Genomic DNA, 197,912 nt, shown 5'->3' on the forward strand with positions numbered 1-197,912 from the left:
GTCAGAGCCCCAGATCGTCGAATTGGAGCCGCGCAGCAGCTCGATCTTGGCGAGGTTGCCCGCGGCAAGGTTGCCGAAATCGAACCCGCCGCCGGGCGCTGCCGGATCGGCAACCCTGACGCCATCGACCATCACCAGCAGTTGTTCCGGTGCTGCCCCACGCACACTGACGCCAGTGAAGCTGCCGGGAGCGCCGTTGCGGCTGAAGCTGACTCCGGGCGCACGCTCAAGAATGCGCGTGACGTCGTGGCCTTGCACGCTTTCGATCTCGTCGCGGCCGATGACGGTGACCGGTTGGCCCGTGTCTTCGATCTCGGTGCGCGTACCGGTTGCGGTGACCGTTATCTGCGTTTCGTCGGGCAAACGCAGGTCGGCGATGACGATCTTGACATCATCTTGCGCATAGGCGGGAATTGCCAGCGCCACGAAAGTCATACTGCATAGGTATTTACGCACAGAACCTCCCACACCTCACGAACCTGTCGCTCGTGGCGGGAAGGCCCTTGCGGAGCCGTCCTACGCTTGCTTCCGGTACACCCCGCCCGGCGCGGAACGACGTGTCACGATCAGGTCTCCTGGCTCGCCGGATCGTCGCTTGCCGCCCGCCTTCCCGCTTTCGCAGTGGCGCCTTGGACGGCTTGCTCCCCGGTCACAGTTGCGGGGGCAGCGCGGGCTTCGAACCCGCTTCCCTCGGGACGGTTTGACGCCGTCCCGGCCCGGTCTCCCGGGCGTTCCATGACACGGATGCGGGCGATAGGGCCAGCGCAGGCTCGGCGCAAGGCTAGCGGTTCTTAACACCCTGTTTTCCCCCGTCCCACCTCGGGACGACGCGCGCGCAGGTAATGCGCCATGCACAGCGCTCGCGTAGGCGCGCGGGACCGATGCCTGCTCCCGCTTCTTCCTGGCCTCCGCCCGAACTGATCGCCCGCCGCCGCGCCCGCGTCGAGCGCAGCCCGCTGGGCCGCTTGCGCACCTACCTGACGCACAGCAAGACCGGCATGCGGCTGCGCTACGCGGCAATCGCGGCGATCATCGCCTTCCCCGCCATGGCCGCGCCGGAGGCCTGGGGGCCCGACTTCGGCGATCCGGCCCCGGTCGAGACCGCGGCAATGCCGTTCGAAACCCCGGGCGAGAGCTTTCCAGGCTCGGCCTTCTACTACATGGACGACAGCGGTTATCGCCCGATGCCGGGCGAAAGCGACATCCATTCCGACGCCACCGCGATGATCGCTGCCGATGTTCCCGGCGACAGCGCAGGCCCGGCCGCCCGCTCCCTGCGCGCGATGGGCGGCGCCATCGACGAAGCTCGCGCGCTCAAGTGCCTGACGATGGCAATCTATTACGAGGCGGCGACCGAGCCCGATGCCGGGCAGCGCGCGGTGGCGCAGGTCGTGCTCAACCGCGTTGCACACCCGAGCTACCCCAACACGGTGTGCGGCGTGGTCTTCCAGGGGTCGGAGCGGCGTACCGGCTGCCAGTTCACCTTCACCTGCGACGGCGCCTTAAACCGCCAGCCGATGGCCGCGTTCTGGGATCGGGCAGGCAAAGTCGCGCGCCAGGCGCTGGCCGGCGCCGTCTACGCCCCCGTTGGTCTCGCGACCCACTACCACACCTTCGCCGTGCATCCCTACTGGGCCGACAGCCTGCAACGGGTGACGACGATCGGCGCTCACATCTTCTATCGCTGGCGGGGCGCCGCCGGGCAGTCGAATGCCTTCACCGTCGCCTATCGCGGCGGCGAACCGCTCGCCGCACCGCACCCACGCAGCTTCGATCCGATCCCGGCAGCCGAGACCGACCCGCTGGCCCTGGCGCGGACCTTCGAACAGACGCATCCGGCGTTGCAGCAGGGTGCAAGTTCGACCGCCCGCACCGCTTCGGTATCGGCACCCGACTACGCCGAGGCGGTCACGGCGCGGGGCGGCGATACTCTGTTCCGGGCCATCAACCTGCCACAGGGCGGCGGGCTTTCGCCCGAACTTGAACGCAGTGGACAATGGTTGCGCCAGCCCGGCACCTGATGCGAAGGCGGCGTGTAAGACGGTGGAAACCATTTCGCCACACGAACACTTAGCCGAGCGCAGCTAGGAAGGTCGTCCGATGCGCCTGACCGGCCGCATCACTGCTTGGACACAGACCGCATGAGCATCCGTTTTGCCGCCCCTCCGCAAGCCATGAGCGTCCGCCTGCGCGGCGCCCGGGCGCGTGCGGCAATCGCCCGGCCGGGCAACGACAACGGCATCGGCGAATCGACCGAAGCGATGTTGCGCGCCTCGCTGCGCCATTTCGCCGAGCACGGCCTTGCCGCCGCGGCCCATGCCCGGGCCAAGGCCGAAGCGGCGTGGTTCAACGGCGACAAGGAAGGCTATCGCTGGTGGCTCGGCATCTGCCGCACGCTCGACCGGCGCATGGCCCGCGAACTGGCGGCGCAAACCCGGGACGTAAGCTGAGCGGCACCGGTCGCCGCTTACGCAATGCCTAACCCGTAAATTAACCAATAAGTGACCTCTGGCCGCTACTCCGCATGCGAGCGAGGAGTAGTTTCGATTAAGCGCATCCTGGGCACCTTGACGCGAGGCATCGCCGGTGGCGAACGCGACCAGCTTGTACGCAACAAGCTGATCGGTTCGCTGTATGCCCAGCCGACCAGCCTCGCCATGGGTGCGCTCGGCGGTATCGCCGCCGCCGCAATCGCTGCCTACGAAACCAACAATTTCGCGATAGACGTGCTCGCGCTGGCGCTCGTCTCGCTCGCCGTCATCCGCGTGATCGCCTCGGCCTGGTTCGCTCACCACCTCGAAGATCACGAACAAAGCAGTGCGACCGCTGCCATCGTCTACGAAACCGGCGCGCTGAGCTACGCCTTCCTCGTCGGCATGATCGGTGCAGCGGTCCTGTGGTTCGACTTTTCCGCGCACTTGCAGACGCTGACGGTCAGCTACGCGCTGGTTTACGGGGTAGGCATCGCCGCGCGCAACGCAGGGCGCCCGGGAATGGCGATCGGCCAGCAACTGCTCACCGGCCTGCCGATCTTCATCGCCGCCCTCATGGTCGGTGACATTTCGATGTACGGCCTTGCCGGCATCATCGTGTTCCTGATTTTCGGCATGGGATCGGTGACGATGAACGTCTTCAAGGTCCTGCGCGAACAGATCCTCGCCGCTGCCGCCAGCGAGCGACTGGCCGACCAGATGCGCGTCCAGGCACGTACCGACGTTGTCACCGGCCTGCTCAACCGCGCCGGGCTCAACCACGAACTGGTCGAACTGCAGATGCAGCTTCCAGCGGACCAGAAGCTGGCGCTGTTCTGGCTCGATCTCGACCGGTTCAAGGAAATCAACGACACGCTCGGCCATGCGGTCGGCGACGGTGTCCTGGCCGAAGTCGCCCGCCGCATCATCGACACTGCGCCCGAAGGCGCGGTGATCGCGCGCTTTGGGGGAGACGAATTCATCGCTGCCTGCGCCGTATCAAACCGCAGAGATAGCGAACAGCTCGCCAGCGCGCTGATCGGCGACATCTCGCGCCCCTTCCGTATCGACGGCCACCGCGTCTCCAGTGGCGCCTCGATGGGCGTCGCGCTGCTGCCCGATGACGGGCCCGACATCGAGGCCATCATGCAGGGCGCCGATCTCGCGCTTTACCACGCCAAGGTCCACGGCCGGAACCAGTTGCAGTTCTTCGACCAGGCGATGACCCGCGATCTGGTTCGCAAGAAGGAAATCGAAAGCGAGCTGCGTGCAGCGATCCAGAAGGACGAGCTGTCGATCTTCTTTCAGCCGATCGTCGACCTCAAGACCGGCAGGATCCGCACGTTCGAAGCACTGGTGCGCTGGTTCCACCCGGAGAAGGGCGAACTGCGCCCCGACGAATTCATCCCGGTGGCGGAAGAGACCGGCGTCATCATCACGCTCGGCAACTGGATCACCGCGCAGGCTGCCAAAGCCGCGGCGCAGTGGCCCAAGGACTTGACTGTTGCCGTCAACCTCTCCCCATTGCAGATACGCGCGCCAGGGGCCGCGCTTGGCATCCTCAACGCCATCCGCGATGCCGGCCTCGAACCTTGGCGGCTCGAACTCGAAGTCACCGAAAGCTTGTTCATCGAGGATAGCGAAAACACTGAACGGTTCATGGAGGAGCTCTCCTCGCACGGCGTGCGCTTCGCACTAGATGATTTCGGAACCGGCTATTCCTCTCTCGGTTACATCAACCAGTTCCCGTTCAAGAAAATCAAGGTCGACCGCAGCTTCGTCTCCGGCCCGAACATCGGCCGCAAGAGCGATGCGATCATCCGCGCCGTGGCCGAAATGGGCTCGACGCTGGAGATGGACATCGTCGCCGAAGGCCTCGAGACAGTCGAGCAGGTCGAAGCGGTGCGCAAGGCCGGCTGCACGCTCGGCCAGGGCTACTACTTCAGCCGCGCCGTTCCCGACTTCCTCGCCGCCATGCTTATCTCGCAGGAGCGCGAGGACGGCGCCGTGACGCCGAACGGCAGCCGTCTCGCCGGCTGACCGGTGCCTACCCGCAAAATCTGTCGAATGGCCGGCCTCGATGCCGGAACCGAACGTGTGCCCGTTCGTCACCTTGTAGACACCGGGTTTGCACACTAATTGATATTGCGAACTGTTTGCAAAGATAATCGGGACATAGGGTAAATTGCCGGTTGTTTTGCCCCGGAACCACGCCTAGGGCGGGCCCCGGATTCGGGTGCGGCCCTACCACGCGGGATGCGGGGGCGCGCCAGGTACGAACACGAGCGCCCGCCCAGCGTGAAGGATCGAAGACCCCCATGGCCCGCAAGAAGATCGCCCTCGTCGGCTCCGGCATGATCGGTGGCACTCTCGCCCACCTCGCCGCCAAGAAGGAACTGGGCGACATCGTCCTGTTTGACATCATGGAAGGCATCCCGCAGGGCAAGGCGCTCGACCTCAGCCAGTGCGGCCCGATCGAGGGCTTCGATGCGAAGATCGCCGGCACCAACGACTATGCCGACATCGCGGGCGCGGACGTGGTCATCGTCACCGCCGGCGTGCCGCGCAAGCCGGGAATGAGCCGCGACGACCTGCTCGGCATCAACCTCTCGGTGATGAAGGCGGTCGGCGAAGGCATCAAGAACAACTGCCCCGACGCCTTCGTAATCTGCATCACCAACCCGCTCGACGCGATGGTCTGGGCGTTGCGCGAGTTCTCCGGCCTGCCGCACAACAAGGTGGTCGGCATGGCCGGCGTGCTCGACTCCGCGCGCTTCGCCACTTTCCTCGCCTGGGAATTCGGCGTTTCGGTCAAGGACGTGAACGCCTTCGTGCTCGGCGGCCACGGCGACACCATGGTCCCGGTCACCAGCTACACCACCATCAGCGGCATCCCGGTCAACGACCTCGCCAAGATAAAGGGCATCGCGCCCGAGCGTATCGACGAGATCGTCACGCGCACGCGCGGCGGCGGCGGCGAGATCGTGGGCCTGCTCAAGACCGGCTCCGCCTATTACGCCCCGGCCACCAGCGCGATCGCCATGGCCGAAGCCTACCTGGGCGACCAGAAGCGCATCCTCCCCTGCGCCGCCTATGTCGAAGGCAAGTACGGCCTCGACGGCCTCTATGTCGGCGTCCCGGCGGTGATCGGTGCCGGCGGCATCGAGGACATCGTCGAGATCGAACTGTCGGACGAAGAGGCGAGCAACCTCAAGGTCTCGACCGACGCGGTCGAGGAACTGCTGGTGGCCTGCAAGGGGCTCGATAGCAGCCTTGCATAAGGTCATTCTACTTTCCGGGCTTGCCGCAATGGCCGTTGGACTTCCTGCGGAAGCACAGGAACCTTCGGCCACGGTACAGACGATGAAGGGTGCCACCTCTTGCACGCTTTCGGCCCGCAAGGAAGGTGTCGATACCTCGCGCTTCGAAAAAGATTCAAGCTGGCAACGTGATCCGGACGGAAGCTATGCCGCAATCAACCTGCCTGTACGGGTAACATTCCCCGCCGACGCGGACGGTATTTCCCGAATCTGCGTAGTTGAGGCGACGCTTGCTTCACAAAAAGAGCAAAATGAAATGCGTACTGCGCTCGAGGTCTTGCTGAAACAAAAGCCGCTGGAACAGAAGGATAGCGTGATCTGGATGTTCGGTGGAGGAAAGAATGCCCGTGGCCTTCAATTCTTTCCTGACAACACGTCCAAGCAACCGCAAATCCGCTTCGTCGGCGCCGCATTCTAGGAGTTTTTGATGTCCATCCTCGTCGACAAGAGCACCAAGGTCATTACTCAGGGGATGACTGGTGACACCGGCACTTTCCACACCCAGCAGGCGCTCGACTACGGCACGCAGATGGTCGCCGGCGTTACCCCCGGCAAGGGCGGGCAGACGCACATCGGGCTGCCGGTGTTCGACACCGTCGCCGAGGCCAAGCACGCCACCGGGGCGACCGCCTCGGTCATCTACGTTCCCCCGCCCTTCGCCGCGGATTCGATCCTCGAGGCGATCGACGCCGAGGTCGAGCTGATCGTCGCCATTACAGAAGGCATTCCGGTGCTCGATATGGTGCGGGTGAAGCGCGCGCTTTCGGGCAGCAACTCGCGCCTGATCGGCCCCAACTGCCCGGGCGTGCTGACCCCGGGCGAATGCAAGATCGGCATCATGCCGGGCAGCATCTTCAAGAAGGGCTCGGTCGGTGTCGTCAGCCGTTCGGGCACGCTGACATACGAAGCTGTCCACCAGACCACCATGGTCGGCCTCGGCCAGACAACAGCGGTCGGCATCGGCGGCGACCCGGTCAACGGCACCAACTTCATCGACGTGCTCGAGCTGTTCCTTGCCGACGACGAAACCAAGTCGATCATCATGATCGGCGAGATCGGCGGCAGCGCCGAGGAAGAAGCCGCGCAGTACCTCGCCGACGAGGCAAAGAAGGGCCGCTCCAAGCCAACCGTCGGCTTCATCGCCGGACGCACCGCCCCTCCGGGCCGCCGCATGGGCCACGCCGGCGCCATCGTCTCGGGCGGCCAGGGCGGCGCAGACGACAAGATCGCCGCGATGGAAGCCGCCGGCATCCGCGTCTCGCCCTCGCCCAGCGAACTCGGCACCACTCTCGACGCGTTCCTCAAGGAACTCTCGTAACCTTCTTTCATTGCCTTCAAGGAACGCCCGATGGGTAACGAAGCGCAGAATTTCCTCCCCGAACTGGCCGGCCAGGACGGCCCGCAGCCCGGACCGAGCTGGCAGAACGCGCGCTGGCCGCTGACCGGCGAGGCCGGTGACTGGACCGACGCGCTCGATCCGACGACGCTCAAGGTCGCGGTCAAGGATGCCGCCGCGAAGGCCGGCAAGGCCATCGATGCAGGCGCGATCGAACAGGCAGCGGGGGATTCGATCCGCGCCATGCTGCTGATCCGCAGCTACCGCGTGCGCGGCCACCTTGCCGCCAACCTCGACCCGCTTGGCCTGTCGGAGCAAAAGCTGCCCGACGACCTCAAGCTCGACTGGCACGGCTTTACCGGTGCGGCGCTCGACCGCGAGGTCTACGTCGGCGGGACGCTCGGGCTCGAATGGGTCACCCCACGCCGTCTCGTCGAGATCCTGCGCGCCAACTACTGCGGCCACGTCGGCATGGAATACATGCACATCGCCGACGTCCAGGAACGCCGCTTCCTGCAGGAGCGGATCGAGGGCCCGGACAAGGTCATCACCTTCACGCCCGAAGGCAAGAAGGCGATCCTCTCTGCCGTGATCCGCGGCGAGGAATACGAGAAGTTCCTCGGCAAGAAGTACGTCGGCACCAAGCGCTTCGGCCTCGACGGCGGTGAATCGATGATCCCGGCGCTCGAAGCGGTGATCAAGTACGGCAGCCAGCTCGGCGTGCGCGAGATCGTTTACGGCATGGCTCACCGCGGCCGCCTCAACGTGCTCGCGAACGTGATGGCCAAGCCCTACAAGGTCATCTTCCACGAATTCTCCGGCGGCACCGCCAACCCCGAAGACGTCGGCGGATCGGGCGACGTGAAATACCACCTCGGCACCAGCACCGACCGCGAGTTCGACGGCATCAAGGTGCACATGAGCCTCGTGCCCAACCCCTCGCACCTCGAGGCGGTCGACCCGGTGGTGCTCGGCAAGGTTCGCGCTCAGCAGGCGATCCGCGAGGACCTCGCGGCGCACCAGGAAGTGCTGCCGGTGCTGATTCACGGCGACGCGGCCTTCGCCGGACAAGGCATCGTCTGGGAGTGCTTCGGCTTTTCCGGCGTGCGCGGGTACAACACCGGCGGTTGCCTGCACTTCGTCATCAACAACCAGATCGGCTTCACCACCAGCCCGCAGTTCGCGCGGTCGAGTCCCTACCCCTCGGACGTCGCCAAGGGCGTCCAGGCGCCGATCCTGCACGTCAACGGCGACGATCCCGAGGCGGTGACCTTCGCCTGCAAGCTGGCGATCGAGTACCGCCAGAAGTTCAAGCGCGACATCGTCATCGACATGTGGTGCTACCGCCGCTTCGGCCACAACGAGGGCGACGAGCCGAGCTTCACCCAGCCGCTGATGTACGCGAGCATCCGCAAGCACCCGCGCGTCTCGGACCTCTATTCCGAGCGGCTGAAGGAAGAAGGCGTCATCACCGAAGGCACCGCACCCGCGCTGCGCAAGGAATTCGACGACCTGCTGAGCGAGGAGTTCGAGGCCGGGCAGAACTACCTGCCCAACGAGGCCGACTGGTTCGGCGGGCGCTGGAGCGGTCTGCACAAGCCGGCCGACCCGGAAACGGCGCGGCGCAACGTCCACACCTCGATCTCGACCAAGCTGTTCGAGAGCCTCGGCCGCACGCTGACGACGATTCCCGACAGCCTGCACATCCACAAGACGCTGGCCCGCGTGATCGACGCCAAGCGCGAGATGTTCGCCAACGGCGAAGGCTTCGACTGGGCCACCGCCGAGGCGCTCGCCTACGGCAGTCTCGTCACCGAAGGTTTCGGCGTGCGCCTCTCGGGCCAGGATTCGGGCCGCGGCACGTTCAGCCAGCGCCACGCCATCTGGGTCGATCAGGAGGATGAGCACAAGTACATCCCGCTGACCACTCTGCCGCACGGCAAGTTCGAGGTCTACGACAGCCCGCTGTCCGAATACGGCGTGCTCGGCTTCGAATACGGTTTCGCCAGCGCCGACCCCAAGACGCTGGTGCTGTGGGAAGCGCAGTTCGGCGATTTCGCCAACGGTGCCCAGATCATCATCGACCAGTTCATTGCCGCGGGCGAAGCAAAGTGGCTGCGCGCCAACGGCCTCGTGCTGCTGCTGCCGCATGGTTACGAGGGCCAGGGTCCGGAGCACTCTTCCGCCCGGCTCGAGCGCTTCCTGCAACTCTGCGCCAACGACAACATCCAGGTCTGCAACATCACCAGCCCGGCGAACTACTTCCACGTGCTGCGCCGGCAGATGCTGCGGCCGTTCCGCAAGCCGCTGGTCATCATGACGCCGAAGAGCCTGCTGAGGCACCCGATGGCCAAGAGCAGCGCCTCCGAGTTCACGCAGGAAAGCCACTTCAAGCGCATCCTGTCGGACCGCAAGGAGATCCCCGACGACAAGGTCCGCCGGCTCGTCCTGTGTTCGGGCAAGGTCGCCTACGACCTGATGGAAAAGCGCGCAGCCGAAGAACTGGAAGACGTCTCGATCGTCCGCATCGAGCAGCTCTACCCGTTCCCGGGCGAGCCGCTGGCAGTGCGCCTCAAGCGGATGACCAACCTCGAAGACGTCGTCTGGTGCCAGGAAGAGCCGAAGAACAACGGCGCGTGGTTCTTCGTCGAAAGCCAGATCGAGCAGGCACTCACCGATGCCGGGCACGAAGGTATGCGCCCCAAGTATGCCGGGCGCGACGTTGCCGCCTCGCCGGCGACCGGTCTCGCCAAGCGTCACCTCGAACAGCAGGACGCGCTCGTCTCGCTCGCCCTCGGCATCGGCGACAAGGGCGAAGCCAAGCGCAAGCTCAGCACCAGTTCCAGCCGCAAGCCGGCGGGCAAGGGAAAGTAAGACATGGCCACTGAAATCAAGGTCCCCACGCTCGGTGAATCGGTTACCGAAGGCACGATCGCCGAATGGCTCAAGCAGCCCGGCGACGCCGTCGCCGCCGACGAGCCGATCGTCAGCCTCGAAACCGACAAGGTTGCGGTCGAGGTTCCCTCGCCCGTCGCCGGCGTGATCGGCGAGCTCAAGGCCAAGATCGGCGACACGGTCGAGGTCGGCGCGGTCATTGCCACTGTCGAGGAAGGCGCCACCGCCGCGGCCCCGGCCCCCGCTCCGGCCACGAGCCATGCCGACGACCCCGAGCAGGCCGCCGAGATCGATCGCGAGATCGAGGCGCTGCCCAAGGGTAACGAGCCCGAGGACCACACCGTCTCGATGTCGCCTGCGGTGCGCCGCGCGGTGCTCGAAGCAGGCGTCGACCCGACGCAGATCAAGGGCTCGGGCAAGGACGGCCGCTTGACGAAGGAAGACGTGCTCGCCGCGGCCGCCGCCAAGAAGGCCGCGCCGGCCCCGAGCACCTCCGCCCCGGCCCCTGCGCCCGCGCCTGCCCCCGCACCAGTGGCATCCGGCGGACGCCACGAGGAACGCGTGAAGATGACGCGCCTGCGCCAGACCATCGCCCGCCGCCTCAAGGGCGCGCAGGAAGAGGCGGCGCTGCTGACCACCTTCAACGATGTCGACATGACCGCGGTGATCGAGGCCCGCGAGGCCTACAAGGACCTGTTCGCCAAGAAGCACGGCATCAAGCTCGGCTTCATGAGCTTCTTCGCCAAGGCGAGCTGCCTGGCGCTGAAGGACATCCCCTCGGTCAACGCCTACATCGACGGCGACGAGATCGTCTATCACGACTACGTCGACATCTCGGTCGCGGTCAGCGCGCCGAACGGCCTCGTCGTGCCGGTGGTCCGCAATGCCGATGCGATGAGCTTCGCCGAAATCGAGCAGTCGATCGCCGACTACGGCCAGAAGGCCAAGGACGGCACACTCACCATGCAGGACATGCAGGGCGGAACCTTCACCATCTCCAACGGCGGCGTGTTCGGTTCGCTGATGTCGACCCCGATCATCAACCCGCCGCAGAGCGCGGTGCTCGGCCTCCACCGCATCGAAGACCGCCCGGTCGCCCGCAACGGCCAGGTCGTGATCCGCCCGATGATGTACATCGCGCTCAGCTACGACCACCGCATCATCGATGGCCGCGAAGCGGTGACCGCACTCAAGATCATCAAGGAGGCGATCGAGGATCCCATGCGGATGCTGATCGACCTGTAAGTTCCGTCACCCCAGCGAAAGCTGGGGTCGCGTGCCGCAAGGTACGACTCATGCTGAAGGAGATCCCAGCTTCCGCTGGGATGACGACTGTATGGCTGAATACGACTACGACGTCCTCGTCATCGGTGCCGGACCCGGCGGTTATGTCGCGGCGATCCGTGCGGCACAGCTCGGGCTGAAGACTGCCTGCGCCGAAGGGCGCGAGACGCTCGGCGGCACCTGCCTCAACGTCGGGTGCATTCCCTCGAAGGCGATGCTGCACGCATCGGAATACTTCGAGGCGGCAAAGGGCGGCGCGATGGCCAAGATGGGCATCGAGGTCACGCCCAAGCTCAATCTCGGCAAGATGCACGAACAGCGGATCGACGCAGTCGGCGGGCTGACCAAGGGCGTCGAATTCTTGTTCAAGAAGAACAAGGTCGACTGGAAGAAGGGTTACGCCAGCTTCGTCGACGCACACACGGTCAAGTTCGGCGAAGAAACGGTCACCGCCAAGGAAGTAGTCGTCGCCACCGGCTCCTCGGTGACTCCGCTCCCAGGCGTCGAGATCGACAACTCGAAATTTGTGGTCGTGGACTCCACCGGAGCGCTCGAACTGCCCAGCGTACCCAAGAAGATGGTCGTCATCGGCGGCGGCGTGATCGGGCTCGAGCTCGGCTCGGTCTGGCGTCGTCTCGGCGCCGAAGTCACCGTGGTCGAATTCCTCGACCAGATCCTGCCCGGCATGGACGGCGACGTCCGAAAGGAAGCCAACAAGATCTTCAAGAAGCAGGGCATCGAGTTCAAGCTCGGCACCAAGGTCACCGGCTGCACCGTCAAGGGCAAGAAGGCGACGCTGACGATGGAGCCCGCCGCCGGTGGCGCTAGCGAAACGCTCGAAGCCGACTGCGTGCTCGTCTCGATCGGCCGCAAGCCCAACACCGAAGGCCTGGGCCTTGAGAACATCGGCCTGGAGACCAACAATCGCGGCCAGATCGAAGTCGACCACGAATTCCGTACCTCGGTCGCCGGCGTACGCGCGATCGGTGACGTGATCCCCGGTCCGATGCTCGCTCACAAGGCCGAGGACGAAGGCATCGCGGTCGCCGAGTGGATCGCCGGACAGACCGGCATCGTCAATCACGACGTCATCCCCTCGGTCGTCTACACCTTGCCCGAGATCGCCGGCGTCGGCCTGACAGAAGAACACGCCAAGGAAGACGGCGAGATCAAGGTCGGCAAGTTCCCGATGATGGCCAACAGCCGCGCCAAGACCAACCACGAGCCCGACGGCTTCGTGAAGATCATCACCGATGCCGCGACCGACCGTGTGCTCGGCGTGTGGTGCATCGCCTCTGTAGCCGGGACGATGATTGCCGAGGCGGCCGTTGCGATGGAATTCGGCGCCACCAGCGAGGACATCGCCTACACCTGCCACGCCCACCCCACGCACTCCGAAGCGATCAAGGAAGCGGCGATGGCGGTGACCGGCAAGCCGATTCACGTCTGACGCGGGCCTGAGGGTGGTCACATTCCGCGACCGCCTGCCAGCCCTCGCCGCGCTGACCGTGCCGGTCCTCGCGGGAATGGCGTGGATGGCGGCCTTCGACGCGCCGGACAGATACGTTCTGCTCAACAGTGTGGCGCTGGCCGTCGCGGGTTCCTGGATGCTGTTCGGCCGCGCGCCGGAGAAGCCGTGGACACGGCGGGCACTGACCCTTGTGCTCATCGCCTGGCTCTTCGTGCCGCTTGCGACCGGCCCGCACGTCAACGGCATCGCACGGTGGGTTTCGCTCGGGCCGGTGACGCTTCACGCCGGAATGCTGGCGATCCCTCCCCTTGCCGTGCTGGCGGCGCGCGACCCGGACTATGCGCCGCCGATCCTGCTCGGGGCGCTGTTCGCTGCGCTGCTCCAGCCCGACGCCGCTACGGGCTTCGCCATCACCTTCGCCGCGGTCGGCCTGCACCACGTAACCAAGGACTGGAAAGTCGGCGCGGCAAGCGTGATCGGCTTCTTCGCTGCCATCTACATGGCGCTGCACGGCGAGTTGCCGCCGCAAGAGTTCGTCGAGCGTGTTCTGCAGGACGCCGCCGGAGAGAGGCTCGAATTGGCGATTGGCCTCGCTGCTGCATTGGCGATCGGCTATTGCCTCATCCTGTGGACCGCGCCGCTCGCCCGTCACGAACGGTTTGCCCTTGCCGGTTCGTTGTTCGGCTTCATCATCATGGCGATGATGTCACACTACCCCTTCCCGCTCATCGGCCACGGCGCCGCGCCGATCCTCGGATACGGCATCGCGCTCGGCCTCGTCAGGAAAGTTGCATAATGACCCTGCGACCATTCCACCTCGCGTTCCCGGTCCATGATCTTTCGGCAGCGCGGGCATTCTGGGGTGGCACCATGGGCTGCCCGGAGGGACGCTCGTCGGACGAATGGGTCGATTTCGACTTCTACGGACACCAGATCGTCGCCCACCTCGCCCCCGCGCGGCCCGCGCAAGCATCGAACCCGGTCGACGGGCACGACGTGCCGGTTCCCCACTTCGGCATCGTCCTGACACTGGAAGACTGGAAGGCGCTGGCCGAGCGGCTCAGCGCCGCCGGAACCAGGTTCGAGATCGAACCTTACATCCGCTTCGAGGGCGAGCCGGGCGAACAGGCGACGATGTTCTTCAAGGACCCGAGCGGCAACGCCATCGAGATGAAGGCCTTTGCCGACCTCGGCCAGCTCTTCGCCACCGATTGACCGCCGGGCAAAATGCGGTATTTGCGCCGCCCGTGAGCACGACCTGCATCCGCACTGCCGCATCCACCCGCCAACAAGCGGGCGATCGGGTGCGCGTGTGCCAGGTTCGCGGCTAGCCGCAGCTTTCGCCTCACATCCGCACCCGGCCCTCCCGGCCGGATGCATGACGGCCGGACTCCCCATTCCACAAGGATCCGTCCGATGACCACCGAAAACGAAATCGAACACATTGCCCGCAGGATGCTGGCACGCACCCTGCCCAAGCCGGAATGGACGCACCGCGCCCATTTCGCCGCAGCGCTGTGGCTACTGCGCTTTCCAGAACACTTGCCCGAAGATGGCATGCCCGCCGCCATCCGCGCCTACAACGAGGCCACCGGAGTGGCGAACACCCCAAGGAGCGGTTTTCATGCGACGATAACCGAAGCCTCGCTGCGCGGCGCGGCGGCCTGCCTGGCCGACTGGCCAGGCGCGCCGCTCGGCGAAGTGCTGGATGCCTTGCTGGCGTCGGAACTGGGAACCTCGCGCTGGCCGCTCACCTACTGGAGCGAAGGCCGGCTGATGAGCCCCGAAGCCCGGCGCCACTGGGTCGAGCCCGATATCCTGCCGCTGCCGTGGCCAGAACGAACGGCGGTACTGGCGGGCGCGGGCCGCGCAGGCTAGCAACCCGCCATGGCCAAACAACGCATGATGCTCCGCTTCGCTCGCTGGCACATCTGGCTCGGTTGGCTGGTCGGCGTACCGGTCCTGATGTGGACAGTTACCGGACTGGTCATGGTCACGCGACCGATCGACGAAGTGCGCGGCGATGCCCTGCGTGCCCCGCCGACGGCGTTGCAGACCGGAGCCTTCACCCTGCCCGACTTCGGCGAGCCGGTCAGCAAGGTGGAGCTCGTCCAACAGCTAAGCGGGCCGGTGTGGATCGTCACCACGAGCGACGGCGGGCACTTTCGCTACGATGCCGCCAGTGGAGTGGTGCTGCCGCCCGTCATCGAAAGCGAAGCCCGGAAAATCGCGAAGCAGGTCTATGCCGGCGACGCGGAACTGCAGACGGTGTCCTACATTCCATACGACGAGGTTCCGCTCGAAGTCAGGCAGCCGATCAACATCTGGCAACTCCACTATGCGGACGGGACCAACCTCTATCTCGAGGCGGCGACCGGGCAACTCCTCGCGGTTCGCACGGGATGGTGGCGCATCTACGATTTCATGTGGGGCCTTCACATCATGGACTTGCAAGGGCGCGAGAACGCGCACGGCACGGTCATCATCGTCTTCGCCACGCTGGCGATGCTGGGAGCGTTGCTCGGTTGCATCCTGATGTTTCGGCGGCGCAAGGCCCGGGTGAAGGCGTGACCCTACCCGTCCTCCCACCGCTACTCGACCTCACCGGAACCGCGGTCTTCGCGCTGACCGGCGCGCTGATCGCGGCGCGGCTGCGGCAAACTTTCGTGACAATGGCATTCTTCGCGCTCGTGACCGGCGTCGGCGGCGGCACGGTGCGCGACCTCCTTATCGGAGAGCCGGTGTTCTGGCTGCACGATCCATGGGTCGCGCCTGTAATCTTGGCGACCGCACTTGTTGCCTGGTTCACGCCGAGCACCTGGTGGGCGGGCAAGCTGCTGTTGTGGGGCGATGCAGCTGGGCTGGCCGTTTACTCGGTGCTCGGCACCGCCAAAGCGTTGGCTTTCGACGTGGCGCCGCTACCCGCCGCGATCGTCGGAGTGATATCGGGCTGCGTCGGCGGGATCATCCGTGATGTCCTAGCCGGGCAACCGTCGATCCTCATGCGGCCCGAGCTCTACGTCACCGCCGCAGCACTTGCGGCGACGCTTTGTATGGGCGGCACGCTGATGGGCCTGCCGCAGGGGCTGGTCTGGAGCCTGGCCGTACTGGCCGGATTCGTGCTGCGCGGCGCGGCAGTCCTCTGGAAGATCGAACTGCCCGCCTATTCGCGCGACGCCTGAAGCTGTTCAGCCGCCAGTATCGGTTTCGGCGCCGCTATCGTCGCCAGTCCACACCGGGCGGTCGTCCTCCTCGCCGGGAAGCGCGGTGCCGGGTGTGCCAGCGAATGCCGGGGCTGCATCCTGCGCCGTGCGGGCTTGCTGGTAGACGTCGTCGCTGTACTGGCGATCGGGACCGATGGCATCCGTGCCTTGCCAGCCGCCGATGTCGAGCTCGCGGAGGCGGCCCTCGTTGTCGATCCGGCAGGTGAAGTCCTGCCCGCCCGCGAGTTTTCCCGAAACCGTCCAGCCCTCTCCGTTGCGATTGGCACCGTCGACGGTATCGACACGGTCCGGCCCGCGCTCGACCTGGCCGACGCACATGTTCACCGCGCTGTCGAGACCGCGGCCGTCGCTGGCGTAGCTCGAACGATAGCCCTGGCGATCCTGCGGATAGGGCGGCGGCGGAGGAACACGCTCGGCGCGATCCTTCTTCGAAGCGGCTCCCGCAATCGCAGCGATTCCGCCAAGGATCAGCACCCCAGCGAGCACGTCACCGGCATCGACCCGGTCGCGGTGATGGTAACGGCGGCCCCAGTTGTTGGCCGAATCCTCGTGATAAATCTCGGGCCCGCCGACCGGTAATTCGAGTGCGGCGGCCGGCGTGGCAAGCAGCGAAACAACCGCGGCGCTTGCGGCGGCGGCATGGAAGCGACGGAACAAGGCCATGAGGGCATCCCTCCTCAGAAACCGTGCGGCGAGTCGCCGCTCAGCGTGGATGAACCGAACTATTCAATGCAGGCTTGCAACTGCCTGAACCGTTTTAAGTAATTGCGGCAAAGGCCCCGAACCGGGAATTTGCATTCCGTTGCCGGGGCCCCGCCCTGCATCTCCAGCCTCACAGGCCGCGGATGCCGTGATAGTCGAGGTCGACGACCCGGCCGTAGCGCACTTCGCAATTGAAGCTGCCGCTGTCGTAGCCGTTGTAGCGGCTGTTGTAGCCGCGATAATCGTTGCCCCAGCCACGGCGCCAATCGCCGTTTCGGGTATTGACCGCAATCCGGCCCCTGACCTTGTATCCATGGTTCTTGCGGTCGATGTCGCGGATGTCGGTCACCTTGGCGCGGCCGCCGTAGCTGTAGCGGTTTGCGTTGCGTTCCGCGGCGCGGACGCACTGTTCTACCGCTTGTCGTGAATTGCCGCCGCGGTGGTAGCCATAGCCGGCGCGGTAGCGCTCGTTGCCGCGATAGGGGTAGTCGTCACGGCGAAATTCGCGATCATTGCTCGTTGCAGAGGCCACTGCGGCTATACCGCCGATGATCAGCGCCCCGGCGATGATGTCACCGGCATCGATGCCGTCGTGATCGCGGTCGCGGGCCATGGCGGGAGAGGCCGAAGCCAGCGCCATCGCGCCGGCCGCGACGGTGCCGATCATGCCCCTGGCGAATGTTCCGGTGATGGTCTTCATGGTCTGCCCTTTCGCTATGCGGGAGCTTGACTGCTCCTCGATATGGGAAGGTCTAAGCCGTGTGCCGTGAGACGACGCTGAACTCGCTCGTTAGCTCTTGTTCAGCTTTATAGGGCTTTATATGAACGCATTAATGCGCCCCACACGAACGAAAAAGGGCCGCGAAACCAATCGGTTCGCGGCCCTCTTTGGTTCGATGCGAGGCCGATCAGGCTTCGTCGAATTCCATTTCGTTCACGACCGGGCCCGAATCCTGACCCTTGGCGTCCTCGTCGCGGTCGACGAGTTCGATCACCGCCATCGGGGCCGCGTCGGAGGCACGGATGCCGGCCTTGACGATGCGGGTGTAACCACCCTCGCGATCGGCGTAACGCTCGGCGAGGACGTCGAACAGCTTCTTTTCCTGCGCGTCGTCCATGATCCGGGCGTGCGCGAGGCGACGATTCGACAGGCCGCCGCGCTTGGCCAGCGTGACCAGCTTCTCGACGTAGGGGCGCAGTTCCTTCGCCTTGGGCGTGGTGGTCATGATCTGCTCGTGCTTGATCAGCGCGGCAGCCATGTTGCGCAGCAGGGCGGCGCGGTGGCCCGACTTGCGCTGCAGCTTGCGGCCGGAAATGCCGTGTTTCATCTCAGATACTCCGTTCGTAGGGGGCCCGTGTCAGGTAGCCCGATGCAGGCCGGAAGGAGGGGTCCGGCCCATGCCCCCGTGCGGCAAGTTAGCCCAGCAGTTCCTGCTCGAGCTTCTTGGCCATCTCTTCGATGTTCTCCGGCGGCCAGCCGGGGATGTCCATGCCGAGGCGCAAGCCCATCGAGCTCAGGACTTCCTTGATCTCGTTGAGCGACTTGCGGCCGAAGTTGGGCGTGCGGAGCATCTCGGCCTCGGTCTTCTGGACCAGGTCGCCGATGTAGATGATGTTGTCGTTCTTCAGGCAGTTGGCCGAACGCACCGACAGCTCCAGTTCGTCGACCTTCTTGAGGAGGTAACGGTTGAGCTGGTTGGCGTCGCTCTCTTCCGGCTGCGCCGCGACACCGATCATGGTGCCCTGCGGCTGCGGAATGCCGTCCTCGAAGTGGACGAACAGCGTCAGCTGGTCCTGGAGGATCCGCGCGGCGTAGGCCACGGCGTCTTCCGGGGTCACGGTGCCGTCGGTCTCGACCGTCAGGCTGAGCTTGTCGAAGTCGAGCTCCTGCCCGACGCGGGCGTTCTCGACCTTGTAGCTCACCTGGCGGACCGGCGAGTAGAGCGAGTCGATCGGGATCAGGCCGATCGGAGCGTCGACCGGACGGTTCGACACGGCCGGGACGTAGCCCTTGCCGCTGTCCGCGGTCAGTTCCATGTTGAGCGTCGCGCCTTCGTCCAGGTGGCAGATCACCAGGTCGGGGTTGAGCACTTCGATATCGCCGGTCACGGCAATGTCGCCGGCCTTCACTTCGGCCGGGCCTGTGGCGGAAAGCTGCAGGCGCTTGGGGCCTTCGCCTTCCATCTTGAGCGCGACCTGCTTCACGTTGAGCACGATGTCGGTCACGTCCTCACGCACGCCGGCGAGCGACGAGAATTCGTGCAGGACGTTCTCGATCTTGATCGAGGTGATGGCTGCGCCCTGCAGCGAGGACAGCAGTACGCGGCGCAGCGCGTTGCCGAGCGTCAGGCCGTAGCCACGCTCGAGCGGCTCGGCGACGAAGGTGGCCTTGCGCTTCTTGTCGCCGCCTTCCTTGACCTCGAGCTGGTTGGGTTTCTTGAGTTCCTGCCAGTTCTTCATGTTGACGGACATGGACTTCCCCTAAAGGTGTTTGTCTTGTGGCATCGACCGCGGAGCACTTGTGTGCCGCCGCCGATGCGAATTTCTGTGCGGCTTGCGCCGCGGCAGGTTCGAATCAGACGCGGCGGCGCTTGGACGGCCGGACGCCATTGTGCGGGATCGGCGTCACGTCACGGATCGACGTGATCGTAAAGCCGACGGCCTGGAGGGCGCGCAGTGCGCTCTCACGGCCCGAGCCCGGGCCCTTGATCTCGATTTCAAGGGTGCGGACGCCGTGTTCGGCGGCCTTCTTGCCGGCGTCGTCCGCGGCCACCTGGGCGGCATACGGGGTCGACTTGCGGCTGCCCTTGAATCCCATCATGCCCGCGCTGGACCAGCTGATCGCATTGCCCTGCGCATCGGTGATGGTGATCATGGTGTTATTGAAGCTGGCGTTCACGTGCGCGACGCCACTGGTGATGTTCTTGCGTTCCCGCCTGCGGAGGCGCTGAGGTTCACGAGCCATGGTTCGTATCCTGTCCTAATCTCTTCTCGAAGAAGCGCTGCCCGAGGCCGCGCTTACTTCTTCTTGCCGGCGATCGGCTTGGCCTTGCCCTTGCGGGTGCGCGCGTTGGTGTGCGTGCGCTGGCCACGGACCGGAAGGCCCTTGCGATGGCGCAGGCCGCGGTAGCAGGCGAGGTCCATCAGCCGCTTGATGTTCATCGCGGTGTCGCGACGGAGGTCGCCTTCCACGGTGTAATCGGCGTCGATCGTTTCACGGATTTGCAGCACTTCGGCGTCGGACAGGTCCTGCACGCGGCGGCTGTGATCGATGCCGAGCTTGTCGGCGATCTTCTTGGCCGTCGTCGGGCCGATTCCGTGGATATAGGTTAGCGCGACGATCACGCGCTTATTGGTGGGGATATTGACCCCGGCAATACGAGCCACTTACTTCTCCATGCTCCACAGGGGATGGCCAAATGGCGCCCCTATCTCATCGCGTTTGCTTCGAAACACCGGATTGCCTGGACGGCAAAAAGCCCGGATGGGGCGCGCACATGGCTGCCGCCTGCCGGACTGGTCCCGATTTCTCGAATGTGGGGCGCTTAGGGCGATTCGCAAGGCCCGTCAACAGCAGAAAGGGCGCAAAGCACTTTGCTTCGCCCCGGCGATGATCGCAGCCCCAGCGATCGCTTGCCAGTCTATAGCCTTAACCTTTGCATTGGTCAAAATCAGTCTCAGGGTTTGCCCGTAGCCAACCGATCAAATTGTTCCCCTATGACGCCTTCGACGACCGGCGCGAGACCTTCGAGGGGAATGTCGGAAACACCGCTCACCTTGTAGGTCCAGACCAATTTGGTGCCCTCGCCTGCCGCTTCGAGCGTCACCGTGAGAACACCCAGCAACGATTCCGACTGCAGCGGGCCGAGCGTCCCGGTCATGCGCAATCGCTGGCCGGGCGCGGCGTAGATGATCCGCATGTGCTCGACCGATCCGCCGTCTGGCAACGCTTCGCAAAAACATCCTCCCGCGCGCGGATCGAGCGAGAAGTTGGCCGCGTCGCCCGACCAACTGTGCTCGGCGCTCCACCAATCTGCGATGTGGATCAACTTACGCCAGGCCTCGGCAGGAGGCACGCCGAGAGTCTCGGTGCGGGTTACGGCAAATCCGTCGGGAGAGGTCCGCAGAACCTCGGCGGCAGCAGGTTGGCAGGTCAGCGCGAGCACCCCTCCAAGGGCGAAACTCGCGATCCGGATCATCCCCGGAGGACCTGTTCGATTTCGTCGGTCACCGCATCCATCTCGGCCATGCCGTCGACACGAGTGACGATGCCCCGCGCCTCGTAGATCGGAAGGATCGGCGCGGTCTTGCCGCGATATTCGGCCATTCGCGTACGCACGGTTTCCTCGTTGTCGTCGGGACGACGCTTGAATTCGGTGCTTCCGCATTTGTCGCAAACGCCCTCGACCTGCGGGAGCTTGTACTTGTCGTGATAACCCTCGCCGCACTTGGCGCAGGTGAAGCGACCGGTGATGCGTTCGACCAGCGCGTCCTCGTCGACATCGAGTTCGATAACGTGGTCAAGCTTGCGGCCGTGCTGGTCGAGGATTGTATCAAGCTGCTCGGCCTGAGCTGCTGTGCGCGGATAGCCGTCGAAAATCGCGCCGACGTGGTCGCCCATCGCGGTCAGTTCGGCATCGATCAATTTGCTGACGATCGCGTCGCTGACGAATTCGCCGCGTTCCATGATTGCCTTGGCTTCGAGGCCGACCGGCGTCTCTGCCTTGACCGCGGCGCGCAGCATGTCGCCGGTCGAGAGCTGGCGCATGCCGTGATGCTCGACCAGGCGCGCGGCCTGTGTGCCCTTGCCCGCACCGGGCGGTCCGAGGAGGATGATATTCAAACGCCTGCCCCCATTTGCGCTGCGCTTTAGCGCAGTCGGCCCTTGAGCTTTGCCTTCTTGATAAGGTCACCGTACTGGTGAGCCAACAGGTGCGACTGGATCTGGCTAATCGTGTCCACCGTAACGTTGACCACGATCAGCAGGCTCGTGCCGCCGAGGAACAGCTGGACGCCGGTTTCCTTGACCAGGAGTTCGGGCGTGACGCAGACCAGAGTCAGGTACAGCGCGCCGATCACCGTGATCCGGTCGAGCACGTAGTCGAGGTATTTCTCGGTGTTCTTGCCCGGACGGATGCCGGGAATGAAGCCGCCGTTCTTCTTCAGGTTCTCCGCCGTCTCCTCGGGGTTGAACACCACCGAAGTGTAGAAGAAGCAGAAGAAGATGATGCCCAGCGCATAGAGCGCCATGTACAACGGCTGGCCGCGTCCGAGGTACTGATTGAGTGTCTGCACGATATTGTAGAACATCGAATCTGTGTTCATCGAACTGCCGGCAAACTGGGTAATCGTCAGCGGCAGCACGAGCAGCGAGCTGGCGAAGATCGGCGGGATGACCCCCGCGGTGTTGAGTTTCAGCGGCAGGTGACTGCGATCGGCCTGCATCATGCCCTTGGCGCTGGCGCGCTTGGGATACTGGATCAGCAGGCGGCGCTGGGCGCGCTCGACGAAGCAGATGAAGATCACGAGCCCGACGATCACGGCGATGATCGCGACGATCGCGAACATGCTGACCGAGCCGGTGCGGCCGCCTTCGAACAGATTGGCGGCGAAGGTCGGGAACTGGGCGACGATGCCCGCCATGATGATCAGCGAAACACCGTTGCCGATGCCACGGCTGGTAATCTGCTCACCCAGCCAGAGCAGGAACATGGTCCCGCCAATTAGGTTGATGACGGCAGTAATCTTAAACAGCATGCCCGGGTTGATGACCGCCTGCAGACCGCTCGATGCGCCGTAGGCCTCGAGACCGGTAGCAAGGAACCAGCCCTGGACCGCGCACAGCAGCACCGCGCCGTAACGGGTGTACTGGTTGAGCTTCTTCCGCCCCGCCTCGCCTTCCTTCTTCAGCGCCATCAGCGAAGGATGGAGCGCGGCGGCGAGCTGCACGACGATGGAACTGGTGATATAGGGCATCACGCCGAGAGCGATCAGGCTCATGCGTTCCAGCGAACCGCCCGAGAACGTGTTGAACAGGTCGAGGATGCCGCCGCGGGTCTGGTCGTATAGGGTTTCCAGCACCAGCGGGTTGACGCCCGGAAGCGGCACGAAGCTGAGGAAGCGGAATACGACGAGCGCACCGACGGTAAACCAGATGCGCTGCTTGAGCTCGGTCGCCTTGCCGAAGTTGGCGAGGCTGAGATTGCTGGCGAGATTGTCGGCGCGTGATGCCATCGTCTTGCAAATGCCTTAACTGAAGGCGCCGGATCTGCCCCGGCGAGGACCCTGTGAACGGCCCATATAGGATGCGGGCGGGATCATGTAACCCCGCCCGCTCCGATAGTACCGATTACTTCTTGGCTGCCTTGTTGGCTTCGCGGCGAGCGGTCTTCTTTTCGTGCTCGCTTACCTTCGGGGCAGCGACCTCGACGGTGCCACCGGCCTTCTCGACCGCAGCGATCGCGCCCTTGCTGGCGCCGTCGACCTTGAAGGTCACCTTGGTGGTCAGCTCACCCTTGCCGAGGAGACGGACGCCGTCCTTGCCGCCACGCGCCAGGCCGGCGGCCTTGAGCGCTTCGTGGTCGATCGGCTTCTTGGCGTCGAGCTTCTTGGCGTCGATGAACTTCTGGACCATGCCGATGTTCACCTCGGCAAAGTCCTTCCCGAACGGGTTGTTGAAGCCACGCTTCGGCAGGCGCATGTGGAGCGGCATTTGGCCGCCCTCGAAGCCCTTGATGGCCACGCCCGAACGGCTCTTCTGGCCCTTCTGGCCGCGGCCGCCGGTCTTGCCCTTGCCCGAGCCGATACCACGGCCGACACGCATGCGCCCCTTGCGGGCGCCTTCGTTGTCACGGAGATCGTTAAGTTTCATAGTGTGCACTCGCTTTCGCTTTTGTCGCGCTGATAGGGTGTGCCCGGCACACAGGCCGGGCACTGGATGATCAGTCGACCACCTGGACGAGATGCGGGACCTTGGCGATCGCGCCGCGCACCTCTGGGGTGTCCTGGCGTTCGACGACCTTGTGCATCTTGTTCAGCCCCAGACCGATGAGGATCTGGCGCTGGTGCTCCGGGCGGCGGATCGGCGAACCGATCTGCTTGATCTTGATGGTCTTCTTGTCGGCCATCGTCATTACTCCGCGATAGCGGCGGCGTCGGCTTCAGCCTCGGCCTCCGAAGCGCCACCACGGCCAAGCAGGTCGACGACCTTCTTGCCGCGACGCTGCGCGACCGACTTCGGCGAAGTCTGGTCCTGCAGCGCCTCGAAGGTGGCGCGGATCATGTTGTAGGGGTTCGAGGTGCCGATCGACTTGGTGACCACGTCGTGGACGCCAAGGCTTTCGAACACAGCGCGCATCGGGCCGCCGGCGATGATGCCGGTACCCGCCGGAGCCGTACGAACGTTGACCTTGCCGGCACCGAAACGGCCCTTGCCGTCGTGATGCAGCGTGCGGCCTTCCTTGAGTGGCACGCGGATCATCTTCTTCTTGGCCGAAGCGGTCGCCTTGTTGATGGCTTCCGGCACTTCGCGAGCCTTGCCGTGGCCGAAGCCGACGCGGCCCTTGCCGTCACCGACCACGACCAGCGCAGCAAAGCCGAAGCGCTTGCCGCCCTTCACGGTCTTCGAGACGCGGTTGATGTGGACCAGCTTCTCGATCAGCTCTTCGCCGCTGTCTTCGTCACCGCGGTTGCGACGATCTTCGCGCCCACGGCCACGGCCGCCGCGCTCTCCGCGCTCGCCTCGATCGTTGCGACCACCACGGCCACCACGGCCGCCACGGCCTTCGCGCTGCGGGGCCCCGTCGGCAGCCGGAGCTTCCTCGGTCGCTACTTCAGCAGCCGGAGCCTCTTCGGCAGCGGCTTCCACAGCCGGAGCTGCTTCCACCACGGCCTCTTCGACCTTGGCTTCGGTCTCTTCGGTTGTTTTCTTGTCAGCCATCGTCAGAACTCCAGCCCGCCTTCGCGGGCGGCATCGGCCAGCGCCTTGACGCGGCCATGGAACAGGTAGCCGCCGCGATCGAACACGACGGTGGTGACGCCGGCCTTTTTGGCCGCCGCGGCGATGTCCTTGCCCACCTGGCTGGCAGCACCGATGTTGGCGCCCGAAACCTTGCCGCCCAGCGTGCTCGCTGCGGCGACGGTCCGGCCGTCCTTGTCGTCGATGATCTGCGCGTAGATGTGCTTGCCGGTGCGGTGCACCGACAGGCGCGGCTTACCGCCAGCGCGGCTCTTGAGCGCGGTCCGCACTCGGCGGCGGCGGCGTTCGAAAAGGGAAAGCTTGGCCATCTTACTTCTTCTTCCCTTCCTTGCGGAAGATGTACTCGCCACGGTACTTGATGCCCTTGCCCTTGTAGGGCTCCGGCTTGCGCCAGCGGCGAATTTCGGCGGCGAACTGGCCGACCGCCTGCTTGTCGATACCGCTGATCTCGACCGTGGTCTGGTCGGGGGTCTTGACTTCGAGGCCTTCGGGCACGTCGAGGTTGACGTCGTGGCTGTAGCCGAGCTGCAGCTTCAGGGTCTTGCCCTGGGCCTGCGCACGGTAGCCGACGCCGGTGATCTCGAGAACTTTGGTGAAGCCCGCGGTCACACCCTCAACCAGGTTCGACACCAGCGTGCGCTGCATGCCCCAGTGGTTGCGCGCGGCGCGCGTGTCGTTGGCCGGCTTGACCGAGATCTCGCCTTCCTCGACCTTGTAGTCAATCAGGTCCGACAGGCCGAGAGTGAGGGTGCCCTTGGGTCCCTTCACCGACAGCGTGTCGCCCTCGATATTGGCGGTGACGCCACTCGGGATCGTCACCGGCTTCTTGCCGATGCGGCTCATCAGAACACCTCCGCCAGCACTTCGCCGCCGACGTTCTGGGTGCGCGCTTCGTTGTCCGAAAGCACGCCCTTCGGCGTCGAGACGATGGTGATGCCGAGACCGTTGCGGACATTCGGCAGTTCCTTGGAACCCGAATATACGCGGCGGCCAGGCTTGGAGATACGGGCCACGTGCTTGATCGCGGGCTCGCCTTCGAAATACTTCAGTTCGATCCGCAGCGCCTTGTGCTTGCCGGTCGAGTCCTCGGAATAGCCACGGATGTAGCCTTCGCGCTGGAGCACTTCCAAAACGTTCGCGCGCAGCTTGGACGCCGGCGAAAGGACGGAGTCCTTCTTCGCCTGCTGGCCGTTGCGGATGCGGGTGAGCATGTCACCCAAGGGATCGGTCATAGCCATCTTGTGATCCTCACCAGCTCGACTTGGTCACGCCCGGGATCAGGCCCTTGTTGGCCTTGTCGCGGAGCTCGATCCGGCACAGGCCGAACTTGCGGTAGTAGCCGCGCGGGCGGCCGGTGGTGGTGCAGCGGTTGCGAATGCGCGTCGGGTTACCGTTGCGCGGCAGCTCCGCCATCTTGAGGCGCGCCATCAAACGCTCGGTCTCGTCGACCGACTTGTCGTCCGCGATAGCCTTCAGCTTCGCGTACTTGGCCGCATACTTCTTGACGAGCTTCTTGCGCCGCTCGTTCTTGTTGATGGAACTCAGTTTCGCCATGGACTTAAGCTCTCCTGAAGCGGCTTACGCCGCCTCCTTCTCTTCGGCCTGCTCGGCCGGGAACGGGAAACCGAAAAGACGCAGCAGTTCACGCGCCTCTTCGTCGGTCTTGGCAGTGGTCGTGACGATCACATCCATGCCGCGGACCTTTTCGATACGGTCGTAGCTGATCTCGGGGAACACGATCTGTTCCTTGAGACCCATCGCATAGTTGCCGCGGCCGTCGAACGACCGCGGGTTAAGACCGCGGAAGTCGCGGATGCGAGGCATCGCGATGGTGACGAGGCGGTCGAGGAACTCGTACATGCGCTCGCGACGCAAGGTCACCTTGCAGCCGATCGGCATGCCTTCACGCAGCTTGAACTGCGCGATCGACTTCTTCGCCTTGGTGATGACCGGCTTCTGACCGGCAATCAGTTCCATTTCCTCGGCAGCGGTCTGGACCTTCTTCTTATCCTGGCTCGCCTCACCCACGCCCATGTTGAGCGTGATCTTCTCGAGCCGGGGCACTTCGAGGCGATTGGTGTAACCGAACTTCTCGGTCATCGCCTTGACGATGCGGTCCTCGTACTGCTGCTTGAGGCGCGGGGTGTACTTATCAGCCATCGATGGTCTCCCCGGACTTCACGGCAACGCGCACCTTCTTGCCGTCCTTCTCTTCGAAGCGGACGCGGGTAGGCTTGCCGTCCTTCGGGTCGGCAACGGCGACCTTGCTGATCGCCATGGGAGCGGGCGAACGGTCGATGCCGCCCTGCGGATTGGTCTGCGTCGGCTTGCGGTGGCGCGCCGCGACGTTGATCCCGTCGACAACGACCTTGCCTTCCTTGGGCATGACCTTGGTGACAGTGCCGGTGCGGCCCTTGTCCTTGCCGGACAGGACGACGACGGAGTCACCCTTCTTGATCTTCGCGGCGGCCATCACAGCACCTCCGGAGCGAGCGAGATGATCTTCATGAAGCCCTTGGAGCGCAGTTCGCGCACCACCGGGCCGAAGATACGGGTGCCGATCGGCTCCTCGCTCTTGTTCACGAGAACCGCGGCGTTGCTGTCGAAGCGGATAACGCTGCCGTCGGGGCGGCGCACGTCCTTCTTCGTGCGAACGATGACCGCGCGGTGCACGTCACCCTTCTTCACGCGGGCACGCGGCTGCGCCTCCTTGACGGAGACGACGATCACGTCGCCGACGCTCGCGGTCCGGCGCTTCGAGCCACCCAGCACCTTGATGCACTGGACGCGCTTCGCGCCGCTGTTGTCCGCGACGTCGAGATTGGATTGCATCTGGATCATCGATCCGGTTCCTTCTCACTGGCTTGCCGGAACAAGTCCGGCAGTCCCTAACGTCAAATCAGTTGCTTGCCGCCTCGACATCGAGATCGGCTTCGACTGCCTGCACACCGCCGGCCTGGACCCGGTCGAGGACCGCCCAGGTCTTGGTCTTCGAAATCGGGCGGGTCTCTTCGATCCGCACGATGTCGCCGGGGTGGTACTCGTTGGCCTCGTCGTGGGCGTGGTACTTCTTCGAGCGGCGGATGATCTTCCCGTACAGCGGGTGCTTCACCTTGCGCTCGACAAGCACGGTCACGGTCTTGTCGGTCTTGTCGGAAACGACGGTCCCGATCAGGATACGCTTGGGCATCGTCTGGTTCCTTACTTCGCCGCCACGCGGGCGCGTTCGCCCTGCAGCGTCTGGATGCGGGCGATCTCGCGGCGCACTTCACGGATGCGCGCGGGACCCTTGCCCTCAAGCTGGTTGGTCGCGGCCTGGAAGCGCAGGTTGAACTGCTCCTTCTTCAGCTCGACCAGTTGCTGGCTGAGCTGGTCATCGCTCTTGGCGCGCATGTCTTCGGTCTTGGTGGCCATCATTCGCCTCCCAGGTGCGAGGTGTCACCCAGGCGGGCAACGACCTTGGTCTTGATCGGCAGCTTCATCGCCGCGCGGCTGAAAGCCTCCGCGGCGAGCGGGCCGGGAACGCCGTCGAGTTCGAACAGGATGCGGCCCGGCTTAACGCGAGCAGCCCAGTATTCGATCGCGCCCTTGCCCTTGCCCTGGCGGACTTCGGCCGGCTTCTTCGACACTGGCACGTCGGGGAACACGCGGATCCACAAGCGTCCCTGACGCTTGATGTGGCGCGTGATCGCACGGCGCGCGGCCTCGATCTGGCGCGCGGTGATCCGCTCGGGCTCCATCGCCTTCAGCCCGTAGGAGCCGAAATTGAGCGCGGTGCCGCCCTTGGCGTTGCCGTGAATCCGGCCCTTGAACGCCTTGCGGAACTTGGTTTTCTTCGGTTGCAGCATTGTCTCTACTCAATCCAGCAATCAGCGGGCCGGGCGGACGCCGGAGGTCTGAGCCTCCATCATCAGCCGGTCCTGAGCGGTCGGGTCGTGGCCGAGGATCTCGCCCTTGAAGACCCAAACCTTGATACCGATGATGCCGTAGGCGGTGAGCGCCTCGGCTTCGGCGTAATCGACGTTGGCGCGCAGTGTGTGGAGCGGCACGCGGCCTTCGCGGTACTGCTCGACGCGGGCGATTTCGGCGCCGCCGAGACGACCGCCGCACATCACCTTGATGCCTTCGGCACCGAGACGCATGGCCGACTGCATCGCGCGCTTCATCGCACGACGGAAGGCAACACGGCGAACCAGCTGGTCGGCGATGCCCTGAGCGATCAGCTTGGCATCGATTTCCGGCTTGCGGATCTCGACGATGTTCAGCTTCACTTCGCTTTCGGTCATCTTCGACAGCTTGAGCCGCAGCTTCTCGATGTCGGCGCCCTTCTTGCCGATGATGACACCCGGACGGGCGGCATAGATCGACACTCGGCACAGCTTGGCCGGACGCTCGATGACAACCTTCGAGATCGCCGCCTGCGGCAGGCTCTCGAGGATGTACTTGCGGATCTCGATGTCTTCCTTGAGCAGCTGCGCATAATCGCGGCCCTCGGAGTACCAGCGGCTGTCCCAGGTACGGTTGATCTGCAGGCGCAGGCCGATCGGATTGGATTTATGACCCATGATCAGGCCTCCTCTTGCTCGCGGACGACGATCCGCAGCCGGCTGAACGGCTTCAGGATACGGGTGGACTTGCCACGACCGCGCGTCGCGAAGCGCTTCATGGTTATCGACTTGCCGACCGAAGCTTCCGCCACGACCAGAGCGTCGACATCCAGGTTGTGGTTGTTCTCGGCATTGGCGATCGCCGAAGCGAGCACCTTGCGAGCGTCAACCGCCATCGCCTTCTTCGAGAAGGCGAGGATGTTCATGGCCTCTTCGGCCTTCTTGCCGCGGATCAGGCCGGCAACGAGGTTCAGCTTCTGCGCGGAACCACGGATCGTGGTACCGACAGCCAGCGCCTCGTTGTCGCCGACGCGACGGGGGGCTTTCTGCTTGCTCATCAGCGCTTACCCTTCTTGTCGGCGGCGTGACCCGGGAAATTGCGCGTGGGCGCGAACTCGCCGAGCTTGTGGCCGACCATATCCTCGTTGACGGACACGGGAATGAACTTCTGGCCGTTGTAGACGCTGAACGTCAGGCCGACGAAATCCGGCAGGATCGTCGAACGGCGCGACCAGGTCTTGATCGGCGCGCGGCCGCCAGCTTCCTGGGCGGTCTGCGCCTTCTTCAGCAGGTGAAGGTCGACGAAAGGACCTTTCCAGACGGAACGAGCCATGTCCGATTACCTCTTCTTCTTCGCGTGACGCGAACGGATGATCATCTTGTCCGTCTGCTTGTTGTGACGGGTCCTGGCGCCCTTGGTCGGCTTGCCCCACGGGGTAACCGGATGACGGCCACCCGAGGTGCGGCCTTCACCACCGCCGTGCGGGTGGTCGACCGGGTTCTTGGCCACGCCGCGGGTCAGCGGACGGCGGCCCATCCAGCGCTTGCGGCCGGCCTTGCCCAGGTTCTGGTTCTGGTTGTCGGGGTTCGACACCGCACCGACCGTGCCCATGCAGTCCGAACGCAGGTAACGCTGCTCGCCCGAGTTGAGGCGGACGATGACGAGACCACGGTCGCGACCGACCAGCTGCACGTAGGTGCCCGCCGAACGGGCGATCTGGCCGCCCTTGCCCGGCTTCATCTCCACGTTGTGGCAGATGGTGCCGACCGGCATCTGGCCGAGAAGCATGGCGTTGCCCGGCTTCACGTCGACGCGCTCGCCGGCGATGACCTTGTCACCGACTGCGATGCGCTGCGGCGCGAGGATATAGGCCAACTCACCGTCGTCGTACTTGACGAGCGCGATGAACGCCGTGCGGTTCGGGTCGTATTCGAGCCGCTCGATGGTGCCTTCTACGTCCCACTTGCGGCGCTTGAAGTCCACATAGCGGTACTTCTGCTTGTGACCGCCCGCGATACCGCGGCTGGTGACGTGGCCCTTGTTGTTGCGGCCACCGGTCTTGCGCTTGCCTTCCGTGAGCGACTTGACCGGGCTGCCCTTGTAGAGGCCCGACTTGTCGACAAGGATGAGGCCGCGGCGCGCCGGGCTCGTCGGATTATAGTGCTTGAGTGCCATTGTTCCTGCCCTCAGATCCCGCTGGTGACGTCGATCGAGTCACCGTCTTTCAGGGTGACGACCGCCTTCTTGACGTCGGTGCGCTTGTAGGGACGGCCCTTCCAGCGCTTGCTCTTGCCCTTAGTCACGAGCGTGTTCACGCCGGTCACGGTCACGTCGAACAGGGCCTCGACCGCAGACTTGATCTGCGGCTTGGTGGCGTCGTTCGCGACCTTGAACACCACCGCGTTATGCTCGGAAGCCATGGTCGACTTCTCGGTGATGTGCGGAGCGAGGATCACGTCGTAGTGACGGGCGTCGATTTCCTGCTTCTTAGCCATTGAAACGCGCCTCCAGCTTTTCGACCGCGGCCTTGGAGAGGACCAACGTGTCATGCTTCAGGATGTCGTAAACGTTGGCGCCGGCGGCCGGCAGGACGTTTACGCCCGGCAGGTTGCCCGCAGCCTTCTTGAAGCTGTCGGTCACCGCTTCGCCGTCGATCACCAGAACCTTGCCGTTCCAGCCGTTCTTGCCGAAGGTTTCGGCCAGGGCCTTGGTCTTGGCGTCTTTCAACTCGAGGCTGTCGACGATCACGAGACCGTCCTTGGCCTTAGCCGAGAGCGCCATCTTCAGGCCGAGGGCACGGACCTTCTTGTTGAGCGACTGCTCGAACTCGCGCTTGCGCGCACCGTGGGCCTTACCACCGCCGATGAACACGGGAGCACTGCGGTCGCCATGACGAGCGGTACCACCACCCTTCTGGCGACCCCACTTCTTGCCCGTGCGGGCCACGTCCGAACGCTCACGCGTCGGGCGGGCGGTTCCGCGGCGGTTCTCGAGCTGCCAGGTGACGACGCGGTGCAGGATGTCGGCACGCGGCTCGACACCGAACACGGCGTCGTTGAGCTCGACGTCACCGGCGGCCTTGCCGTCGATTTTCTGGACCTTCACCTTCACGGCTCAGCCCTCCTTGTTTTCGTCGGCTGCGGGCGCATTGCCCTCAGCTTCGTTGGTTTCGCCAACCGCGGGAGTGGTCTCGTCACCGGCGCCGGCCTGCTGCTCTTCGAGAAGCTGGACCTGCATTTCGGGGGAGACCTCCGGGTGAACTTCGTGCTCGGCGGCGTGCTCCACCATGCCGGCCGGAGCTTCCTCGTGCTCGGGGAGATGCTCACCCTTGGCCGAGAGGATCGCACCGGGGAACGGCGCGCCTTCGGGAATCGGCAACTTCACAGCGTCGCGAACCAGCAGCCACGAGTTCTTCGTGCCGGGCACCGAGCCCTTGACGAAGATCAGGCCGCGGTCGGCGTCGGTGCGCACGACTTCGAGATTCTGCTGGGTGCGCTGACGGTCGCCCATGTGGCCGGCCATCTTCTTGTTCTTGAAGACCTTGCCCGGATCCTGGCGGTTACCGGTCGAACCGTGCGAACGGTGACTGACCGAAACACCGTGGGTGGCGCGAAGGCCCCCGAAGCCCCAACGCTTCATGGCGCCGGCGAAGCCCTTGCCCTGCGTGTGACCGGTGATGTCGACCTTCTGGCCGGCGATGAAATGCTCGGCCGAAATGGTCGCGCCGACGGGAAGGAGACCTTCCTCGTCATCGACGCGGAATTCGGCGACCTTCATCTTCAGCGGAACTTCGGCCTTGGCGAAGTGCTCACGCTGCGGCTTGTTGACGTTCTTCTGCTTGGCCTCGCCCGAACCGACCTGAAGCGCGACGTAACCATCACGCTCGGCGGTGCGATGCGACACGACCTGGCAATTTTCCAGCGCCAGGACGGTGACGGGCACGTGGCGGCCGTCCTCCTGGAACAGGCGGGTCATCCCGACTTTTTTCGCGATCACGCCAGTGCGCATGATCCAATCTCCTTACAGAGGCCTGTCGGGACCATCCCGAGAGGCTTGCCAGCCCGATTGTCATGCGTCGCCCCGTCCGGGCTGAAAATTGCTCACCCTTGCGGGAGAGCGAGACGGGGGACGCTTACCCGGCAAATGCCGGAGGTATCCCTAAGTCCGCGAGCCTTGCGGCCCGCATCGAAATCAAGCCAGCTTGATCTCGACGTTCACGCCGGCGGCCAGGTCGAGCTTCATCAGCGCGTCCACGGTCTGGGCGTTGGGCTGCACGATGTCGAGCAGCCGCTTGTAGGTGCGCACCTCGAACTGCTCGCGCGACTTCTTGTCGATGTGCGGGCCGCGGTTCACGGTGAACTTCTCGATGCGCGTCGGGAGAGGAATGGGACCCCGGATCAGCGCGCCCGTGCGACGGGCGGTATCGGCGATCTCACCAGTGGCCTGGTCGAGAACGCGATGGTCAAACGCCTTAAGGCGAATGCGAATATTCTGGGCTTCCATGTCCTGTACCGATGCGAAAGAGCCAAGCGAGCCGTTTCCGGTCCGCAAAAAAGAAAGGCCCGCCCCGCTTTGGTCCGGAGTTCCGGAACGGGCGGCCTTCCCTGAATTCTTTTCGACAGAGACGAATCTCCGTCTGTGGGCGGGCCTATACGTATGTGCCGGCGACCTGACAACCCCGAAAAACGGCAAATTCCAGCTGAACCTGACGACTTTCGGCGGAGCGTTCCACCGGCGGCGCGAGCCGCAAAGGAAAGGGCCCGACTCTCCGTAGAGAGCCGAGCCCCAATCCTGTAGCCGAAGCTTACTTCGTGATGCTCGAGACGACGCCCGAACCCACGGTGCGGCCGCCTTCACGGATCGCGAAGCGCAGGCCTTCGTCCATCGCGATCGGCGCGATGAGCTTGACCGAGATCGTAACGTTGTCGCCCGGCATGACCATCTCGACACCCTCGGGGAGGATGACTTCGCCGGTCACGTCGGTGGTGCGGAAGTAGAACTGCGGGCGGTAGTTGGCGAAGAACGGCGTGTGACGGCCACCTTCGTCCTTCGACAGCACGTAGACTTCAGCGCTGAATTCGGTGTGCGGGGTGACCGAGCCGGGCTTGGCCAGAACCTGGCCACGCTCGACATCGTCACGGCCCGTGCCACGAAGCAGCGCACCGATGTTGTCGCCGGCTTCGCCGCTGTCGAGCAGCTTGCGGAACATTTCGACGCCGGTGACCGTGGTCTTCTGCGTGTCGCGGATGCCGACGATTTCGACTTCGTCGCCAACCAGAACCTTGCCGGTCTCGACACGGCCGGTGACGACGGTGCCGCGGCCCGAGATCGAGAACACGTCTTCGATCGGCATCAGGAACGGCTTGTCGACGGGACGGTCGGGCTGCGGGATGTATTCGTCGACGGCTTCGATCAGGGCAACGATCGAATCCTTGCCGATGGCATCGTCACGGCCCTCGAGGGCGGCCAGGGCCGAACCCTTGACGATCGGAATGTTGTCGCCGTCGAAGTCGTACGAGCTGAGCAGCTCGCGAACTTCCAGCTCGACGAGCTCGAGGATTTCCTCGTCGTCGACCTGGTCGACCTTGTTCATGTACACGACCAGCGCCGGAACACCGACCTGACGGGCGAGCAGGATGTGCTCGCGGGTCTGCGGCATCGGGCCGTCGGCAGCGTTCACGACCAGGATCGCGCCGTCCATCTGGGCGGCACCGGTGATCATGTTCTTCACGTAGTCGGCGTGACCCGGGCAGTCGACGTGCGCGTAGTGACGGGCAGCCGATTCATACTCGACGTGTGCGGTCGAGATGGTGATGCCGCGCTCGCGCTCTTCCGGAGCCTTGTCGATGTTCGCGAAATCGACCGCGGCGCCGCCGTTCAGTTCCGCCATCACCTTGGTGATCGCGGCGGTCAGCGTGGTCTTGCCATGGTCGACGTGACCGATGGTGCCGATGTTGCAGTGCGGCTTGTTCCGCTCGAATTTTGCCTTAGCCATTTTGCTTATAACCTCTGTCTGTCGAATTGAATTTCATCAGGCCGGAAACGGCACCCGGTGAATCAGGCGCCGCCCCTAGACGCTTGCCAATCCTTAGGCAAGCTTCTCCTTGACCTCTTGCGCCACGTTCGCCGGAACCTCGTCGTAGTGGCTGAACTGCATCGTGTACTGAGCGCGGCCCTGGGTAAACGAGCGCAGTTCGTTGACGTAACCGAACATGTTGGCCAGCGGCACGAAAGCCTCGACCACCTGTGCGTTGCCGCGACTGTCGGTGCCCTGGATCTGGCCACGGCGGGAGTTCAGGTCGCCGATCACGTCGCCCATGAAGTCTTCCGGCGTCACCACCTCGACCTTCATGATCGGTTCGAGGAGCTTGATGCCCGCCTTCTCGGCCACTTCGCGCATTGCACCGCGGCCGGCAATCTCGAACGCGATCGCCGAGGAGTCGACGTCGTGGTAGGCGCCGTCGTACAGCTCGATGGTGAAGTCGATGATCGGAAAGCCGACCAGGTAACCGCTCTCGGCCTGCTCGCGCATGCCCTTCTCGATCGCCGGGATGAACTCGCGCGGGATGTTGCCGCCCTTGATCGCATCCTCGAAGATGATGCCCTGGCCGCGTTCACCGGGGGTGACCTTGACCTTGACGCGGCCGAACTGGCCCGAGCCGCCCGACTGCTTCTTGTGGGTGTAGTCCACGTCCACCGGCTTCGCGAGCGATTCACGGTAAGCCACCTGCGGCGCGCCGACGTTGGCTTCGACCTTGAATTCGCGCTTCATGCGATCGACCAGGATGTCGAGGTGGAGCTCGCCCATGCCCTTGATGATCGTCTGGCCCGATTCATGGTCGGTCGAGACGCGGAACGAGGGATCTTCGGCCGCGAGGCGGCTGAGGGCGATGCCCATCTTCTCCTGGTCGGCCTTGGTCTTGGGTTCGACCGACAGCTCGATGACCGGATCGGGGAACTCCATCCGCTCGAGGATGATCGGCGCGTTCTTGGCGCAGAGCGTGTCCCCGGTGGTGGTTTCCTTAAGGCCGGCCAGCGCGACGATGTCGCCGGCGAAGGCTTCATCGATGTCCTCACGGCTGTTGGCGTGCATCAGCAGCATGCGGCCGACCTTCTCGTCGCGGTCCTTGACCGAGTTGAGGTAGGAGCCCTTCGAAAGCTTGCCCGAGTAGATGCGGGTGAAGGTCAGCGAGCCGACGAACGGGTCGTTCATGATCTTGAACGCCAGCGCGGCGAACGGCGCATCGTCGCTCGACGGACGGCTGTCCTCGATGTCGGTGTCCGGCTTCACGCCCTTGATCGCCGGCACGTCGAGCGGGCTCGGCATGTAGTCGACCACGGCGTCGAGCAGCGGCTGGACGCCCTTGTTCTTGAACGCCGAGCCGCAGGTGATCGGAACGAAAGCCTGCGCCAGCGTGCCCTTGCGGATGAGGCGCTTGAGCGTCGCGGCGTCCGGAATCTCACCTTCCAGGTAAGCTTCCATGACGTCGTCGTCCTGCTCGACTACCGTCTCGATCATCTTCTCGCGGTACTCGGCGGCCTTGTCGGCCATGTCCGCGGGGATATCGACATAGTCGAACTTCGCGCCGAGGCTCTCGTCCTGCCAGACGATGCCGCGGTTGTTGACGAGGTCGATCACGCCCTTGAGGTCGCTCTCCGCGCCGATCGGCAGGTAGAGGACCAGCGGCAGCGCGCCGAGGCGGTCGATGATCGACTGGACGCAGTAGTAGAAGTCGGCGCCGGTGCGGTCGAGCTTGTTGATGAAGCACATCCGGGGAACGCGGTACTTGTCGGCCTGCCGCCAGACGGTCTCGGACTGCGGTTCCACGCCGGCGACGCCGTCGAACACGGCGACGGCACCGTCGAGCACGCGCAGCGAGCGTTCGACTTCAATGGTGAAGTCGACGTGCCCGGGGGTGTCGATGATGTTGATGCGGTGCTTCGGGCCCTGGCCGTCCTCGGCCTGCCAGAAAGTGGTCGTCGCGGCCGACGTGATGGTGATGCCGCGCTCCTGCTCCTGCTCCATCCAGTCCATGGTCGCGGCGCCGTCGTGGACTTCGCCGATCTTGTAGGACTTGCCGGTGTAGTAGAGGATGCGCTCGGTCGTCGTGGTCTTGCCGGCGTCGATGTGCGCCATGATGCCGATATTGCGATAGCGCTCCAGCGGATACTCGCGGGCCATGGAAAATTCCTCGGTTCGTATTGGGGGCCCCTGCGAAGGGTCGCGCCCCATATAGTTAATAATGTGACCGGTTGAAGACCGGATCCTTCGACAGGCTCAGGATGAGCGGGTGAAGGAGCCGGCCTGCAATCCGCCCGCCGTTACCAGCGGTAGTGGCTGAACGCGCGGTTGGCGTCGGCCATGCGGTGGGTATCTTCCCGCTTCTTGACCGCGTTGCCGCGATTGTTGGCCGCATCCATCAGCTCGCCCGAAAGGCGCGCCGACATGGTGGTCTCCGGACGGCCGCGCGCGGCCGAGATGAGCCAGCGGATGGCCAGCGCCTGGGCACGCTCGGGGCGAACCTCGACCGGCACCTGGTAGGTGGCGCCGCCGACACGGCGCGAACGCACTTCGACCTGCGGCTTGATGTTGTTCAGCGCGTCATGGAACAGCGCGATGGGGTCGGCCTTGGCCTTCGCCTCGACGGTTTCGAGCGCGCCGTACACGATCTTCTCGGCGGCGGACTTCTTCCCGTCATACATCAGGTTGTTCATGAACTTCGACAGCACCTGATCCCCGAACTTGGGATCGGGCAGGATTTCCCGCTTCTCGGGACGACGACGACGTGACATTTCTATGTCTCCAAAAATCTCTGACCAGTCACCCCGGACTTGTTCCGGGGCGGTGCTTCACTTCAGGCGGCACGCGCGGGAGAAGGAAGCACTGGCCCGGACCATCCCGGATTAATTCCGGGACCGGGCTGACAAGTGGGAAAACCTTACTTCGGACGCTTGGCGCCGTACTTCGAGCGGCTCTGGCGGCGGTCCTTGACACCCTGGGTGTCGAGCACGCCGCGCAGCACGTGGTAACGCACACCGGGAAGGTCGCGCACACGGCCGCCACGGATCAGGACCACGGAGTGCTCCTGCAGGTTGTGGCCCTCGCCGGGGATGTAGGAAATGACCTCGCGCCCGTTGGTTAGGCGAACCTTGGCCACCTTGCGCAGCGCCGAGTTCGGCTTCTTCGGGGTCGTGGTATAGACACGGGTGCACACGCCGCGCTTCTGCGGGTTCTGCTCCATCGCAGGGACCTTGGACTTGGCCTTCTGCGGTTCGCGGCCCTTGCGGACCAGCTGGTTGATCGTCGGCATTAAGACTTTCTCTCTTCACCGTTTGGTGGCGCCACAAACGCGAAGGTGAAGAGAAAGAGGATCGCACTGCCCCGTTAACCCGGTTCACTTCCGGGTCACCCCGGATTTATTCCGGGGCAAGGCTGACAAGAGAGCCGCGAAAGGCGACCATCTTGCTTCTTGCGAGCCTGAAACACTCCACCCGAACACGAACGCCGGGTTACTTTGACGGCTGCCCCAAGCTCCCGAAAGGCCCCCTTTCGGGAGCGCAGCCCCTGCGAAGGCAGGGGCCGGTGGCCTTTCAGAAGAGCCAATAGAAAAGAGCCTCGGCACACGCAGAGTTTCCTCTGGCACCAGGCCCCCGGGACATAGCCGGCAATGTTCAGCTCTATCTGCCCGAGCGGGGTCAGACCCCGGTTCGGATGGGCGCGCCTTTAGTGGGAGTTGTGGTGCGGGTCAAGGGAGACGGCATATCAGCTATGCGCCCTAATTTCGGTAATTAGGGTCGTTTTTTTGAATACCTGATAGCGGACCGTCTGCTTTTCTTGGCTAAGAAGCTCAGCCAATGGCAACTATCGGAAAGAAAGCAGACATCGGCGAACTTGGGCCGCTAGATGGACATCATCAATTGTCATGGATTTCCGCAGGCTTCTAGCAAAGCTAGGCACAATGCACCAACGAACTCATGCCGGACGCGTGTTAGTTGCCATCGGGAGCCAGGTAGATTCGCGCGCACCATGTTTCGTAGCAAATGGTGCTCACGCCCTCGTCCTGGCCGTTCGCCGTGTCAATCGCGGCGGTAGCAACGGATTGGAGGGCAATGAGATCCGGACGAATTCCGACACTTCCGAGCATATTTCTCACGGTCGACTGAACCAATTGTCGACTGAGCGAATCCCGGTGGCGGTCAACGACGATCACCACTTCGGGAACCTGATTGCCGTTCAAGCCGGGTGTTGACGAAAGGGAAGTGGTAAATCCGTCCGCCGCCATCGCGGAAGTCGATATAGATGCCAAAAGGGCAACCAGGCCATGCCACCGCTTCACCGAAAGTCTCCTCATATTTTCATGTTTGGATCGGTTCAGCCAAGAATTGCGGCTGAACCGATGCCATTCGTCAAAATTTGAACGCCAGTTTTGCACTGAACTTCTGCAGACGATCCTGACCACCTTTCTCAAGGTCGTAGTTCACGCGCGCCTCGAGCTCTTCGGACAGGTCGAGGATCATGCCTAGACCGTAGGTCGGCAACGAATCCTCACGATGCGATGTGACTTTGGTGAAGAAACTGCTGTCGTAGCCCTCGGCCATGCCGGCCCGCATGTGCAGGTCGCCGATGCGGAAGCGGTAGCCGAGTTCGGCATAGGTGCGCACGCTGATCTTGCCGAGGCTGAAATGCTTGCCGATTTGCGCCGCAGGACGGAAGTCGAAGACTGTATTGGTGGTCGGCGCGACCGTCAGGTTCATGCTACCCGCGCCATCTTCGGTATACCCGTAATTGTGCAGCACCGACATATCCGCATCGATCAGGGTCGTGACGTCGATAAAGCCGAGGTCAAAGAGGTGCCCACCGCGCAGGCGGGTAGTGAAGGTCAGCGCCTCGTGCTCGGAGTTGGCCGTCAGTGTCTCGCCGCCGAGTTCCACCGGGAGTGTGACGCTGCGCGTGCCATCGGCCCAGCTGTACGACCCCAAGACGGAGAGCGATGCGAAGTTGCTGTCGGTGTTGTACTTCAAGATGGCGCCGAGGCCGACACGCGATCCTTCGCTCAGCGCGGTGGCGCTGGTGAAGCGCGTGTCTTCGAAAACGCCGCTCACGCCGAGGTGGACGCGATCGTTGATGGTGAACTGGCGCCCGAGCGCCAGACCGCTGGCGTGGTCCTTTTGCGCCCCATCGAGATGCTCATTGTCGCGCCAGATATACTTGGCCCAATAGCACTCGCCCTGAACGATCGGATTGACGGAGGCCATGCGCGTATCGCCGCAGCTCTGCAGGTCGTTCAATGCCGCCTGGATTGCAGTGGCGTCCGACTGGGCGGTGCCGTAGTGGAGCGACGGCTCGATGATCGTCAGTTCATCCTGCAGGCGCTGGAGATCAGTCTCGTTGGCGCCCATCAGGAGATATTTGACGAGATTGTCGTCTGACGTGACCGTCGTGTCGCCTGTCGCATAGGCATCGACTTGCGCGTTGGCGAGCGTGGCCATCTGCGCGAAATTGCCCGTCAGCCCGGCCCGCGTGAAGTCGATGTCGATGCTGTCGAGCGTGACCGACGACCAATAGGGATTAAAGCCGAGGCTCACATTGAATGTCGTTGCCAGCGTCTGGGTGACGAGACCGTAGACCGAACTCGCATCGCCGCTTGAAAGCCCGCCATCGGTGAAGATGAGCGTGCTGGGCTCGAAATCGCCGGTCGGGAGCGACGTGAGTTTGAGGATGATCCCGCCGTCCGGGCCGCCCGCCTGGAACGAGCGAACGTTGATGTAATCGCTCGTGCCCCCGTCGCCTGAAATGTTGAGAATGTGGGCTGCGGCCGAGGTGCCGAACTGGTAATCGAAGGCCCCGTCGATAGTGCCGTTGATCGTGCCGTGTGCCATCAGAGTCGATGCGCCCGATGACTGTTCGAGATCCAAGCCCGTGATCTTGCCGTTGACGTCGCCAAGGACGAACGTCCCGCTGGTGGTCTCCGTGGAAAGAGCCAAGCCATCGTCGCCAGCAGTGATCGTCCCGTCCACGCTGTAGACGGAGACGGTCCCACCATAATCGCTGAGGGTGAGCGAGCCATTGAGCGTCCCATCCAGCAGAACCGAAATGGATGCCGCTGACGCGCTGATATCACCATCGATAGTACCGTCGAGGTTCATCGCGATGATGTCGCCCGCGTTCACGTCGATCGCGGTCCCACCGTAGGCAATGATCGACCCTGTGATATCGAGAATCACATTGCCATTGTCCGCGACGTAGATTCCGCCAGCGCTGTTGGCGGCAGCCGTGATCGTGCCGGGCGATTCCAGAAGGATATGGGTCGTGTAGACGCTGACCGACACGGTGCCGCAGCAGAAGCTGTTGTTCGAGTAGATGCCCCAGGCATCATCGCCCGACACCGAGATGCTCCCCGCAATATCGATGGTCTGCGCGCGGTCGTATCCGTAACCCGTATAGTCCCCGGCGAGGGCCTTGTTGTTTTCATAAGCCGCCCCATTGGCAGAGGCGGTTTGCATCATGATGCCATGGGCGCTTGCGCCCGTCGTTGTGACAGACGAACCGGACCGCATGGTCAGGTTGTTGACGGCCTTGTTGTCGGTCGTCTCCAATGCGGCGCTGCCATAAAGCTGCGCGCCGTCGGGAGTGATGATCACATAGGCGTTGCTGAGGCTTTGCCCAAGAATGCCGATGGCGTTGCCCCCCGTAGTCGACACTTTACCCTGCAGGTCGACCAGCACGCCGCCATTGGCCGCCGTCGCACTGAGCATGCCGAAATCATCCGAGGTGATATTGGGGGCGCTATCGGCGATGATTGTTGCCCCCGCGGAATCGATCGACTGGGCGAGGATTCCGATGGCGCCTTCACCCGACGTTGTAACGTCTATGTTGCCATTGCCGCCGATGTCGCTGACGATCACGCGGCCACTGGCACCCGAGCCAGTGGTCGATTTCCCGAGATTGAGATTGAGTGGCGTGTCGAGAGTGTTCGACACTTGGAACAGGCCACCGCCGCCGCCGATCGATTGGGCGACGATGCCGATCCCCACCACACCTGAGGTGTTGACCTTGACGCCACATGTGTCGGTAGAGGGGTCTCCGGCCGCGCCGCAGCCGATGATCACATCGCCGCCGCCGCCGTCACCGCCAGCGACATCTACGTTAAGGTCGGTGGCGATCGCTTTGGCTGCATCGTCCACCCAGTTGTTCCATCCACCAGCGCTGGCAACGCCGGCATTGCCGCCGCCGCCGCCGATCGACTGGGCGACAATGCCCGCTGAGCCGACTCCGGTTGTTTGCGCGAGGGCGTTCCTGATGGTGACCGTGCCGCCATCATTGCCGCTGCCGCCGCTGCCCCCGATCTTGACCTGGACCGTGCCGCTGCCGTCGGCCGCGCCGCCGCTGCCGCCGCCGCCGCCGATCGTCTGGGCGAGAATGCCGTATGCATTGGTGCCGGACGTAAGGGCTGTCACGTCTCGTACAAGGATGTCGCCACCGACATTGCCGGTGCCGCCTACACCGCCGACCCCGATGGTCAGGTTGAGACCGGTCAGTACCGATGCGGTATATTTCGCGGAATCGGTCGCGCCGCCAGCGCCGCCACCGCCACCGATTGACTGAGCATGGATGCCGTAGCTATGCTCACCACTAGTCTGGACGGTTGTATTGCCAACGTCGGCTTCGTTCTTGATGGTGACGTCGCCCCCGGTCGCACCCGCCCCGCCATGGCCACCGACACTCACGGAAATGCCGACGGTCGACAGGCCCGCAAAGCCGTTGGCAATCGCGCTTCCGCCGTTGCCGCCGCCGCCGCCGATCGACTGGGCGTGGAGCCCCGTGGCGTGATAACCTGAGGTCGTGATGGTGCCGCCGTCGAGCAGGGCATAGACATCACCGCCTACGCCGCCGCCGCCGCCCGATCCGCCGACGTTGACGGTCAGATCGAGGTTTGTGTTGCCGTCGAACGTCTCGCCGAAATAGGAAGACGCGAGGTTGGCGACCCGGTTGCCGAGTCCCCCGAGCGACTTGGGCACCGACGTCGTGAGCGAAAAGCTGTGGACGTTTCCGCCATTGCCGCCGCCGCCGCCGATCGATTGGAGCAGGGCACCGGTTGAAAGCGACCCTTCGGTAGTGAACGATCCACCAAGTTTGAGCGTCACGTCGCCGCCATCGGCGCCAGCACCGCCGGCGCCGCCGACATTCACGTTGGCGTTGACCGCCTTGCCTTCGGTGCCGTCGATGTCGCTGTCGACCGAGGCGGCGATGTCAACCGCGAAGACGTGGCCACCATTGCCGCCGCCTCCGCCAATCGATTGGGCGACCGCGCCCATCGACATAACGCCGTAGGTGGTGATTGTGCCATCGACGGTCTGCGTGATTGTGCCGCCCGCGCCGCCGTTACCGGCGCCGCCGCCAAGATTAACGCCAATGTTCGCCGCCATGCCGTCGCCGGCCTGGATGCCTGCGGCGTAGGTCTGGACCGAACCGCCGCTTCCGCCGCCGCCGCCGGTCGACTGGGCGAGCATCCCCGTCGCCATGTCGCCATAGGTTTCGACGATCCCCGAGGCCTGCAGGATCGACGTCACGTCTCCGGCCTGGCCGCCGATTCCGCCGCCACCCCCCATCGACACGCCGAGGTTGATGCTGGTGTCACCGACCATGTTTGATGAATCGAACGTTTGGCCACCATTGCCGCCGCCGCCGGCGATTGACTGGGCGATTATCCCGCTCGAGAACATGCCGGCGGTGGTGATATCGCCCGACACGGTGGTCCAGACATTGCCGCCTGCTCCGCCGCCGCCGCCCGAACCGGCGAGGTTGATCGATAGGGTTCCTCCCATCGGCGCAACCGCGACATCGACAGCGAACGTATGGCCGCCATTGCCGCCCCCGCCACCAATCGACTGAGCGAGGATGCCCGAGGCAAAGCGACCGAATGTGGCAATCGAGCCGTCCGACTGTACGTCGACCTCTCCTCCATGACCGCCATCTCCACCGCTGCCGCCGAGCGCGACGTTGACTGACAGGCTGGCTTCGTCGCTCGCCGAAGCGGCGACCGTAAAGGCGGTGTGCGCGTTGCCGCCGCCTCCGCCGATCGACTGCGCCAGAAGGCCCGTCGCGAAGTCGCCGAGCAACTTGGAGCCCGAAGACAGGTCGAGACTGTCGTTGTCACCAGAGCCGGTGACGATGCTGCCAGCCGCGTAGTTGGTCACCGAGACGATGTTGCCATCCCCGCCATGGCCGCCACTGCCGCCCATCGCGAAGGAGAAGGCGAAGTTGCTTCCGACAGACACGGCATAAGCCGACCCGCCATCGCCGCCACCGCCGCCGATCGACTTGGCGCTGATGCCCATGCCACCGACACCCGATGTGTTGATCGATCCACTGTTGAAAGCCTCGACTACGCCGGCATCGCCTCCATAACCGCCCGAACCGCCAATCGCGACGTCGAAGAATGCGCCGACGGAGTAGGCACTGCCCCCGTCACCGCCGCCGCCGCCGAGGGAAAGCGCATCGATGCCCTTGGCGTTGTAGCCCGTGGTCAGGATTGTCCCGGAGTTCGATGCGCTAACGAAGCCGCCAAGGCCGCCCGGGCCGCCATCCCCGCCCATCGCAAAGAACAGTCCGTTAGTTGTCCCGCCATAGCCGCCTTGGCCGCCAACACTATGCATCGCGATGCCGTGGCTCTTGACTCCAGAGGTAATGACCGAACCCGAGTTGACGCCGATTGCGTCCGAGCCCGAGTTGCCGCCCGTGCCACCGTCGCCGCCCTTGCCCGAGAACCAGCCGCCTGATCCCCCATAACCTGCCGTGCCACCTTGGGTAAGGCCGAACATGCCAGCTGCCTGGTCGTTGATCGTAGAGACCGATCCGTCATTGATTACATAGACGTCGCCACCATTCCCACCATTCCCGCCATCGGCACCACTACCGAATGTGTCGGCATCGCCGCCGTGACCGCCATTGCCCCCTTGGCTAAGGGCAAACAGGCCCGTGCCCCAGGCAGGGACATCACCGTTCGCGAGATTCTCGACGATGACGGTTCCACCATCCCCGCCACGACCGCCCGTTCCGGGCGTTGCCGGCGCAACCGCGGACGTACCACTCCCGCCAGAACCACCGTAGGACGCGGCCGAGAGCGAAGCCGAAGCCGGCAGGGTGCTGCAATTCAACAGAGTGAGCGATGGTGCGCTCGGCGCATCATGGCCATTCCCGCCGTCCCAGCTGCCGCCTTCCCCGTTGCTGCCTGTGACGGACGGCGTCAGTTCTGTCGTGGCTTGCACTATCTGCGAGCCGCTGCTCGGATAGGTTGTAAGCGCGGTACAATCCTGCGCTTTTGCCGGGGATGAGAACAGTACAGTCCCAAGTGAAGTCGAAACGAGGAGAGCTGCAAGTGGCCGAGTGAACGATGCTCGGTTACTGCGCATTGATGCGCCATGGGACATAATCAACGAGACGTATTCCTGTTCAAAATCTATGGCTTCGACGATCGTCGTGCCTTGCTCGTCAATCTGTGAAAGGAATTTGAAAATTTTGAATTAACTTTGAGGTATAAACGCGCTTCTGAAAGGGTTTGCGAACCGTCAAATCCGCCGAACGTTTTCCCGGACAACAATCATTTTGCCAGAATCGAGTGTTCCGGTCCCATGAAGCCGCACTTCGTGAAAATGCTCGTCGACCTCTTCGAGAATGCGTGCCTTGTAGTCCCACTAATCCCGCTTGAAATTCGTCTTTTCGGCTATGGGCGAAGCGATAGCGAGTTGAATCTCCACCGCACATTCTAATGTCGGTTAAGCCCACATGTCGCTCAAAAGCTGACAGTCTGGAAACGGCCCAATTCCAGACGAAAATCACTTTCCTACCGGCCCCATCCCATGCCACCCCTAGGCATGTCAGCCGAATCCAACAGCCCCGAACCGCCCGTCCCCACTGGGGATGACTCTTTCGATGTGTCCGCCGAGGACCGTCTCCCTTCGTCGCCCGACTCGGCTGTACGCGATCCACCTCCCGCTTCGCAGCCGCCGTCTTGCCTGCGGCGGCGGCCCCGCCAGGGCACCAGCTACATGGCCTTTCGCCACGAACCGCTCGAGCCGGGCGATCCCTTGCTCGGGTTCCGGCCCGTCGTGAAAGTCGCCCCGTGAAGCGCTCCAAAGTCGGACCAGCCAACGCGCCTTGCCTACGGCCCTTACCTAGCTACACCCGCAAGAAGAGGGTGCATGTCCGGTGTCTTGCGGGGAAGCCCGCGACCATATTCATTGAAGAGCAATTCCAGTGAACACACGCATTACCATGGCAATGGCGCTGACGGTCGCGGTCGTACCGCTGGCCCAGGCGCAGGCGCAGGAAGCGCCGCAGATCTATGCCGGATCGAACGGCGAGATCGAGGCGACCTACAGCAACAACTGCGTCGTCTACTACGATGCCAACGGCAATCGGCGCGAATCCAATCCGAACTGCTCACGCAACCAGGTCTCGAGAGCGGATACCGGGGTGGCGGCATACCGCCGCGAGCAGGGGCTGGAAGGCTATGCCGGCAGCGAAGCGCCTCCGGGCGGGTTCGGCAATCCGGGCCAGCACTATGGTCCGCCAGAAGTGGTGATGGACGGTCACGGTCGCGGCCATGTCCTCGTCGGCCCGAGCTGCATCGTCTATTATGGCCGCGACGGCGATCGCAGCGATACGAACCAGCAATGCAGCAGGGGTGAGAGAAACCAGGCGGACGGTGCGATGGCTTCGTTCCGCAGGGAACAGGGACTGAGCGAACAGAAGACGTCCGGCTATGCCTACGGCCTGCCTGTCTTCCGCCTGCGCAACGGGAACTACCAGGTGACGACCGGCACCGGCTGCACCGTCTATTTCCGCTCCAACGGGACCCTGCTCACCTGGCTGCCGAAATGCGAGGCGATCGACCGGTCCCGGGCAACCGCCGCCGTGGTCATCTTCCGCCGCGAGAACCCCTGATCGACGCTTCCGGGGCGGGTACGAAAAACACTTTCCTACAAGCACTTGTTCATGCCACCCCTAGGCATGCCAGCCGAATCCAACATTGCTTGTTTGCGCCCTCAGGCGCCGGGCGCCGGGCGTCCGCCCGGCTTGGGTTGTCTCTGCGAGACTGCTTCGCAACCCGGCCTAGCCGGCCGACGGCCGGGCAGTTGTCCTTTGGGCGTCTACGCCTTCGGCTTCGACTCCGGCCTTTGGCTGCCGCGTCCAAGTTTCGCGTTCGAATAGCGGAGGTTGCGCATGACCGATCAATCGAATTCACCCAAACCGCCCGTCCCCCTCCGTAAGACCCCGCGCCAGGGCACCAGCTACATGGCCTTTCGCCACGAGCCGCTCGAGCCGGGGGATCCCTTGCTCGGGTTCCGACCCGTCGCGCACGTCGCGCCGCGGCGCAACTCGATCACGTCGGCGCGGCAGCGGGCGTTTATCGCGGCGCTGGCCGAGGGCGGGATCGTCAAGGATGCGGCTCGTTCCATCGGGGCCAGTCTCGAGGCGCTCTACAAGCTGCGCAACAAGCCCGGGGCCGAGGAATTCCGCGCCGCGTGGGACATGGCGATCGACCGGGGGATCGCGCGGCTGGAGGACAGCGCCCTCGCCCGCGCGATCGAGGGGGAGATGCGCTGGGTCGTCTCGGGCGGCAATATCCTCGGGCGCGAGAGGCGCTTCAACGACAACCTTGTGATGTTCTTCCTCAAGAACCGCCGCGGCGAGCGGTACGCCCCCGACTGGCGCAACGTGCGCCCCGGGCACCCGCTGTACGAGGCGATCAAGGCCGAGGTGCTGGCGGAGATGGAGGGGGAGAAGGGGAAAGAGTAAGGTTGGTGGCTCCGGGTGTCTTTTTGTTTCATGCCCGCGCGGAGGCGCGAGCATGAAACAAGCTCTCCTCCTTCAACTCTTCACCACCGCCAGCGCCCGCTTGAACCTCGCCTCCCCGCGCAGCGCATCGAGCAGCGGGTCCGTCCGCGCCAGCAGCAACCCCGGGTCCCTTGCCGCGGCCGCTCGTTCCAGCCGTGCCAGCGCGTCGCGCAGCCTGCCCCACTGCGCCAGGACCTGCGCCTGCTGGTAGAGGCTGTTGTCGCCGTATTCGTCCTCGACCTGCTTGAGGCTGGCCGCGGCGGCCGCGGTGTTGCCGAGCCGGGCCTGGGCGATGGCCTTGCCGGTGAGGGCGAAGATCGGGACCGATTCCGCCTCGAACGCGGCGAGGGCCTCGCGGTATTGCTGCTGCAAGTAGTGGGCGCTGCCGATGGCGAAGTTGGCGCTGGCGAGGTCGGGGTTGAGGGCCAGCGCGCGGCGCATGCGCTCGATCGTGGCGGGGTAGTCGCGCAGCGCGAAGGCGACGTTGCCGGCGCTGCGGAAGGCGCGGCCGTTGAGCGGGTCGAGCTCGAGCACGCTCTCGATCATCCCGACCGCGGAGGCGGCGCGGTCGTCGTAGGCGAGGAAGGTGGCGACCGCGCGCAGGGTGTCGGCGTCGCCCGGGGCGAGGTCCTGCGCGCGCTGGTAGGGCTCGCGGGCGGCGGCCGGGTTCAGCTCGCCGTTGTTGAGCGCGAAGCCGAGCGCGAGGTGGCCCTGTGCGAGGTCGGGGGCGAGTTCGATGGCCTTCCTCGCGGCGGCGATGGAATCGGCGAACAGGCGGCGGACCGCGTTCTGCTCGCTGGTGGCGTTGGCCACCGCCGCCAGCATCGTCGCGCGCCAGGCGTGGGCGGCGGCGTAGCGCGGGTCGGCGGCGATGGCGGCGTCGAACTGGGCCAGAGCGGCGCGGTCGCCCTCCTCGCCGTTCGACAGGTCGTAGAACGCCTTGCCGCGCAGGTAGGCGTCGTAGGCGGCGACGATGTCGGTGCCGCCCACTTCCTGCTGCTGCTCGACGCTGCGCTTCGCCTCGTCCTTGCCGGCGACCTCGGCGGCGAGCGCAAGGCCGACCGCCTCGGCGATGTCGCGCTGGACCTCGAACACGTCCTGCATGTCGCGGTCGAAGCTGTCGGCCCAGCGGACCAGCGAGTCCTTCACCCGCACCAGCTCGGCGGCGACGCGGACCGTCTCCTCCTGCCGCTGGACGCTGCCGCGCAGGACGTTGGCGACGCCCAGCTTGCGCGCCGCGGCGATGACGTCCCCGCCCTCCCCGGCGATTACCTCCGAGGATGTCGGCGCGGCGACGCGCAGCAGCGGGTTGCGGGCGAGGACGATGCGCAGTTCGTTCGACAGCCCGTCGGAGAAGAACCGCTCCTCGGTCCGGCCGGAGAGGTTCTGGAACGGGAACACCGCGATCGAGTTCGAGCCGAGGCCTCCGCCGAACACCCCGGCGCGCCACAGGCCCCACCCGGCCAGCGCCGCCGTTCCTAGCCCCGCCGCCGCGATCGCCTCGCGCCGGTGCAGGCGTATCCGCCCGAGCATCGAGCGGCGCGGCACCAGACGGTCGTCGCGCTCGATCCCGCACTGGGCGAGCACCGCACGCACGATCCGCTCTGCATCCTCGCCCTCCTTCGCACCGTGCCAGGCGCTGATGTCGATGGTCTGGAACTGGCGGAAGCCGAGCGGCGGCAGCGTCGCGTCGAGGCCGAGCGGGACGAGGCAGTTGCGGTCGCGCCCCGCCTGCGCCTCGTCGCGCACCCAGAAGGAATCGACCGAGACCTTCGACCACAGCACGACCACGCAATCGGCCTCGTCGAGCGCCCGCTGGGTTTCGGGCAAGTAATTGACCCCGCCTTCGATCAGGCTGTCCCACCAGACGCTGACGCCGGCGCTTTCCAGTAACGTGACGACGCGGCGAGCGGCAGCGCTATCCTCGCGCGCATAGCTCAGGAACACGGTCCTGTCGGTCGCCTCCGTCTCGCCAATTTGCTGCGCGTCGTTCGCCATTGCCGTCATGCCCCATGTCGACCCCGGCAGGAGCGGGTATGCCCCGAATCCGCATGACGGGCCAGTTTGCGTTGCTCCGGCCGGGCCGTTTCAGGTCGCTGTGCGGCGCATGCTATCCGTCCAGCCGCCCGGGCTTCGGAACGCCGGGTCCGATGGGGTTCGAGAAGATCACGTCGTCGCCGCCCTGGACGACAGGTGGCTCCGCGACAGGATCAACGCGGTTGAGGTCGGTGACAATCCGCCACGTCCCGCCACGGCGTTCCCACACCGTGACGTTTTGCAGGGTGTCGGTGTGAGGCTTGCCGTCGAAGGTGTAGGTCCACTTGGCGGTGAATTGCGTGACCGCAAAATCGGCCCCTCCGGCGATGCGATACTTCTTGCTGCCGGGCACGAGTTCGACGTTGTATGCACTGTCATCTAAGCCGGCCTTGAACGCTTCAGCGATGGCTGCCTGCCCGACCAGGGCGGGTTCGCTAGGCACGAGCAACACTGCATCATCGGCATAGACCGCCGCCGCTGAGGCTGCATTTTTCGTGCCGATGGCATCGATCTGGGCCTGTTCGACGGCCTGGATTTCTCGCTTTACCGAGGCGATGTCGGAGTCCGTACTCTCGGCGACGGCCTTGGTGTCCGAGGTCCCGCGATCGCAGGCGGCAAGCAAGACCAACGGTGCAGCAACAAGTATGAGATATTTGCGCATGGTACCTGCCTCCCCAAAAAGGATCGCATTCCACGGCGGAAAAGAAGCATATTTCGAGCAATAAGTGAAGTAATTGCGCCGCGCGGCCAAATAAACTGAATTTCGGCGGACCGCAGGACGCCGCCGAGAAGCACCCAACAAATCATTTGAGACAAAGTCAAATTGGCCGTAGGCTTCCCGTCAAACAGAACCCTGGAGAGGAGCCTTTCCCATGCGCACGATGCGCCTTGTCACCACCGCCGTTTCGGCACTGGCCGTCGCCGTCACGATTTCTCTGGCCGCGCCCGCCGCAGCGCAGAACGTGCCTGCCGACCTCTCCACGCTGCCGCCGCCGGACACCAGCTACACTCCGCCGAAGACCGCGTGGGGCGACTACGACTTCAGCCACACCTACCAGATCGAATACATCAACAACGCGCGCATCCTGTTGCAGCGACCGGAAAGCTTCGGCAATCGCTTCTTCCTGACGCCCGAGGAGTTCGCCAAGCGCCTCGCCGCAGCCGAACGCTCGGACGCCAGCTATTCCGCCGCCAGCGACCGCGGCATCGGCACTTCGGGCACCGAGGGGCTGGCCGACTGGATCAAGTCGAGCACCTTCGCGCACCGCACCTCGATGCTGGTAGATCCGGTGGACGGGCAGCTCCCGCCGATGACGCCGTGGGCCAAGGACATGATGGAGAAGGGCCGCTCGAGCTGGGTGCCGGTGCAGGACTTCGACTGGGTTTCGGACTTCGACAGCTGGGACCGTTGCGTCTCGCGCGGCTTTCCGGCGAGCATGTTCCCGTTCCGCTACAACAACGGCATTCGCGTGTTCCAGAGCCCGGGCTACGTCACCATCGTTCTCGAGATGCTCGGCACCCGGGTGATCCCGCTCTACAAGGACAAGGCGACCGCCGAGGCCGCCGGCTGGCCCGGCAACGTCGAGAGCTGGATGGGTGACAGCCGCGCCTGGTGGGAAGGCAAGGTGATGGTCATCGAAACGACCAACATCAAGTCGGGCGACAGCGTCGCGGGCGACGGCTATTCGCGCGCCGCCTCGCCGCTCAACGTCGCCACCCAGGCCACGCTGCCGTTCAACACTACCCCGATGACCAAGCAGGCGAGGACGATCGAGCGCCTGTCGATGCCCAACGACCATGCGATCGACTATACGCTGACCTATACCGACCCGGCGGTGTTCACCGCGCCGTGGACCGCGCGTATCGAATGGGTGCGCGACGACAAGTACGAGTTCTTCGAATACGCCTGTCACGAGGGCAACCAACAGATCAAGGACTACATCAGCGCCAGCCGCGCGCACCGCAAGGCGGTGATCGAAGGGACGCAGGAGGCCGTCACGCTCGAAAATGATCCGAGCGCCCGCTTCGCCACCATTTTCGATCGCGACCCGGCGGCGACCTATCCGAATGCGCCCGGCGGTTTCGGCGGACCGCCGCCGCCCCCGCCGCCGCCGAAGGACGACAACAAGGGCGGTTGAGCCTGCTTCCCTAACTGGTGGGCGAACTCCATTCGTCCACCAGTAGCCCCCAGATAAAGCTATCGCGGCGACCGATGTGCGTTGTCCACTGCTCGCGCAGCCGGCCCTCGAGCTTGAAGCCAAGCTTTTCGAGCAGGCGGTTGCTGCCCGCGTTGTCAGGGTCGGTGTCGGCGTAGATGCGGCGCTTGCCATCGACTGCGAACAAGTGGGCGATGACCGCGGCGAGCGCCTCGCTGGCGACGCCCTGCCGCATTCGCTCCTTCGCGATTACGTATCCCAATTCGCAGATCCCGTCCCCGCGGTCGGCCACAGTGACGCGCCCAATCGCCGGCCCGCCGGACTTGTCGACCACCGCCCAGGTTCGAGCATCCCAGCCCGGGCTGTTCTCGGTCAGGTAGCTGGCCAGATCGTCGAGGTCGGTGAACGGAGCACGGCTCCACCAGCGCATCGACTCCTCGTCGGCGAAAGTCGGGTAGAGCGCCGCCGCATCCGCGCGCACCAGTTCGCGCAGGATGAAACGCGTGGTTTCGAGGGTCGGGGTGGATTCGGTTGTCATATCAAGGGGTGCCGCTAGGCTCTGCAGCATGAGATTGGCAAGCCCGGCCGCGCTACTTGCATCTTGCCTCACCTTCCCACTCGCGGCGTGCGGGGACATGATGCCGTGGCACGGTTATCACGCTGCATCCCATGGTATGGAGCCGACCTTACCCATGGGCACTCGCTTCGGGTCCTGGAGTGTCCGGCCCAGCGAACTTGCTCGTGGCGACATCGTCATCGTCAAGACCGCGAACGGGGACTACGTCAGCCGCATTGCCGCCCTTCCGGGCGATCGCATTGCCATGGTGAAAAGCGTCGTCGTCCTGAACGGCAAGCCGATGCACCAGCAGCGCAAGGGATCGTGGCGCTACAAGGACGAGGGCGATGAAGTAACCGGCAGTGTCCTTCTCGAACGCTTCCCCGGTGAAAAATCGCCGCATCGCATCCTCGACAGTGCCGACAGCATGCAGGACCAACTGGCCGAAACCGTGTTGCCCAGGAACCGCTACTTCCTGCTCAGCGATAACCGAGATCACGCCGCAGACAGCCGGTACCCTCCAGATATGTTTGGGATCGGGATGGTCGATGGTGGGAGCATCACCCACCGGATCGACCTGGACTGAACGAACTGCGGATTGCCCCGGGCGAAACTCGACTGTCTCCCGGCACACGATTGCGGTATCGTCCCTCACGAACCGCACCGCCGGAAAAGGGTCCGCCATGCCGTTCTATACACGCCTGAAGTCCGCCCAAGCCGATCCGGTAGCGGAGGCCGTCCGCAAGCGAACCATCGCCGGTATCGAGCGGCTGCGCACCGCGCTCGCCGCGCACTTCCCGGCCGGGTCGGACCGCATGACGACGATCCGTATCGGCACCTGGAACGTTCGCGAATTCGGCACCAGCAAGTCTGGTGGACGCGGGTTCGAGCCGCTTTACTACATCGCCGAAATCCTCTCGAAGTTCGACCTCGTGGCGATGCAGGAAGTGCGCGAGAACCTGCGCCAGTTCCTCGACTTGCTCGACATCCTCGGACCCGACTGGGACTATATCGCCACCGACGTGGTCGATGACGGCGCGGGCAACGGGGAGCGGATGGTCTTCCTCTACAACCGCGGCCGCGTGCAGTTTCGCCACATCGCCGGCGAGCTGACCCTGCCCGACGGCAAGAAGGTCCTCGCCAGCTTCGGCGAACGGCTGCTGCTACAGAACGGGATCGAGCTCGAACTTCCGGACGGCGAAGACCTTTCGGGCGACCACAAGGCAAATTCGGAAAGCAGAAGTAACGGCAAGGCCGCGCTGACCTACGATCTCGAGCTGCCGCTTCCCGCCGGGACCATGCTGCGCGTGCCAGACGGCAGCTCGCTGGCGATCACCAAGAACTCGCTGGTGACCCGCGTTTCGGGCAGGCGCGGCTGGGTCCATGTCGACGTGCCGCAAGGCACGGTCGCGGGTAAGGACTATCGCCTGCGCTTCCCCGGCGAGGCGATCGACGACAGCTTCAAGCAGTTTGCCCGCACGCCGTTCATCGTCAGCTTCCAGGCAGGCTGGATGAAGATCGACCTCGCCACGGTGCACATCTACTTCGGCGACAACGACGAACCGCGCCTGCTCGAACAGCGCAGGCGGGAAATCGAGCGCCTGACCGAACTGCTCGGCGACCGGGCGAGGAAGGAGATGGAAAAGAACCCCGCCAACCCCGTGCTCACCGCGCTCCTAGGCGACTTCAACATCCTGTCGAAGGAACACGAAACCATGCAGGCGCTTGAAGCAAACGGCTTCGAGGTGCCGGAGCAGATCCGCACGATCCCCGGCTCCAACGTGGAAAAGGACAAGGCCTACGACCAGATCGCCTTCTGGGAGCCGGAACGCGATCGCGGTTACGTGAAGGTCGACATCCGCGGGGCCGACGTGTTCGATTACTTCAAGTACGTTTACCGGCTGGAAGATCGCGAGGTTTACCTGCCCGGTGAGAGCGAAGGCGCCTACCGCCTCTGGCGAACCTACAAGATGAGCGACCACCTGCCGATGTGGATCGAATTGCGCAGCGACTTCTCCGACGACTACATCGCCGCCTGCGATGCCGCGGAACCCTGAGCCGGGTCTCAGCCCTCGCCGCTGAGGTAGGCGACCAGCGCCTTGACCTTCTTCTGCCGCCATTGCGGGCGCGGGGCGACGAGCCAGTAGGCGCGGCGGCCCTCCTCGGGGCCTTCGAGGACCTCGAGCTGGCCGTGGCCGATCGCCTCGTCGCACAGCAGCAGCGGCAGCATAGTGCGGCCGAGCCCGGCGATGGCGCTGGCCAGCGCCTGTCCGGCGTCGCCGGCCTGGATTTCCGCCTCGCGGCCTTCGGGAAGCGGTGCGCCGGGCCAGTGGATCCAGCGGTCGGGCGCGCCCTTGGCGGCGACAATAACCCGCTGCGCCGGGGCCAGCGGAACCCCTTCGAGTTCGCCCGGCCCGTCGACCAGACGCACGGCGAGGTCGAGGTTGGCCTCGGTGAAATCGACCTGCTCGCCGCCGACGATCTGCCAGCGCACTTCGGGATTTTCCGCCTGGAAGCCCGCGAGACGCTGGGCGAGCCACTGTGCGTAGAATTCGCGCGGCGCGGCGATGGTGTAGTAGCTGCTCGACTGTCCGGCCTGCATGGCCTGGACCGATTCCTCGAACTTGATGAACCCTTCGCGCAGCGCGTCGAGCCCAGCCTCGCCTTCTTCCGTCAGTTCGAGGCCCTTCGAGGTGCGGCGGAACAGCACCACGCCGAGCACGTCCTCCAGCGCCCTGATCTGCTGCCCTACCGCCGCCGGCGTCACCGCCAGTTCGTCCGCCGCGCGCGTGAACGACAGGTGCCGCGCCGCGGCATCGTAGACGCGCAAGGCGTTCAAGGGCAGGTGCGTGCGCTTCATGGTCGGGGCGCTTTATTGCTGTCGCGTACGACCGGCAAGGGCGCTCAACATGTTAGGTCGAGTCTGGTGCGACTGGTCAGCCCGCCTCGGCGGGTGCGGCGAGCGGGAAGAAGGGGATGCGCGCCTCGAACGTGCCGCCTTCGCTGCTTCCGAAGGTATAGAACCCTTCCATCGAGCCGTGCGGCGTCGCCAGCGGGCAGCCCGAGACATAGTCGTAGGTCTGGCCCGGTGCGAGCACCGGGGACTCGCCGACCACGCCCTCGCCATCGACGATATTGATCATCCCGCGCCCGTCAGTGATCCGCCAGTGACGAGTGAGCAGCCGGATGGTGTCCTCGCGGTGGTTCTCGATACGGATGTGGTAGACCCAGAACCACTTGCCCGCCTCGACCCGCGACTGCTCAGGCATATACGTTACTGCGACGCGGACGGTGACCCCGTCGGTCATGGCTGCGTGTTGGAAGAGGCTGCCTAGCGCATCAAGCATCACGACCTGCAGCGTAGCGGGTTTGGCCTGCGCGTAAAGGGCCGGATTGGCAATCCAGCGCACGATTGCCCGGATTCTTCCGCTGCCGTTGCCCCTAAGCCGCAAAGCGGCCCGTGGCAGCGAGAACCGAGTCATCGGCGACAAGCATCCACTGCAAGCCTTCGGGCGGGTAGCTCAATTCGACTTCGGCGCCGAACGTATGCCGCGGGACGTCGCGGATCAGTGTGGTTCCGAAACCGCTTCCGGTCGGCTCCGAAGCCGCTGGACCGCCGCTCTCGCGCCACCACAGACGGAAGCCCTTGCCGTCTTCGCCGTCGTCCCAGCCGATATCAACCTTGCCGCCGTCGACCGAGAGCGAGCCGTACTTGAGCGAGTTGGTCGCAAGTTCGTGCATAGCCATTCCGATGACTTCGGCGGCGCGGGGGGTGAGCGAACGATCCGGTCCGCTGATGTCGAGATCGCCTAGCGTGTCCTTCAGGAAGGCGAGCTGCAGCTTGACCAGTTCATCGATCGGCACCTCGCGCCATTGCCGCCGCACGAGGATATCCTGGTTAACCGCGAGGCTGCGGACCCGGTCCTCGAAGCGCGAGATGAAACCCTCCGCATTCGGGTCGCTGCGCCGGGCGAGCGCCTGGATCGTCGACAGCATGTTCTTCGAACGGTGATTGAGTTCGAGCAGCAGCAGGCGAATCTGCTCTGCCTGTTCGCGCTGTTCGGTGATGTCGGTGTTGGTGCCGAACCAAAATTCAATTTCGCCCGCCTCGTTGCGGATCGGGTGCGCACGGGTAAGGAACCAGCGATAGGTGCCGTCCTTGCCGAGCAGCGGAAAAGTCTGCTCCCAATCGCTTCCTTCGGCCAGAGTCACCTGCCAGAGATCGACGATGCGCTGCATGTGATCGGGATGATGGACCTTGGTCCAGCCCCAGCCGTCCATCTCTTCCAGGGTGGTGCCGGTGTAATCGTACCAGCGCTGGTTGTACCAGAAGATGTGCCCGTCAGGCCGGGCAATCCAGGCGCACTGGTTCATGTTTTCCGCCAGCAGGCGGAAGCGTTCCTCGCTCTCGCGCAGTCGGGCCTGGTTGCGCAAGTAGGGGCCGGCGTCGCGTGCGATCTTGCTCGCCCCGACGACCTCGCCCGCGGCATTGCGAACCGGCGAGACAGTCACGGAAACGTCGAGAAGCGTCCCGTCCTTGTGCAGCCGCTTTGTCATGAACTGACCGATGCGTTCGCCGGCGCGGATGCGCGAAAGAATCCGGTCCTCTTCGTCCTGTCGGTCTTCCGGCAGCAGGCGGCGGATCGAGTTGCCAACCATCTCCGCCGCGCTCCAGCCGAACAGCCGCTCGGCCGCCGGATTCCAGGCGATGACGATTCCGTCGGTATCCTTCGCCACGATGGCGTCGTCGGAAGAGTCGACGAGAGCCTCGTAGAAATCACGAACTTCGAGCATCTGGTGGTTTGTCCAACATGCCCCGGATGCGACCCGGGGTTCTCAGAGCAAGATTGTTACAACATTGGCTATCGCATGGCGAATCAATACTCGCCGACAGACAATTGAAAAAAATCAGCCGCTTATCGCGAGTTTGTTGGATAATTTTCCGCGCCGGAAGGCAGCCCGAGAGGCGTTTTCGCGCCTCTACACCCCTGCGCGGTCAAAGGCCTGGGCGAGGTCCTCGATCAGGTCGAGCGGGTCTTCGAGCCCAATGTTGATGCGCAGCATGCCTTCCCCGATACCCGCTTCGGCCCGGCCTTCGGGGCCCATGTTGTGATGGGTGGTCGTCGCCGGGTGGCAGATCAGCGACTTCGAATCGCCGATGTTGTTGGAGATGTCGATCAGGTCGCAGGCGTTGCACACCGCCATTGCCGGCCCGCGTCCGCCAGGCACGAAGAAGCTGAAGATCGGTCCCGCCGCATTCATCTGCCGGTGCGCGAGGTTGTGCTGCGGGTGGCTCGGCAGCCAGGGATGGAGCACGCGGAGGCCGCGGTCTTCGACGAAGCGGGCGACGGCAAGCGCGCTCTCGCTCTGGTGCCGGGCGCGCAAATCGAGCGTTTCCAGCCCCTTCATGATGACCCAGGCGTTGAACGGGGCGCAGATCGGCCCGGTGTTGCGCTGGAACGGGCTGAGCTTTTCCTCGATCCACTGCTGGCTGGCGCAGACCGCTCCGGCCATGACCCGGCCCTGCCCGTCCATCAGCTTGGTCGCCGAATAGGCGACGACGTCGGCGCCGAAATCGAGCGGGCGCTGGAGGACAGGCGTGGCGAAGGCGTTGTCGACGATCGAGGTGATGCCTTTCGACCGGGCGAGGCCGCAGACGAATTCGAGGTCGACCAGGTCCATCGTCGGATTGGCCGGGGTCTCGAAGAAGAACGCCTTGGTGTTCGGCTGGATCGCCGCTTCCCACGCCGCGTTGTCGGTCCCGTCGATAGCGGTGTGAGTGATGCCGAAGCGTTCGAGCACGTTGTTTAGGATCCAGCGGCACGATCCGAACGCCGCCCGGCCCGCGACTACGTGGTCGCCCGCCGAAAGCATGCACAGCAGCGAACTGGTCATCGCCGCCATGCCGCTGGCTTGAACGAGGCACGCCTCGGCCCCTTCCATTGCCGCAATGCGTTCCTGCAGCATCTCGACCGTCGGATTCTTGAAGCGCGAGTACTGCATGCCCGACTGCTCGCCGGCGAAGCGCGCGGCGACGGTCTCGGCATCGTCGTATGTGTAACCCGAGGTGAGGAACAGCGCCTCGCTCGTCTCCCCCTGCTCGGAGCGCCAGGTGCCCGCGCGCACCGCCTGCGTGGCGGGGCGCCATTTCGAGGTGATCGAGCGGTCGGTTCCAGTAGTCTTCTTCATCGCGGGCGCAGGTCTAGGGTGCACATTGGATACGGGCAAGCGCGCGCTTGATGTGAATCTTTGCCCGCCCTAAGCCGGAGCTAATGAGCGAGGCCCCCGAGCACCCACGCGATCCGTTGGGCTGGCATGTGCTGGTCGCCATCGCCTTCCTCGCCTTGTGCTGCATGCGGCTGACGATTCCGTCCCAGCCGTTCTTCGACGAGGTGCATTACCTGCCCGCGGCGCGCGACTGGCTCGCGCTCAATCAACCGGGCAATATCGAGCATCCGCCGCTCGGCAAGGAACTGATGGCATTGGGTATCAGGCTGTTCGGCGACAATCCGCTGGGCTGGCGGATCATGTCGATGCTTTTCGGCACGCTCGGACTGTTCGCCTCGATGCGCGCGCTGTGGTTCGCCTCGCTCTCGCGCTTCGCCTCGACCGCCTGCGGCTGGCTGGTGGCGACCGGGTTCCTGCTGTTCGTCCAGAGCCGCATTGCCATGCTCGACGTGTTCATGGTCAGCCTCGTGCTGGTCGCGCTCTGGGCACTGGCCGGGGCGGTGCGCGAGAACGAGACCGGCCGCAAGCGCCTCGCCATCGCCGGGGCATGCCTCGGGTTTGCAATGGCGGCGAAATGGAATGCCATTCCGATTGCCGTGCTGCCGGGCCTGGCCTTCGTCCTGGTCCGCGCCCACGCCGCCGGGTGGAGGGTGGTGACGACGCACCGCGGTGCCCCGGTTGCAGGCATCTCGACTCTGGAGGCGTTCCTGTGGCTCGGCGCGGTGCCGCTGCTCGCCTATGCCGCGTGCTACCTGCCGGGAGTGTGGTTCGCCGCGCATGGTTACGCGCTCGATCCTCTCGCGCCGGAGGGGATCGTCGCGCTGCACCGGCACATGCTCGAACTGCAGACGCAGCAATTGCCGCCGCACACCTACCAGTCGCGCTGGATCCAGTGGATCTTCGACTGGCGGCCGATCTGGTATCTCTACGAGAACGCCGACGGCGCGCAGCGCGGAGTGCTGATGATCGGAAACCCGCTTACCATGCTGCTCGGCCTCCCGGCGATCCTCTGGGCCGGGTGGCAGGGCCTGCTGCGCGGACGGCGCGATACGCTGGCGGTATTCGTGCTTTACGCAGCGGCGCTGGGCATGTGGGTCTTCGCCGACAAGCCGGTGCAATTCTACTACCACTACCTGTTGCCCGCCACCTTCCTGCTCGCCGCGCTCGCCCTTGCGCTCGATGAGTTCTGGAAGCGCGGCAACCGCTGGCTGCCGTTGGCGGTGCTGGTCCTGAGTGGGCTGCTCTTCGCCTATTACTTCCCGATCCTAACCGCCGACGCCCTGCCGGGCGAGATGAGTTTCCTCGACTACGCCTGGCTCAACAGCTGGCGGTAGGGCCGGCGCCAGGTCAGGCGATCATGCGGGTGTCGCCGCGCGGACCGGCAAAATACCAGACCGCCGCACCGATCACCGGGAAAATCAGTACGCCGAGCGCCCAAAGCACCTTGCCCCCAACCGAGGCGTTGCTGCCGATGACGTTGATGATCGCCCAGATGTCGATGACGAGGACGATGATGCCGATAATGGTACCCATGTCTTGCTCCTGTATCCGTGTTGCGCGCAGTGGCGCGTTTCCGGGAGCAAGAACGGGCCCGCCGGCGGTCCGGTTCCACGGATCGCCGGCGTGGGCCAGGGCAGCGGGCGCTATTTCAGGCACAACTTCTCCGCGAAGTAGGTGTACATCTGCGCGTACATCACCGCCGACTGGCGCACGTCCGCGCCCGAGCCGTGCCCGCCTTCGGTGTTCTCGTAGAACAGGAAAGGCAGTCCGTATTCCTCCATCCGCGCGGCGAACTTGCGGGCGTGCTGGGGGCCGGTGCGGTCGTCGCGCGTCGTCGTGAAGATCCACGGCTCGGGGTATTTCCCGTTCGGATCGAGGTTCTGGTAGGGCGAGGTCTTCTCCCAGAAGGCGCGAACTTCGGGGTCGGTATCGGCGTTGCCGTATTCGCCCTGCCAGCTCGCCCCGCGGGCGATCTTGCTGATGCGTATCATGTCGAGCAGCGGGACCTGGATGCCGATGGCGCTGTAGAGTTCAGGATGTTGGACCATGGTGACGCCCGCCAGCAGTCCGCCGTTCGAGCCGCCGTACATGCCGAGGTACGCAGGCGAGGATAGCCCGCGCGCGATCACGTCCTTTGCCACGGCGGTGAAGTCGTCGTAGATTATCTGCCGCTTCGTGCCGAGCCCGGCCTCGTGCCACGCCGGCCCGAATTCGCCGCCGCCGCGGATGTTCGCGAGGACATAAGCACCGCCGCGTTCAAGCCACAGCTTGCCGACGGTACCCGAATAAAACGGCGTCTCCGAAGAAGAGAACCCTCCATAGGCGTAGATCACCGTCGGGGTCGTCCCGTCCATCGGCGCGTCCTTGGCGCGGATCACGAAATAGGGGATCTTGGTTCCGTCGCTCGATGCCGCCTCGTGCTGCTCGACCGTGTAGCCGGGCGCGGAGAACTGGGTCTTCAGCGTCTTCAGCGTTTCCGGCGCGGCATTGCTCGCCGCGTCGGCGAGATAGAGCGAATCCGGCGTCAGGAAGCTTTCTGCACCGATCAACACCCTGTTGCTGTCATCGTCCGCCGCGCTGATGCCGAGCGCCATGTTATCGGGCAACGGCAGGCGATGAGCCGCCCAGGCTCCACCCGGCAGCGGCTCGTAGGAGGTGATCCGGCCGCTGACGTTGTCGAGCGTGGCCAGCAGCAGTCGGTCCTTCGTCGTCGCAATGCTCTGGATTGCTTCGCGCGGACCGGGTGCCCAGATCAGGGTCGGTGCAAGGTTGGCCGGATCGGCAAGCATTGCAGCGCGGTCGAGTGCGACGACCGAACCGGCCTTGTAGGTCGTGCCTCCCACCGACCAGTCCTCGTCGAGCCCGACGATTACGCGACCCGAGACCATGCCGTTGACCGAAGACTTCTGCGGGATCGCCAACTGCTTCGGCTCTCCGTCCACGATGACGTAGGTGTTCGAATGGAAAATATCGGTGGCCTGGACGAGCATCTCGACCTGGTTTCCGTCACCGTCTCGCACGACACCCGAGAAGGTACCGACATCGTCCTTGCCGCCGCGGAAAATTTCGACAGCGTTTGCCAGCGGCTGGCCGCGCGTGACGCGCTTGACGATGTAGGGATAGCCCGAACCGGTCAGGTCCTTGCCCGTCCAGTTGGTCGCCACAAGAAGGTGGTTCTCGTCGACCCAGTCATAGGCCTGCTGGCTCATCGGAATGAAGAATCCGCCTTCGACGAAGGACTTGGTGGCAAGGTCGAACTCGCGCACCTCGGTCGCATCGGCCCCGCCGTCGGACAGCGCGACGAGGCACAGCCGTTCCTCGGGCCGCAGGCAGGAAACGCCCTTGTATACCCAGCTCTTGCCCTCGGCCTTGCCCAGAGCATCGATGTCGAGGATCGTTTCCCATTGCGGTGCGGCGGTGCGATAGCTGTCGAGCGTGGTGCGCCGCCAGATGCCGCGCAGGTGCTCGCCGTCCTGCCAGAAGTTGTAGAGCTTGTCCTTGCGGAAGCTTACGCTCGGGATGCGATCGGGCGAGGAGAGGATCGCGTAGGCCTCGTCGTAAAGCGTCTTGTACAGCGGATCGGCCTCGAACCGTTTGGTCGTCACCGCATTGTGCGCCTCGACCCAGGCCATCGCTTCGGGCGAAGCAGGCGCTTCGAGCCAGATGTAGGGGTCCTCGTTCGTGTCCTGCGCCATCACGGGTGTGGACATCGCAGCCAGTAAGGGCAGCGACAAACGGAAAATGCGCATCGGGGAAACTTTCGAAAGCGGTTGTTATCGCTTTCTAACAAGCACCCCCGATTTGGCAAACCGGGCTACTTGAAGCGGCCCCAGACGAAGCGGCTCGACAGCGCGTAGTTCCACACCGAGGCGATGATCACACCGATCAGCGCGGCGGCATACCAGTGGAATTGTATGGCCTCGAGCACCGAGGACACGCCGACGTTGGCCAGCGCCCCAACCGAGCAGGCGAGGCAGAACTTGATCCAGCCGAAGAACATGCCCTCCGCCCCGGCTAGCTTCTGGTCCCGGTAAGTGAGCAGGTTGTTGAGCCAGAAGTTGAAGGTCATCGCCACGACGGTCGCGATTGCCACGGCCCAGGTAAAGCTCAGGTCGAGCAGGCGGAAGAACAGTCCGACCACCGCCATGTGCACGAGCACGCCGAGCCCGCCAACGGTGCCGAATAGGGCGAAGCGCGTCGGGATCACGCGACCCAGCCAGCGGTCGTAGAGACCGGCGATGAAATCGAGCACGACGCCGTGGTCGAGTTTGGATTCGCCGGCGGCGCGTTGGGCGAACTTCAATGGGAATTCCTTTACGCGAAGCTTGGGTTCGGCGGTTGCGAGGATGTCGAGCATGATCTTGAAGCCGATGCCGGAAAGGCGGTCAGCCTGTGAGCGAAGCTGTTCGGCGCGCAGCAGGAAGAACCCGCTCATCGCGTCGCTGAGCTCGGTCCCGGTGAGCTTGCGCGCAAGCGAATTGGCAAACTGCGAGCCCTTTTCGCGTCCCTTGCTTGAAAGACCTTCGGCGCTCCCCCCCTCGGCGAAGCGGCTGGCGTAGGCGAGATCGTATTCGCCCGACTTCACCACCGCGAGCATGTCGAGCAGCAGCGCCGGATCGTGCTGGTGGTCGGCATCCATCACCGCGACATAGGGCGCGGCGGTGGCGCACATGCCCTCGATCGCCGCGCTGGCGAGGCCGCGGCGGCCGATGCGCTGGATTACGCGGATGCGCGGATCGGTCTGACCGATGCGGCGCGCCTCTTCGGCGGTGCCGTCCTTCGAATTGTCGTCGACGAAAACGGCTTCCCAGCCGCTCGGTCCGAGCGCCTGTTCGAGTCGCATAACCATCGGCGCGATATTGGCTTTTTCGTTAAGTGTGGGCAGCACGATCGCGAGTTCGAGCGGCTTTGCGGCAGCTTCGGCGGCGTGTGCGATTGCGGCGTGATTCATGTCCATCGGCTCGGCGGATATATGGTAAATATCAATAAAACGTTTGCGGGGTGGCTAGGCCGCGTGGGCAAATACTGTAGGATGCGGGCACGCGCCAGATCCGGGGGGAGTTTTCGGCGATGGCCACAGCACTTTCCAAAGACAGCTTGCTTCCGGTCGACGCCGCGGCGAGTGGCACACCAGACCAGCCGGAAGGGCGGATCTCGACGCTCGACTTCGTTCGCGGTGTCGCGATCCTCGGCATCCTTGCGACCAATATCCTCAACTACGGCCAGCTACCCGGCACGCACCGCTGGCTCAGACTGATCGGCGAGCCCTCGCTGGCCGACAAGCTGCTGTGGGTACTCAACTACCTGTTCATCGATGGCAAGCTGCGCGGGCTGTTTGCAATCCTGTTCGGAGCGGGCCTGGTTCTGTTCATGGATCGGGCGAAGAAGAAGGACGTCCATCCGTACTGGCTACAGTTCCGCCGCCTGTTCTGGCTCGCGCTGTTCGGGCTGTTCCATTTCTACGTGCTGTTCGCTGGCGACATCCTGTTCCACTACGCGGCGCTTGGGGTGGTGGCGATGTTGCTCGTTCGCCTTCCGGTCAAGCCGCTGCTGATCGCCGGGTTGCTGCTCTACTGTTCGGACGCGGTGTTCAGCTCCATCGATCTCGGCGGTTGGGCGCTGCACGAGCGCGAAGTGCTTGCCGCGCCCGCGACCGACCCGGGGCGGGTTGCATATTTCGAAGACCAGCAGAACTTCATCGCCGAAACCCGCGAGGAGGGAGAAGTGCTCGCAACCGGCAGCCTGCCGGAGATTGTCCGCTGGCGGCTCGGCAACCTGACCTGGGAGCCGTTCCTCGAATTGCCCTTCATGGTGCTGGATTCATTCGCCTGCATGCTGATCGGGGCGGCGCTGTTCCGCATGGGATTCTTCTCGGGGGGCTGGAACCGCCGCAAGCTGATCCGTTGGGGAACACTTGGTATCGTCGTATCGGTGCTGCTGTCGCTGCCGCTGATCGTGCTCGTCTGGCAAGCCGACTTTCCGCGCGCGCTCAACATGTTCGTGTTTTACGGTCCGGTCCACGTCACCCGCCTGCCGATGATCTTCGGATTCGCTGCCGTCCTGGTGGCAATGACGCCGAAATGGGCGCCTACCGCGCTCGGGCAACGGCTCTCGGCGGCGGGGCGGATGGCGTTCACCAACTACGTCGGCGCCTCGGCGGTGATGGCGCTCATCTTCCAGGGCTGGGGCCTTGCGCTGTACGGCCAGTTCATGCGCCCCGGCCTCGAGCTGTTCGTGTTGCTGGGCTGGGCGCTGATGCTGGTTTGCTCGCCCTGGTGGCTCGCCCGCTTCCGCTTCGGTCCGCTCGAATGGATCTGGCGCTGCCTGACTTACTGGCGGCTGTTCCCGATCAGGAAGGCCGCAGCCGCTTAAAGACGGGCCAGAACTTCATCGCCGATTTCGACCGTCCCTGCGCCGCCGCCAAGGTCGGCGCCCTTCACGCCGTCGGCCAGTGCCTGCGCCACTGCCGTCTCAATCCGAGTTGCATCGGCCTCGCGGCCGAACGAATGGCGCAGCATCATTGCTGCGGAGAGGATCATGGCCATCGGGTTGGCCTTGCCGGTCCCGGCAATGTCGGGCGCGCTGCCGTGGATCGGTTCGTAGAGGCCCTTCGTGCCAAACTCAGTCTGGGATTCGCCTAGCGACGCGCTGGCCAGCAGGCCGATCGACCCGACGCACATGCTGGCCTGGTCGGAGAGGATATCGCCGAACAGGTTGCCCGTCACGACGGTGTCGAACTGGCCCGGGTTGCGGACAAGCTGCATCGCCGCGTTATCGACGTACATGTGAGTCAGCTCGACGTCGGGATATTCGGCCGAGACCTCGATAACCACGTCGCGCCAAAGCTGGCTGGTTTCGAGCACGTTGGCCTTGTCGACGCTGCACAGGCGGCCCTTCCGCCCCTGTGCGGCACGGAAGCCGACATGGGCGATGCGCCGCACCTCGTCCTCTGCATAGGACATGAAATCGAAGCCTTGCCGCCGCCCATCGTCGAGCGTGCGGATCGCCTTTTCGCCGAAATAGACGTCGCCGTTCAGTTCACGGACGATCAGAAGGTCAATTTCGCGGGCGATCTCGGGGCGCAAGCCCGACAGGTCCTCGAGCCCGGGAAACATCGTCGCAGGCCTCAGATTGGCGAACAGGCCGAGCGCGGTGCGCAGGCCAAGGATCGCCTGCTCGGGCCGCAAGTGGCGTTCGAGGCCGTCGCACGCGGGATCGCCGACCGCGCCGAACAGCACCGCATCAGCGGCCCTGGCCATCTCGAGCGTTTCGGGCGGCAGCGGCTGGCCGTGACGGCGATAGCCGATTCCGCCGACGTCGCCTTCCCACAGGATCACGCCGGGCAGGTCGAGCGCGGCAAGGACCTTCCTAGCCTCGGCCATTATTTCCGGGCCGATTCCATCTCCGGGGAGTACCGCGATCTTCATGCCATTCGTCCGAGCAGTTCCAGTAGCCGAGTGCGCGCGGCCATAACGTCTCCCCGCCGGTCGGCAAGCAGGTACTGGTCGATCGGGTCCCCCAGCTTGCCCAGCACATCGAGGATTTCGGGCAGCTCGCCCTCGGGGATGCGAGCGCCACCGCCATAGCCCAGCTCGCGCAGCAGCAAGATTTCATAGCCCGCCAGCGCCCGCGCCCAGCCGCGCGCCGACGGCGCATGGCAGATCGCGTCGAGAAGCCCGCCCAGCGCTTCCCACAGCGAGGGATAGGGATGCCGCTCGGGGAGCGCGGTGGCGGTTAGCGCGCAGGCCCAGCCGATCGCCGCGGCAGGCAGCGGCTCGCTCAGCCACGGCCCACGACTCTCGATCAGCTCCAGCTTGGCGAACGGCAACTGGCTGTCCGAGCGCGAACGAAGTTCCGCCGCGACGGTGTTGCCGGGAATGATCACCGGCCGCAGCTGGCGCCCGCGCCCGCCGGCGATATAGCCCGCGACGACTCCCGCCTGCTCGGTCAGCAGCCTCGCGACGACCGCAGTCTCGCCGTGCTGGCGGGCGGCAAGGAGGATGGCGGGTGCTCGCAGGTGCATGGTTTCGCTGTGGCGAAGCCCGGCGCTGCGTTCAATTCGCCGTTGTTATTTGGAGAGCTTGGCTTCCAGCGCCGCCACGCGCTCAGCGAGCGCTTCAGCCTGTTCGCGCGCCTTCGACGCCATGTCCTTGACCGCGTCGAATTCCTCGCGGCTGACGAAATCGAGGCCGCCGAGGGCTTCCTTCATCCGCTCACGCGCGCCCTCGCGGGCTTCACGGGTCATGCCGGCAAAGGTTCCGGCGGCGGCGTTGGCCATCTTCACGAAGTCGGCCACAAGGGGGTTTTCGCTTTGCATGGCAGCTATGTGGACCCGCGTTTCCTAGAATTCAATCCGCTGCACCGAGCCGCTGACCTCGGCGCCGTCGGCCTGCGGGTTGAGTTGCAGGAATTGCCAGTTGAGCAGAGTCGCGAACAGGATCCACGCGAGGTACGGCAGCAACAGCACTCCGGCGAGGCGGCGTACGCGCCAGAACAGCAACACGGTAATCACGACCAGCACATCCAGCGCCGCGATCACGGCAAGCGCCCCAGTGATCTGGTGCATGGCGAAGAACACCGGCGACCACGCCAGGTTGACGAGGAACTGCACGACAAACACCGCAATTGCCCACGCGCGGACGCGCGCGCCCCACGCTGCGCAAACAAGCGCCAGCGCCAGCCCCATCATCACGTAAAGCACCGTCCAGACCACGCCGAACAGGGCAGGCGGCGGAAAAGTCGGCGGTTTGGCCAGCGCTTCGAACCACGGGGATTGGGCGGTGCTTCCGGCCATCTGGCCCGAAAGGAACCCGAACAGCACGATGACCGGCACGATAAACAGGGACCAGCGAACGAAGCTGGCGCGCAACTGGGCAGGCGAAGCGAGGCGGTTCATTCGGACTCCCTTGATTCGGCGGCGGGATATTGGCGGCGCACTTCACCGGGCGCAACGCCGGGGCGTTAAACCGTCCCCCGACGGGCGGCGATCAGGAACTCCACGTTGCCCTCCGGACCGGTGATCGGGCTCTCGACAATTCCGTCGACGGCCCATCCCGAGCCTTCGAGCCATTCGCGCACTTCATCGCAAACGCGAGAGTGCAAGGCCGGGTCCCGCACTACCCCGCCCTTGCCCACCTCTTCGCGCCCGACTTCGAACTGCGGCTTGATCAGCGCCACTAAGCGGCAATCCGGCGCGGCCAGTTCGAGCGGGCGTTCGAGAACCTTGGCGAGCGAGATGAACGAGGCGTCGCAAACCACCCAGTTGCACGGCCGGTCGATCTGTTCGGCGGTGAGGATGCGCGCACTGGTCTGTTCGAGCACGGTGACGCGCGGGTCCTGCCGCAACTTCCAGGCAAGCTGGTTGGTGCCGGAATCGACCGCGAAGACATGTTCGGCCCCGCCTTGCAGCAGGACATCGGTAAAACCGCCGGTCGAACTGCCGATGTCCATCGCCACCGCACCTGCGGGACCGAGCCCGAAATGCTCGATCGCATGGGCAAGCTTGATGCCGCCGCGGCTGACCCAGGGGTGGTCGCGGCCCTTTACAATTATTTCCGCTTCTTCGGATACTTGCTGGCCCGACTTATCGACCTTTCGAGTACCTTCGAAGACCAGCCCCGCCATGATCAGCGCCTGCGCCCGGGCGCGGCTCTCCGCCAGCCCGCGGGACACAAGCAGCTGGTCGATGCGTTGTTTCGCCATATGCATGCGCTTAGTCGTTTCCGTCCTCTTGAGCCAATCCCGCGCATCGGCCACAGCAGCGAAATGACCGCGCTGCGCTTGCTGATCGCCTTGCCCATCGTCGCCCTCGCCGCCTGCGTGCCCTCTGCACCCGCGCCGACCCCGGCGCCGACTCCGGCCCCCGCGCCACCGCCTACCCAGGCACCGGAGGAGGTCGTCGCTCCAACGCCGAGCAACTGGATGGACGCCCCGCAAACCGCCGGCGACTGGAGCTACGTCGCCTACGCGTCGGGCAGTTCGGCCAGCTTCGGAGTGTCGGCGGACCAGCCGCGCTTCGCGATCGCCTGCGTAAAGGCGTCGCGCACCATCGCATTGATGCGCTTCGGCCGCGCCGCCGCTCCGGTACCGATGACCATCCGCACCGAATTCTCGAGCCGCACCTTCACCGCCGAACCGAAGGATGACGGCCAGCCAACGATCCGCACCGAACTCCCGGCGCGCGACTCGTTCCTCGATGCGATCGCCTTTTCGAAAGGACGCTTTTCAGTCGAGATGTACGGACTCGATACGCTTTACCTGCCTTCCTGGCCGGAAATCAGCCGAGTCCTGGACGACTGCAGGTAAGAAAAAGGCCCACCCCAAGGGGCAGGCCGGAAGCGCAGGATTCTGACAGTGAAAAACTGAAATGCAAGACTTGTGTTAGCGTTCAACAAGACTCAAATTACACCCAAGGCCGGCGGTACACGCAGGTCTTGGCCACCGGTGAAACGGTGACCTGGCTTTAAAGCGCGAAAGGAGGTGATCCGATGTCTCATGGTTCAGCAGGGAGGTCGGAAACGACCCGCGCGGAGCACTATCGGTAACCTCTGAAAACCGCCGATAGAGGCTTCGTGAGCGGTTTAATCGACCGCTGACCATGCGAAGGCCGGTTCCACCGACAGGCGGAGCCGGCCTTCTCATTTTTTGCGGTTCTGCTCCGCCGCCCTTCAATTCGGGCACACTTCAGGCTAGTGCGGCGGCGAAAGGTTGCAACGCTTACCATTTATTTCATTTTTCTTGCTCATAATGAAATTATCGGTCAATCGTAGCACTGCCACATTAGGAAAGTTCCCATGCACGCCACCGCCGGTCAGTCGCTCGACTTTGCCCGCATCCCTCACCCGTCGCCGGTCCCCGCGGCCGAGCGCAACACATTGATCGCCGCTCCCGGCTTCGGCACGGTGTTCACCGATCACATGGTGATGATCGAGTACGACGCGGATCGCGGCTGGCATTCGGCGACTCTCGGCCCTCGGGGACCTCTCAGCCTCGATCCGGCTTGCGCGGTGCTGCACTACGCGCAGGAAATCTTCGAGGGCATGAAGGCCTACAAGCTGGCCGACGGCACGATGGCGCTGTTCCGGCCCGAGCAGAACGCGCGGCGCTTCAACGACTCGGCCGACCGGCTCGCCATGCCGAACTTACCCGAGAAAGTCTTCGTCGAGGCGGTTCGCCGGCTGGTGCTGGCCGACAAGGACTGGTTCCCCATGGTCGAGGGAGGCTCAATCTACCTGCGTCCCTTCATGTTCGCGTCCGAGGCCTTTCTCGGCGTGCGTCCGGCGAAGCAGTACAAGTTCCTCGTCATCGCCAGCCCCTCGGGCAACTACTTCAAGTCGGGCGCCCCTGCGGTCTCGATCTGGGTCTCTGAGAACTACACCCGCGCCGCGCCGGGCGGCACCGGGGCGGCCAAGTGCGGCGGCAACTACGCCGCCAGCCTCGTCCCGCACGCCAATGCCGTCGCCAGGGGCTTCGACCAGGTCTGCTTCCTCGACGCCGCCGAGCACAAGTGGATCGAGGAACTGGGCGGGATGAACCTGTTCTTCGCCTTCGAGGACGGGACCCTGCTGACGCCCCAGCTGACCGGCACGATTTTGCCCGGCATCACCCGCGATTCGATCATCAAGCTCGCCCGCGAAGAAGGGCTGACGGTGAAGGAAGGCCGCTACAGCTTCGACCAGTGGCGCGCCGATGCGGAGAGCGGGCACCTGCTCGAAACCTTTGCCTGCGGCACCGCAGCGGTCGTCACCCCGGTCGGCAGGGTGGCCGGCGCAGCCGGCGAATTCACCATCGGCGGCGGCGGTCCCGGGCAGCTGACCGAGCGGATTCGCGAGAAGCTCGTCGGCATCCAGCGCGGGACGATCAAGGACCGGCACGGCTGGGTCCACAGGATCGACTGACGGGGGCTACTCCCCGGCGGCGGGGCGCAGGAAGAACACTTCCGGAATGACGTTGTCGTCGATGCGGTAGAACCGCAGGCGATGCTCGCCGCGCGACAGGCGGCCGAGCGGGCGCGACAGTTCGACCGTGTTGTCGCTCACCGCATCGTACCAGGCCTGTTTGGCAGGCGCGTCGGCAGCGCCTCCGGTCGGTTCGAGTACGATGGCGAGCGTTTCGACCGGCCCGTCGTCGAGCTGGATCGCGAAGCGCGGCCCGCCAGTGCCGATGGTATCGAGCGTTGGCACGAGCTGGACGTCGAGATCGTATTCGCCCGTCTCGGTCAGCCGGAAGGGGTATTCGAGGAACACGCCGTCGCTCACGGTGGTCGGCGCCTGCCCCTGCGGCAACGCCAGCGGCGCCGCGCCCCATTGGCCGAGTTGGGGAACAGCCGTCCATTCGAATCGGCCCGCGCCCGCGGCGGTTTCGAACGCGGCTGCTGGAATGGCGAGGACTTCCTTTGCCTCTACCTCCTGTTCGGCAGGCGGGCCGGTGACGGCCCCGACCCCACGCACGAGCGGCGGCATCACGTCCTCCGGCGGGTCGTTCCAGCTCGAATAGCCGATGTGGGTCTGGTTCATCATCCCGGCCCACTTGCCGCCGGCCATCTCGTCGTATTGACGGGTCAGGACCTTGTCGCGGGCGAAGGCGCGCTCTGCCTCGGCGGCATTGGCCTCGGCGCGCGCCGGGTCGCGGCCCGCGTAGAATGCGTTCCACGCCGCCGCTGCGTACATCCGGTAGAGGTTGGCGAGCGACAGGACGCGGTATTCGACGAGCTGGTAATAGGCATCGCGCTGGTCGGGCCGCAGCCCTGCCCCGGCACGCGCCACGCGCCCCACGAGATCGTCCCACCGCGCGGCGAGCATGCGGTATTCGTCTGGCGCGAAGCTTTTCGCGTCGAGAAGTTCCGGTTTTCGCTTCGAAGCAAGCGTTCCGTAATCGGCCAGCACTGCGCCAATCGCCTCGCCGTTCGCCGCGCCGAACTGTTTGGCGGCCCACTCGACCGGATTGGTGGCGATCGCCTCTGGCGTCATGGCCTGCGGGTCCCACGCCATGTGGAGGAAGAAATCGAGCGGGTACTCCATCGGTTTGATGTCGCCGACGTTGACCACCCACATTGCGCGAGCTCCGCGTTGCCAGGCGAGGTCCATCTGCTGCCAGACCTTGGCTACCTGGTTGGTATCGGTCCACTTGTAGCTGCGCGGCGCGCCGACGTAGTCGAAGTGGTAATAGATCCCGTATCCGCCCGAACGCGGCGGCGCGGCGGGATCGGGCAGGCGGCGAATTTGGCCCCAGTTGTCATCGGAGAACAGCAGCGTCACGTCGTCGGGGACGCGCATGCCCTGATCGTAATAGTCCTGCACTTCCTTGTAGAGCGCCCAGACCTGCGGCGTCTCGCTCGCCGGCTTGCCGGTGGTCGCAGCGATGATCTCGCGCTGGTCGGTGACGATCCGCTCGAGCAGGGGAATCGCGGTTTCCTCGCTCATCGCCTCGTCGCCGTCACCGCGCATGCCGACCGTGACCACCGCGTCGCCACCGCTGGCGGCGAAGCGCTCCATCCCCTCGCGCCAGAACCTGCGCAGCACCGCGCCGTTGGTCTCGTAGTTCCAGTCGCCCGAGGCCCGGCCCGACTCCTTGGCATGACTCCATTCGGCCTGCGCGCGCGTCAGCGGTTCGTGGTGCGAAGTGCCGAGCACCACGCCCATCTCGGCCGCCAGAGCGAGGCTCTTCGGATCGTCCTCGGCGAGCGACTTGTCCCACATCGCCGGCCACAGGTAGTTGCCCTTGAGGCGGAAGAGCAGCTCATAGACGTGGGCGTATGCTGCTGAATTGACGCCGCCGAACTTCGCCCGCGCCCAGCCGCCGAAGGCCGGATCCTCGTCGTTGATGAAGAAGCCGCGGTAGCGCACAGCCGGAGCATCGGTCCTCGATCCGGCGGTTAGGTAAAGCATGTCGCGACGTTCGACGGGAACGTCTGCCCACCAATACCACGGCGATACGCCGATCCGTTCCGACAGGTCGTAGAGCCCGTAGACCGCGCCCCGCTTGTCGCTCCCGGCGATGACGAGCGCGCGTTCGACGCCGGGCAAGGGGTTGTCGACCACGAACTGGCCGAAGGCCTCCCACTTGCCGGTCACCTGAGACAGATCGATCCGCCCTTCGGCGGCGAGCCGGTCGACCAACCCGCCATTGCCCGCGACACCGACGATGACCGCGCCGGTTGCGGCGGCAGGAGCCGCTTGCAGGACGTCCGCCGCATTACCCCCGACCCGCCCAAGGTCCGCCGCAAAACCTTCCGCCGCGTGGCGCACCGCCGGACCGGCCGCCGAATCCACGACCACCGGCAGGGCGCGCCCGCCCGCAATCAGACCGAGAGAACCCTCGCCTGCGGTCTCGCAAACGGCGACCGCTCCCTCGCAGGCCAAAACGGCGCGCGGGAAGAACAACAGCAAGGCCGCAACGAGCGGCAGTAAGAGCGAGCGAAGCGTGCGACCGGGCATGGCGGCGGAGCTAACACGCTCCGCACGCCCCGTCACGCGTGCCACAGAGGTCACACGTCGGGGGGATTCGGCGTAACACGATCAAGGACAGGCACCGTTGGGGCCACATGCGCGACTGGCCCTCTTGCATTGGCGCGCCGGCTCCGCCTAAGCGGATTGTCTCGTAGCACCGCAAAGGTGCCGGTCGCAATGTCACTTCAAAAGGGTCAAAATGCCGCTTCGTAAATCTCTCGCGCTTGCGTGCGCGATGCCGCTTGTTTTGCTTTCCGCCCCCCTCCATGCCGAAGACGATAGCGCGGTCGCCGCCGTCATCGACGAAGGCCTCAACCGCAACGAGGCGCTACTACGCGCGCAGGACCTGATGGACCGCATCGGGCCGCGGCTGACCAACTCGCCGGGTATGCGCAAGGCCGAGGAATGGGCGGTCAAGGAAATGGCCGAGATCGGCCTTTCGAACATCCACAAGGAAGGCTTCGAGTTTGGCCGCGGCTGGGAACAGGTCCGCTCTGACGTCTGGATGCTCTCCCCGCGCCCGATCGAACTGACCGCGATTCCGCTGGCCTGGACCCCCGGCACCGATGGCCGGATCGAAGGCGAAGTCGTCGTCGCGCCGATGAGCAAGAAGGAACACTTCGAAGCCTATCGCGGCAAGCTGGCCGGCAAGATCGTCCTCGTCAGCAAGCCAGGCACCGGCGACGAACCGTCAACTGCACCTTTCAACCGGCTGGAAACGTCCGACATCGCCAAGAGAGACACCATGGCGCTGCCGACATACGATCCGCACGCCATCGCCGAGCGCGAGGCCAAGGGAACGCTGGTGCGCGGCGACTTCACGCTGGCGCTCGACGAATTCCTCCGCAGCGAGGGGGCTATCGCCTGGGCCAAGATCTCCTACCGCGACGGCAAGCTCCTGCACGGCAGTAACTATACCTACCTCTCCGGACGCACACCGCAGTTGCCGGCATTCGAAATCGCCGCGGAAGACTACCGCCGCCTCGCCCGACTGAGCCGGGTCGGCCCGGCACCGCGCGTCTCGCTCGACAGCGAAGTGCGCTTCACCGATGACGATACCAAGGGATACAACATCATCGGCGAAATCCCGGGCAGCGATCCCAAGGCCGGTTACATCATGGTCGGCGGTCACTTCGACAGCTGGGCCGCGGGTGACGGAGCGGTCGACAACGGCGCCTCGACCGTTGCGATTCTCGAAGCGGCGCGCATCCTCAAGGCGACTGGCGCAAAACCGAAGCGCACCATTCGCTTCGTTCTGTGGTCAGGCGAGGAACAAGGCCTGCTCGGTTCATTCGCCTATATCCGCCAGCACATCGCCAGCCGTGCCGGTGAAGAGAATGCGATCCCGGGTGCAGAACCTTCGTTCTGGGCGGATTCATGGCCGATTACCCCGAAGCCGGGTTACAGCGAACTCAAGGCCTACTTCAACATGGACAACGGCGTGGGCAAGATCCGCGGCATCCACGCCGAGGGCAACGTTGCCGCCGAATCGCTGCTCGGCAAGTGGCTCAAGCCGTTCGCCAGCCTCGGGGCGGAAAAGGTCGTTTCCGGCAGTACCAGCGGGACCGACCACGTGTTCTTCCAGCGTCTCGGCCTGCCGGCGTTCCAGTTCATCCAGGACCCGCTCGATTACAGCGCGCGCCTGCACCACACCAACATCGACACTTTCGACCACATCCCCGCAGACGACCTGCGCCAGACGTCGACCGTGATAGCCGGTATCCTGTTGCAAGCGGCCAACGACAGCGCGACCCTGCCGCGCGAACCGCTGCCGAAGAAGCCGGTCGAGACCAAGCCGTTCGAATGGAAGTATCCGGACGAAGACTAAACTGCATTGGTCGGGCGGCGTGGAGACAGCGCCGCCCGATCAGGCTATTGCCCCTGACAGAGAGAATTCACCTACAGGGGAAATCATGAAAACCAGATCTGCCGCCCTGTTCGGCGCCGCCGCCCTTGCACTCGCCATTCCCGCCGTCGCGCAGGCGCAGGAATCTTCCACTGCACCGGCTAGCCAGGATTGGATCGCGAAGAGCAACGAATACACCCAGCAACTGATGCTGGCCGAAGCCCAGTTCGCACCGGAGAATGCCTCGTCCAACGGACTCGAGCAGTTCGACGGCAAGGCCATCGACCTCGGGCCAGACCTGTCACAACGGTACATCGCGATGGAGCAGGCGCAGCGCGCCCGTTTCGCTGCCGCGCTGGCGAGCGAAAGCGATCCGCTGGTCAAGCAGGACCTGCAGATCCTGATCGATTCGATCGACCAGTCGGTCGAGGGCACCCAGCTCACCGACCGGCTTCAACTCACCTGGATCGACGTTCCGCAGTTCATTTTCGGCTCGATGAATTCGGCGCTCGATGCGCAGATCGGTGCCAAGCGGCAGGCCAAGGCCCTCGAACTGCTGCAGCGATACGCCGGACTCTACCCCGGCTCTACGCCGCTGACCGAACTGGCCAAGGCCCGCTGGGCCGAGAGCCTCGGCGACGGCAAGGTCGGCCCTTACAAGGGCCGCGTCGAAGATACGCTGGGCAAGACCGAGACTTACATCGCCGGCATCCATGCGCTGTTCGCCAAGGCCAACATCAAAGGCTCGGACAAGGCGCTCGCTACGCTCGACAGGCAATTGCGCGAATACGCCGAGTGGGAAAAGGCCAACGTCTTGCCGAAGGCCCGCGACGATTTCCGCCTGCCGCCCGAGCTCTATGCCTTCCGTCTGAAGCAGTTCGGCATCGACATTCCGCCCGAAGAGCTGATCGAACGGGCGCGGCGCGGGTTCTACGATACGCGTACCCAGATGATGGCGCTGGCCCCGCAGGTCGCCGCCAAGTTCGGGTTCGAGAAGACCGACTATCCTTCGGTCATCGCCGCACTCAAGAAGGACGTCATCCCGAATGACGAGATGGAAACCTTCTACGCCGGTGTGCTTGGGCAAATCGACAAGATGATCACCGATGAGAAGATCATCGACGTCCCCGATTTCCCGGTCCTGATGCGGCTCGGCACCCCGGCGGAGAACGCCTCGCAGCCCGCGCCGCACATGCAGCCGCCGCGCTTGATCGGCAACACCGGCGAACGCGGCCAGTTCGTGCTCGGCACCGGCGATCCCTCGGCCGGACCCGACGCCGCCTACGACGACTTCAATTTCAAGGCAGCCTCGTGGACACTGAGCGCGCACGAAGCTCGGCCGGGACATGAATTGCAGTTCGCCCAGATGGTCCTGCGCGGAGTCAGCCAGGCGCGCGCACTCTACGCATTCAACAGCGTCAACGCCGAAGGCTGGGGCCTCTACGCCGAAGCCGAGTTCATGCCCTACGAGCCGATTGAGGGGCAGCTCATCGCGCTGCAGTTCCTGTTGCTGCGCGAGAGCCGGGCGATCCTCGACCCTATGCTCAATCTCGGCATGATCACGCCCGCCGAAGCGACCAAATGGCTGCGCGAAGAAGTCGGCCTGTCGGTCGCCATGACCAAGCAGGAAGTCGACCGCTACACCTTCCGCGGCCAGGGCCAGGCGGGAAGCTACTTCTACGGCTACGGCAAGCTCGCCAACCTCAGGATCGAAACCGAGGTGGCGCTTAGCGACAAGTTCGATCGCACGGCGTTCAACGATTTCGTCATCTCGCAAGGCCTGCTGCCGCTCGGCCAATTGGCCGACACGGTACGCAGCGACTTCATCCCCGCGCAGCTGGCGAAATAAGGAGCGGCCCCGGTGGCGGAGCCGCTTCCCAACTCAGCGCTTGTAGGCTTCCTCGGGCTTGAGGTTCATGATCGTGACCGGCTTTTCGCCGCGAAGTTCCTGAAGCCCGACGATCGCGTTGATCAGCGCGCGGTTCTGCCCGGTGCTGCCGTATTCGAGCCCGGTCAGCGTGTGGTCTGTGAGGAAGGTCGTCCACTTGCCGCCATCGACGAGGTTGTCGACGACGTCCTTGGGCGTGCCGCCCGCGGCGTTCACCTTGCGGGTCTCGTCGGCTAGCGCCTTGTTGAAATTGGCGAAGTCGACAAAGCGCGACCACGGCTGGATGTAGCCATGGCCTTCGACGATCGTGTCGACGCCCTTGATGCCGGCGGCCGCCTTCATCAGTGTGTCGGCCGCACCGATCGCGCTGCCGCCGCTCGAGGGGTCGATCAGCGGAGCCATCGACCACGCCATGATGTCACCGGTCGCCATGACCTTGTCGTTGGCAAAGACGATGAAGGCGTCACCGTTGGTGTGGCCGGGACCGAAGTAATAGACGTCGATGCGGTCCTTGCCCGCGCCCAGAGTGGTCTTGGTCTCGAAGCTCGTGGTCGCCGGGTTGGCCGGGAACGGCCCGCTCGCCACCGCCATGCGGGAGGCGGAATTGGCCTGCGCCACGACCTCGACAGTCGGCAGCTGGTCCTTGAAGAACTGGTTCGAGCCGACGTGGTCGGGGTGACTGTGGGTGTTGATGACGATCGTTACTGGCTTGTCGGTAACCTTGCGCACCTCGTCGAGGATCGCCTGCCCGGTGTTGGGCAGCTTGGTGTCGACCAGGGCCACACCGTCGGACATCACGAACACGGTGGTATTCCCGCCGGCGCCAAAGATCTTGTAGACCTGTCCCTTGACGTGCTCGATCGGGGAGACGCCCGGCAGCCCCGGCCCGGTGGCCGGTTGATACCCCGGAGGCGGCGTGTCCATCGGCGTTGTCGCGATTGCCGTGCTCGCCCCGGCGGTGGCGGAGGCCGTGCTGTCGGCGGAAGGCGCCGTCGCGCAGGCGGCGATCACACCTGTGGCAACGATCGTGCCGATAATCAGGCTGCGGTTCATCAGGTTCCTCCCATCAGGAATGTTCTTTGTACAAACCAATAGACGCCCGCGGCTACCACGACAACCGAACCCGCTGTCGCCAATTGTCGCGCGTTTGCAGGACGTTTCCGCCATAGCCAGCCGAGCGCCAGTGCTAGCGGGATAACCACTGCGAGCTGGCCCAGCTCGACGCCGAAGTTGAACCCGAACAGGCTCCACCCGAGCGCCGCCTGCGGAAGCCCGAATTCGCGCAGGACCGAGGCGAAACCAAAGCCGTGGATCAGCCCGAATGTCCCGGCGAGCCAGATGCGTAGGTCCTTGCCCTCGCCGCGAAGCAGGTTGTCCGCCCCGACCACGATGATGGTCAGAGCGATCATGGGCTCGACCAGCCATGACGGCGGGCTCCAGATCTCGAGGACCGCCAGCGACAGGGTGATCGAATGGCCGACGGTGAAGGCGGTAACGATGCCGGCCAGCCGCCGCCAGGTGCCGCCGAACAGCAACAGCCCGAGCAGGAACAGCAGGTGGTCGGGTCCGATCCAGATGTGATGCGCGCCCGCGGGAATGAAGGTCTTGAGGACCTGCACTGCGCCGGCGGCGTTGCCGCGGTAATAGGTCCGCGACGCGTCCCCCTTCCCGACAATCCACTGGTCGACCAGCTTGCCGCCGTCATAGACGTTGATGAAGGTCTGGTGCTGCGGATCGTAGGGGAACATTTCGCCCGAGTAATGCAGCTTGCCGCCGGGAGGCCCGGTGGCATGAAACCACAACCGCACCGCGTTTTGTTCGGCCAGCGGCTCGGCATACTCCCACTCGAGGGTGAGCGGCCTTCCGTCGGCGGCGAGCACGAAGCGCTTGGCCATCATCGGCCCGATGTCGTCCATCATGTGGATCAGCAGGTGCGCGTCCCGCAGTTGTGCCGGATCGGTCAGCTGCAGGTCATGCGCGAGGTCGAATTCGTGGATCGTCAGCGTGCCGACGATACCGCGCTGCTCGTCATAACGGACGTCGAGGTAGGAGAACGGCGCCGGGTGCGCCTGCGCCGGACCCGCCGCGAGCAGCGCCAGCGCAAATGCGGCGAGAAATCGGCAAACCAAACTCACCATTCGTCATTGCGAGCGCAGCGAAGCAATGCAGGGAGACACAGGGCCGCGCTGGATTGCTTCGTCGGCTTTGCCTCCTCGCAATGACGAAGAATATCGGGCTGCACTAAGCTGCGAGCCTCTCCTTGAGACCCGACAGGATCAGGTCGCTGGCCCGCTCGCCGATCATGATTGCCGTGGCGTTGGTGTTGCCCTGCGGGATCGTCGGCATGATCGAGGCATCGGCGACCCACAGGCCGTCGAGTCCGCGCAGCCTGCAATCAGGTCCGACCACCGCCTCGGGATCGTCCTTCGCGCCCATCTTTGCTGTGCCAACCGGGTGGAACATCGGGATCGTCGCCGCGCGCGCATAGTGGCCGAGCGCCTCGCGGCTATCGAGTTCGCGGCCGGGACGGACCTCGCCCGTAACGTCTCCGGCAATCGCCGGCTGGTCCATGATCCGGCGGGCGATCTCCAGTCCGTCGATCAGCTGTTCGAGGTCGTCGCCCTCGCCGAGCAGGCGGTGGCGGATCAGCGGCGGGGCATCCGGATCGGCGCGGCGCAGCTCGACCATCCCGCGCGATTGTGGCCGCATCAGCCCGACCAGTGTCGTCACCGAGGCTTCCTTGCGCAACTCGAGGTTGCCCTGCGGCGTTATGTCGAAGGCGAAGGCGGAGAATGCCAGTTGCAGATTTGGGGCCTGAAGTTCCGCGCGGCTCTTGATGAAGGCCTGCGCGTGGCCGATACCTGTCGTCAGCGCCCCGCTCCTGCGGATGGCAAGCGCCAGCACCTGCCGCACGCCCGACATGCCGCGGCTGTCGTCATTGAGCGTGCGGGCACTGACCGTGTTGACGAGGTGGCAGGCCGAATGCTCCTGCAGGTTCTGCCCCACCCCCGGCAAGTCCTGCACCACCGCAATGCCGTGATGCGCAAGATGCTTGGCCGGACCGATCCCGCTGAGCATCAGCAGCCGCGGCGTGTTGAGCGCACCGGCGCAGAGCACCACACCCTCACGCGAGGTCAGCGTCTCCTCGCGCCCATCGCGCCGCACCACGACGGCGGTGACGCGGCCTTCTCTGGCAACGATCCGCTGGACGGAGGCTTCGAGCATCACCTCCAGCCCGCGCGGTGGCGGGGAAAGGTAGGCGCTGGCGGTCGAATGCCTCAGTCCGCGACGCTGCGAGAGCTGGATGTAGTCGACGCCCTCGGCACTCTCGCCATTGAGGTCGAGCGAGCGCGGGTAGCCCGCCTCCTGAACCGCGGCGATCCATTCGTCGGTGACCTTGTAGCGGCTGCGCACCTCGCTGACCGACACAGGCCCGCCGCGCCCGCGCCACTGGTCGGCACCTCGCTCGTTGTCCTCCATCCGGCGGAAATAGGGCAGCACGCTGGCATAGTCCCAGCCAGTCGCGCCGAGCTCGGCCCAGCGATCGTAGTCCCACTGGTGGCCACGAATGAACATCATCCCGTTGATCGCGCTGCCGCCGCCCAGCCGCTTGGCAGCAGGCCAGACGTCGGGCCGCCCGCCGACGCTTTCGTCGGGTTCGGCCGAGTACATCCAGTCGAATTCGGGCGTGTGGACGATCCCGCTCATCAGCGCCGGGACCTTCGAGCGAATGTCCTTGTCGGACTTGCCCGCCTCGACCAGCAGCACGCGCTTGCCGCCTTCGGCCAGCCGCGCCGCGCAGGCCGCCCCGGCCGATCCGCCGCCGATTATGATGAGGTCCGGTTGTCCGGCCATTCCAGTCTCCCTTGCGCGTCGTCCTTGCGACACAGCAGCTGGCGGCGCAAGGCGTGTGCAATGGACGAACGGGCAAAAATGCAGGCCAATGCCGGGCCGCGCCTGAGGCTGATTGTAGAGAGTTTCGCGCGACTGGCGGGACAGCCACTCGCGCCGTCCCCGGCTCTCCTGTGGGATGCCCCGCGCGCCGTTCTGGCGCACGGGACCGAAGATCCGCCGCTGTTCTTCTACGGTAACCAGCTGGTGCTCGAGCTGTTTGCGATGACCGCCGTCCAGTTCATCGGCCTGCCATCGTACCAGTCTGCCGAGCCTGACGCCCGCGAAGAGCGTGCGCGCATGTTCGAGCGGCTCGAAACGGACGACATCGTGACCGGTTATGGCGGCGTCAGGATTGCAGCCGACGGAACGCGATTCCGCATCGAAAACGCCATTATCTGGAACCTCGTCGACGAAGCCGGCACCCGCCACGGGCAGGCCGCCACCTTCACCGACTGGATCCCCGTCTAACCGCCGCGGATTCCGCTCCCCTTCAAGCCTTCCCGTCCGTGGGTCGTCGAAAGATCGACCTTCGGCCCGATTGGGTAAATGTGGTGCCGGTCGGTCAGCGCGTAGTAGTTGCGCTTGATCTCCTCCAGCTTCACCGTTCCGGCGATGCCCGGCCACTGGTAGAGTTCGCGCAGGTAGCCCGACAGCGCCGGGTAATCGTCGATCCGCCTGAGGTTGCACTTGAAGGCGCCGTGATACCCGACGTCGAAGCGCACCAGCGTGGTGAAAGCGCGCCAGTCGGCCTCGGTCAGCCATTCGCCGGCGAGGTAGCGGTTGGTCGCAAGGTGCGCTTCCATCGCATCGAGCGTCTCGAACACCCCATGCGCAGCACGTTCGTAGGCGCTCTGGGAGGCGGCGAACCCGGCGCGGTAGACCCCGTTGTTGAGACCCGGATAGATCACGTCGTTCCAGCGATCGATCTCGGGCCGCAGGTCCTCGGGATAGAGGTCCAGCGTGTTGCCCGTGATCTCGTCGAAGGCGCCGTTGAACATGCGGATGATGTCGGCGCTTTCGTTGTTTACGATCTGCCCGGTCTTCTTGTCCCACAGCGTCGGTACGGTCGCCTTGCCGGTGTAGTGCGCGTCATGCTCCTGGTAGACGCGATACAGCGGATGCGGGATCGTGAATGGCGGGATCGTCTCGTGGTCGAACATCCAGCCCTGGTTGTCGATGGTCGGCCCCGCGGCGGACATGCTGACCACGTCCTGCAGCCCCATGAGCACGCGATAGGCGGTAACGCGCGAGGCCCACGGGCAGGTCCACGAAACGAACACGTGGTACCGCCCCGCCTCGGCCGGAAACTTCGCGTCAGGGTCGGGCTCGATCCAGTCACGCAGCGGGCTGTCGATCCGCCGGAACTGGCCGTCCTTGCCGATTTCTTCGGCCGCTGGGGGACTGTCGCGCCAGACACCGTCGTAGAGTTGGGACATGCATTGCTCTCCTGTTGGCCCAGCCGGAGTAGGGATGCGAACGCCCCTTGTCAGCCCGCGGCGCGGCCCTATCGTGCGGCATCGGAACAGGGAGACATCAAGTGCAGATCAACTGGCGCCGCGCGATCGTGGCGACGCTGTTCGCAGAGGCGGCAGGCATCGTCGCCCTCATGGCCATTGTCGCGGTTTTCGGACCGTCCGGATGGAAAGAAGCGACGCCGTTCGCCCAGCAAATGGGCGCGCTGGTCGGGCCGGTTTCGGGCTTCCTGTTGTGCATGATCGGCGGCTGGTGGACCGGCCGCCTCGCCCCGCCCGATCAGCGTGTCAAAAACGGTCTGGCGATGGGCTGCATCGCCGCCGCCTTCGACATCGCTCTCTCGTTTGCGCTCGGCGGCGGACTGGTGGGATTGCTGGTCGTATCGAACATCGGCCGCATTGTGGCCGGCACACTGGGCGGCTGGCTCGGCATGCGAGAGGGCTAACCGAGCCTCCCAACGCTCAGTCGCGTTTGCCGATAGTGGCGCCGCCAATGGTGTAATTCAGCGTACCGGGCATGCCGTATGCATCGCCGATGCCGAAAGCGCCGCCAATTTCCTCGCCGGTCGGACCATAGAAACGCAGTTGGATGTCTCCGACATCCGTACCTCCATGAAGCAGGTCACCTGCGATTGCATTCCGCCGGTACGCCACCGTCTGTGCTAAGTCGAAACGACCGAAATCGATACTCGATGAATCGTCGAGGTCGGTCCCCGCCAGTTCTAGCCAGCCAGTCAGCGACAGATTGGCGAAATCGAAATCGAACTGACTCGTGCCGGTGACATCGATCCGCCGGCTGCCATCCGTGTTGGTAGCCGCGCCATAGGCAATGCCCTTGTAGGTGCCAGTTCCGGTCAAGCCTGCAAGAACGCCATTGAGCGTTTCAATGCCAAAGGGAAAGAAGCTGCGGTTGATACCGTCGATTGTGTCGACGTGAACGACCTGGAAGTATTCGGCAAAATTCACATAAGTCAGGCGAACGCCGTCCACAGGCCCGTCGTACAGCTTCAGTCCGTAGTCGATATCACCGATTGTGCGAGCGTAGGTGATGAAACTCGGGTCGCCGCCAGAGACCTTATCCGCTGCGCCGAATTGCCCTTCATTGGCATTGTAACCGCTGACCCAATAGGTCCCGTCGACCGATTGTTGAAAACCCGAATTGCCCAGACTGACCGAACCGTAGCCGGTGCCTCCACCTGAGTGGTGCCGCTGATTGAAGAACTCTGCCCTAGGCAGAAAGTAGTGTTGGTCGGTCACGAAGTCGGACAGCGAGATATTGGACTGGGGCGCCCCCGTCTTCACGCCCAGAAATCCCCCCGCGATCATTTGCCCACTCATGCCGGCAGACGCGAAGGTCCCGCCAAATTCCTCGGCACCAGGACCAAAAAAGTTGCCGTGCAAGGGACCAGCCATGACACCGGAAGCATTCTCGTAGGAAAATGTGCCTGACAGGTTGCCGGTTGAGCTCAGTTGGCCCGACGCGCGGAATGCAGTCACAGTTCCCCGACCCGTACCCGTATACAGACTAGTGTCGTTTGTTCCCTTGCCTTCGATCGTGAAGACACCGCGGTCGAAATCGAGCAGCGCGGTCGCATCTTCCTGGAACACATAGGGTTCCTTGCTCGTCTCGCTGTAGATCCCATAGACTGCCGCGGCAAATTGCGCCTTGCCAGTGGTCGGAATCTCGCCCGATGCGCTGGGGAACCCGAACAGAAAGATCTCGTATTTGAGCTGGTTACCGTCGACGCTGTACCACATTCCGACAGAGACTCGCTTGGTCTCAGACAGCCGATCCAGCGTACCGTGATATAGATTGAGCGTCTCAGTCGCCGTTCCGCTCGTTGCCTTGAAATCGTAGACTTGGAATGCGTTCGTGCCGCTCGCTGCCCGGTCTGCTGAGTCACCGAAACTCGATTCGTGCGCAGAGGTCTTGACCGTATAGGTTTTGCTTGATGCATCGTAGCTGAAGGTCAGCGAAGTGGTGCCCTGACTGCCAGACGTAGTCAGAGTGGTCCCCGGATCGACTGTGGCAGTGCCATTGACGGCAGTCATGGAGAAGCTTCGAGTGTCGAGGCTCTGAACGGTCGGAGCTGGTGCCGGAGCTGGTGCCGGAGCTGGTGACGGAGCCGGTGTGCTGATCACGCCTCCGCCTCTCGAGGTTCCCCCACCGCCTCCGCAGGCGGCGAGACAAAAGGCAGAGCTGACGGCAAGCGTCAGGCCAATAGACTTCATGCTGATGCGACCCCTTGGTATGTGTTTGATTCAATTTCCTGTAAACATTGCGATATTGCAAGGCCCTTAAGACGCTTGCGCCCGAGTTTACGGCCTTGAAACCGGGGCTATCGCCTGGGTCAACAATCTCTCGCTTGCCCCACCGGGTGGCGCCCGCCATGAGTGGACACAGTCAATCAGCGTCCGAGGAGAGCCCCATGTCCGACGTCTACATCCCGCCCAAGGTCTGGACCTTCGATCCGGAAAACGGGGGGCAGTTCGCCGGCATCAACCGCCCGACTGCCGGCGCGCGCGAGGAGAAGGAGCTGACGGTCGGCGAGCATCCGTTCCAGCTCTACTCGCTCGGCACGCCCAACGGTGTGAAGGTGACGATCATGTTCGAGGAGCTGCTCGAAGCGGGCTTCTCGGGCGCGGAATACGACGCCTGGCTGATCAAGATCTTCGAGGGCGCGCAGTTCTGGTCGGGCTTCGTCGACCTCAATCCCAATTCCAAGATTCCTGCACTGCTCGACCGGAGTGGCCCGCAGCCATTCCGCGTGTTCGAGAGCGGCGCGATCCTCGTCCACCTCGCCGAGAAGTTCGGATACCTGCTGCCCAAGCAGAACCCGGCCCGCGCCGAAACGCTGAGCTGGCTGATGTGGCAGATGGGCAGCGCGCCGTTCATCGGCGGCGGCTTCGGGCATTTCTACGTCTACGCGCCCAAACGCTACAAGTATCCGATCGACCGCTACGCGATGGAAACCAAGCGGTTGTTCTCGGTCGCCGACATGCAACTGGCGAAGACTGAATACCTTGGCGGCGACGACTATACGATCGCCGACATCGCCGCCTACACTTGGCTTGGCAACCTCTACCACGGCGCCTACAACCGCTGCGACGTGTTCCTCAGCCTCGACGAGTACGAGAACGTCGCGCGCTGGGTGAAAGCCATCGACGCCCGCCCGGCTGCGATCCGTGGGCGGCTGGTCAACAGCCAGGCGATGGCTGAACGCCACAGCGCCGCGGACTTCGACAAGGTCGAGGACCGCAGCCTGTTCGAGCCGGTCAGGAAGCGCGCCGACGTTTGATCCGCCGGCGCCCGCGGCCTGGCGCTAGAAAGTTCCCTTCACGGTCAGGCGGAAGATCGGGCCGATCAGCTGGTCATGCAACTGGTTGAACAGGACCGGATCGCTGAGGCGGCGGCCGTCGTAGACCGTGCGTTCGCGCCGGTGCCGCGCATTGGTCAGGTTCACAACGGTGAAATTGACCGTCAGCCCGAAAACGTCCTTGTTCTCGATGAACCAGTAGTCGAACAACGGGCCTTCCCACCCTTCGCTGATCTCGGTGAGGTAATAGCCCTTCTGCATCCGATAGTGCTCGGCCCCGAAGCCGTATGCCCAGTCGCTACTGGGGATGTCGTGCCGATAGCTGGCATTGACGTAGCGCTTCAGTTCGTTGCTGATCGGGCGATGCATGCCCGAAAGCGGGTCGGCGACACTCGAATCCTGGAGTTCCAGCGAAAGGTCGATCTTCGCGCCCTTCACGCCGACCGGCTCGAGTTGGAAGGTATTGGTCCATTCCATGCCCCAGCGGCGCGCATGCGGCAGGTTGCCGACCGCTTCGCCGTCGACGCCGACCGGGATGATGTCGACGATGTCTTCGATCCAGTGGTGGTAGAGCCGCAGCCGGGTCTTGCCCCATGCGCCGAGCGACTTGCCGAATTCGGTTTCGACCTCCCAGCTCTGCGGCGGGACGAGGTCGGGGTTGCCGCTGTTCTCGCGTTCCTGCTGCAGGTTCGGCTGCGCGAGAAAATCGTAGAAGCTGATCTGGCCAACGCGGCGGCGCAGGCGGAGGCTCAGGTCCCAGTCGTCGCCAGGCCGCCAGCCGAGAACAACGCTGCCCTTCGGCCGGAAGAAATCGCGCGGTTCAAGATCGCCATCGAGGCGCGCCAACTTCGAGACTTCGGCTCCGGCAGCCACCTGGATGTCGGCCTTGTCGCCGATCGGGCGGTTCCAGGTCGCGATGCCCTCGTAACGGGTCTCCACGACATGACCGCTCCCGTCAGGGTACGGCACTTCCGTAAACTCGCCGTCGGCCCCTAGCGTGTAGAGCGTGCCCCGCTGGTCGAGTGAGTTGTAGGCCCGCTCGAACGAGAGCTGCCAGTCGTTCTTGCCGCCCTTCCAGCCGTATTCGGCGCGTAGCACGGTTTCGCCGATGCGGCTGTTGCGCAGGAAACGCACTCCGTCGTCGGGGCGCCCGTCGGCGTAGGAATTGATCTGTGAAACGTCGAACGGCTCGTGGTCGAAATGCCTGAGGCCGATCAGCTTCAGCCGGCCACCGCCGAGATCGAAGGCATAGTCGCCGTTGACGTCGTAGTAGAAGCCGTCGAGCTTCTGGTCGTTCAACCGGGTGTAGTTGACGCCGCCGACCGGCATGCGATCCTCGCGGCTGTAGCTCGGCGCCCAGTAGGGAGTGTAACCGAGCGTGAGGTTGCCTTCCGAAGTCCCTGGACCGTCGATGCCGAACTTGGTCTCGAAGGTGACCAGCTCGCTCTCGGAGTGAAAGAGCTGGTGACGGGTTTCGATCACGTTGCCTGATGCGTCGGTCAGCACGATAGGGCCGGCAAATGCGCCGCGACCGCCGGGGTTCTTGATCGACAGGGTGTAATCGAGCCAGCCGCTCTTGCCCGAGTAACTGATGTTGCCTTTGAAGAAATTGGGCTTGGCGTAGTGCGCCCGCACGTCAGGCCGCCAGGCGAACTGTCCGCTGGCCGATTTCTCCTCGGTCAGCACAACATTGGCGACCTGGCCGGAAAGCCCGGCGATGCCGAGCGTGGAGGCGTCGACGATCTCGATGCGCACGACATTTGCCGCCGGAGTCTTCTGCAAAACGTCGACGGCGCCGCCGGTCTTGTTGGCGACGCGTTGCCCATCGATGAGGACATTTTCCGATGCCTGTCCCAGCCCGCGTTCCTGGTCGGAGCTGTGAATCGTGAAGCTCGGGACCTGCGACAGCATGTCGTAGGCCGTCTTCGGCGAAAAGCGGGCGAAGTCGGCCGGGGTGTAAACCAACTTGCCAGCCTCGCCGGACGCGGCGACCGCATCTTCTGCATTGTCCTGCGCGGCGGCAAGTGACGGAACTGCAAGCGCTATGGTCGCGATCGCGGTGGCAAGTCTAAGGTTGGAAGGGAAAGGGCGACGGTTCTTGTTTATCGTTTTTGACATCGCGCGCCCGTGACGTAGGCCGCAATCGCGGGCACCGCGACTTCGACCTGCGTCGATCCGGAATCGACCAGCGTCAATTCGACCAATTGTGCCGATCGGGAAGCGGCAGTCCGCCCCCGTCACGGGTCAGAAGTTGTATCCAGCCTCCACGCCAAAGATCCGCGGCCGCGCCTTGAAAACGAAGCCGCCGGGCGAGAATTCGGCGTTGTATTTCTCGTTGAAGAGGTTGCTGGCGAAGCCGGTCAGGCTCCAGTGATCGCCCTTCACGCCTGCGCGCACATCGACCAGTTCGACCGGACGGCGCACGGTGGAGTTATAGACGTCCCACCAGGTCCGCCCGATGCGGCGATAGTCGGCCCGGAGCAAGGCCGAGACCTCACCGCCGATATAGGGCGTGAACTGCGCCCCGAAGTTGAGCGTCGAGCGCGAGACCACCGGCGCCTCATTGCCGATTGCGGCGGGATCGGGGAACTCCTTGATCTCGCTGCCGGTCAGGCCCCAGGCGACGTTGAACTGCAGGTCGTCCGTCGGGGTCACAAGAGCTTCGAGCTCGAGACCCTTGAGCCGTACCTTGGGCACATTGCCGAGGTTTTGCGTCGAGTTGGCGTAGAGGTAGACGAAGAAATAGCTGTTCTTCGACTCGGTCGTGTAGATCGAGCCGTTGACGGTGAACAACCCGTCCGCGAGCTGCGACTTGAATCCGAGCTCCCAGGTGTCGGCGGTCTCCGCTTCGAACACGTCGTTGACCCCGACAACGCCGTTGGCCGCGGCGACCACGCCGACACCGGTCTGGTTGAAGCCGCCCGAGCGGAAGCCGCGCGAATAGCCGCCGTAGAACGTCAAGTCGCTGTTCGGCGTCACGGTAACCGTGAACTTTGGCTGCCAGTCGCTGAAGTTGCGGGTCCGCACGTCGCCCTGCGCGCTCTGCGGCGCGCCGAACAGGAACGCGATGTAGTTGATGTACCCGAGCCATGCGTTGGGCGTCTCGGTCGTGTTGCGCCGCCGGTCGTGATCGTAACGCACCGAGGCATCGACCCGCACCATGTCCGAAATCTTGTACCCGAGATTGGCGAAGGCCGCCCAGGCGAAGTTGTCCTGCGAGTCCGACAGGAACGAATATTGCGGGTTGTCCGCGTTGGTCGACGGCGTGCGGTAGACCGGGAACACGCCCTTATCGAGGTCCAGCATGTTGCCGGTCGAGATGAACCGGTCGGTCGAGATCAGGTATCCACCGACCATCCAGAACAGGTCTTCGTCCGCCGGGCTTTCGACCCGCAGTTCCTGGCTGAACGCCTTCACGTTGAGGTACTGGCTCTGGTTGAGGTCGGTGCTGCCCGAGAAGCACGGGTCTGACGGCAGGGCGCAGAACGCCTCGTTGGTCGGCAGGAAGTCGAAAGCGTCGCCGGTGATGATTTCCTTCACCGTGTCGTACGAGGTGACCGAGGTGATCGTGAAATCGTCGGACTCATAGGTCAGCTTGGCCGAGACATTGTTCATGTCGCGGTTGTCGATACCTTCGTTGTTGACCCGAACCGGCAGGCTGGTGTCGTTCACGTCGCCGACGATGTTGTACCAGAAGCCGGTGGTGCGGGTACGGTCCAGCGAGGCCCGCAGGTCGGCGCTGAAGCCGCCGCCGGCATCGAACAGCAGGCTCCCGCGCAGGGCATAGTCCTTGTAGGGATCGGCCTCGCGCCCGAGGTAGGGATTGGGGATGTAGCCGTCGGTGTCCTTGTACAGGCCAGCGATGCGGAACTTGATGCCGTCGCTCAGCGGGCCGCTGATTCCGGCCCGCGTGTAGTACCCGAAACCATTGTCGATCCCCGCCGTGATGCTGCCCTCGAGCTGGTCGCTCGGCTGCTTGGTAGTGATGATGATCGCCCCGCCGATGGCGTTGCGGCCGTAAAGCGCACCTTGCGGACCCTTGAGCACTTCGATCTGCGCGATGTCGAAAAGGTCCTGGTTGAAGGCCGCCGCATTGACCTGCTGCACCCCGTCGATGACCACCGCCACTGACGGCTCGCTGTTGCGCGCCTGGGTAATGCCGCGAATGACGATGAAGGCGTTGCCGACGTTCTGCGTCTCGACGAGGTTCACGTTCGAGGTGAGGTTGATGAAGTCGGCAGGCTTGTCGATCCCGGCGTTCTCGATCGCCTCCGCGTCGAAGGCAGTGATCGCCGCCGGAGTATCCTGCAAGGTATCCTCGCGGCGCAAGCCATAGACGATGATCTGGTTGCCGCTGTCTGCGGGCTTTTGCGCCTGCTCGTCGCTCGCCGCGTCATCTTGAGCCGCAGCCGGTCCTGACATGACAAAGGCAAGTGCGGCCAACGAAGCGCCGGCAAGCCGGCCCCCGCAAATCTTCAGCATCCGATCCTCCCACACCCTTGTAATTATCCTGTGCGATATAGACGTTTCGGGAAATACTGGCAATTTGATTGCACGGCCCGGCTCGACCCCCTTCCCTTCCCCCGGAGGCCAGCCTATGGGCGCTGCGCTGGTGGGGCGTCGCCAAGTGGTAAGGCACCGGTTTTTGGTACCGGCATTCGCAGGTTCGAATCCTGCCGCCCCAGCCAGCGCATCGCGGTTTCGAACCCCGCGATTTCAAACTCTCTCGACAGGCGGGTTCGCGTCGTTAGCCTCGCGCGCGATGCAGGCGGTTTTCACAAGCTGGCAGTTCTGGACTCTGCTGTCCGCGCTATTCGCGGCGTTGACGGCGATACTCGCCAAGGTCGGCGTGCAGGGCATCGATCCCGACCTCGCCACCTTTGTGCGGACGATAATCGTCGCCGGGGCGCTTGCGACCCTGCTGGCACTGACCGGCAAGCTGTCCGGCGAACACGGCATGACGCGCAAGGCGATGCTGTTCCTGACATTATCGGGCCTTGCGACCGGGGCGAGTTGGCTGTGCTATTTCCGGGCGCTGTCGATCGGCGAGGCGGCGCAGGTGGCGCCCGTCGACAAGCTGAGCGTCGTGCTGGTCGCCGTGCTTGGCGTCGTCCTGCTTGGCGAGCGGCTCACTGCCTACGGGTGGATCGGCGTGGCGCTGGTCACCGCGGGCGGCTTCCTGATCGCCTGGCGCGGCTAAGAGAGAGATCGAACGATGAGCGGAATCGCACTCAACTTCTTCAAGCTCAACGTGCCCGACATGGACGCGGCACTGGCCTTCTGGGAGCGGGGCTTTGGCTTCGCGGTCGTGCAGACCTTCGATGAGCCCGACTTTCTCGAGCATATCCTAGCCCTGCCCGGCCAGCAAGCTGGACCCAACCTGTTGCTCGTCGCCTACAAGGACGGGCGCGACGTGTCGGTCGGCCCCGGTCACGGCCCTGTCGGCTTCCAGTGCGACGATATCGCCGCCGCGCACGAGCAGGCGCTGGCGGCTGGCGCGCAGCAGCTCACCGGGATTTTCCCGGTCGGGCCGGTGCTGGTGGCTATGCTCAAGAGCCCCGACGGGCACGAGATCGAGCTGGTCCAGCTGCCGGCATGAGCCGCCAGCCGAACATCGTCTTCATCCTCGCCGACGACCTCGGCTACGCCGACCTGTCGTGTTACGGGCGGCAGGACTACCAGACCCCGGCGCTCGACCGGCTGGCGAGCCAAGGCATGCGCTTCACCCACGCCTACGCCAACAGCGCGGTGTGCACGGCGACCCGCGTCGCGTTCATGACCGGGCGCTACCAGTACCGCCTTCCGATCGGGCTGGAGGAGCCGCTGCAGGGCCGCGCGATCGGCCTGCCGCCCGAGCACCCGACCCTACCCTCGCTGCTGCGCGACCGCGGCTACCACACCAGCCTCGTCGGCAAGTGGCACCTCGGCGACCTGCCGGACTACTGCCCGCTCAACAGCGGGTTCGACGAATTCTGGGGCATCCGCGGCGGCGGGGTCGATTACTTCACCCACCGCCACCTCGGGAAAAACGACCTGTGGGACGGGACCGAGAACATCGAGCGCACCGGCTACCTCACCGAGCTGCTGGCCGAGCGCGCGGTGCAGGTGCTGGAGGAGCGCGCCGCCGCCGGGCAGCCGTTCTTCCTCAACCTCAACTTCACCGCGCCGCACTGGCCGTGGGAGGCGCCAGATGCCGCAGGCAAGGCGGAGAGCGATCGGCTCACCGCGAAAGACGATCCCATACCGATCATCCACTGGGACGGCGGCGACATGGCGACCTACGCGGCGATGGTGCGGTCGCTCGACCTGGCTTGCGAACATGTGATTGAAGCGCTTGATCGGCTCCGTTTGGCGAATGAAACGATCGTCGTGTTTACCAGCGACAATGGCGGCGAGCGCTTTTCCGACATGTGGCCGTTCAACGGCCGCAAGACCGAGCTGCTCGAAGGCGGGCTGCGGGTGCCCGCCATCGTCCGCTGGCCCGGGGTCGCGGCGCCGGGCAGCGAGAGCGAGGCGCAGGTCATGACGATGGACTGGCTGCCGACCTTCCTCGCCGCCGCCGGAGGCTCGCCGGATCCCGAGTTCCCAAGCGACGGGATCGACATCCGTGGCGCCATCGCAGGCGGCGCGATCCCCGAGCGCGGGCTGTTCTTCCGCTTCGGCAACCACGACCAGCGCGCGGCGCGGATCGGACGGATGAAGTACCTGCGCATTGCCGGCAACGAGTTCCTGTTCGACATCGTCGCCGACCCCATGGAGCGCGGCAACCTCAAGGCTCGCCAGCCAGAGGTATTCGCCAGGCTCATCGCCGAGTGGGAGGCGTGGAACCGGACAATGCTGCCGCCCGACCCGGAAGCCGGGCGGCACGGTTTCACCGGAGCGGAACTCGCGGACTACTTCGGGGTCGACAGCTAGTTCGCGTAGGCCCCGGCGAACACCTCGATGGTCGGATAGTTTGGGTCCTGCAGCACGCTCGACATCATGAAGCTCTCGACGATGTCGCAGCGCGGATCGGTGCCGTGGTCCTGGCGATACCAGATCAGCCGCCAGTCCTGCAGCGGGTAGAGCAGCACCACGTCCTTGCGCACTTCGGGAGGCAGCATGACCTCCGAGAACGAGGCGACGCCGTGACCGCGTTCGAGCATGGTGCCGATCACGTCGAAGAACTGGGTGTGGCTGACGACCTTGCGCGGCACGATGCCGTGGACTTCGAACGCCTTGAGGACCTCGCGTTCCTGCAGGCTTCCCGCCTGGGGCAGGACGAACGGCAACTGCGACATCTCGTCGGCCGAAAGCGGCGATTTCCTTCCCTTCAGGAACTTGCGATGGCCGAAGATGCCGCCGCGGACCATGGCCAGCTGGCGCATCGCCGGATCGACCGGGCGATCGGCCCGCAAGTGGAACAGCGCAAAGTCGAACCGCGCGTCCTGGATGTCCTGGGCATAGCGGTAGCTCGGTGGCTGGGCCTCGAATTCGAGCTGGATGTTGGGGTGCTGCGACAGGAAGCGGTCGAGCTTGGGTTTGACGAAATAGTCGACTAGTCCCTGCCCCACCCGGATGCGGTAGGTAACCGGTCCGTCGCGCTCGGGCTGGCTGCGGCGATGGCTGGCGAGCCGCTCGCCGGCGCTGGTGAATTCGCGCAGGTCTTCGAGGAACGACATACCGTCCTGCGTCAGGCTGGGTCGCTTGCCCGGACGCCGCGAGAGCAAGGAAACGCCCAGCTGCTCTTCCAGCGCCTTGATCTGGTTGCTGACCGAAGCCTGTGAAATGCCGAGCGTTTCCGCTGTACGGCGAAAGCTGCGCGTGGCGCAGAGGCTGGCGTAGACTTCCAGCTGGCGCAAGGTGAAAGGTAGGTTAGGCATTATCAGTCCCGACGCAGCCCATAACCTGTAAATAATGTGTTGTCATCACTTTGCGATGCGTTGCTTTGCAGGGGCGATTCCCGCGATTTCCCTTCCCCAGAACACAGGGAGGGAACTCATGAGGTATTTCACGAACGCCGTAGGTGTGTCCGCCATCCGCAAGGGGCTGGCCTTCGGAGCCAGCGCAACGGCACTTGTCTTCGCCGCTTCACCGGCACTTGCGCAGGACGAAGCCCAGACCGAAAGCGACCAGATCGCCCAGGAACTCGGCTCAAGCGACAGCGGCAACAACATCGTCGTCACCGGCTCGCGCCTGTCGATTCCGTCGGGCATGGAAACCGCCACGCCCGTGACGGCGATCGATGAAGAGGAAATCGACAACCTCGATCCCGGCGCGCTGATCCAGGCGATGAACACGCTGCCGATCTTCATCAACAACGATTCTCCCAATAGCAACGCCGGCTTCTTCGCGCGTTCGGGTACGGGCAACCTGAACCTGCGCGGCCTCGGCACCAACCGCACGCTGACCCTGCTCAACGGCCGGCGCATCGCGCCGAGCACCGCTTTCGGCGGCGCCGACATCAACCTCATCCCGGCGGCCATGCTCAAGGGCGTTGAAAACGTGACCGGCGGCGCCTCGGCCGCCTACGGTACCGACGCGGTCGCGGGCGTGACCAACTTCCTGCTCGACACCAAGTTCACCGGCCTCGAAGTCAACCTGCAGGCCGGCATCACCGAACGCGGGGACGGCTTTAATTACGAGGGCAGCATCGCTTACGGCACGCCATTCTCGGATGGTCGCGGGCACTTCCTGTTCTCGGCCGAAGTCAACGCCATGGACCCGATCTTCTCCTACAAGGGTCGCGACTGGTACAAGGGCTACGGCCTGCTCGACTCCGATGCCGACGGCATCGATGAAGTGTGGCCGGACGTGCGTTCGTCGCGCGTCACTTTCGGTGGCCTTATCAGCGGGCCTCCGGGATTTTCGTTCAACAACTTCCAGTTCAACGATGCCGGTGGTGTATCGGCCTACCAGCTCGGAGTCGCGTCCGATGGCGCCATCGGCGCCATCGATGCGCGTACTTCCGGCGGCAGCGGCGACGACATCAACTGCGGCGAGGTCTGCAACGTCTGGCCGGATACCGACCGCTATTCGGTATTCGCCTATGCCGACTACGATCTGACCTCCAACCTCAAGATCTTCGCACAGTACATGCGCGGCAAGAGCCACCTGTTCGAAAACGCCACGCCGCGTGGTTCGGGCGTCGGCTTCCCGACCACCTTCACCGTCTTCTCGGACAACTTCTACCTCAACAAGTATTACCCGCAGGTCGCGGCGGCCATGATCGGCACCGGCACCGCTGCGGCCCCGCAGTATGCGTCGTTCTCGTTGCGCAAGATGTGCAGCATCGAGGACTGCGGCGCGCTTTACTACGAGGAGAGGACCACGCAGAACATCGGAACGGCCGGGTTCGAATACAGCTTCGACACGGATGGGTTCTTCGACGGCTGGCAAGCCGACGGTTATTACCAGTACGCCGAATCGAAGAAGGTGTGGGACCAGTTCGGCCTGCGCGTGGATCGAGTCTTCGCCGCGCTCGACGCGGTGGACGACGGCACTGGCAATCCGGTTTGCCGTGTGACGCTGTTCGGCAGCAACGACTTCCCGGGTTGTTCGCCGGTCAACCTGTTCGGTGTCGGCGGCGCCGGCAACCCGACGCCTGACGGCTACGACTATATCACCGGCATGGATCCGGGCGTACAGATCGATACGCCGCTGTACTTCGCCGACACCGGTTTCGACCTAGGAATCACCGATTCCTACACCTCGACCAACGCCAAGCGCGCGATCACGACGTTCAAGCAGCAATTCGCCGAACTCAGCTTCCGGGGCCAGGTCTTCGACCTGCCCGCCGGTCCGATTTCGATGGCTTTCGGCGGTTCGTACCGCAAGGACTCGATCTACCAGATCAACCGCGACCAGGCGAACCCGTCGTCCAACCACGCAACCGGCCATCCGGTGCTGTGCAATGGACAATCGCCGGGCCTGCGCGGCGTCAGCGGCGGCGACTGCGCCAACACCGTCGGCACCCAGTATTCGAAGACCTCGAATATCCAGGGCAGCGCGGACGTGTGGGAAATCTTCGGCGAAACGCTTATACCGGTCTTCAACACCGGGCACGGCCAGCGCGCGAACCTCAATCTTGCCGCTCGCTGGGCGGACTACGAAGGTTCGGGCCAGATCTGGTCGTACAAGGGCAGCCTCGACGTCTCGATCATCGACGACCTGCGCCTGCGCGGCACCTATTCGCGCGACGTTCGCGCCGCGAACCTCAACGAGCGGTTCAACAAGACCGGCGGTATCGGCACAGTGCTCGATCCGCGCATCTCGCAGGCGGATATGACAGCCTGCGCTGCAGCCAATCCGCCGCCAACGTCGGTCAACTGCACCGCCAGCTATTCTGTGACCACGTTCTCCGGGGGCAATCCCAACGTGAACCCGGAGAAAGCGGATACCTATACCGCCGGTGTCGTCTTCCAGCCCTCGTTCTTCTCGGGCTTCCAGCTCTCGGTCGACTGGTTCAAGGTCGACCTCAAGGGAGCGATCGGCCAGGTCGGCCTCGCCGAAGTCGCGCGGCGTTGTTACGAGGATAACGATCCGCTGTTCTGCGGCCTGATCACCGAAAGCACGACCGACAAAACCCCGGCAGGCGGATATCCGCTGATGATCCTGGTCGGCGACCAGTACGTCAACGTCGCCAGATCCTACGTCGAAGGTATCGACGCGGAGATGGACTACAGCACCGACGTAAACGTCTTCGGCGGAGAAAACGAACGACTCTCGTTCCGCGCCTTCGGCACCTGGCTGTTCGAGCGTTCGAACACGGGTGCAGCTCTGCCCTCGAACAACTTCGACCCGGTCCCGGTCCACTTCGAAGGCTTCGGTTCGTTCCCGAAGTTCCGCGCCACCGGCTTCGTCACATACAACAACGGCCCGTTCAACATCAACTTCACCGGCCGGTACCTGCAGAGCACAAAGATCCAGAACCCGGCCACAGCGGGCGCGGCGGGCATCACGATCGAGAACAATAAGATTCCGTCGACGTTCTACCTCGATACCCGGATGAACTACGATTTCGAGCTCTCCGGGACCGATGCCCAAGTCTACCTGTCGATCACCAACCTGCTCGACAAGGATCCGCCGGTCGTCGCGACCTACAGCTTCTTCACGGCGAACGCGACGCAGACCTTCAATGCACTGCATGACGTTCTCGGGCGCCGGTACACGCTCGGGCTCAGGATCAAGATGTGAGGCTTCGCGCCACACGCGCTTGACAGGCGAGGTCGGCCGGGGAGGAGGACTCCAGCCGACCTGGCCACCCGAAGACCGGGAGAATGCTGGAAATGACTGATACCGCCCCCCGCAAGGGAATTACCCGCCGCAGTGCCGTCGGCGGCATTCTGGGGACCGCAGCTCTGGCCGCTGCCGGGCCGGGCCTGGCACGCAATCCGGGGCGCAAGCCGAACTTCCTGTTCATCATGGCCGATGACTTCGGTTGGGGCGACCTGTCTTGCTACGGCCGGCAGGAATACACGACGCCGGCGATCGACAGCCTCGCCGCGCAGGGCATGCAGTTCATGCACGGCTATGCCAATTCGGCCGTGTGCAGCGCCACGCGTATGGGCCTGATCACCGGCCGCTACCAGTACCGACTGCGCGCCGGTCTCGAAGAACCGCTTGGCGGCCCGACCTGGGGCCTGCCGCCGGAGCACCCCAACCTGCCGTCATTGCTGAAGAAGCTGGGCTATCACTCAGCGCTGGTCGGCAAGTGGCACCTCGGCAATCTCCCGAAGTTCGGCCCGCTGCAGAGTGGCTACGACGAGTTCTGGGGCAACCGTGGCGGCGGGGTCGATTACTACACCCATTCGATCGCCAACCAGCCCGACCTGTGGGACGGCGACGTGCGCATCGAGCAGATGGGGTACTACACCAACCTGCTCGCCGACCGTTCGCTCGAATATCTTGCGGCGCGCGCGAAGGAGCCGGACAAGCCCTGGCTGCTGAGCCTGCACTTCACCGCCGCGCACTGGCCGTGGGAAGCGGACAACGAGAAAGGCCGCGCCGACTCCGCCCGCATCGCCGCGAAGAACAATCCCGGCGAGCTTGGCATTGCCGATTATGACGGGGGCGATCTCGAAACCTACGCTGGCATGGTCACGTCGATGGACCGCAACGTCGGCCGGATCCTGTCCCGCCTGCGCGAGCTGGGCATGGAGGAGGACACCGTCGTCGTCTTCACCAGCGACAACGGCGGCGAACGCTACAGCCACAACTGGCCGTTCAACGGCATCAAGACCGAACTGCTCGAAGGCGGCCTGCGCGTGCCATTCATCGTGCGCTGGCCGGGCCTCGTCGCGCCGGGCAGCAAGAGCGACGTCCCGGTCATCTCGATGGACATCCTGCCGACGTTCCTCGCGGCAGCCGGTGGAGCGCCGGACCCGGCCTATCCGGCCGATGGACTTGACATCCATAACGCGCTCGCCGGCAGCACGCTGCCCGATCGCCCGCTGTTCTGGCGCTTCTGGAACAAGGACCAGAAGGCGGCGCGGCGCGGGCAGTACAAGTACCTGTCGATCAACGGCAACGAGTACCTGTTCGACATCGTCGCCGACCCGCAGGAACGGGCCAACCTCGCCAAGCGCCTGCCCGACAAGTTCGCCGAGCTGAAGGGCGCGTTCGACGAGTGGAACAAGGGGATGATCCCCTACGACAAGAGCGTTTCGAGCTTCGGTTGGACACCGAAGGAACTGGCCGATCACTACGGCTGGAACGATTGAGGGGGGAAGCCGGGCGGCGGAGGGGTACCGAGTTCTCTCCCCGCCGCCGTCCGGCGACTCAAGTCAGTGAGATACTGAAGCGCCCTTCCTCGGATGCAGCACCGGGGCAACGATCCCGAGCACGATAACTCCAAGTCCGACCGCCACCGCGATGCCGGCAACGAGGCCCATGATGGCGTCGAGCGGCAGCATCATCCTGAGTGCCATCGCCCCGGCAAACGGCGCCATGACCATGCCTGAAATCCGCCCCCAGCCCCCGGCCCAGCCGATGCCGCTCGAACGCATCTCGGGCGGATAACTGAGCGTCGCAAGGTTGTTCAGACCGGTCTGCCCGCCGACCTGGGTGAAGTTCCACATGATCAGCGCGCCGAGGAAGATGCCCGAACTGAAGGGCACGCTGCCGAGAGTGTAGAGCGCGATGGCCTCCACGAAGTAGAACACGGCGATCAGCCAGTAGGGGTTCATGCGGTCCATCAGGAAGCCCATGATCAGCGTCCCGACCGCGCCCCCGGCGAACGAGATCATCGCCGAGATGGCGAATTCCTGGATCGGGATGCCACCGATTTCCTGCATAAAGGTCGCCAGCCAGTTCTGCAGCAGCGCGATGTTGCCGAGCGACAGGAAGCACACGGCCCACAGGATCAGCGTCTGCGCCAGGTACTTCTTCTGCAGCAGCGCAAGCGGGCCAAGGTCGCGCTCCGGCGGAGGGGCGTTGCCGAGGTGGAAGACCTCACCGTCCTGCACCGGCCGGTTCGCGCCGATGGCATTGATCGTCGCCGGAATCTTCGGGTCCGCCGGGTTGCGAGTCACGCGGAAGGCCAGCGATTCTGGAATGATCAAAAGCAATGGGATCGCCAGGAAGCCGAGCACGCCGCCGACGTAGAAGCCGATCTGCCAGCCGTAGAGGTCGAGCAGCCACGCCGCGATGACCCCGCTCGCCGCGTTACCGCCCGAGAACCACACCAGCGCAATCGCCATAAACGCCGCTCGCCAGCGCCTGGGGGTCATCTCCGAAAGCAGCGCAAGGCCGATCGGCAGCATGGCGGAAAAGAAAATGCCCGAAAGGCCGCGGATGATCGCCATGTGCGTGACCGTGTCGGCATAGGCCCCGACGATCGACAACACGCCGAACCCGGCCGCGCAGATGCCCAGCACCGGGCGCCGCCCGATCCGGTCCGCCAGCGGCGGCATCAGGAACGCGCCGACGGTCATGCCGACGTAGGTCCAGAAGATCACCACATCCATCTGGTCGGGCCGGGCGTTCAGGCCCGTGGCGATCGCCGGCAGGATCTTGCCGAAGAAGTACATGTCGAAGCCGTCGATGAAGAGCACCAGAGAGCACACGGCGAGCATGGCGAATTCGCGCCAGCCGAGCTTTCGTTCGTCGATGAATGCGGTAACGTCGAAGCGTTGCTGCGCGACAGCTTCGTTCATGAAAGTCCCTCTCCCGCTGGACTATGTCAAAAAGGGAGAGTGAAGGCCGCGGGGGCCTACGTCAATCGGCGGTCGTGACCTCGTCCTGTGGATTGTGCGGCACGAGGATCAGGGTGCCATCCTCGACCCGCCACGACTTTAGGCGGCTCAGCAGGTTCATGCCGATGACGTTGGTCTCGCCGAGACCCGGGGCGATGATCGCATCGATCCCGCGCGCGGCGACATTGCCGAAGCGCAATTCGCCGATGTTGGTCATGTCCGCCTGCACCGTGCCGTTGGCGGTATCCATCATGATCGGGAATCCTCCCGCACTCGGATCGAGTCCGGCGGCGTCGGCGGTTTCCTCGGACAGCGCGACCAGCGTCGCCCCCGTGTCGATCATGAACGCGGCAGGCACGCCGTTGACCTGCCCACGCAGCCAGTAGTGGCCATCGGGGGCGAGCGGCACGCGCGTCTCGCCCCCGGCAACGACCTGTTCGGGCATGCCAAGTTCGGGCACGGCAAGGTCGAAACGCGAATCGAGCCGCGAAACCTGCAGGATGACCAAGACCAGCACGCCCATCAGCCCGAACGTGCTCGCCATCCGCAGGCTTTGCCCGAGCGCAGGCAGGCGCCGCATGGTCAGCGAGCCGAGCACGCCCATGATCATCGCCGCCAGCGCGGCAAGCAGCAGGCCAGACTTTGGCAAGGCGCGGATCGTCCCGGCGAGTTGCTCCCAGATCGGTGCGAGGTCCATGCTCCAGAGATAGCCCGCCGCGCCATCGATTGCCATGACCGCGCTATGTTTGTGGCGGGTGGCCGCAGCACGGCGCGCCCGGGATCAGCAGGCCCTCGGGCCAGTCGAGCAGGCGCGCAGCGGCATCGAATGTCGACGTGAGGAATTCGCGCAGGAGCGCATCGGGGTCTGCCGCATCCCGCACCGCTGCGTAGGGCAGGATGAATTCGCCGAGATCGCCCTTCCAGCCGGCCGCCGCGGGAAGGACGCTGCTCTCGCCCAGCCCGGCGGGAACCGGATAGGCATAGGCGTAGAACGCCGCCTGCCCGAACCCGCCGTTGCCGGGCCAGAACCCGGCGCTGATGACTTCGTGGCTGTAGGCTTCGCGAGTCACGGCATCGGGCAGGTGGGGAATGCCTCCGGGGTGCTGTGGCGCGAGGCGGCCCGAAAAGCGCGTCACCGCGAGGTCGAAGCTGCCCCAGAACAGGTGGCTCGGCGAGGACTTGCCGAGGTAGCATGAACGGAAAGCGTTGAAGGCGCGGTCCGCGTTCAGGAAGGCGTTGTGGAGCCGACGCGCGGCATCCGCGTCCCAATGCCGCGGGCGCTCGTCTTCGGCGAAGGGGATCGGGTCGGGCAACTCGTTGGGCTTGCCGTGGAGCGGAGCAGGCAGCCCCATACGTGCGAGCAATGCCGTGAGTTCATGGTGAACCTCGGCCACCGTCTTGCCGGCAATTGCGACGCTCTCACGCACACCGTCACTTCGCATCACCGCGATGGCTCCCTGATGGAAGTCGAGTTCCACGAAGAACTGCCGATCTCCAGCAGGGAGCGGCCTTGTGGCGGCCCCAAAGGCTGTCATTCGCAGTGCGGCGTGCCAGCCGTGGTTAAGCCAGGGGTGGAGCCGGGTCGGGAGCTTGCCGACCAGTTGCAGCAAGAGGTGCAGGGTCTCGATCGTGCCCGCATCGGCGGCGTAATCGAGGCGCGGCCAGGCGGTCATGGCGCGCCGCGCGGCACGGTCCAGTCGGCGAGGATCAGCGAGAAGCGGCCCTGCGAATCGAGCCAGCGCCGCAGCGGGGTCCAGCCGCCCGCCAGCAGCAGCGTGTGCTGGCTGCGGTGCGAGAACTTGTGGCTGTTTTCGGTGTGGATGGTCTCGCCCGCCGTCATGGCGAAGCGGTGTCCAGAAACCTCGAAGGCGATGTCCTCCAGCGCCTCGAGGTGCATCTCGACGCGGGCGAAAGTGTCGTTCCAACGGGCGACGTGGTGCAGCTTGTCGAGCGGGATGGTCCCTCCGAGTTCGCGATTGATGCGCCGGGCGAGGTTGAGGTTGAACTCGGCCGTCACCCCCGCCGCGTCGTCATAGGCGGCTTCGAGGACCTTCGGGTCTTTGATCAGGTCCATGCCGATGAGCAGTTGCGATCCCGCGCCCAGCGTGCCGCGCATCGAGCGCAGCAGGTCGACGGCGGTGCGCGCGACCATGTTGCCGATGGTCGAACCGGGAAAGAAGCCGAGCTTGGGCATGTCGGCCACCGCATCCGGGAGCGCGACTTCGCGCATGAAGTCGGCCTCGACCGGGTGAACGGGAAGGCCGGGAAACTTGGCCGCAAGATCGCCCGCGGCGGCGCGCAGGAAGTCGCCGGAAATGTCGAGAGGGACATAGGCCGCGGGCTCGATCGCGCGCAGCAGCAGCGGCGTCTTGACCGACGATCCCGACCCGAATTCCACCACCGCCCGACCCGGCCCAATCAGGTCGAGGAACTCGTCGCCATGCTCGCGCAGGATCTCGGTCTCGGCGCGGGTCGGGTAGTATTCGGGGAGTCGGGTGATGTCCTCGAACAGCTCCGAACCGGCATCGTCATAGAACCAGCGGGCGGGCACGGCCTTCTGCTCCTGCGCCAGACCGGCGAGCACGTCGGCGCGGAACGCCTTGTCGACGCCGTCTTCGTCGAGCTCGACGAGGGCCAGTCCATCGTATGCCGCCATCAGGTGTCCATTGCCAGCCGCAGCCCGGTGAACTGCCAGCGTTGCTGCGGGTAGAAAAAGTTGCGATAGCTGGCCCGGGAATGCCCGCGCACCGTGGCGCAGCTGGCGCCCTTGAGCACCCATTGCCCGGCCATGAACTTGCCGTTGTATTCACCGACCGCGCCCGCCGCAGGCTTGAAGCGCGGATACGGCAGGTAGCCCGAGCGGGTGAACTGCCAGCAGTCCCCGAACAGGCCATGGCTCCCCTTGGGCAACGGCGGACCGGCGCCGTCGAGCTGGTTGCCACCTGCCGGATCATGACCCAGCGCCGCCACGGCTTCCCATTCAAATTCTGTCGGCAGACGCGCTCCGGCCCACGAGGCAAAGGCGTCGGCCTCGTAGTACGAGATGTGCGTCACCGGCGCTTCGGGATCGCGCTCGGCCCAGCCGCAATGGGTGAACTGCTCGCCGTCGCGCCAGTAGAGCGGCGCGGCGATGCCCATGCGCTGGACCCAGGCCCAGCCGTCGGACAACCACAGCGAAGCGGTGCCGTAGCCGCCATCGGCAATGAACGCGTCCCACTCGGCGTTGGTGACGAGCGCACCGGCGAGCGCAAAAGGTTCGAGCAGGACGCGGTGGCGCGGTCCTTCGTTGTCGAAGGCGAAGCCCTCGCTCTCATGCCCGATCATCGCGATCCCACTCGGATGCTCGTACCACTCGGGCGCGTGCGATACTTCGGCGGGGATGCACCCGCCGTGCGGCCACATCGCCGGGCCGAGCGGGTTCTTCGAGAAGGCGTGCTTGATGTCTGTCAGCAGCAGTTCCTGGTGCTGCTGCTCGTGGGCAATGCCGAGTTCGACGAGACCGGCGCAGGCCGGATCCTCGAACAAGCGCTCCATTGCCTCATCGACATGGCGGCGCCAGTCTAGCACCTCGGCCAGCGTCGGCCGCGAGAGCAGGCCGCGTCGCTTGCGCAGGATGCGCTCGCCTTCGGCCTCGTAATACGAGTTGAACAGGAACGGCCAGTCGCCGTCGAACAGGCGATATCCGGGCGCATGGTCGCGGAGCAGGAAGGTTTCCCAGAACCAGGTGGTGTGCGCGAGGTGCCACTTGGCCGGGCTCGCGTCCTCCATCGACTGGATCGTCGCGTCGGCCTCGCTCAGTGGTTCGACGAGCGCTTCGGACAGCGAGCGGGTGGCGCGGAATCGAGCGGCCAGCCCTGCGCTTTCGAGCGGATCGGTCCGGACACTGGCCTCGGGCATCGTCTCTCCTGCTGCCGGCAGTCCTGTTCCATAATGGACGCGCGCGATGTCGATTTAAAGGCGCTGGCGGGAATAACCCCCGGTCAGGCAGTCATACGCGGCAAGCTGGACCCGGTTTCGGCCGGCGCATTTGGCGGAACAGTACAGGACACAGCAGGTCAGGAACCACCGAGGCGGTCCCAATGCAATTTCCCTGAGTTCCGAGTCAGGCGGCGCTGCGATGCCCGACACCGGCTTCGAGATTGAGCATCTCGGCAAGCAGGAAGGCAAGCTCAAGCGACTGCGCGGCGTTTAGCCGCGGGTCGCAATGCGTGTGGTAGCGATATGCCAACCCGGCGTCGGTGATGGCGACGGCGCCGCCGGTGCATTCGGTCACGTCCTGCCCAGTCATCTCGATGTGGATGCCGCCGGCATGGGTGCCCTCCGCACGGTGGACCGCGAAGAAGCCTTTCACCTCGGACAGGATGCGGTCGAACGGGCGGGTCTTGTAGCCGCTGTCGGCCTTGATGACGTTGCCGTGCATCGGGTCGCAGCTCCACAGCACCGAATGGCCCTCGGCCTGCACCGCACGGACGAGCCTGGGCAGTCCGGCTTCGACCTTGTCGTGGCCGAAGCGGCTGATCAGCGTCATCCGCCCCGCCTCGCGCGCCGGGTTTAGCGTGTCGAGCAAGCGCAGCAGCGCGTCGGGCTCGAGGCTCGGGCCGCACTTCATGCCGATCGGGTTGCCGACACCGCGCAGGTATTCGACGTGGGCGCTGCCCTCGAAGCGAGTGCGGTCACCGATCCACAGCATGTGCGCGCTGGTGTCGTACCACTTGCCGGTGAGCGAGTCCTGCCGGGTCAGCGCCTGCTCGTAAGGCAAAAGAAGCGCTTCATGGCTGGTATAGAAGTCGGTGCTCTTGAGCTGCGGCACGGTTTCGGGATCGATTCCGCAGGCTTCCATGAAGTCGAGCGCCTCGCCGATGCGGTCGGCGGTTTCGGCGAACTTGTCGGCCCACGGGCTGCGGCCCATGAAATCGAGCGTCCACTTGTGGACCTGGCGCAGGTTGGCATAGCCACCGCTGGCGAAGGCGCGCAGCAGGTTGAGTGTCGAGGCCGCCTGCGAATAGGCGCGGATCATCCGCTGCGGATCGTTGACCCGCGCTTCGGGCGTGAACTCGATGCCGTTGACGTTGTCGCCGAGGTAACTCGGCAGGGTCAGTTCGCCCTGCGTCTCGGTCGGCGAACTGCGCGGCTTGGCGAACTGCCCGGCCATGCGGCCGACTTTCACCACCGGACGCTTGCTGGCGAAGGTAAGGACGACCGCCATCTGCAGCAGCACGCGGAAGGTGTCACGGATGTTGTTCGGATGGAACTCGGCAAAGCTCTCGGCGCAGTCGCCGCCCTGCAGCAGGAAGCCGTGACCGGCGGTGACCTCAGCCAGTTGCGCCTTCAACGCGCGCGCTTCTCCCGCGAAGACGAGCGGGGGAAAGTTGGCGAGGACCTGCTCGGTCTGCGCCAATGCCTCCGCGTCCTCATAGACGGGGAGGTGCTTCGCTTCGCACGCTTTCCAGCCGTCGGGAGTCCAATTCTTTGCCAAGTCGAATTCCAATGCCTCATTGTTTTTGAGGCGGCGCGTTTACGCCCTGCCCCGTACCATTGCAAAGGTTACATCTGGTATCGATTCGCGGCGAATTCAGCCGTCACCTCGCCCTGTCGCGCGGCAGCACCGCGACCTTGAAGGCCTTGTCCATCTGCAGGTACTTCTGCGCCAGCATCTGAAGCTCCTCTTTCGGCGTCTGCGTATAGTCGCGCAGTAGCGAACGCAGGTTGGCGACGAGGTTGGGATCGTTGGTCGATCCTTCGAGCTGGTTGAGCCAGAACGTATGCCCGGTCTGGATGCGCGTGATGAGCTGCGCCATCGGTTCGGCGGCGCGGCGCAGGTCCTCTTCGCTCGGCCCGTTCTGGGCGAGGTCGGCGGCAATGGATTCGGTCGTGGCGAAGAACGGATCGACCTGTCCGGGCGGCATCTGCGCCAGGACGACAATCCGACCGCCGCCGGCAATGTCTGTCGGCCAGTCGGAGAATACTTGAGGCGAATAGCTGGAGCCGGCCTTTTCGCGCAGGGCGTCGACGATGCGGTTGGAGAATATGCGCGACAGCAGGTCGACCTTGCGGCTTTCCTGCAGCCCCGCCGATCCGCCTCCGCTGGGCCAGGCGATGACCGCCGCGGCCTGTTCCTCATCTCCGCCGTGGCGCAAGACGACCGGCGCACCACCACCGGGAGGGAAATCGATCGACCGCGCCAGCGTTTCCCGGTCGATCGGGAGACGCGCCGGTAGCGCGCCGAAGGTCTTCGAAATCGCATCGATTGCGGCCTGCTCATCGATATCGCCGAACACGTCGACTTCGACCGGTCCCTGCTTCAGCAACGGCTCCCAGACCTCGCGCATCCCCTCGGCCGTCGCCGAGTCAAGTTGCTTCGGCGTCGGCGTGGCAAAGCGCGCGTCCTTGTTGCTGAGGAGATATTCGAGGTCGCGATTGAGCACTGCCCCCGGGTTGAGGTCGTAGCTGTCGTAGGCGAGCTTGGACGAGGCCAGCGCGCGTTCGATTGGCTGCTTGTCCCAGCGCGGATGAGCCAGCTTCTCGGCGAACAGGTATAGCTGATCGGCAAGGTCGGCCTGCCGGGTAAGGCCTTCGAACACGAAAGTCCCGTCGTCGATGCGGAAATCGAAGCCGATCTTGCGCCCCACAGTGACCCGCTCGATCTCGTCCTGCCCGAGCATCCCCTCGCCGGCGCCGACGAGCGCCATCTCGCCGAGGTGGGCGTAGACAGCGGTATCCCCGGTGAAGCCGCGCCAGCCGCTGCCGAAGCGAACTCGCACGGTAACGCGGCCAGGTTCGTTGCCGCTGTTCCAGACCAGCGCCTTGACCCCGTTGGCATAGTCTATCTGCTGAATCTCGTAGACGCCGATTGGCCGGGTCGCGACCGGGGCTTGCGCCACGCCGATCGGCGGCAGGTCGGCGAACGAGATGGCCGGGCCATCCTGACGCACGCTGCCATCGGTATCGGGCATCTCGCGCAACGCGGCGCCGAGCTGCTCGTCGGTCGCCTCGCCCGCCGTCGGGGTCAGGTAGAAGGCGCGGATGACGTTGGCTTCGAAAAGCTGTCGGGTGTGCTCGAACACCGCCTGCGGCGTGAAGCGGTCTTGCGACTGTCGGAACACGGTGAGGAACAAGTCGGGAGTGCCGACCGATTCACCGATGTCGACCGCCTGCATGATGTCGTCAGCAAGTTGTGAGCCGGCCTGGATCGTGCTCTGCTCGACCTGGTTGGTGAAGGCGACCTCAAGCCCGGCCACTTCGCGGTCGATTTCCTCCTGCGAAGGCGGAGTTTCGAGCGCGTCGGCGATCACCGAGCGGACATCGGACAGCGCGCCCTGCCAGTCGGCATCGAGCGGGGCGAAGCTGACGAACGTGGCCGAAGCGGAGTGGCTGATGTCCTGGTGGTCGACCCCGGCATAGAGGAATTTGCCGCCGTTGCGGGCGCGCGCTTCAAGCCGGCGGTTGATGATCGCCTCACCCACTGCGTCGATCAGGCGCCTTCGGTTCAGCTCCATGTTGTCGGTCACCTGCACATACGGCCGCAGGTAAGCGTAGGTCATCGAGCGCGGCTGGCCGGGTTCAACCATGACCGTGGTCTGGCCGACCGGATTGTCCGGATCGGAGCCCGCTGGAGCTTGCGGGGTTCCGAAATCGGGCCGCGGGGTCTTTGCGCCCTCGTTCTGCCAGTCGCCGAAATACTGTTCGACGAGATCCGCGAGGACCCGGGGATCGACATCGCCGACGGCAGCGATCGTGGTGTTGTCGGGCCGGTACCAGCGATCGTGGAAGGCCCGCACCGCCTTGGGCGTCGCACCCTGCAGGTCCTCGACCGTGCCGATGACCGAGTGATCGGCGAGGAGCAGTCCCTTGAAGAAGGTTTCGCGGCTGGCATCGGCGATGCGCAGTTCGGGCCCGATGCGGTCGCGCCGTTCGGCCAGCACGATCGGCACGTCGGCGGCAAGGTCGGCCTTCGACAGCGTCGGCTCGCGGATCATGCCCGAGATCAGTCGCACCGCCTCGCGCAATGTATCGGGCTGGGCGTTGGGCAGGGTCAGCTTGTAGACCGTGTGCGTCGGGGTGGTTTCGGCGTTGGTGTCGGAGCCGAACGCGGCACCCCAGCGCTGGAACTTGGGAATTGCCTCGCCGAACCCGAGGTACTTCGATTCGCGGTAGGTCAGGTGTTCGAGCAAGTGGGCGAACCCGGCCTCGCCCTTGCCCTCGTAAAGCGAACCGGCCCCGATCCGCACGCGAATGGACACCTGCCCGGGCGGCACCCCGTTGTTGCGCACTGCGTAGCGAAGCCCGTTGGGCATCTCGCCGAACTGCCACTCGGGATCGACCGGGATGTCGGTGCCGCGGTAAATCCACGGATCGTCGGGCTCGAGATACTTCGGCGCGGACAGTGCGTCTGCGGATACCGAAGGCTGCTCTGCCACATCCTGCGCCGCGAGCGGCAGCGAGGCGATCAGGGAGAGGGGGGCAAGAGCGCAGAGCAAGCGCGACAAGACAGTCATCGCGGGAGACATATCGGCAAGGGGCATGAAGGGACAGTGAATATCTCAAGCTTGCTTGCCCCCGGCGGTGCCCATGCCTACATCGCAGGCATGTTCATCGAGACCGAAACGACGCCCAACCCGGCCACCCTCAAGTTCCTGCCAGGCCGCCAGGTCATGGCCAGCGGAACGCGCGACTTCACCACCCCCGAAGAAGCCGAGGTATCGCCGCTCGCCGATGCGATCTTCGGCACCGGCGAAGTGACCGGCGTGTTCTTCGGCCACGATTTCGTTTCCGTCACCGCTGCACCGGGTGCCGGGTGGTCCACGCTGAAGCCGCAGGTCGTCGCCATCCTGCTCGACCATTTCGTGTCCGAGGCCCCGCTGTTCAGCGGCGGCGATGCCGGTGCGATCAGCGTCCCCGCCGAACCCGAGGTCGAGGACGATCCGGCCGATGCCGACGTTATCGCGCAGATCAAGGACCTCATCGAGACCCGCGTGCGCCCGGCCGTGGCCGGCGACGGCGGCGATATTCAGTACCGCGGCTTCCGCGACGGCGTCGTGTTCCTGCAGATGCAGGGCGCCTGCTCCGGCTGCCCCAGCTCGACCGCCACGCTCAAGCACGGCATCGAAGGTCTGCTCAAGCACTATGTGCCGGAGGTCAGCGAAGTGAGGGCCGCCTGATGGCAGGCGCACTCGGCGACGACGCGCTCGACACGCTGTTTCGCGAGGGGCGCAGCTACAACGGCTGGACCGGCGAGAACGTCTCGGACTCCGAGATCCACGCCATCTACGAGCTGATGAAGATGGGTCCGACCTCGGCCAACATGCAGCCGGCGCGGATCCTCTGGTGCAAGTCGGATGCGGCCAAGCAGAAACTCGCCGACTGCGCGATGGAGGGGAACAAGCAGAAGATCCTCACCGCGCCGGTCGTCGCCATCATCGCCTACGACATCGATTTCCACGAGGAGCTGCCCTGGCTCTTCCCGCACACCGACGCGAAGAGCTGGTTCGCGGGCGACGAGGAAGGCCGCAAGGTCCACGCCTTCCGAAATTCCTCGCTGCAGGGCGCCTACCTCATGCTTGCCGCTCGCGCGCTTGGACTCGACTGCGGGCCGATGTCGGGCTTCGACAACGCCGCCGTCGACAAGGCGTTCTTCGCCGACCAGCCGCGCCACCGCAGCAATTTCATCTGCGGCATCGGCCATGGCGACAAGGCCAGCATCTTCGGGCGCAGCCCGCGACCCGACTTCGACACCTTCAACCGCATCGACTGACGCACCGGTGGCAGGGCACGTCCTTGGCATAGACTGCGCGACGGAGGCCTGCTCGGTCGCGCTGTACGAGGGCGCGGAACTGGTTTCCGGTACTTATGAGGTCATCGGTCGCGGCCACGCCGAACGGCTGGTGCCGATGATCGCCGAGCTGCCCGGCAGGGGCCATGCGAACCGCATTCTCGTCTCGCTTGGACCCGGCAGTTTCACCGGTGTTCGCATCGGCCTCGCCGTCGGACGCGCGCTGGGCCTCGCCTGGGGAGCCGAAGTGCGTGGCTACCCGACGCTGGCGCTGGTTGCCGGACAGGCCATTGCCGAGCGCGAAGGACCGGTCACGGTGTGCATGAACGGCGGGCACGGCGAATGGTTCGTCCAGAACTTCGACGCCTGTGGCGTGGCCGAGGATGAAGTGCGGTCGCTTCCACCGGAGGCTGCACGGGAAGCGCGTCGCCATCGGCGGATTGCCGGCAGCCGGGCAACCGACCTTGCCGCCATCGGAGGAGACGATTGCGAGGCGCTGAACGTGCTGCCAGACGCCCGCTCACTCGGATCTCTCGCCGAGGCACACCTGACTGCCGACCTCGGCCCGATCTACGGTCGTCCGCCCGATGCGATCCTGCCGGGGGAGCGCCGCTGATGGACGATCTCGACCGGATCATGGCGGTCATGGATGCCGCGTTCGATCCGGAATACGGCGAGGCATGGACCCGGCGGCAGATCGGCGATGCGCTGACGCTGCAAAATACGCATTACCTGCTGGCAGGGCGCGATGGCGAGCACCCGTTGGACGGCGAGGAAGCACTCGGCTTCGTGCTGACACGCGGAACGGCAGGGGAGGAAGAAGTGCTGCTCATCGCCGTCAAACCCGAAGCCCGGCGCAACGGCATCGGACGGGCGCTGCTCGCACGCTTGCTCGAATCAGCACGACAGCGCGGCACTTCACGCTTGTGCCTCGAGATGCGCGACGGCAATCCAGCGAAACACCTATATGCCAGTTTGGGCTTTATACCCGTTAGTCGCCGCCCAAATTACTATCGCGGTGCGCTTAATGGTCCGATTGATGCGATTACATACACTTGCGAGATATGAAGTTTTACAGCAACTTCTATATCATTCAACAATTAACTCTTTAGAACTTCTTCTCAACCCTTGCATTGCAGAATCGTTTGGTCCAGAGGCAGTCCCCGTGTGCGCACGAACGAATAGTTACTGCACGTTCGTTTGAACGACAAATAGAATGGATTGACAAATGAACGCAGTACATGGGGATTTAGCGAAATCTCTGATCACTTATAACACCAAATGTATATTATGTTAAGTGATGCGATCGCCTAAAGTGAGATTTCCGCGCTGATCCAAAACGTTTTTTCGACGCTTTCCGGGCTTGGCGGCGAAACCAGCACCGCCGAAGTCCAGCCGGAACCGGCGGTTTCGGTCCGCGCATCGGTCAAGAAGGATCACATCGTTTGCCTTGAAGACGGCAAGAAGATGAAGATGCTCAAGCGCCACCTGATGACCGACCATGGCCTGACGCCCGATGAATATCGTGCGCGCTGGGGTCTTGCCGCCGATTATCCGATGGTTGCGCCGGATTATGCGGACAAGCGCCGCGAACTGGCAAAGAAGATCGGCCTTGGCCGCAAGCCCGGACAGCGCCGTGGCCGTCGCAAGAAGGTGGTAGCATAAACTACCCGCCGCTTGAGATTGACGCCCCGGCCTCCTAAGGTCCGGGACGTTAATCATTTTTGGGTCTTACAATTGCACCAGCAAATCGATCTCGAAGCCCTGTGCGCCGAGCGAGGATTGCGCATTACCGAGCAGCGCCGGGTGATTGCCCGCGTGCTGTCGGAAAGCGAAGACCATCCCGACGTCGAACAGCTTCACCGCCGGGCCAACGCCATCGATTCGAAGATCTCGATCGCCACGGTCTATCGCACCGTGCGGCTGTTCGAGGAGGCGGGCATCCTCGACCGGCACGATTTCGGTGACGGCCGCGCCCGCTACGAACCCGCGCCAGAGGCGCACCACGACCACCTCATCGACGTCGAAACCGGCAAGGTCGTCGAATTCGTCGATCCCGAGCTGGAAGCCCTGCAGCGGCAGATCGCCGAGAAGCTCGGCTACCGATTGGTCGACCACCGGATGGAGCTATACGGCGTCCGCATCGATCGCGAGGACTGACCCTTTGGGCAACGTCCGGCTGTACCTGCGGATTGGCGGGGTCCTGCTGTTCGCGCTGCTCGTTTTCCCGATTCTGGTCCTCGCGCCGCTGTTCCGCGTCCGGGACTACGTCGCGCCGTTCATCCTCGGCTTTGTCGGAAGGATCGTCGGCCTGCGGGTGCGCGTCGACGGCAAGCCACGCCCGCGGGCGCTCTACCTCGCAAACCACGAGAGCTGGCTCGACATTCTCGCCCTTGGGGGATGCTCGAGGACCGTTTTCGTCGCTCACAGCGGCCTCGCCGGGCACCCGGTGCTGCGCTGGCTATGCCAGCAGAACGAGACGGTGTTCATCAGCCGGGACGTCCGCTCCAGCGTGGCCCAGCAGGTCGGCCAGGTCCGCGAGGCGCTTGGCGACCGGCCGCTGACGATCTTCCCGGAGGGCACGACGAACGACGGCGAGATGATCCTGCCGTTCCGCAGTTCGCTGCTCGCCGCGGTCGAATCGCTGGGCCACGAAGTACCGGTCCAGCCCGTCGCGCTGGAGTATGCCGACGCGCCGAACACCTGCTGGTACGGCGACGAGCCGGGCATGGCGAACATCCGCCGCGTCCTCTCGCGTCGCGGCCGGATCGACCTGACCGCGCATTTCCTCGATCCACTCGCCGGTGATGCGCTGACCAATCGCAAGACAATGGCCGGAACCGCGCAGCAGGCAATTGCCGAACGACTGAAAAGATAACGCTTTCCTACAGATGGCCGGGTGAGGCAGGGTCGACTTGCCATGCCATGCGCCCCTGCCCAGCCTGACCCCAAAAGCGCCCCTCGCGAGGGCCCGGAGTTTTACCCCCGGAAACTATCAGATGTGTCAACCCGGCGTGACCTTCGCCAGCGTTTGAAAGCCGGCCCCGATTCGCCTATGGCGCGCCGCCATGCGTAATCGTGACCTCCCCAGGACCTACCGGGTCAAGAGCTTCGGCTGCCAGATGAACGTCTATGACGGCGAGCGCATGGCCGAACTGCTCGCCGCCAAAGGCATTGCCGCGGCGCCAGAGGGCGAGGAGGCCGACCTCGTCGTGCTCAACACCTGTCACATCCGCGAGAAGGCGGCGGAGAAGGTCTATTCGGACATTGGCCGACTGGTGAAAGCGGGCAAGGAAGCGGGACGCAAACCGATGATCGCGGTCGCCGGCTGCGTCGCGCAGGCCGAAGGCGAGGAGATCATGGCCCGCGCCCCGGCGGTCGGAATGGTCGTCGGCCCGCAAGCCTATCACCGCCTGCCGGAGATGATCGCCAGGGCCGCGAGAGGTGAACGCGCGACCGACACCGAGATGCCGGCCGACGCCAAGTTTGCAGCCCTGCCAGCCAGGGGATTGGGTGGCCGCAAGAGCGCGCCGACCACCTTCCTCACGGTGCAGGAAGGGTGTGACAAGTTCTGCACCTACTGCGTCGTACCGTATACGCGTGGCTCTGAAATATCGCGTCCTTACAGAGATTTATTGATAGAAGCGGAGAAGCTGATCGAAGCCGGAGCACGCGAGATCACCCTTCTCGGCCAGAACGTCAATGCGTGGTCTGGTGAGGATGGCAAGGGTCGCCCGGTTGGCCTCGACAGCCTGATCCGCGCGCTGGCCGAGCTACCCGGCCTGCATCGCGTCCGCTACACCACCAGCCATCCCAACGACGTGACCGACGGCCTGATTGCGGCCCACGCCGAGGTCGACAAGCTCATGCCCTACCTGCACCTGCCGGTGCAGAGCGGCAGCGACCGTGTGCTCAAGGCGATGAACCGCAGCCACAGCGCGGAGAGTTACCTCAAGCTGCTCGACCGCTTCCGTGCGGCTCGCCCGGACATCGCGCTGTCGGGCGACTTCATCGTCGGCTTCCCCGGCGAGACCGGGACCGAGTTCGAGGAGACGCTGCAACTCGTCGATGCGGTCGGCTATGCGCAGGCCTTCAGCTTCAATTACTCGCCCCGCCCGGGTACCCCGGCCGCGACGATGGACGGCCAGGTCCCGCCGGACGTCATGTACGAGCGGCTCCAGCGCCTGCAGGCGGCAATCAACCGCGACCAATTGGCCTTCAACGCTGCCAGTGTCGGCAAGCGCTGCAAGGTGCTGGTCGAACGCAAGGGCAAGCATCCCGGCCAGTGGCTCGGCAAGTCGCCGTGGCTGCAATCGGTGTTCTTTGAAGGCGAAGCCTCGATCGGCGATCTCGTCGAGGTGGAACTGGCGGAGGCAGGGCCCAATTCGCTCGCCGGGAGGCTGGTCGAGACGGCGCTGGCTTAGTCCAGCCAGATCAGGTCGCCATCCTCTATGAGGACCTGCGTATCGAGGATCCGGATTTCTTCCGCCGGGGGAACAGTCGGGTTGGTCGGATAGCCCTTGCCATCGAACTTGAGCGCACGCCTGCCACCGAGCTCGCCGCCGCCGGCGATTGAGACCCAGAGGTCACGCCAGCCGTTGCTCGACGTGTTCATCACGCCGAGCGGCAAGCGCGTGACGCTGGTCTCGGTGATTGGGGTGAACCTATCGCCCTCGCGCTTCAGCACGACCAGGCTGCACCCGCCCGATCCGCACGTTCCGGGCCCGCCGACATAGATGAGGAGTTCGGGTTTGCCGTCACCGTCGAGATCGAACTCGCTCGATCTATACCCGACGCGGCCATATTCGCCGTAGGTCGACTTCAGCCACGCTTCGAGCACACCGTCGTGGGGAACCGTGCCTGTGGGGGTGCCGTCCGGCACTGCCACGCCCGTGCTCTGCGAGGCCGGCGTCATCGGATCGTCGTCCGGCTTGCTTCCGCACGCGCCCAGCGCCAGGGCCGCCATCGTGGCAATCAGGTAACGCATTCTCGAACTCCTCGCGGTTTCGCTGCCCAACGCGCGAGTTGCGGTATTTTTCCCCGCCGGTGTTGCGCCCCAACGCTTGCGCCTGCTTGGCCCCGGCCTACATTTCCGACTCAGAAGAGTGAAAGGAGCGCATGGCCCGTAAACCCGATCGCGCCGACAGCCAGGCGGCGCTGGCCCACCCCGAGGATCGACGTGATCTTTCACGTCGTGCCCGGGCCGAAGTCGAATTCGACGAGCAGGCAGTGCTCGGCGCACTGTTCGGGGAGTTCGACGCCAACCTCGTCCTGCTGGAAAACCGCCTTGGGGTGTACATCGGGGCGCGCGGCAACAAGGTCATCATCGAGGGCACCGAGGACGATGTCGCCCGCACCCGCGAGGTGCTGAAGGCAATGCACCAGCGCCTGCTGACTGCGCAGGATCTCGATACCGGCGCGATCGAAGCGCTCATCGCCATGTCGGGCGAACCGACGCTCGAAGGCATCATCACCGGCGAGACCAAGACCCCGCCGATCATGATCCGCACCCGCCGCAAGACCATCGTCCCGCGAAGCACGATGCAGGGCGAATACATGCGCCAGCTGGCGAGCAAGGACATCATCTTCGCGCTCGGCCCGGCGGGCACCGGCAAGACCTACCTCGCGGTGGCGCAGGCGGTGAGCCAGCTCATCACCGGCAGCGTCCAGCGCCTTATCCTCAGCCGTCCGGCGGTCGAGGCGGGCGAGAAGCTCGGCTTCCTGCCCGGCGACATGAAGGACAAAGTCGATCCCTACCTGCGCCCGCTCTACGACGCGCTCTACGACTGCATGCCGCCCGAGCAGGTCGAACGCCGCCTCGCGTCGGGCGAGATCGAGATCGCGCCCATCGCCTTCATGCGCGGCCGCACGCTGGCCGATGCCTTCGTCATCCTCGACGAAGCGCAGAACACCACGCGCGAGCAGATGAAGATGTTCCTCACCCGGTTCGGTCAGAACAGCCGCATGGTAGTCTGCGGCGACCCGCGCCAGGTCGACATCCCCGGTGGCGACCGGATGAGCGGGCTCGCAGACGCGGTCACCAAGCTCGAAGGCGTCGACGGCATCGCCGTGACCCGCTTCACCGCCGCCGACGTGGTGCGCCACCCGATCGTCGGGCGGATTGTCGAGGCCTACGAGGGCACTGGCTCGTGAACCCATTGCTCTCGTCATTGCGAGCGACCGGAGGTCGCGCGGCAATCCAGGGCTGACGCGTGCGGTTCTGGATTGCTTCGCTTCGCTCGCAATGACGATGGAATTGGACATTTCGGTTGAAGACCCCTGGCCGGCCGGCGCATGGCCGGACCTTGCGGATCGTGCTGTCGCCGCGCTGACAGAGGTCGCACCCGAACTGGCCAATCCCCGGTTTTCTGTGAGCCTGCTGTTCACCTCGGATGAAGAAGTGCACGCCCTCAATCGCGAGTGGCGCGAGCGCGACAAGCCGACCAACGTGCTGTCTTTCCCCATGCTCGAACGCGACGACCTGCTGGCGCTAGACGAGGACGGCCCGCCCGAACTGCTCGGCGACGTAGCACTCGCCCATGAAACCTGTGCCCGCGAGGCGGCCGAAAAGGGCGTTTCGCTGGAGGATCATGCGGTCCACCTCATCGTCCACGGCCTGCTCCACCTCGCAGGCTACGACCACGAACTGGGCGAAGCCGAAGCGGTCGAGATGGAGGCGTTGGAGACAAAGGCGCTTGCACTCATTGGCGTCGCCGACCCATATGGGGACCGCGATTACACCTAAGGGGGAAGTGAAAGGGCGATGCCCGAGAGTTCCAGGCCCGATTCCGGCAACGGAGAGGGGGACAGTAGCGGTGGATTGCTGAAGGCGATCCGGCGGCTTTTCGACAACGGCGAATCCGACACCTCGCTGCGCGCGCAGCTCGAGGAAGTGATCGACGAACACGCCGAGGACCAGCACGGTAGCGAGGTGGAGGGCGAGAAAGGCGACCTCTCGCCGCTCGAGCTGACCATGCTGCGCAATCTGTTGCACTTCAGCGAGCACGACGCGGACGACGTCGCGATCCCGCGCGGCGAGATCATCGCCCTCTCGGCTGATGCCACCTGGGATGAAGTCGTCGCCGCCTTCGCCGAACATGGCCATTCGCGCATGCCGATCTACCGGGAGACGCTCGACGAGGTCATCGGCATGATGCACGTCAAGGACGTCTTCCCGTTTCTCGCGACCGGCACGACGCCGCCGTCCGACTGGACCAGCCTGATGCGCCAGCCACTTTATGTGCCGCAGGCGCGCGGTGCGCTCGACGTGCTGGCCGACATGCGCGCCAGCCGCACCCACCTCGCCATCGTGCTCGACGAGTTTTCCGGCACCGACGGGATCATTACGATCGAGGACCTCGTCGAGGAGATCGTCGGTGAGATCGAGGACGAGCACGACGAAGCGCCAATCGCAATGATCACGCCACTGGGCGACGGCATCTGGGACGCGGATGCCCGCGCAGAGCTCGACGATGTGGCTGAAATCGTCGGCGATTCTCGCATCGCCGAAGTCGAAGAAGCGGTCGATACGCTGGGCGGTCTCGCTTTCGTGCTGGCCGAGCAGGTGCCGCAACCCGGGGCGATCCTCGAACACCCCAGCGGCTGGCAGATCGAGGTTACCGAGGGCGACGACACCCACGTCACCAGGCTGCGGCTCCACAGGCCGGCCGCTGAAAACAAAGAAGAACCCGAATAATCTGACAAAAAAATTGTGCAGTGCGGCAAATCGGCACTCGACAATAAGGCTATTGGGCACAACATTCGCTTTCAATGCCAACCCGCCGACTCCCACCCCTGCGCGCCCTCGAGGCGTTCATTCGCACTGTGCGCCTCGGCTCGGCCCGCGCCGCCGCGGCTGAAATCGGGTTGAGTCCCTCGGCGCTGTCGCGCCGGCTCGGCAACCTCGAGGAGTTCACCGGGCGCAAGCTGTTCTCGCGCAGCGGGCAGACGATGAAGCTGACCGACGAGGGGCGGATCTTCTTCGACGCCGTCACCCCGCACCTCGATGCGCTGGCGGTGGCGGTCGAAAACCAGTCGGAAAACATGCGCCTGCAGCGCCTGCGGCTTGGTGTGTTGCCGCTGTTCGGAACCCAGCGACTGTTCCCCAAGCTGCCAGAACTGCGCCGCGAACACCCGCGGCTGCACATCGACATCGATACCGGGCCGCACCTGATCGACCGGGTCGGGGACACGCTCGACGCCGCGATCCTGCTGACGACCAAGCCCGATGCCGGGTTCCACTCGGTCCAGCTCGATCACAACACTGTGCACGCCATCTGCAACCAGCAACTGGCGGCCGAGATCGGGTTCAACCCGCCGCTTGCCGAACTAGAGAAGCAGACCTTCCTGATCCACAGCGACCTGCCGCTGAGCTTCGATGCGTGGAAGGCGGCGATCGGCATGCCCGAACTGCACCCGCAGGCGATCGACCACTACGATTCGGGCCAGCTGATCCTCGAGGCGGCGGCGCAGGGCCTCGGCATCGCCATGATGCACGACGACCACCTCAAGCGCGCCAACGACCCGCGGCTGGCGCACCTGTTCGACGTGAAGATCCAGAGCCCCTACAGTTACTGGTTCGTGTGCCGCCCGGTCGATCTCGAAAACCGACCGGTGCGGATCTTCCACGACTGGCTGCTCGAAGCGGGGCTCTAGGCCTCCTCCCTTACGAAACCGTCGCCTTGACGATCTTGCCCGGCTCGCGCGGAGGTTCGCCCTTGGGCAGGGCGTCGATGTGCTCCATGCCGCTCTCGACCTGGCCCCAGACGGTGTACTGGCGGTCGAGGAAGCGCGCGTCGTCGAAGCAGATAAAGAACTGGCTGTTGGCGCTGTCGGGCACCGCCGTGCGGGCCATCGAGCAGACGCCGCGGACGTGCGGTTCGTTGTTGAACTCGGCCTTGAGGTCGGGCTTGTCGCTGCCGCTCATGCCGGTACCGGTGGGATCGCCACCCTGCGCCATGAAGCCGGGAATCACGCGGTGGAAGACCACGCCGTCGTAGAAGCCTTCGCTCGCCAGTTCGGTGATCCGCTCCACGTGCCCGGGCGCGAGATCGGGGCGCAGCTTGATGACGACATCGCCACCCTTTCCGTCGCCGCAGTCGAGGGTGAAGGTCAGGGTATCGGCCATTGCATCAGTCTCCTATCTCAGTGCGCGCCGATATAGGGGCGAAAGCGGCAAAGTCACCCTTCGCTTGCTTTTGCGCTTCGCTCGCATAGGGAAACGCCCATGGCCGAAACCGATCTCGACGCGCTGGAAACCGCAGCCGCTACCGCGGCCGAGGAAGAACAGCTCGACGAGGAGAACCGGCTGAAGCCCGAATTCGTCCGCAGCGTGCACGAGGCGCTGGAAGACAAGGACGACGGGCGCGCCTACGAGCTGGTCGAGCCGCTTCACCCGGCCGACATAGCCGACCTGTTCGAACTGCTCGAGCGCGACGATCGGCGTGCGCTGGCAACGGCGATCACCGACCTGATGACAGGCGATGTCATCGCCGAACTCAACGACTACGTCCGCGAGGACATGGTCGAGGCATTGCCCGCGGCGGCCGTGGCGGAGATTGCCGAGCAGCTCGACACCGACGACGCCGTCCAGCTTATCGAGGACCTCGACCACGAGGACCAGCAGGCGATCCTCGCCGAGATGGAGCCCGAGGACCGAGCGGCGATCGAAAGCGCGCTGGCTTACCCGGAAGAGACCGCCGGGCGCCTGATGCAGCGCGAGCTGGTCGCGGTGCCCGAGCACCTGACCGTCGGCGACGTCATCGACTTCATGCGCGAGCACGACGAGCTGCCGACCGAGTTCTGGGAAATCTTCATCGTCGACCACAAGCACCACCCGATCGGGACCTGTGCGCTGTCGTGGATCCTGCGCGCCCCGCGGCACATCCAGCTGGCCGACGTCATGAAGCGCGACCAGACGCTGATCCCGGTCACCATGGACCAGGAAGAGGTCGCGCTGCGGTTCCAGAAATACGCGCTGATCTCGGCTGCGGTGGTCGATGAGAACGGGCGGCTGGTCGGCCAGCTCACTGTCGACGACATCGTCCACATCATTTCCGAAGAGGCCGGCGAAGACGCCCTACTCCTTTCCGGCGCGGGCGAAGGCGACATCAACGAACCAATCCGCGACGCCTACGCCTCACGGGTCCGCTGGCTGGTGGCGAACCTGCTGACCGCCTCGGTCAGCGCGACGATCATCTACTTGTTCGGCGGGGCTATCGAGCAGCTCGTGGTGCTCGCCGCGCTCAGCCCGGTGGTCGCGAGCATCGGGGGGAATGCCGGCACACAGACCATGGCGGTCTCGGTCCGGGCGCTGGCTATGAACCAGCTCACCCGGTCCAACACCCGGCGCATCCTCTGGCGCGAGATACGGGTCGCGCTGGCCAACGGGGCGACCATCGCGCTTCTCATCGGCCTTGCTGTGGCGCTGATCTTCTTCAGCTGGCTCGGCGCGGCGGTGGCGATCAAGCTCGGGGTGGTGATCGCGCTGGCGATGGTCATCAACATCCTCACCGCGGGCTTCGCCGGAGTGGCGGTGCCGGTCATGCTCGACCGGCTCGACCAGGACCCGGCAGTGGCGAGCAGCGTGTTCGTGACGATGATCACCGACTCGATGGGTTTCCTGGTCTTCCTGAGCCTTGCGGTGGCCAGCGGGCTGGTCGGCTGAGCCACTCCTGTTGACACTTGTGACGCGACAAAAGCGGCGGTTTTCCGCCGTTTTCGTGATTTCATGTGAATTCGACTAACATTAAACTTGCGTCCACAAGTTTTCGTGTTAATTCTACTGACATGAAAACCGATTCGGACACCCGCACCTACAAGCAGACCGCCCGCGCCAAGGCTGCGGAGGAGACCGGCGAGCGCATCGTCCAGGCCTTCTACGCCCGGATGCAGGTCGGTTGGTTCGAAGACATCAGGCTCGATGACGTGGCGGCAGACGCCGGCGTAACGGTGCAGACCGTGATCCGCCGCTTCGGCGGAAAGGACGGCTTGCTGGCTGCCGCGTCGGAGTATCTCGGCGACAAGATCATGACCGAACGGAAGGCGTCGGTCGGCGACGTAGGGCGTGCCGTCGAGGCCATCGTCAAGGAATACGAGGCTCAAGGCGAACTGATCATGCGCGCCCTCGCCCAGGAAGACCGTTACCCGCAGATCAGGGCCATGACCGACAAGGGCCGTGCGACGCACCGGCAGTGGGTCGGCCTAATCTTCGCTCCGTGGCTCGAGCCGCTCGAACTCGCGGAGCGGCGGCACGCGCACGACCGGCTGGTCATCGCGCTCGACCTCTACGTCTGGAAACTCCTGCGCGTCGACATGAAGCGCAGCCTCGAAGACCTGCGCCGCACCATGCTCGAGATGGCCGCTGCCGCGCTCTACACCACCCCGCTGGCCCTGCTTGAGGCCCGCACCCCGGAGAACACCGATGCTTGATCCCAAGATCCACCGCAAGTTCCTCGTCACCACCTGGGAAGGCGGAGGCTCGGTCGGCCCCGCCCTCACCGTGGCGCGCAAACTCGTCGACGCCGGTCACGATGTCCGGGTGATGAGCGACGAATGCAATCGACCCGAGAGCGAGAAGACCGGCGCACGCTTCGTGCCCTGGACCCGCGCGCCGAGCCGCGCCGACCGCAATCGCGACAGCGAGCTGGTCCGCGACTGGGCCGGCGCGACCCCGGCCGAAGGGCTCGGGCAGGTCATGAAGGACCTCACCGCAGGCCGCGCGGCCGACTACGCCGAAGACGTCATCGCGGAACTCCGGCGTGAGCCTGCCGACCTCGTCGTCGGCAGCGAACTTATCCTCGGGGTGGAGCTCGGCTGCGAGGTCGCCCGCCAGCCCTGCGTCGTCCTCGCCTGCAACTCGGTCATGTTCCCGATCACCGGCGCACCGCAGGCCGGGCCGCCGATGTCGGCGGAACAGCAGGCCGCAATGGCACCGATGATCGAGGAGATGATGGCCACGTTCGCCGAGGCAACCAGCGTGTTCAACGAGGCGCGCGCGCACTTCGACCTGCCCCCGCTCGACAACATGTGGGACCAGGTGCTGGTGGCCAAGCAGACGCTGCTCGGCATCAGCCGCACCTTCGACTTCGGCGCCGAAGATACCGGCGACCACTTCGCCTATGTCGGCCCGCAACTCGACGAAGCCAACTGGACCGAAAGCTGGCAGTCCCCCTGGCCGGAGGACGACCAACGTCCACTGGTACTCGTCGGCTTCAGCACCACCTTCCAGAATCACATCTCCGTCCTGCAGCGGGTCATCGACGCGCTCGCCAGCTTCCCTGTCCGCGTGCTCGTTACGCTTGGCCCGACCATTGCAGCCGAGGAACTGACCCCCGCCCCCAATACCAGGCTGGTCGCCAGTGCACCGCACGGCGCGGTGATGAAGGAAGCGACACTGGTGGTGACCCACGGCGGTCACGGCACCGTCGCCCGCGCGCTGCTGCACAAGCTGCCGATGCTCGTCATCCCGCACGGCCGCGACCAGGACGGTAACGCAGCTCGCGTCGCCGCCCACGGTGCCGGGCTGATGCTGCCGCCCGCAGCTGAAACGGGCGAGATCGCCGCGGCGATCGATTGCCTCCTCGGCGACCCGGAATTCGCCGCCAGTGCAGCAATCCTTGGTACCGCAGTAGCGCGAGAAGCCCTCGAGTCCGATGTTGTCGCCCAGCTCGAAGCGCTCGCCTGCCCCGAATACGCCTGACCCAACGAACAACGCGAACCGACCCCACCCCCTGCCAGTTCGCGTCGAGCGAAGTCTGCGAGGCCACCCGTTCGGCCTTGCGGGCTTCGCTCGAACCATTCGGGGTTGAGCCGTCGCGGCGATGACCTATGTCAGCGCCCATGCCGCTTCACATGACCAAGATCGCCTTCGGGGCCCAGAGCCGCGAGGAAGTGCGTGAATGGTTCGCCAGCGGTCCGTCGGAGATGCGTCTGACCACCCGCTACCTGCCTAAGCGGCACGAGGAGATGGTCGGCGGCTCGCTATACTGGATTTACGACCGCACGCTGATCGGCCGCAGCCCGATCCTCGGCTTCGAACAGCGCGACGACGGGCGCTGGTGGATTCGCCTCGAACGCAAGCTGGTGCCGGTCGAACCGCGCCCCAAGCGCGCCCACCAGGGCTGGCGCTACCTCGCAGAGGAAGACGCCCCGCGCGACCTCGATGCGGGTGAGGACCCCGACAAGCTGATGCCGGCGAGGATGGTCAAGGATCTGTCCAAACTCGGGCTGGTGTGACAGACCGGGAAAGCTGGCAACATAGGGGGGTGGTTATGAGATCGGCCGTTCTGCTTCTTTTGGCCGCTATGGCGGCACCGGCTGCCGCACAGGATACTCCTGACTCGATCCAATCGTTCATCGAGCTGCAGCAGGAACTAAACCACATTCCCGGCATTGCCGTGGCCGTCGTTCAGGACGGCAAGGTCGAGGAATACGTTTCGGGCACAGCAGACCTCGAATGGAATGCCCCCGTCACCCGCGATACCCGGTTCCAGCTCGCCTCGGTCACCAAGCTGTTCACCGGCGTCCTCGTCATGCGGCTGGTCGAGGCCGGCAAGCTCGATCTCGACAGCCCGATTTCGAGGTATCTCCCCGCGGCACCCGCGGCATGGCAGCCAATCACTGTGCGCATGCTGGCGAACCACACGTCCGGCATTCCCGAAGCCCCGGAGGAATTCACCCCAACAACACTCGCCGAGGTGTTCGACTGGGCGAAGGATAAACCGCTCGACTGGGCTCCGGGCTCTCAGGCCCGCTACGGGCGTAACGACTTCTCGATCCTTGCCATGGCGATCGACGCGGCGACCGGACAGACCTTCGAGGACGCGCTGCGGACGAACCTGCTCGAACCGGCGGGGCTCACCTCGACCGGATATTCGCACCTCAACCAGCAAGGCTGGGTCCGGACCGCCGTGCCGCTGGAAAGGCGGGCGACGGTCTATCACTGGGACGAAGGCCAGCGGAGCTACGAGTTCCTCTATCCCGAGCCCACTTATCCGGCCGGCGGTCTCTTTTCGACCCTCGCCGACGTGGAACTGCTGCTTTCCGGCCTGCAACAGGGCAAGCTGCTAAGGCCCGAACATCTCGCCGAACTGACCACGCCCGCGACCCTGAGCGACGGATCACGCGGACCGTTCGGTATCGGCTGGGTCGCGCACACCCATCACGGCGTCCCGGTTGCGGGGCACACTGGCGGTCCGGCCCTTGCCGACGTGACCTATTACCCCGACCGGCACCTCGCGGTGGTCGTGCTCCAGAACCAGCACAGGCTCTACCCGTGGCTGTCGGGCGCGATCGTCGACAAGGTGATCGGGGTGCCGGAGATCGAGGCCATCGCCGACGCCGATCCAGCGGCCACCAAAGCCGCGCTGGATGCCATGCAGGCCACGTTCTCCGGCTCGCCGCGTCCCGATAGCTGGAGCGAGACTGCGAAGAGCGACTTCCTGCCGTGGTTCGAGACCGACGGGCGCTCCCTGCTGCGCGCCATGGGCGAGCCAAAGTCCTCGATCTTGGTCGCGGAGAAGAGCGGCCCCGACGGACGCGAGCGCACCTACTCGGTGACCTTCGCCAACGCCACCGCGCGCTGGACGGCCGTCACCAACGCGTCGGGCAAGCTCGAGGCCATAGTCCCGACCGACGAGTGAGGCCGTCAGGCGGGAGCAAGGACTTGTCTGTCGCGACCACAGCATCGCAACCAGCGAAATTCAAGTCGCCGCATCCCAGGTCTTCCTGCGAAACCCCGCTAGAGCCACGAAGCTCGACGACGCGATCACCATTGACGACAATCTGCATAGCGAATTGCGGCCGACATCCAAAATCTACGACTCGCTACCGTCGTCGGCTGATCGGCTTTGCAAGGCAGCCGAAGAGACCGGCCCCGAGGCGCTGCTCGATTTCGACAGCGCCTGGCGCTTCGCTGCTTGGGTCAATGGACTCGTGCCGGCCAATCCGGTCGAAACCGGATCAATAGATGTTCCCGAAGGTGAGCATCTTGTCTTCGCGCCCGGCAGTCTCGTGAGCTTCCGCAAGCAAGGCCAAAACTTCGAGAAGCGATTGATCGCACCGGAGATGTTCCATTTTCCGGCGGGCGACCTCCTCTTCTGTCTCTATGAATGTGACGAAGATGCAAGTGCCTGGGTCGCACACCACGCGGTAGAGCCTATCGGGTTTGACTGGTCCAGTGTTCTCTGGAACCCCACCACAAACGAGATGAGGCCTTGTGGCATTGTCAGACCAATTGCACCTTAACCTATTGGCCGTAGCTCAGGGCTGCTGTCAGTCTCGCCTTGTCTCTGGCTTCGCGCCAAGGATCAGAGGTGTTTGGCCAGAATTCGGGCTTCCGAAGCTGGTCAATCTCGTCCAAAATCGACCAAGTGCAGTTAGTCTGGCAATGCCCTCCCACGCAATCGTGGATTGATGCCCCCCGACGAAATTCAACCGACCTGCCGCAGATGGACAGCCATCTGCTCCTGACTGATAGCAAAATAGCCCACTTCAAGCGTAGACGAAATACGGATTTGCGGGCGTCATCCGGCAGTCAAATCGTAACTTGTCTCCAGTTGGCTAAGCTTCCACGACGCCGCATGTCTCAGACCATGAGTTACGGAAGCAATTGCCGCATCCGCGGCTACTTTCCGCCTGACCGCTAACGGCCCACCTTCGGTCATTACCGCACTTCTAGATCCGGAAGCACTACGGTCGTGTGGCGAGTCGGCTGACTTGCACAGTTTCGCGCGCCACTACTGTCCCGTAAATCATCACCCTGCAGCCGACCAGATCGCTCCGCAACTCCTTGGCTTCAATTAAGAAACGCCCCCCTTGCTCACGGCGGAATACGATTCGTTCGCCATCGCGAACAAGGACACCGTATTCATTTATGATGGAGCCAATTTTTTGCACTGCAGCAAAGTTACCTCCTGGACCTAAGATAACAAAGGCGAATTTGAGGATGGCTCTCGGAAAATTGATATGGCCTCTTTCCGATAACCGCCTTTGGCCAACCTGATTTCTCGCGGGTTGGAGTCCCGACTCTCAAATATCAATCTTGGGTCGTTGGCCAAAGGTAGGCATTGTGTACGTCGGCCCCTTGATAGCGATCGATCCGCAAACGCCAAATCGCTGCCGATCAAGAAGTAAGCGCACCGGATTTCCGGCGACCCAGTGCCTCCGATACGAAGAATCCAGTCAGAGGCAGTCGCGACCAGCAAAAGAAATGTGGTCCTGGTAGGGTGCGCAAGCAGCGACTCTCCACGGCCCATTGAACTCAACCCGACAACAAATAAGACAAATGGTCCCAACCGGGTGCCCAACTTTGCCCAACGCGTCTTGGCTGCAATTTATAAGTAATTGAAACCATTGGTAGCGGAGGAGGGACTCGAACCCCCGACACAGGGATTATGATTCCCCTGCTCTAACCTACTGAGCTACTCCGCCCCAAGGGCAGGCCCGGGCAGCGCCGGGACAGGCGGCGCATTTAGGGTGGTGCCCCGCCCCGGTCAACCGCGAAACGACCACCTTTTGACGGTCTCCCACGGCCCGCCGCGATAGCGATGCAGGGCGAGCCCGGCGAACGCGAAATCGCGCGGCGTGACGCTGCGCTCCAGTTCGGCGAGCAGCGCCTGCGCATCCTTCGGTTCGACCCTGTTCTGCACGGTCACGTGGAGACGCGGGCGGTGTTCGTCCTGCGGCGTGAGAAGCCCGTGGAACCGCTCCGCCAGCGAGTCACGCAGGTCCTGCATTTCCGGGCTGGTCAATTCCAGCGCGACGCCGCGTCCGAGCGACATGACGCCCTCCAGCCGCGCCGGGACCGGCGGACGCGCCGCGGCAGCGGCCAGCAGTTCGCGCGCCTCATCCTCGCACGACGGCGGCAGGGCGTGGAACAGTGTGACGTGAGCGTCGAGGAAATTGCGCTCGGGCGGGAAGTGCGCACGGCGCAGTGCCGTCGCCCATGCCTGGAGATCGGAAGGGAGTTCCGCTGTGACAATCAGCGGCGCTATCCCGTCACCCCGGACTTGTACCGGAGTCACATCTCGCCGCGCTGGCGGCGCAGCTCGAACCACTTGGCCACGTTGGCGTTGTGCTCGGCGAGCGTCGCGGCGAAGGCGTGCCGGCCCGATCCGTTCGCCACCATATAGAGCGCGTCGGTCTTCGCCGGGTGCAGCACCGCCTCGATCGAGGCGCGACCCGGGTTGGTGATCGGACCCTTGGGCAGGCCGACCATGGTATAGGTGTTGTAGCCGTTGACAGCGCCGATCTCGCTCTGGCGGATGCGGCGGCCGAGCGGCTTGCCGGCGGTGATAGGGTAGATGATCGTCGGGTCGGCCTGCAGCAGCATCCCCTGCTTGAGGCGGTTGGAATAGAGCCCGGCAACCATGTGCCGCTCGCTCGCCACGCCGGTTTCCTTCTCGACGATCGCGGCCAGCGTCACGGCCTCCTCGGGCGTCTTCACGGCGATGTCGCCGGCGCGCTGCGGCCACAGTTCGGCGATCGTCTTCTTCATCGCCGTCTGCATCCGGGCGAGCACCGCGGCGCGCGACTCGCCGCGTTCGAAATCGTAGCTCTCGGGAAGGACCGACCCTTCCGCCGGGACCGGGATCTCGCCGGTCAGCAGCGGTTCGGCGTTGAGCCGCTCCCACACCATGATCGAAGGGAGACCCTCGGGAATGGTGACGAAGCGGCGGATCACATCGCCATGCTGGAAGGTATCGAGGATCGTCGCCGGGCTTGACCCTGCGGGCAGGAGGAATTCGCCAGCCTTTATCGGATCGCCGCTGCCGAGGATCTTGGCATGGAGGACGAAGCCGTCGGCCGAACCGATGATCCCGTCTTCCTCAAGCTGCTTGGCGACGCCAGTCAGCGTGGAGCCGCTTTGCACCACGAAGGTCCGGTCCTTGTCGAGATTGGCCGAACCCCACCAGCTGGCGCCGAACAAGCCGAGCGCAATCGCCCCGACGATGAGCACCGCCGCGAAGAATGAACAGCCTTTGCGCACGGTGAGAGCCTTAGTCGACCTTCTTCATCACCAGCGAGGCGTTGGTGCCGCCGAAGCCGAACGAATTGTTCAGCACCGCGCGAACCTCGCGCTTCTTCGCGACATGCGGCACGAGGTCGACCCCGGCGCAGCCCTCGCTCGGATTGTCGAGGTTGAGCGTCGGGGGCACGATCTGGTCGCGCAGCGCGAGGATGCAGAAGATCGATTCGACCGCCCCGGCACCGCCAAGCAGGTGGCCGATGGCCGACTTGGTGCTGCTCATCGACACGGTCGAGATGGCATCGCCGAACAGGCGGCGCACCGCGCCCAGTTCGAGTTCGTCACCAAGCGGCGTCGAGGTGCCATGAGCGTTGATGTAGTCGATGTCCTTCGGATCGACCCCGGCCTTGCGGAGCGCCATTTCCATCGAGCGGAACGCGCCCGAGCCTTCGGGATGCGGCGCGGTGACATGGTAGGCATCGCCCGAGAGGCCGTATCCGGCGACTTCGGCATAGATCTTTGCGCCGCGCGCCTTGGCGTGCTCGTATTCCTCGAGAACGACCACACCCGCGCCCTCGCCCATCACGAACCCGTCGCGATCGACGTCGTAGGGACGGCTGGCCTTCTCAGGCTGATCGTTGAACGCCGTGCTGAGCGCGCGCGCCTGGGCGAAGCCGGCAATACCGATCGGGCAGATCGTTGCTTCCGCGCCGCCGGCGAGCATTATGTCTGCATCGCCGTCGCGAATCATCCGCGCGGCATCGCCGATCGAGTGCGCCCCAGTCGAACACGCCGTAACGACCGCGTGGTTGGGCCCCATCAGGCCGTACTTGATCGAGACCTGGCCCGAGATGAGGTTGATCAGCCGCCCATGGACGAAGTGCGGGCTGACGCGGCCGGGGCCCTTTTCGGCCAGGACCAGCGATTCCTTTTCGATTCCCGGAAGGCCGCCGATGCCCGAACCTATCGAGCACCCGGCGCGCAGCTTGGTCGCGTCGTCCATGTCCAAGAGTCCGGCATCCTCGATCGCCTGCCCGGCAGCGTCGATGCCGAAGACGATGAACGGATCGACCTGGCGCTGGACCTTGTGATCGACGCGCTTGTCGGGATCGAAGCCGTATTCGTGGTCGGCCGGCTTCACCTCGCAGGCGATGCGGCACTTCTGGTCGCTCGCGTCGAAGTGGGTGATCGGCCCGGCACCGCTCTTGCCGGCGAGGATGTTGGCCCAGGTCGTCTCGACGTCGCCCCCGAGCGGGGTGACGAGCCCAAGACCGGTTATGACGACACGGCGCATGCTTGTCTCCAGAATCGCGAGGGGCGAGTCGGCCCTCAATACAACAGGCCCAACCCCCGTTCGGGCTGAGCCTGTCGAAGCCCTGACGGGCTACGCCAGACGCCCTTCGACTATCTCCGGGCGAACGGCCTAAGGGACGATTTTATCCCTTGTGCTCTTCGATGTACTTGTTGGCGTCGCCTACGGTGTTGATCTTTTCGGCGGCGTCATCGGGGATTTCGACCCCGAATTCTTCCTCGAACGCCATCACCAGCTCGACGATGTCGAGGCTGTCTGCGCCCAGATCGTCGATGAAGCTCGCGTCGGGGGTGACCTTGTCTTCCTCGACGCCGAGGTGCTCGACAACGATCTTCTTAACGCGGTCGGCGGTATCGCTCATTTGCTGCCCTCTCGAAACTCAGGGTTGTTGAATTGAATTCGCCCTAGTCAACGGGCGAGACGCTGGCAAGTGCCGGGGTCAATCCCCGGCGCCGCCGGTTGCTACCTTTTCCGCATCCGCGGGCTTGGGTTGCTCGATCAACCGGATGTGCACGTCGCGCAGCTGGCGCAGGCTCACCGTGCTTGGCGCGCCCATCATCAGGTCCTGGGCCTTCTGGTTGAGCGGGAAGGCGATGACCTCGCGGATGTTCGGTTCGTCAGCCAGCAGCATGACGATACGGTCGATGCCCGGGGCCGAGCCGCCGTGCGGTGGGGCGCCGAGCTTGAACGCCTCGATCATGCCCGAGAAATTCGCATCGACGTCCTCGCGGCTGTAACCGGCGATCTCGAAGGCCTTGTACATGATGTCCGGGCGGTGGTTCCGGATCGCGCCCGACGACAGCTCGTAGCCGTTGCAGACGATGTCGTACTGCCAGGCCTTGATCTCAAGTGGGCTCTGCGACTCAAGCGCTTCCATCTCTCCTTGCGGCATCGAGAACGGGTTGTGGCTGAAATCGACCTTCTTCTGTTCCTCATCGTACTCGAACATCGGGAAATCGACGATCCAACAGAACTTGAAGCAGCCCTCTTCGATCAGGCCCAGTTCCTCGGCGCAGCGCGTCCGCGCGGCACCGGCGAGGCGCACGGCGTCCTTTTCCTTGCCCGCGGCAAAGAACAGACCGTCGTTCTCGCCGAGCCCGAGCTTGTCGTAGATCTTCTGCATGTTCTCGGGGCCGTGGTTCTTGGCGATCGGGCCGCCGAACTCGCCGCCTTTGCAGGTAACGTAGCCGAGACCGGCGAAGCCTTCCTTGCGCGCCCAGTCGTTCATGTCGTCGAAGAACTTGCGGCTCTTTTCGTGCGTCTCCGGGGCGGGAATCACGCGGACGACACCGCCCGAGCCGACGATCTTTTCGAACAGGCCGAAACCCGACGTCTCGAAGTGACTCGTCACGTCGGTAATGACCAGCGGGTTGCGCAGGTCGGGCTTGTCGGTGCCGTATTTGAGCATCGTTTCGGCATAGGGAATGCGCGGAAACTCGCCCGCCGGGGTCACCGTCTTGCCGCCCGAGAATTCCTCGAACACGCCGGCCAGCACCGGCTCGATGGCGTTGAACACGTCTTCCTGCGTGACGAAGCTCATCTCGAAGTCGAGCTGGTAGAACTCCGGCGAGCGGTCGGCGCGCAAGTCCTCGTCGCGGAAACAGGGGGCAATCTGGAAATAGCGATCGAATCCGGCAACCATCAGCAGCTGCTTGAACATCTGTGGCGCCTGCGGGAGGGCGTAGAAGCGGCCCGGATGCAGGCGGCTCGGCACCAGGTAGTCGCGCGCGCCCTCGGGGCTCGAAGCGCCGAGGATCGGGGTCTGGAACTCGGTGAAGCCCTGCTCGATCATCCGGCGGCGCAACGACGCGATGACGTTCGAGCGCAGCATGATGTTGGCGTGCATCGTCTCGCGGCGCAGGTCGACGAAGCGATACTTGAGGCGGATTTCCTCGGGGTACTCCTGCTCGCCCGCCACCGGCAGCGGCAGTTCGTCGGCGCGGCTCTGCACCGTCACGGCGCGCGCAAAGACCTCGATCTCGCCGGTCGGCAGGTTAGGATTGACCGTCTCGGCGCTTCGCGCCTTGACCAGCCCGTCGATGGTGACGACCGACTCAAGCCTCAGCTTGTCGAGCTCGCCGATCACCGGCGAATCCTCGTCGGCAACGATCTGGGTGATGCCGTAGTGGTCGCGCAGGTCGATGAACAGCACGCCGCCGTGGTCTCGCTTGCGGTGCACCCAGCCCGACAGGCGGACGGTTTCGCCGACGTCAGAGGCGCGCAGGGCGGCGCAATTGTGGGTACGATAGGCGTGCATCACTGACTCTTTCATTCGAGCGGTCTATGGCGCTAGGAAGCCGGCGCTGAAAGGGGAGGCTCGCCCGCTTGTCAAGCCACGTCGGCCGCGTTCGTCGCGCCCTATAGAAAACCGAAGATGAAAATACACCCGCTGATTACGAAAACTGCAGACCTCGCCGCGTTGTGCGACCGACTGGCGAAGCACGACTTCGTCTGCGTCGACACCGAGTTCATGCGCGAGAACACCTACTACCCGCTGCTGTGCCTTGTGCAGGTCGGCAACGAGGAAGAGGCCGCGGCCATCGATCCGCTGGCCGACGGACTCGATCTTGCCCCGCTGCTCGAACTGCTGACGGACAACGAGGACGTTCTGAAGATCTTCCACGCCGGGGGGCAGGACGTCGAAATCATTTACAACCTCACCGCGCGCACGCCGCATCCGATCTTCGACACGCAGATCGCGATGATGGCGATCAGCCAGAGCGAGCAGATCGGTTATGCCAACCTCGTCGAGGCGTGGCTCAACAAGACGATCGACAAGGGCGCGCGCTTCACCGACTGGAGCCGCCGCCCGCTGACCGACCGGCAGATCGAATACGCCATCGGCGACGTGACCTACCTCGCGCAGATCTTCCCCAAGATCCTGAAAAAGCTGATCAAGACCGGTCGAGGGGCGTGGCTCGATGCCGAGATGGAAAAGCTCGCCGATCCGGCCAACTACGCCAACGATCTCGACACGGCATGGCATCGCATCCGCGCTCCGGCCCGCAACGCCCAGGTCCTCGGCCGCCTCAAGGCGATCGCCGCGTGGCGCGAAACCGAGGCGCAGAACAAGGACATTCCGCGCGGCCGCATCATGCGCGACGAGACCCTCGCCGACCTCGCCAGCCACCCGCCCAAGTCGCAGGCCGACCTCGCCAAGGTCCGCGGCCTGTCGCAGGCGTGGAAGGACAACGACATCGGCAAGCGGCTGATGAAGGTGATTTCCAGGGCCGAGCCGCTGTCGAACGAGGAAATGCCCGAAAAGCCCAAGCGCGGCGCGCCGCTGGGCAAGGAAGGCGCGTTGGTGGCCGACCTGCTCAAACTGCTGCTCAAGATCCGCAGCCGCGAGATCGACGTCGCCAGTCGCCTGCTTACCCGCTCCGACGAGCTCGAAGCGCTCGCCGCCGGGGTGCGCAAGCTGCCGGTGCTCGATGGCTGGCGCTACGAGGTGTTCGGAAAGGACGCACTCGAACTGGTCGAAGGCAAGCTCGCTTTTGCGGTGGAGAAAGGCCGGCTCAAGATGACCCACATCGACGACGTGAAGAGCGGCGATGCGACGGTGCACGGGGAAATTGCCGTGGAGCCGGCAGCGGAGTGAGCACTTACCTGCCCACGATCAAGCAGCTGCAATACCTCGTCGCGCTGCATGAACATGGGCACTTCGGACGCGCGGCGGATTCGTGCTTCGTCTCGCAATCGACCCTGTCGGCCGGGATTCGCGAACTCGAGTCGCTGCTCGGCGTGACGCTGGTCGAGCGCAGCCGCCGGGTCGTGCGCTTCACGCCGCTCGGCAATCAGGTGGTCGACAAGGCGCACCGCCTGCTGCGCGAGGCGGAGGAGCTGTCAGACCTTGTGCAGGCCAGTGGCAAGCCGTTGTCGGGCGAACTACGGATGAGCGTCATCCCGACGATCGCCCCGTTCCTGCTGCCGCGCATCCTGCCGCGCCTTCGCAAGGACCGCCCCAACCTCAAGCTGTTCCTGCGCGAGGAAACCAGCGATCACGCCATGGAGAGCCTGCACCACGGCCGCGCCGACTGCGTGCTGCTTGCCCTGCCCTTCGCCACCGGCGAGGTCGAGGTCGAGCACATTTCCGATGACCGCCTGTACGTCGCCATGCCCAAGGGCGATCCGCGCGATCCGCCCGAGCAGGTCACCCCGGCGATGATCGGCGAAGGCAAGCTGCTGCTGCTCGAGGACGGGCACTGCCTCAAGGAACACGCCCTCGCCGCCTGCAACCGGCCGGAACTGAGCGCCTCGGCAACGATGATAGGCACTAGCCTGCACACGCTTGTGCAGATGGTCGACAACGGCCTCGGTGTGACGATGCTGCCGGAAATGGCCATCGACGCGGGCATCCTGCATGAAACCGACGTCGTAGCCCGGCCGCTGAAGGCGAAGAACCCGAGCCGCGAGATCGCGCTCGTCTGGCGCAAGAACTCGCCGCGCGGCGACGAATTCCGCCTGCTGGCCGAAGAACTGCGGGCGGGCTAGCCGCCCGGCGCCTACTTCGTACTGGCAGCCATCTCCGCCGGCGTGACCACGCCGTCCTTATCGGAGTCGATCGCATCGAACCGGGAAAGCATCACCGTGCGGTGCTCGACAAGGGTGACGGTCCCATCACCGTTGGCATCGAATTCCCGTAGGAACCCGCTCGGATCGACCGGCGGAACCTGGGCAACCAGCAGTGCGAATTCGTCCGGTGAGAGGACACCATTCCCGTCGCGATCGATGCGCCGGAATATCTCGCGATTGGCCTCCAGCGCCGCCTGCTGCTGTTCGGCGGTCATCTTTTGCGAGATTTCCTGCGCGGTGACTCGTCCGTCACCGTCGAGGTCATATTCCTTGTAGAGCGCGTCCCAGGTCGCGAGATACTCGGCGCGAGCGACCGGTTCCGAAACCGCCGCCTGTTGCGCGAACAGCAGCACGGCGGAAGCGGCGAACATCAAACTCATTGGGCAATCCCTCCAGAACCCGGTCGATCGGTATAAGGCCTCAAGAACTCAGTCCATGTGCTTAAGGCCGGCACGAAGATAATCCCAACCCGTGATCAGCGTAAGAATCGCCGCTGCCCACAGGGTCGCCAGGCCGACGGAATGCGGGACATTCGCCTCGATCCCGCCGATCATGACGTTCCATTTGGGGAGGGCATTGCCAAGAATCAGTGAACCGAGGCTGACGAGCTGCAACGTCGTCTTCCACTTGGCTAGTCGGCTGACCGGCACCGAGACCTGTAATCCGCCAAGGAATTCGCGCAGGCCCGACACCGCGATCTCGCGGATCAGGATGATCAGGCCGGCGATGACATGCGCGTCGCCCACATAGGGGCCCCTCAACACGCCCTGTGCAGTCAGCACGAGGATGACGGCGGCGACCATGATCTTGTCGGCGATGGGGTCGAGGAACTGGCCGAGCTTGCTCACCGTTCCGCTCGAACGCGCAAGGTAGCCGTCGAAGTAATCTGTAATGCCCATGACGCAGTATAGAGCAAAGGCGAGCAGGTAACCGAAGGCCCAGTCCGACCACCACAGAAGGAACGCGAGGAGCGGCACGGCGAAGATTCGCGACAGCGTCAGCAGGTTCGGCAAAGTAAGCATCGCGCGGTCGATAGCCGCTTATCGCAGCGGGAAAAACCCGGCTTCTCCCTTGCGGTGTTGGCCAAGGCGGCTAAGTCGGGACCAGTTACGGAGAGAGGGCCGCAGCAGTTACATGCTGACTTCGACATACTTGCTGCGGCAACGCCGCTTCCTGCCCTTGTTCGCGACGCAGCTGTTCAATGCGTTCAACGACAATCTCTACAAGAACGCGATGGTCCTCTTCGTGGTCTACGAGGTCTATCGTTCGGAGCAGGAGGAGGCGCAGTTCTCGGCCATCGCCTCGGGGCTGTTCATCCTGCCGTTCTTCGTCCTCTCGGCGCTCGCCGGGCAGCTCGCCGACATGCGCGACAAGGCCAGAATCATCCGCATCATCAAGGCGGCTGAAATCGGCATCATGGCGGTCGGCGCGGTCGGCCTGTTGCTCGCCTGGTCGGGACACCTGACCACCGCCGTGGCCATTCCTCTGATGCTCGCGGCGCTGTTCGCGATGGGCATCCATTCGACGTTCTTCGGCCCGATCAAGTACGCGATCCTGCCGCAGCACCTTCAAAAGGACGAAGTGCTTTCCGGTACGGGACTGGTCGAGGCCGGGACCTACATTGCGATCCTCGCCGGGACGATCCTCGCCGGATGGATCCCGGTGCAATGGGCCGCCGCCGGGATCATCGTGACCGCGGTGCTCGGCTACCTGACGAGCCGCAGCGTGCCTCCCGCGCCGCCGATCGTCCCAAACGAACCGATCGATCTTCACCTGATTCGTTCCTCGATCACGCTGGTGCGCAACACGATGCACCAGGCCGAGGTCTATTACGCGATCCTCGCCATCAGCTTCTTCTGGACCATCGGCGCCGTGCTGTTCATCCAGTTCCCACCGCTGGCCAAGAACGTGCTGCTCGCAGAAAAGGAAGTCGCCAGCCTGTTCCTGGTGGTGTTCTCGATCGGCGTGGCGATCGGATCGGTAGCGGTGAACGCCCTGCTCAAGGGCAAGGTCTCGGCGCGCTACGCCCCGGTTTCGGTGCTGGCGATGGGGGCGTTCGTCGGGATGTTTTACCTCGTGTGCCGGGTCTGGGCGGCGACCGCTTCGGGCGAGATGATGGACGTGCCGACCTTCCTCTCGCACCCGATGGCGTTCGTGGTCCTTTTTTCGCTGCTGATGATCGCGGTCTCGGGCGGCATGTTCGTGGTCCCGCTCTACGCCTTCCTCACGACCAAGGTCGATCCGGGCCAGGCGGCGCGGACGGTGGCGGCCAACAACATCGTCAATTCGGGAGCGATGGTGATCGGCTCGCTGTTCGCCGGCGGCCTGAGCATGGCCGGCGTCCCCCTGACCGAGCAGGTCCTGCTCAGCGCCGGGATGTGCCTGATCTCGGCATGGCTTGGGTGGATGCTCTACAAGGCCGAGCAGGCCGCGGAATCGGCTCCGGCCGAATAATCAGAAAATGAAGGCTGCGACGGCGACCAGGCAGGCGACGTAGCTGGTCGCGAACCCGCGCACGTCCTCGCGGCTGATTTCCAGCACCTCGCGCCAGGTTCGCGGAAGCGGCGCAGCGAGCGCAGCGTCCCGCACGTGCGGCGGCAGGCTCTGCCGGAACGGATGGCGCGCAGTTTCGTCGCCAAGGACAAGGTAGCGTCTCATGGCCACTGCAATTAACGAAATCGTAACCATATGGAAGATGTACGAAAGTTACTGTCCACAGACGGGACAGAGTCTCTCCCCTACGACGCGAAGTAACTGCCAGGTCGAGACTTTGTTCGCCTAACCCCCTGCCATTGCGCAGATCTTCTTCCACTCGTCGGGGCGGATTTCAGCGACAGAAAGGCGTGAAAGCTTGAGCAATTCGACTTCGGCCAGAGAAGGCTCTGCCTTGATCGCGGCGAGCGAGACGGGATGCGCCAGCTTGCGCACCGGTTCGATCTCGACCGCAGCCCAGGTGCCGGTGTCGTCCTTCGGATCGGCGAGCCCGGCGGCAACGATCCTAACGATGCCGACGATCTCCTTGTCGCTGACCGAGTGGTAGAAGAATGCCTCGTCGCCGACCTGCATCGCCTGCAGGTTGTTGCGCGCCCGGTAATTGCGCACGCCGTCCCAGATCGTACGGCCTTCCTTGACCAGCCGATCGAAGCTGTAAGCCTCCGGTTCGCTCTTCATCAGCCACAGGCGTTTAGCCATCGATTCACTCACCTTCACACTCTCGCTGGCACCTAAGGCTCAGATTAACCAAATAAGAACGATGCGGCGCTATCGGCAAATGCCATGGGAGGCTTCGTCCGATTGCTCAACCCCTTAGTTCGCGCCGCCGGTGCCGGTGAGGGCGCGAAGGAGCGCGTGTCGCGGGACCTCCTTCCTATCGGCATCGCGCTGGCGGCCGGAATCCTCTTCATCGGCATCGGTGGACAGGTCCTGCCGAAGATCCTCAAGACCTGGATGGGTGTCGCTGATCCGCCGGACGTCCTGCTGACCAATGCGCTGCTGCTCAACATCGCGATCCTCTTGTTCGGTTGGCGCCGCTATTCTGCGCTGACCCGCGAACTGCTCGTATGCAGCCAGGCCGAAATTGAGGCCCGCATGTTGGCTGAGAGCGACCCCCTGACCGGAATCCGCAATCGCCGCAGCCTGCTACCCGCTGTCAATGCCTTGCTAGCCGAGCGTTGCGTCGGACATGGCGATGTCGCCCTGCTCTTGGTTGATCTCGACAACTTCAAAGCAATCAACGACCGCTGCGGCCACAAGGTCGGTGACAGTGTCCTAATCGAGGCTGCGGCGCGCATCGCCCGTGTAATACCTAAGGACACGCTATTGGCCCGAATAGGCGGCGACGAATTTGCCTGCGCCTTGACCTGCGACCGGATCACCCGCACGGGCCTCGAAGCCCTAGCTAATGACATAGTTGGCTCAGTGGCACAGCCGATCGACGCGGGCAACTTCCGTCTCGACGTCACCGCTTCGGTGGGTATCGCCACTGCCAGACAGCCAAGAGAGGCCTGGCCCGACGCCGAATTGTTGGCTCACTGGGCCGATGTTGCGATGTACCACGCGAAAAGGAGCGGCCGCGACCGATATGTCTGGTTTGAAGAAAGGATGGAAGCTGAGCTTTGTTTCCGTAATGCCCTTGAAAATGGGTTACGTAAGGGCATCAGCAGCGGCGAATTTGTCCCGTGCTACTTGCAGCATATCGACACCCAGAGCGGAGAGCTTGTGGGCTTCGAGATGCTCGCACAATGGGAGTCGCCCGAGTTCGGCATTGTCAGCCCCGAGCTATTCATCCCTCTGGCCGAAGATCTCGGCGTTATCAGCGAGCTCTCGGAAGGACTGATCCGCCAGGCACTGCAGGATGCTAAGGAGTGGGAGGAGCACCTCACGCTCTCGGTCAACATCTCGCCGATCCAGCTGCGCGATCCGTGGCTGGCGCAGAAGCTGCTCATGCTGCTGCAGGAATCGGGCTTTCCCCCGCACCGCTTCGAAATCGAGATCACCGAAAGCTGCCTGCACGAAAACGTCGCCGTTGTCCGCTCAGTGATCGCCAGCCTCAAGAACCAGGGCGTGAAGATCAGCCTCGACGATTTCGGAACTGGCTATTCGAGCCTCGCGCAGCTTCGCGCGCTCGAATTCGACCGGCTGAAGATCGACCGCAGCTTCGTCGGCGAACTGGCCGACGGCAAGGCGAGCAGTGAACTCGTGTCGGCGATCGTCGCGCTCGGCCGCGGGCTCGGGCTGCCGATCGTGGTCGAAGGCATCGAGAACGCCGCGACGCTCTCCGCAATCAAGAAGTTCGGTGAGGTCAAGGGCCAGGGCTACCACTATGGACGCCCCGAGGATGCCGAGGCAACGTTGCACCGCCTGCTGCTCAAGGCGGCGGAAAGCGGCATCGCGGCCGAGCCGGCCGAAGAGGTCCCGGCAAAGCGGAGCGTGGGCAAGTCCGGCTAAGCGCCATTGTGATTGTCGCTTCGCCACCCTAGGTGGCGGCTATGCGAATTCCGTTCATCAAGATGCACGGCCTGGGCAACGATTTCATCGTGCTCGACGCGCGTGACGGCGACATGCCGCCGCTCGAGGCGCATGTCGCCCGGGCACTGGCCGACCGGCACACCGGGATCGGTTGCGACCAGCTGATCGTGCTCGAACCCTCCGAAGTGGCCGACTTCCGAATGCGCATCCGCAACGCCGATGGCGGCGAGGTCGAGGTCTGCGGCAACGCCACGCGCGCTGTCGCGATGCTCCACGGCGAACCGGTCGAGATCGAGACCGTCGCCGGCATCCTCTCCGCCCGTCCCGAGGAGGGCGGCGCGGCCGTGGATATGGGCGAGCCCGAGTTCGGCTGGGACGCGATCCCGCTGTCGGACCCGATGGACACGCTCGACATGCCGGTCGGGTGGGACGGCCTCGAACGGCCCGTGGCGGTCAATGTCGGCAACCCCCACGCGGTGTTCTTCGTGCGCGACTGCGACAAGGTCGACCTCGCGCGGCTCGGCCCGGCGATCGAGCGCGACCCGCTGTTCCCCGAACGCGTCAACGTCAATGTCGCCACCATCGAGAACCGCAGCGAGATCCGACTGCGCGTGTGGGAGCGCGGCGCCGGGCTAACACGCGCCTGCGGCACTGGCGCCTGCGCCACGGCGGTCGCGGCGATGCGCCGCAAGCTGGTCGATCGCGAGGTCGTCGTCACCCTGCCCGGCGGCAAGCTGCTGATCACATGGGGTGAGGATGGGCGCGTCACCATGACCGGCCCGGCGACCGAAAGCTTCCGCGGCAGTTTCGACTGGGGCGACTTCGCTTGAACGACACGCAGGTCATTTCGCTCGGTTGCCGGCTCAACATCGCCGAGAGCGAACGGATACGCACCTTGCTGGCCGGCGAGCCCGATACCGTCGTGGTCAATTCCTGTGCCGTCACATCGGAAGCGGTACGCCAGACCCGGCAGGCGATCCGCCGGGCGCGCCGGGCGCGACCCGATGCGCGGCTGCTGGTAACGGGCTGCGCCGCCGACATCGAGCGCGACCAGCTCGCCGCCATGCCCGAGGTAGACGGCCTCGTCCCCAACGCCGCCAAGCTCGATGCGCGGGCTTGGAACGTACCCGCCCGGCCCGCCCCGGTACTATTGCAGCACACCCGCGCCTTCATCGGCGTGCAGACGGGCTGCGACCACGCCTGCACCTTCTGCGTCATCCCGCAAGGTCGCGGGCCGAGCCGTTCGCAGGCTATCGCGCAGGTGCTGCGCGAGGTCGAAACGCACCTCGATCAGGGTGCGGCAGAAGTGATCCTGACCGGGGTCGACCTGACCAGTTGGGGCCACGACCTTCCCGGCCGCCCTGCCTTCGGCATGCTGGTCCGTGCCCTGCTTGACGAATTCCCGCAGTTGAAGCGCCTCAGGATGTCCTCGCTCGACGGAATCGAGGTGGATGAAGCGCTGTTCGAATTGTTCGCGAGCGAGGAACGCGTAATGCCGCACCTCCACCTCTCGCTGCAGCACGGGCACGACCTTATCCTCAAGCGCATGAAGCGCCGCCACCTGCGCGCCGACGCGGGGCGGCTGGTCGAGCGGCTGCGCGAACGCCGTCCGGACATTGCCATCGGCGCCGACCTCATCGCCGGTTTCCCGACCGAGAGCGAGGAGCACCATCGTGCCAACCTCTCGATCGTCCGCGAACTGCCAGTGGTCCATGGCCACGTCTTTCCGTACTCGCCGCGCCCGGGCACCCCGGCCGCACGGATGCCGCAGGTGGACACGACGACGATCCGGCGCCGCGCTGCCGAACTGCGCGCCGTAGTCGCCGAGGTTCGCGAGCGCTGGCTCGCCAGTCTTGTGGGCACCGCGCAATCGGTCCTTACCGAAAGCGACGGAACCGGCTACGCGCCGGGCTTCGCCCGCGTTGCCGTGCCGCAAGGGACTCCCCGCGGCCGCATCGCGACTGTCACGCCCACCCGCCTCGAGGAAGGCCTGCTGCTGTGAGCGAGCCGAAAAGCTGGACCGAGCGCCTGTTCGGCGGCTTCCGCAAGACCTCGGAACGCCTGTCCGAGAACCTCGCGCCCGCCTTCACGGCGGAAGAGCCGGAGACGACACCCGAGCCGGAAGCGGAGCCTACTCCCGCCCCGGCTCCCGAACGCTCGTCGGCTGCGGCCCCGACGCCCGCTCCCTCGATCATCGCCAAGGTCGCGACCATGACGCGCACGGCGAAGCTGGACCAGGCGACCCTCGACGAGGTCGAGGATGCGCTGATCCTCTCCGACCTCGGCCCCAGCGCCGCCTCGCGCATCACCGCCAAGCTGGCCGAGAAACGCTTCGGCCTGACGATGACCGAGCGCGAACTGAAGGAAGCCGTGGCCGAGGAAATCGCCGAGATCCTGCGCCCCGTCGCCAAGCCGCTCGAGATCGTCGCCTTCCCGCGCCCGCAGGTCATCCTCGTCATCGGCGTCAACGGCAGCGGCAAGACCACCACCATCGCCAAGCTCGCACACCTGTTCCAGGAACAGGACTACGGCGTCCTCCTCGCCGCCGGCGACACCTTCCGCGCCGCCGCCATCGGCCAGCTCAAGGTCTGGGCCGAGCGTATCGGCGTGCCGATCGTCACCGGTCCAGAAGGCGGCGACCCCGCTTCCATCGTTTTCGATGCGGTCAAGCAGGCCACTGCCACCGGCATCGATGCTTTGGTGGTCGACACCGCGGGTCGCCTTCAGAACAAGCGCGAGTTGATGGACGAACTGGCCAAGATCCGCCGTGTCCTAGGCCGCCTCAACCCCGAAGCGCCCCACGACGTGGTGCTGGTGCTCGATGCGACCAACGGCCAGAACGCCCTCTCGCAGATCGACGTGTTCAAGGAAGTGGCGGGCGTGACCGGCCTCATCATGACCAAGCTCGACGGCACCGCGCGCGGCGGCGTGCTGGTCGCCGCGGCCGAACAGTACGGACTGCCGATCCACGCCATCGGCGTCGGCGAGAAGATCGACGACCTGCGCCCGTTCGACCCAGACCTGGTGGCGCGCGTGATTGCGGGGGTTGCGTGATGCAGGCCAATCCGTCGTCATTGCGAGGGGCCGCAGGCCCCGCGGCAATCCAGGGCGGCCCGCGAGACCTCCCTGGATTGCTTCGTCGCTTCGCTCCTCGCAATGACGAGGGAATCTAGATGGCCGACACCCCGCCCCCGGCAAAGAAGCAAGGCACCGGCTGGCTCAACCTGCTGGTCGACTACGGCCCGCTGCTGGTGTTCTTCGCAGTGTACTGGGTCTACGCCCCGGCCAACAAGGAAGACGGGATCGGCACGATCTTCGCCGTCGTCCATTCGACCGGCGCTTTCATCGTCGCCGCAGTGATCGCGCTTGCAGCGTCAAAGTGGCTGACCGGCAAGGTCTCGCGCATGCTCGCGCTCTCGACCACTCTCATCGTCGGCTTCGGAGGACTGACGATCCTTCTGCGCGATCCCTTCTACGTGCAGGTCAAGCCGACCGCGCTCTACGCCTTCTTCGGCGTCGTGCTGCTTGCCGGCTGGATGCGCGGCAAGGCGCTGTTGCAATGGCTGCTCGAAGCCGCTTTCGAGGGCCTGTCCGACGAAGGCTGGCTGAAGTTGAGCCGCAACTGGGGAATCTTCTTCCTGTTCCTCGCCCTGCTCAACGAGATCCTGCGCCACTACCTAAGCTTCGGCGACTGGCTCACCGCCAAGCTGTGGGTCTTCATGCCGCTGAGCTTCCTCTTCACTTTCACCCAACTGCCGATGCTCCTGCGCCACGGCCTGTCGCTGGGGCAAGAGGAAGAGGTGATCGAGAACCCGCCCGTCGAGTAAACTAAGCTCACGTCCGCAAGTGAGACGAATGCGGACGCTAGTCGTGTCCCAAAACAATATCGGCGAAGGCCCCCGGATTTCCTCGCAGCCCACCATTCCAATTTTTTGCTCGTCTGCCGACGAACAAGACCTTTTCCATGACGTAAAATTGGACGCTGATCCCCGCGGTCCCAGGTCGGGGAGCATCGTTAGGTAAGTTCTTGGATTACTGAGGAGCTGTTCAAGCGACAACCTACCCGCTGCACTGAGGCTTGTCATTTCGTTTCAAACAAGTTCAGGCTCTATGTTGAGGAGCCAGCTCGTACCGTCTCCAACTACTGTACTTTTGCGCCAAACTGTACCTGTGTCTTTCTATACGATTACGGTCGTCTCGGAACGAACATGATGAACGATCACGCACTCCACGTAAATGATGAAACGGCAGTCAGGCGTCATAGTTTGGTAGCATTCTCGGATTTCGAAGCGTCTCACCAATTTGGGCGACACGGGAGGCGAAAAGATCTTGATTATACGCCGTTGGGGTGAGTTGAACGCAGGCCGAAAAGATCATGGCACGGGAACCAAGAATGGTGTTTTCATGTCAGCATACTCGCGTCTTGTGATGATTTCCGCAAACGAGAAATTGGGAGATATTCTGCTTTTCTCGGCCGACACCTAAGTCTCGACCTAGCTCCCCAGTTCGACCACGCGGATCTTCGGCATCTAGAAGAACTCCATCCGCGTCACGGCGTTGCACATCATCCAGGCGAAATGCTTTTCGCGCCATACAGCCATGTCTGGCTATTCCACACTGAGCAAGGCCTGACTGGTGAGGAAGAAGCTGGTGTGCACAATCTCGAACGGCGTGCCATCCCCGCAATGCTCAATTTCGGCGAAGACCGGGGCGATGCCGTCGCGTTCGCGCCACTGCCGCATGGCGGCAATGGCCGGATCGATCCGCATCGCCCCGCCCCGCTCAGATCAGCCCGCTGGTCAAGGGCGAGGTCTCGAATACGAAAGTGGCGAGGATAATGATCGAATCGTCATGCGTCGGCCCCTGTTCGAGGCTGCCGAAGACGCCGGTCACGTGGGTGAGGTCCGGCAGGCTGTTGATGTCGATGATTGGTAGCTTCATTTTCGGTCTCCGTTGTTGAAGCGAGGTTGCGACCCCGCCCGGGAAACCTGCCGACCACCAGCCAAGGCCGGAAATTAAATCATTGTAACAGGACGGAAATTATCCGCTCATCCGAGCCGCAGGACCAGCGTAAGACCGGGCCGGTCGTCGCGAGGGGCGGCGTCGAGCGGATATCGCGCGGCATCGGCGCGGGCGCGGCCGAGGATCGTGCCGGGTACGGTCGCCTCGTGCAGGATGGTATCCGCTGCACCAAGCAGTTGCAGCTGGCGCATGGTGAGTTCGTCGGGATCGGGCTTCACCGCCAGTTCGATGCGGCTCGCCCGCGGGCGTTCGGCGAGATCGGAGGTGAGCCAGCGCGCCACCTCATCCGGGCCGGCCCCGTTCATCGGGTCGAGCGGGCCACCTTCCTCCAGCGCCGCATCGAGCATCCGGCGGCGCTCGATAGCGTCGGGCCAGCGCGCGCGTATCGCATCGCGCGACACCCCCAGCGCCTGCGCCAGCCGTCCTAGGCCAGCAGGCAGGATCGTCTCGAGCCGCAGCCGCAGGTGCTTGGCCAGCCCGGCCGAGGCCCCGTCCGTCCCGATGGCGATCTGCACCGGGTCGCGGTCGAGCACGCTGGGCGTGGTGAAGTCGCACAGCTCGGGCATGTCGACCACGTTGACCAGCATCCCCGCCTCACGCAGCCGCGCCGCGGTCGCTTCAGCCAGCGCAGGGTCCTCGAGAGCGACGAAGGCAATCCGCACGCCGGCTTCGACCGCCTCGCGGGCATCGCTCAGCAATTCGGCCCCCGCCCGTTCCGCCAGACGGCGCTTGGCATCCGCCGCTACCCCCTCCCCCAATACCAGCACCGGCTTGCCGGAGACGCGGTGGAAGAGAGGGAGCGAGCTCAATCCGGGTTACTCGAGCCAGTCCGGCACGCGCTCGGCGGCGGTTATCTCTTCGGGCAGGATACGGTCGGCGACGACGGCGTACTTGTCGCCGTCGACCATGACCTCGGCGACGAAGCCGCGGCTGTTGTAGCTGGAGGCCATCGTCGCGCCGTATGCCCCCGCGGTGCGGAACACCGCAAGGTCCCCCGCGACGAGCGCATCGATCTCGCGGTCGCGGGCGAAAGTGTCCCCGGTTTCGCAGATCGGGCCGACGACATTCGCGGTCATCCGCGCGCCCGACGGCACTACGGCGTCGATATCATGCCAGGCGTCGTAGAGCGCGGGCCGCGCGAGGTCGTTCATCGCCGCATCCACTATCACGAAAGGCGGCCCATTTCCTCCCCGTTTTACGCGAATGACGCGGGTCAGCAGGACCCCGGCATTGCCCGAGATCACTCGGCCCGGTTCGAACATCAGCCGCACGCCCCAGTCGCTGGTCACGCGGGCGACCATTTCGCCGTATTCCGCCGGGCTCGGCAGGACGTCGCCAGCCTTGTAGGGCACGCCCAGGCCGCCGCCGAGATCGACGTGAGTGATGGTGTGGCCCTGCGCCCGCAGCGCCTTGACCAGTTCGCCCACGCGGTTGAACGCGGCCTCGAACGGGGCGAGGCTGGAGAGCTGGCTGCCGATGTGCACCGCCAGCCCGCGAAGGTTCATGCCCGGCCGGGACGAAAGGTCGGCGAAGATTTCCTCGGCCCGGCCGATCGGCACGCCGAACTTGTTTTCCGCTTTGCCGGTCGAGATCTTGGCATGCGTCCCGGCATCGACGTCCGGATTGACGCGCAGCGCGCATGGCGCGGCGAGGCCCTTGCCCGCGGCGATCTGCGCCAGTTCGTGGCCTTCTTCCTCGCTCTCGATGTTGAACTGGCCGATGCCCGCGTCGAGCGCCCCGGCCATCTCGCGGTAGGTCTTGCCGACGCCGGAGAAGATGATGTCCTCAGCGGCCACACCGGCGGCCAGCGCGCGCTTCATCTCGCCGCCCGAGACGACGTCGGCGCCGAAGCCCTGCCGCTGCAGGACCTTGATCACCGCGAGGTTTGGGTTGGATTTCAGGGCAAAGGCGATGTGCGGGTTGTCGAGCCCGGACAGCGCCTCGCGGAACACCCGCGCGTGGCGTTCGAGAGTGGCGCGCGAATAGACGTAAACGGGGGTGCCGATATCCTCGGCAATCCGGGCAAGTGGCACGTCCTCGGCGTAGAGTTCGCCGTCGCGTAACTGGAAATGGTCCATGAATTGGTCAGCCTTCGGGAGGGAGGTCGAAAGGATCGTCTTCGCGTTCCTCCGACCGTTTTCGCAGCTCCACGCTGCGCTCCGGGGCGGCCTGGGTGGACGGTTTGAGCAGTTCCTTCGCGCTTAGCTGGTGGTCGCTGCCATAAGGCGCGACCGGCAGGTCGTTCCCGGCAAGCGGCTGCAGGTCCTTCTTCTGCCCGCAGGCGGCGAGCAGGACGAGCGGGGCCAGCAGGACAAGGCGGCGGATCATGAAGCCATCCCTAGCGCCTTGCGCGCCTCGGCAACACGCTTTTGCACTTCCGCAGGCGCGGTACCGCCGTGGCTGGCGCGCGCGGCGACCGAGCTTTCGACCGACAGCGCCTTGAACACGCCCTCGCCGATGCGTCCGTCGATGCCCTGCAGCTCGACGAGCGAAAGCTTGTCGAGCGCCACGCCCCTGCTCTCGGCCAGCTTCACGGCGGCGCCGGTGACATGATGCGCCTCGCGGAAGGGCAGGCCCGCCTCGCGCACCAGCCAGTCGGCAAGGTCGGTCGCGGTGGCATAGCCGAGCTCGGCCGCCTCGCGCATGCGCTCGGTGCGGAAGGTCGCCTCGGCGATCATTCCGGTCATCGCCGCGATTGACAGACCGAGCAGGCTCGCGGCCTCGAACACCGGCGGCTTGTCGTCCTGCATGTCCTTCGAATAGGCCAACGGCAGGCCCTTCATCGTCACCGTGAGCGCAGTCAGGCAGCCGACGATCCGCCCGGCGTGACCGCGCACCAGCTCGGCGGCGTCGGGGTTCTTCTTCTGCGGCATGATCGAGCTGCCGGTGCTGAGAGAATCCGGCAGCCGGACGAAACTGAACGGCTGGCTCGCCCAGAGGATCAGCTCCTCGGCCAGCCGGCTGAGGTGCAGCGCGCACTGCGCGGCGGCCTGCAGGTAATCGAGCGCGAAGTCGCGGTCCGACACGGCATCGAGGCTGTTGACCGTCGGCTTGTCGAAACCGAGCGCCTGCGCGGTCATCTCGCGGTCGATGGCAAATCCGGTCCCGGCCAGCGCCGCGCTGCCGAGCGGACACTCGTTCATCCGCTTGCGCGCATCGTGGAAGCGGCTGCGGTCGCGCCGGATCATCTCGTAGTAAGCCATCAGGTGATGGCCGAGCGTGACCGGCTGCGCCGCCTGCAGGTGGGTGAAGCCGGGCATGATCGATGCGGCGTGCTCGCCGCCGCGGGTGACCAGCGCCTTCTGGAGCTCGAGCAATCCCGCGTCGGCCTGGTCCATCGCGTCGCGCACCCAGAGGCGGAAGTCGGTCGCCACCTGGTCGTTGCGGCTGCGCGCGGTGTGCAGGCGTCCGGCGACCGGGCCGATCAGTTCGGCGAGCCGACTCTCGGTGGTCATGTGGATGTCCTCGAGGTCCCAGTCCTCGGGAACGCCCTCGGCTTCGTACTCCGCCGCAACCTTGTCGAGCCCCGCTTCGATCGCCAGCGCATCCGCGTCGGAGACGATGCCGCAGGCGCCGAGCATTGCGACGTGCGCCTTGCTCGCCGCGATGTCCTGTCGCCAGAGGGCTTTGTCGAACGGGATCGACGCGTTAATCTCGCGCATGATAGCAGCTGGGCCTTCCGCGAAGCGCCCGCCCCACATCTGATTGGAGCCCTGAATGCCCCGTTTGCCCTTCTTATCGCTCACGTGCGCCATCGCCTTCTCTGTGGCGGCTTGCGATAGGCAAAGCGCCGATGAGGCGCAACAACAGGAAAACTCCGCTGAAGTGAAGGCAAACGAGGAACTGACCGGCACGGTGGACCGCAGCCAGGCCGGAACGCCGCTGCCCGCGGTGACCGTCACCGACCCATCGGGCACCACGCTCGACCTCTCCAAGGCCGTGGGAAAGCCGGTGCTTCTCAACCTATGGGCGACCTGGTGCGCGCCCTGCGTCGCCGAGATGCCGCTGCTCGACGAGCTGGCGGCGGAGCGCGCCGATACGCTGCGCGTGCTGACCGTCAGCGAGGACATGAAGGGTCCCGAACTGGTGGTGCCGTTCTTCAAGGAGAAGAAGTTCGCCAACCTGCCGCAATGGATGGACCAGGCCAACGACCTTGCTTTCGGCATGGGCGGCGGGGCGAGCCTGCCGCTGACCGTCCTCTACGATGCCGAGGGCAAGGAGGTCTGGCGGGTAATCGGCGGGTTCGACTGGGCGAGCGACCAGGCCCGCGAAATGCTCGACGAGGCCGCGCCCCCGGCCGATGGCTGATGCACCCGGCCAGTTGTCGCTCGACCGGCGCGCTACGCTCGCCCTGCTCGGGCTCGGCGGCGCGGCGCTGGCCGGATGTGGTAGCGGCGCGCGGGCAGCGGCCTGCCTCGCCACCCCGGCCGAGACGCGCGGACCGTTTGCCGGCGACGGCGGCAGCGACCGCGGTGGTCGGCGGCATTCGGTCCTGACCGGCGACGAAGTGATCCGCAGCGACATTCGCGACAGCTTCGCCGGGCTTGAGGGCACCGCCGAAGGGGTGCCGCTCGACCTCACCATTACCCTGCTCGGCACGGCCGGGGGCTGCAATGCCATGGCCGGATGGGGTCTCTACCTGTGGCACAACGATGCGGCGGGAAAGTACTCGCTCTACGACCTGCCGCGGGCCAACTACCTGCGCGGGCTGCAGCAGAGCGGCGATGAGGGGACCTTGCGCTTCAGCACGATCCTGCCCGGCTGCTACGGCGGCCGCGCCCCGCACCTGCATTTCGAAGTCTATTCGAGCGCGCAGGCGGCCCTCAGCGGCGAGCCCGCCGTGCTCGCCTCGCAATTCGCCCTGCCCGAGGACGCTTGCCGCGCGGTCTATTCCGGCGACCGACGCTACGGCGACAGCCTCGCCAACCTCGACCGCTGGCCGACGAGGCGCGACTTCGTGTTCAGCGATGCGAGCGAGGAGGAACTGGCGCTGGAGAGCATCGCGCTGGAGGGCGATGCAGGGCGTGGGTTCAAGGGAAAGGCGACGGTGGCAATCCGCTACTAGGACCACTGTCCGGCCCGTCGCTTCGCTCGGGAGTTTCGACGGCAATTCCTCCCCCGGATGAATTTCTCCTGTCGAAACTGGTGGGCGCTGACGGGCTCGAACCGCCGACCCTCTCGGTGTAAACGAGATGCTCTACCAACTGAGCTAAGCGCCCCCAATTGCTCCTTGGGCGGGGCGGCTATCTAGGGAGTGCTTGGCGGAGACGCAAGCGGCAGCTAGGGGCGCCCACATGGCGCAACCCTGCATCCGCATCCTCGCCACAGGGGGGACCATCGCCGGTACCAGCGGCTCGGCCACCGGCAAGGCCTATCGCGCCGGGCAGATCGGCATCGGAGCGCTGCTCGAAGAGGCCCGCGCGCTCGGCCTTGGCATGGCCTGCGAGGGGCGGCAGATCGCCGCGATCGGCTCGCAGGACATCGGCTGGGCCGAATGGGACGCGCTGCATCGCGAATGCTCCGAGGCGCTGGCCGACGAGGGCATTTGCGGCGTGGTCATCACCCACGGCACCGACACCGCCGAGGAAACCGCCTTCCTGCTCGACCGCACCTTGCCGACGAGCAAGCCGATCGTCCTGACCGGGGCGATGCGCCCCGCCGACGCGCTCGGCAGCGACGGGATGCGCAATCTTGCCACCGCACTACGCGTCGCGGCCGATACAGGGGCGGCCGGGCGCGGCGTGCTGGTGGCAATGGGCGACCAGGTCTTCGCCGCGCGCGACGTCAGGAAAGCCGCAACGCAGGGGCCTGAGGCGTTCCGCGGCTATCCGCGCGGGAGCATCGCGGCGGTTTCGCCCAGCTCGCTCGAATGGTTCGGCCCGCCTGCGCGAAGCGGCGAGGCCGCACTTTTCGACTGGCCTGCCGCGTTGCCGCGGGTCGATGTGATCTATGCCGCGGCGGCTATGGACCGGGTCTCGGTCGATGCCGCGCTGGCGGCGGGGGCGAACGGCATCGTTCTCGCCGGGCTGGGACAGGGCAATGCGCCGCGAGGCGTGCTGGAAGCGCTCGGCGAGGCGGTTGCGCGCGGCGTCGCAGTGGTGCGCAGCAGCCGGACCGACCAGGGACAGGTCGACCGCAATGTCGAGGTCGACGACGACGATTACGGCTTCGTCGCCGCCCGTGCGCTCAACCCGGCCAAGAGCCGTATCCTGCTGCAATTGCTGCTCGCCTCAGGGGTCAGCGATCCGGCGAGCATCCAGGCCACCTACGACAACTAGTCCCCGGCTTCGACCCGGCGGAAGTGCAGCTCGAGATCGTAGCGCGCGAGGCGCAGGCCTTTGCCGTCGGGGCATAGCCGCTCGCCGTCGAAGGCGACCTTGCCGAGATCGTTGGCATCGAAAGCGACGACCAGGTCGAGCCCACCCGTGGCAGGGAATTCGAAGGGCTGGCTGCGCAGGTCGAAGATCGGCAACGAAAGGAATATCTGTCGCGGGGCCTCGTCACCCAGTTCGATGGTGAAGGCACCGTCCTGCACCTGGTCCCCCCGGCCCGTGCCATCGGCCATGACCAGCGCATAGTCGAAATACTGCGGATCGATCCCGTTCGAAGGCCGCAGTTCGAGCCGCAATTCGTGCGCGGGAAGCGGCTTGCTTTCCACCACCCGGAATACCGGCGCGGTGACCGGGTCGGAGGTCAACACCGCGCAATCGCCATCGCGCTGCCATGTACCCTGCGCCTGCTCATCGAGCGCGCCGTAGGCCATTCCGTACATGAAGCGCCCATCGGCACCGAGCCGGAGTCCTGCAGCGACTTCCACCTGGCCGCCGTTGTAGTCGCCTACGAGAGCGTCGGGTTCATCCGCCCAGGCCGGTTGCGCTGCTTCGAAAGCCAGTCCGGCGGCCGAACAGCATAGAACATGCGCGATCAAACGCTTCATTCGCACCCAATACGCCGGTTTATTGTAAAGCCGGAGCGGATTCGGCGGCTCAGGCCGGAAGCCTGCCTACCTCGGCAAAGTAGCGCGCCATCGCATCCGCCGCCTTGTCGATCAGCGCAATGAAGGCGCGGCGGCGGTCGCTCTCGTCCTCGACGCGTTCGAGCAGTCCGGCGGAAGTCATTTGTCCGATCCAGCGCAACGCGGTGGTCGGCGGCACGCCGCTGGCAATGCACAGGCTGGTGACCGAGACGCGGGAGTGCTCGGCGCGCGCGGCGGTCAGGTCGAGAAGAATGTCCCACGCCGGATCGGCGAACAGTTCGCCGTCGAAGAACTTCGCGCGCAATTGCCGCTGGCGCAGGATCTGCCGCACCAGCCGCGGGTCGGGCAGCGCCGGGCGCGGGTTGCGGATCAGCTGGCGCTCGCCCCCTCGCCGGCGTCGGGGCCGTTCCACTTGCGCACCGGGCTCTCGAAACGGAAGGCCCCGCCATCGCCCGACAGGCCCTCGGCGCCCATCCGTTCGAGCCGCGAGGCGATTTCGCCGACCTGCTCGGTCAAGCGCAGCAGGGTAATGCGGTCGTCACCCGACAGCTCGCGCAGCCGCAGGTTGGGAATTCGCGCCAGCACGTTGCCCAGCGCGACGATCCGCTCGCCATGGTTGGGGTCGACAAGGATTTGCGGGGCCGAACGCTCGCAACAGGCGAAGACGTCCTCGAGCCCGCCGGCAGTCGTCGAAATCACGAGATGCGCCCCCGACCGCGCCGCGCGCTCGTCGAGCCGGACCAGCGCAGCGACTTCACCGGCTCCAACTCGCGGGCAATCGAGCAGCACTACTTCGCCCAACGGCCGCACGTCGGCCTCGAGCAGGTCCGCCACCGCCCCGCATTCACGCACGATCAGCCCGCAATCGGCTGCATCGTCACGCATCTGCTCGCGCAGCAAGGCGCTATCGGCAAAGATAGAGACGGCGAGCGCAGTGCCCACGTCGTTGGCCGGCTGGTAAGCGAAATCGGCTTGCGCCATGGCGTCACGCCCTCCTGATTCGTCGGAACAGGATAAGAACATAACGCGATCATGGCAAGACTCCCCACGATCTATCCGATTGCGATTGAACAATTCGGCCCTTCTGTCCGACTGTACTTGCAATGACCGACGGTTTTTCTCCTCCCACCCCGGGCGCCGCGTTCGAGGAACTGCTGGTGACGCTCGCCGCTATGGGCGACCGGGCGGCGGCGGAGACGCTCGCGCGGCGATGGAATCCGCGCCTGCTGCGCACCGCGCGGCGGCTGGTCGGGGCCGAGATGGCGCCCGGCGTGGTCCAGGACTGCTGGGTCTCGATCCTGCGCGGCATCGCGACGTTGCGCGACCCGGCCCGTTTCGCGCCCTGGGCCTTCGGCATCCTGCGCCGACGGTGTGCGGATGCGATCCGTAAGGCGCAGTCGCAGCGAGCTGAGGCCGAACCTAACGAGGCACCGGCCGGGCTATCGAGCCAGCCCGACGAGACGCTGGCGATTGCCGAGGCGATGGCGAGCCTGCCCGCCGACCAGCGTCTCGCCGCGCAACTGTTCTTCGTCGAGGGTTTGACCCTCGCCGAGATTGCCGAGGTGCAGGAGGTGCCGCTGGGCACCGCCAAGACGCGCCTATTCCATGCCCGCCGCAAGTTGAAGGCGGCGCTTTCCGGAGACGAATGATGAGTGACATCGACGACAAGATCCGCGCCGGCCTCGACGCCGACGACCGCGCGTTCCTCGCCAGTCTCGACGATCAGCGCGGTCTTTTCCGCCAGATCGGCGATAGCCTCGGCGGCCCGCTCGGGGGATGGGCCAAGATGGTCTTCGCCATGACCTTCGCGCTGAGCGTGGTAATGTTCTATTCCGTGTGGCAGCTGCTGACCGCCACCGAGCCGCGCGACCTCGCGCTGTGGGGGACCGCAACCGTGGTGCTGGTCATGTCGATCGGCTTCCTCAAGGACTGGCTGTTCAGCCGGATGAACATGTTCTCGGTGCTGCGCGAGGTGAAGCGACTGCAGGTGCAGGTGGCGATGCTGGCGGCCGAGCGGGACTAGGGCCGGATTTCGATCGGTGTTCCGTCCGCCACGGCGCTCCACAGCTCCTCGATCTCTGAGTTCGAGACCGCGATGCAGCCGTCGGTCCAGTCGCCCGGCATGCGGCCCACCGGCAGCGCGTTCGGCTGGCCGTGGATGAAGATGTCGCCGCCCGGGCTTCGTCCCCGCGAGGCCGCGAAGGCGCGGTCGGCGGCGTTGGGGTACGAGATGCGCAGGCTCAGGTGGTAGGCGCTCAGCGGATTGCGCGTGTCGATGGTGTAGCGACCCTCGGGCGTGCGCTCGTCGCCTTCGAACTGCTTGTGCCCGTTCGGCGCGGCACCGAACTGCAGGCCGGTGTAGGTTCTGATCGCCTTCCCGTCGCGCAGCAGCGTCAGCGTGCGGTCGGACTTGTCGACCAGTACGAAGTCGGCGTTTTCAGGCGAAGTTTGAGGTGTCGAGCAGGCGGCAAGCAGCGCAGCGGCGAGCAGCCCAACGCCCAGATGCGCCAGCTTCACCACAGGCGGCTCGCGGCGAAGCACACGGTAGCGACCAGCAGCAGGACCGTTGGCGCCAACGTCAACTCGAAGCCGAGCGCCCTGCCCCCCGCGCCCTTGCGATAGCCGGAAGCGAAGAGGATGCGGCCGACCGGGAAGCTGGCGGCAGCAAACACGATCCCGTCGAGCAGCCACGCTGGCAGCAGCACGGCGGCGGCCCAATAGGTCGCCAGCGCCAGCACGCCCTGCTCGAACGAATTGGCAAGGATCGCCTTGAGCCGGCGCATATGTTCGCCCTCGACCGGACCGGCCGCGGCATCGATATCCTCGATGTGGAAGAATCGCGTGTTGGCAATCCAGCCGACAGTGACGAGCAGCGACAGCACGACCGGAAGGCTCGCCGTGGCGGCGAGTTGCAACCTTGCATCCAGCGCCCCGGACAGCGGCCCGAACGGGTCGTAAAGGACGGCCATGATCCCGACGGCGAGCGAAATCACCATGGCCGATCCCGCACCCGCGACGACACCGCGCTGCTTGTCGGCAAGCGTAGCGCCGCGCGCCTCGTCAGTTCCCTCAACGCCGCCCGTCATGTGCAGCGCCCTAGCACGAATCAATCGGCGAAGGGATCGCGTACGAGGATCGTGTCGTCGCGCTCTGGCGAAGTCGAGACGCTCGCCACCGGGCACTCGATCAGTTCCTCGATGCGGCGGATGTACTTGATCGCCTGCGCGGGGAGATCGGCCCAGCTGCGCGCACCGGCGGTGCTTTCGCTCCAGCCGTCCATCTCCTCGTAGACCGGCTCGCAAGCGGCCTGGTCTGCGGCATTGGAGGGCAGGTAGTCGATAACCTCGCCTCCGAGCTTGTAACCAGTGCAGATCTTCAGCGTCGCGAAGCCGTCGAGGACGTCAAGCTTGGTCAGCGCGATGCCGGTGACGCCGGAGATCGCGCAGGACTGGCGCACCAGCACAGCGTCGAACCAGCCGCAGCGGCGCTGGCGGCCGGTCACGGTGCCGAATTCGTGGCCGCGCTCGCCCAGGCGGACGCCATCGGCGTCCTCGAGCTCGGTCGGGAACGGGCCCGAGCCGACGCGGGTGGTGTAGGCCTTGACGATGCCGAGCACGAAGCCCGCGGCATTGGGGCCGAGGCCCGAGCCGCTCGCCACCGTGCCGCTCACCGTGTTGGAGCTGGTGACGAAGGGATAGGTGCCGTGGTCGATGTCGAGCAGCACGCCCTGCGCGCCTTCGAACAGGATGCGGCTGCCGGACTTCTTTTCCTCGTTGAGGCGGCGCCAGACCGGCTGGGCGAACTGCCGCACGAAGGGGGCGATTTCCCGGAGGTCGGCGAGCAGCCGCTCGCGGTCGATCGGCGGCTCGTCGAAACCTGCTCGCAGGGCGTCGTGGTGGGCGCAGAGGCGGTCGAGCTGCGGTTCGAGATCGTCGAGATGGGCGAGGTCGCAGACGCGGATCGCGCGGCGGCCGACCTTGTCCTCGTAGGCCGGGCCGATGCCGCGCCCGGTGGTACCGATCTTGCCCTTGCCGGCTGCCGCCTCGCGCCACACGTCGAGGTCGCGGTGGACGGGAAGGATGAGCACGCAATTGTCGGCGATGCCGAAGTTTTCAGGGGTGATCGACACGCCCTGACCTTCGAGCCGGTCGATCTCGGCCTTGAGGGCCCAAGGGTCGAGCACCACGCCGTTGCCGATCAGGCTCAGCGTTCCTGTGACGATGCCGCTGGGGAGCAGCGAGAGCTTGTAGGTGGTGTTGCCGACGACCAGCGTGTGCCCGGCGTTGTGGCCGCCCTGGAAGCGTACGACCACGTCGGCCCGGCTCGCCAGCCAGTCGACGATCTTGCCCTTGCCCTCATCGCCCCACTGGGCGCCGATCACGGTGACGTTGGCCATGCTTACAGCACTCCACCTGCCAGGGTGGATCCGGTTCGCCCTTCGACAGGACTCGGCGAACGGATTGGACTACAGGGCCTTGCAGCCCTTGATGCGCGGCGCGCCCTATCGGCAGCGACGCCGCGGAGTCAAGCGGGCTGCGCTGCCGGATCGTAACTGCGGGGCGGGAAACATCGCCGCGCCGCGCGATTGGACAGGGACAGGAGACCAGAATGACTGCCAACCCCACTCTCGCCCTCAACGACGGACGCACCATGCCGCAGCTCGGTTTCGGCACCTGGCAGATCGATGACGACAAGGCGGCCGAGGCGGTGCGCACTGCGCTCGATGTCGGCTACGAGCTGGTCGATACCGCGGCGATCTACGGCAACGAGGTCGGGGTCGGCGAAGGGCTTGCAGGCGCGGACGGCGTATTTCTGACGACCAAGATCTGGAACGACGACCAGGGCTTCGACAGCGCCAAGGCGGCCGCGCGCCGCAGCCTCGACAAGCTCGGGCGCGATTCGGTCGACCTGCTGCTAATCCACTGGCCCTGCCCGAAAAAGGACGCCTTCCTAGCCACCTGGCAGGCGATGATCGAGATGCGCGAGGCCGGGCTGGTGAAGTCGATCGGGGTGTCCAACTTTCGTATCGAGGACCTGCACCGGCTGAAGGACGAGACCGGCGTGATCCCGGCACTTAACCAGGTCGAACTGCATCCCCGCTTCCAGCAGCGCGAATTGTGCGCAACCCACGAGGAACTCGGGGTCGTCACGCAATCGTGGTCGCCGCTAGGCCGGGGCGGACTTTTGAACGATCCTGCCATTCAGGCGATAGCCGCGGAAACCGGCCAGCCGGCGAGCGCGGTTATCCTGCGCTGGCACCTGCAGAAGGGGTTTCCGACGATCCCCAAGGCGAGCAGCCGGGCGCACATGGCGGCCAACTTCGCGGCGCTGTCGTTCGAGCTGGACGAGGGCCAGATGGTGCGGATCGACGCGCTCGACAGCGCCGATGGCCGCATCGGGCCCGTGCCGGACGACCTCAACTAACCGCGACAAAGCACGACAATTGGCGACTGGACCGGGCGCCCAGCTGGAGTCAGAACCTGTCCGCAAGGGACCAGGCAGGAGTTTCGCCGTGCATGCCATCGCCCTTGCTTCCAGCATGTTCTTCGCCACCGCCTCGTCGCTGGTCGTCGCCGACGCCGCCTGGGCGGCGTTCCAGCCTGCCGAAAGCAGCACCGCGCGCCGGCCACCCTCGGGCAAGCAGGTGCTCGCTTATGGCAATGAAGAACTTCAAACGCTCGATTATTGGCCCGGAACGCGGGCCGGAACGCCGCTGGTGGTGTTCGTTCACGGCGGCGGGTGGAAGCGCGGCGACAAGTCGATGATGGAAGGCTCGGCCAAGCTCACCGACTGGCAGGCCAAGGGCTACGCCGTCGCCTCGCTGAACTACCGGCTGGTCCCTGATGCCACCGTCGAGCAGCAGGCTGAGGACGTCGCCTCCGCCCTCGCCTACCTCAAGGGCCGCGCCGCACAGCTCGGGTTCGACTCGTACCGCATCGCCCTCGTCGGGCATAGCGCCGGGGCGCATCTGGTGGCGCTGGTCGGGACCGATCCGCAATACCTGCGCCGCGCCGGGCTCGACATGGACGCGGTGCGCGGGATCGTCCCGCTTGACGGGGCGGCCTATTACGTGCCCGACCAGATGGAGGAGAACGCGCTGCTGTTGGGCGCAACCTACAAGCAGGCCTTCGGTACCGACCCGAAGCGGCAGGTGGCGTTGTCGCCCACAGCGCACACCACCGCACCGAACGCGCCTGCCTTCCTCATCCTCCACGTCCAGCGCAAGGGCGGCATCGCCCAGTCGCAAGGCCTCGGCGATGCCCTGCGCAAGGCAGGCACGCCGGTGACGGTTCAGGGTTTCCCCGGCCGCGGCCTGCGCGGCCATGCCGAGATCAACCGCAAGCTCGGGGAAGCGGACTACCCGGCAACGCCGGTGGTCGACGCGTTCCTGGCGAAGGTATTCAGCTAGGCAGAATTGTCGTACCTTGGCGAAACGGAGACTGCTGGAGAGGGCAAGTCAATGAACGAGCTGAGGATAGCGTTACCCAGGCCGTGCGACGAGAACTGGGAGGAAATGAAGCCCGTCGGTTGCAACCGGATTTGCGAACGCTGCTCGACGACTATCCACGACCTGGCGAACTACTCCCCGGACGAAGTCGACGCCCTGCTCGGCTCGCGTGAACCGGTCTGCGTGCGGGTGCAGCAGGGACCGGATCGGGTAGCGGCCACGCGCAATGGCGGCGGCGGCAGGTTCCAGCGCGTGGTGATCGCCGCGGCGGCATCGATCAGCATGCTGGCCATGGGCAGCACCGCCACCGCGAAGGAGGATGAGCTGGAGGGCGTCATCGCCGGCCAGGTATGGGCTGCCGGAGAAAACGTCGTGGTAACGGCAATCGCCGCAGACGGCACCCGCTACGAGGTGCAGACGGACCGCAAGGGCCGGTACCGGATCAAGCACCTACCCTTCGGCACCTATGACCTCGAATTTTCGCAAGGCGAGAGGACCTGGACAGAAATGGCCGTCGTCGTGAAGGACGAGCGGATTACCTACCGCAACAGCCAGGATCCAGACATTATCATCGTCGGGGTGATGACCCGTTACCTGGACGATTATTCCTGAGCAGGTCGCGCCGCCGTCAGAGTGGCTTTGCCGTTCCGGCTTCCAGCACGTGCGAACACCCTAGCGCACGCGCCTCATCCGCCTCGCTCAGCGCCGCCACCGTGCGCCAATCCTCGGCTCGCAGCCTGGCCGCCGCGTCCGGGTCGTGGCCCAGCGGCAGGAACACTGCCTCGCGCGCCGGTTCGCTGGCCTTGACCGCCTCGACAAGGTCTTCGGGGTAGAGCGAGAAGCCGGTGGCCGGTTCATCGCTGCCGCCGATGCGGTAGGTGCCGCCGCGGCCCATCGTGCCGCGCACGCCCTCGGCGTAGATGGTGAAGCCGAACCAGGTCTGGTATTCGAAGCCGTGCCGCTCGCTCGGGTCGAGCGTCAGGCGCGCCCTGCCCTTCACACGCTCGGCGATCTTCTTGAGGCCGTCGATGCGGCTGGCGAGAGCGCCGCTGCCGTCGAAGCCGGCCAGCTTGGCCACCGCCTCGTCGAACGGCCCGGCGGCATAGAGCAAAGGCAGGTATGCCTCGCCGCCCGCCGCGCGCAGAGCACCGGCGTCCTTGGCGTCGAGCTCGCGGCGCACGGCGACGACCTGCTCGGCATCGAGCGGAAATTCCTCCGCCGCCAGCGTCTCGACGAGGTCGGGCAGCGTGAAGTCGATCGAAATGCCGCTCGCCCCCATCGCTTCGAGGCTGGCGATCGCCAGTTCGACGATCTCGGCAGCAGCAGCGGCGGTGTCGGTGCCGATCAGCTCTGCCCCGACCTGCAGCGCCTCGCGCCGCGGGTCGAGCTGGTCGCCGGCGATGCGCGCGACCATCCCGGCGTAGCACAATCGCAGCGGGCGCGCCTTGCCTGAGAGGCCGGTCGCGGCAATGCGCCCGACCTGCACCGTCATGTCGGCCCGCAGCGCCAGCGTGCGCAGGCTCACCGGGTCGACGAAGCGGAACAGGCGGCGCGTGGCCAGCCCGTCCATGCGCTCGGCCATCGACTTCTCGAATTCGATCAGCGGCGGGCGCACCCGGTCGTATCCGGAGCCATCGAGCACCGCGAGCGCCGCGCGCTCGACACGCGTCGCGACCGCCGCGCTCTGTGGCAACCGGTCTTCAAGCCCCTCGGGCAGCAGGTCGCGGGTCGGATCGGTCATGGTTTCCCCCCAAGTTCGAGGCTCCCCTTACCCGTTCGTCCTGAGCCTGTCGAAGGTCGAACGTCGCGCGACGTTCATGGTTCGACAAGCTCACCACGAACGGGAGAGGGATTTACTCGGAAATCAGAAGGCCAGCGCCTTGACCATCTTCACGCCCTGCAGCTTGCAGGCCGCATCGATCACGTCCTGCGGAATTGGCTGGTCGACGCTCAGCAGCAGCACCGCCTCGCCACCGGCCTCGCGGCGGCCGAGGTGGAAGGTGCCGATGTTGATGCCGGCCTCGCCGAGCAGGCTGCCGATACGGCCGATGAAGCCCGGCGCGTCCTCGTTGACGATGTACAGCATGTGCCCGTCGAGGTCGGCCTCGATGCCGATGCCGAAGATCGACACGAGGCGCGGCGCCTCGCTCCCGAACAGCGTGCCGGCTACCGAACGGTCGCCCTGGCTGGTCGCCACGGTGACGCGCAGCAGCGTGTGGTACACACCCTCGCGTTCGTGCCGCACCGAGCGCACGTCGAGCCCGCGCTCCTTGGCGAGGAACGGCGCGTTGACCATGTTCACGCTCTGCGAATAGTTCTTCATCAGGCCCGAGAGCACGGCGGCCTCGATCGGCTTGCCGTTGAGTTCGGCCGCGGCGCCCGAACGCTCGATGCTGATCTGCGTCAGGTTGCCGTGGGCAAGCTGGCCGACGAGGCTGCCGAGTTTTTCGGCGAGGCCCATGTACGGCTTGAGCTTGGGCGCTTCCTCGGCGCTGAGCGAAGGCACGTTGAGCGCGTTGGTGACACCGCCGCTGACGAGATAGTCCGCGATCTGCTCGGCGACCTGCAGCGCGACGTTGACCTGCGCTTCGCTGGTCGAGGCGCCGAGGTGCGGGGTGCAGATGAAGTTCGGCGTGCCGAACAGCGGGTGATCGGCGGGCGGCGGCTCGACGGCGAAGACGTCGAGCGCGGCGCCGGCGATGTGGCCCGAATCGAGCAGGTCCTTGAGCGCGGCCTCGTCGATCAGGCCACCGCGCGCGCAGTTGACGATGCGCACGCCCTTCTTGGTCTTCTCGAGCCGCTCGCGGTTGAGGATGTTGCGGGTATCGTCGGTCAGCGGCGTGTGCAGCGTGATGAAGTCGGCGCGGGTGACGAGGCCTTCGAGGTCGACCTTCTCGATGCCCAGTTCGACCGCCCGTTCCTCGGTCAGGAACGGATCGTAGGCGATGACCTTCATCCGCAAGCCGAGCGCGCGGCTGGCGACAATCGAGCCGATGTTGCCCGCCCCGATCAGGCCCAAAGTCTTGCCGGTGACTTCGACACCCATGAAGGCGTTCTTCGGCCACTTGCCTTCCTGGGTCTGGTCGTTGGCCTCGGGGATCTGCCGAGCCAGCGCCATCAGCAGGGCGATGGCGTGTTCGGCGGTCGTGATCGAGTTGCCGAACGGGGTGTTCATCACCACCACGCCCTTCGAGGAGGCGTGCGGGATGTCGACGTTGTCGACGCCGATCCCGGCGCGGCCGACGACCTTGAGGTTGGTCGCCGCGTCGAGGATTTCCTTGGTCACCTTGGTCGCCGAGCGGATGGCGAGTCCGTCGTACTGGCCGATAATCGCCTTCAATTCTTCCGGCGTCTTGCCGGTGATCACGTCGACGTCGCAGCCGCGCTCCTTGAGGATGCGTTCGGCGTTGGGGTCCATCTTGTCGGAGATGAGGACTTTGGGCTTGGTCATTTCGAATTCCTGAAAATCTTGACGGATTCCGCGCGTCGGCTGGTCATCCGGTCAGCAATTGGGGGCGATGCGGCCCCGCCGGAGCGGGGCGCACACGTTGGGCGGCTCTTAGAGCCGGCCGTCCTTGAGCTCGTGGTAGGCCCACTCGATCCACGGCAGCAGGCGCGCGATGTCCTCCTGCTCGAGGCTGCCGCCGCACCAGATGCGCAGCGACGGCGGGGCGTCCCGGTAGCCGTTGAAGTCGTAACCGATGTCCATCTTCTCGAGGGTGCCGGCGATCTTCTTCGGCACGTTGGCTTGCTCTTCTGCGGACAGGCTTTCGTACCAGTCGCCCTGGAAGACCATGCACACACCGGTGTTGGTCCGCTTGGCCGGATCGTCGACCATGTTGCGGATCCACGGCGTCGCCTCGATCCAGTCGAACACGGTCTGCGCGTTGCGGTCGGCGCGTTCGAACATCGCCTGGCGGCCGCCGATCGACTGCGCCCATTCGAGAGCCATGATGTAGTCTTCGGTGGCGAGCATCGACGGGGTGTTGATCGTCGCGCCCTCGAAGATCGAGCGGTCGACCTTGCCCTTCTTCTTGATGCGGAACAGCTTGGGAAGCGGCCACTCGGGATCGTAGCTTTCGATCCGCTCGACCGCCTTGGGGCTGAGGATCAGCATGCCGTGCTGCGCTTCGCTGCCCATGACCTTCTGCCAGGAGTAGGTCGTGGCATCGAGCTTGGCCCAGTCCATCTCCATCGCGAAGACGGCGCTGGTCGCGTCGTTGATGGCAACGCCTTCACGGCCCGGGGCGAGCCAGTCGGTGTTGGGGATCTTGGCGCCCGAGGTGGTGCCGTTCCAGGTGAAGACGACGTCGTTGTCCTGCGGGATCGACGCGAGGTCGGGAATCTGGCCGTAATCGGCATCCAGCGTCGTCAGGTTCGGCAGCTTGAGCTGCTTGGCCGCGTCCTGGATCCAGACGTTGCCGAAGCTCTCCCACGCAGCAACGGTCGCCGGGCGTGCGCCGAGCATGGTCCACATCGCGCATTCGAGCGCGCCGGTGTCCGAGCCGGGCATGATGCCGACGAGGTAGTCCTCGGGAACGTCGAGCAGTTCCTTGCTCAGGTCGATCGCGTACTTGAGGCGGCTCTTGGGATAGGCTGCGCGGTGCGAGCGGCCGAGCGACTTGGTGTTGAGCTTGTCAAGCGACCAGCCGGGCGGCTTGCAACTGGGTCCGGACGAGAAAAAAGGGCGCTCCGGACGAAGCTTCGGTTGTTCAGTCATGTATTCTCTCCTTGCAGAGAGCACGCGCGGCGTTGGGACCGCGTGGCCCGCGGCGGCCCCTAAAGCGCGCGCATGGCAAGTCAAGCGAAGATGAAGTTGCAATGGAAACCGATGCTGGCCGGTCCAACGATCAATGACGCCCAACATGACCTCAAGGTCAAAGCAACATAATATCCGTTTTTCAACGGTTTACCGCGCACAAAAATTCCGCTTTCCAAGAGTGGCGTTGGAAGCCTATTCTCGGAGCAGGGTCGCCCAAGCGTTTGCCTTTTGAGGCAACTTGATTGGGGGGGAATAATGATAAAAGCAATCGCGGGCCTCGCCCGCCTCGTCGCTACCTTGCTTGCGATCGTCGCGGGATTCGTGGCGATTCCATCACTCAACGTTCCGCTGGTGCTCGTCGTGCTCGGCCTCGTTGCCGGGCTCGGCTACGACAAGGAAGAAAGCCTGCGGCTGTTCCTGGTCGTCTTCGTCCTGCCGATAGTCGGCGCGGCGTTGGGCAACATCCCGGGCATCGGGGACCAGCTCAATGCCGTGGCGCTGAACGTGGCGACGGCAGCGGCAGGTGTCGCGGCGACGGTCATCGCCATGCGCCTGTTCGACAATTCGAAGGCCGACGTGTCGGGTCTCAGTTCGCTCGGCGGATCGAAGGCCGCCTGACAGGTTCTCCCCCTGCGCCGAACGGTGCGGGGGGACACCGTTTGTTAGGAAAAAATTAACCTTCTTTGGTAATTATTCGGGCCATGTCGAAATGGCCCGTCCTGCTCCTTGCAGCCGGCTCGCTTGCCGGCTGCTCGGTAGTGCCAAGCGGCGGTGAGCGCGGAACGGAACCCTCGCCCCGTCAGGTCACCAGCACGCAACCCCGCATTTCCAACGCGCCTGGCGTGGGCCAGTGCCTGTCCGAACTCGGCGGGGCACGGGCCGGTTTCGTGCCCCTGCCCGACGAGTACTTCGGCGACGGTTGCAGCAATATAGGAACGGTACAGCTTTCGAGCCTGCAATCGGACCAGGCGCAGATCGCGCTGTCGAACATCGGCCCGGTGACCTGCACCGTGGCGGAGACGCTTGCCGGCTGGGCCCGCTACGGCGTCGACCGCGCCGCGCGCCAGCTGCTCGGCAGCCCGATACGCTCGATCGAAACCTTCGGCAGCTATTCGTGCCGCAACGTCGCCGGCAGCGGCAGGCTCTCGGCCCATGCCACCGCCGACGCCATCGACGTCGCCGCTTTTGTCCTCGAGGACGGACGCCGCATCAGTGTCGAGCAGGGCTGGAACGGCGGCACCGACGCGGAGCGGCGCTTCCTGCGCCTCGTCCACGAAAGCGCCTGCAAACGCTTCGGCACCGTGCTGGGGCCGAACTACAACGCCGCGCACTACAATCACTTCCATGTCGAAAAGGTCATCGACGGCAGCGCGTTCTGCCGCTGAGGCGAGGTCAGGCCTGTTTCGCCAGCCGCCGGAGGGCCGCCATCCGTTCGTGCCGGTCGCGTTCCCCCGCGAAGTCCCGCCGGGCCTCCTCGATCGTCAGGTCGGGCAAGGTGATCGAATGTTCGAGCCGCGCCTCGATCCACATCCGCACCGCTTCCGCGGCATGGCCGGCGCCGAGTTTGGTCATCATGTTGGCGCGGTGGATCTCGACCGTGCGCGGGCTGATGGCGAGTTCGCGGGCGATGAGCTTGTTCGAACTGCCTTCCGACAGCCATTCGAGCACCTCGCGCTCGCGCCGGCTCAGCGACGCCACCTTGCCCCGCGCATGGATGAGCCGCCGCCGCGCCGCGCTATGCGACCGCGCCTCGCGCATGACCGTCGAGAGCGAGCGGGACAGCTGGTTGGCCTCCAGCGGCAGCTGCAGGTAGTCGAGCGCCCCTTGCTTGATCGCCTGCACGACCCTTTCGAGCAGCGGTTCGGGCGCGCAGACGATGACCGGCAGCCAGATGCCGTATTCGCCGAGCCGGTCGAGCAGGTCGGAAAGCGACTGGTCGAGTGTCCGCTGCCGGACGACCAGCACGCCGGACTTGGGCGGGTGCGCGAGCAATTCGTCGAGGTCGTCGTAGACCTCGGCGTGATGACCCAGCGCAAAGGCGGTGCGGGCCTGCTCGGCCCGCGACCGCATGTTGCCATCGACGATGTGGAGTGTGATGCGTTTTTCCATGGCTTCCAGCATGGTCAGCCGGGCACCGGATGTAACGCGGGCATGCCTCCGGATTGAACTAGGAAGGAGGCACCGACGCGTGCTGTATGAGCATGAAAAGTCCGCAAAATTACCTCCGAATTGGAGGCAACATCGGTAGAAGTCCTAGCCGCCGATTACCCTACCGGTATCGCACCTAGGTGTTTACGCCTAAGTTGGGTCAGCCGTTCCCGGGCTGCCCGAAACTGAAGTTGGGCAGCGAATGGAACGCGGTCCGCAGCGCATCGCTCCAGCCGCTCGAAACCGAGAGGAAATATTCGTCGGTCGCCTCGATACGTTGTTCGTGCGCCGGTTCGTACTTGTCGCGCTCGATCACCATCATGTCGAGCGGCAGCCCGACCGAGAGGTTCGCCTTGAGCGTGGAATCGAAGCTGACCATCAGCAGCTTGACCGCATCCTCGAAGCTCATGTTGCGATCGTAGCCGCGGATCAGGATCGGGCGGCCGTACTTGGTCTCGCCGATCTGGAAGAACGGAGTGTCGAAACTCGCCTCGATGAAGTTGCCTTCGGGGTAGATCATGAACAGCCGCGGCTCCATGCCCTTGATCTGCCCAGCGACGATCATCGAGGCGGTGAAGCGGCCCTTGCCTTGCTCGCCGTTCTCGGACTGGGTGTCCTGCACCGTCTCGCGCAGCAGCTTGCCGGTCTCGACCGCGACCTGGAACATCGTCGGCAGTTCGAGCAGCGAGTTCGAACGCTCCTCCGGCGTCTTGCTCCGCTCCTCTAGCCGGCTGATGACCGATTGCGTGGTGGCCAGGTTGCCCGCGGTCATCACCGAGATGATGCGTTCCCCCGGCACCGCCCAGTGAAACATCTTGCGGAACACGGAAATGTTGTCGACGCCCGAATTGGTGCGGGTGTCGCTCATCAGCACAATCCCGCGATCGAGCACCATTCCCACGCAATACGTCACGAATCGAAGCCTCACCCAACGCCAATGGCGATTACTGTTCCTGTACCTGCTGCTCTACGGCAAGGTCCACGTGGAGGTTTTCCGTCGCGGCGCCGTAACTGATGCCGGTGATCGGCGCCGCGTCGCGGTAGTCGCGGCCGGTGGCGACGCGGACGTAGCGCGGATCGGGGCTGATGCCGTTCGATATGTCGAACCCGACCCAGCCGAGGTTCTGCACATAGGCCTCGGCCCAGGCGTGGGTCGCCTCCTGCTCGACGCGGTCGTCCATCATCAGGTAGCCGCTTACGTAGCGGGCCGGAATTTCCAGCGCCCGCGCCGCGGCGATGAAGATGTGCGCATGGTCCTGGCACACGCCGTACCCGTGCGCGATCGCCTCTTCCGCGGTGGTGGCAATATTGGTCGTGCCGGTCTTGTACTCCACCGCATCGCGGATCCGGGTCGAAAGGTTGTGCAACGTCTCGACCATGCCTTCCTCGCTGCGCTCGACTTCGGCGATGAGCTCGCGCACGCCGTTGCCCGCGCTGGTCAGCGGGGTCTCGGCAAGGAACGCCCATAGTGGCAAGTGCCCGGCGTGCAGTCCGATGACGCCGGCGTTGTCCTCGGTTTCTACGGTCCCGCGGCAGGTGACGACGACCTCGGACGCACCCTCGTCGGCGGCGACCAGCGTCACGTGGTTGAAATTCTGGTCGTCGTAGCTGAGCTGCTCGTGGGCGCCTTCGTACTCCATCGTCCAGTTGATGATCCGTTGCCCCTGCGTCTCCTTCGGCGTCAGCCGCAGCCGCTGCAGGCCGTGCACGATCGGTGCGGCGTAGCGGTATCGGGTGGTATGGCGGATGGCGAGGCGCATGGCTGTGGGCTCAGTCTATGAAGCGGTATTCTTTGCTGATGGTGTCGGCGATCTGGCGGTTCTTGGCGATGAAGCCGATCAGGAACTGGTGCAGCCCGCGGTCGAATATCTGGTCGATCGATCGCTGGCTGAGATCCTGGTCCGCTTCGCGGATCAGGGCGTTCGCCTGTCCCTCGTGGCCATGCAGCAGGGCCAGCGCGGCGAGGTTTTCGCGCATCTGGTCGAAGCAGAAGGCCAGGCTGCGCGGGAAGCGCTCGTCGAGGATGACGAACTTGGTGATCGAACGCGCATCCATCCGCCCGGCATTGAGCCAGCGATAGGCGCGCTCCCCTGACAGGGATCGAAGCACGTGCTCCCACTGCCCCGTATCCAGCGCCGTACCTACGTAGGAAATCGACGGCAGCAGGACGTAGTATTTCATGTCGAGGATGCGCGCCGTGTTGTCGCCGCGTTCGATGAACGTGCCGAGGCGTGCGAAGCTGTAGACCTCGTCGCGGATCATCGAGCCGTGGGTCGCGCCGCGCGCCAGCGCGGATTCGCGCCGGATAGCGGCCAGCGCGGTGCCCAGATTGCTCTCGCGAACCTGCCGCGCGAGCAGGTCGCGCAGGCCCATCCAGCCTTCGTTGACCGCTTCCCACACCTCACCGGTGATTGCCGAGCGGCACAGCCTGGCGTTGGTCCGCGCCGTCTCGAACATCGCCATCACGCTCTCGGGATTGGCCTTGCCGCGCAGGACGAAGTCGCAGACGTGCGCGCCGCTGTAGTCCGGATAGACCGCTTCGTAGGCCTTGCGGAAGCCGAGCGTGGAGATGACCGACTTCCATTCCTCGCTCGCCGCGTCGCCGCCGCGGGTCATGGCGATGCGGTGGCCCGCTTCGAGCAGGCGCGCGGTGTTTTCCGCCCGCTCAAGGTAGCGGAACATCCAGAAGATGTTGTTGGCAGTCCGGCCTAGCATATGCGCCCGCCCGCCATCAGTCCGCCAGCACCCAGCTGTCCTTGGTCCCGCCCCCCTGGCTCGAATTGACCACCAGCGAACCCTTCTTAAGCGCGACGCGGGTTAGCCCGCCCGGGGTGATGTCTATGCCCTCGGGCGAGACCAGCACGAACGGACGCAGGTCGACGTGGCGCGGGGCGAGGCCGGCCTTGGTGAAGATCGGGCAGGTCGAGAGCGAAAGCGTTGGCTGGGCGATGTAGTTGTGCGGCTTGGCCTTGAGCTTCTGGCGGAAGGCGGCGATTTCCTTCTTGCTCGCAGTCGGCCCGATCAGCATGCCGTAGCCGCCCGACCCGTGGACTTCCTTGACCACCAGCTCGGGCAGGTTGTCGAGCACATGCTTGAGGCTGTCGGGGTCGGCACATCGCCAGGTCTCGACGTTTGGCAGGATCGGCGCTTCGCCGGTGTAGAACTGCACGATCTCGGGCATGAAGGCGTAGATTGCCTTGTCATCCGAAATGCCGGTGCCGGGCGCGTTGGCGATGGTGATGCCGCCGGCGCGATAGACGTCGAAGATGCCCGGGATGCCGAGCACGCTGTCGGGATTGAAGGTCAGCGGATCGAGGAAGTCGTCATCGACCCGGCGATAAAGCACGTCGATCGGCTGGAACCCGCTGGTCGTGCGCATCTGCACCCGTCCGTCGATGACCCTGAGATCGGTTCCTTCGACAAGTTCGGCGCCCATCTGGTCGGCTAGGAAGGCGTGCTCGAAGTAGGCCGAATTGTAGATGCCCGGGGTAAGCACGGCCACGGTCGGGTTCTCGCCCGCGCATTCCGGGGCGCAGGCCGCGAGGCTCTTGGCCAGCCGGCGCGGATAGTTCGATACCGGCCGCACCTGGATTTTCGAGAACAGTTCCGGGAACATCGCCATCATCGTCTCGCGGTTCTCCAGCATGTAGGAGACGCCGCTCGGCGTGCGGGCATTGTCCTCGAGCACGAGGAACTCGTCCGGCCCGGTGCGCACGAGGTCGATGCCGACAATGTGGGTGTAGACTCCGCCCGGCGGGGTGAAGCCGACCATCTGCGACAGCCAGGCTTCGTTGTTGCGGAACAGGCGCTCGGGCAGGCGGCCCGACCGGATAATTTCCTGCCGGTGATAGAGGTCGTGCATGAAGGCATTGAGCGCCCGCACACGCTGCTCGATTCCGCGGCTCAGGCGGCGCCATTCGCCGCCAGTGATGATCCGCGGCACCATGTCGAACGGGATCAGTCGTTCTTCGGCGTCGTTCTCGCCATAGACGTTGAAGGTGATGCCTGTGCGGCGGAAGAAGCTCTCGGCCTCGAACCCCTTGCGGCGCATCCAGCCCTTTTCCTGGGCCTGCAGCCAATCACAGTATTCTGCGTATGCCGGGCGGACGCTGCCGTCCTCAGCACGCATTTCGTCGAATTTGGCCCCGTCGGATCCGCTCATGATTCCCTTGCTGCAATGCAGCATGGCACTCTCTAGCCCCGCCGCCAAGACCTAACACACTACGGCCTCAGGCGTCGTCGAGTTCCCTCAGCACGGTGCGGATGCATTCGGGGGCGTTAGGAAAGCCTACGTGATTGCAGCGAATTGCGATTGCGCGGTCGCGTTCGCCGGGCTTTCCGCACGACGCGCGCGGGCTGACAATGCCGTCGCGTGGGCTCCACAGGGCGACCGTTTCGACCGGCGGCTTCACCGAAAGCTGGGCCTCGACCGGGGGCCGGTCGACGGCATGGCCGGTGATCAGGTGATAGATGCGCCAGGCGTTGTTGTCGTAGGGCGTGCCCGAGAACGGCGAGCCCATGGTGATGACCTTGGCGACCGCATCGGGATGCCGCTTGGCCAGTTCGCGGGCGATCACTCCGCCGAGGCTCCAGCCGACCAGCACCACCGGCTGGCCGTAGCGGTCGCGCACGCTAAGCACGCGCTCAGCCAGCGCCTCGAACATGTCGGGCGATACGCCCAGGTTGAAGCCCAGGCCCCAGCGCTTGACCTTGTGTCCGGCGCGTTCGAGCTGGCGCGCCATGTAGCGCATTCGGACCGGGTGCGTGCCGAAGCCCGGCAGCAGGATCACCACCCGCCTGTGCCGGGCAGGCGAGACTTCGAGCGGCGGCTGGAACGCCCGCCGCACCGGTTCGGCCAGTTCGGCGATCTCGCCGAACAGCCGCTTGAGCGCCGGGCTGCGGGCGTCTTCCGGGGCCTCGCGTCCAAGCAGTTCGACGCGGCGCTCTATCATGTCGCGCAGCGTCGGCCCGGACAGTTCCCCGGCGCGGCGCGCGCGGTCTTCGTTATAGTCGTCGAGTCTCATCGGCATGCGCTCAGCGGGCCGCCCTCATGCCTTGCAGTCGCCGATCCACCTGGTGTCGACGCCGGAACTGGCCCCGAGCGTGGCGAGGAGAAAGATACCCGGACTGGCTGTTCTGCGCATGGTGGGACTCCTTGCAGGGACGACCAAAGCCGCCGTTTATCACCGCCGCGCCCGGCCTGCCAGATTGTCGCTCAAGGGGTTGCGGCATCCTGCGGGCAGTCGCCGGTGCGCTCATTGGCGATGGCGATGGTCAGCCGCGCCTGCCCGCCAGGAATCCCGTCGCTGAGCTGGTCGATGTCGAGCCTGATCTGCGAACTGACCGGATCGGCGGTCCCGGTCATTTTCACCGTGGAGGTGCCGCCCGCCTTCATCGCGCAGTGCATTTGCGCATCGAGCGCCCGGCGCCGCGTGGTGAAGCGTTCGATCGTGCAATCGCCGTCCTGCATCGACTTGAGCATGTCGCGAAAGCCGCCCTCGGCCGGGGTGAGGCAGAACTCGCGCACCTGCGGATCGAGCCCGGCGAGCCGGTCGCGCACGATGCGCGCATCCTCGCCGTCGGCGTTGGGCAGGTCGTAGCCTTCGAATGTCGTGGTGCTGCGGTAAAGCCCCGGCAGCGGCGTGGCGAGCTTTTCGGCCTGGGCGAGGATCGCCTCGTCGTCGGGCTTCTTCCCTTCGCATCCGGCGAGGGCCGTCAGGGCAAGTACCGCGATCAGGCGCTGCATTCGCCCACCCGTCGTGCATCGGTGCGCCACTTCATGCGCGCGCCTTCGCCCGGCAGATTGGGAATCGACTGGATCGTTTCGAGCGTCATCGACGAGGTGCCGCCGGCGCTGGTGCCCGCGATCTTGACCGTGCCGCTGAGGCCGCCCTGGCCCTTGCAGTTCATCTCGCCCGTCATCCCGGCCTCGGTCATGTCGAGCGTGGTGATCGTGCAATCGCTCTCGGCCATCTTCTTGAGAATTTCCTCGCGCCCCTTCTGCGCCTGCTCGGCAGTGAGGCAGAAGGCGGTCGGTTTCTCCAGCTCATCGGCAAACGCGGATCGCAACGTCTTGACCTTCTCTTCAGGCAGGCCGGCGACCTCGAATTCGAGCAGTGTGGTGCGCGCTTCATACTGGCCCGCCTGGATCGCAGGAGCCGCGTCCGCCTGGCCGGCCGCAGGGCCGACTTCCACAGCCTCGTCGGCATCTTCACCGCTCGAGCAGGCAGCCAGGCCAAGCACGAGCGCGGTGGTCATCGAAAGCATGCGGCCCATGGATTTACTCCTGTTCCCCGGGTTCTTCGGCTCGGAACCTAACAAGCGCCACCTGCCCTGCCAACGCATTGCGCCGAACCTTCCACTGCACCATATCATGCGGCCATGGCGGAACTGGTGATCAGAAGGGGGCTGGAAGAGCCTGACACGTCGGCGGCGTTCAAGCCGCACAAGCCCGAACGGCCCGAGAAGTCGATGCCCGGGCGGCCTTTCGAGATCGTTTCGGACTACGAGCCGAGCGGCGACCAGCCGACCGCCATCGCCGAACTGGTCGGCGCGGCGCTGGACGGCGAACAGACACAGGTGCTGCTGGGCGTTACCGGCAGCGGCAAGACCTTCACCATGGCCAAGGTGATCGAGCAGTTGCAGCGCCCTGCCCTCGTCCTCGCGCCCAACAAGATCCTCGCCGCCCAGCTCTACGGCGAGTTCAAGAGCTTCTTCCCGAACAACGCGGTCGAGTATTTCGTCAGCTACTACGACTACTACCAGCCCGAGGCCTACGTGCCGCGCAGCGACACCTACATCGAGAAGGAAAGCTCGGTGAACGAGGCGATCGACCGGATGCGGCACTCGGCCACCCGCGCCCTGCTCGAACGCGACGACGTGATCATCGTCGCTTCGGTCTCGTGCCTCTACGGCATCGGCTCGGTCGAGACCTATTCGGCGATGATCTTCGACATCAAGAAGGGCTCGACCGCCGACCAGCGCGAGATCATCCGCAAGCTCGTCGCCCTGCAATACAAGCGCAACGACGCCGCCTTCCAGCGCGGTTGCTTCCGCGTGCGCGGCGACAACCTCGAGATCTTCCCGAGCCACTACGAGGACATGGCCTGGCGGATCAGCTTCTTCGGCGACGACATCGAGGAAATTTCCGAGTTCGACCCGCTGACCGGGACCAAGGGCGCGAGCCTCGACACCGTGCGGGTCTACGCCAACAGCCACTACGTCACCCCCGGCCCGACGATGAAGCAGGCGATGGAGGCGATAAAGTTCGAGTTGGCCGAGCGGCTCAAGGAACTGCACGCGGAAGGCCGCCTGCTCGAAGCCCAGCGGCTCGAACAACGCACCAACTTCGACCTCGAGATGATCGCCGCGACCGGCAGTTGCGCGGGGATCGAGAACTACAGCCGCTTCCTCACCGGCCGCCTGCCCGGCGAACCGCCGCCGACGCTGTTCGAGTACTTGCCGGAAAACGCCCTGCTGTTCGTCGACGAGAGCCACCAGACCGTGCCGCAGATCGGCGCGATGGCGCGCGGCGACCACCGCCGCAAGCTGACTCTGGCCGAATACGGCTTCCGCCTGCCGAGCTGCATCGACAACCGCCCCTTACGCTTCAACGAATGGGACGCGATGCGCCCGCAGACCTTTGCGGTCAGCGCCACGCCCGGCCCGTGGGAGATGGAGCAGACGGGCGGCGTCTTCGCCGAACAGGTCATCCGCCCGACCGGCCTGATCGACCCGCCGGTGGAGATCCGCCCGGTCGAGGACCAGGTGCAGGATTGCATCGAGGAGTGCCGCCAGACCGCCGCCCGCGGTTACCGCACGCTCGTCACCACGCTGACCAAGCGCATGGCCGAGGACCTGACCGAGTTCATGCACGAGGCGGGCCTGCGCGTGCGCTACATGCACTCCGACGTCGAGACGCTCGAACGCATCGAGCTGATCCGCGACCTGCGGCTCGGGGTCTATGACGTGCTCGTCGGCATCAACCTGCTGCGCGAAGGGCTCGACATTCCCGAGTGCGGGCTCGTTTGCATCCTCGATGCCGACAAGGAGGGCTTCCTGCGCTCCGAGACCAGCCTCATCCAGACCATCGGCCGCGCCGCGCGCAACGTCGAATCCAAGGTCATCCTCTACGCCGACCGGATCACCGGCAGCATGGAGCGCGCCATGGCCGAGACCGAAAGGCGGCGCGAGAAGCAGGAAGCCTACAACGCCGAGCACGGCATCACCCCCACGACGATCATCCGCGGCATCGCCGACATCGTCGCCCACACCGCCAGCCGCGACGGGGTGCTGGTCGATACCGGCGACGAGGAACGCAACAATCTCGTCGGCCACAACCTGCGCGCCTACATCGAAGACCTCGAAAAACGCATGCGCGCCGCCGCCGCCGACCTCGAATTCGAGGAAGCCGGCAGGCTGCGCGACGAGATCAGGCGGCTCGAGAACGAGGAACTCGGCCTCGAAGACAAGCGTGCGCCGATGGTGGGTCGCAGCAACGAGGGCAAGCCGGGCACGCGCAAGACGCGCTATGGCAAGACGCAGCGGAAGTGGGGGCGGTAAGAAGCTCGCCTCCACCCATCTCGTCATGCTGAACTTGTTTCAGCATCCATGTCGCCTCCCAGAACCGGCATCGCGGGCGGAAGAATGGATCCTGAACCAAGTTCAGAGTGACGCTGGTGTTGCCGGGGTGCCGCGAAGGAACGGGCCCAGCCAAGCGCTCCATCGGTGAAATCCAGCCACTTTTTGCCTGCAACCTGATTGCATTCACGAAGCGTCACAGCCAGATGGCCCCCATGCGATGCTCGCTCGTCCCAATCGTCCTGATCCTCGCTCTCGCCGCCTGCGACCGTCCGGAAGCGCCGGTGGGCGGGCAGCGCATTTCGCTCGACGATGCGCGTGGTACGGTCGAGGAGCCGCTGGCTTCGCCCGACACGAAGGACGCCAAGTGGACGGTGGCGAAGAACGGGCAGTCGATCGACTTCGGCATCGAGGGCGGCAAGCCGTTCATGAGCCTGTCGTGCAAGCTCAAGGATGCGCCGCCGACCATTCATATCATCCGCCATGTCACCACCCGGCCGGGCGAGAAGGCGCTGTTCCCGGTGATCGGTAACGGCATGATCTCGCGCTTCAAGGTCGACGCCACGCTGGCTGACGGCGAGTGGCGCTGGGAAGGCGCGGTCCCGGCGGAGGACGGCTCGCTTGAGGTCTTCACCGGGCGACGCGAACTCGAAGCGACCCTACCGGGCGCCGGTTCGCTGATGATCGAAGGCAGCGCGATCCCCGGTGAGTTCATCGACTGGTGCCGCAAGGGCGGAGCGGTGGCCAAGGCGGTCGAGAAGGAAGAAGACAAGGCGGTCGAGGAGATGAAGGCCGAATAGCCCCTCCCCGAGTTGAGAAAACACTTTCCTACAGGCAGTTAGGTGTGGCCTATGCTGGCGGATGACCACCACGCCGATTCGCGCTTTCACCGCCCAAACCGGGCTTGCAGGCCCAAGCCGGAGTTTTGCCCCAGGACACTGTCAACGGTGTCAACCGCGTGTGAACATCAGCCCGTATTGGCGAGGTCCACCAGTGTGTCAGGTGTCAACACCTGCGGCAATTGCTGCGCCTCGCCGCCCGCCGAGTACCACAGGTAGAGCGGCACCCCGGCCGCGCCGTTGGCGGTGAGGAAGCGGGTGATCGCCGGATCGCGCCGGGTCCAGTCGCCGACCATCGGGACCACCCCGGCCTTGTCGAACGCGGCCTTCGTCGCCTCGCGCTCGATCGCCACGCCCTCGTTGACCTTGCAGGTCAGGCACCAGTCGGCGGTGAACCAGACGAACACCGGCTTGCCCGATGCGCGTGCCTCGGCCAGCGCGGCTTCGCTGAAGGGCTTGGCGGCGATGACTTCGTCGACGGTGTCGGCGAGCGCAGTCTCTGAATACAGCCGCGGCAGGAGCAGGAACCCGAACCCTGTCGCGACGACTAGGCTGGCGACCACAGGAACCCAGGCCTTGTGCCCGCTGTGCTGCGACCGGCCCGTGAACCAGACACCCACCAACACAATGGCCGCCACAGCCGCCACGCCGATCGCGAACGTGTCGCCGCCCAAACGCCAGCACAGCCACAACAGCGCCAGCGCGGTCAGGCCCATCGGGACCGCCATGATCTTGCGGAAGGTGTCCATCCACTTGCCGGGCTTGGGCAGCAGGTGCCGCAGCGCCGGAACCCAGCCGAGCAGCAGGAACGGCAATGCCAGCCCGAGGCCGAGCGCGGCGAACAGGATGAGGCCCTGCCACCACGGCAACAGCAGTGCCGCGCCCATCGCCGCGGCCATGAAGGGGCCGGTGCATGGTGTGGCGACGAACGAGGCGAGGAGGCCGGTGGCGAAGGCGCTCGACTTGCCGCCGGTCTGGGTGAACGACAGCGAGGGCAGCTCGAACAGCCCGGCGAAGTTGGCGGTGATCGCGGTCGCCAGAACGAGCAGCGCGACGACCACGCCCGGCTCCTGCAACTGGAAGGCCCAGCCGACCTGCGAGCCCGCCGCGCGCAGCGCCAGCAACAGCCCGCCAAGCGCCAGCGTCGCGGCCATCACCCCGGCGGTGTACGCCAGTCCCTCGGACCGGGCATCGGCCTCGCTCTCACCAGCGCGGGCGAGGCTCATGGCCTTGAGGCTGAGCACCGGGAAGACGCAGGGCATGACGTTGAGGATCAGCCCGCCGAGCAATGCCAGGCCGATCAGCCACCACAGCGATCCGAATTGCCCGCTCGCGTCGCCGCCTGCGATGGGGGTGCCGCCGGTCGGGACCGGGCCGGTGACTGCAGCGAAGCGAATGCCCTGCCCGCCGTCGCCGAAGTCGAGGATGCCGGCGATGGTCGCGGGGTCCTCGGCGATGCCCTTGCGAGCGATTTCGGCGACCAGCGTATCGCCGTCGCGGCGGAACGACTGTGGTGCAGCGTAGTCGATCAACTGCGTCTCATCGAGGAAGACGTGCGGTGTGCCGAGCGCCAGCGATGCGGGCAGCGGGATGGCGATGCGCAGCTTGTCGGCCTTGAGCTCGAACTTCGCCTGCTGGTCGAGCATGGCTGGAATCGCCGCGCGCCAGCCGTCGAAGCGCGCGTCGCGGGCGCTGACGCCGGAGAGGTCGAGCGAAAGCTCCTTCTTCTCGGGCACGCAGATCTGGTCGGTGCAGACCAGCATGTCGGCGGTCAGGCCGAGCGGAGCGGCGTTGCCGACCGCGGCGCTCGCAGGGATCGTCAGCGGGATCAGCACCGCATAGTCGCTCTCGTAGACGTGGTTCATCAGCCCGCCGATGACGAGCTGCTGCGGCACCGGATACTCGGGCGTCCCGACCTGCCAGCCCTCGGGCAGGGTCCACTTGAGGTCCATGCCGTACCCGGCGTCGCCCGGATTGAGCCAGTAACCGTGCCACCCCTTCTCGGGCGTGAAGTGCAGCGCCAGCGTTACCGTCTCCCCCGCCTTCGCCGGTTGTTCGGCAAGCAATTCCGCCTTCATGTGGTTCGACTGCGCCAGCGCGGTCGGCGCGGCGAACAGGGCGACGAGGGCGAAAAGGAAGGGAAGGACCGCGCGCAGGCGGCGCGCGCGAAGCATTCGTCTTGCGTGCATGGTGCGGCGGGTTCTAGGGACCGGGTCGATGAGCGACAAGCGCGATCTCCTGATCCTCGGCGGCGGTCTCGTCGGCATGACGCTGGCGCTGGCGGCGGCGAAGAAGGGCCTGTCGAGCCAAGTCGTCGACCGCGCCGACCCGGCCGAGCTGACCGCGGAAGGCTTCGACGGGCGCGCCAGCGCGATCTCGACCGCGAGCTGGAACCTGTTCGGCAACATCGGCCTGCGCGCCCGGCTCGAACCCCACGGCTGCCCGATCGCCTCGATCGCGGTGACCGACGGCATGAAACCCGGGCGGATCGATTTCCAGCCCGAGCCGCACGAAGGCTCGCTCGGCCGGATGTTCGCCAACCGCGAGCTGCGGCTTGCCCTGTTCGAGGCGGCCAGCGCCGAACCGCTGATCGCCTGGCACGCCAGGGCCGACGTGGTCGAGCGCGAGCGTGGCGAACATGGCGTCTCAGCGACGCTCGCCGATGGCACGGTGCTGGAGGCGAACCTCATGGTCGGTGCCGAGGGGCGCCAGTCGCCGACGCGCGAGGACGCGGGCATCACCATGGCGCACTGGGATTACAGTCACCGCGCGATCATCGCCGGGCTGGTCCACGCCAGACCGCACGACAACGTGGCGTGGGAGATTTTCTACCCGGCCGGACCGTTCGCACTTCTGCCGCTGCTCGACGGACCGGGCGGCGAACACCGCAGCGCGCTGGTCTGGACCGTGGCCGAGAAGGACGCCGCTGGCGTAATGGCGCTGTCCGACCGCGCGTTCACCGCCGAAGTCGCAAAGCGCATGCACGGCATTTTCGGCGAGGTATCGGTGGAAGGCAAATGCTCCTCCTTCCCGCTATCGTTCCAGCACACGGCCAATATTGTCGAGCACCGCCTCGCGCTGGTCGGCGACGCGGCGCACGGCATTCACCCGATTGCCGGACAGGGCCTGAACCTCGGGCTGCGGGATGTCGGGGCGCTGGTCGAAGTGCTGGCGGACGGCATGCGCCTCGGGCTCGAACCGGGCGATGCCCAGTTGCTGGCGCGCTACGAGAAATGGCGCGAGCTCGACAGCTTCACTGTCTCGCTGGCCACCGACGGACTGACCTGGCTGTTCGGCGTTCCCGGCAAGTTGCCGAGCGCGATCCGGCGGCTCGGCATGGGCGTGGTACAGCGCACGCCGCCGCTCAAGCGCTGGTTTATGGACGAAGCTCGCGGGATGAGCGGCGAGCTGCCGGAGCTGCTGAAGGGTTAACCCGCCTTGTCGCTGGCCGGGCTGAGTTGTTCGACCGCGTTGCCCGTACCGTCGCGCAGGCCCGTCGATTCGAGGATTGCGGTCGTCTCGAGCAGTTCGAGCGCCCGCTGCGCCTTGGCATAGCGTTCCGCGTCCTCGATCCACCCGGCGGCGAGATCGGCGTTGGGAAGGTTGCGCACCTCGCTGACAGCCGCCTCGGTGCGGGCGCTTTCGAGGAACAGCCGGGCTCGTTCGAGCCGCTTCTCCGGCTGCGGCGACGGGGTGTCCTCATGGCGCACCACGAACAGGCCCGAAAGTTCGCGGCCGATCCACGAGAAGGCGTCGTCGTCAACCTTGTCATTGGTCAGGTTGGGAGCGAGACCGTCGAGCCGGGCGATGAGCCGGTCGAGCGTGACCGGGTCACGCGAGGCGGCAATGACCGTAGCGACGGCGTTGGGCCGCGCATCGCCGAACCGCAGCTTGAGCTGGTCTTCGAGGTAACCGAGCGGCACACCGCGCTCGATCGACCGCCGCGCGGCGAAAACGACCAGCAGGCCCTCGGCGCGCGCGGCATTACCGGCCGCGGCCTGCGCCTGCAGGTCGAGCTTCGAGAGCCGCTGCTCCATCGCCGCGACGCGCGAGTCGAGCCCTCCCTGCTGTTCGGCCACCTGTTCGACCTTGGCGACGGCGTCGGCGGCATCCTTGGCGGTCGCCTGCTGGGCATCGCCGCTGGCCGTGGCATTGGGGGCCGGTGGGGGAGCGGGAGGAGAAGCCAGCTCCGTCGGCTCCTCGCGCACCACGCGAACGAGATCGCCGGAACCGAATCCCTGCCACCACAGCACCGCGACGACCGCAACGCCGAGCAGGAACGCCCCGCCCGCCATCCACACTGCTGGCTTCAGCGAGCCAGTGGACTGCGGCCGGGTAAAATTACGATACGATTCGTCCATCGCTATCCTTGGCGGCCCCGAGGGCGCCATGTGTCGTCTGTCTCACCCCGGGAACGGTTCATGGCACAGGTCCCGCGCCAAGGCCAGCAAAGCGGGGTCGCTGGGCTCACTGGCCGAGGAGACCGACGCCCAACCCGGCCCTGCCGCCGCAGCGATTCGCCCGCCGAGCGCGGCCAGCCGGATCGAGGAGCGGGCAATCGCGAGGCGGTCGACTTCCGCCGCGAAATGCTTCGCCGTCCCTGCCGAGTGCAGCAGCACGACGGGCTTCTCGCCGAGCAGTTCGGCGAGCGCGGGCGCAACGGGCAGCGTTTCAGCGCGATAGACGACGGCCGTGACCGGCACGATCCCATCCGGCGGGTCGAGAGGCATATGATCCTCTCCTGCAAGGCGCAGAAGGCGCAGCGAATGCCCGGCCAGTTCGTCCAGTACGGCATGCAAGCCACCCGAGCCAGTCAGGGCAACGCGAAAACCGCGTTCGGCAGCCGCTGAGGCGGTGCTTTCGCCCACAGCATACACCGGCAAATCCACAAGGTTATCCACAAGCGGTCCACAACAGCGGAACGCGTTGGCGCTGCCGGCGAGAATGCCGTCGAAGGGGCCTTCGGGCATGTCCCACGCGACGGGAACGATTTGCGAAAGTGGGTGGCCTTCAGCGGCCAGCCCTTGGGCACGTGCTGCCTCAACCGTCGCGCTGCAACCCGGCTCGGGGCGAAGGACGACGACTGGCGTCACTCCGGCCCCGCGAACACCGCCTGTATCGACGGTGCTGCCCGGGCGAGGAGGTCCGCGGCAAGGCGGGCCGGGCCATCTTCGCCCGCTGAGAAGTGGATCGCGGCGCGTACGGTTTCGCGGCCATCGGGGCTGAACAGCGCTGCGGTCATCGCCAACCACTCTCCCTCGACATGGCACAGCACCGCCACCGGACTGTGGCACGATCCGCCGAGCGCCGCGAGCAGCGCTCGCTCGGCTTCGATTTCCGTCCGGCTCGCGGCGTGATCGATGCCCGCCAAAAGGTCGCGGACACGCGCATCGTCGATGCGGCATTCGATGCCGATGGCCGCCTGCGCCGGGGCGGGCAGCCATTCGTCGAGAGCAAGCAGTTTGCCGGTGCCACTCTGCCCGAGGCGTTCGAGCCCCGCCGCGGCAAGGAAGGTCGCGTCAACCTCCCCGGCTTCCAGCTTGGATATCCGCGTCGCGACGTTGCCGCGCAGCGAGACCACCTTGCAGTCGGGCCGCGCGTGGAGGAGCTGCGCGGCTCGACGCGGCGCGCTGGTGCCCACCGTCGCACCATCCGGCAGCGCGGCAATGCTTTCCGCGCCGAGCAGGACGTCGCGTTTGTCCGCACGCGGCAGGACCGCGCCGATCACCAGCTCGGCAGGGCGCAGCGTCTCTACGTCCTTCATCGAGTGTACCGCTGCGTCGATTCGGCCCTCGACGAGCCAGGCATCGAGCTCGCGGGTCCACAGCGCCTTGCCGCCGATCTCCGCCAGCGGGCGGTCCTGCACCTTGTCTCCGCTGGCCACGACGGGAACCAGCTCGACCTCGGATTTTGCCCACCCATGCGCGGCACAGAGCCGGGCGCGCGTCTCCTCAGCCTGCACCATGGCAAGCGGTGAACGACGTGTGCCAAGACGGATTTGCGGGGAACTGGTCATCGGGTCCGCTTGCCCTAATCCCCATTCCGTTGCAGGGAAAGCCGCCATGGCGGTCGTGCTTGGCATCGAAAGCAGTTGCGATGAAACTGCAGCCGCGTTGGTCGACGGCGAACGGCGCATCCTTGCGCAGCGCATCGCCAGCCAGGAAGCCGCGCACGCGCCCTACGGCGGGGTCGTTCCCGAGATCGCCGCCCGCGCCCATGCCGAGCGACTCGCGCCGCTGATCGAGGCCACGCTGGCCGATGCCGGAATGTCGCTAGCCGACTGCGACGCGATTGCCGCGACCGCCGGTCCGGGGCTGATCGGCGGGGTCATCGTCGGCCTCGTCACCGCGAAGGCGTTGGCGATGGCCAGCGAAAAGCCGCTCATCGCCATCAACCACCTCGAAGGCCATGCGCTGAGCCCCCGGCTTGCCGACCCCGCCCTCGAATTTCCCTACGCCCTGTTACTCGTCTCGGGCGGGCACTGTCAGATTCTCCGCGTCGAGGGTGTCGGGCAATACCAGCGCCTCGCAACCACGATCGACGATGCGTTGGGCGAGGCGTTCGACAAGACCGCCAAGATCCTCGGGCTCGGCTATCCCGGCGGCCCCGCCGTCGAGGCGCTGGCCCGGCAGGGCGATCCGCAGGCGGTTCCGCTGCCCCGCCCGCTCAAGGGAAGCCGCGATCCTCACTTCTCCTTTGCCGGACTCAAGAGCGCCGTGCTACGCGCCCACGAGAGCGGCGAATATGCCGACGCCGATATCGCCGCGAGTTTCCAACAGGCAGCAATCGAGTGCATCGCCGACCGCTTGAACCGGGCGCTCGGGAAAATGGATGAGGTGACGGCGCTGGTCGTCGCTGGGGGCGTCGCCGCCAACCGGCCGATACGCGACGCGCTAAAAAGCATTGCCGCGAAGCACGGCCTGCAATTCGTGGCCCCGCCTCAGGCATTGTGCACCGACAACGCAGCGATGATCGCCTGGGCAGGCATCGAACGGCTCGGCCAGTCGGACCCGCTCGACACCCTCGCCCGACCGCGCTGGCCGCTCGACCCCGATGCCGAACCGGCTCGCGGGGCAGGAGTGAAGGCGTGACGGTCGGGGTCCTCGGAGCGGGCGCGTGGGGCACTGCGCTGGCACAGATGCTGGCGAGCGACGGCCGCCACGTGCTGCTGTGGGCGCGCGAGCCCGAGCTGGTCGAGGAAATCAACGCCCTGCACACAAATTCGCTGTTCCTGCCCTCTGCCGTGTTGGCCTCGACCATAGTGGCCACTGGAAACGCGGCGCAGATGGTGTCCTGCGACGTGCTGCTGGTAGTGACCCCTGCACAGCATCTCGGTACGGTCATCGGCGGCATGCCGTCGCATCCGCGCGATCTCGTTCTCTGCTCCAAGGGAATCGAGGCCGGCACCGGACGTCTGATGAACGATGTCGCCAAGCACGCCGCTCCGAACAGCAATATCGCCATCCTCTCGGGCCCGACCTTCGCTCACGAAGTCGCCGCTGGGTTGCCGACTGCGGTGACGCTCGCGTGCGCGGGAGGGCACGAGCAGTGGGCCCGGCTGAGCCCGGTCATCGCCCGACCAAGCTTCCGCCCCTATTACTCGGATGACGTAGTCGGCGCGGAAATCGGCGGGGCAGTCAAGAACGTACTCGCCATCGCCTGCGGCGTGGTCGAGGGCCTCGGCCTTGGCCAGAACGCGCGAGCCGCACTGATCGCGCGCGGCTATGCCGAAATGCTGCGCTTCGGCGAGGCGCTCGGGGCCGAGCGCGATACGCTCGCCGGACTGTGTGGGCTCGGCGATCTCGTGCTGACATGCTCGTCGACATCGAGCCGCAACTTCTCGCTCGGCAAGGCGCTCGGCGAAGGGCAGTCGCCGGACGTGTTGATGGCTGACCGGCGCACGGTTGCCGAAGGGGCGTTCACCGCGCCGGTGCTGGTCGAACTGGCCGAACGCCACGCTGTGGCCATGCCGATCACCGCGGCAGTTGGACGCCTGCTCGAGGGTGCCCCGGCGCGCGATGTCGTCTCGGACCTGCTTGCCCGCCCGCTCACCTCGGAAGGGGCCGCGGCTTGAACGAGAATGGAACCGCGACCCCGGCACCTTCGGCCGAGGAGAGCAGCGACATAGCCGCGCTGGCGAAAGGCGGGCAGCAAAACGTCCTTGGCTTCCTGATGCGGCTGGCCGCTCGACTGCCGTTCCTGTTCATCGCCGGCCGCCTCTATGGCGCCGACGCGCTTGGCCGCTTCGCTTCTGCGTTAGTGGTGGTCGAGCTGGTCGCGCTGATCTGCTCGATCGGTGAGAAGCGCGGCCTTGCACAGCGGCTGTCGGAGGGCGACGAGGACCAGGCCCACCTCGTCTATGACGGAATGCTGGTGGCACTGCTGCTGGCCTCGCTGGCCGGCCTCGTCCTTTACCTGGTTCCGGCGCCGCTGTTCCCGAGCGGCGAATTCAAGACGCTCGACAGGCTGATCGTCATCGCCATTCCCGGTTACGCGCTGACCGAGATCGTGCTCGCCGCACAGGCCTATCGCTACGACATCGCCACGACCGTGCGCGCGCGCGCACTGGTCGAGCCGTGGACCATCTCGATCCTCGCCGGCGTGCTGTGGCTCTTCGCACCGCTGCGCGAGGCGGGACTGTCGCTCGCTTATCTCGCTTCGATCTACGCCGGGCTATTGACGGCGCTCTGGACCTTCCTGCGCAGTTACGGCCTGCCACAAGGCTGGGTGCCGAGCCCGAACCGGATGATGCGGATGACATGGCGGGCGCTGCCGCTGGCGATGGCCGACGCCATCGAATGGGGCACGCGGCGGGTCGACATCTTCATCCTCGGCCTGTTCGCCGCGCCCTCGGCGGTCGGCGTCTATTATGTGGCGCAGCAGGTGGCGAGCCTGCCGCAGAAGCTCAAGACCAGCTTCGAGCCGATCCTCGGCCCGGTCATAACCCGCGCACTCAAGGACAAGGATTATGCCGCGATCGCCCGGCAGGTCTGCCAGGTCGGCTTTTGGATCACTGCGGCGCAGGCCGGAATCGCGCTGGCGCTTGGCATCCCGGGCGAGGCGATCATGGGACTGGTCGGACCGAACTTCGTCGGCGGCACCGGGGCGCTGGCCTTCCTGCTCGCCGCCGAAGTCGTCGCGGCGACCGCCGTCGTGTCGGAAGCGGCGCTGATCTACGTTGCGCGGTTCAAGAACCTGCTCGTCAGCATCGCGACCATCGGGCTGCAGGCGCTGCTAACCGTCGGCGCCATGCTCGCGGTGGACGCCTACGGGCTTTCCGACTTGTGGCGTGCTGCCGGGGCGGCGCTGTCGCTCATGCTGGCGCTGGGCGTTTCGTCGGTCGTCAAAGCCACCATGTTGTCGCGAATTCTCCAGCAAACGGTCAACAACTGGCGCTGGGCACTGGTCTGGGCGGTGGCGGCAGCCATCGCCGTCGGCGAACTGGCAATCCGGCTGCCCGAATGGGCGGAGCTGATCTTCGGGATCCCGGCGATCCTCGGCGTTTACGGTTGGATCATCTGGAAGCGCGGGTTCGGGCCTGAAGACCGGGTGCTGTTCAAGCGCCAGAAAAAGGACAGGGCCACTCCCTCGACGGCGGCACCTCCGGCGGGCTAGGCTCGCCATGTGCCTAGCTTCGAACACCCCCGCATTGCCGTGCTGATCGGCGCGCTCGCCGTGTTCTTCCTCGCCATCATAGCCGCTCGAACCACCGGCCCGGGCATCGTTTCCAGACTGGAAGCGGCGACCGATGCGGCAATCGCCAGGAATGGCGGAAGGCCCGTCGAAGCCACCTTCGTCGCTCCCGACGGGTCGCTGAGCCGCAACCCGCTGTTGAGCGGCGGCGAAGGTCTAAACGAGGCAGTACGCGACAAGGTGGCCAAGGCCGTCTCTGCGGTCCCCGGAGTCGGCGGGGTGCGCTGGGCCGACGGCACCGCGCTTGCCGAATCGTCGGCCGTTGTGCCGACCCAACTGCATTGCCAGGACGACGTCGAGGCCTTGCTCAATGCGCGAACCATCCGCTTCGAGGAAAGCTCGACGCGAATCGACGCCGCCAGCCGGGAACTGGTCGACGAAGTCGCCACCGCGCTGCGCCCGTGCCTCGGCAGCATTATCGCGATCACCGGGCACACCGACTCCTCGGGACCTGAACCGGGCAACATTACTCTGTCGCGCGAGCGCGCCGAAGCCGTTCGCGATGCCCTGATCTCGCGCGGCATCCCGGCGGACGGCCTGCGAGTGCGCGGGATGGGCTCGCGCAACCCGGTCGAAGGACTTGCCCCGACCGACCCGGCCAACCGCCGGATCGAGTTTTCGGTCATTGCGACGGTGCCGATCAAACCGACCCCGGTCGACACGCCCGGACCGAGGTAGGCCTTGCGCCGGACTTGTCAGGGCATAGAAGGCAGCGCACGATTGGAGGCCTCATAGTGCCGATCTGGCTCGAACTGCTGGTCCTTATGATGATCGCCTACGCGGTCGGGCTCGGGCTGGGCTGGCTGATTTGGGGCCACGACGCGCGAACATCGGGACATGGCGACAATGGTTGAACTGCTGAGCGAAAACGTACTCTTCATCATCATCGCGCTAGTGATCGGGGTGGTCGTGGCGTGGTGGATTTTTTCCGCCAGCCGAAAGACGACAATCGAGCGCGAGGCTGCTCCCGGCGATGGACTCGCCACCGGCGCGAAGCGCAACCAGGCGCTGATCGACGCCGCCCCCGCCGCGTCTCCGACCATAGATATCCCGCCGCCGACCCCCGAGGGGCTGGCCGGCATCGGCACCGTCGTCGCCGCCGAAGCGGAGCCGGTTCACATGGCCCCACCGCCTCCTCTAGCGGGTGACGATCTGAAGAAAATCAAGGGACTGGGGCCCAAGGTTGAGAAGCTTCTGCACGAGATGGGAGTGACCTCGTTCGCGCAGATCGCCGCGTGGGACGATGCCGAGGTTGCGCGGATCGACGCCGCGCTCGGAGCTTTTGCCGGTCGTATCGTGCGCGACGACTGGCGCACCCAGGCACGCTTGCTCGCTGCCGGCGATAGTGCCGGGTACGAGGACAAGTTCGGCAAGCTCTAGCAAAGAGACCGGGTCCCTGCGGGGGAGGCCGGGAACCGAATGGGCGCAAGGCCATTGGATACGCGCCACGTTCATTCAGGGAGAATGTTAGAAACAGGGTATTGCAGTATGACGAATTGCGATCGACCGACTGTCCTTGTGGTGGAGGACGAATTCATCGTTGCTCTCGACGTTAGCGAGACGGTGCGCGATCTCGGCTTTGCCGTTGACGGGCCCTATGCGCGAACCGCGCATGCTCTGGCCGCGGTCGACAAGGCTCTCCCATCCCTCGCCATCCTCGACGTGAACACAGCCGACGGCGAAGTGTATCCGCTCGCCGACAGGCTGAGCGGCGCCGGCATTCCGATTATCTTCCATTCCGGTCATATCTCGGCCGAGGAGATCGCCGAGCGCTATCCCGCGGCCGGTGCCTGCATCAAGCCTTGCCCGCCGGGAAATCTCGTGACGATGATCGACACCGTCAGGAGCAAGGCGCACGCGGCCTGAAGACCAGCTTTCGAGCACGATTGGCATTGCATCCCGGGATCGCTAGGGGCGGTTTCAAAGGAGACTACCTGCAATGGCCGACATGGTGCCCTTCGATTGGGCCGATCCGTTCAACCTCGATGACCAGCTGTCCGAAGAGGAGCGCATGGTGCGCGACGCCGCGAAAGGATTTGCGCAAGGAACTCTGCAGCCGCGGGTGATCGCGGCATTCGCAGACGAAATCGACGCGCCGGAGCTGTTCCCGCTCATGGGCGAGGCCGGCCTGCTTGGCGTCACCATTCCAGAGGAATTCGGCGGCGCCGGGGCGAGCTATGTCGCATACGGGCTCGTCGCGCGCGAGATTGAGCGAGTCGATTCCGGTTACCGCTCGATGGCCTCGGTGCAGTCGAGCCTCGTGATGTACCCGATCCACGCCTACGGCTCGGACGAGCAGCGAGCAAAGTACCTGCCCGGCCTCGCCAGCGGCAAGCTGATCGGCTGCTTCGGCCTTACCGAACCCGATGCCGGTTCCGACCCCGCCGGGATGCGCACCGTTGCGAAGCAAGACGGCGACGGATACCGCCTGTCGGGCTCAAAGACCTGGATAAGCAATAGTCCCTTCGCCGACGTTTTCGTCGTCTGGGCCAAGTCCGAAGCCCACGGCGGCAAGGTACGCGGGTTCGTGCTCGAAAAGGGCATGGCCGGGCTCTCCGCGCCCAAAATCGAGGGCAAGCTGTCTCTGCGCGCGTCGACCACCGGCATGATCATGATGGACGACGTAAAGCTCGGCGCCGATGCCCTGTTGCCCAATGTCGAGGGCATCAAGGGCCCCTTCGGCTGCCTCAACCGCGCACGCTACGGCATTAGCTGGGGCAGCATGGGCGCGGCCGAGTTCTGCTATGCCGCCGCCCGCCAGTACGGGCTCGACCGCAAGCAGTTCGGGAAGCCGCTCGCCGCCACCCAGCTGTTCCAGAAGAAGCTCGCCGACATGGCGACCGAGATCTCGCTCGGCCTTCAGGCGAGCTTGCGTGTCGGTCGGCTGATGGACGAGCACCGCTTTGCTCCCGAAATGATCAGCGTGGTCAAGCGCAACAATGTCGGCAAGGCGCTCGAGATCGCCCGCGCCGCGCGCGACATGCACGGCGGCAACGGCATCTCCGAGGAATACCAGGTCATCCGTCACATGCTGAACCTCGAGACAGTCAACACCTACGAGGGCACGCACGACGTCCATGCGCTGATCCTCGGGCGCGGGATTACGGGCATCCCCGCATTCTGACCTTGCTCACAACATCAGTGCAGACTTGACCCGACTCCCCGGGATATGACACTGTGTTGCCTTGGTAATACAGTGGGAGGCGAATGGTGTTCCGCCGTACAGAGCGCGGTGCAAGTGAGGGGCCGACGCTGGCCGGTGTGGCCGATGCCTGGGCCAATGCCTTTCACCAGAGCCAGACGGTGCCTGCACTCGCCTGCGCGGTCGCGACCACCGGCGGCCTCCAGTGGTCCACCGCCCTCGGCACCGCCGATCTCGAACTCGGCATTCTCGCCCAGCCCGAGCACAGCTTCCGCATCGGTTCGGTCAGCAAAGCCATAACCGCGGTCGCCGCCGCGAGGCTCGTTTCGCAGGGCCTGCTCGAACTCGAAACGCCGATTTCCTACTGGCTGCCCGACCTGCCACCGCATCACCGCGAGACGACATTGCTGCAACTGCTGACGCACCGCGGCGGCGTGCGGCATTACCTCCCGAAAGATCTCGATCCGAACCAGCCCGGCGGCTCGATATTCGCTCGACCGCGCTGGGACAACGCCGCCATCCTTGCCGCCTTCATCGACGACGACCTCGTCGGCCCGATCGGCAAGGATGTCAGCTATTCGTCGTGGGGTTACACCCTCGCCTCGCTCGTCATGGAAAAGGCTGCAAACCAGCCGTTCACCGACCTCATCGAAAGCGAAGTCGGCATGCGTTTTGCCCTGCCTTCGCTCAAGCCAGATCGTCCCGACCTGGTCGTGCCGGGAAGGATGCGCGGTTATGTCGGCGCGCAGGAACGTCGCATGTTGCAGGCGCAGTTCCCGGATGCCGGCTTTGCCGACATCGAGGGCGACTGGGCCAATGCCCCGGCGGTCAACCCGGCTTTCTGCTGGGCCGGGGCCGGACTGCTGATGAACATGCCGGACCTTGCGCGTTTCGGCGCTGCGCTGATCGACGGGCCTGACAGTCGCATCACACCGGCCGAGCGGGAGTTGCTGTTCACCCCGCTGACCGAAAAGTGCGACAACAGCCCGCCGCTCGGCCTTGGCTGGCGGGTCGATGAGGATGGCGCCGGCCGCCTGCGCTGGCATCATGCCGGGGCTACACAGGGCGGGCGTGCCTCGCTCGTTGTCTACCCCGGGCTGGCGCTGTCGATCGCGATGGCGGGCAATTGCATGATCAGCCCCGGTGACGTGCTCGGACCGAGCGCCGAGTTGACCGACATTTTCGCCGTATAAGACGCTTCGCCCAGGCCCCGTACTCGCGCCGTTCATCCACGTAATGTATGGGCGGCGGCGTGCTGCCGGACCGGATCGCCTCCATCCTCCAAACCGACCGCGGGCGTCGCATTGCCGGCGTCACCGTAACGCTTGCACTCGAAGCAGTGCTGCTGCTGGCACTGCTGACGCTGGGCTCCGGAATCACCAAGAAGACCGTTCCCTTCGCCGATATCGTCTCGTTCGACGCCAGGGACTACAGCCAGCCGTCACCCGATCCCGAGCCCAAGCCGCGCCCGGCGACGCAGCCGCGCATCGAGCCGCAACGGATCGTACCGCCGGCACCGCAGCCGAGCCCTCCGCCCGCCGCGGTGATCCCAGTTGCGCCGACCCCGGCGCCGATCGTCCAGCCACAACAGCCGGTTAGCCCGCGCCCGATCACCGCCCCTCCGCCGGGTGCCAAGGTCTACGGCCCAGCCGCCCCGAGCCGGCAGGCTGATTCGCAGCGCGTCGGCACTGCACCGAACGGCCAGCCGCTCTATGCGGCGAGCTGGTATCGCCGTCCGACCGACAAGGAGCTGCTCGGCTACCTCTCGACCGCGACGGCTGGATACGCGGTCATCTCGTGCCGCACGGTGCCCGATTTCAGGGTCGAGGACTGCGTGCTCGAAACAGAATCGCCCAAGGGCTCAGGCATGGGTCGCGCGGTGCTCTCGGCAGCATGGCAATTCCGCGTCCGGCCGCCGATGATAGGCGGTCAGTATCAGGTCGGCGACTGGGTGCGGATCATGATCTCCTACGACATCCGCGAAAACCGCTTCAAATACTGACCCTCATTCTCCCGAAGCGCTGGTGACTTTTCCGAAGATCGCATCGAGCCGTTCGAGCAATTCGGCCGGTAGAGGCGGTGCCAGGATCGATGCGATGTTCTCCTCGAGATGCGCCGCGTCGCCCGTCCCGGTCAGAACGACATGCGCGCCGGGCTCGTGGCGGCAAAAGCGATAGGCCGCCTCGACCTGCGATTTCACATCAGGTGTAGCACGGAGGAAATCGAGCGGGTCCGCCGAGTTGACAGATGCTGAATCGATCTCGCCCCGTCCGATGAGTTCCGCCACCGCTTCTGCGGCATTGGCCACCGAGTTCAGGCCGCGCCGAACAGCGAACATGATCAGCGTGCCGACATCGTGGGCCATGGTCAGCGGGAAGAGCGTCTCGCGCGCGCCGGGGTTGAGCATGTTGAATCCGGCCATGACGACGTCGAAATCACCCGTCGGCACCGCCTGTTGCAGCATGTCGTGGGAGGTGTCGACACGGAAGGCTTCGGTGATGCCGATGAAGCGGATCTTGCCCGATTCCTGATGGCGGCGCAGTTCGGGCAGGATGACCTCGCGGGCATAGGGTAGCTGCGCCGAGGAGACGCCGTGCAAGTGGAATAGGTCGACGTAGTCCGTGCCAAGCTTGCGCAGGCTTTCTTCGAGGCTGGCGGTGAACTCGTCAGGCGTCAAGTTCTCCGGATCGGTCTGCGACAGGCTCTTGCCGACCCACGACTTGGTCGAGATGAACAGGCTGCTTCGGTCGTGCCCGGCAATGCCAAGGCCGACCGCCTCTTCCGTCCCGTAGGTATGCGCGGTGTCGATGAAAGTCACACCGAGGTCGATGGCCCGGCGCACGATCTCTGCGGCCTGCGCACTACTCGCCCCGCGCGCCATGCCGAGCCGGCTGTGCCCGCCACAGCCGAGACCGACGACAGAAACCTGCGCATCGGTTCGGCCAAGGCGGACGGTCTGCATCGGCTAGCGCGTCACTCCACCAGCATCAGCGCATCGAGCGCAGCAACGCCTTCACCCTTAGGATGGATGATGACCGGGTTGAGGTCGATCTCTCGGATGCGGGGGTTGCCCGTCATGACGCGGCCGATCTGCACGATAAGCTCCGCCAGGGCATCGACGTCAAGCGCCGGTGCCCCGCGCCAGCCCTTGAGGATCGGTGCCTGCTTGAGTTCGAGCAACCCGGCCTTGACCTGCTCGACACCAAGGTCGGGGGTGAACAGCTTCACATCCTTGAGGATCTCCGCGGTCACGCCGCCGAAGCCAGCGAGCACGACGGGCCCCCATTCGGGATCGGACTTGGCACCGACGATCATCTCGGTGCCCATCTTGCCCATCTTTTCGATCAGCACACCGTCGAGCTGGATGCTGGCGTCGTAGTTCGCGACATTGGCGTACATCGTGCCGAACGCGGCGCGCACGTCGTCGGCGGTCTTGAGGTTGAGGATCACCCCGCCCGCATCGGACTTGTGGCCGAGCGCGGCCGCTTGCGCCTTCATGACCACCGGGAAACCGATCGCTTCGGCAGCGGCGGCAGCCTCGTCGGCAGTCGCGGCGAACTGGCTTTCCGGGAACGCGATGCCGAGCGGCTTGAGCAGGGCCTTGGCCTTGTATTCGGGCACCACGCCGGCGACCGTGTCCAGCCCGTCGATGACCAGCGGCGCACCCGACCGGTCGGTCAGGTCGCGCTTGGCGAGATCGGCGAGGCGGGCGATCGCGCGATAGGCGCGCTCGGTGCTCGGGAACCACGGAATGCCGACTTCGTGCAGGCCCTCGATATATTCCTTGGGCACCCGCGCGCCCTCGTCGACGCCTGCAAAGACCAGCGGCTTGGGGAAGGTTCCGCTCTCGAGCACCTTGATGATCGCGGGGAACTTGATCTTGCTGGTGATCGGGTCCGACTGGATGATCGAGGCAACGACCGAACCGACCCGCTCGTCCTCGAGCAGCGCGGTCAACACCTTGGTGTAGATTTCCGGCTCCGACAGGCCGAGCGCAGTGATGTCGGTCGGGTTCGAGACGGGGACGAAATCGGGCAGGATGGCGCGAAGCTCGGGGCTGTTGTCGTCATCCATGTGCAGCAGGTCGAGGCCGATGTCCTCGGCGATGTCAAAGGCGAGGCCGCGCAGTGCGCCGCTCTCGCCCAGAACGACCATGTGGGCCCCGGGCAGCGCCTTGCAGCGCAGGGCGATCTCGGTGATGTCGGCCAGTTCCTCGAGCGTGTCGGCGAAGATCACGCCTTCGCGGCCGAGCTTGGCCTTCATCAGCTGGTAGTCGCCGGCCATCGCCCCGGTGTGCGTGGCTGCCGATTCCTGCGCCTTGTTGGACTTGCCCGGGTGCAGCATGACGATGGGCTTGCCGGCTGCTCGAGCACGGCGGGCCGCGGCAATGAAAGCCTTCGGGCGGCGCAGGCTTTCGACGTACATGGCGATGACGTGGGTGTCTTCGTCGTCGACCAGCCATTCGACGTAGTCCTCGACACCGGAGGCGGCCTCGTTGCCCGTCGATATCGAGCTTGAGACGTAGAGCCCGCGCGGATGCAGCGCGGTCGCCAGCACCGCGGCGAGAGCGCCCGACTGGCTGGCAATGCCGACAGCGCGCGTGCCCTTGGGCGGCGTCTGCATGTTGGTCTCGACGAAAGTCAGCGGGACGCGGGCGATGTAGTTGGTGCAGCCGAGGCAATTCGGGCCTTCGATGACCACGCCGTGCTCGGCGGCAATGCGCCCGAGTTCCAACTGGTCCTTCATGCCCTCCTCGCCGGCTTCGGAGAAACCTGCCGAGTAGATCACGACCGCTCCGCAGCCCTTGGCGGCGAGGCCGCGTACGGTGTCGATCACGAAAAGCCGCGGAATGGCGAGGACGGCGCAGTCGATGCCTTCAGGCAGGTCCTCGACCGAGTGATAGACCTTGAGACCCTGCAACTCGTCGCGCTTGGGGTTGACCGGATAGATGTCGCCGTCGAACTCGTACTGCACGAGGTTGTTGAGCAGTGTTGCGCCGAGCGCGCCGTGGCGGTCCGAAGCGCCGATCACGGCGACCGACTTCGGCCGCAGCAGCCGGTCGATCTGTTCGTTGGTGAAGCGCCGATCGCCCATTCGTTCATCTCCCGCGAAACGCCCCGGCAGGCAGGCCGGGGCGCCGAATTTCACTGTCCCTAGGATGTGGGCGGGGCGCGGACAAGCCGCGCCCCGTATCCGATCAGTCGGCCTTGACCTTGGTCTTGTCGAACACCCCGAGGCCCGGCTTGAAGGTCTTCTCGTCGAGGAACTGCTTGGTCGCTTCCTTGCGCGCGGCCAGGCCCCCGAACTGGTTGAGCGCTTCCTGCGCGCGGATCAGGTAGTCCTCGGCGTTGTCGTAGGTCATCTCGCGCACGCGGCGCACGGCCCACTTTGTGGCGCGCAGCGCCTGGCTGTCCTTCTTCTTGAGGACGTCGGCGACCTGCTGGACGCGCGCCTTGAGCTTGTCGGCCGGGAGCGATTCATTGACCATGCCCTTGGCCGCGGCTTCCGGACCGGTCAGGTTCTCGCCCATCATCGCGTGGTACATGGCGTCGCGGAAACCCATCAGCTCGGCCGCGACCTTGGAGGCGCCGCCGCCGGGCAGGATCGCCCAGTTGATTTCCGAAAGGCCGAACTGCGCATCGTCCGAGCAGTAGGCGAGGTCGCAGGCGAACAGCGGGCCGTAGGCGCCGCCGAAGCACCAGCCGTTGATCATGCCGATCGTCGGCTTCTCGTACCAGCGCAGGCGCTCCCACCACGAATAGGCTTCGCGCTGGTTGGAGCGGATGGCATGCAGGCCTTCTTCCTCGGCAAGTCGGAAGTATTCGAGCAGGTCCATCCCCGCCGACCACGCACTGCCCTCGCCCGTCAGGACGAGCACCTGCACGTCGTCGCGGAACTCCAGCTCCTCGAGGACCTTGAGCATCTGCCGGTTGAGCTTGGGGCTCATGCAATTGCGCTTGTCGGGGCGGTTGAAATAGACCCACGCCACGCCGTCGACGATGTCGAACTTGACGGTTTCTTCCTGCGGACGGGGATCGGGTTGGCTCGGCATCGCCATGGTAGTCTCTCCAATTTCCGCGAATCGCATGGGGCGCTTCGCAATTGCTATTGCCCATAACCATCACCTTTGTTATCGGCAATAGCAATTCGATGGACGACCCGCTGATCCGCTTCCCGGGCTATGCCCTGCGCCGCGCCGCCAACGCCACGGCGGCGGAGCTTGCCGCGCGCCTCGCGCCGCTCGAACTGCGCCAGTCCGATGCCTCGCTGCTGATGCTCATCGCGGTCAATCCCGGTGTCACGGCGAGCGCGGTAGGCCGTTCGCTAGACATTCAGCGCGCCAACATGGTCCCGCTGCTCAAGCGGCTCGAGGATGCCGGGCTGATCGAGCGCGAGGCGATCGACGGCAAGAGCCAGGGGCTGAGCCTGACGCCCGAGGGGCTGAGGCGGCTCGACGCGGCGCGGCGCGAGATCGAGGCCTTCGAGGCCGAACTGCTCGAACGCGTGCCCGAGGAACATCGTCGCCACCTGCTCCCCGCGCTCAACGCCATCTGGCGCTGAGGCGCGCGCTTCTCTAGGCTCCCCGCCGAGCGAGAGGAGCAGCGAATGAGCGAACATGCCGTCCACCCAGTCCCCCAGTGGTGGGCCGAGAATGCCCTGATCGGCGCCGACGAATACGCGGTGAAGTACCGCGCCTCGATCGCCGACCCGGACGACTTCTGGCGCGGCGAGGCGCAGAGAGTCACGTGGATGAAGCGCTTCAATTCGGTCAAGAACACCTCGTTCGACGCCGAAGACTTCCGCATTCGCTGGTTCGAGGACGGAACGCTTAACCTCGCCGCCAATTGCCTCGACCGCCACCTTCCCGCCAAGGCGAACGACACCGCGATCCTGTGGGAGCCGGACGATCCGGCCAGGCCGGGTCGCACGCTGACCTACGGCGAACTCCACGAACAGGTCTGCCAGTTCGCCAACGCCCTGCGCGCCGACGGCGTAAAGAAGGGCGACCGCGTCACGATCTACCTGCCGATGGTGCCCGAGGCGGCCGTCGCCATGCTCGCCTGCGCCCGGATCGGCGCGGTGCATTCGATCGTCTTCGCCGGGTTCAGCCCCGACGCGCTCGCCGGGCGCATTTCCGACTGCGAGAGCGACATTGTGCTAACCGCCGACGAAGGGCTGCGCGGCGGCAAGGCCGTGCCGCTCAAGGCCAACGTCGACGCTGCGCTTGAGAAGGTCGGCGTGCGCCGCGTGGTCATGCTGCGCCATACCGGCAAGGACGTGCCCATTGTCGAGGGCCGCGACGTCGACTGGGCCGACTACGCCGCCGGCCAGCCCGCCGAATGCGAGCCCGAGGAAATGAACGCCGAAGACCCGCTCTTCATCCTCTACACCAGCGGCAGCACCGGCAAGCCCAAGGGCGTGCTGCACACCACCGGCGGCTATGCCGTGTGGGTTTCGATGACCCACGAGTACACCTTCGATTACCGCGCCGGAGAGGTCTACTGGTGCGCCGCCGACATCGGCTGGGTCACCGGGCACAGCTACGTCGTCTACGGACCGCTGATGAACGGGGCGATCACGCTGATGTTCGAAGGCGTGCCCAACTACCCCGACTTCAGCCGCTTCTGGCAGGTCGTCGACAAGTACGACGTCGCCACCTTCTACGCCGCCCCCACCGCCCTGCGGGCCCTGATGCGCGAGGGCGACGAATGGGTGAAGAAAACCAGTCGCAAGAGCCTCCGCCTGCTCGGCTCGGTCGGCGAGCCGATCAACCCCGAGGCGTGGGACTGGTACTACAACGTCGTCGGCGACGCGCGCTGCCCGATCGTCGATACCTGGTGGCAGACCGAGACCGGCGGCCACATGATCACCCCCTTGCCCGGCGCCCACGCGCTCAAGCCCGGCAGCGCCAGCTTCCCGATGTTCGGCGTCCAGCCCGCGCTGGTCGACCCGGCCGACGGCCACATCTTGGACGGCGCAAACGAGGGCGCGCTGGTCATCCTCGACTCCTGGCCCGGCCAGATGCGCACCGTCTACGGCGATCACAACCGCTTCATCCAGACCTACTTCAGCCAGTACCCCGGCAAGTACTTCACCGGCGACGGCTGTCGCCGCGACGCCGACGGCTACTACTGGATCACCGGCCGGATCGACGACGTGATCAACGTCAGCGGCCACCGCATGGGCACCGCCGAAGTCGAGAGCGCGCTGGTCGACCACGACGCCGTGGCCGAGGCCGCGGTGGTCGGGATGCCGCACGACATCAAGGGCCAGGGCATCTACGCCTACGTCACCACGATGGAGGACGTCGAACCGACCGAGGCGCTGCGGAAGGAACTCGTCCAGTGGGTCCGCAAGGAAATCGGCCCCATCGCCACCCCCGACGTCATCCAGTTCGCCCCCGCCCTGCCCAAGACCCGCTCCGGCAAGATCATGCGGCGGATTTTGCGCAAGATCGCCGAGAACGACACGGGGAACCTGGGCGATACGAGCACGTTGGCGGATCCGAGTGTGGTGGAGGATTTGTTGGCAAACAGGCCCCACGTGGCGGGCTAGGTCGCGGGTTCCGTTCCGTTCATTGCATCTGCCGCCGCCTCGCATTCGGCGACAAATGCGATTTGCCACGCTTCAGGTTCGATGTCGGCTTTGCCAAGGACATTTTCCGCGTTTCTGCGCAGTTCCATCATCACACCGCGCGAATTGGCGGCGATAGCCTGCATCTCGACCAGTTCGCCAAGCGCGCGGCCCGGGGCATCCGGCGACGCGGAAAGTTCGCTGCCGACGAGCCCTTCAAAGCGCGCCTGGCTCCGGAAAAACTCGACCTGAAAGTCCGACTGCTGCCGGGCAAGGAAGTATGCCCCGTTATAGCTGTTTCGCTCCTCGGGCGACAATCCGTAGGTTACGCCCGATGCAAGGGCGGTCGTCCAGACCGCATCGGACACGGGCAATGCCGAGAATATGCGCGCCTTGCCCATCAACTCGTTCGCCCTGGCAAGGTCGCCCTTGCCGACCGCCGCGGCCAAAACAGCGAATTGCCTCTCCCGGCATTGCGTGCTGCGCTCGACCATGGCCTCGCTGGCCGTGGCCTGCCTCAAATCCAGTTCGATCACCGCGCGCGTCTCAGCCAGTTCGGACCGGGCATGATAGTCCTCGACCGCCTGGTCGAGACCGAGCGCAGTCAAAACGCCCAACGCGACCACCGTATATTCGACCGCGAACCAGCGCCAGCCATGAGCCGTTTGCGCTGGCCGCGTAGGAGCCGGCAACGCACTATCGTCTATAGGGAGGTCGGCAGGTGGCTCGCCTGCCTCGACGGTTTCACCGCCGTGCGTCTCGATGATTTCGCTTGGCGTTTCTTCACCTTTGGCCTGCTGATCTTTCCCCACGTGCTCCCCCCGGCGCCCTGTTACGTCCCATAGTCGACGACAGCGAGGACCTGCGCAAGGAAATCGGCAACATTGCCACCCCAAACGTCGACCCTGGCTGACCCGAAAGTGGTGGAGGACCCTTTGGCGAGCCGGCCGCGGGACTGATCCCAACGCCTACTTCTAGCTCGCGGGTGCCAGCATGCCGTGCATGCCGATCCAGCGGACAAAGGCATCGAACCAGCCGGTGCTGGTGGTGTCCTTCGGATACATGCCGAAACCGTGGCCGCCCCGCTCGAAGTAGTGGAATTCCACCGGGCGTTTCGCTGCGCGCCAGCTCTCGATAAGCCCGAAACCGGTGTTGCCGAACAGCGGATCGTCGACTGCGAGCGCGACGAACAAGGGTGGAGCATCGGCCGGAACCGTCACAGCACCGAGCGGTCCATAGATATCGCCAAGAAAGGCAGGCTTCGCGTCCCCTCCCGACAGCGCGGTCGTCATTGTCAGCATTGCGCCGGCCGAGAAGCCGACCATGCCGATCCGGTCGGAATCGACGTGCCACTCCTTTGCGCGCGAACGCACTAGCGCGAAGGCGGCGCGCGCGTCGGCGATCTGCGGCGCGAGGCTCGCCGCCGCCGAGTCGGGCGACGCCCGCGGTGGAGGCGCCGAACTGCTCGGCTGTGCGAACTCGGCCAGATCGCGCGGCGTCTGGTTAAGCCGGTACTTGAGCACGAACGCCGACACCCCTCGCGCGGCAAGCGCCTGAGCGACCTCGGACCCTTCGTTCTCCATCGACAAAGTGCGGAAGCCACCGCCCGGCGCGACGATCACCGCGGCCCCGGTCGCCTTGGCGGGGTCGGCGAGATACGGCGTGAGCGTCGCCACCGTAACGTTTCGGGCGAACGCGCTGCCGTACTGCCTGTGCCATGCTTCGGGTGCGGTGGCGCCCGGTAGCGGACCGGTGCCGAGCACTATGGCGTCGACCTGCGCCGGTGTGTCCATCGGTGTCATGGTATCGTTTTGCGCCACCGCCTGAGCGGGGAGCACGCCGACGGCTATCGCGATTGCGGCCAAACGGGCGAAGGTCTTCTTGCTGGTCATGGCGGGACTCCGGGCTGGGACTCGGGGTTATCGGGCTAACGACGCGGACACACCGGCGTCGGTCTGGACAACCGGCTTCATCGTGCCGTCAGGGTTGTACTCGAGGTTTTCTACGGTAACCGCTCGGCGACCTATCGCGCCGTTCTGGTCGCCGATCGTCAGTGCCGCGTTGTGCAGGAAAAGGTACCAGCGGCCCTTGAACTGCACGATGCCGGGATGGATCGTGAAGCTGTACTTGCCCGACCCGGTCAACTCGCCACGATACGTCCAGGGCCCCTGTATCGAGGGAGCCGTGGCGTAGGACACTTTCTCGTCGCGATGCTTCGAGCGGTCGAGCGAGGCATAAGTCAGGTAGTAAATGTCGCCGCGCTTGTGCAGCCACGGCCCCTCCTCGAAATTCGGCGGAGTGATCTCGGTAATCGGCCCGTCGATTTCGATCATGTTGGGCTTGAGCCGGGCGATGTAGCACTGCCGGTTGCCCCAGGCGATCCAGGTCGTGCCGTCGTCGTCGGTGAACACCGTCGGATCGATGTCCTCCCAGCTGTGGGTGCCCTTGGGAGTCATCTCGTTGACAATCAGCGCGGATCCCTTGGCGTCGACGAACGGGCCGGTCGGACTGTCGGACACGGCGACGGCAATCGCCTTACCCGGATGCGTGGCGTCGTGCTCGACGGCGGCGTAGAACCAGAACCGGCCATTCTTCTCGATCGCCTGCGAGGCCCAGGCGTCCTGCTTGGCCCACTTGAAATCGGCCACCCGCATGATCGGACCGTGATCGGTCCAGGTCTTCATGTCGGTGGTCGAATAGACGAGCCACTCGCGCATGTTGAACATCTCGTCGCGCTGTGCCTCGTCGTGCCCCGTATACAGGTACAGCGTATCGCCGACCACGAGCGGGGCGGGGTCGGCAGTGAACTTGTCGCGGACGATCGGATTGGACCCCGGCGCCGGTTCACTGGCTGCAGGCCCGGCATATGCAGTGCTGCCCGCCAGGGCAACGGCCACGATGCCGGTTCGACACCACGCGATCGCCTTTGCCAAATATGGCAGCTCTTTGGTCCGGCAACGATGGGGCAGAAGCGAGTGCATTTCGACCTTCGAAGTATGGCGGCTTCTCGCATCGTGTTATTTGTCTGACTAATTTGCAAGACGACAAACCTTGAGACCGGTTTTTCACCTGCCTGCGGTGTCACAGTTGGGCTGAGTTTGAACCGACTCCTCGTTCCGTGCCGCGCCGCTATCGACGGCTCTGCGTGCCCATTCGCTTGGCAAACCAGTTTGTTCGTTGCAAAAAACTGCCCAAGCCGGGAATATGCGGCAAGCTTCGCTTGGGAGAGGGGAAACCAGTCATGCGCAAACAGTTTCGGCTGTTCACTTACACTCGTCTCGTTCTTGCCTCGCTGCTGCTCGCCTGTGGCGCGGGCGTTTCCGCGCAGGATCACGCGGATCACGCCAACATGGCGATGGACGCGGCCGCCCCGGGCGCGATCACGCGGACCGTGAAGTGGTCGGACGCCTCGGCATGGCCTTCGGGCAAGGTGCCGGCGGCGGGCGAGGAAGTGACCATTCCGCGCGGCACCGAGGTCCTGCTCGATGTCAGCCCGCCCGAGCTGCGCAGCATTACCGTGCAGGGCAAGCTGACCTTTGCCGACGAGCGTGACCTGTCGCTCGTCACCGACTGGATCTACCTCCCCGGCGGCGAATTGCAGATCGGCACCGAGGCCAAGCCCTTCACCCACAAGGCGACCATCACTCTGACCGACAAGGTTCCGGGCGAGAACATCAACACCATGGGCGACCGCGGCATCATGATGCTGCGCGG

General features: G+C 65.1%; 197 protein-coding genes, 3 tRNA genes, 1 pseudogene and 1 riboswitch (1 of these 202 running past the window's edge). Of the genes and pseudogenes, 86 read left to right on the forward strand and 115 right to left on the reverse strand.

Going from position 1 to position 197,912, the window contains the following annotated elements; all coding sequences use genetic code 11:
• Positions 1-456, reverse strand: the 5' portion of a protein-coding gene (locus GRI89_RS06815) for a TonB-dependent receptor plug domain-containing protein (RefSeq protein WP_328598126.1). Its footprint begins 1,419 nt before the window's first position; the window shows 456 of its 1,875 coding nt (coding positions 1-456); its start codon is at positions 454-456; its stop codon lies beyond the left edge, outside the window.
• 112 nt (positions 457-568) lie between these two features.
• Positions 569-691: riboswitch (cobalamin riboswitch) on the reverse strand.
• A 190-nt stretch (positions 692-881) separates the two neighbouring features.
• On the opposite strand from GRI89_RS06815, the gene GRI89_RS06820 reads away from it, so the two are divergent.
• The 14 genes from GRI89_RS06820 (at position 882) to GRI89_RS06885 (ending at position 15,959) form a co-directional block, all read left to right on the forward strand.
• The gene (locus tag GRI89_RS06820) at positions 882-2,021 is read left to right on the forward strand and encodes a cell wall hydrolase (RefSeq protein ID WP_235912844.1); all 1,140 of its coding nucleotides are present in this window, start codon (positions 882-884) and stop codon (positions 2,019-2,021) included.
• Between the two features lie 120 nt (positions 2,022-2,141).
• Entirely contained in the window at positions 2,142-2,450 is a 309-nt protein-coding gene (locus tag GRI89_RS06825; RefSeq protein ID WP_159793483.1) for a hypothetical protein, read from the forward strand.
• 117 nt (positions 2,451-2,567) lie between these two features.
• Positions 2,568-4,511, forward strand: coding sequence for a putative bifunctional diguanylate cyclase/phosphodiesterase (locus GRI89_RS06830; RefSeq protein ID WP_235912846.1), 1,944 nt, complete (start codon positions 2,568-2,570; stop codon positions 4,509-4,511).
• Positions 4,512-4,789: 278 nt separating this feature from the next.
• The gene (gene mdh / locus GRI89_RS06835) at positions 4,790-5,752 is read left to right on the forward strand and encodes a malate dehydrogenase (protein WP_159793485.1); all 963 of its coding nucleotides are present in this window, start codon (positions 4,790-4,792) and stop codon (positions 5,750-5,752) included.
• 28 nt (positions 5,753-5,780) lie between these two features.
• Positions 5,781-6,209, forward strand: a complete 429-nt coding sequence (locus GRI89_RS06840) for a hypothetical protein (protein ID WP_159793487.1) — start codon at positions 5,781-5,783, stop codon at positions 6,207-6,209.
• Positions 6,210-6,218: 9 nt separating this feature from the next.
• Complete coding sequence (sucD, locus tag GRI89_RS06845; protein WP_159793489.1) at positions 6,219-7,109, forward strand: succinate--CoA ligase subunit alpha; 891 nt, start codon at positions 6,219-6,221, stop codon at positions 7,107-7,109.
• 30 nt (positions 7,110-7,139) lie between these two features.
• A complete protein-coding gene (locus GRI89_RS06850) occupies positions 7,140-10,001 on the forward strand; it encodes a 2-oxoglutarate dehydrogenase E1 component (RefSeq protein WP_159793491.1) in 2,862 nt (953 codons plus the stop codon).
• A gap of 3 nt (positions 10,002-10,004) precedes the next feature.
• Positions 10,005-11,267, forward strand: coding sequence for a 2-oxoglutarate dehydrogenase complex dihydrolipoyllysine-residue succinyltransferase (gene odhB / locus GRI89_RS06855; RefSeq protein ID WP_159793493.1), 1,263 nt, complete (start codon positions 10,005-10,007; stop codon positions 11,265-11,267).
• 91 nt (positions 11,268-11,358) lie between these two features.
• On the forward strand, positions 11,359-12,756 hold the full coding sequence (lpdA, locus tag GRI89_RS06860; RefSeq protein ID WP_159793495.1) for a dihydrolipoyl dehydrogenase: 1,398 nt from the start codon (positions 11,359-11,361) through the stop codon (positions 12,754-12,756).
• A gap of 13 nt (positions 12,757-12,769) precedes the next feature.
• Positions 12,770-13,573, forward strand: a complete 804-nt coding sequence (locus GRI89_RS06865) for a hypothetical protein (RefSeq protein WP_159793497.1) — start codon at positions 12,770-12,772, stop codon at positions 13,571-13,573.
• A complete protein-coding gene (locus GRI89_RS06870) occupies positions 13,573-13,992 on the forward strand; it encodes a VOC family protein (RefSeq protein ID WP_159793499.1) in 420 nt (139 codons plus the stop codon). Before GRI89_RS06865 ends, GRI89_RS06870 begins: the two co-directional genes overlap by 1 nt.
• A gap of 201 nt (positions 13,993-14,193) precedes the next feature.
• Complete coding sequence (locus GRI89_RS06875) at positions 14,194-14,655, forward strand: hypothetical protein (protein ID WP_159793501.1); 462 nt, start codon at positions 14,194-14,196, stop codon at positions 14,653-14,655.
• A gap of 9 nt (positions 14,656-14,664) precedes the next feature.
• On the forward strand, positions 14,665-15,348 hold the full coding sequence (locus tag GRI89_RS06880) for a PepSY domain-containing protein (RefSeq protein ID WP_159793503.1): 684 nt from the start codon (positions 14,665-14,667) through the stop codon (positions 15,346-15,348).
• Positions 15,345-15,959, forward strand: a complete 615-nt coding sequence (locus tag GRI89_RS06885; RefSeq protein WP_328598127.1) for a trimeric intracellular cation channel family protein — start codon at positions 15,345-15,347, stop codon at positions 15,957-15,959. Before GRI89_RS06880 ends, GRI89_RS06885 begins: the two co-directional genes overlap by 4 nt.
• A gap of 6 nt (positions 15,960-15,965) precedes the next feature.
• Here GRI89_RS06885 and GRI89_RS06890 read toward each other — a convergent pair whose 3' ends face one another.
• From GRI89_RS06890 to GRI89_RS07065, 36 genes are all read right to left on the reverse strand, one after another.
• Positions 15,966-16,664 (reverse strand): hypothetical protein, encoded by a 699-nt coding sequence (locus tag GRI89_RS06890; protein WP_159793507.1) that lies wholly within the window; start codon positions 16,662-16,664, stop codon positions 15,966-15,968.
• Positions 16,665-16,833: 169 nt separating this feature from the next.
• Positions 16,834-17,403, reverse strand: coding sequence for a hypothetical protein (locus GRI89_RS06895; protein WP_235912847.1), 570 nt, complete (start codon positions 17,401-17,403; stop codon positions 16,834-16,836).
• Between the two features lie 208 nt (positions 17,404-17,611).
• Complete coding sequence (gene rplQ, locus GRI89_RS06900; protein WP_159793509.1) at positions 17,612-18,031, reverse strand: 50S ribosomal protein L17; 420 nt, start codon at positions 18,029-18,031, stop codon at positions 17,612-17,614.
• Between the two features lie 88 nt (positions 18,032-18,119).
• The gene (locus tag GRI89_RS06905; protein WP_159793511.1) at positions 18,120-19,175 is read right to left on the reverse strand and encodes a DNA-directed RNA polymerase subunit alpha; all 1,056 of its coding nucleotides are present in this window, start codon (positions 19,173-19,175) and stop codon (positions 18,120-18,122) included.
• Positions 19,176-19,278: 103 nt separating this feature from the next.
• Positions 19,279-19,668 carry a 30S ribosomal protein S11 gene (gene rpsK, locus GRI89_RS06910; RefSeq protein ID WP_159793513.1) on the reverse strand — a complete coding sequence of 130 codons (390 nt, stop codon included), beginning with the start codon at positions 19,666-19,668 and terminating at the stop codon, positions 19,279-19,281.
• Between the two features lie 53 nt (positions 19,669-19,721).
• Entirely contained in the window at positions 19,722-20,090 is a 369-nt protein-coding gene (gene rpsM / locus GRI89_RS06915; protein WP_269100502.1) for a 30S ribosomal protein S13, read from the reverse strand.
• Between the two features lie 290 nt (positions 20,091-20,380).
• On the reverse strand, positions 20,381-20,902 hold the full coding sequence (locus tag GRI89_RS06920; RefSeq protein WP_159793514.1) for an SRPBCC family protein: 522 nt from the start codon (positions 20,900-20,902) through the stop codon (positions 20,381-20,383).
• Positions 20,899-21,546 carry an adenylate kinase gene (locus tag GRI89_RS06925; protein WP_159793516.1) on the reverse strand — a complete coding sequence of 216 codons (648 nt, stop codon included), beginning with the start codon at positions 21,544-21,546 and terminating at the stop codon, positions 20,899-20,901. The genes GRI89_RS06920 and GRI89_RS06925 overlap by 4 nt, the downstream gene beginning before the upstream one ends.
• A gap of 26 nt (positions 21,547-21,572) precedes the next feature.
• Positions 21,573-22,937, reverse strand: coding sequence for a preprotein translocase subunit SecY (gene secY, locus GRI89_RS06930; RefSeq protein WP_159793518.1), 1,365 nt, complete (start codon positions 22,935-22,937; stop codon positions 21,573-21,575).
• 115 nt (positions 22,938-23,052) lie between these two features.
• The gene (gene rplO / locus GRI89_RS06935; RefSeq protein WP_159793520.1) at positions 23,053-23,574 is read right to left on the reverse strand and encodes a 50S ribosomal protein L15; all 522 of its coding nucleotides are present in this window, start codon (positions 23,572-23,574) and stop codon (positions 23,053-23,055) included.
• 70 nt (positions 23,575-23,644) lie between these two features.
• Entirely contained in the window at positions 23,645-23,830 is a 186-nt protein-coding gene (rpmD, locus tag GRI89_RS06940; protein WP_159793522.1) for a 50S ribosomal protein L30, read from the reverse strand.
• Positions 23,831-23,835: 5 nt separating this feature from the next.
• Complete coding sequence (gene rpsE / locus GRI89_RS06945) at positions 23,836-24,642, reverse strand: 30S ribosomal protein S5 (protein WP_159793524.1); 807 nt, start codon at positions 24,640-24,642, stop codon at positions 23,836-23,838.
• Positions 24,643-24,644: 2 nt separating this feature from the next.
• The gene (gene rplR, locus GRI89_RS06950; RefSeq protein ID WP_159793526.1) at positions 24,645-24,989 is read right to left on the reverse strand and encodes a 50S ribosomal protein L18; all 345 of its coding nucleotides are present in this window, start codon (positions 24,987-24,989) and stop codon (positions 24,645-24,647) included.
• Between the two features lies 1 nt (position 24,990).
• A complete protein-coding gene (rplF, locus tag GRI89_RS06955; protein ID WP_159793528.1) occupies positions 24,991-25,524 on the reverse strand; it encodes a 50S ribosomal protein L6 in 534 nt (177 codons plus the stop codon).
• Complete coding sequence (gene rpsH, locus GRI89_RS06960) at positions 25,524-25,919, reverse strand: 30S ribosomal protein S8 (RefSeq protein ID WP_159793530.1); 396 nt, start codon at positions 25,917-25,919, stop codon at positions 25,524-25,526. The genes rplF and rpsH overlap by 1 nt, the downstream gene beginning before the upstream one ends.
• 10 nt (positions 25,920-25,929) lie before the next feature.
• Complete coding sequence (gene rpsN, locus GRI89_RS06965) at positions 25,930-26,235, reverse strand: 30S ribosomal protein S14 (RefSeq protein ID WP_159793532.1); 306 nt, start codon at positions 26,233-26,235, stop codon at positions 25,930-25,932.
• A gap of 24 nt (positions 26,236-26,259) precedes the next feature.
• Entirely contained in the window at positions 26,260-26,841 is a 582-nt protein-coding gene (rplE, locus tag GRI89_RS06970) for a 50S ribosomal protein L5 (RefSeq protein WP_159793534.1), read from the reverse strand.
• Positions 26,834-27,154, reverse strand: coding sequence for a 50S ribosomal protein L24 (gene rplX, locus GRI89_RS06975; RefSeq protein ID WP_159793536.1), 321 nt, complete (start codon positions 27,152-27,154; stop codon positions 26,834-26,836). The genes rplE and rplX overlap by 8 nt, the downstream gene beginning before the upstream one ends.
• On the reverse strand, positions 27,154-27,522 hold the full coding sequence (gene rplN, locus GRI89_RS06980; RefSeq protein WP_136693454.1) for a 50S ribosomal protein L14: 369 nt from the start codon (positions 27,520-27,522) through the stop codon (positions 27,154-27,156). The genes rplX and rplN overlap by 1 nt, the downstream gene beginning before the upstream one ends.
• A gap of 58 nt (positions 27,523-27,580) precedes the next feature.
• Entirely contained in the window at positions 27,581-27,871 is a 291-nt protein-coding gene (rpsQ, locus tag GRI89_RS06985) for a 30S ribosomal protein S17 (RefSeq protein WP_159793538.1), read from the reverse strand.
• 11 nt (positions 27,872-27,882) lie between these two features.
• Positions 27,883-28,095, reverse strand: a complete 213-nt coding sequence (rpmC, locus tag GRI89_RS06990) for a 50S ribosomal protein L29 (protein ID WP_159793540.1) — start codon at positions 28,093-28,095, stop codon at positions 27,883-27,885.
• A complete protein-coding gene (gene rplP, locus GRI89_RS06995) occupies positions 28,095-28,529 on the reverse strand; it encodes a 50S ribosomal protein L16 (RefSeq protein WP_159793542.1) in 435 nt (144 codons plus the stop codon). The genes rpmC and rplP overlap by 1 nt, the downstream gene beginning before the upstream one ends.
• 21 nt (positions 28,530-28,550) lie before the next feature.
• Positions 28,551-29,246 (reverse strand): 30S ribosomal protein S3, encoded by a 696-nt coding sequence (rpsC, locus tag GRI89_RS07000; RefSeq protein WP_159793544.1) that lies wholly within the window; start codon positions 29,244-29,246, stop codon positions 28,551-28,553.
• 2 nt (positions 29,247-29,248) lie between these two features.
• Positions 29,249-29,626: a 50S ribosomal protein L22 gene (gene rplV / locus GRI89_RS07005; protein WP_159793546.1), complete on the reverse strand. Its 378-nt coding sequence runs from the start codon at positions 29,624-29,626 to the stop codon at positions 29,249-29,251.
• Positions 29,626-29,901: a 30S ribosomal protein S19 gene (rpsS, locus tag GRI89_RS07010; protein ID WP_159793548.1), complete on the reverse strand. Its 276-nt coding sequence runs from the start codon at positions 29,899-29,901 to the stop codon at positions 29,626-29,628. The genes rplV and rpsS overlap by 1 nt, the downstream gene beginning before the upstream one ends.
• A gap of 6 nt (positions 29,902-29,907) precedes the next feature.
• The gene (gene rplB / locus GRI89_RS07015; RefSeq protein WP_159793550.1) at positions 29,908-30,744 is read right to left on the reverse strand and encodes a 50S ribosomal protein L2; all 837 of its coding nucleotides are present in this window, start codon (positions 30,742-30,744) and stop codon (positions 29,908-29,910) included.
• Positions 30,745-30,755: 11 nt separating this feature from the next.
• Complete coding sequence (locus GRI89_RS07020) at positions 30,756-31,064, reverse strand: 50S ribosomal protein L23 (protein ID WP_159793552.1); 309 nt, start codon at positions 31,062-31,064, stop codon at positions 30,756-30,758.
• Positions 31,057-31,680 carry a 50S ribosomal protein L4 gene (gene rplD / locus GRI89_RS07025; protein ID WP_328598128.1) on the reverse strand — a complete coding sequence of 208 codons (624 nt, stop codon included), beginning with the start codon at positions 31,678-31,680 and terminating at the stop codon, positions 31,057-31,059. The genes GRI89_RS07020 and rplD overlap by 8 nt, the downstream gene beginning before the upstream one ends.
• 3 nt (positions 31,681-31,683) lie before the next feature.
• Positions 31,684-32,577: a 50S ribosomal protein L3 gene (gene rplC, locus GRI89_RS07030; RefSeq protein ID WP_159793554.1), complete on the reverse strand. Its 894-nt coding sequence runs from the start codon at positions 32,575-32,577 to the stop codon at positions 31,684-31,686.
• A 183-nt stretch (positions 32,578-32,760) separates the two neighbouring features.
• Positions 32,761-33,072: a 30S ribosomal protein S10 gene (rpsJ, locus tag GRI89_RS07035; RefSeq protein WP_034905023.1), complete on the reverse strand. Its 312-nt coding sequence runs from the start codon at positions 33,070-33,072 to the stop codon at positions 32,761-32,763.
• Positions 33,073-33,373: 301 nt separating this feature from the next.
• Positions 33,374-34,564 carry an elongation factor Tu gene (gene tuf, locus GRI89_RS07040; protein WP_159793557.1) on the reverse strand — a complete coding sequence of 397 codons (1,191 nt, stop codon included), beginning with the start codon at positions 34,562-34,564 and terminating at the stop codon, positions 33,374-33,376.
• A gap of 93 nt (positions 34,565-34,657) precedes the next feature.
• Entirely contained in the window at positions 34,658-36,751 is a 2,094-nt protein-coding gene (gene fusA, locus GRI89_RS07045) for an elongation factor G (protein WP_159793559.1), read from the reverse strand.
• 140 nt (positions 36,752-36,891) lie between these two features.
• Positions 36,892-37,362, reverse strand: a complete 471-nt coding sequence (rpsG, locus tag GRI89_RS07050; RefSeq protein WP_159793561.1) for a 30S ribosomal protein S7 — start codon at positions 37,360-37,362, stop codon at positions 36,892-36,894.
• Between the two features lie 146 nt (positions 37,363-37,508).
• Complete coding sequence (rpsL, locus tag GRI89_RS07055) at positions 37,509-37,880, reverse strand: 30S ribosomal protein S12 (protein WP_159793563.1); 372 nt, start codon at positions 37,878-37,880, stop codon at positions 37,509-37,511.
• Between the two features lie 678 nt (positions 37,881-38,558).
• A complete protein-coding gene (locus GRI89_RS07060; protein ID WP_159793565.1) occupies positions 38,559-38,906 on the reverse strand; it encodes a hypothetical protein in 348 nt (115 codons plus the stop codon).
• A gap of 70 nt (positions 38,907-38,976) precedes the next feature.
• A complete protein-coding gene (locus GRI89_RS07065; protein WP_159793568.1) occupies positions 38,977-44,727 on the reverse strand; it encodes an autotransporter outer membrane beta-barrel domain-containing protein in 5,751 nt (1,916 codons plus the stop codon).
• A gap of 717 nt (positions 44,728-45,444) precedes the next feature.
• Between GRI89_RS07065 and GRI89_RS07070 the strand changes: the two genes are divergently transcribed.
• The 3 genes from GRI89_RS07070 (at position 45,445) to GRI89_RS07080 (ending at position 47,371) form a co-directional block, all read left to right on the forward strand.
• A complete protein-coding gene (locus GRI89_RS07070) occupies positions 45,445-45,696 on the forward strand; it encodes a hypothetical protein (protein ID WP_159793570.1) in 252 nt (83 codons plus the stop codon).
• A 130-nt stretch (positions 45,697-45,826) separates the two neighbouring features.
• The gene (locus GRI89_RS07075; RefSeq protein WP_159793572.1) at positions 45,827-46,516 is read left to right on the forward strand and encodes a hypothetical protein; all 690 of its coding nucleotides are present in this window, start codon (positions 45,827-45,829) and stop codon (positions 46,514-46,516) included.
• 279 nt (positions 46,517-46,795) lie between these two features.
• Positions 46,796-47,371, forward strand: a complete 576-nt coding sequence (locus tag GRI89_RS07080) for a hypothetical protein (RefSeq protein WP_159793574.1) — start codon at positions 46,796-46,798, stop codon at positions 47,369-47,371.
• 72 nt (positions 47,372-47,443) lie between these two features.
• On the opposite strand, the gene GRI89_RS07085 is transcribed toward GRI89_RS07080, so the two are convergent.
• Together GRI89_RS07085 and GRI89_RS07090 are read right to left on the reverse strand one after the other, a co-directional pair.
• The gene (locus tag GRI89_RS07085; protein ID WP_159793576.1) at positions 47,444-49,408 is read right to left on the reverse strand and encodes a TIR domain-containing protein; all 1,965 of its coding nucleotides are present in this window, start codon (positions 49,406-49,408) and stop codon (positions 47,444-47,446) included.
• A gap of 112 nt (positions 49,409-49,520) precedes the next feature.
• Positions 49,521-50,198 carry a nuclear transport factor 2 family protein gene (locus GRI89_RS07090; protein ID WP_159793578.1) on the reverse strand — a complete coding sequence of 226 codons (678 nt, stop codon included), beginning with the start codon at positions 50,196-50,198 and terminating at the stop codon, positions 49,521-49,523.
• A gap of 121 nt (positions 50,199-50,319) precedes the next feature.
• Here GRI89_RS07090 and GRI89_RS07095 point away from each other — a divergent pair, with 121 nt between their 5' ends.
• Positions 50,320-51,585 carry a hypothetical protein gene (locus tag GRI89_RS07095; RefSeq protein ID WP_159793580.1) on the forward strand — a complete coding sequence of 422 codons (1,266 nt, stop codon included), beginning with the start codon at positions 50,320-50,322 and terminating at the stop codon, positions 51,583-51,585.
• A 10-nt stretch (positions 51,586-51,595) separates the two neighbouring features.
• Here the strand turns inward: GRI89_RS07095 and GRI89_RS07100 are convergent, their stop codons facing one another.
• Positions 51,596-52,141: a GNAT family N-acetyltransferase gene (locus GRI89_RS07100; RefSeq protein ID WP_159793582.1), complete on the reverse strand. Its 546-nt coding sequence runs from the start codon at positions 52,139-52,141 to the stop codon at positions 51,596-51,598.
• Positions 52,142-52,169: 28 nt separating this feature from the next.
• Between GRI89_RS07100 and lepB the strand changes: the two genes are divergently transcribed.
• Both lepB and GRI89_RS07110 read left to right on the forward strand, forming a co-directional pair.
• Complete coding sequence (gene lepB / locus GRI89_RS07105) at positions 52,170-52,745, forward strand: signal peptidase I (RefSeq protein WP_328598129.1); 576 nt, start codon at positions 52,170-52,172, stop codon at positions 52,743-52,745.
• A 97-nt stretch (positions 52,746-52,842) separates the two neighbouring features.
• The gene (locus tag GRI89_RS07110; protein WP_159793585.1) at positions 52,843-54,216 is read left to right on the forward strand and encodes an endonuclease/exonuclease/phosphatase family protein; all 1,374 of its coding nucleotides are present in this window, start codon (positions 52,843-52,845) and stop codon (positions 54,214-54,216) included.
• 8 nt (positions 54,217-54,224) lie between these two features.
• Here the strand turns inward: GRI89_RS07110 and GRI89_RS07115 are convergent, their stop codons facing one another.
• From GRI89_RS07115 to GRI89_RS07130, 4 genes are all read right to left on the reverse strand, one after another.
• Entirely contained in the window at positions 54,225-55,019 is a 795-nt protein-coding gene (locus GRI89_RS07115) for a LysR family transcriptional regulator (RefSeq protein ID WP_159793587.1), read from the reverse strand.
• A 76-nt stretch (positions 55,020-55,095) separates the two neighbouring features.
• On the reverse strand, positions 55,096-55,467 hold the full coding sequence (gene apaG / locus GRI89_RS07120; protein ID WP_235912849.1) for a Co2+/Mg2+ efflux protein ApaG: 372 nt from the start codon (positions 55,465-55,467) through the stop codon (positions 55,096-55,098).
• Between the two features lie 133 nt (positions 55,468-55,600).
• A complete protein-coding gene (locus GRI89_RS07125) occupies positions 55,601-56,953 on the reverse strand; it encodes a PAS domain S-box protein (RefSeq protein WP_159793589.1) in 1,353 nt (450 codons plus the stop codon).
• Between the two features lie 186 nt (positions 56,954-57,139).
• On the reverse strand, positions 57,140-58,348 hold the full coding sequence (locus tag GRI89_RS07130) for a trans-sulfuration enzyme family protein (RefSeq protein WP_159793591.1): 1,209 nt from the start codon (positions 58,346-58,348) through the stop codon (positions 57,140-57,142).
• A gap of 83 nt (positions 58,349-58,431) precedes the next feature.
• Between GRI89_RS07130 and GRI89_RS07135 the strand changes: the two genes are divergently transcribed.
• The gene (locus tag GRI89_RS07135; RefSeq protein WP_159793593.1) at positions 58,432-59,721 is read left to right on the forward strand and encodes a glycosyltransferase family 39 protein; all 1,290 of its coding nucleotides are present in this window, start codon (positions 58,432-58,434) and stop codon (positions 59,719-59,721) included.
• A 13-nt stretch (positions 59,722-59,734) separates the two neighbouring features.
• On the opposite strand, the gene GRI89_RS07140 is transcribed toward GRI89_RS07135, so the two are convergent.
• The 3 genes from GRI89_RS07140 to GRI89_RS07150 form a co-directional block, all read right to left on the reverse strand.
• Positions 59,735-59,920: a PLD nuclease N-terminal domain-containing protein gene (locus tag GRI89_RS07140; RefSeq protein ID WP_159793595.1), complete on the reverse strand. Its 186-nt coding sequence runs from the start codon at positions 59,918-59,920 to the stop codon at positions 59,735-59,737.
• Between the two features lie 110 nt (positions 59,921-60,030).
• Positions 60,031-62,097 (reverse strand): prolyl oligopeptidase family serine peptidase, encoded by a 2,067-nt coding sequence (locus GRI89_RS07145; RefSeq protein WP_235912850.1) that lies wholly within the window; start codon positions 62,095-62,097, stop codon positions 60,031-60,033.
• A gap of 104 nt (positions 62,098-62,201) precedes the next feature.
• Positions 62,202-63,344, reverse strand: coding sequence for a glycosyltransferase (locus GRI89_RS07150; protein ID WP_159793599.1), 1,143 nt, complete (start codon positions 63,342-63,344; stop codon positions 62,202-62,204).
• Positions 63,345-63,457: 113 nt separating this feature from the next.
• Between GRI89_RS07150 and GRI89_RS07155 the strand changes: the two genes are divergently transcribed.
• Positions 63,458-64,759, forward strand: coding sequence for a DUF418 domain-containing protein (locus tag GRI89_RS07155; protein WP_159793601.1), 1,302 nt, complete (start codon positions 63,458-63,460; stop codon positions 64,757-64,759).
• On the opposite strand, the gene leuB is transcribed toward GRI89_RS07155, so the two are convergent.
• The 5 genes from leuB to GRI89_RS07180 all read right to left on the reverse strand — a co-directional run bounded on the left by leuB (position 64,756) and on the right by GRI89_RS07180 (position 68,089).
• Complete coding sequence (gene leuB, locus GRI89_RS07160; protein ID WP_159793603.1) at positions 64,756-65,814, reverse strand: 3-isopropylmalate dehydrogenase; 1,059 nt, start codon at positions 65,812-65,814, stop codon at positions 64,756-64,758. The two genes, GRI89_RS07155 and leuB, sit on opposite strands and share 4 nt — an antisense overlap.
• A complete protein-coding gene (recO, locus tag GRI89_RS07165) occupies positions 65,811-66,410 on the reverse strand; it encodes a DNA repair protein RecO (protein ID WP_159793605.1) in 600 nt (199 codons plus the stop codon). Before recO ends, leuB begins: the two co-directional genes overlap by 4 nt.
• A 45-nt stretch (positions 66,411-66,455) precedes the next feature.
• A complete protein-coding gene (locus GRI89_RS07170) occupies positions 66,456-66,704 on the reverse strand; it encodes an accessory factor UbiK family protein (RefSeq protein WP_159793607.1) in 249 nt (82 codons plus the stop codon).
• A 24-nt stretch (positions 66,705-66,728) separates the two neighbouring features.
• A complete protein-coding gene (locus GRI89_RS07175) occupies positions 66,729-67,283 on the reverse strand; it encodes a TspO/MBR family protein (protein ID WP_159793609.1) in 555 nt (184 codons plus the stop codon).
• A gap of 65 nt (positions 67,284-67,348) precedes the next feature.
• The gene (locus tag GRI89_RS07180) at positions 67,349-68,089 is read right to left on the reverse strand and encodes a TlyA family RNA methyltransferase (RefSeq protein WP_159793611.1); all 741 of its coding nucleotides are present in this window, start codon (positions 68,087-68,089) and stop codon (positions 67,349-67,351) included.
• A gap of 63 nt (positions 68,090-68,152) precedes the next feature.
• Between GRI89_RS07180 and GRI89_RS07185 the strand changes: the two genes are divergently transcribed.
• A complete protein-coding gene (locus GRI89_RS07185) occupies positions 68,153-68,692 on the forward strand; it encodes a hypothetical protein (protein ID WP_159793613.1) in 540 nt (179 codons plus the stop codon).
• A 488-nt stretch (positions 68,693-69,180) separates the two neighbouring features.
• Entirely contained in the window at positions 69,181-70,284 is a 1,104-nt protein-coding gene (locus GRI89_RS07190; RefSeq protein ID WP_159793615.1) for a branched-chain amino acid aminotransferase, read from the forward strand.
• Between the two features lie 6 nt (positions 70,285-70,290).
• Here the strand turns inward: GRI89_RS07190 and GRI89_RS07195 are convergent, their stop codons facing one another.
• Positions 70,291-72,822, reverse strand: a complete 2,532-nt coding sequence (locus GRI89_RS07195) for a glycosyl hydrolase 115 family protein (RefSeq protein WP_159793617.1) — start codon at positions 72,820-72,822, stop codon at positions 70,291-70,293.
• Between the two features lie 247 nt (positions 72,823-73,069).
• Between GRI89_RS07195 and GRI89_RS07200 the strand changes: the two genes are divergently transcribed.
• Together GRI89_RS07200 and GRI89_RS07205 are read left to right on the forward strand one after the other, a co-directional pair.
• Positions 73,070-74,662, forward strand: coding sequence for a M20/M25/M40 family metallo-hydrolase (locus GRI89_RS07200; RefSeq protein ID WP_235912851.1), 1,593 nt, complete (start codon positions 73,070-73,072; stop codon positions 74,660-74,662).
• 85 nt (positions 74,663-74,747) lie between these two features.
• A complete protein-coding gene (locus GRI89_RS07205; RefSeq protein ID WP_159793621.1) occupies positions 74,748-76,529 on the forward strand; it encodes a DUF885 domain-containing protein in 1,782 nt (593 codons plus the stop codon).
• A 33-nt stretch (positions 76,530-76,562) separates the two neighbouring features.
• Here GRI89_RS07205 and GRI89_RS07210 read toward each other — a convergent pair whose 3' ends face one another.
• From GRI89_RS07210 to GRI89_RS07220, 3 genes are all read right to left on the reverse strand, one after another.
• Entirely contained in the window at positions 76,563-77,621 is a 1,059-nt protein-coding gene (locus GRI89_RS07210; protein ID WP_159793623.1) for an MBL fold metallo-hydrolase, read from the reverse strand.
• On the reverse strand, positions 77,621-78,706 hold the full coding sequence (locus GRI89_RS07215; protein WP_235912853.1) for a HupE/UreJ family protein: 1,086 nt from the start codon (positions 78,704-78,706) through the stop codon (positions 77,621-77,623). The genes GRI89_RS07210 and GRI89_RS07215 overlap by 1 nt, the downstream gene beginning before the upstream one ends.
• Before the next feature lie 103 nt (positions 78,707-78,809).
• Positions 78,810-80,423: a GMC family oxidoreductase gene (locus GRI89_RS07220; protein ID WP_159793625.1), complete on the reverse strand. Its 1,614-nt coding sequence runs from the start codon at positions 80,421-80,423 to the stop codon at positions 78,810-78,812.
• Positions 80,424-80,483: 60 nt separating this feature from the next.
• Between GRI89_RS07220 and GRI89_RS07225 the strand changes: the two genes are divergently transcribed.
• Positions 80,484-80,930 (forward strand): MEKHLA domain-containing protein, encoded by a 447-nt coding sequence (locus GRI89_RS07225; RefSeq protein WP_201290879.1) that lies wholly within the window; start codon positions 80,484-80,486, stop codon positions 80,928-80,930.
• On the opposite strand, the gene GRI89_RS07230 is transcribed toward GRI89_RS07225, so the two are convergent.
• A complete protein-coding gene (locus GRI89_RS07230; RefSeq protein ID WP_159793627.1) occupies positions 80,927-81,898 on the reverse strand; it encodes a glutathione S-transferase family protein in 972 nt (323 codons plus the stop codon). The two genes, GRI89_RS07225 and GRI89_RS07230, sit on opposite strands and share 4 nt — an antisense overlap.
• Positions 81,899-81,999: 101 nt before the next feature.
• Between GRI89_RS07230 and GRI89_RS07235 the strand changes: the two genes are divergently transcribed.
• Positions 82,000-82,380, forward strand: coding sequence for a hypothetical protein (locus GRI89_RS07235; RefSeq protein WP_159793629.1), 381 nt, complete (start codon positions 82,000-82,002; stop codon positions 82,378-82,380).
• Positions 82,381-82,396: 16 nt separating this feature from the next.
• Here the strand turns inward: GRI89_RS07235 and GRI89_RS07240 are convergent, their stop codons facing one another.
• Positions 82,397-83,986, reverse strand: a complete 1,590-nt coding sequence (locus GRI89_RS07240) for a transferrin-binding protein-like solute binding protein (RefSeq protein ID WP_159793631.1) — start codon at positions 83,984-83,986, stop codon at positions 82,397-82,399.
• Between the two features lie 377 nt (positions 83,987-84,363).
• On the opposite strand from GRI89_RS07240, the gene yghU reads away from it, so the two are divergent.
• On the forward strand, positions 84,364-85,233 hold the full coding sequence (gene yghU, locus GRI89_RS07245) for a glutathione-dependent disulfide-bond oxidoreductase (protein ID WP_159793633.1): 870 nt from the start codon (positions 84,364-84,366) through the stop codon (positions 85,231-85,233).
• Positions 85,234-85,257: 24 nt separating this feature from the next.
• Here the strand turns inward: yghU and GRI89_RS07250 are convergent, their stop codons facing one another.
• Both GRI89_RS07250 and GRI89_RS07255 read right to left on the reverse strand, forming a co-directional pair.
• On the reverse strand, positions 85,258-87,369 hold the full coding sequence (locus GRI89_RS07250; protein ID WP_159793635.1) for a TonB-dependent receptor plug domain-containing protein: 2,112 nt from the start codon (positions 87,367-87,369) through the stop codon (positions 85,258-85,260).
• Positions 87,370-87,495: 126 nt separating this feature from the next.
• A complete protein-coding gene (locus GRI89_RS07255; RefSeq protein WP_235912854.1) occupies positions 87,496-89,673 on the reverse strand; it encodes a TonB-dependent receptor in 2,178 nt (725 codons plus the stop codon).
• A 191-nt stretch (positions 89,674-89,864) separates the two neighbouring features.
• Between GRI89_RS07255 and GRI89_RS07260 the strand changes: the two genes are divergently transcribed.
• The 4 genes from GRI89_RS07260 to GRI89_RS07275 all read left to right on the forward strand — a co-directional run bounded on the left by GRI89_RS07260 (position 89,865) and on the right by GRI89_RS07275 (position 92,166).
• Positions 89,865-89,939 (forward strand) — tRNA-Gln (locus GRI89_RS07260).
• Between the two features lie 74 nt (positions 89,940-90,013).
• On the forward strand, positions 90,014-90,451 hold the full coding sequence (locus GRI89_RS07265) for an EamA family transporter (protein WP_159793639.1): 438 nt from the start codon (positions 90,014-90,016) through the stop codon (positions 90,449-90,451).
• 15 nt (positions 90,452-90,466) lie between these two features.
• The gene (locus GRI89_RS07270; RefSeq protein ID WP_159793641.1) at positions 90,467-90,850 is read left to right on the forward strand and encodes a VOC family protein; all 384 of its coding nucleotides are present in this window, start codon (positions 90,467-90,469) and stop codon (positions 90,848-90,850) included.
• Positions 90,847-92,166 (forward strand): sulfatase-like hydrolase/transferase, encoded by a 1,320-nt coding sequence (locus tag GRI89_RS07275; RefSeq protein ID WP_159793643.1) that lies wholly within the window; start codon positions 90,847-90,849, stop codon positions 92,164-92,166. Before GRI89_RS07270 ends, GRI89_RS07275 begins: the two co-directional genes overlap by 4 nt.
• Here the strand turns inward: GRI89_RS07275 and GRI89_RS07280 are convergent.
• Positions 92,163-93,113, reverse strand: coding sequence for a LysR family transcriptional regulator (locus GRI89_RS07280; protein ID WP_159793645.1), 951 nt, complete (start codon positions 93,111-93,113; stop codon positions 92,163-92,165). The genes GRI89_RS07275 and GRI89_RS07280 overlap by 4 nt on opposite strands.
• Positions 93,114-93,231: 118 nt before the next feature.
• On the opposite strand from GRI89_RS07280, the gene GRI89_RS07285 reads away from it, so the two are divergent.
• Together GRI89_RS07285 and GRI89_RS07290 are read left to right on the forward strand one after the other, a co-directional pair.
• Positions 93,232-96,426: a TonB-dependent receptor domain-containing protein gene (locus tag GRI89_RS07285; RefSeq protein WP_159793647.1), complete on the forward strand. Its 3,195-nt coding sequence runs from the start codon at positions 93,232-93,234 to the stop codon at positions 96,424-96,426.
• A 92-nt stretch (positions 96,427-96,518) separates the two neighbouring features.
• Positions 96,519-97,952 carry a sulfatase-like hydrolase/transferase gene (locus tag GRI89_RS07290; RefSeq protein WP_159793649.1) on the forward strand — a complete coding sequence of 478 codons (1,434 nt, stop codon included), beginning with the start codon at positions 96,519-96,521 and terminating at the stop codon, positions 97,950-97,952.
• Positions 97,953-98,015: 63 nt separating this feature from the next.
• Here GRI89_RS07290 and GRI89_RS07295 read toward each other — a convergent pair whose 3' ends face one another.
• The 7 genes from GRI89_RS07295 to GRI89_RS07325 all read right to left on the reverse strand — a co-directional run bounded on the left by GRI89_RS07295 (position 98,016) and on the right by GRI89_RS07325 (position 107,920).
• Complete coding sequence (locus GRI89_RS07295; protein ID WP_159793651.1) at positions 98,016-99,386, reverse strand: MFS transporter; 1,371 nt, start codon at positions 99,384-99,386, stop codon at positions 98,016-98,018.
• A gap of 61 nt (positions 99,387-99,447) precedes the next feature.
• Positions 99,448-100,158, reverse strand: a complete 711-nt coding sequence (locus GRI89_RS07300; protein WP_235912855.1) for a retropepsin-like aspartic protease family protein — start codon at positions 100,156-100,158, stop codon at positions 99,448-99,450.
• A gap of 7 nt (positions 100,159-100,165) precedes the next feature.
• Entirely contained in the window at positions 100,166-101,098 is a 933-nt protein-coding gene (locus tag GRI89_RS07305) for a DUF5996 family protein (protein WP_159793653.1), read from the reverse strand.
• On the reverse strand, positions 101,095-102,081 hold the full coding sequence (gene egtD, locus GRI89_RS07310; RefSeq protein ID WP_159793655.1) for an L-histidine N(alpha)-methyltransferase: 987 nt from the start codon (positions 102,079-102,081) through the stop codon (positions 101,095-101,097). The genes GRI89_RS07305 and egtD overlap by 4 nt, the downstream gene beginning before the upstream one ends.
• Positions 102,081-103,322, reverse strand: a complete 1,242-nt coding sequence (gene egtB / locus GRI89_RS07315) for an ergothioneine biosynthesis protein EgtB (RefSeq protein ID WP_159793657.1) — start codon at positions 103,320-103,322, stop codon at positions 102,081-102,083. Before egtB ends, egtD begins: the two co-directional genes overlap by 1 nt.
• A 205-nt stretch (positions 103,323-103,527) precedes the next feature.
• Positions 103,528-104,901, reverse strand: coding sequence for a class II 3-deoxy-7-phosphoheptulonate synthase (locus GRI89_RS07320; RefSeq protein WP_159793659.1), 1,374 nt, complete (start codon positions 104,899-104,901; stop codon positions 103,528-103,530).
• A 103-nt stretch (positions 104,902-105,004) separates the two neighbouring features.
• Positions 105,005-107,920, reverse strand: coding sequence for a M16 family metallopeptidase (locus GRI89_RS07325; protein ID WP_159793661.1), 2,916 nt, complete (start codon positions 107,918-107,920; stop codon positions 105,005-105,007).
• A gap of 90 nt (positions 107,921-108,010) precedes the next feature.
• Between GRI89_RS07325 and GRI89_RS07330 the strand changes: the two genes are divergently transcribed.
• The 8 genes and pseudogenes from GRI89_RS07330 to miaB all read left to right on the forward strand — a co-directional run bounded on the left by GRI89_RS07330 (position 108,011) and on the right by miaB (position 113,618).
• Entirely contained in the window at positions 108,011-108,583 is a 573-nt protein-coding gene (locus GRI89_RS07330; RefSeq protein WP_159793663.1) for a NifU family protein, read from the forward strand.
• Entirely contained in the window at positions 108,583-109,176 is a 594-nt protein-coding gene (locus tag GRI89_RS07335) for a malonic semialdehyde reductase (protein ID WP_159793665.1), read from the forward strand. Before GRI89_RS07330 ends, GRI89_RS07335 begins: the two co-directional genes overlap by 1 nt.
• A 7-nt stretch (positions 109,177-109,183) precedes the next feature.
• Entirely contained in the window at positions 109,184-109,810 is a 627-nt protein-coding gene (tsaB, locus tag GRI89_RS07340; RefSeq protein WP_328598130.1) for a tRNA (adenosine(37)-N6)-threonylcarbamoyltransferase complex dimerization subunit type 1 TsaB, read from the forward strand.
• Entirely contained in the window at positions 109,810-110,262 is a 453-nt protein-coding gene (locus GRI89_RS07345) for a GNAT family N-acetyltransferase (protein WP_328598131.1), read from the forward strand. The genes tsaB and GRI89_RS07345 overlap by 1 nt, the downstream gene beginning before the upstream one ends.
• A 249-nt stretch (positions 110,263-110,511) precedes the next feature.
• Positions 110,512-110,859 (forward strand): annotated as a pseudogene (locus GRI89_RS07350) (MucR family transcriptional regulator); the annotation flags it as partial.
• 72 nt (positions 110,860-110,931) lie between these two features.
• Positions 110,932-111,354, forward strand: a complete 423-nt coding sequence (locus GRI89_RS07355) for a Fur family transcriptional regulator (RefSeq protein ID WP_159793669.1) — start codon at positions 110,932-110,934, stop codon at positions 111,352-111,354.
• A gap of 4 nt (positions 111,355-111,358) precedes the next feature.
• On the forward strand, positions 111,359-112,072 hold the full coding sequence (locus tag GRI89_RS07360) for a lysophospholipid acyltransferase family protein (RefSeq protein WP_159793671.1): 714 nt from the start codon (positions 111,359-111,361) through the stop codon (positions 112,070-112,072).
• Between the two features lie 190 nt (positions 112,073-112,262).
• Complete coding sequence (gene miaB / locus GRI89_RS07365; protein WP_159793673.1) at positions 112,263-113,618, forward strand: tRNA (N6-isopentenyl adenosine(37)-C2)-methylthiotransferase MiaB; 1,356 nt, start codon at positions 112,263-112,265, stop codon at positions 113,616-113,618.
• Here the strand turns inward: miaB and GRI89_RS07370 are convergent.
• Entirely contained in the window at positions 113,615-114,181 is a 567-nt protein-coding gene (locus GRI89_RS07370; RefSeq protein ID WP_159793675.1) for a hypothetical protein, read from the reverse strand. The genes miaB and GRI89_RS07370 overlap by 4 nt on opposite strands.
• A gap of 131 nt (positions 114,182-114,312) precedes the next feature.
• Between GRI89_RS07370 and GRI89_RS07375 the strand changes: the two genes are divergently transcribed.
• From GRI89_RS07375 to GRI89_RS07390, 4 genes are all read left to right on the forward strand, one after another.
• Positions 114,313-115,347, forward strand: coding sequence for a PhoH family protein (locus tag GRI89_RS07375; RefSeq protein ID WP_159793677.1), 1,035 nt, complete (start codon positions 114,313-114,315; stop codon positions 115,345-115,347).
• 97 nt (positions 115,348-115,444) lie between these two features.
• Positions 115,445-115,939 (forward strand): rRNA maturation RNase YbeY, encoded by a 495-nt coding sequence (gene ybeY, locus GRI89_RS07380; protein ID WP_159793679.1) that lies wholly within the window; start codon positions 115,445-115,447, stop codon positions 115,937-115,939.
• A gap of 18 nt (positions 115,940-115,957) precedes the next feature.
• The gene (locus GRI89_RS07385; protein ID WP_159793681.1) at positions 115,958-116,890 is read left to right on the forward strand and encodes a hemolysin family protein; all 933 of its coding nucleotides are present in this window, start codon (positions 115,958-115,960) and stop codon (positions 116,888-116,890) included.
• Positions 116,891-116,964: 74 nt separating this feature from the next.
• Positions 116,965-117,849 (forward strand): LysR substrate-binding domain-containing protein, encoded by an 885-nt coding sequence (locus GRI89_RS07390; protein WP_159793683.1) that lies wholly within the window; start codon positions 116,965-116,967, stop codon positions 117,847-117,849.
• 10 nt (positions 117,850-117,859) lie between these two features.
• Here the strand turns inward: GRI89_RS07390 and GRI89_RS07395 are convergent, their stop codons facing one another.
• Positions 117,860-118,321: a peptidylprolyl isomerase gene (locus tag GRI89_RS07395; protein WP_159793685.1), complete on the reverse strand. Its 462-nt coding sequence runs from the start codon at positions 118,319-118,321 to the stop codon at positions 117,860-117,862.
• 99 nt (positions 118,322-118,420) lie between these two features.
• Between GRI89_RS07395 and mgtE the strand changes: the two genes are divergently transcribed.
• The 6 genes from mgtE to GRI89_RS07425 all read left to right on the forward strand — a co-directional run bounded on the left by mgtE (position 118,421) and on the right by GRI89_RS07425 (position 124,440).
• Entirely contained in the window at positions 118,421-119,860 is a 1,440-nt protein-coding gene (gene mgtE / locus GRI89_RS07400; RefSeq protein ID WP_159793687.1) for a magnesium transporter, read from the forward strand.
• A gap of 122 nt (positions 119,861-119,982) precedes the next feature.
• Positions 119,983-120,624 carry a TetR/AcrR family transcriptional regulator gene (locus tag GRI89_RS07405; protein ID WP_159793689.1) on the forward strand — a complete coding sequence of 214 codons (642 nt, stop codon included), beginning with the start codon at positions 119,983-119,985 and terminating at the stop codon, positions 120,622-120,624.
• Entirely contained in the window at positions 120,617-121,894 is a 1,278-nt protein-coding gene (locus GRI89_RS07410) for a nucleotide disphospho-sugar-binding domain-containing protein (RefSeq protein ID WP_159793691.1), read from the forward strand. Before GRI89_RS07405 ends, GRI89_RS07410 begins: the two co-directional genes overlap by 8 nt.
• A 140-nt stretch (positions 121,895-122,034) precedes the next feature.
• Positions 122,035-122,430 (forward strand): DUF1489 family protein, encoded by a 396-nt coding sequence (locus tag GRI89_RS07415; RefSeq protein ID WP_159793693.1) that lies wholly within the window; start codon positions 122,035-122,037, stop codon positions 122,428-122,430.
• A 68-nt stretch (positions 122,431-122,498) separates the two neighbouring features.
• On the forward strand, positions 122,499-123,836 hold the full coding sequence (locus GRI89_RS07420) for a serine hydrolase domain-containing protein (RefSeq protein ID WP_159793695.1): 1,338 nt from the start codon (positions 122,499-122,501) through the stop codon (positions 123,834-123,836).
• 154 nt (positions 123,837-123,990) lie between these two features.
• Positions 123,991-124,440, forward strand: a complete 450-nt coding sequence (locus GRI89_RS07425; protein ID WP_159793697.1) for a hypothetical protein — start codon at positions 123,991-123,993, stop codon at positions 124,438-124,440.
• 444 nt (positions 124,441-124,884) lie between these two features.
• Here GRI89_RS07425 and GRI89_RS18375 read toward each other — a convergent pair whose 3' ends face one another.
• The 7 genes from GRI89_RS18375 to aspS form a co-directional block, all read right to left on the reverse strand.
• Positions 124,885-125,091 (reverse strand): DUF5818 domain-containing protein, encoded by a 207-nt coding sequence (locus GRI89_RS18375; RefSeq protein ID WP_407924970.1) that lies wholly within the window; start codon positions 125,089-125,091, stop codon positions 124,885-124,887.
• A 457-nt stretch (positions 125,092-125,548) separates the two neighbouring features.
• Positions 125,549-125,625 (reverse strand) — tRNA-Met (locus GRI89_RS07430).
• 62 nt (positions 125,626-125,687) lie between these two features.
• A complete protein-coding gene (locus GRI89_RS07435; RefSeq protein WP_328598132.1) occupies positions 125,688-126,218 on the reverse strand; it encodes a 2'-5' RNA ligase family protein in 531 nt (176 codons plus the stop codon).
• Positions 126,215-127,183 carry an endolytic transglycosylase MltG gene (gene mltG / locus GRI89_RS07440; RefSeq protein ID WP_328598133.1) on the reverse strand — a complete coding sequence of 323 codons (969 nt, stop codon included), beginning with the start codon at positions 127,181-127,183 and terminating at the stop codon, positions 126,215-126,217. The genes GRI89_RS07435 and mltG overlap by 4 nt, the downstream gene beginning before the upstream one ends.
• 10 nt (positions 127,184-127,193) lie before the next feature.
• Positions 127,194-128,456, reverse strand: coding sequence for a beta-ketoacyl-ACP synthase II (gene fabF, locus GRI89_RS07445; RefSeq protein WP_159793699.1), 1,263 nt, complete (start codon positions 128,454-128,456; stop codon positions 127,194-127,196).
• A 142-nt stretch (positions 128,457-128,598) separates the two neighbouring features.
• Complete coding sequence (locus GRI89_RS07450; protein ID WP_039094202.1) at positions 128,599-128,835, reverse strand: acyl carrier protein; 237 nt, start codon at positions 128,833-128,835, stop codon at positions 128,599-128,601.
• Positions 128,836-128,913: 78 nt separating this feature from the next.
• Positions 128,914-130,731: an aspartate--tRNA ligase gene (gene aspS, locus GRI89_RS07455; protein ID WP_159793865.1), complete on the reverse strand. Its 1,818-nt coding sequence runs from the start codon at positions 130,729-130,731 to the stop codon at positions 128,914-128,916.
• A gap of 117 nt (positions 130,732-130,848) precedes the next feature.
• Here aspS and rnd point away from each other — a divergent pair, with 117 nt between their 5' ends.
• On the forward strand, positions 130,849-132,072 hold the full coding sequence (gene rnd / locus GRI89_RS07460) for a ribonuclease D (RefSeq protein WP_159793701.1): 1,224 nt from the start codon (positions 130,849-130,851) through the stop codon (positions 132,070-132,072).
• The gene (locus tag GRI89_RS07465; RefSeq protein ID WP_328598134.1) at positions 132,069-132,965 is read left to right on the forward strand and encodes a hydrogen peroxide-inducible genes activator; all 897 of its coding nucleotides are present in this window, start codon (positions 132,069-132,071) and stop codon (positions 132,963-132,965) included. Before rnd ends, GRI89_RS07465 begins: the two co-directional genes overlap by 4 nt.
• 11 nt (positions 132,966-132,976) lie before the next feature.
• Here GRI89_RS07465 and GRI89_RS07470 read toward each other — a convergent pair whose 3' ends face one another.
• A complete protein-coding gene (locus GRI89_RS07470; RefSeq protein ID WP_159793869.1) occupies positions 132,977-133,426 on the reverse strand; it encodes an EF-hand domain-containing protein in 450 nt (149 codons plus the stop codon).
• 48 nt (positions 133,427-133,474) lie between these two features.
• Positions 133,475-134,068, reverse strand: coding sequence for a CDP-diacylglycerol--glycerol-3-phosphate 3-phosphatidyltransferase (gene pgsA, locus GRI89_RS07475; protein WP_159793703.1), 594 nt, complete (start codon positions 134,066-134,068; stop codon positions 133,475-133,477).
• Between the two features lie 112 nt (positions 134,069-134,180).
• Here pgsA and GRI89_RS07480 point away from each other — a divergent pair, with 112 nt between their 5' ends.
• Entirely contained in the window at positions 134,181-135,500 is a 1,320-nt protein-coding gene (locus tag GRI89_RS07480) for an MFS transporter (protein WP_159793705.1), read from the forward strand.
• Here the strand turns inward: GRI89_RS07480 and GRI89_RS07485 are convergent, their stop codons facing one another.
• Both GRI89_RS07485 and GRI89_RS07490 read right to left on the reverse strand, forming a co-directional pair.
• Complete coding sequence (locus GRI89_RS07485; RefSeq protein ID WP_159793707.1) at positions 135,501-135,704, reverse strand: hypothetical protein; 204 nt, start codon at positions 135,702-135,704, stop codon at positions 135,501-135,503.
• Positions 135,705-135,824: 120 nt separating this feature from the next.
• The gene (locus GRI89_RS07490) at positions 135,825-136,238 is read right to left on the reverse strand and encodes an EVE domain-containing protein (protein ID WP_159793709.1); all 414 of its coding nucleotides are present in this window, start codon (positions 136,236-136,238) and stop codon (positions 135,825-135,827) included.
• Between the two features lie 156 nt (positions 136,239-136,394).
• Between GRI89_RS07490 and GRI89_RS07495 the strand changes: the two genes are divergently transcribed.
• The 5 genes from GRI89_RS07495 (at position 136,395) to GRI89_RS07515 (ending at position 141,841) form a co-directional block, all read left to right on the forward strand.
• Positions 136,395-137,993: a putative bifunctional diguanylate cyclase/phosphodiesterase gene (locus GRI89_RS07495; RefSeq protein WP_159793711.1), complete on the forward strand. Its 1,599-nt coding sequence runs from the start codon at positions 136,395-136,397 to the stop codon at positions 137,991-137,993.
• 41 nt (positions 137,994-138,034) lie between these two features.
• On the forward strand, positions 138,035-138,844 hold the full coding sequence (dapF, locus tag GRI89_RS07500; protein WP_159793713.1) for a diaminopimelate epimerase: 810 nt from the start codon (positions 138,035-138,037) through the stop codon (positions 138,842-138,844).
• Positions 138,841-140,016 carry a MiaB/RimO family radical SAM methylthiotransferase gene (locus GRI89_RS07505; protein WP_159793715.1) on the forward strand — a complete coding sequence of 392 codons (1,176 nt, stop codon included), beginning with the start codon at positions 138,841-138,843 and terminating at the stop codon, positions 140,014-140,016. The genes dapF and GRI89_RS07505 overlap by 4 nt, the downstream gene beginning before the upstream one ends.
• The gene (ftsY, locus tag GRI89_RS07510; protein WP_328598135.1) at positions 140,013-141,068 is read left to right on the forward strand and encodes a signal recognition particle-docking protein FtsY; all 1,056 of its coding nucleotides are present in this window, start codon (positions 140,013-140,015) and stop codon (positions 141,066-141,068) included. Before GRI89_RS07505 ends, ftsY begins: the two co-directional genes overlap by 4 nt.
• A 119-nt stretch (positions 141,069-141,187) precedes the next feature.
• Positions 141,188-141,841 (forward strand): inner membrane-spanning protein YciB, encoded by a 654-nt coding sequence (locus GRI89_RS07515; protein ID WP_159793717.1) that lies wholly within the window; start codon positions 141,188-141,190, stop codon positions 141,839-141,841.
• 780 nt (positions 141,842-142,621) lie between these two features.
• On the opposite strand, the gene GRI89_RS07520 is transcribed toward GRI89_RS07515, so the two are convergent.
• The 6 genes from GRI89_RS07520 to argH form a co-directional block, all read right to left on the reverse strand.
• Complete coding sequence (locus GRI89_RS07520; RefSeq protein ID WP_159793719.1) at positions 142,622-142,783, reverse strand: hypothetical protein; 162 nt, start codon at positions 142,781-142,783, stop codon at positions 142,622-142,624.
• Positions 142,784-142,796: 13 nt separating this feature from the next.
• Positions 142,797-142,955: a hypothetical protein gene (locus GRI89_RS07525; RefSeq protein ID WP_159793721.1), complete on the reverse strand. Its 159-nt coding sequence runs from the start codon at positions 142,953-142,955 to the stop codon at positions 142,797-142,799.
• Positions 142,956-143,062: 107 nt separating this feature from the next.
• Positions 143,063-143,845, reverse strand: coding sequence for a precorrin-2 dehydrogenase/sirohydrochlorin ferrochelatase family protein (locus GRI89_RS07530; protein WP_159793723.1), 783 nt, complete (start codon positions 143,843-143,845; stop codon positions 143,063-143,065).
• 6 nt (positions 143,846-143,851) lie between these two features.
• Complete coding sequence (lysA, locus tag GRI89_RS07535; RefSeq protein WP_159793725.1) at positions 143,852-145,114, reverse strand: diaminopimelate decarboxylase; 1,263 nt, start codon at positions 145,112-145,114, stop codon at positions 143,852-143,854.
• A gap of 7 nt (positions 145,115-145,121) precedes the next feature.
• On the reverse strand, positions 145,122-145,364 hold the full coding sequence (locus GRI89_RS07540) for a lipoprotein (RefSeq protein ID WP_159793727.1): 243 nt from the start codon (positions 145,362-145,364) through the stop codon (positions 145,122-145,124).
• The gene (argH, locus tag GRI89_RS07545) at positions 145,361-146,737 is read right to left on the reverse strand and encodes an argininosuccinate lyase (protein ID WP_159793871.1); all 1,377 of its coding nucleotides are present in this window, start codon (positions 146,735-146,737) and stop codon (positions 145,361-145,363) included. The genes GRI89_RS07540 and argH overlap by 4 nt, the downstream gene beginning before the upstream one ends.
• A 124-nt stretch (positions 146,738-146,861) precedes the next feature.
• Between argH and GRI89_RS07550 the strand changes: the two genes are divergently transcribed.
• Positions 146,862-147,344 (forward strand): TlpA family protein disulfide reductase, encoded by a 483-nt coding sequence (locus GRI89_RS07550; RefSeq protein WP_328598136.1) that lies wholly within the window; start codon positions 146,862-146,864, stop codon positions 147,342-147,344.
• Complete coding sequence (locus tag GRI89_RS07555) at positions 147,337-148,101, forward strand: peptidase associated/transthyretin-like domain-containing protein (protein ID WP_159793731.1); 765 nt, start codon at positions 147,337-147,339, stop codon at positions 148,099-148,101. Before GRI89_RS07550 ends, GRI89_RS07555 begins: the two co-directional genes overlap by 8 nt.
• Before the next feature lie 78 nt (positions 148,102-148,179).
• On the opposite strand, the gene GRI89_RS07560 is transcribed toward GRI89_RS07555, so the two are convergent.
• Positions 148,180-148,255, reverse strand: a tRNA-Val gene (locus GRI89_RS07560).
• A gap of 75 nt (positions 148,256-148,330) precedes the next feature.
• Between GRI89_RS07560 and GRI89_RS07565 the strand changes: the two genes are divergently transcribed.
• Positions 148,331-149,314, forward strand: coding sequence for an asparaginase (locus tag GRI89_RS07565; protein WP_159793733.1), 984 nt, complete (start codon positions 148,331-148,333; stop codon positions 149,312-149,314).
• On the opposite strand, the gene GRI89_RS07570 is transcribed toward GRI89_RS07565, so the two are convergent.
• Genes GRI89_RS07570 through GRI89_RS07580 form a run of 3 tightly spaced genes read right to left on the reverse strand, consistent with a single transcriptional unit; the run spans position 149,311 to position 150,993 of the window.
• Entirely contained in the window at positions 149,311-149,973 is a 663-nt protein-coding gene (locus GRI89_RS07570; protein ID WP_159793735.1) for a hypothetical protein, read from the reverse strand. The two genes, GRI89_RS07565 and GRI89_RS07570, sit on opposite strands and share 4 nt — an antisense overlap.
• Positions 149,974-150,022: 49 nt before the next feature.
• Complete coding sequence (locus tag GRI89_RS07575) at positions 150,023-150,424, reverse strand: winged helix DNA-binding protein (protein ID WP_328598137.1); 402 nt, start codon at positions 150,422-150,424, stop codon at positions 150,023-150,025.
• A complete protein-coding gene (locus tag GRI89_RS07580) occupies positions 150,382-150,993 on the reverse strand; it encodes a hypothetical protein (protein ID WP_159793737.1) in 612 nt (203 codons plus the stop codon). The genes GRI89_RS07575 and GRI89_RS07580 overlap by 43 nt, the downstream gene beginning before the upstream one ends.
• Before the next feature lie 122 nt (positions 150,994-151,115).
• Between GRI89_RS07580 and GRI89_RS07585 the strand changes: the two genes are divergently transcribed.
• Together GRI89_RS07585 and GRI89_RS07590 are read left to right on the forward strand one after the other, a co-directional pair.
• Positions 151,116-151,661: an RNA polymerase sigma factor gene (locus tag GRI89_RS07585; protein ID WP_201290880.1), complete on the forward strand. Its 546-nt coding sequence runs from the start codon at positions 151,116-151,118 to the stop codon at positions 151,659-151,661.
• A complete protein-coding gene (locus GRI89_RS07590) occupies positions 151,661-152,035 on the forward strand; it encodes a DUF6768 family protein (protein ID WP_159793739.1) in 375 nt (124 codons plus the stop codon). The genes GRI89_RS07585 and GRI89_RS07590 overlap by 1 nt, the downstream gene beginning before the upstream one ends.
• Here the strand turns inward: GRI89_RS07590 and GRI89_RS07595 are convergent.
• From GRI89_RS07595 to GRI89_RS07605, 3 genes are read right to left on the reverse strand one after another with little or no spacing between them, the layout of a single operon-like run.
• Positions 152,032-152,523, reverse strand: coding sequence for a L,D-transpeptidase family protein (locus GRI89_RS07595; RefSeq protein ID WP_159793877.1), 492 nt, complete (start codon positions 152,521-152,523; stop codon positions 152,032-152,034). The genes GRI89_RS07590 and GRI89_RS07595 overlap by 4 nt on opposite strands.
• Before the next feature lie 2 nt (positions 152,524-152,525).
• The gene (locus tag GRI89_RS07600; RefSeq protein ID WP_159793741.1) at positions 152,526-153,098 is read right to left on the reverse strand and encodes an MAPEG family protein; all 573 of its coding nucleotides are present in this window, start codon (positions 153,096-153,098) and stop codon (positions 152,526-152,528) included.
• Positions 153,099-153,118: 20 nt separating this feature from the next.
• A complete protein-coding gene (locus GRI89_RS07605) occupies positions 153,119-154,408 on the reverse strand; it encodes an adenylosuccinate synthase (RefSeq protein ID WP_159793743.1) in 1,290 nt (429 codons plus the stop codon).
• Between the two features lie 212 nt (positions 154,409-154,620).
• On the opposite strand from GRI89_RS07605, the gene GRI89_RS07610 reads away from it, so the two are divergent.
• From GRI89_RS07610 to GRI89_RS07620, 3 genes are all read left to right on the forward strand, one after another.
• Positions 154,621-155,436 (forward strand): aldo/keto reductase, encoded by an 816-nt coding sequence (locus tag GRI89_RS07610; RefSeq protein ID WP_159793745.1) that lies wholly within the window; start codon positions 154,621-154,623, stop codon positions 155,434-155,436.
• A gap of 88 nt (positions 155,437-155,524) precedes the next feature.
• Positions 155,525-156,421, forward strand: coding sequence for an alpha/beta hydrolase (locus GRI89_RS07615; protein ID WP_328598138.1), 897 nt, complete (start codon positions 155,525-155,527; stop codon positions 156,419-156,421).
• 51 nt (positions 156,422-156,472) lie between these two features.
• On the forward strand, positions 156,473-157,072 hold the full coding sequence (locus GRI89_RS07620) for a carboxypeptidase-like regulatory domain-containing protein (protein WP_159793747.1): 600 nt from the start codon (positions 156,473-156,475) through the stop codon (positions 157,070-157,072).
• A 16-nt stretch (positions 157,073-157,088) separates the two neighbouring features.
• Here GRI89_RS07620 and GRI89_RS07625 read toward each other — a convergent pair whose 3' ends face one another.
• The 3 genes from GRI89_RS07625 to GRI89_RS07635 all read right to left on the reverse strand — a co-directional run bounded on the left by GRI89_RS07625 (position 157,089) and on the right by GRI89_RS07635 (position 161,180).
• Positions 157,089-158,201 carry an ATP phosphoribosyltransferase regulatory subunit gene (locus GRI89_RS07625; RefSeq protein ID WP_159793749.1) on the reverse strand — a complete coding sequence of 371 codons (1,113 nt, stop codon included), beginning with the start codon at positions 158,199-158,201 and terminating at the stop codon, positions 157,089-157,091.
• 123 nt (positions 158,202-158,324) lie between these two features.
• Positions 158,325-159,911, reverse strand: coding sequence for a phosphoglycerate dehydrogenase (serA, locus tag GRI89_RS07630; protein ID WP_159793751.1), 1,587 nt, complete (start codon positions 159,909-159,911; stop codon positions 158,325-158,327).
• Between the two features lie 108 nt (positions 159,912-160,019).
• Positions 160,020-161,180, reverse strand: coding sequence for a phosphoserine transaminase (locus tag GRI89_RS07635; RefSeq protein WP_159793753.1), 1,161 nt, complete (start codon positions 161,178-161,180; stop codon positions 160,020-160,022).
• Positions 161,181-161,477: 297 nt separating this feature from the next.
• Between GRI89_RS07635 and GRI89_RS07640 the strand changes: the two genes are divergently transcribed.
• Together GRI89_RS07640 and GRI89_RS07645 are read left to right on the forward strand one after the other, a co-directional pair.
• Positions 161,478-161,840 carry a hypothetical protein gene (locus GRI89_RS07640; RefSeq protein WP_159793755.1) on the forward strand — a complete coding sequence of 121 codons (363 nt, stop codon included), beginning with the start codon at positions 161,478-161,480 and terminating at the stop codon, positions 161,838-161,840.
• Between the two features lie 83 nt (positions 161,841-161,923).
• A complete protein-coding gene (locus GRI89_RS07645) occupies positions 161,924-162,607 on the forward strand; it encodes an extensin family protein (RefSeq protein ID WP_159793757.1) in 684 nt (227 codons plus the stop codon).
• A 7-nt stretch (positions 162,608-162,614) separates the two neighbouring features.
• On the opposite strand, the gene GRI89_RS07650 is transcribed toward GRI89_RS07645, so the two are convergent.
• The 8 genes from GRI89_RS07650 to GRI89_RS07685 all read right to left on the reverse strand — a co-directional run bounded on the left by GRI89_RS07650 (position 162,615) and on the right by GRI89_RS07685 (position 169,646).
• The gene (locus tag GRI89_RS07650) at positions 162,615-163,331 is read right to left on the reverse strand and encodes a response regulator transcription factor (RefSeq protein ID WP_159793759.1); all 717 of its coding nucleotides are present in this window, start codon (positions 163,329-163,331) and stop codon (positions 162,615-162,617) included.
• 199 nt (positions 163,332-163,530) lie between these two features.
• On the reverse strand, positions 163,531-164,283 hold the full coding sequence (locus GRI89_RS07655; protein WP_328598139.1) for a proteasome-type protease: 753 nt from the start codon (positions 164,281-164,283) through the stop codon (positions 163,531-163,533).
• A 31-nt stretch (positions 164,284-164,314) separates the two neighbouring features.
• Entirely contained in the window at positions 164,315-165,130 is an 816-nt protein-coding gene (locus tag GRI89_RS07660; RefSeq protein ID WP_159793761.1) for a transglutaminase family protein, read from the reverse strand.
• Between the two features lie 10 nt (positions 165,131-165,140).
• Complete coding sequence (locus GRI89_RS07665; protein WP_159793763.1) at positions 165,141-166,085, reverse strand: alpha-E domain-containing protein; 945 nt, start codon at positions 166,083-166,085, stop codon at positions 165,141-165,143.
• A 16-nt stretch (positions 166,086-166,101) separates the two neighbouring features.
• Positions 166,102-167,532 carry a circularly permuted type 2 ATP-grasp protein gene (locus GRI89_RS07670; protein ID WP_159793765.1) on the reverse strand — a complete coding sequence of 477 codons (1,431 nt, stop codon included), beginning with the start codon at positions 167,530-167,532 and terminating at the stop codon, positions 166,102-166,104.
• A 67-nt stretch (positions 167,533-167,599) separates the two neighbouring features.
• Complete coding sequence (locus tag GRI89_RS07675; RefSeq protein ID WP_159793767.1) at positions 167,600-168,394, reverse strand: esterase/lipase family protein; 795 nt, start codon at positions 168,392-168,394, stop codon at positions 167,600-167,602.
• A 191-nt stretch (positions 168,395-168,585) separates the two neighbouring features.
• Positions 168,586-169,116, reverse strand: a complete 531-nt coding sequence (locus tag GRI89_RS07680; RefSeq protein WP_159793769.1) for a DUF3617 domain-containing protein — start codon at positions 169,114-169,116, stop codon at positions 168,586-168,588.
• Positions 169,104-169,646: a DUF3617 domain-containing protein gene (locus GRI89_RS07685; RefSeq protein ID WP_159793771.1), complete on the reverse strand. Its 543-nt coding sequence runs from the start codon at positions 169,644-169,646 to the stop codon at positions 169,104-169,106. Before GRI89_RS07685 ends, GRI89_RS07680 begins: the two co-directional genes overlap by 13 nt.
• 105 nt (positions 169,647-169,751) lie before the next feature.
• Between GRI89_RS07685 and uvrB the strand changes: the two genes are divergently transcribed.
• On the forward strand, positions 169,752-171,932 hold the full coding sequence (uvrB, locus tag GRI89_RS07690) for an excinuclease ABC subunit UvrB (protein WP_159793773.1): 2,181 nt from the start codon (positions 169,752-169,754) through the stop codon (positions 171,930-171,932).
• A 233-nt stretch (positions 171,933-172,165) separates the two neighbouring features.
• Positions 172,166-172,750: a hypothetical protein gene (locus tag GRI89_RS07695; RefSeq protein WP_159793775.1), complete on the forward strand. Its 585-nt coding sequence runs from the start codon at positions 172,166-172,168 to the stop codon at positions 172,748-172,750.
• A gap of 167 nt (positions 172,751-172,917) precedes the next feature.
• On the opposite strand, the gene GRI89_RS07700 is transcribed toward GRI89_RS07695, so the two are convergent.
• Positions 172,918-174,963 carry a protein-disulfide reductase DsbD family protein gene (locus GRI89_RS07700; protein WP_159793883.1) on the reverse strand — a complete coding sequence of 682 codons (2,046 nt, stop codon included), beginning with the start codon at positions 174,961-174,963 and terminating at the stop codon, positions 172,918-172,920.
• Positions 174,964-175,006: 43 nt separating this feature from the next.
• Between GRI89_RS07700 and GRI89_RS07705 the strand changes: the two genes are divergently transcribed.
• Positions 175,007-176,221: an FAD-dependent monooxygenase gene (locus tag GRI89_RS07705; RefSeq protein WP_159793777.1), complete on the forward strand. Its 1,215-nt coding sequence runs from the start codon at positions 175,007-175,009 to the stop codon at positions 176,219-176,221.
• On the opposite strand, the gene GRI89_RS07710 is transcribed toward GRI89_RS07705, so the two are convergent.
• From GRI89_RS07710 to hemC, 3 genes are read right to left on the reverse strand one after another with little or no spacing between them, the layout of a single operon-like run.
• A complete protein-coding gene (locus GRI89_RS07710; RefSeq protein WP_159793779.1) occupies positions 176,218-177,150 on the reverse strand; it encodes a hypothetical protein in 933 nt (310 codons plus the stop codon). The two genes, GRI89_RS07705 and GRI89_RS07710, sit on opposite strands and share 4 nt — an antisense overlap.
• 42 nt (positions 177,151-177,192) lie before the next feature.
• Entirely contained in the window at positions 177,193-177,882 is a 690-nt protein-coding gene (locus tag GRI89_RS07715) for a uroporphyrinogen-III synthase (protein ID WP_328598140.1), read from the reverse strand.
• Complete coding sequence (hemC, locus tag GRI89_RS07720) at positions 177,879-178,805, reverse strand: hydroxymethylbilane synthase (RefSeq protein WP_159793781.1); 927 nt, start codon at positions 178,803-178,805, stop codon at positions 177,879-177,881. Before hemC ends, GRI89_RS07715 begins: the two co-directional genes overlap by 4 nt.
• 46 nt (positions 178,806-178,851) lie before the next feature.
• Here hemC and tsaD point away from each other — a divergent pair, with 46 nt between their 5' ends.
• The 9 genes from tsaD (at position 178,852) to GRI89_RS07765 (ending at position 187,626) form a co-directional block, all read left to right on the forward strand.
• Complete coding sequence (gene tsaD, locus GRI89_RS07725; protein ID WP_159793783.1) at positions 178,852-179,880, forward strand: tRNA (adenosine(37)-N6)-threonylcarbamoyltransferase complex transferase subunit TsaD; 1,029 nt, start codon at positions 178,852-178,854, stop codon at positions 179,878-179,880.
• Positions 179,877-180,863 (forward strand): NAD(P)H-dependent glycerol-3-phosphate dehydrogenase, encoded by a 987-nt coding sequence (locus GRI89_RS07730; RefSeq protein ID WP_328598141.1) that lies wholly within the window; start codon positions 179,877-179,879, stop codon positions 180,861-180,863. The genes tsaD and GRI89_RS07730 overlap by 4 nt, the downstream gene beginning before the upstream one ends.
• A gap of 98 nt (positions 180,864-180,961) precedes the next feature.
• Positions 180,962-182,404, forward strand: a complete 1,443-nt coding sequence (locus GRI89_RS07735) for a lipopolysaccharide biosynthesis protein (protein WP_201290887.1) — start codon at positions 180,962-180,964, stop codon at positions 182,402-182,404.
• A gap of 9 nt (positions 182,405-182,413) precedes the next feature.
• A complete protein-coding gene (locus tag GRI89_RS07740) occupies positions 182,414-183,160 on the forward strand; it encodes an OmpA family protein (protein WP_328598142.1) in 747 nt (248 codons plus the stop codon).
• Positions 183,161-183,319: 159 nt separating this feature from the next.
• On the forward strand, positions 183,320-183,862 hold the full coding sequence (locus GRI89_RS07745) for a hypothetical protein (RefSeq protein ID WP_328598143.1): 543 nt from the start codon (positions 183,320-183,322) through the stop codon (positions 183,860-183,862).
• 141 nt (positions 183,863-184,003) lie between these two features.
• A complete protein-coding gene (locus GRI89_RS07750) occupies positions 184,004-184,348 on the forward strand; it encodes a response regulator (protein ID WP_328598144.1) in 345 nt (114 codons plus the stop codon).
• A 73-nt stretch (positions 184,349-184,421) separates the two neighbouring features.
• Positions 184,422-185,606 carry an acyl-CoA dehydrogenase gene (locus GRI89_RS07755; RefSeq protein ID WP_201290881.1) on the forward strand — a complete coding sequence of 395 codons (1,185 nt, stop codon included), beginning with the start codon at positions 184,422-184,424 and terminating at the stop codon, positions 185,604-185,606.
• A gap of 86 nt (positions 185,607-185,692) precedes the next feature.
• Entirely contained in the window at positions 185,693-186,817 is a 1,125-nt protein-coding gene (locus GRI89_RS07760; protein WP_159793789.1) for a serine hydrolase domain-containing protein, read from the forward strand.
• 47 nt (positions 186,818-186,864) lie between these two features.
• Entirely contained in the window at positions 186,865-187,626 is a 762-nt protein-coding gene (locus tag GRI89_RS07765) for a hypothetical protein (RefSeq protein ID WP_159793791.1), read from the forward strand.
• A 3-nt stretch (positions 187,627-187,629) separates the two neighbouring features.
• On the opposite strand, the gene GRI89_RS07770 is transcribed toward GRI89_RS07765, so the two are convergent.
• The 3 genes from GRI89_RS07770 to GRI89_RS07780 all read right to left on the reverse strand — a co-directional run bounded on the left by GRI89_RS07770 (position 187,630) and on the right by GRI89_RS07780 (position 191,682).
• Positions 187,630-188,586, reverse strand: coding sequence for an aldo/keto reductase (locus GRI89_RS07770; RefSeq protein WP_159793793.1), 957 nt, complete (start codon positions 188,584-188,586; stop codon positions 187,630-187,632).
• Positions 188,587-188,597: 11 nt separating this feature from the next.
• Positions 188,598-190,718, reverse strand: a complete 2,121-nt coding sequence (locus GRI89_RS07775) for an acetate--CoA ligase family protein (RefSeq protein ID WP_159793795.1) — start codon at positions 190,716-190,718, stop codon at positions 188,598-188,600.
• A 103-nt stretch (positions 190,719-190,821) separates the two neighbouring features.
• Positions 190,822-191,682 carry a p-hydroxycinnamoyl CoA hydratase/lyase gene (locus GRI89_RS07780; RefSeq protein WP_159793797.1) on the reverse strand — a complete coding sequence of 287 codons (861 nt, stop codon included), beginning with the start codon at positions 191,680-191,682 and terminating at the stop codon, positions 190,822-190,824.
• A 50-nt stretch (positions 191,683-191,732) separates the two neighbouring features.
• On the opposite strand from GRI89_RS07780, the gene GRI89_RS07785 reads away from it, so the two are divergent.
• Together GRI89_RS07785 and acs are read left to right on the forward strand one after the other, a co-directional pair.
• Positions 191,733-192,185, forward strand: a complete 453-nt coding sequence (locus GRI89_RS07785; RefSeq protein ID WP_235912858.1) for a MarR family winged helix-turn-helix transcriptional regulator — start codon at positions 191,733-191,735, stop codon at positions 192,183-192,185.
• Positions 192,186-192,230: 45 nt separating this feature from the next.
• Complete coding sequence (gene acs, locus GRI89_RS07790; RefSeq protein ID WP_159793799.1) at positions 192,231-194,180, forward strand: acetate--CoA ligase; 1,950 nt, start codon at positions 192,231-192,233, stop codon at positions 194,178-194,180.
• Here the strand turns inward: acs and GRI89_RS07795 are convergent.
• The 3 genes from GRI89_RS07795 to GRI89_RS07805 form a co-directional block, all read right to left on the reverse strand.
• The gene (locus GRI89_RS07795; RefSeq protein ID WP_235912859.1) at positions 194,177-195,010 is read right to left on the reverse strand and encodes a hypothetical protein; all 834 of its coding nucleotides are present in this window, start codon (positions 195,008-195,010) and stop codon (positions 194,177-194,179) included. The two genes, acs and GRI89_RS07795, sit on opposite strands and share 4 nt — an antisense overlap.
• A gap of 162 nt (positions 195,011-195,172) precedes the next feature.
• Complete coding sequence (locus GRI89_RS07800; RefSeq protein ID WP_159793803.1) at positions 195,173-196,090, reverse strand: alpha/beta hydrolase; 918 nt, start codon at positions 196,088-196,090, stop codon at positions 195,173-195,175.
• Between the two features lie 27 nt (positions 196,091-196,117).
• Positions 196,118-197,095 carry a glycoside hydrolase family 43 protein gene (locus GRI89_RS07805; RefSeq protein ID WP_328598145.1) on the reverse strand — a complete coding sequence of 326 codons (978 nt, stop codon included), beginning with the start codon at positions 197,093-197,095 and terminating at the stop codon, positions 196,118-196,120.
• 344 nt (positions 197,096-197,439) lie between these two features.
• Here GRI89_RS07805 and GRI89_RS07810 point away from each other — a divergent pair.
• Positions 197,440-197,912: G8 domain-containing protein (locus tag GRI89_RS07810; protein ID WP_201290882.1), on the forward strand; the 473-nt coding region annotated here is incomplete at its 3' end.

This window comes from Croceibacterium salegens, assembly GCF_009827435.1.
GTDB lineage: Bacteria > Pseudomonadota > Alphaproteobacteria > Sphingomonadales > Sphingomonadaceae > Croceibacterium_B > Croceibacterium_B salegens.

Excerpts from the sequence above, each read along its gene's own strand:
- GRI89_RS07100 (WP_159793582.1), bottom strand. The coding sequence starts at position 52,141 with ATGACAACCGAATCCACCCCGACCCTCGAAACCACGCGTTTCATCCTG.
- GRI89_RS06820 (WP_235912844.1), top strand. The coding sequence starts at position 882 with ATGCCTGCTCCCGCTTCTTCCTGGCCTCCGCCCGAACTGATCGCCCGC.
- lysA (WP_159793725.1), bottom strand. The coding sequence starts at position 145,114 with ATGGACCATTTCCAGTTACGCGACGGCGAACTCTACGCCGAGGACGTG.
- mgtE (WP_159793687.1), top strand. The coding sequence starts at position 118,421 with ATGGCCGAAACCGATCTCGACGCGCTGGAAACCGCAGCCGCTACCGCG.
- egtB (WP_159793657.1), bottom strand. The coding sequence starts at position 103,322 with ATGCCCGAGGCCAGTGTCCGGACCGATCCGCTCGAAAGCGCAGGGCTG.
- GRI89_RS07220 (WP_159793625.1), bottom strand. The coding sequence starts at position 80,423 with ATGGCCGGACAACCGGACCTCATCATAATCGGCGGCGGATCGGCCGGG.
- GRI89_RS07095 (WP_159793580.1), top strand. The coding sequence starts at position 50,320 with ATGCGCACGATGCGCCTTGTCACCACCGCCGTTTCGGCACTGGCCGTC.
- GRI89_RS07515 (WP_159793717.1), top strand. The coding sequence starts at position 141,188 with ATGGCCGACACCCCGCCCCCGGCAAAGAAGCAAGGCACCGGCTGGCTC.
- GRI89_RS07605 (WP_159793743.1), bottom strand. The coding sequence starts at position 154,408 with ATGGCCAACGTCACCGTGATCGGCGCCCAGTGGGGCGATGAGGGCAAG.
- GRI89_RS07230 (WP_159793627.1), bottom strand. The coding sequence starts at position 81,898 with ATGTCCCAACTCTACGACGGTGTCTGGCGCGACAGTCCCCCAGCGGCC.
- apaG (WP_235912849.1), bottom strand. The coding sequence starts at position 55,467 with ATGACCGACGGGGTCACCGTCCGCGTCGCAGTAACGTATATGCCTGAG.
- rpsC (WP_159793544.1), bottom strand. The coding sequence starts at position 29,246 with ATGGGTCATAAATCCAATCCGATCGGCCTGCGCCTGCAGATCAACCGT.
- rpsG (WP_159793561.1), bottom strand. The coding sequence starts at position 37,362 with ATGTCACGTCGTCGTCGTCCCGAGAAGCGGGAAATCCTGCCCGATCCC.
- GRI89_RS07135 (WP_159793593.1), top strand. The coding sequence starts at position 58,432 with ATGAGCGAGGCCCCCGAGCACCCACGCGATCCGTTGGGCTGGCATGTG.
- GRI89_RS06850 (WP_159793491.1), top strand. The coding sequence starts at position 7,140 with ATGGGTAACGAAGCGCAGAATTTCCTCCCCGAACTGGCCGGCCAGGAC.
- GRI89_RS07485 (WP_159793707.1), bottom strand. The coding sequence starts at position 135,704 with ATGAGACGCTACCTTGTCCTTGGCGACGAAACTGCGCGCCATCCGTTC.
- acs (WP_159793799.1), top strand. The coding sequence starts at position 192,231 with ATGAGCGAACATGCCGTCCACCCAGTCCCCCAGTGGTGGGCCGAGAAT.
- rplV (WP_159793546.1), bottom strand. The coding sequence starts at position 29,626 with ATGAGCAAGCAGAAAGCCCCCCGTCGCGTCGGCGACAACGAGGCGCTG.
- GRI89_RS07335 (WP_159793665.1), top strand. The coding sequence starts at position 108,583 with ATGGCAGGCGCACTCGGCGACGACGCGCTCGACACGCTGTTTCGCGAG.
- serA (WP_159793751.1), bottom strand. The coding sequence starts at position 159,911 with ATGACCAAGCCCAAAGTCCTCATCTCCGACAAGATGGACCCCAACGCC.
- GRI89_RS07285 (WP_159793647.1), top strand. The coding sequence starts at position 93,232 with ATGAGGTATTTCACGAACGCCGTAGGTGTGTCCGCCATCCGCAAGGGG.
- hemC (WP_159793781.1), bottom strand. The coding sequence starts at position 178,805 with ATGACCAGTTCCCCGCAAATCCGTCTTGGCACACGTCGTTCACCGCTT.
- GRI89_RS06905 (WP_159793511.1), bottom strand. The coding sequence starts at position 19,175 with ATGTCCGTCAACATGAAGAACTGGCAGGAACTCAAGAAACCCAACCAG.
- GRI89_RS07610 (WP_159793745.1), top strand. The coding sequence starts at position 154,621 with ATGACTGCCAACCCCACTCTCGCCCTCAACGACGGACGCACCATGCCG.
- GRI89_RS07195 (WP_159793617.1), bottom strand. The coding sequence starts at position 72,822 with ATGCCCGGTCGCACGCTTCGCTCGCTCTTACTGCCGCTCGTTGCGGCC.
- GRI89_RS07300 (WP_235912855.1), bottom strand. The coding sequence starts at position 100,158 with ATGGCAATCGATGGCGCGGCGGGCTATCTCTGGAGCATGGACCTCGCA.
- GRI89_RS07675 (WP_159793767.1), bottom strand. The coding sequence starts at position 168,394 with ATGAGACTCGACGACTATAACGAAGACCGCGCGCGCCGCGCCGGGGAA.
- rplX (WP_159793536.1), bottom strand. The coding sequence starts at position 27,154 with ATGGCCGCCGCGAAGATCAAGAAGGGTGACTCCGTCGTCGTCCTGTCC.
- GRI89_RS07540 (WP_159793727.1), bottom strand. The coding sequence starts at position 145,364 with ATGATCCGCCGCCTTGTCCTGCTGGCCCCGCTCGTCCTGCTCGCCGCC.
- GRI89_RS07200 (WP_235912851.1), top strand. The coding sequence starts at position 73,070 with ATGCCGCTTGTTTTGCTTTCCGCCCCCCTCCATGCCGAAGACGATAGC.
- egtD (WP_159793655.1), bottom strand. The coding sequence starts at position 102,081 with ATGGCGGCATACGATGGACTGGCCCTCGTCGAGCTCGACGAAGACGGC.
- GRI89_RS07695 (WP_159793775.1), top strand. The coding sequence starts at position 172,166 with ATGCGATGCTCGCTCGTCCCAATCGTCCTGATCCTCGCTCTCGCCGCC.
- rplN (WP_136693454.1), bottom strand. The coding sequence starts at position 27,522 with ATGATCCAGATGCAATCCAATCTCGACGTCGCGGACAACAGCGGCGCG.
- aspS (WP_159793865.1), bottom strand. The coding sequence starts at position 130,731 with ATGCACGCCTATCGTACCCACAATTGCGCCGCCCTGCGCGCCTCTGAC.
- GRI89_RS07175 (WP_159793609.1), bottom strand. The coding sequence starts at position 67,283 with ATGAACCGCCTCGCTTCGCCTGCCCAGTTGCGCGCCAGCTTCGTTCGC.
- GRI89_RS06875 (WP_159793501.1), top strand. The coding sequence starts at position 14,194 with ATGACCACCGAAAACGAAATCGAACACATTGCCCGCAGGATGCTGGCA.
- GRI89_RS07330 (WP_159793663.1), top strand. The coding sequence starts at position 108,011 with ATGTTCATCGAGACCGAAACGACGCCCAACCCGGCCACCCTCAAGTTC.
- rplF (WP_159793528.1), bottom strand. The coding sequence starts at position 25,524 with ATGAGCCGCATCGGCAAGAAGCCGGTGACGATCCCGAGTGGCGTCACC.
- GRI89_RS07660 (WP_159793761.1), bottom strand. The coding sequence starts at position 165,130 with ATGCGCCTCGCCATCCGCCATACCACCCGATACCGCTACGCCGCACCG.
- miaB (WP_159793673.1), top strand. The coding sequence starts at position 112,263 with ATGCGTAATCGTGACCTCCCCAGGACCTACCGGGTCAAGAGCTTCGGC.
- rpsH (WP_159793530.1), bottom strand. The coding sequence starts at position 25,919 with ATGGCTATGACCGATCCCTTGGGTGACATGCTCACCCGCATCCGCAAC.
- GRI89_RS07625 (WP_159793749.1), bottom strand. The coding sequence starts at position 158,201 with ATGACCGATCCGACCCGCGACCTGCTGCCCGAGGGGCTTGAAGACCGG.
- GRI89_RS07070 (WP_159793570.1), top strand. The coding sequence starts at position 45,445 with ATGTCAGCCGAATCCAACAGCCCCGAACCGCCCGTCCCCACTGGGGAT.
- GRI89_RS07140 (WP_159793595.1), bottom strand. The coding sequence starts at position 59,920 with ATGGGTACCATTATCGGCATCATCGTCCTCGTCATCGACATCTGGGCG.
- leuB (WP_159793603.1), bottom strand. The coding sequence starts at position 65,814 with ATGAAGATCGCGGTACTCCCCGGAGATGGAATCGGCCCGGAAATAATG.
- rnd (WP_159793701.1), top strand. The coding sequence starts at position 130,849 with ATGAAAATACACCCGCTGATTACGAAAACTGCAGACCTCGCCGCGTTG.
- GRI89_RS07255 (WP_235912854.1), bottom strand. The coding sequence starts at position 89,673 with ATGTCAGGACCGGCTGCGGCTCAAGATGACGCGGCGAGCGACGAGCAG.
- secY (WP_159793518.1), bottom strand. The coding sequence starts at position 22,937 with ATGGCATCACGCGCCGACAATCTCGCCAGCAATCTCAGCCTCGCCAAC.
- GRI89_RS07215 (WP_235912853.1), bottom strand. The coding sequence starts at position 78,706 with ATGGTGAGTTTGGTTTGCCGATTTCTCGCCGCATTTGCGCTGGCGCTG.
- GRI89_RS06840 (WP_159793487.1), top strand. The coding sequence starts at position 5,781 with ATGGCCGTTGGACTTCCTGCGGAAGCACAGGAACCTTCGGCCACGGTA.
- GRI89_RS06895 (WP_235912847.1), bottom strand. The coding sequence starts at position 17,403 with ATGAAGACCATCACCGGAACATTCGCCAGGGGCATGATCGGCACCGTC.
- GRI89_RS07755 (WP_201290881.1), top strand. The coding sequence starts at position 184,422 with ATGGCCGACATGGTGCCCTTCGATTGGGCCGATCCGTTCAACCTCGAT.
- GRI89_RS07640 (WP_159793755.1), top strand. The coding sequence starts at position 161,478 with ATGATAAAAGCAATCGCGGGCCTCGCCCGCCTCGTCGCTACCTTGCTT.
- GRI89_RS07680 (WP_159793769.1), bottom strand. The coding sequence starts at position 169,116 with ATGCAGCGCCTGATCGCGGTACTTGCCCTGACGGCCCTCGCCGGATGC.
- rpsS (WP_159793548.1), bottom strand. The coding sequence starts at position 29,901 with ATGGCTCGTTCCGTCTGGAAAGGTCCTTTCGTCGACCTTCACCTGCTG.
- GRI89_RS06825 (WP_159793483.1), top strand. The coding sequence starts at position 2,142 with ATGAGCATCCGTTTTGCCGCCCCTCCGCAAGCCATGAGCGTCCGCCTG.
- sucD (WP_159793489.1), top strand. The coding sequence starts at position 6,219 with ATGTCCATCCTCGTCGACAAGAGCACCAAGGTCATTACTCAGGGGATG.
- pgsA (WP_159793703.1), bottom strand. The coding sequence starts at position 134,068 with ATGCTTACTTTGCCGAACCTGCTGACGCTGTCGCGAATCTTCGCCGTG.
- GRI89_RS07370 (WP_159793675.1), bottom strand. The coding sequence starts at position 114,181 with ATGCGTTACCTGATTGCCACGATGGCGGCCCTGGCGCTGGGCGCGTGC.
- GRI89_RS07735 (WP_201290887.1), top strand. The coding sequence starts at position 180,962 with ATGCGGCTGGCCGCTCGACTGCCGTTCCTGTTCATCGCCGGCCGCCTC.
- GRI89_RS07390 (WP_159793683.1), top strand. The coding sequence starts at position 116,965 with ATGCCAACCCGCCGACTCCCACCCCTGCGCGCCCTCGAGGCGTTCATT.
- GRI89_RS07745 (WP_328598143.1), top strand. The coding sequence starts at position 183,320 with ATGGCGACAATGGTTGAACTGCTGAGCGAAAACGTACTCTTCATCATC.
- GRI89_RS07085 (WP_159793576.1), bottom strand. The coding sequence starts at position 49,408 with ATGGCGAACGACGCGCAGCAAATTGGCGAGACGGAGGCGACCGACAGG.
- rpsL (WP_159793563.1), bottom strand. The coding sequence starts at position 37,880 with ATGCCGACGATCAACCAGCTGGTCCGCAAGGGCCGCGAACCGCAGAAG.
- rpmD (WP_159793522.1), bottom strand. The coding sequence starts at position 23,830 with ATGGCCGACAAGAAGACCATCAAGATCAAGCAGATCGGTTCGCCGATC.
- GRI89_RS07450 (WP_039094202.1), bottom strand. The coding sequence starts at position 128,835 with ATGAGCGATACCGCCGACCGCGTTAAGAAGATCGTTGTCGAGCACCTC.
- GRI89_RS07325 (WP_159793661.1), bottom strand. The coding sequence starts at position 107,920 with ATGACTGTCTTGTCGCGCTTGCTCTGCGCTCTTGCCCCCCTCTCCCTG.
- GRI89_RS07420 (WP_159793695.1), top strand. The coding sequence starts at position 122,499 with ATGGCGGCACCGGCTGCCGCACAGGATACTCCTGACTCGATCCAATCG.
- GRI89_RS07490 (WP_159793709.1), bottom strand. The coding sequence starts at position 136,238 with ATGGCTAAACGCCTGTGGCTGATGAAGAGCGAACCGGAGGCTTACAGC.
- GRI89_RS07080 (WP_159793574.1), top strand. The coding sequence starts at position 46,796 with ATGACCGATCAATCGAATTCACCCAAACCGCCCGTCCCCCTCCGTAAG.
- fusA (WP_159793559.1), bottom strand. The coding sequence starts at position 36,751 with ATGGCCCGCGAGTATCCGCTGGAGCGCTATCGCAATATCGGCATCATG.
- GRI89_RS07565 (WP_159793733.1), top strand. The coding sequence starts at position 148,331 with ATGGCGCAACCCTGCATCCGCATCCTCGCCACAGGGGGGACCATCGCC.
- GRI89_RS07645 (WP_159793757.1), top strand. The coding sequence starts at position 161,924 with ATGTCGAAATGGCCCGTCCTGCTCCTTGCAGCCGGCTCGCTTGCCGGC.
- GRI89_RS07600 (WP_159793741.1), bottom strand. The coding sequence starts at position 153,098 with ATGACGGGCGGCGTTGAGGGAACTGACGAGGCGCGCGGCGCTACGCTT.
- GRI89_RS07415 (WP_159793693.1), top strand. The coding sequence starts at position 122,035 with ATGCCGCTTCACATGACCAAGATCGCCTTCGGGGCCCAGAGCCGCGAG.
- GRI89_RS07780 (WP_159793797.1), bottom strand. The coding sequence starts at position 191,682 with ATGGCGATGCCGAGCCAACCCGATCCCCGTCCGCAGGAAGAAACCGTC.
- GRI89_RS07205 (WP_159793621.1), top strand. The coding sequence starts at position 74,748 with ATGAAAACCAGATCTGCCGCCCTGTTCGGCGCCGCCGCCCTTGCACTC.
- GRI89_RS07115 (WP_159793587.1), bottom strand. The coding sequence starts at position 55,019 with ATGAAGCGCACGCACCTGCCCTTGAACGCCTTGCGCGTCTACGATGCC.
- GRI89_RS07225 (WP_201290879.1), top strand. The coding sequence starts at position 80,484 with ATGGACGAACGGGCAAAAATGCAGGCCAATGCCGGGCCGCGCCTGAGG.
- GRI89_RS07525 (WP_159793721.1), bottom strand. The coding sequence starts at position 142,955 with ATGAAGCTACCAATCATCGACATCAACAGCCTGCCGGACCTCACCCAC.
- GRI89_RS07520 (WP_159793719.1), bottom strand. The coding sequence starts at position 142,783 with ATGCGGATCGATCCGGCCATTGCCGCCATGCGGCAGTGGCGCGAACGC.
- tuf (WP_159793557.1), bottom strand. The coding sequence starts at position 34,564 with ATGGCTAAGGCAAAATTCGAGCGGAACAAGCCGCACTGCAACATCGGC.
- GRI89_RS07770 (WP_159793793.1), bottom strand. The coding sequence starts at position 188,586 with ATGCAGACCGTCCGCCTTGGCCGAACCGATGCGCAGGTTTCTGTCGTC.
- GRI89_RS07665 (WP_159793763.1), bottom strand. The coding sequence starts at position 166,085 with ATGCTAGGCCGGACTGCCAACAACATCTTCTGGATGTTCCGCTACCTT.
- GRI89_RS07145 (WP_235912850.1), bottom strand. The coding sequence starts at position 62,097 with ATGTCCACACCCGTGATGGCGCAGGACACGAACGAGGACCCCTACATC.
- GRI89_RS07240 (WP_159793631.1), bottom strand. The coding sequence starts at position 83,986 with ATGACTGCCGTCAATGGCACTGCCACAGTCGATCCGGGGACCACTCTG.
- GRI89_RS07670 (WP_159793765.1), bottom strand. The coding sequence starts at position 167,532 with ATGAGCGGATCCGACGGGGCCAAATTCGACGAAATGCGTGCTGAGGAC.
- GRI89_RS07395 (WP_159793685.1), bottom strand. The coding sequence starts at position 118,321 with ATGGCCGATACCCTGACCTTCACCCTCGACTGCGGCGACGGAAAGGGT.
- GRI89_RS07800 (WP_159793803.1), bottom strand. The coding sequence starts at position 196,090 with ATGACCAGCAAGAAGACCTTCGCCCGTTTGGCCGCAATCGCGATAGCC.
- rplO (WP_159793520.1), bottom strand. The coding sequence starts at position 23,574 with ATGAAACTTAACGATCTCCGTGACAACGAAGGCGCCCGCAAGGGGCGC.
- rpsQ (WP_159793538.1), bottom strand. The coding sequence starts at position 27,871 with ATGCCCAAGCGTATCCTGATCGGGACCGTCGTTTCCGACAAGACCGAC.
- rpmC (WP_159793540.1), bottom strand. The coding sequence starts at position 28,095 with ATGGCCACCAAGACCGAAGACATGCGCGCCAAGAGCGATGACCAGCTC.
- GRI89_RS07020 (WP_159793552.1), bottom strand. The coding sequence starts at position 31,064 with ATGGCTAAGAAGCAGGAAATCGACGCCCGTCACTACGACGTGATCCTC.
- GRI89_RS07190 (WP_159793615.1), top strand. The coding sequence starts at position 69,181 with ATGCACGCCACCGCCGGTCAGTCGCTCGACTTTGCCCGCATCCCTCAC.
- dapF (WP_159793713.1), top strand. The coding sequence starts at position 138,035 with ATGCGAATTCCGTTCATCAAGATGCACGGCCTGGGCAACGATTTCATC.
- GRI89_RS07620 (WP_159793747.1), top strand. The coding sequence starts at position 156,473 with ATGAACGAGCTGAGGATAGCGTTACCCAGGCCGTGCGACGAGAACTGG.
- GRI89_RS07470 (WP_159793869.1), bottom strand. The coding sequence starts at position 133,426 with ATGAGTTTGATGTTCGCCGCTTCCGCCGTGCTGCTGTTCGCGCAACAG.
- rplE (WP_159793534.1), bottom strand. The coding sequence starts at position 26,841 with ATGGCTGATAAGTACACCCCGCGCCTCAAGCAGCAGTACGAGGACCGC.
- GRI89_RS07150 (WP_159793599.1), bottom strand. The coding sequence starts at position 63,344 with ATGGACATGAATCACGCCGCAATCGCACACGCCGCCGAAGCTGCCGCA.
- fabF (WP_159793699.1), bottom strand. The coding sequence starts at position 128,456 with ATGCGCCGTGTCGTCATAACCGGTCTTGGGCTCGTCACCCCGCTCGGG.
- GRI89_RS07385 (WP_159793681.1), top strand. The coding sequence starts at position 115,958 with ATGCCCGAGAGTTCCAGGCCCGATTCCGGCAACGGAGAGGGGGACAGT.
- GRI89_RS07685 (WP_159793771.1), bottom strand. The coding sequence starts at position 169,646 with ATGGGCCGCATGCTTTCGATGACCACCGCGCTCGTGCTTGGCCTGGCT.
- GRI89_RS07295 (WP_159793651.1), bottom strand. The coding sequence starts at position 99,386 with ATGAACGAAGCTGTCGCGCAGCAACGCTTCGACGTTACCGCATTCATC.
- recO (WP_159793605.1), bottom strand. The coding sequence starts at position 66,410 with ATGCACCTGCGAGCACCCGCCATCCTCCTTGCCGCCCGCCAGCACGGC.
- GRI89_RS07585 (WP_201290880.1), top strand. The coding sequence starts at position 151,116 with ATGACCGACGGTTTTTCTCCTCCCACCCCGGGCGCCGCGTTCGAGGAA.
- GRI89_RS07480 (WP_159793705.1), top strand. The coding sequence starts at position 134,181 with ATGCTGACTTCGACATACTTGCTGCGGCAACGCCGCTTCCTGCCCTTG.
- GRI89_RS07265 (WP_159793639.1), top strand. The coding sequence starts at position 90,014 with ATGCAGGCGGTTTTCACAAGCTGGCAGTTCTGGACTCTGCTGTCCGCG.
- GRI89_RS07210 (WP_159793623.1), bottom strand. The coding sequence starts at position 77,621 with ATGAACCGCAGCCTGATTATCGGCACGATCGTTGCCACAGGTGTGATC.
- rplR (WP_159793526.1), bottom strand. The coding sequence starts at position 24,989 with ATGGCCAAGCTTTCCCTTTTCGAACGCCGCCGCCGCCGAGTGCGGACC.
- rpsJ (WP_034905023.1), bottom strand. The coding sequence starts at position 33,072 with ATGGAAGCCCAGAATATTCGCATTCGCCTTAAGGCGTTTGACCATCGC.
- rplP (WP_159793542.1), bottom strand. The coding sequence starts at position 28,529 with ATGCTGCAACCGAAGAAAACCAAGTTCCGCAAGGCGTTCAAGGGCCGG.
- GRI89_RS07110 (WP_159793585.1), top strand. The coding sequence starts at position 52,843 with ATGCCGTTCTATACACGCCTGAAGTCCGCCCAAGCCGATCCGGTAGCG.
- rpsN (WP_159793532.1), bottom strand. The coding sequence starts at position 26,235 with ATGGCGAAACTGAGTTCCATCAACAAGAACGAGCGGCGCAAGAAGCTC.
- GRI89_RS07405 (WP_159793689.1), top strand. The coding sequence starts at position 119,983 with ATGAAAACCGATTCGGACACCCGCACCTACAAGCAGACCGCCCGCGCC.
- GRI89_RS07345 (WP_328598131.1), top strand. The coding sequence starts at position 109,810 with ATGGACGATCTCGACCGGATCATGGCGGTCATGGATGCCGCGTTCGAT.
- GRI89_RS07305 (WP_159793653.1), bottom strand. The coding sequence starts at position 101,098 with ATGACCGCCTGGCCGCGCCTCGATTACGCCGCCGATGCGGGCACGATC.
- GRI89_RS06880 (WP_159793503.1), top strand. The coding sequence starts at position 14,665 with ATGGCCAAACAACGCATGATGCTCCGCTTCGCTCGCTGGCACATCTGG.
- uvrB (WP_159793773.1), top strand. The coding sequence starts at position 169,752 with ATGGCGGAACTGGTGATCAGAAGGGGGCTGGAAGAGCCTGACACGTCG.
- GRI89_RS06870 (WP_159793499.1), top strand. The coding sequence starts at position 13,573 with ATGACCCTGCGACCATTCCACCTCGCGTTCCCGGTCCATGATCTTTCG.
- tsaD (WP_159793783.1), top strand. The coding sequence starts at position 178,852 with ATGGCGGTCGTGCTTGGCATCGAAAGCAGTTGCGATGAAACTGCAGCC.
- GRI89_RS07590 (WP_159793739.1), top strand. The coding sequence starts at position 151,661 with ATGAGTGACATCGACGACAAGATCCGCGCCGGCCTCGACGCCGACGAC.
- GRI89_RS07170 (WP_159793607.1), bottom strand. The coding sequence starts at position 66,704 with ATGCAAAGCGAAAACCCCCTTGTGGCCGACTTCGTGAAGATGGCCAAC.
- rpsE (WP_159793524.1), bottom strand. The coding sequence starts at position 24,642 with ATGGCTGACAAGAAAACAACCGAAGAGACCGAAGCCAAGGTCGAAGAG.
- GRI89_RS07700 (WP_159793883.1), bottom strand. The coding sequence starts at position 174,963 with ATGCTTCGCGCGCGCCGCCTGCGCGCGGTCCTTCCCTTCCTTTTCGCC.
- lpdA (WP_159793495.1), top strand. The coding sequence starts at position 11,359 with ATGGCTGAATACGACTACGACGTCCTCGTCATCGGTGCCGGACCCGGC.
- GRI89_RS07570 (WP_159793735.1), bottom strand. The coding sequence starts at position 149,973 with ATGAAGCGTTTGATCGCGCATGTTCTATGCTGTTCGGCCGCCGGACTG.
- GRI89_RS07775 (WP_159793795.1), bottom strand. The coding sequence starts at position 190,718 with ATGGGCGATCGGCGCTTCACCAACGAACAGATCGACCGGCTGCTGCGG.
- rpsK (WP_159793513.1), bottom strand. The coding sequence starts at position 19,668 with ATGGCTCGTGAACCTCAGCGCCTCCGCAGGCGGGAACGCAAGAACATC.
- rplC (WP_159793554.1), bottom strand. The coding sequence starts at position 32,577 with ATGCGCACTGGCGTGATCGCGAAAAAAGTCGGGATGACCCGCCTGTTC.
- GRI89_RS07250 (WP_159793635.1), bottom strand. The coding sequence starts at position 87,369 with ATGTCAAAAACGATAAACAAGAACCGTCGCCCTTTCCCTTCCAACCTT.
- GRI89_RS07130 (WP_159793591.1), bottom strand. The coding sequence starts at position 58,348 with ATGAAGAAGACTACTGGAACCGACCGCTCGATCACCTCGAAATGGCGC.
- GRI89_RS07155 (WP_159793601.1), top strand. The coding sequence starts at position 63,458 with ATGGCCACAGCACTTTCCAAAGACAGCTTGCTTCCGGTCGACGCCGCG.
- GRI89_RS07705 (WP_159793777.1), top strand. The coding sequence starts at position 175,007 with ATGAGCGACAAGCGCGATCTCCTGATCCTCGGCGGCGGTCTCGTCGGC.
- GRI89_RS07375 (WP_159793677.1), top strand. The coding sequence starts at position 114,313 with ATGGCCCGTAAACCCGATCGCGCCGACAGCCAGGCGGCGCTGGCCCAC.
- GRI89_RS07580 (WP_159793737.1), bottom strand. The coding sequence starts at position 150,993 with ATGGCGCAAGCCGATTTCGCTTACCAGCCGGCCAACGACGTGGGCACT.
- lepB (WP_328598129.1), top strand. The coding sequence starts at position 52,170 with ATGAGATTGGCAAGCCCGGCCGCGCTACTTGCATCTTGCCTCACCTTC.
- GRI89_RS07280 (WP_159793645.1), bottom strand. The coding sequence starts at position 93,113 with ATGCCTAACCTACCTTTCACCTTGCGCCAGCTGGAAGTCTACGCCAGC.
- GRI89_RS07270 (WP_159793641.1), top strand. The coding sequence starts at position 90,467 with ATGAGCGGAATCGCACTCAACTTCTTCAAGCTCAACGTGCCCGACATG.
- mdh (WP_159793485.1), top strand. The coding sequence starts at position 4,790 with ATGGCCCGCAAGAAGATCGCCCTCGTCGGCTCCGGCATGATCGGTGGC.
- GRI89_RS07290 (WP_159793649.1), top strand. The coding sequence starts at position 96,519 with ATGACTGATACCGCCCCCCGCAAGGGAATTACCCGCCGCAGTGCCGTC.
- GRI89_RS07765 (WP_159793791.1), top strand. The coding sequence starts at position 186,865 with ATGGGCGGCGGCGTGCTGCCGGACCGGATCGCCTCCATCCTCCAAACC.
- yghU (WP_159793633.1), top strand. The coding sequence starts at position 84,364 with ATGTCCGACGTCTACATCCCGCCCAAGGTCTGGACCTTCGATCCGGAA.
- GRI89_RS07125 (WP_159793589.1), bottom strand. The coding sequence starts at position 56,953 with ATGCTCGAAGTTCGTGATTTCTACGAGGCTCTCGTCGACTCTTCCGAC.
- ybeY (WP_159793679.1), top strand. The coding sequence starts at position 115,445 with ATGGAATTGGACATTTCGGTTGAAGACCCCTGGCCGGCCGGCGCATGG.
- GRI89_RS07410 (WP_159793691.1), top strand. The coding sequence starts at position 120,617 with ATGCTTGATCCCAAGATCCACCGCAAGTTCCTCGTCACCACCTGGGAA.
- GRI89_RS06920 (WP_159793514.1), bottom strand. The coding sequence starts at position 20,902 with ATGATCCGGATCGCGAGTTTCGCCCTTGGAGGGGTGCTCGCGCTGACC.
- GRI89_RS06890 (WP_159793507.1), bottom strand. The coding sequence starts at position 16,664 with ATGGCCTTGTTCCGTCGCTTCCATGCCGCCGCCGCAAGCGCCGCGGTT.
- GRI89_RS07555 (WP_159793731.1), top strand. The coding sequence starts at position 147,337 with ATGGCTGATGCACCCGGCCAGTTGTCGCTCGACCGGCGCGCTACGCTC.
- GRI89_RS07180 (WP_159793611.1), bottom strand. The coding sequence starts at position 68,089 with ATGGCGAAACAACGCATCGACCAGCTGCTTGTGTCCCGCGGGCTGGCG.
- odhB (WP_159793493.1), top strand. The coding sequence starts at position 10,005 with ATGGCCACTGAAATCAAGGTCCCCACGCTCGGTGAATCGGTTACCGAA.
- GRI89_RS07650 (WP_159793759.1), bottom strand. The coding sequence starts at position 163,331 with ATGGAAAAACGCATCACACTCCACATCGTCGATGGCAACATGCGGTCG.
- GRI89_RS07635 (WP_159793753.1), bottom strand. The coding sequence starts at position 161,180 with ATGACTGAACAACCGAAGCTTCGTCCGGAGCGCCCTTTTTTCTCGTCC.
- GRI89_RS07275 (WP_159793643.1), top strand. The coding sequence starts at position 90,847 with ATGAGCCGCCAGCCGAACATCGTCTTCATCCTCGCCGACGACCTCGGC.
- rplB (WP_159793550.1), bottom strand. The coding sequence starts at position 30,744 with ATGGCACTCAAGCACTATAATCCGACGAGCCCGGCGCGCCGCGGCCTC.
- GRI89_RS07185 (WP_159793613.1), top strand. The coding sequence starts at position 68,153 with ATGACCGCGCTGCGCTTGCTGATCGCCTTGCCCATCGTCGCCCTCGCC.
- GRI89_RS07710 (WP_159793779.1), bottom strand. The coding sequence starts at position 177,150 with ATGGACGAATCGTATCGTAATTTTACCCGGCCGCAGTCCACTGGCTCG.
- rplQ (WP_159793509.1), bottom strand. The coding sequence starts at position 18,031 with ATGAAACACGGCATTTCCGGCCGCAAGCTGCAGCGCAAGTCGGGCCAC.
- argH (WP_159793871.1), bottom strand. The coding sequence starts at position 146,737 with ATGTGGGGCGGGCGCTTCGCGGAAGGCCCAGCTGCTATCATGCGCGAG.